This window comes from Halomonas sp. A29 (genome assembly GCF_046723295.1).
Lineage (GTDB): Bacteria > Pseudomonadota > Gammaproteobacteria > Pseudomonadales > Halomonadaceae > Halomonas.
Map to the genome: position 1 here is coordinate 171,403 of NZ_JAXQPR010000004.1, position 216,720 is coordinate 388,122.

General features: G+C 64.8%; 195 protein-coding genes, 1 tRNA gene and 1 riboswitch (1 of these 197 only partly in view). Of the genes, 77 read left to right on the top strand and 119 right to left on the bottom strand.

Translation table 11 applies throughout. From position 1 onward, the window contains the following. The 6 genes from SPH52_RS09100 to SPH52_RS09125 form a co-directional block, all read left to right on the top strand. On the top strand, positions 1-143 hold the 3' portion of the coding sequence (locus SPH52_RS09100) for an aspartate aminotransferase family protein (RefSeq protein WP_411794701.1). Its footprint begins 1,204 nt before the window's first position; 143 of the gene's 1,347 nt are visible here — the last part of the coding sequence; its start codon lies off the left edge, out of view; its stop codon occupies positions 141-143. A 28-nt stretch (positions 144-171) separates the two neighbouring features. Then, positions 172-675 carry an Lrp/AsnC family transcriptional regulator gene (locus SPH52_RS09105; protein ID WP_411794702.1) on the top strand — a complete coding sequence of 168 codons (504 nt, stop codon included), beginning with the start codon at positions 172-174 and terminating at the stop codon, positions 673-675. A gap of 311 nt (positions 676-986) precedes the next feature. Then, positions 987-2,363, top strand: a complete 1,377-nt coding sequence (locus SPH52_RS09110) for an aspartate aminotransferase family protein (RefSeq protein ID WP_411794703.1) — start codon at positions 987-989, stop codon at positions 2,361-2,363. A gap of 86 nt (positions 2,364-2,449) precedes the next feature. Continuing rightward, positions 2,450-2,944: an Lrp/AsnC family transcriptional regulator gene (locus SPH52_RS09115; protein WP_234286784.1), complete on the top strand. Its 495-nt coding sequence runs from the start codon at positions 2,450-2,452 to the stop codon at positions 2,942-2,944. 239 nt (positions 2,945-3,183) lie between these two features. Beyond that, the gene (locus SPH52_RS09120) at positions 3,184-4,665 is read left to right on the top strand and encodes an NAD-dependent succinate-semialdehyde dehydrogenase (protein ID WP_411794704.1); all 1,482 of its coding nucleotides are present in this window, start codon (positions 3,184-3,186) and stop codon (positions 4,663-4,665) included. 54 nt (positions 4,666-4,719) lie between these two features. After that, positions 4,720-6,045: an NAD(P)/FAD-dependent oxidoreductase gene (locus tag SPH52_RS09125; protein ID WP_411794705.1), complete on the top strand. Its 1,326-nt coding sequence runs from the start codon at positions 4,720-4,722 to the stop codon at positions 6,043-6,045. Between the two features lie 288 nt (positions 6,046-6,333). Here SPH52_RS09125 and SPH52_RS09130 read toward each other — a convergent pair whose 3' ends face one another. Further along, complete coding sequence (locus SPH52_RS09130; protein ID WP_411794706.1) at positions 6,334-7,008, bottom strand: zinc metallopeptidase; 675 nt, start codon at positions 7,006-7,008, stop codon at positions 6,334-6,336. A gap of 147 nt (positions 7,009-7,155) precedes the next feature. Here SPH52_RS09130 and hemP point away from each other — a divergent pair, with 147 nt between their 5' ends. The 6 genes from hemP (at position 7,156) to SPH52_RS09160 (ending at position 13,239) form a co-directional block, all read left to right on the top strand. Continuing rightward, on the top strand, positions 7,156-7,347 hold the full coding sequence (gene hemP / locus SPH52_RS09135) for a hemin uptake protein HemP (RefSeq protein WP_411794707.1): 192 nt from the start codon (positions 7,156-7,158) through the stop codon (positions 7,345-7,347). 85 nt (positions 7,348-7,432) lie between these two features. Further along, a complete protein-coding gene (locus tag SPH52_RS09140) occupies positions 7,433-9,442 on the top strand; it encodes a TonB-dependent receptor domain-containing protein (protein WP_411794708.1) in 2,010 nt (669 codons plus the stop codon). Between the two features lie 14 nt (positions 9,443-9,456). Continuing rightward, positions 9,457-10,524: a ChuX/HutX family heme-like substrate-binding protein gene (locus tag SPH52_RS09145; RefSeq protein WP_411794709.1), complete on the top strand. Its 1,068-nt coding sequence runs from the start codon at positions 9,457-9,459 to the stop codon at positions 10,522-10,524. Then, positions 10,521-11,423 carry a hemin ABC transporter substrate-binding protein gene (locus SPH52_RS09150; RefSeq protein WP_411794710.1) on the top strand — a complete coding sequence of 301 codons (903 nt, stop codon included), beginning with the start codon at positions 10,521-10,523 and terminating at the stop codon, positions 11,421-11,423. The genes SPH52_RS09145 and SPH52_RS09150 overlap by 4 nt, the downstream gene beginning before the upstream one ends. Continuing rightward, positions 11,420-12,484: a FecCD family ABC transporter permease gene (locus tag SPH52_RS09155; protein ID WP_411794711.1), complete on the top strand. Its 1,065-nt coding sequence runs from the start codon at positions 11,420-11,422 to the stop codon at positions 12,482-12,484. The genes SPH52_RS09150 and SPH52_RS09155 overlap by 4 nt, the downstream gene beginning before the upstream one ends. Continuing rightward, positions 12,478-13,239, top strand: coding sequence for an ATP-binding cassette domain-containing protein (locus SPH52_RS09160; protein ID WP_411794712.1), 762 nt, complete (start codon positions 12,478-12,480; stop codon positions 13,237-13,239). Before SPH52_RS09155 ends, SPH52_RS09160 begins: the two co-directional genes overlap by 7 nt. A 58-nt stretch (positions 13,240-13,297) precedes the next feature. Here SPH52_RS09160 and SPH52_RS09165 read toward each other — a convergent pair whose 3' ends face one another. From SPH52_RS09165 to SPH52_RS09200, 8 genes are all read right to left on the bottom strand, one after another. After that, positions 13,298-13,780 (bottom strand): 20S proteasome subunit A/B, encoded by a 483-nt coding sequence (locus SPH52_RS09165; RefSeq protein WP_411794713.1) that lies wholly within the window; start codon positions 13,778-13,780, stop codon positions 13,298-13,300. A 169-nt stretch (positions 13,781-13,949) separates the two neighbouring features. Beyond that, complete coding sequence (locus tag SPH52_RS09170; RefSeq protein WP_411794714.1) at positions 13,950-15,032, bottom strand: App1 family protein; 1,083 nt, start codon at positions 15,030-15,032, stop codon at positions 13,950-13,952. A gap of 186 nt (positions 15,033-15,218) precedes the next feature. Further along, entirely contained in the window at positions 15,219-16,658 is a 1,440-nt protein-coding gene (cysN, locus tag SPH52_RS09175) for a sulfate adenylyltransferase subunit CysN (RefSeq protein ID WP_411794715.1), read from the bottom strand. A 73-nt stretch (positions 16,659-16,731) separates the two neighbouring features. Then, complete coding sequence (gene cysD / locus SPH52_RS09180; protein ID WP_411794716.1) at positions 16,732-17,703, bottom strand: sulfate adenylyltransferase subunit CysD; 972 nt, start codon at positions 17,701-17,703, stop codon at positions 16,732-16,734. 119 nt (positions 17,704-17,822) lie between these two features. After that, on the bottom strand, positions 17,823-18,557 hold the full coding sequence (locus SPH52_RS09185) for a phosphodiesterase (RefSeq protein ID WP_411794944.1): 735 nt from the start codon (positions 18,555-18,557) through the stop codon (positions 17,823-17,825). Then, positions 18,557-19,006 carry a DUF1249 domain-containing protein gene (locus tag SPH52_RS09190; protein ID WP_411794717.1) on the bottom strand — a complete coding sequence of 150 codons (450 nt, stop codon included), beginning with the start codon at positions 19,004-19,006 and terminating at the stop codon, positions 18,557-18,559. The genes SPH52_RS09185 and SPH52_RS09190 overlap by 1 nt, the downstream gene beginning before the upstream one ends. A 1-nt stretch (position 19,007) precedes the next feature. Beyond that, entirely contained in the window at positions 19,008-19,652 is a 645-nt protein-coding gene (locus tag SPH52_RS09195; protein ID WP_411794718.1) for an NUDIX domain-containing protein, read from the bottom strand. Between the two features lie 113 nt (positions 19,653-19,765). Beyond that, positions 19,766-20,401, bottom strand: coding sequence for a hypothetical protein (locus tag SPH52_RS09200; protein ID WP_411794719.1), 636 nt, complete (start codon positions 20,399-20,401; stop codon positions 19,766-19,768). 162 nt (positions 20,402-20,563) lie between these two features. Here SPH52_RS09200 and greB point away from each other — a divergent pair, with 162 nt between their 5' ends. Continuing rightward, complete coding sequence (gene greB / locus SPH52_RS09205; protein WP_411794720.1) at positions 20,564-21,103, top strand: transcription elongation factor GreB; 540 nt, start codon at positions 20,564-20,566, stop codon at positions 21,101-21,103. 3 nt (positions 21,104-21,106) lie between these two features. Here greB and SPH52_RS09210 read toward each other — a convergent pair whose 3' ends face one another. From SPH52_RS09210 to SPH52_RS09225, 4 genes are read right to left on the bottom strand one after another with little or no spacing between them, the layout of a single operon-like run. Continuing rightward, positions 21,107-21,817: an SIMPL domain-containing protein gene (locus SPH52_RS09210; protein ID WP_411794721.1), complete on the bottom strand. Its 711-nt coding sequence runs from the start codon at positions 21,815-21,817 to the stop codon at positions 21,107-21,109. A gap of 23 nt (positions 21,818-21,840) precedes the next feature. After that, complete coding sequence (locus SPH52_RS09215) at positions 21,841-22,842, bottom strand: methyltransferase (protein ID WP_411794722.1); 1,002 nt, start codon at positions 22,840-22,842, stop codon at positions 21,841-21,843. After that, positions 22,839-23,648: a methyltransferase domain-containing protein gene (locus tag SPH52_RS09220; RefSeq protein ID WP_411794723.1), complete on the bottom strand. Its 810-nt coding sequence runs from the start codon at positions 23,646-23,648 to the stop codon at positions 22,839-22,841. The genes SPH52_RS09215 and SPH52_RS09220 overlap by 4 nt, the downstream gene beginning before the upstream one ends. A 36-nt stretch (positions 23,649-23,684) precedes the next feature. Further along, positions 23,685-25,193, bottom strand: coding sequence for an amidase (locus SPH52_RS09225; protein ID WP_411794724.1), 1,509 nt, complete (start codon positions 25,191-25,193; stop codon positions 23,685-23,687). 118 nt (positions 25,194-25,311) lie between these two features. Between SPH52_RS09225 and SPH52_RS09230 the strand changes: the two genes are divergently transcribed. Next, a tRNA-Arg gene (locus SPH52_RS09230) sits at positions 25,312-25,388 on the top strand. 66 nt (positions 25,389-25,454) lie between these two features. Here the strand turns inward: SPH52_RS09230 and SPH52_RS09235 are convergent. Next, a complete protein-coding gene (locus SPH52_RS09235) occupies positions 25,455-26,192 on the bottom strand; it encodes a Crp/Fnr family transcriptional regulator (RefSeq protein ID WP_411794725.1) in 738 nt (245 codons plus the stop codon). A gap of 232 nt (positions 26,193-26,424) precedes the next feature. Here SPH52_RS09235 and SPH52_RS09240 point away from each other — a divergent pair, with 232 nt between their 5' ends. After that, on the top strand, positions 26,425-26,682 hold the full coding sequence (locus SPH52_RS09240; RefSeq protein ID WP_411794726.1) for a hypothetical protein: 258 nt from the start codon (positions 26,425-26,427) through the stop codon (positions 26,680-26,682). A gap of 65 nt (positions 26,683-26,747) precedes the next feature. Here SPH52_RS09240 and SPH52_RS09245 read toward each other — a convergent pair whose 3' ends face one another. The 8 genes from SPH52_RS09245 to SPH52_RS09280 form a co-directional block, all read right to left on the bottom strand. After that, positions 26,748-27,560: a sulfite exporter TauE/SafE family protein gene (locus tag SPH52_RS09245; RefSeq protein ID WP_411794727.1), complete on the bottom strand. Its 813-nt coding sequence runs from the start codon at positions 27,558-27,560 to the stop codon at positions 26,748-26,750. A 79-nt stretch (positions 27,561-27,639) separates the two neighbouring features. Beyond that, complete coding sequence (locus SPH52_RS09250) at positions 27,640-28,239, bottom strand: malonic semialdehyde reductase (RefSeq protein ID WP_411794728.1); 600 nt, start codon at positions 28,237-28,239, stop codon at positions 27,640-27,642. Positions 28,240-28,272: 33 nt separating this feature from the next. Then, the gene (locus tag SPH52_RS09255) at positions 28,273-29,592 is read right to left on the bottom strand and encodes a TRAP transporter large permease (RefSeq protein WP_411794729.1); all 1,320 of its coding nucleotides are present in this window, start codon (positions 29,590-29,592) and stop codon (positions 28,273-28,275) included. Further along, the gene (locus SPH52_RS09260) at positions 29,589-30,176 is read right to left on the bottom strand and encodes a TRAP transporter small permease subunit (protein ID WP_411794730.1); all 588 of its coding nucleotides are present in this window, start codon (positions 30,174-30,176) and stop codon (positions 29,589-29,591) included. The genes SPH52_RS09255 and SPH52_RS09260 overlap by 4 nt, the downstream gene beginning before the upstream one ends. Before the next feature lie 46 nt (positions 30,177-30,222). Further along, entirely contained in the window at positions 30,223-31,344 is a 1,122-nt protein-coding gene (locus SPH52_RS09265) for a C4-dicarboxylate TRAP transporter substrate-binding protein (RefSeq protein ID WP_411794731.1), read from the bottom strand. Positions 31,345-31,403: 59 nt separating this feature from the next. Further along, on the bottom strand, positions 31,404-32,345 hold the full coding sequence (locus tag SPH52_RS09270) for a dioxygenase (protein ID WP_411794732.1): 942 nt from the start codon (positions 32,343-32,345) through the stop codon (positions 31,404-31,406). Between the two features lie 89 nt (positions 32,346-32,434). Continuing rightward, positions 32,435-33,577, bottom strand: coding sequence for a CaiB/BaiF CoA transferase family protein (locus SPH52_RS09275; protein ID WP_411794733.1), 1,143 nt, complete (start codon positions 33,575-33,577; stop codon positions 32,435-32,437). Beyond that, positions 33,574-34,389, bottom strand: coding sequence for a citryl-CoA lyase (locus tag SPH52_RS09280; protein ID WP_411794734.1), 816 nt, complete (start codon positions 34,387-34,389; stop codon positions 33,574-33,576). The genes SPH52_RS09275 and SPH52_RS09280 overlap by 4 nt, the downstream gene beginning before the upstream one ends. A gap of 172 nt (positions 34,390-34,561) precedes the next feature. On the opposite strand from SPH52_RS09280, the gene SPH52_RS09285 reads away from it, so the two are divergent. Continuing rightward, positions 34,562-35,458, top strand: coding sequence for a LysR substrate-binding domain-containing protein (locus SPH52_RS09285; protein ID WP_411794735.1), 897 nt, complete (start codon positions 34,562-34,564; stop codon positions 35,456-35,458). A 77-nt stretch (positions 35,459-35,535) separates the two neighbouring features. Here the strand turns inward: SPH52_RS09285 and SPH52_RS09290 are convergent, their stop codons facing one another. The 12 genes from SPH52_RS09290 to SPH52_RS09345 all read right to left on the bottom strand — a co-directional run bounded on the left by SPH52_RS09290 (position 35,536) and on the right by SPH52_RS09345 (position 50,324). Further along, on the bottom strand, positions 35,536-39,012 hold the full coding sequence (locus SPH52_RS09290) for an EAL domain-containing protein (protein ID WP_411794736.1): 3,477 nt from the start codon (positions 39,010-39,012) through the stop codon (positions 35,536-35,538). Positions 39,013-39,117: 105 nt separating this feature from the next. Further along, positions 39,118-39,858, bottom strand: coding sequence for a helix-turn-helix domain-containing protein (locus tag SPH52_RS09295; protein WP_411794737.1), 741 nt, complete (start codon positions 39,856-39,858; stop codon positions 39,118-39,120). Positions 39,859-40,096: 238 nt separating this feature from the next. Then, on the bottom strand, positions 40,097-41,170 hold the full coding sequence (locus tag SPH52_RS09300) for a porin (RefSeq protein ID WP_411794738.1): 1,074 nt from the start codon (positions 41,168-41,170) through the stop codon (positions 40,097-40,099). 410 nt (positions 41,171-41,580) lie between these two features. Continuing rightward, a complete protein-coding gene (locus SPH52_RS09305; RefSeq protein ID WP_411794739.1) occupies positions 41,581-42,645 on the bottom strand; it encodes a ProQ/FINO family protein in 1,065 nt (354 codons plus the stop codon). A 114-nt stretch (positions 42,646-42,759) separates the two neighbouring features. Next, on the bottom strand, positions 42,760-43,278 hold the full coding sequence (locus SPH52_RS09310) for a dihydrofolate reductase (RefSeq protein ID WP_411794740.1): 519 nt from the start codon (positions 43,276-43,278) through the stop codon (positions 42,760-42,762). Further along, positions 43,275-44,099: a thymidylate synthase gene (locus tag SPH52_RS09315; protein ID WP_411794741.1), complete on the bottom strand. Its 825-nt coding sequence runs from the start codon at positions 44,097-44,099 to the stop codon at positions 43,275-43,277. The genes SPH52_RS09310 and SPH52_RS09315 overlap by 4 nt, the downstream gene beginning before the upstream one ends. A gap of 80 nt (positions 44,100-44,179) precedes the next feature. Next, complete coding sequence (gene lgt / locus SPH52_RS09320) at positions 44,180-44,977, bottom strand: prolipoprotein diacylglyceryl transferase (protein ID WP_411794945.1); 798 nt, start codon at positions 44,975-44,977, stop codon at positions 44,180-44,182. Positions 44,978-44,981: 4 nt separating this feature from the next. Continuing rightward, positions 44,982-45,170, bottom strand: a complete 189-nt coding sequence (locus SPH52_RS09325) for a hypothetical protein (protein ID WP_411794742.1) — start codon at positions 45,168-45,170, stop codon at positions 44,982-44,984. Continuing rightward, a complete protein-coding gene (locus SPH52_RS09330; RefSeq protein WP_411794743.1) occupies positions 45,167-46,549 on the bottom strand; it encodes a response regulator in 1,383 nt (460 codons plus the stop codon). Before SPH52_RS09330 ends, SPH52_RS09325 begins: the two co-directional genes overlap by 4 nt. Positions 46,550-46,583: 34 nt before the next feature. Continuing rightward, positions 46,584-47,405: an NRDE family protein gene (locus tag SPH52_RS09335; protein ID WP_411794744.1), complete on the bottom strand. Its 822-nt coding sequence runs from the start codon at positions 47,403-47,405 to the stop codon at positions 46,584-46,586. A gap of 10 nt (positions 47,406-47,415) precedes the next feature. Beyond that, positions 47,416-49,677 (bottom strand): phosphoenolpyruvate--protein phosphotransferase, encoded by a 2,262-nt coding sequence (gene ptsP, locus SPH52_RS09340; protein WP_411794946.1) that lies wholly within the window; start codon positions 49,675-49,677, stop codon positions 47,416-47,418. Between the two features lie 155 nt (positions 49,678-49,832). Continuing rightward, entirely contained in the window at positions 49,833-50,324 is a 492-nt protein-coding gene (locus SPH52_RS09345) for an RNA pyrophosphohydrolase (RefSeq protein WP_411794745.1), read from the bottom strand. Between the two features lie 220 nt (positions 50,325-50,544). On the opposite strand from SPH52_RS09345, the gene SPH52_RS09350 reads away from it, so the two are divergent. Further along, positions 50,545-51,201 (top strand): HAD family hydrolase, encoded by a 657-nt coding sequence (locus tag SPH52_RS09350; protein ID WP_411794746.1) that lies wholly within the window; start codon positions 50,545-50,547, stop codon positions 51,199-51,201. A gap of 107 nt (positions 51,202-51,308) precedes the next feature. Here the strand turns inward: SPH52_RS09350 and SPH52_RS09355 are convergent, their stop codons facing one another. After that, complete coding sequence (locus tag SPH52_RS09355) at positions 51,309-52,283, bottom strand: malate dehydrogenase (protein WP_411794747.1); 975 nt, start codon at positions 52,281-52,283, stop codon at positions 51,309-51,311. A gap of 232 nt (positions 52,284-52,515) precedes the next feature. On the opposite strand from SPH52_RS09355, the gene SPH52_RS09360 reads away from it, so the two are divergent. Both SPH52_RS09360 and SPH52_RS09365 read left to right on the top strand, forming a co-directional pair. Then, positions 52,516-53,622 (top strand): efflux RND transporter periplasmic adaptor subunit, encoded by a 1,107-nt coding sequence (locus SPH52_RS09360; RefSeq protein WP_411794748.1) that lies wholly within the window; start codon positions 52,516-52,518, stop codon positions 53,620-53,622. A 2-nt stretch (positions 53,623-53,624) separates the two neighbouring features. After that, entirely contained in the window at positions 53,625-56,708 is a 3,084-nt protein-coding gene (locus SPH52_RS09365; protein ID WP_411794749.1) for an efflux RND transporter permease subunit, read from the top strand. 122 nt (positions 56,709-56,830) lie between these two features. On the opposite strand, the gene rsd is transcribed toward SPH52_RS09365, so the two are convergent. Further along, positions 56,831-57,319, bottom strand: a complete 489-nt coding sequence (rsd, locus tag SPH52_RS09370) for a sigma D regulator (RefSeq protein WP_411794750.1) — start codon at positions 57,317-57,319, stop codon at positions 56,831-56,833. Positions 57,320-57,542: 223 nt separating this feature from the next. Between rsd and SPH52_RS09375 the strand changes: the two genes are divergently transcribed. The 13 genes from SPH52_RS09375 (at position 57,543) to SPH52_RS09435 (ending at position 70,238) form a co-directional block, all read left to right on the top strand. Beyond that, positions 57,543-59,828 (top strand): bifunctional salicylyl-CoA 5-hydroxylase/oxidoreductase, encoded by a 2,286-nt coding sequence (locus SPH52_RS09375; RefSeq protein ID WP_411794751.1) that lies wholly within the window; start codon positions 57,543-57,545, stop codon positions 59,826-59,828. Positions 59,829-59,830: 2 nt separating this feature from the next. Continuing rightward, complete coding sequence (locus SPH52_RS09380; protein WP_411794752.1) at positions 59,831-60,583, top strand: SDR family NAD(P)-dependent oxidoreductase; 753 nt, start codon at positions 59,831-59,833, stop codon at positions 60,581-60,583. Further along, entirely contained in the window at positions 60,580-61,050 is a 471-nt protein-coding gene (locus SPH52_RS09385) for a MarR family winged helix-turn-helix transcriptional regulator (protein WP_411794753.1), read from the top strand. Before SPH52_RS09380 ends, SPH52_RS09385 begins: the two co-directional genes overlap by 4 nt. Beyond that, complete coding sequence (locus SPH52_RS09390) at positions 61,047-61,856, top strand: enoyl-CoA hydratase family protein (RefSeq protein WP_411794754.1); 810 nt, start codon at positions 61,047-61,049, stop codon at positions 61,854-61,856. Before SPH52_RS09385 ends, SPH52_RS09390 begins: the two co-directional genes overlap by 4 nt. Continuing rightward, positions 61,856-62,986: an acyl-CoA dehydrogenase family protein gene (locus SPH52_RS09395; RefSeq protein WP_411794755.1), complete on the top strand. Its 1,131-nt coding sequence runs from the start codon at positions 61,856-61,858 to the stop codon at positions 62,984-62,986. Before SPH52_RS09390 ends, SPH52_RS09395 begins: the two co-directional genes overlap by 1 nt. An 83-nt stretch (positions 62,987-63,069) precedes the next feature. Further along, entirely contained in the window at positions 63,070-64,701 is a 1,632-nt protein-coding gene (locus SPH52_RS09400; RefSeq protein ID WP_411794756.1) for a benzoate-CoA ligase family protein, read from the top strand. A 116-nt stretch (positions 64,702-64,817) separates the two neighbouring features. After that, entirely contained in the window at positions 64,818-65,960 is a 1,143-nt protein-coding gene (locus SPH52_RS09405) for an ABC transporter substrate-binding protein (protein WP_411794757.1), read from the top strand. A 63-nt stretch (positions 65,961-66,023) separates the two neighbouring features. Further along, positions 66,024-66,938, top strand: a complete 915-nt coding sequence (locus SPH52_RS09410; RefSeq protein WP_411794758.1) for a branched-chain amino acid ABC transporter permease — start codon at positions 66,024-66,026, stop codon at positions 66,936-66,938. Continuing rightward, the gene (locus tag SPH52_RS09415; RefSeq protein WP_411794759.1) at positions 66,931-67,977 is read left to right on the top strand and encodes a branched-chain amino acid ABC transporter permease; all 1,047 of its coding nucleotides are present in this window, start codon (positions 66,931-66,933) and stop codon (positions 67,975-67,977) included. Before SPH52_RS09410 ends, SPH52_RS09415 begins: the two co-directional genes overlap by 8 nt. After that, on the top strand, positions 67,970-68,713 hold the full coding sequence (locus SPH52_RS09420) for an ABC transporter ATP-binding protein (RefSeq protein WP_411794760.1): 744 nt from the start codon (positions 67,970-67,972) through the stop codon (positions 68,711-68,713). The genes SPH52_RS09415 and SPH52_RS09420 overlap by 8 nt, the downstream gene beginning before the upstream one ends. A 1-nt stretch (position 68,714) precedes the next feature. Next, positions 68,715-69,395 (top strand): ABC transporter ATP-binding protein, encoded by a 681-nt coding sequence (locus SPH52_RS09425; RefSeq protein WP_411794761.1) that lies wholly within the window; start codon positions 68,715-68,717, stop codon positions 69,393-69,395. 11 nt (positions 69,396-69,406) lie between these two features. Continuing rightward, positions 69,407-69,811, top strand: a complete 405-nt coding sequence (locus SPH52_RS09430) for an acyl-CoA thioesterase (RefSeq protein ID WP_411794762.1) — start codon at positions 69,407-69,409, stop codon at positions 69,809-69,811. Between the two features lie 13 nt (positions 69,812-69,824). After that, entirely contained in the window at positions 69,825-70,238 is a 414-nt protein-coding gene (locus SPH52_RS09435; protein WP_411794763.1) for a RidA family protein, read from the top strand. Here the strand turns inward: SPH52_RS09435 and SPH52_RS09440 are convergent, their stop codons facing one another. From SPH52_RS09440 to SPH52_RS09460, 5 genes are all read right to left on the bottom strand, one after another. After that, a complete protein-coding gene (locus tag SPH52_RS09440) occupies positions 70,239-71,093 on the bottom strand; it encodes an alpha/beta hydrolase (RefSeq protein WP_411794764.1) in 855 nt (284 codons plus the stop codon). It abuts the gene before it with no gap. A 41-nt stretch (positions 71,094-71,134) separates the two neighbouring features. Then, the gene (locus SPH52_RS09445; RefSeq protein ID WP_411794765.1) at positions 71,135-71,683 is read right to left on the bottom strand and encodes a disulfide bond formation protein B; all 549 of its coding nucleotides are present in this window, start codon (positions 71,681-71,683) and stop codon (positions 71,135-71,137) included. Beyond that, positions 71,683-73,299, bottom strand: coding sequence for a glutamate--cysteine ligase (gene gshA, locus SPH52_RS09450; RefSeq protein WP_411794766.1), 1,617 nt, complete (start codon positions 73,297-73,299; stop codon positions 71,683-71,685). The genes SPH52_RS09445 and gshA overlap by 1 nt, the downstream gene beginning before the upstream one ends. Before the next feature lie 117 nt (positions 73,300-73,416). Next, entirely contained in the window at positions 73,417-75,774 is a 2,358-nt protein-coding gene (locus SPH52_RS09455; protein WP_411794767.1) for a Tex family protein, read from the bottom strand. 71 nt (positions 75,775-75,845) lie between these two features. Further along, positions 75,846-76,100, bottom strand: coding sequence for a DUF1127 domain-containing protein (locus tag SPH52_RS09460; RefSeq protein WP_411794768.1), 255 nt, complete (start codon positions 76,098-76,100; stop codon positions 75,846-75,848). Positions 76,101-76,211: 111 nt separating this feature from the next. On the opposite strand from SPH52_RS09460, the gene SPH52_RS09465 reads away from it, so the two are divergent. Continuing rightward, positions 76,212-77,063 (top strand): LysR substrate-binding domain-containing protein, encoded by an 852-nt coding sequence (locus SPH52_RS09465; protein WP_411794769.1) that lies wholly within the window; start codon positions 76,212-76,214, stop codon positions 77,061-77,063. Here SPH52_RS09465 and msrB read toward each other — a convergent pair. The 5 genes from msrB to yrfG all read right to left on the bottom strand — a co-directional run bounded on the left by msrB (position 77,056) and on the right by yrfG (position 81,551). Then, positions 77,056-77,559 (bottom strand): peptide-methionine (R)-S-oxide reductase MsrB, encoded by a 504-nt coding sequence (msrB, locus tag SPH52_RS09470; protein WP_411794770.1) that lies wholly within the window; start codon positions 77,557-77,559, stop codon positions 77,056-77,058. The two genes, SPH52_RS09465 and msrB, sit on opposite strands and share 8 nt — an antisense overlap. Positions 77,560-77,668: 109 nt before the next feature. After that, on the bottom strand, positions 77,669-79,225 hold the full coding sequence (locus tag SPH52_RS09475; RefSeq protein WP_411794771.1) for a phosphoenolpyruvate carboxykinase: 1,557 nt from the start codon (positions 79,223-79,225) through the stop codon (positions 77,669-77,671). Positions 79,226-79,537: 312 nt separating this feature from the next. After that, on the bottom strand, positions 79,538-80,413 hold the full coding sequence (gene hslO / locus SPH52_RS09480) for an Hsp33 family molecular chaperone HslO (RefSeq protein WP_411794772.1): 876 nt from the start codon (positions 80,411-80,413) through the stop codon (positions 79,538-79,540). A 45-nt stretch (positions 80,414-80,458) separates the two neighbouring features. Then, positions 80,459-80,845, bottom strand: a complete 387-nt coding sequence (gene hslR, locus SPH52_RS09485; protein ID WP_411794773.1) for a ribosome-associated heat shock protein Hsp15 — start codon at positions 80,843-80,845, stop codon at positions 80,459-80,461. Then, a complete protein-coding gene (gene yrfG / locus SPH52_RS09490; protein ID WP_411794774.1) occupies positions 80,838-81,551 on the bottom strand; it encodes a GMP/IMP nucleotidase in 714 nt (237 codons plus the stop codon). The genes hslR and yrfG overlap by 8 nt, the downstream gene beginning before the upstream one ends. A 99-nt stretch (positions 81,552-81,650) precedes the next feature. On the opposite strand from yrfG, the gene nudE reads away from it, so the two are divergent. Then, positions 81,651-82,238, top strand: coding sequence for an ADP compounds hydrolase NudE (nudE, locus tag SPH52_RS09495; RefSeq protein WP_411794775.1), 588 nt, complete (start codon positions 81,651-81,653; stop codon positions 82,236-82,238). An 18-nt stretch (positions 82,239-82,256) separates the two neighbouring features. On the opposite strand, the gene SPH52_RS09500 is transcribed toward nudE, so the two are convergent. From SPH52_RS09500 to SPH52_RS09520, 5 genes are all read right to left on the bottom strand, one after another. Then, positions 82,257-83,339: an oxidoreductase gene (locus SPH52_RS09500; RefSeq protein WP_411794776.1), complete on the bottom strand. Its 1,083-nt coding sequence runs from the start codon at positions 83,337-83,339 to the stop codon at positions 82,257-82,259. Positions 83,340-83,411: 72 nt separating this feature from the next. After that, positions 83,412-85,256 (bottom strand): dihydroxy-acid dehydratase, encoded by a 1,845-nt coding sequence (gene ilvD / locus SPH52_RS09505; protein WP_411794777.1) that lies wholly within the window; start codon positions 85,254-85,256, stop codon positions 83,412-83,414. 114 nt (positions 85,257-85,370) lie between these two features. After that, positions 85,371-85,916, bottom strand: a complete 546-nt coding sequence (locus SPH52_RS09510; RefSeq protein ID WP_411794778.1) for a hypothetical protein — start codon at positions 85,914-85,916, stop codon at positions 85,371-85,373. 22 nt (positions 85,917-85,938) lie between these two features. Beyond that, entirely contained in the window at positions 85,939-87,750 is a 1,812-nt protein-coding gene (locus tag SPH52_RS09515) for a TRAP transporter permease (protein ID WP_411794779.1), read from the bottom strand. Positions 87,751-87,815: 65 nt separating this feature from the next. Then, the gene (locus tag SPH52_RS09520; protein WP_411794780.1) at positions 87,816-88,793 is read right to left on the bottom strand and encodes a TAXI family TRAP transporter solute-binding subunit; all 978 of its coding nucleotides are present in this window, start codon (positions 88,791-88,793) and stop codon (positions 87,816-87,818) included. Positions 88,794-88,941: 148 nt separating this feature from the next. Here SPH52_RS09520 and SPH52_RS09525 point away from each other — a divergent pair, with 148 nt between their 5' ends. Then, a complete protein-coding gene (locus SPH52_RS09525; RefSeq protein WP_411794781.1) occupies positions 88,942-89,670 on the top strand; it encodes an SDR family NAD(P)-dependent oxidoreductase in 729 nt (242 codons plus the stop codon). A gap of 24 nt (positions 89,671-89,694) precedes the next feature. On the opposite strand, the gene lon is transcribed toward SPH52_RS09525, so the two are convergent. From lon to SPH52_RS09575, 10 genes are all read right to left on the bottom strand, one after another. Next, a complete protein-coding gene (gene lon, locus SPH52_RS09530; protein ID WP_411794782.1) occupies positions 89,695-92,130 on the bottom strand; it encodes an endopeptidase La in 2,436 nt (811 codons plus the stop codon). 123 nt (positions 92,131-92,253) lie between these two features. Next, positions 92,254-93,492, bottom strand: a complete 1,239-nt coding sequence (locus SPH52_RS09535) for a DUF945 family protein (protein ID WP_411794783.1) — start codon at positions 93,490-93,492, stop codon at positions 92,254-92,256. Between the two features lie 59 nt (positions 93,493-93,551). Beyond that, complete coding sequence (locus SPH52_RS09540) at positions 93,552-94,025, bottom strand: phosphatidylglycerophosphatase A (RefSeq protein WP_411794784.1); 474 nt, start codon at positions 94,023-94,025, stop codon at positions 93,552-93,554. Continuing rightward, on the bottom strand, positions 94,022-94,975 hold the full coding sequence (gene thiL / locus SPH52_RS09545) for a thiamine-phosphate kinase (protein ID WP_411794785.1): 954 nt from the start codon (positions 94,973-94,975) through the stop codon (positions 94,022-94,024). Before thiL ends, SPH52_RS09540 begins: the two co-directional genes overlap by 4 nt. A gap of 11 nt (positions 94,976-94,986) precedes the next feature. Beyond that, positions 94,987-95,493: a transcription antitermination factor NusB gene (gene nusB / locus SPH52_RS09550; RefSeq protein ID WP_411794786.1), complete on the bottom strand. Its 507-nt coding sequence runs from the start codon at positions 95,491-95,493 to the stop codon at positions 94,987-94,989. Next, positions 95,490-95,993 carry a 6,7-dimethyl-8-ribityllumazine synthase gene (gene ribE, locus SPH52_RS09555; RefSeq protein ID WP_411794787.1) on the bottom strand — a complete coding sequence of 168 codons (504 nt, stop codon included), beginning with the start codon at positions 95,991-95,993 and terminating at the stop codon, positions 95,490-95,492. Before ribE ends, nusB begins: the two co-directional genes overlap by 4 nt. Before the next feature lie 115 nt (positions 95,994-96,108). Then, positions 96,109-97,263, bottom strand: coding sequence for a bifunctional 3,4-dihydroxy-2-butanone-4-phosphate synthase/GTP cyclohydrolase II (ribBA, locus tag SPH52_RS09560; RefSeq protein WP_411794788.1), 1,155 nt, complete (start codon positions 97,261-97,263; stop codon positions 96,109-96,111). 243 nt (positions 97,264-97,506) lie between these two features. Then, complete coding sequence (gene ribD / locus SPH52_RS09565; RefSeq protein ID WP_411794789.1) at positions 97,507-98,637, bottom strand: bifunctional diaminohydroxyphosphoribosylaminopyrimidine deaminase/5-amino-6-(5-phosphoribosylamino)uracil reductase RibD; 1,131 nt, start codon at positions 98,635-98,637, stop codon at positions 97,507-97,509. 14 nt (positions 98,638-98,651) lie between these two features. Continuing rightward, entirely contained in the window at positions 98,652-99,134 is a 483-nt protein-coding gene (nrdR, locus tag SPH52_RS09570; RefSeq protein WP_167116950.1) for a transcriptional regulator NrdR, read from the bottom strand. 147 nt (positions 99,135-99,281) lie between these two features. Continuing rightward, positions 99,282-99,788, bottom strand: coding sequence for a copper chaperone PCu(A)C (locus SPH52_RS09575; RefSeq protein ID WP_411794790.1), 507 nt, complete (start codon positions 99,786-99,788; stop codon positions 99,282-99,284). A gap of 228 nt (positions 99,789-100,016) precedes the next feature. Here SPH52_RS09575 and dsbG point away from each other — a divergent pair, with 228 nt between their 5' ends. Beyond that, positions 100,017-100,772, top strand: a complete 756-nt coding sequence (gene dsbG, locus SPH52_RS09580; RefSeq protein WP_411794791.1) for a thiol:disulfide interchange protein DsbG — start codon at positions 100,017-100,019, stop codon at positions 100,770-100,772. A gap of 50 nt (positions 100,773-100,822) precedes the next feature. Here dsbG and SPH52_RS09585 read toward each other — a convergent pair whose 3' ends face one another. The 5 genes from SPH52_RS09585 to SPH52_RS09605 all read right to left on the bottom strand — a co-directional run bounded on the left by SPH52_RS09585 (position 100,823) and on the right by SPH52_RS09605 (position 104,443). Next, complete coding sequence (locus SPH52_RS09585) at positions 100,823-101,236, bottom strand: DUF6691 family protein (protein WP_411794792.1); 414 nt, start codon at positions 101,234-101,236, stop codon at positions 100,823-100,825. Further along, on the bottom strand, positions 101,233-101,694 hold the full coding sequence (locus SPH52_RS09590; protein ID WP_411794793.1) for a YeeE/YedE family protein: 462 nt from the start codon (positions 101,692-101,694) through the stop codon (positions 101,233-101,235). Before SPH52_RS09590 ends, SPH52_RS09585 begins: the two co-directional genes overlap by 4 nt. Before the next feature lie 34 nt (positions 101,695-101,728). Continuing rightward, positions 101,729-102,595 carry an MBL fold metallo-hydrolase gene (locus tag SPH52_RS09595; protein ID WP_411794794.1) on the bottom strand — a complete coding sequence of 289 codons (867 nt, stop codon included), beginning with the start codon at positions 102,593-102,595 and terminating at the stop codon, positions 101,729-101,731. A gap of 5 nt (positions 102,596-102,600) precedes the next feature. After that, positions 102,601-102,786, bottom strand: a complete 186-nt coding sequence (locus SPH52_RS09600; protein ID WP_411794795.1) for a DUF2892 domain-containing protein — start codon at positions 102,784-102,786, stop codon at positions 102,601-102,603. A gap of 247 nt (positions 102,787-103,033) precedes the next feature. Continuing rightward, entirely contained in the window at positions 103,034-104,443 is a 1,410-nt protein-coding gene (locus tag SPH52_RS09605) for an MBL fold metallo-hydrolase RNA specificity domain-containing protein (protein ID WP_411794796.1), read from the bottom strand. 275 nt (positions 104,444-104,718) lie between these two features. On the opposite strand from SPH52_RS09605, the gene SPH52_RS09610 reads away from it, so the two are divergent. Next, positions 104,719-107,733: an Ig-like domain-containing protein gene (locus SPH52_RS09610; protein WP_411794797.1), complete on the top strand. Its 3,015-nt coding sequence runs from the start codon at positions 104,719-104,721 to the stop codon at positions 107,731-107,733. Positions 107,734-107,756: 23 nt separating this feature from the next. Here SPH52_RS09610 and SPH52_RS09615 read toward each other — a convergent pair whose 3' ends face one another. Together SPH52_RS09615 and SPH52_RS09620 are read right to left on the bottom strand one after the other, a co-directional pair. Then, on the bottom strand, positions 107,757-109,121 hold the full coding sequence (locus SPH52_RS09615) for an HlyD family type I secretion periplasmic adaptor subunit (RefSeq protein ID WP_411794798.1): 1,365 nt from the start codon (positions 109,119-109,121) through the stop codon (positions 107,757-107,759). After that, the gene (locus SPH52_RS09620) at positions 109,118-110,869 is read right to left on the bottom strand and encodes a type I secretion system permease/ATPase (RefSeq protein WP_411794799.1); all 1,752 of its coding nucleotides are present in this window, start codon (positions 110,867-110,869) and stop codon (positions 109,118-109,120) included. Before SPH52_RS09620 ends, SPH52_RS09615 begins: the two co-directional genes overlap by 4 nt. A gap of 267 nt (positions 110,870-111,136) precedes the next feature. Continuing rightward, a riboswitch (cyclic di-GMP riboswitch) is annotated at positions 111,137-111,218 on the top strand. A gap of 114 nt (positions 111,219-111,332) precedes the next feature. On the opposite strand from SPH52_RS09620, the gene SPH52_RS09625 reads away from it, so the two are divergent. Next, entirely contained in the window at positions 111,333-112,613 is a 1,281-nt protein-coding gene (locus SPH52_RS09625; protein WP_411794800.1) for a calcium-binding protein, read from the top strand. A gap of 105 nt (positions 112,614-112,718) precedes the next feature. On the opposite strand, the gene glyA is transcribed toward SPH52_RS09625, so the two are convergent. The 4 genes from glyA to SPH52_RS09645 form a co-directional block, all read right to left on the bottom strand. Then, positions 112,719-113,984: a serine hydroxymethyltransferase gene (gene glyA / locus SPH52_RS09630; protein WP_411794801.1), complete on the bottom strand. Its 1,266-nt coding sequence runs from the start codon at positions 113,982-113,984 to the stop codon at positions 112,719-112,721. Between the two features lie 259 nt (positions 113,985-114,243). Further along, complete coding sequence (locus SPH52_RS09635) at positions 114,244-115,659, bottom strand: hypothetical protein (protein WP_411794802.1); 1,416 nt, start codon at positions 115,657-115,659, stop codon at positions 114,244-114,246. Between the two features lie 155 nt (positions 115,660-115,814). Continuing rightward, complete coding sequence (locus tag SPH52_RS09640; RefSeq protein WP_411794803.1) at positions 115,815-118,412, bottom strand: ABC transporter permease; 2,598 nt, start codon at positions 118,410-118,412, stop codon at positions 115,815-115,817. Beyond that, the gene (locus SPH52_RS09645) at positions 118,409-119,158 is read right to left on the bottom strand and encodes an ABC transporter ATP-binding protein (RefSeq protein WP_411794804.1); all 750 of its coding nucleotides are present in this window, start codon (positions 119,156-119,158) and stop codon (positions 118,409-118,411) included. Before SPH52_RS09645 ends, SPH52_RS09640 begins: the two co-directional genes overlap by 4 nt. Here SPH52_RS09645 and SPH52_RS09650 point away from each other — a divergent pair. Beyond that, positions 119,157-119,870: an arylesterase gene (locus tag SPH52_RS09650; protein ID WP_411794805.1), complete on the top strand. Its 714-nt coding sequence runs from the start codon at positions 119,157-119,159 to the stop codon at positions 119,868-119,870. The genes SPH52_RS09645 and SPH52_RS09650 overlap by 2 nt on opposite strands. Here SPH52_RS09650 and SPH52_RS09655 read toward each other — a convergent pair. Together SPH52_RS09655 and SPH52_RS09660 are read right to left on the bottom strand one after the other, a co-directional pair. Further along, complete coding sequence (locus SPH52_RS09655; RefSeq protein WP_411794947.1) at positions 119,861-120,751, bottom strand: DMT family transporter; 891 nt, start codon at positions 120,749-120,751, stop codon at positions 119,861-119,863. The two genes, SPH52_RS09650 and SPH52_RS09655, sit on opposite strands and share 10 nt — an antisense overlap. A 26-nt stretch (positions 120,752-120,777) precedes the next feature. Beyond that, positions 120,778-121,047, bottom strand: a complete 270-nt coding sequence (locus tag SPH52_RS09660) for a SelT/SelW/SelH family protein (RefSeq protein ID WP_411794806.1) — start codon at positions 121,045-121,047, stop codon at positions 120,778-120,780. A 202-nt stretch (positions 121,048-121,249) separates the two neighbouring features. Here SPH52_RS09660 and SPH52_RS09665 point away from each other — a divergent pair, with 202 nt between their 5' ends. The 3 genes from SPH52_RS09665 (at position 121,250) to ettA (ending at position 123,925) form a co-directional block, all read left to right on the top strand. After that, a complete protein-coding gene (locus SPH52_RS09665; protein WP_411794807.1) occupies positions 121,250-121,684 on the top strand; it encodes a PAS domain-containing protein in 435 nt (144 codons plus the stop codon). 188 nt (positions 121,685-121,872) lie between these two features. Then, on the top strand, positions 121,873-122,091 hold the full coding sequence (locus SPH52_RS09670) for a PA3496 family putative envelope integrity protein (protein ID WP_411794808.1): 219 nt from the start codon (positions 121,873-121,875) through the stop codon (positions 122,089-122,091). A gap of 172 nt (positions 122,092-122,263) precedes the next feature. Continuing rightward, positions 122,264-123,925, top strand: a complete 1,662-nt coding sequence (ettA, locus tag SPH52_RS09675) for an energy-dependent translational throttle protein EttA (RefSeq protein WP_411794809.1) — start codon at positions 122,264-122,266, stop codon at positions 123,923-123,925. Positions 123,926-124,021: 96 nt separating this feature from the next. Here the strand turns inward: ettA and SPH52_RS09680 are convergent, their stop codons facing one another. The 14 genes from SPH52_RS09680 to SPH52_RS09745 form a co-directional block, all read right to left on the bottom strand. Beyond that, entirely contained in the window at positions 124,022-124,180 is a 159-nt protein-coding gene (locus SPH52_RS09680; protein WP_159553797.1) for a DUF1328 domain-containing protein, read from the bottom strand. Positions 124,181-124,339: 159 nt separating this feature from the next. Beyond that, the gene (gene lpxL / locus SPH52_RS09685) at positions 124,340-125,254 is read right to left on the bottom strand and encodes an LpxL/LpxP family Kdo(2)-lipid IV(A) lauroyl/palmitoleoyl acyltransferase (RefSeq protein WP_411794810.1); all 915 of its coding nucleotides are present in this window, start codon (positions 125,252-125,254) and stop codon (positions 124,340-124,342) included. Positions 125,255-125,300: 46 nt separating this feature from the next. After that, positions 125,301-126,419, bottom strand: a complete 1,119-nt coding sequence (gene alr / locus SPH52_RS09690) for an alanine racemase (RefSeq protein WP_411794811.1) — start codon at positions 126,417-126,419, stop codon at positions 125,301-125,303. Positions 126,420-126,551: 132 nt separating this feature from the next. Beyond that, a complete protein-coding gene (locus SPH52_RS09695) occupies positions 126,552-128,018 on the bottom strand; it encodes a TolC family outer membrane protein (RefSeq protein ID WP_411794812.1) in 1,467 nt (488 codons plus the stop codon). A 114-nt stretch (positions 128,019-128,132) separates the two neighbouring features. Beyond that, positions 128,133-129,119: an RNA polymerase sigma factor RpoS gene (gene rpoS / locus SPH52_RS09700; protein ID WP_411794813.1), complete on the bottom strand. Its 987-nt coding sequence runs from the start codon at positions 129,117-129,119 to the stop codon at positions 128,133-128,135. Positions 129,120-129,264: 145 nt separating this feature from the next. Beyond that, positions 129,265-130,356, bottom strand: coding sequence for a peptidoglycan DD-metalloendopeptidase family protein (locus tag SPH52_RS09705; RefSeq protein WP_411794814.1), 1,092 nt, complete (start codon positions 130,354-130,356; stop codon positions 129,265-129,267). Next, positions 130,349-131,335 (bottom strand): DUF368 domain-containing protein, encoded by a 987-nt coding sequence (locus SPH52_RS09710; protein WP_411794815.1) that lies wholly within the window; start codon positions 131,333-131,335, stop codon positions 130,349-130,351. Before SPH52_RS09710 ends, SPH52_RS09705 begins: the two co-directional genes overlap by 8 nt. Further along, a complete protein-coding gene (locus tag SPH52_RS09715; protein ID WP_411794816.1) occupies positions 131,332-132,012 on the bottom strand; it encodes a protein-L-isoaspartate(D-aspartate) O-methyltransferase in 681 nt (226 codons plus the stop codon). Before SPH52_RS09715 ends, SPH52_RS09710 begins: the two co-directional genes overlap by 4 nt. Next, positions 131,999-132,745: a 5'/3'-nucleotidase SurE gene (surE, locus tag SPH52_RS09720; RefSeq protein ID WP_411794817.1), complete on the bottom strand. Its 747-nt coding sequence runs from the start codon at positions 132,743-132,745 to the stop codon at positions 131,999-132,001. Before surE ends, SPH52_RS09715 begins: the two co-directional genes overlap by 14 nt. 5 nt (positions 132,746-132,750) lie before the next feature. Continuing rightward, entirely contained in the window at positions 132,751-133,815 is a 1,065-nt protein-coding gene (gene truD, locus SPH52_RS09725) for a tRNA pseudouridine(13) synthase TruD (protein ID WP_411794818.1), read from the bottom strand. After that, positions 133,812-134,300: a 2-C-methyl-D-erythritol 2,4-cyclodiphosphate synthase gene (gene ispF / locus SPH52_RS09730; protein WP_411794819.1), complete on the bottom strand. Its 489-nt coding sequence runs from the start codon at positions 134,298-134,300 to the stop codon at positions 133,812-133,814. The genes truD and ispF overlap by 4 nt, the downstream gene beginning before the upstream one ends. Continuing rightward, complete coding sequence (gene ispD, locus SPH52_RS09735; protein WP_411794820.1) at positions 134,301-135,053, bottom strand: 2-C-methyl-D-erythritol 4-phosphate cytidylyltransferase; 753 nt, start codon at positions 135,051-135,053, stop codon at positions 134,301-134,303. It lies immediately after the preceding gene. Further along, positions 135,050-135,397: a cell division protein FtsB gene (gene ftsB / locus SPH52_RS09740; RefSeq protein ID WP_411794821.1), complete on the bottom strand. Its 348-nt coding sequence runs from the start codon at positions 135,395-135,397 to the stop codon at positions 135,050-135,052. The genes ispD and ftsB overlap by 4 nt, the downstream gene beginning before the upstream one ends. Positions 135,398-135,471: 74 nt before the next feature. Further along, positions 135,472-136,605: a GNAT family N-acetyltransferase gene (locus tag SPH52_RS09745; protein WP_411794822.1), complete on the bottom strand. Its 1,134-nt coding sequence runs from the start codon at positions 136,603-136,605 to the stop codon at positions 135,472-135,474. Positions 136,606-136,804: 199 nt separating this feature from the next. Here SPH52_RS09745 and edd point away from each other — a divergent pair, with 199 nt between their 5' ends. Genes edd through SPH52_RS09770 form a run of 5 tightly spaced genes read left to right on the top strand, consistent with a single transcriptional unit; the run spans position 136,805 to position 142,576 of the window. Continuing rightward, the gene (gene edd, locus SPH52_RS09750) at positions 136,805-138,691 is read left to right on the top strand and encodes a phosphogluconate dehydratase (protein ID WP_411794823.1); all 1,887 of its coding nucleotides are present in this window, start codon (positions 136,805-136,807) and stop codon (positions 138,689-138,691) included. Continuing rightward, positions 138,688-139,653, top strand: a complete 966-nt coding sequence (gene glk / locus SPH52_RS09755; RefSeq protein WP_411794824.1) for a glucokinase — start codon at positions 138,688-138,690, stop codon at positions 139,651-139,653. Before edd ends, glk begins: the two co-directional genes overlap by 4 nt. A 25-nt stretch (positions 139,654-139,678) precedes the next feature. Then, positions 139,679-140,704, top strand: coding sequence for a D-hexose-6-phosphate mutarotase (locus tag SPH52_RS09760; RefSeq protein ID WP_411794825.1), 1,026 nt, complete (start codon positions 139,679-139,681; stop codon positions 140,702-140,704). A 38-nt stretch (positions 140,705-140,742) separates the two neighbouring features. Continuing rightward, the gene (locus SPH52_RS09765) at positions 140,743-141,576 is read left to right on the top strand and encodes an aldo/keto reductase family oxidoreductase (protein WP_411794948.1); all 834 of its coding nucleotides are present in this window, start codon (positions 140,743-140,745) and stop codon (positions 141,574-141,576) included. 37 nt (positions 141,577-141,613) lie between these two features. Further along, positions 141,614-142,576 carry a carbohydrate kinase family protein gene (locus SPH52_RS09770; RefSeq protein ID WP_411794826.1) on the top strand — a complete coding sequence of 321 codons (963 nt, stop codon included), beginning with the start codon at positions 141,614-141,616 and terminating at the stop codon, positions 142,574-142,576. Positions 142,577-142,580: 4 nt separating this feature from the next. Here the strand turns inward: SPH52_RS09770 and cra are convergent, their stop codons facing one another. Beyond that, complete coding sequence (gene cra / locus SPH52_RS09775; RefSeq protein ID WP_411794827.1) at positions 142,581-143,579, bottom strand: catabolite repressor/activator; 999 nt, start codon at positions 143,577-143,579, stop codon at positions 142,581-142,583. 209 nt (positions 143,580-143,788) lie between these two features. Here cra and ptsP (SPH52_RS09780) point away from each other — a divergent pair, with 209 nt between their 5' ends. From ptsP (SPH52_RS09780) to SPH52_RS09790, 3 genes are read left to right on the top strand one after another with little or no spacing between them, the layout of a single operon-like run. After that, the gene (gene ptsP / locus SPH52_RS09780) at positions 143,789-146,671 is read left to right on the top strand and encodes a phosphoenolpyruvate--protein phosphotransferase (RefSeq protein ID WP_411794828.1); all 2,883 of its coding nucleotides are present in this window, start codon (positions 143,789-143,791) and stop codon (positions 146,669-146,671) included. Beyond that, a complete protein-coding gene (pfkB, locus tag SPH52_RS09785; protein WP_411794829.1) occupies positions 146,671-147,645 on the top strand; it encodes a 1-phosphofructokinase in 975 nt (324 codons plus the stop codon). The genes ptsP (SPH52_RS09780) and pfkB overlap by 1 nt, the downstream gene beginning before the upstream one ends. Then, a complete protein-coding gene (locus SPH52_RS09790) occupies positions 147,642-149,390 on the top strand; it encodes a PTS fructose-like transporter subunit IIB (RefSeq protein ID WP_411794830.1) in 1,749 nt (582 codons plus the stop codon). Before pfkB ends, SPH52_RS09790 begins: the two co-directional genes overlap by 4 nt. Positions 149,391-149,578: 188 nt before the next feature. Here SPH52_RS09790 and SPH52_RS09795 read toward each other — a convergent pair whose 3' ends face one another. From SPH52_RS09795 to zwf, 3 genes are read right to left on the bottom strand one after another with little or no spacing between them, the layout of a single operon-like run. Beyond that, the gene (locus SPH52_RS09795; protein WP_411794831.1) at positions 149,579-150,241 is read right to left on the bottom strand and encodes a bifunctional 4-hydroxy-2-oxoglutarate aldolase/2-dehydro-3-deoxy-phosphogluconate aldolase; all 663 of its coding nucleotides are present in this window, start codon (positions 150,239-150,241) and stop codon (positions 149,579-149,581) included. A gap of 15 nt (positions 150,242-150,256) precedes the next feature. Beyond that, positions 150,257-150,934, bottom strand: a complete 678-nt coding sequence (pgl, locus tag SPH52_RS09800) for a 6-phosphogluconolactonase (protein WP_411794832.1) — start codon at positions 150,932-150,934, stop codon at positions 150,257-150,259. A gap of 1 nt (position 150,935) precedes the next feature. After that, positions 150,936-152,444 (bottom strand): glucose-6-phosphate dehydrogenase, encoded by a 1,509-nt coding sequence (zwf, locus tag SPH52_RS09805; RefSeq protein ID WP_411794833.1) that lies wholly within the window; start codon positions 152,442-152,444, stop codon positions 150,936-150,938. 196 nt (positions 152,445-152,640) lie between these two features. Here zwf and SPH52_RS09810 point away from each other — a divergent pair, with 196 nt between their 5' ends. After that, the gene (locus SPH52_RS09810) at positions 152,641-153,495 is read left to right on the top strand and encodes a MurR/RpiR family transcriptional regulator (protein ID WP_411794834.1); all 855 of its coding nucleotides are present in this window, start codon (positions 152,641-152,643) and stop codon (positions 153,493-153,495) included. Between the two features lie 54 nt (positions 153,496-153,549). On the opposite strand, the gene SPH52_RS09815 is transcribed toward SPH52_RS09810, so the two are convergent. From SPH52_RS09815 to SPH52_RS09835, 5 genes are all read right to left on the bottom strand, one after another. Further along, positions 153,550-154,173, bottom strand: coding sequence for a 2-dehydro-3-deoxy-6-phosphogalactonate aldolase (locus tag SPH52_RS09815; protein WP_411794835.1), 624 nt, complete (start codon positions 154,171-154,173; stop codon positions 153,550-153,552). 20 nt (positions 154,174-154,193) lie between these two features. After that, entirely contained in the window at positions 154,194-155,153 is a 960-nt protein-coding gene (locus SPH52_RS09820) for a 2-dehydro-3-deoxygalactonokinase (protein WP_411794836.1), read from the bottom strand. 10 nt (positions 155,154-155,163) lie between these two features. After that, positions 155,164-156,312, bottom strand: a complete 1,149-nt coding sequence (gene dgoD / locus SPH52_RS09825) for a galactonate dehydratase (protein ID WP_411794837.1) — start codon at positions 156,310-156,312, stop codon at positions 155,164-155,166. Then, a complete protein-coding gene (locus SPH52_RS09830) occupies positions 156,309-157,109 on the bottom strand; it encodes a FadR/GntR family transcriptional regulator (RefSeq protein WP_411794838.1) in 801 nt (266 codons plus the stop codon). Before SPH52_RS09830 ends, dgoD begins: the two co-directional genes overlap by 4 nt. 133 nt (positions 157,110-157,242) lie before the next feature. Beyond that, on the bottom strand, positions 157,243-158,841 hold the full coding sequence (locus SPH52_RS09835) for a solute:sodium symporter family transporter (protein ID WP_411794839.1): 1,599 nt from the start codon (positions 158,839-158,841) through the stop codon (positions 157,243-157,245). Between the two features lie 260 nt (positions 158,842-159,101). On the opposite strand from SPH52_RS09835, the gene SPH52_RS09840 reads away from it, so the two are divergent. The 3 genes from SPH52_RS09840 to SPH52_RS09850 are packed head-to-tail and all read left to right on the top strand — an operon-like array spanning position 159,102 to position 162,258. After that, entirely contained in the window at positions 159,102-159,974 is an 873-nt protein-coding gene (locus tag SPH52_RS09840; protein ID WP_411794840.1) for a putative selenate ABC transporter substrate-binding protein, read from the top strand. Beyond that, positions 159,974-160,738, top strand: coding sequence for an ATP-binding cassette domain-containing protein (locus SPH52_RS09845; RefSeq protein WP_411794841.1), 765 nt, complete (start codon positions 159,974-159,976; stop codon positions 160,736-160,738). The genes SPH52_RS09840 and SPH52_RS09845 overlap by 1 nt, the downstream gene beginning before the upstream one ends. Next, a complete protein-coding gene (locus SPH52_RS09850; RefSeq protein WP_411794842.1) occupies positions 160,735-162,258 on the top strand; it encodes a PhnE/PtxC family ABC transporter permease in 1,524 nt (507 codons plus the stop codon). Before SPH52_RS09845 ends, SPH52_RS09850 begins: the two co-directional genes overlap by 4 nt. A gap of 52 nt (positions 162,259-162,310) precedes the next feature. On the opposite strand, the gene SPH52_RS09855 is transcribed toward SPH52_RS09850, so the two are convergent. Further along, on the bottom strand, positions 162,311-162,688 hold the full coding sequence (locus tag SPH52_RS09855) for a RidA family protein (protein ID WP_411794843.1): 378 nt from the start codon (positions 162,686-162,688) through the stop codon (positions 162,311-162,313). 242 nt (positions 162,689-162,930) lie between these two features. Between SPH52_RS09855 and modA the strand changes: the two genes are divergently transcribed. Genes modA through modC form a run of 3 tightly spaced genes read left to right on the top strand, consistent with a single transcriptional unit; the run spans position 162,931 to position 165,476 of the window. Then, positions 162,931-163,710, top strand: coding sequence for a molybdate ABC transporter substrate-binding protein (gene modA / locus SPH52_RS09860; RefSeq protein ID WP_411794844.1), 780 nt, complete (start codon positions 162,931-162,933; stop codon positions 163,708-163,710). A 6-nt stretch (positions 163,711-163,716) separates the two neighbouring features. Next, positions 163,717-164,415, top strand: a complete 699-nt coding sequence (modB, locus tag SPH52_RS09865) for a molybdate ABC transporter permease subunit (RefSeq protein WP_411794845.1) — start codon at positions 163,717-163,719, stop codon at positions 164,413-164,415. Continuing rightward, on the top strand, positions 164,412-165,476 hold the full coding sequence (gene modC, locus SPH52_RS09870) for a molybdenum ABC transporter ATP-binding protein (protein ID WP_411794846.1): 1,065 nt from the start codon (positions 164,412-164,414) through the stop codon (positions 165,474-165,476). Before modB ends, modC begins: the two co-directional genes overlap by 4 nt. A gap of 24 nt (positions 165,477-165,500) precedes the next feature. Here the strand turns inward: modC and SPH52_RS09875 are convergent, their stop codons facing one another. The 6 genes from SPH52_RS09875 to SPH52_RS09900 form a co-directional block, all read right to left on the bottom strand. Beyond that, positions 165,501-165,869, bottom strand: coding sequence for a winged helix-turn-helix domain-containing protein (locus SPH52_RS09875; RefSeq protein ID WP_411794847.1), 369 nt, complete (start codon positions 165,867-165,869; stop codon positions 165,501-165,503). Between the two features lie 112 nt (positions 165,870-165,981). Further along, entirely contained in the window at positions 165,982-166,836 is an 855-nt protein-coding gene (locus tag SPH52_RS09880; protein ID WP_411794848.1) for a universal stress protein, read from the bottom strand. Positions 166,837-166,950: 114 nt separating this feature from the next. Next, complete coding sequence (locus tag SPH52_RS09885) at positions 166,951-168,441, bottom strand: SulP family inorganic anion transporter (RefSeq protein WP_411794849.1); 1,491 nt, start codon at positions 168,439-168,441, stop codon at positions 166,951-166,953. Positions 168,442-168,783: 342 nt separating this feature from the next. Further along, the gene (locus tag SPH52_RS09890) at positions 168,784-169,701 is read right to left on the bottom strand and encodes a DMT family transporter (protein WP_411794850.1); all 918 of its coding nucleotides are present in this window, start codon (positions 169,699-169,701) and stop codon (positions 168,784-168,786) included. A gap of 65 nt (positions 169,702-169,766) precedes the next feature. Then, positions 169,767-170,573: a slipin family protein gene (locus tag SPH52_RS09895; RefSeq protein ID WP_411794851.1), complete on the bottom strand. Its 807-nt coding sequence runs from the start codon at positions 170,571-170,573 to the stop codon at positions 169,767-169,769. Between the two features lie 51 nt (positions 170,574-170,624). Further along, complete coding sequence (locus SPH52_RS09900) at positions 170,625-172,088, bottom strand: NfeD family protein (RefSeq protein ID WP_411794852.1); 1,464 nt, start codon at positions 172,086-172,088, stop codon at positions 170,625-170,627. A gap of 136 nt (positions 172,089-172,224) precedes the next feature. On the opposite strand from SPH52_RS09900, the gene SPH52_RS09905 reads away from it, so the two are divergent. The 3 genes from SPH52_RS09905 to SPH52_RS09915 all read left to right on the top strand — a co-directional run bounded on the left by SPH52_RS09905 (position 172,225) and on the right by SPH52_RS09915 (position 175,832). Then, the gene (locus tag SPH52_RS09905) at positions 172,225-173,427 is read left to right on the top strand and encodes an ABC transporter substrate-binding protein (protein WP_411794853.1); all 1,203 of its coding nucleotides are present in this window, start codon (positions 172,225-172,227) and stop codon (positions 173,425-173,427) included. A gap of 63 nt (positions 173,428-173,490) precedes the next feature. Next, positions 173,491-175,206, top strand: coding sequence for an ABC transporter permease (locus SPH52_RS09910; protein ID WP_411794854.1), 1,716 nt, complete (start codon positions 173,491-173,493; stop codon positions 175,204-175,206). Further along, entirely contained in the window at positions 175,203-175,832 is a 630-nt protein-coding gene (locus tag SPH52_RS09915) for an ATP-binding cassette domain-containing protein (protein ID WP_411794855.1), read from the top strand. The genes SPH52_RS09910 and SPH52_RS09915 overlap by 4 nt, the downstream gene beginning before the upstream one ends. A gap of 127 nt (positions 175,833-175,959) precedes the next feature. Here the strand turns inward: SPH52_RS09915 and SPH52_RS09920 are convergent, their stop codons facing one another. Further along, the gene (locus SPH52_RS09920) at positions 175,960-176,142 is read right to left on the bottom strand and encodes a hypothetical protein (protein WP_411794856.1); all 183 of its coding nucleotides are present in this window, start codon (positions 176,140-176,142) and stop codon (positions 175,960-175,962) included. A gap of 126 nt (positions 176,143-176,268) precedes the next feature. Between SPH52_RS09920 and SPH52_RS09925 the strand changes: the two genes are divergently transcribed. Then, on the top strand, positions 176,269-176,682 hold the full coding sequence (locus tag SPH52_RS09925; RefSeq protein WP_411794857.1) for a DUF2934 domain-containing protein: 414 nt from the start codon (positions 176,269-176,271) through the stop codon (positions 176,680-176,682). 70 nt (positions 176,683-176,752) lie between these two features. Continuing rightward, positions 176,753-178,051: an MFS transporter gene (locus SPH52_RS09930; protein WP_411794858.1), complete on the top strand. Its 1,299-nt coding sequence runs from the start codon at positions 176,753-176,755 to the stop codon at positions 178,049-178,051. Between the two features lies 1 nt (position 178,052). Here the strand turns inward: SPH52_RS09930 and SPH52_RS09935 are convergent, their stop codons facing one another. From SPH52_RS09935 to doeA, 12 genes are all read right to left on the bottom strand, one after another. Next, a complete protein-coding gene (locus SPH52_RS09935; RefSeq protein WP_411794859.1) occupies positions 178,053-178,736 on the bottom strand; it encodes a haloacid dehalogenase type II in 684 nt (227 codons plus the stop codon). A 79-nt stretch (positions 178,737-178,815) separates the two neighbouring features. Beyond that, positions 178,816-179,769, bottom strand: coding sequence for a cyclodeaminase (locus SPH52_RS09940; RefSeq protein ID WP_411794860.1), 954 nt, complete (start codon positions 179,767-179,769; stop codon positions 178,816-178,818). Between the two features lie 28 nt (positions 179,770-179,797). Next, a complete protein-coding gene (gene eutB / locus SPH52_RS09945; protein ID WP_411794861.1) occupies positions 179,798-180,796 on the bottom strand; it encodes a hydroxyectoine utilization dehydratase EutB in 999 nt (332 codons plus the stop codon). A 136-nt stretch (positions 180,797-180,932) separates the two neighbouring features. After that, positions 180,933-182,357, bottom strand: a complete 1,425-nt coding sequence (locus SPH52_RS09950) for an aminotransferase (protein ID WP_411794862.1) — start codon at positions 182,355-182,357, stop codon at positions 180,933-180,935. A 263-nt stretch (positions 182,358-182,620) separates the two neighbouring features. Continuing rightward, positions 182,621-184,114, bottom strand: coding sequence for an NAD-dependent succinate-semialdehyde dehydrogenase (locus tag SPH52_RS09955; RefSeq protein WP_411794863.1), 1,494 nt, complete (start codon positions 184,112-184,114; stop codon positions 182,621-182,623). Positions 184,115-184,301: 187 nt separating this feature from the next. Further along, on the bottom strand, positions 184,302-187,079 hold the full coding sequence (locus SPH52_RS09960) for an aminotransferase class I/II-fold pyridoxal phosphate-dependent enzyme (protein ID WP_411794864.1): 2,778 nt from the start codon (positions 187,077-187,079) through the stop codon (positions 184,302-184,304). A 65-nt stretch (positions 187,080-187,144) separates the two neighbouring features. Continuing rightward, a complete protein-coding gene (locus tag SPH52_RS09965; protein ID WP_411794949.1) occupies positions 187,145-188,128 on the bottom strand; it encodes a C45 family autoproteolytic acyltransferase/hydolase in 984 nt (327 codons plus the stop codon). Positions 188,129-188,169: 41 nt separating this feature from the next. Continuing rightward, entirely contained in the window at positions 188,170-189,642 is a 1,473-nt protein-coding gene (locus SPH52_RS09970) for a biotin carboxylase (RefSeq protein WP_411794865.1), read from the bottom strand. 137 nt (positions 189,643-189,779) lie between these two features. Further along, complete coding sequence (locus SPH52_RS09975) at positions 189,780-190,649, bottom strand: carbon-nitrogen hydrolase family protein (RefSeq protein ID WP_411794866.1); 870 nt, start codon at positions 190,647-190,649, stop codon at positions 189,780-189,782. A gap of 195 nt (positions 190,650-190,844) precedes the next feature. Next, on the bottom strand, positions 190,845-191,324 hold the full coding sequence (locus SPH52_RS09980; RefSeq protein WP_411794867.1) for an Lrp/AsnC family transcriptional regulator: 480 nt from the start codon (positions 191,322-191,324) through the stop codon (positions 190,845-190,847). A 20-nt stretch (positions 191,325-191,344) separates the two neighbouring features. Beyond that, on the bottom strand, positions 191,345-192,358 hold the full coding sequence (gene doeB / locus SPH52_RS09985) for a N(2)-acetyl-L-2,4-diaminobutanoate deacetylase DoeB (protein WP_411794868.1): 1,014 nt from the start codon (positions 192,356-192,358) through the stop codon (positions 191,345-191,347). A gap of 14 nt (positions 192,359-192,372) precedes the next feature. Continuing rightward, positions 192,373-193,572 carry an ectoine hydrolase DoeA gene (gene doeA, locus SPH52_RS09990; RefSeq protein WP_411794869.1) on the bottom strand — a complete coding sequence of 400 codons (1,200 nt, stop codon included), beginning with the start codon at positions 193,570-193,572 and terminating at the stop codon, positions 192,373-192,375. Between the two features lie 217 nt (positions 193,573-193,789). On the opposite strand from doeA, the gene SPH52_RS09995 reads away from it, so the two are divergent. Both SPH52_RS09995 and SPH52_RS10000 read left to right on the top strand, forming a co-directional pair. After that, entirely contained in the window at positions 193,790-195,196 is a 1,407-nt protein-coding gene (locus SPH52_RS09995) for a PLP-dependent aminotransferase family protein (protein WP_411794870.1), read from the top strand. 28 nt (positions 195,197-195,224) lie between these two features. Beyond that, a complete protein-coding gene (locus SPH52_RS10000) occupies positions 195,225-196,160 on the top strand; it encodes a 2-hydroxyacid dehydrogenase (protein ID WP_411794871.1) in 936 nt (311 codons plus the stop codon). Between the two features lie 38 nt (positions 196,161-196,198). Here SPH52_RS10000 and SPH52_RS10005 read toward each other — a convergent pair whose 3' ends face one another. Then, on the bottom strand, positions 196,199-197,836 hold the full coding sequence (locus tag SPH52_RS10005) for a methyl-accepting chemotaxis protein (protein ID WP_411794872.1): 1,638 nt from the start codon (positions 197,834-197,836) through the stop codon (positions 196,199-196,201). A 119-nt stretch (positions 197,837-197,955) separates the two neighbouring features. Continuing rightward, a complete protein-coding gene (locus SPH52_RS10010) occupies positions 197,956-199,953 on the bottom strand; it encodes a methyl-accepting chemotaxis protein (RefSeq protein ID WP_411794873.1) in 1,998 nt (665 codons plus the stop codon). 360 nt (positions 199,954-200,313) lie between these two features. On the opposite strand from SPH52_RS10010, the gene SPH52_RS10015 reads away from it, so the two are divergent. From SPH52_RS10015 to SPH52_RS10075, 13 genes are all read left to right on the top strand, one after another. Further along, positions 200,314-201,003: a hypothetical protein gene (locus tag SPH52_RS10015; protein WP_411794874.1), complete on the top strand. Its 690-nt coding sequence runs from the start codon at positions 200,314-200,316 to the stop codon at positions 201,001-201,003. Positions 201,004-201,101: 98 nt separating this feature from the next. After that, on the top strand, positions 201,102-202,028 hold the full coding sequence (locus SPH52_RS10020; protein WP_411794875.1) for a lysine exporter LysO family protein: 927 nt from the start codon (positions 201,102-201,104) through the stop codon (positions 202,026-202,028). 171 nt (positions 202,029-202,199) lie between these two features. Then, complete coding sequence (locus SPH52_RS10025; RefSeq protein ID WP_411794876.1) at positions 202,200-203,465, top strand: ABC transporter substrate-binding protein; 1,266 nt, start codon at positions 202,200-202,202, stop codon at positions 203,463-203,465. Positions 203,466-203,483: 18 nt separating this feature from the next. Further along, complete coding sequence (locus SPH52_RS10030; RefSeq protein WP_411794877.1) at positions 203,484-204,461, top strand: carbohydrate ABC transporter permease; 978 nt, start codon at positions 203,484-203,486, stop codon at positions 204,459-204,461. Next, positions 204,461-205,303 carry a carbohydrate ABC transporter permease gene (locus tag SPH52_RS10035; protein ID WP_411794878.1) on the top strand — a complete coding sequence of 281 codons (843 nt, stop codon included), beginning with the start codon at positions 204,461-204,463 and terminating at the stop codon, positions 205,301-205,303. The genes SPH52_RS10030 and SPH52_RS10035 overlap by 1 nt, the downstream gene beginning before the upstream one ends. A gap of 83 nt (positions 205,304-205,386) precedes the next feature. Then, positions 205,387-206,997 carry an alpha-glucosidase family protein gene (locus tag SPH52_RS10040; protein ID WP_411794879.1) on the top strand — a complete coding sequence of 537 codons (1,611 nt, stop codon included), beginning with the start codon at positions 205,387-205,389 and terminating at the stop codon, positions 206,995-206,997. A 60-nt stretch (positions 206,998-207,057) separates the two neighbouring features. After that, positions 207,058-208,164 carry an ABC transporter ATP-binding protein gene (locus SPH52_RS10045; RefSeq protein ID WP_411794880.1) on the top strand — a complete coding sequence of 369 codons (1,107 nt, stop codon included), beginning with the start codon at positions 207,058-207,060 and terminating at the stop codon, positions 208,162-208,164. 94 nt (positions 208,165-208,258) lie between these two features. Then, positions 208,259-209,314 (top strand): LacI family DNA-binding transcriptional regulator, encoded by a 1,056-nt coding sequence (locus SPH52_RS10050; protein ID WP_411794881.1) that lies wholly within the window; start codon positions 208,259-208,261, stop codon positions 209,312-209,314. Positions 209,315-209,418: 104 nt separating this feature from the next. Then, on the top strand, positions 209,419-210,672 hold the full coding sequence (locus tag SPH52_RS10055) for an efflux RND transporter periplasmic adaptor subunit (RefSeq protein ID WP_411794882.1): 1,254 nt from the start codon (positions 209,419-209,421) through the stop codon (positions 210,670-210,672). Then, complete coding sequence (locus SPH52_RS10060; protein WP_411794883.1) at positions 210,669-213,776, top strand: efflux RND transporter permease subunit; 3,108 nt, start codon at positions 210,669-210,671, stop codon at positions 213,774-213,776. The genes SPH52_RS10055 and SPH52_RS10060 overlap by 4 nt, the downstream gene beginning before the upstream one ends. Continuing rightward, complete coding sequence (locus SPH52_RS10065; protein ID WP_411794884.1) at positions 213,773-215,200, top strand: ATP-binding protein; 1,428 nt, start codon at positions 213,773-213,775, stop codon at positions 215,198-215,200. The genes SPH52_RS10060 and SPH52_RS10065 overlap by 4 nt, the downstream gene beginning before the upstream one ends. Positions 215,201-215,212: 12 nt before the next feature. Beyond that, the gene (locus SPH52_RS10070; RefSeq protein ID WP_411794885.1) at positions 215,213-215,932 is read left to right on the top strand and encodes a response regulator; all 720 of its coding nucleotides are present in this window, start codon (positions 215,213-215,215) and stop codon (positions 215,930-215,932) included. Positions 215,933-216,018: 86 nt separating this feature from the next. Then, positions 216,019-216,672, top strand: coding sequence for a hypothetical protein (locus tag SPH52_RS10075; protein ID WP_411794886.1), 654 nt, complete (start codon positions 216,019-216,021; stop codon positions 216,670-216,672). Positions 216,673-216,720: the final 48 nt, after the last annotated feature.

Consider the following 216,720-nt stretch of genomic DNA (forward strand, 5'->3'; position numbering starts at 1 on the left):
ACAAGGGTGTGCTGTTGAGCGCCTGCGCAATGGGCCACAATGTGCTCAAGATTCGACCGCCGTTGGTGCTGTCAGCGGAACAGGCCCGGATGGTGATCGAAGTGCTCGACGAAGCGCTGGGCTTCGCGGCACAAGCACAGTAACCGACGCCGGCCTCGAAGGTAATCGACCATGCGATCTGCAGCCTCCCTCGATCAGTTCGACATGAAGATTCTCGTGCATCTTCAGCGCGAGGGACGCTGCTCGAATGTCGACCTGTCCGCGGCCGTCGGCCTCAGTGAGAGCCCATGCCTCGCCCGTACCAAGCGACTGCAGGAGATCGGTGTCATCCGGGGCTACGGCGCGGACGTCGCACTGGAGAAGTTGGGCAGCCACGTCATCGTGTTCTCCGAGGTGACCATCAGCAACCATCGGCCGCACGACTTCCGCAAGTTCGAAACCGGGGCCGGCAAGTACGACGAGATCGTCGAATGCTACAACGTCAGCGGCGGCTACGATTACCTTCTGAAAATCGTGGCGCCGGACATCGCCCATTTCCAGGGACTCATGGAGCGGCTGTTGGAGGACGACATCGGCATCGAGAAATTTTCCAGCCGGGTCGTATTGCGCCGGCCACTCGATCAACGCGGATATCCACTGACTGTGATCGCAACCGGAAAGCCAAGTTGGGCATGACGTGCCGCAGCGACGAGGGACTCGACCGTTCGGCACGTATGCCACCGCGCGGAGCGCATGAAGCAATGGGTGGCAACGGCTCAATGGCCGCGACAGAACGGTGCCGACAGTATCTTCCGAAACAGTGACGATTACGAAACTATCGGTTCTGGCGAAGCGCATAGTCGCAATAAAACGTTGCGGCCGGATGACTATCATGGTCCTGGGTGCATCGTGTCAACCGCCGAGGATAACTGGCAGGCCGACACCCGCGCCAAACCGGCGCGGCTCGCACCAGGCCCAACGTTCATTAGCATTTCGGCGGACTGACCATGCACACAGATAATCTCGTCACCCTGGACCGCGACCACCTCGTCCATCCGGTCGTCAACTACCGCTCTCATGAACAGCGCGGCGTCACGGTACTCACGTCGGGGCGCGGTGCTTACCTGCAGGACAGCAGCGGCCGCGAGCTCCTCGATGCCTTTTCCGGCCTCTGGTGCGTCAACACCGGCTATGGCCACGAGAGCATCGTGCGTGCTGCCGAGGAGCAGATGCGCCGGCTGCCCTACGCTACCGGCTACTTTCATTTCGGCTCCGAACCGGCCATCCGGCTGGCCGCCAAATTGGTGGAATTGACCCCGGCATCTCTGCAGCGCGTCTATTTCACCATGGGCGGCTCCGATGCGGTGGACTCGGCGATCCGCTTCATCGTCAACTACTGGAACGCCCAGGGGAAAAGCGAGAAGAAGCACTTCATTACTCTCGAGCGCGGCTACCACGGCTCCTCGTCCCAGGGCGCGGGGCTGACCGCCCTGCCGGTGTTCCATCGCAACTTCGATCTGCCGCTGCCCAACCAGCATCGCATTCCCTCGCCCTATCCTTACCGCAACCCGCTCGGTTCGGATCCCGCCGCCATCATCGAGGCCTCGGTTGCGGCACTGCGTGACAAGGTACGGGAGCTCGGCGCCGACCGCGTCGCGGCCTTCTTCTGCGAACCCATTCAGGGCTCCGGCGGCGTAATCGTGCCGCCCAAGGGCTGGCTGAAGGCCATGCAGGAGTGCTGCCAGGAGCTGGGCATCCTGTTCGTGGTCGACGAGGTGATCACCGGCTTCGGTCGCACGGGGCCGATGTTCGCCTGTGAGGCCGAAGGTGTCACGCCGGACCTGATGACCCTGGCCAAGGGCTTGACTGCCGGCTATGCCCCCATGGGTGCCGTGATGATGAGCGATGCCGTCTATCAGGGCATTGCCGAAGGCGGTGGTGCGGAATTCCCGATCGGACACGGCCATACCTACTCCGCCCATCCCGTGAGTGCCGCCGTCGCCCTGGAGGTGCTGCGCCTGTATGAGGATGGCCTGCTGGAGAACGGCATCGCCCTGGCACCGCGTTTCGAAGCAGGCCTGCGCTCCATGCTCGATCACCCCCTGGTCGGCGATGCACGCAGTCGCGGCTTCCTTGGTGCCCTCGAACTGGTTGCCGACAAGCAAAGCAAGGAGCGCTTCGACCCCTCATTAAAATTGGCCGATCGTCTCTTCGAAGCTGCCTATGGTAACGGCATCATCCTGCGCGCTTTCGCCGATAACGTTCTTGGCTTTGCTCCCGCACTTTGCTATACAAGTAATGACTTCGACTTACTGTTCGAGCGCCTCGAACGCACCCTGAATGCAGTGCTCGATCAGTCCGAAGTACGCCAGGCCCTGCGCTGACAGTCGCATGCGACGCACGCAGGTAATGGTGCGTCGCATTTTTCTGTCATTGCCGGACCGACAGACTGAACCCACCGGAGCCCTGGATGATCGGCGCACCCAAACTGGACCGCCTCGACATACGCATTCTGAGCCATTTGCAGCGTAACGGCCGGATCTCCAATGTCGCTTTGGCAGACGCCGTCGGACTCTCCCCCAGTCCCTGCCTGACTCGTGTCAAACGCCTGGAAAAAGCCGGTTACATCATCGACTATGGCGCGCACCTTCAGCTCGAGAAACTCGGCAGTATTCAGCGGGTCTTTACCCAGCTAACGCTCTCCGATCACCGCCTCGAAGACTTCGCACGCTTCGAGGCCTATATACGCAAAGTGGATGAAGTTCTCGAGTGTCATCTGGTGAGTGGTGGCTTCGACTACCAGTTGACCTTCCTTACCCGCAATGTCGTCCATTACCAAAGTGTCATGGAGGACCTGCTCGAGCAGAATATCGGTATCGACAAGTACTTCAGCTATATCGTGATCAAGTCGCCCGTCGTGAAAAAATACTATCCCATTGAAAAACTGATCAGCGATCACGACTGACCCCTCTCGACTGGCCTCTCTCCTTCTTACCCTGTCCCTCTCCTCATTACCCTCACGGCATAAGCTTCCGTGAGCTCCCTCGAAAACGCCCGAATCTGCGATTGCAGGACCTCATTACGAAAGCCTCCGCCGGGACGGGACGCCTAATATAGGGTCAATGCAGCAGCCGACATCGTCTCGGGGCAAGGCCCTTTGGCTGCTCTGGCTTCGACACCCATTACACCAACGAGGCAGCAGCCATGGCCCTGAATCTCGATCGTCCCGATCTTGTACGCTCCGACAACTTCATCGACGGACAATGGCAGCCAGGTGCCGCCGGTGACCAATACCCCGTCAGCAATCCGGCAACCGGCGAGACCATTGCCAGCGTCGCCGACAGCACTGCCACCGATGCACAGGCTGCCACCGTTGCAGCGCACCGCGCATTCGACAGCTGGCGTCAGCAACCGGCAGCGGTGCGTGCGCAGATCATCAAACGCTGGTACGCCCTGATCGTGAAACATACCGAGGATCTCGCCCGCCTGATCTCCCGTGAGCAGGGCAAGCCCCTGGCGGAAGCGCGCGGTGAAGTGGCGTATGGCGCCTCCTACGTGGACTGGTTCGCGGCGGAAGCGGTGCGCAGCTACGGCGACATCATCCCCGCCCCGGTGGGCAGCAAGAGAATGCTGGTGACCAAGGAACCGGTCGGCGTGGTGGCGGCGATCACCCCCTGGAACTTCCCGCTGGCGATGATCGCCCGCAAGATCGCACCGGCCCTCGCCGCCGGCTGCACCGTGGTCGCCAAGCCGGCCGAGGATACGCCGCTGACCGCGCTGGCACTGGTCGCGCTGGCGGAGGAGGCCGGGCTCCCCGCCGGCGTGCTGAACATCGTTACCTCCTCGCGCGAGCGTGTCGGCGATGTCGTGGGTGCCTGGCTGAGCGATTCCCGGGTGCGCAAGATCACCTTCACCGGCTCGACGGCGGTCGGCAAGCTGCTGGCCCGCGATTCGGCCGCCACGCTCAAGCGCCTGTCGCTCGAACTCGGTGGCAACGCCCCCTTCATCGTGTTCGAGGATGCCGATCTCGATGCAGCGGTCGAAGGCCTGATGGCCGCCAAGTTCCGCAATGGCGGCCAGACCTGCGTCAGCCCGAATCGTGTCTACGTCCAGGCGTCGGTCTATGAGGCCTTCGCCGACAAGCTGGTGGCCCGTGTCCAGTCGCTGCGCGTCGGTCCCGGCGACCACGAAGAGAGCCAGATCGGCCCGATGATCAACGGCCGCGCCGTCGACAAGATCGAACGTCACGTGCAGGATGCCCTGGCCCGAGGCGCCACGCTGCTCACCGGGGGGCAGCGCCTGAGCGGCGGCGTCACCAGCGGACCCAACTACTACGCTCCCACCGTGCTCGGCGACGCCAGCCACGACATGGAGCTGGCCCAGGACGAAACCTTCGGCCCGGTGGTGCCCCTGTTCCGCTTCGCCGATGAAGAAGAGGTGGTGACGGCGGCCAACGATACGCCCTACGGCCTGGCCGCCTATTTCTTCTCCCGCGATGTGGAACGCATCTGGCGTCTCGCCGAGCGTCTGCAAACCGGCCTCGTCGGTATCAATGAAGGCGCGCTCGCCGCCGAGTCGGCTCCCTTCGGCGGCATCAAGGAGTCGGGCTACGGTCGCGAAGGCTCACGCTACGGCCTCGACGACTACATGGCGACCAAATACCTGTGCCAGGGCAACCTCACCTGAAATGCGCAGGCCGAAGCGATATAAAAAACTCGTAGTCAGGCCAGGAGAAGCCCCATGCCGGCTCCATTGTTAGCGATTCCATCCACGCCGGACCTGCCGGAGCGCGCCGATGCCGTGGTCATCGGCGGCGGCATCATCGGCGTATGCGCCGCCTACTATCTGGCCCGCCAGGGCGTGAGTGTGGCGCTGCTCGAAAAGGGCCGCATCGGAGCCGAGCAGTCCAGCCGCAACTGGGGCTGGTGCCGCCAGCAGAACCGTGACGCACGCGAGCTGCCACTGTCGACCAAGAGCCTCGAGCTGTGGGAGGAGATCACCGCCGAACTCGGTGAGGACCTCGGTTTCCGCCGCTGCGGGCTGTTCTATCTGTCGGATGACCAGGCCGAGCTGGATGGCTGGGCCAAATGGCGCGACTTTGCCATTACCCAGGGGGTCACGACCCATATGCTGAGCGCCGCCGAAGCCACCGAGCGCGGCGCAATGACCGGCAAATCCTGGCTGGGAGGAGTGTTTTCGCCCACGGACGGCATCGCTGATCCGGCGCGGGCGGCACCGCTGATCGCCAAGGGCGTCATCAAACATGGTGGGTCGATTCATCAGTTCTGCGCAGCACGTGGGGTCGAAACCGAAGCTGGACGCGTGTCGGGGGTGATCACCGAGAAGGGCGTGATCAAGACGTCACAGGTGGTGATGGCCGGCGGCGCCTGGGCCTCCTCCTTCTGCCGCCAGCTCGGCATCCGCTTTCCGCAGGCGTCGGTGCGCTCCTCCATCCTCTCGGTCATGCCAGGCGCCAAAGGGCTGCCCGATGCGCTGCACACGGCAGAGGTATCGGTCACCCGCCGCGGCGACGGCGGCTATACGCTTGCCACCTCGGGGCGCGCCTGCCTGGACCCGACCCCGCAACAACTTCGTTTCTCATCGCATTTCCTGCCGATGTTCGCCAAGCGCTGGCAATTGCTCTCCCCCGGCGACCTGCAGGGCTGGCAGTACGGTCATGAGACGCGCAGGAAATGGGCGCTCGACCGGCCCACTCCGATGGAGCGGGTGCGCATTCTCGATCCACGCCCATCGGAGCGAATCCTGAGGGAGACCCTGGCCCGTGCGCGCCTGCTGTTGCCCGCCCTGGGCAGCGTGCCCGTGCAGGCTGGCTGGGCAGGCTACATCGACAGCACCCCCGACGGCGTCCCGGTCATCGACGAACCGGCTAACCTGCCCGGCTTCCTGCTGGCCGCCGGCTTTTCCGGTCATGGCTTCGGCATCGGCCCCGGCGCCGGACGCCTGATCGCGGAAATGGTCACCGGCAAGACGCCCTTCGTCGAGCATCACCAGTACCGGCTGGCTCGCCTGAACAAGGGCGCCTGGGGCAAGGTATCGGAGTTTTGAAAGCAGGCCGGTTCCATCCCTGGCGTCAGACCCCGAAGGGATAGGTATCCGGCACCTCCTCGGGCCGCCACAGCTCGCCCTTGTCGAACGGCTCCACGGCGCGGGTCTCGTCGACGTGGAAGACGGCGTCGAACTGCTGGGCCATTGATGCCTTGAGCCACCGGCGAGCGGCTTGGCATTGTCGCGGATGTAATCCTGGGGAGTCGTCATGATCGCACCTCCTCCATGAAGACCCGTGACTACACCCGGAACTTTAGGAAGCGCTCCCGCTTACGCTCAAGGAGAGGGCTATCTTCTCAATATCACCAACCATCGCCCTAAGTTGAGAATGCTCGCCAGCGACGCCGCCACGTAGGTGAAGGCGCAGGCGGTCAGCACGTGACGGGCGCCGGGCATGTCATAGGGCGGTACGTACTCCCTGAGCAGCGGCAGGGCGCGATTGAAGCTGGCATCGAACTCTACCGGCAGGGTTACCAGGTGCACCAGCGCCGCCGTGCCGAAGCTGATCACCGCCGCTGCGATGACGATGGCCAGCCCGCCAGGCAGCCGGGTAAGTATGAACAGGAAAGGCGCGGCCATCATCAGCAGGGCGCCGAGCTTCTCGGCCCGCTGCGCCACGCCGACCATGCGCGCCCGGGCGGTCAGCGGTGCATAGCCTTCATGGTGCTGAATGGCATGGCCGACCTCATGGGCGGCCACGGTCACTGCGGTAAGCGAACGACCCTCGTAGTGCTCGCGGGATAGCCGCACCCGTCGCGCCTCCGGGTCGTAATGGTCGCCCTGCTCCGTCATCTCCACCTTAACGCCTTCGATGCCCATGCGGCGCAACAGATGGTCGGCCAGCTCGGCACCGGTGCCTGGATAGTCGTCACGACCACGGGAGTGACGCGCCAGCACCCACTTGGCCCAGGCGTTGGGCAGCAGGAAGATGGCCAGCAGCAGGGCAATGACAACTACGATCATGGCGTCATGCGCCTCGTCTCAGGGATCACTGAATAGGACTTAGCGTACCCGTTTCGGGTTCATGCTGTCGCGCTGGCTCTTGACGCCAGCCTTTACAAAAACAATAATTATTCGCGTTTGAAACAATAACCCATTCAGGCCCATACCATGTGCGCAACCTCCCCCGACCCGACTACGGCCCGCGCGCAGGCCGCCACGCCACACGAGCGTTCGGGCAAGCCCGGCATTGTCGAGAGCAGCGCGCTGCTCGACGAGCAGGGCCAACTGATCATCGAACACCGCGGCAAACGCTACCAACTGCGCGAGACGCGCAACGGTAAGTTGATACTGACCTCATAAACCCGACGAAAAGAACGCCAGCCAGGTAGCCCACGCCACCCAGCCAGCCGCTCATCGCCTGATACGACAAGGGAACTTCAGGAACATGAAGCGAGCAAAGAGCTGTACCGGCGCCCTGGCGCTGTTTCTGCTGTCACCGCTAGCCCTGGCCCAATCATCCTCCGGCCAACATACAGCGACGCCCGACGCGACGTCCGAACTGGCACCGCTGGTGGTCACCGGCACGCGTACCCCCACCGACGCTTTCTTCGCCCCATTGATCGTCGACGTGATCGACCGACACGACCCGACGCTGCACACCGCTTCGCGAGTCGAGGACATCCTCGCCGACCAGCCCGGCCTGCACGTCGCCGGCCAGGGTCGGCGCAACGGCCAGACCCTGAGCCTGCGCGGCTTCGACAGGAACGGCGTGCTGGTACGCCTCGATGGTGTCCGCCAGGACATCAACACCGGGCACCTGGGCAACTTCTTCCTCGACCCGGCGCTGCTGCGCGAGGTGCAGATCGCCCGCGGCGCCCTGTCTAGCCTCTATGGCAGCAACGCCATGGGCGGCGTGATCAGCTTCGAGACGGTCGACGCCGGGGATCTGCTGCGCGCCGGCGAGAACGGCGGAGCTCGGCTCTCGCTGCACGGCGCCACTGCCAGCGACGAACTCGGCGCCACGCTGAGCCTGTTCGGCAAGCGCGATTTGAGCGACGGCGGCAGCCTCGACGGCCTGGTCGCCCTGGGCCGCAGCGAATCCGGCGACATCCGCCGCGCCGGCGGCCAGACCACGCCGGAGGATGCCAGCCTCGACAGCCTGCTGGCCAAGGGCGGCTGGCAGCTCGGCAATGAGCACCGCCTGTTCACCAGCTGGCAGCACTATCGTGAAGACGCCAACCAGCCGCCCAACCCGCAGCAACTGACGGTCGAGGATGGCAATCTGCGCGATCGGACCACCACCAGCGACAACCTGCAGTTGGGCCATCGCTGGACGCCGGCGCCAGTCACTCAGCTCGACACTCGCCTGACCCTGAGCCGCCAGGACATCGACGAGCCTACTGCGGAGCGTACCCTGCAGCGCCTCGGCGTACAGAGCGACGGCTATCATCGCCTGGAGCACGGCTGGCTGTCCCAGACCCTGGCCTTCGGCGCCGAGGCAAGCCGTGCCACCCAGCGCCCGGGCGGTACGGCGTCGGGCTTCCCCGAGGCCGACATCGATAGCACCGCGCTCTATCTCGACGATACCCTCACCCTCGGCCGCTATCTCGACCAGGGTGGTGCCGGTGAGTTCGATCTCGGCCTCGGCGCTCGCCACGACAGCTACCGCGCCAAGGACGCCGATGGCCGCGAAAGCGACAAGAGCCGTCTCTCGCCACGTCTGCGACTGGCCTGGCGCCCCAGCAACGATTTGATGTTCTATACCGGCTACGCCGAGGCCTTCCGCGCCCCCACGCTCTCCGAGCTCTATGCCGACGAGCGTCACTTCGGCGGCTTCTGCATGGGCCCCTTCGTCTGCGTTCCCGACAACTTCTGGGTGCCCAATCCCGACCTCCAGCCGGAGGCCAGCAAGAGCTGGGAGAGCGGCCTGGCCTGGCGCTTCGGCGACTGGGGCCTGCGTGCCAGCTACTTCGATACCCGGGCCGAGGATTTCATCGACACCGAAGTCGACATCTTCGCGGGCACCACGCGGGCGGTTAACGTCAGCCGGGCCCAGCTATGGGGATATGACGCCCGCCTCGACTGGTCGCCTTCGAGCGCCCCAGTCACGGCCTTCCTGGGCCTGGCCGAGGTCAGCGGACGCGACCGCGACAGCGGCGAGCCGCTCGGCAGCCTGACCCCGCTGGAAGCCTTGGCCGGCCTCGACCACCACCTCGCCGGCACTGACCTGACGCTGGGCTGGCGCGGCCGCTTCGCCCGTTCCTTCGACAAGCAGGGCGAGGATCAGGCACTGCCCGGCTACGGCCTGCACGACGTGCAGCTCGCCTGGCAAGTCACTCCGCTGCTTTCTGCTTCGCTCAAGCTGCGCAACGTTGCCGACAAGGAGTGGTACCGCCCCGACGGCAACCTCGGCGACGGGCGCAGCCTGCTCGCCAACGTCAGCCTGCAATGGTGACCAAGGAGACTTCCATGAACGCAACAGATGCCACGATCCAGACCCGCCAAGCCATTCTCGAAGCCCTGGACGCCACCCGAGCGGCCTCTCCTCACCTGCCGGCACTGGAGATCGCCCAACGCCTGGAGATCAGCGAGGGCGAGCTGCAGGCCGCCCGACTAGGCCGCGACGTGCTGACCCTGCCGATGTCACCCCATGCGCTGGCCGCGCGCTTCCACCAGTTGGGCGAGGTCAAGGCGCTGACCCGCTCGCGCCACGCCGTCCTCGAACAGCAAGGGCGCTACCCGGCGCTGCGCGGCTCCGAGCAGGCCGGCCTGCTGCTCGACCCGGGCGGGCTCGACCTGCGCCTGCATCTGGCCCAGTGGCACTGGGCCTGCCTGATTCGCGACCGACTGCCACGCAAGGATGGCGAGACCACACAGCGCCTGAGCCTGCAGGTCTTCAACCGCCACGGCATCGCCCTGCACAAGGTCTTCTCGCTGGCGGACGAAGCGCCCGAGGCGTGGCAGGAGCTGGAAGCGCTGGGCATCGTTGATGTGCCCGCCTTCACCCAGTTCGTCGAACCGCCGCCGCGGCCTCTGCCGCAGCCTCCCACCCTGGCCGACGAGTGGTCGCGCATGAGCGACGTGCATCAGTTCCTTGGCCTGCTGCGCCGCCACGAGCTGCGCCGTCACGAAGCCAACGCGCTGATGGAGGGCCGCTTCACTCGCGCCCTTCGAACAGCGACCTGCGGGCAGGCGCTGTTCGAGGCCGCCGTGAGCAGCCTGCCGCTGATGCTGTTCGTCGCCAGCCCCGGCTGCGTGCAGATACGCACCGGCACGGTTCCGGCGCCGCAGCGCATGCGCGGCTGGCTCAACCTGTTCGGCAAGGATTTCACTCTGCACCTGGACGATGCCGGCATCGCCAGCGTGTGGCAGGTCCACAAGCCCAACCGCGACGGCGGCGTCACCAGCCTGGAAGCTTTCGACGCCCAGGGAGGGCTGGTACTGCAGGTCTTCGCCGAACGCCGCGAGGGCCAGTCCGAGCGAAGCGAATGGCGCCAGTTGCTGGATGGCCTCGATGCCCGCGAGGCAGCGGCATGAAGATACCGTCCTGGCTGACCTGGTTGGCCAGCCTGGTCCTGCTGGTCGGGTACATGCAGGCGTCGGCTGCGCCGCCACGCACCGTGGTGATCGGCAGCGACGTGGCCGAGATACTAGCCGCCCTCGATGGGCTGGAAGGCGTGGTCGGACGCGACGATACCAGCCAGTTTCCTGAGGCCATCGCTGCCCTGCCCTCGGTGGGCTACCTGCGTCAGCTGGCAGCCGAGGGCATCCTGTCGCTGGCCCCCGAGCGGCTGATCGTGGCCGCCGCGGCCGGCCCACGTGAGGTGCTGGGCCAGCTCGAGGCGGTCGGTGTCGAGGTCATGCGCATCGAGCAGGGGGCGAGCCTGGCAGCGCTGCCCGACAAGGTGCGGGCGGTGGCCCGCGCCATCGGCCGTGACACTGCAGGCGAAGCGCTGGCGACCGAGGTCGAGACGGATCTTGCCCGGCTCGAAGCACTGCGTAGCGCCCCGGTTGGCCCCGGGCCGCGCGCCATGTTCCTGCTCAGCCACAGCGGCATGACACCCATGGCCGCGGGACGCGATACCGCCGGCCAGGCCATTATCGAAGCTGCCGGGGCGCGCAATGCTTTCGCCGGCTTCACCGGCTACAAGGCGGTGGGCGCCGAGGCACTGGTGAATGAAGCCCCCGAAGAGGTAATCGTCACCCGCAGCGGGCTCGAGGGCATCGGTGGCACGGCGCGACTGTGGCAACTACCCGGCCTGGCCATGACGCCGGCGGGGCGCGAGCGCAGCCTGATCGTGTGCGATGACCAGGCGGCGCTCGGCTTCGGCCCGCGTACCCCCCTGGCCCTGCTGGCGTTGCACCGGGCGCTGCATGAGGCAACCGATGCCACCAGCCACGCTGCAGAGGAGGGTTGCTGGAGGGTGGCGCCATGAGCCGTGCTGTCACTTCCGCCCTGCCCCGCCGGCACAACGGCGCCGCCGCAAGAGATCGAAAAGCCACGCCAGCGACGCCCCGGGTGCTGGCTGCCCTGGCTCTGGCCGTGCTGGCAGCCCTGTTGATCGCAGCCATGAGCGGCGGCGCGGGGCTTTCGCCGAGAGTACTGCTCGGCGAATGGCCCTCTCCGCTGGCCTGGCAGGTATGGTGGCAGCTGCGCCTGCCGCGCCTGCTCCTGGCCGCACTGGTCGGCGCCATGCTGGCCGGCAGTGGCACGGCCATGCAGGGGCTGTTTCGCAATCCCTTGGCCGACCCCACCCTGCTGGGCCTGGCCAGTGGTGCGGGGCTTGCCGTGGCGCTGTGGATCGTATTGTTCGATGGTGCCGCCGGTTCCTTCGGCCTGTACGGCCAGTTCCTGGCCGGCTTTCTCGGCGCGCTGGGCGTATGCGTAATGGTATTTGCCCTGGGCGAGCGCCAGCAAGGCCAGGAGGCGCTGTTCACTCTGCTGCTGGCGGGACTGGCCATCAATACCCTGGCGGGTGCCATGGGCGGCGTAATGGCCTTCATCGCCAGCGACGAGCAGCTGCGCCAGCTCAGCCTGTGGGGCATGGGCAGCTTGTCCCATGCATTGTGGAGCGCCACCCTGGGGGCGCTGATCGGCATTCCGCCGGCGCTGTGGTGGCTGTTGCGCTGCGCCAGGGGACTCGACCTGCTGCAGCTCGGCGAGCTCACCGCCCACGGTGCCGGGCTCGATGCCCCGCGCCTCAAGCACCGCGTGATAGTCGCCACGGCGCTGGGCGTGGGACTGTGCGTGGCGCTGGCCGGCATCATCGGCTTCCTTGGCCTGCTGGTGCCACACTGCCTGCGCCTGTGGTTGGGGCCGGGGCACCGCCTGCTGCTGCCCGCCTCGATGCTGGGCGGCGCCCTGCTGCTGATCGTGGCGGATACCCTGGCACGCACCCTGGCGAGCCCCGCCGAGATTCCGGTGGGGCTGCTCACCAGCCTGCTCGGCGGCCCCTACTTCCTGTGGCTGTTGCTCAAGCGGAGGTCGCGATGCTGAGTCTGATCGACGCCGGCTTCATTCAGTCGCCGTCGCTCGCCCCCTTCAGCGACCGCCTCGAACCGGGGGAACTGCTGGCCATCGTCGGTCCCAACGGTGCCGGCAAGAGCACCTTGCTGTCGCTGCTCTCGGGCTATCGCCGCCCGGACCGCGGCAGCGTCTGCCTGGATGACAAGCCGCTGTCCTGCTGGCCACCGGCCGAGCTGGCCCGACGCCGCGCGCTGGTGGCACAGAAGCTCAGCCTCGGCTTCGACTGGCCCGTGCGCGAGCTGGTGGCATTGGGCAGCGAAGCCTCGCCACGGGAGGTTGAGGAAGTACTGGCCATGCTCGATCTCGAGGCACTTGCCGGGCGCGGCGCCCTGAGTCTCTCGGGCGGCGAATCCCAGCGGGTGATGATTGCCCGGGCGCTGTGCCAATTGGGTCTGGGCCGCACCACCAGCGTAACTGCCGACAGCGTGCTGCTGCTCGACGAGCCCACCAGCGCGCTGGACATCGGCCAGCAGCAACGACTGATGCGCCTGCTGCGTGAGCTGGCCGAAGAGCGTCGCCTGGCAATCGCCTGTGTGCTGCACGAACTCAACCTGGCGGCTCGCTACGCTCATCGGGTCTGGCTACTGGAGCACGGCCGGCGCATCGCCTCGGGCCCGCCCGCCGAGGTACTCAGCGCCACTACCCTTGCACGGGTCTTCGATGCCGAACTCGAGGTGCGGGCCAGTCATGACCATGGCTCGCCGCTGATAGTGCTGGCCCCCTGAGCCCGAAACAGCGCAGCCCCGACCAGGTGGCCGGGGCTGCGATGTGTAGTGCGACATTTCAGGTAGTTGCAGGCATCGCCTCGGCATCTCGCATCAGCGCCTCGAAGGGCACGCCGGCCCTGGTCACTGGCGTGACGGACTGCACCTCACCGCCACTGTCGTGGTCGCGTGTCTTGGCATACTCCACCGCTTCGACAGCGCTCTTGCCGTGATCGATGGCCGCCATGGCCCACTTCCAGCCGGTGCCGTAGGCGACAGGCCCTTTGACCGGGATGCGTACCAGTTTGTTGAACATCTCGTAGACCCCATCGGGGCCGGCAATGATCATCTCGACCCGCGTCACGTGCGGCTTGTCGTTGCGCGGCGCCCCGGCGTTGAGCCACTCCATGACCTCCCACCACTCCTGTTGCTCGCCGGCGAAGGCGACCCACTCGCCATTGTCGAGCTGGAACAGCTTCTGCGCATGGTTGTAGGTCGAGCCATTGACACTGATCAGCGAATCCGTCGCGAGCGTCGTTCCGTCCCATACGATTGTGGTCATGCTGAGTACCTCTGTGTAGATCGGGCGCAGGCTTCAACGAAAAACCGACGAAGCCCCTTGCGTCAGGCGCAGAGTAAAATCGAAAAACGCAAGAAATCGACACACAGGTTAACGATGTTGCAACACCTTCCATGCCTTCATCAGATGGCAGGGCCGGTGCTAAATCGCCCTATCGGTCCGACTCACGGCGTACTTTCTCTACCCCTTCTTCGGCAATCAACCCTTGGGTAAAGGCGTGTTCCGCCATGGCCAGGCTGTCGTCGGCCAGCACCAGGTCGCAGTCGGTGTGACGAATCTCGTCGCGAAGTGCGTTGATGGCGCGCTCACGCTCGGGTTTACGCTCGACCCGGCGGATATACACCGCCCGAATTCGCTCGGGATACTCGTGCACGATGCGAGCGTAGACCTCGGGGTCATGCTGGCCGCTGTCGCCGATCAGCACGCAAGGCAGCTCGTCGCGCATCGACAGCATGTGCTGGATCAGGTCGTACTTGTGGTCCTCGGCGCGACGCGGCCAGGGCTTGCGCCAGGAGATACCCCATTCGCGCAGGAACAGAATGGGGCCTACCGGGATGCGGTTGAGCTGGAAGAACTCCTCGAGCATCTCGTAGATGCTCCAAGGTCCGCGGGAGACATAGAGAATCGGCCGCTTGGCCTTGCCATTGCTGCCGACGTGCAGCGCCTGGTAGAACGCTGCCACGCCGGGGAAGGCCATGCGCTGGTGCGCCCGCTTGACGAACAGGCGGTGCAGCATGCGCAGCTTGTTGGCCACGCCGGTGTACATCACCGTGTCGTCGATATCGCTGATCACCAGCAGGTCGGCCTCGGCCGGCGGTATGTACACTTCGGTAAAGGAGTGCACCGGCTCCACTCCCGGCAATACCACATGCAACTCGGCATGGTGCCAGGCGGTATCCGACGGCAAGGGCTCCTTGAGCGGCATGTGAACGTCGAAATAGCCGTCGCGGTCGGTGGTCACGGTCGTGACGTTCTCTCCCAGGCTCACCTTGACGTCCACCTGGGGCAGGCCGTGGCGGAAAATGCGGCGAATCACGTCGGCCAGGTCGCGCAGCACGCCGTAGCGAGGTATCACCTCACCCAGCGTGGCCTGACGGAACACCCGCCCCATGAGAAAGGCCTCGTGGCGGGAACCGTAGCCACGATAAGGATGCACCACATAGCCGCCCTGGCCTCGATCGCGCTTCATCGGACGGGCAGCGATACTCAGCAGGCGCCTGACGAACCCCGTCATTTATCCACCTGCCCAGCACCGCTCTGCGTGAATGCTCTCGAACCGTACGCTATCAGCCGATCCTGGCAATACGACATGGTCTCCTCCCTGACACTCGACAGGGCCCGGCAAGCGCCGAGCCCTGTCTCTAGTGTGGAGGATGCTGCCGCAAGATCAACCGTCTATGGTTCGCCTAGCTCTGAGCCTCTAGCGCAGTAGATCGCGTACGTCCTTGGCTTCCCAGTGCGGGAAGTGGCGACGGACCAAGGCATTGAGCTCAAGTTCGAAGGCGGTCCAATCGACCTCGCGATGCGCTCGCTGTGCCGTCTCGGCAACGCTACGCACCATTCCAGCTCCCACGGTGACGTTGGAGAGCCGGTCGATGACGATGAAGCTGCCGGTACCGGGGCTCTGGTCATAGGCATCGAGCGGCACCTCGGCGGTCAGCTCGACCCGGCAGCGGGCGATGGCGTTGAGTTCGAGACGTTCGGCCTCGTGCCGCTCCAGGGTATTGACGTCGATCTGATAGAGGATGGCGCTCACCTGCCCCGCTACCGAACGTCCGGCCAGGCGGATGTCGACCTGCCGACCCGGCGTCAGCGGCTGCTCGTGCATCCAGACGATATCGGCATCGAAAGTATTGGTCAGGGCGACGTCGGCATCCTCGGCGACGATCCAGTCACCGCGTGAGATGTCGATCTCGTCTTCGAGGGTCACGGTGACCGCCTGGCCCGGCCAAGCCGCCTCAAGATCGCCATCGAAGGTGACCACGCGCTCGATCCGGCTGGTCTTGCCCGAGGGCAGCGCCTTGACGGCGAGCCCCGGACGCAGCACCCCGGCCTCCAGCGTGCCGGCATAGCCGCGGAAGTCGAGGTTGGGCCGATTGACGTACTGCACCGGGAAGCGCAGGTCGACGAGGTTGCGGTCGCGCGTCACCTCCACCGTTTCCAGCAGTTCCAGCAACGCCGGCCCCGCTTCGCCCTGCTGGCGATACCAGGGCGTGCGGTTGCTGCGGTTGACCACGTTGTCGCCTTCCAGCGCCGACATCGGCACGAAGTGCAGGTCGTCGACCGAGAGCTGCTCGGAGAAGCGACGATAGTCGGCGACGATCTCTTCGAAGCGAGCCTGGGAGAAATCCACCAGGTCCATCTTGTTCACCGCGATGACCAGATGCTTGATACCGAGCAGGTCGGCGATGAAGCTGTGGCGCCGGGTCTGGGTCTGCACGCCGTAGCGGGCGTCGATCAGGATGATCGCCAGGTTTGCGGTGGAAGCCCCGGTGGCCATGTTGCGAGTGTACTGCTCGTGCCCCGGGGTATCAGCGATGATGAACTTGCGCTTGTCGGTGGAGAAGAAGCGATAGGCCACGTCGATGGTGATGCCCTGCTCGCGCTCCGACTGCAGACCGTCGACCAGCAGCGCCAGGTCCACCGCCTCGCCGGTGGTACCGCTCTTCTTGGAGTCACGGGTGATCGCCGCCAGGTGATCGTCGAAGATCATCTTGGAGTCGTGCAGCAGCCGACCGATCAGGGTCGACTTGCCGTCGTCGACGCTGCCGCAGGTGATGAAGCGCAGCAGGTCCTTGTTCTCGTGCTCGTGCAGGTACTGCTCGATGTCGTCGGCAATTAGAGAAGACTGATGGGCCATGTCGATACCCCAATAAACTGGAAACAGACGCTGGACGAAAAGCCAGCGAGATGCAGCGAGTTTTCGCCTGCGGCTAGAAATACCCCTCGCGCTTCTTCTTCTCCATCGAACCCGCCTGGTCGTGGTCGATGGCCCGGCCGCTGCGTTCGCTGGTGCGGGTCAGCAGCATCTCCTGGATGATCTCCGGCAACGTGTCGGCCTTGGACTCCACCGCGCCGGTCAGCGGGTAGCAGCCCAGGGTGCGGAAGCGCACCCACTTCTCCTCCGGCACCTCGCCGGGGGCCAGCGGCAGGCGCTCGTCGTCGACCATCACCAGCATGCCGTCGCGCTCCACCACCGGCCTCGGTGCGGCGTAGTAGAGCGGCACGATGGGAATCTGCTCGAGGTAGATGTACTGCCAGATATCCAGCTCGGTCCAGTTGGAGAGCGGGAAGGCGCGGATCGATTCGCCCTTGTTGACCCGGGCGTTGTACAGGTTCCACAGCTCGGGACGCTGGCTCTTGGGGTCCCAGCGGTGGAACTTGTCACGGAACGAGAACACCCGCTCCTTGGCGCGGCTGGCCTCCTCGTCGCGGCGGGCGCCGCCGAAGGCGGCGTCGAAGCCGTACTTGTCCAGCGCCTGTTTGAGCGCCTGGGTCTTCATCACGTCGGTGTAGCCGCTGGAGCCGTGGTCGAAGGGGTTGATGCCGGCGGCGCGCCCCTCCTCGTTGGTGTGCACCAGCAGCTCCATGCCCACCTCGGCGGCCATGCGATCGCGGAAGGCGATCATTTCGCGGAACTTCCAGGTGGTATCGACATGCAGCAGCGGGAACGGCGGCGGCCCGGGGAAGAAGGCCTTGCGCGCCAGGTGCAGCATCACCGAGGAGTCCTTGCCAATGGAGTACATCATGACCGGGTTGCGGAACTCGGCCGCTATCTCGCGGATGATGTGGATCGACTCGGCTTCCAACTGCTGAAGATGGGTGAGTCGGCGCGGTGACAGGGATGCCTGCGAGCCGGCGACGTGGGAAGCCGGCTGTTGCTCGGGAGCTTTGAGACTGGTCATCGGCCCGGGTACCTCGCATGACGATGGGCAGTAAGGATCATGCGCACAGGGTAACGCCGGGCCGATAATAACGTAAAAGAATGATTACCTATCTTTTTAGATCAAAAACGAATCGAACATCATAGGTCGACGCGCTCGACCCAGGTCAGCCACGCTTCTCCGCTCAGGTTGAAAACCCGGTAGCCCGGACGTGACGCTTCGTCGATGGCGAAATCGTCGGAGCCAGCCAGGAACTGGTCGGTGGTCGAGGGACAGCCGTAGACCATGACCTCACCGTGCTCAAGCTTCTGTCGACCGGCAAAGGCCTGATGGATGTGTCCACAGAGGATGGCCTTGACCTGCGGGAAAGATGCCAGTGCCTGCCACAGGGCGTCGCGATCCCGCAGCCCTATCTCGTCGAGCCAGGCCGAGCCGACGGTGAGCGGCGGATGGTGCATGACCAGCAGCGTAGGACGCTCATCCTGCTCCAGGCGTTCGATCAGCGCACCGATCCTCTCCTCGCCCAGTTCACCATGGGCATACCCCTTGACGGAGGTATCCGCGACCACCAATCGCCAGCCAGCGAGGTCGATGTCATCGCGGATGGGCTTGACGTCCTTCATCAGCTCCTGCTGATCGTGGTTACCGCCCAGCCAGAACCAGGGACATTCCAAGGCCGAGAGGACCCGGTGAGCATGCTGATAGGAAGCCGCCGTCTCGTCCTGGCTGATGTCGCCACTGACGATGACAACATCCGGGTGCTCGTCCCGCACGGCCGCCACAACCGATTCGAGCTGGCGCAACGGGAAGCCGGCCCGGGAACGAGCATCGGGATCGGCATGCAGGTGACAATCGGTGATCTGGACCAGCCGCATCATCCCGGCTGTTCCGTCACGTTGGTAGGATGCCCATGTTCCAGACCATGAGCCAGCCACTCGCCCAGGAAGCGGTTGAGCTGAAGCTTCTCGTCGGGCTGGAACATGCGCACGTTGGGGTAACGGTAGCGTCCATTGAAGTGGCGCTCGCGCTGGAAGTCCGTGACCTCGGCCATGCGCACGTCATGGTAGAGATGTACGCGCATGCGGGGCGGTTCGATAACCGCATCCATCAGGCTGCTCTGGCTCACGCGGGCGATGGTGGTATAGGGCGCTTGCTCCAACACCGACAGCCACAAGGTGCCGAACCGACCACGTCCGCCTGTCAACTCGAGCTCTCGCGTCTCGCCCGCACCCAGATCTCCCAGCAGCCGCACCAGGCGCAGGTAGTTGGCGCTGCATTCGCCCTGCAGGCTCTTCAGATCGGTGACATAGGCGGTTCTCGCCACACTACCCCCTTGCACGTAGAGATGCTCGTTCGGCCGCCAACCAGTAAAAGGCGATCAGACACATGGCATTGTCGAGTCGCCCAACCTGCAAGAGTTCCCAGGCCTGGTTAAACGGTAACACGTGAACGCGGATATCCTCATGCTCTTCATCCAGGCCATGCACGCCTCCCAGCCCGTCACAGTCGACCAGGGCACAGAACAGCGTTACTCGCTCCGAGCAGGCGCCGGGGCTCGGATAGTAGGTGTGCAGCTCGATCAGGTCGGTAACTTCGCAGCCGGCTTCTTCCATGGCTTCCCGCCGAGCCACCTCGGCCGTGCTCTCGCCCTCCTCGACCAGGCCGGCAACGATCTCGAGTTTCCATGGCGATTCGGAATCGTCCAGGGCGCCGGCACGAATCTGCTCGACCAGCACGACGCAGTCGCGCTCGACGTCGTAAAGCAGTACACCTACGGCATCATGCCGCACGTGTACCTCACGAACCATCTCGCTGCTCCAGCCGCCTTTGAACAGGCGATGGCGCAAATGCACCTCATCCAGGCGGAAGAAACCCTGGTACAGGCAGCGACGCTCGATCAGCTCGGCATCGGCACCGCCGAAGCTGGGCAGGCCGTCGGCTTCCCGGTTGCAGTCATGATTATCGGTCATGCAAACCTCCAAGTCTGCGCATGGCGACCATTATCATGACCGGGACCGGCTATGCCAACCGCCACAGGCCGAATCCATGCGCCCCACGAGCGAGGCGCATGGGAAAAGCCGCATCAGAGCCGAGCGAGCAGCGCCCGGGCCTGTTCGCGCAGCGCCTCATCCGAGGCCTGACGATCCTCGCGGGCGACGCCGTCGACGGCGCGCTGGGCATGTTCACGCGCCTCCGCCCGGCGCCCTTCGTCCTCGAGGAAGGTGGCATAGTAGTAGTTGACGTCTATACCGTCGGGGCGAATTTCGAGGGCGCGCTGAAACATGCGCTGAGCGGTATCGCTGTTGCCGAATCCAATCGGCCTGCCCGGTGCACGGTCGTACAGGGCGCCCAGCGTGACGTAAGCCGAGCCGTTGCCCCCATCTGGATCGATCCCAATGGCGCGTTCCAGGGCATCGCGAGCGGAACGGGCGCTGCCGAGCGCTCCCAGGCCACTGCGTTCACGGGCATGCGACGCCTCGATGATGCCGTACCAGATCAGCGGCTGAGCGGCCCCGGGGTTCGCCTGTACCAATCGCTCCGCTTCCTCGGAGAGCGACTTGAGCGAGCCGCGGCGCTGACCTTCGGCCTGCCGGGTGTTGATCTGCTCCCAGCGCTGCTTGAGCGCCTCGACCTCGCTCTCCCAGGCCAGGGCGGCCGAGAACGGAGCGAGCAGAAGGCCAGCGCCCAGGGCGGCGGCGAGTAGCTGACGTCGGATCATGTCCAGTCTCCTTCATGTGGAGGTTGTTCTTGTGTGCGGCACGGGCCACAAACAGCACTGTAACGAACGTTTGAATCAATCGCCAGTCGTCAGCCTTTAACTGGTTCGCCGGGTGCGAATGGCGTATGTTGGCCAGTCTCGCCAGAAAGAGGAAGTATAGGCATGAAGGGCCGCAACATGACCCGATGGCGCGACCCCGCCAAGGATCCTCGCCAGGAACCCAAGAGCAACCTGATCACCGCCGAGGGGGCGGCGCGCCTGCGCGGCATTCTCGACCATCTATCGCGGGTAAAACGCCCTGACCTCTCGGCCAAGGTAGGTGAAGCCGCGGCACTGGGCGACCGTAGCGAGAACGCCGACTACACCTACAACAAGAAGGAGCTCAACCGGGTCATCGCGCGCATCCGCTACCTGACCACGCGGCTCGACGAACTGCAGGTGGTGGATCGCCTACCGGCGAATACCGACAAGGTCTATTTCGGCGCCTTCGTCACGCTCGAGGACGAGGAAGGCGAGGAGATTCGCATCCGCATCGTCGGCCATGATGAAACCGACACTGCCAAGCGCTGGATCAGCATCGATGCACCGCTAGCCAAGGCGCTGCTGGGCAAGTCGCTGGACGACGACGTCACGGTTAAGGCCCCGGCCGGCGACATCACCTACGTAATCACGGATATCGCCTACCGAACGCCGGCTAGCTGAGCCTCAATCCTCCAGGGCGTAGTCCACCGTGGTCACCACGCGCACACGCTTGACGTCCGGCGTGTAGCTGTCGAGATCCTCGATGGAGAAGTAGCCCTGGGTGGCCTGGCGGATCTGTCCCACCCGGCTCCCCGAGTCCTCGGCGAACTGCTGCGCGGAACGGCGCGCATCGGCCGTGGCGTTGGCAATCATCTCGGGCTTGATGGCATCGAGGCCGGTAAAGAGGTACTCGGTACGGTACTCGTAGTTCGGCGAGAGCAAGACTCCCTGACGCACCAAGGTGGTGACCTCCGGCATCGCCGCCTTGACGCCTTCCACGTCCGGCGAGCGCAGCAACAGAGTAGCCTCGCCGCGATAGCGCTCGTCGGGACGCTGACCACCGTAGAGGTTGCTGAACTGGTCGGTGATGCGGGGTGGCGTCACGCTGATGTGCTCGGCATCGAAGCCGCGCTGGGCGAGAAAATCACGAACCGCCTGCTCGTTACTCGACAGGATCTGCTCCAGCTCGCCCAGCGTGTTGGCGCTGGCGCTGTAGTTGAACGGCCACAGCACCAGATCCGCCGCCATCTCCCGTTCAGCCAGGCCACGTACGGTCACACTGCGCGACGACTGCTGCCAGACCTCGGCCGCCTGTTTGATGAAGCTGCCACCCCCTACCAACCCGACCGCCAGCAGCACTCCCAGCACCGCCGCACTTCGCAGATTTCCCGCCATGACCGCATCGCTCCGCAATAGGCCTACTGCCTGAGCGCATGATAAACCCGAAAGCGACGGTCGTCGGCAAGAATCTGAAAGCCCCCGAAGGCGCCCTGCAGCAGGTCTGGATAGGGCAGGAAGGCGTTTGCTACCAGCAGCAGTTTGCCGCCTGGCAACAGATGCGTCGGCGCTTCACGGATAAGGCGCCCAGCGGGGCCATAATCAATGTTGCGCTCTTGGTGAAACGGCGGATTGCTGATGATGGCGGCGAAGCGACTCTCGCCGAGCGCCGAGTAAACGTCGCTGGCCAGGGCTTGCCCTTCCAGTCCATTGGCCACCAGGGTGCGCCGGGTGGCCTCTACCGCGAAGGCGTTGACATCCACCGCCGTCACCGCATGGCCGCGGCGCGCCAGCCAGGCGGCGAGAATGCCGTCGCCGCAGCCCATGTCGAGGACTTCCTGCATCCGTTCAGGCCCCGGCAGATGGTGCTCCAACTGGTCGAGCAACAGACGGGTGCCGTCATCGATCTTGCCATGACCAAATACGCCGGGGTGGCTGGCCAGCGTCAAGCCCTCGGCCTCGAAGGAGATCCAGGCGGCATCCGGATCGATCCCCACCCTGCCGAGGCGCGTCTCGAACAGGATGCAGCGCCGGGCGCTGTCGCGCTTGCGACAACCCAGCCCCAGCGCCGCCAGCACCTTGAGGACGCGCTTGATGCCGCCCTGGTTCTCCCCGACCAGTTGCAGCGGCGTACCCGGCGGCAGGCTGGCACACAGCCACAGCAGCCACCACTCACCGAGCGCATGGCTCTTGGGCCAGAAAAGCACTGCGCCAGGCGGCTCCTCAGTCGACAGGGCATCGAACGGCGAGCAGGCCGGGCGGCCTCGTTCGCGCCACGCTTGTAGCACACCAAGGTCGGCACTGACGACGCTCCCCTGCCCCTCCTCGAGCCAGGCATCCCGCGGCGGCGACACCCAAAGCCAGCCGCGATAGTCGGCTTCCTGGCGTTCCAGAAGTTGACAGACCAGGGTCTCGGCACTCATAGGGAACATCCTCCGGACGGCTGTTCGCCCTCCTTCACCAAGGTGTAGAGCAGATAGCGCCCCAGTCGCCAATGCGGCTCGGCTTGGCAGTAGCGCAGTTCCAGTACCACCAGCCGCTGCCAGTCGTCCTCGCTGGCCGGCGGCTGACGCAGGTAGTCGTGGAAGATGCGGATGCCCGCTACGGCGCGAATCGAAAGGCCGTATTCCTGGCTCCAGGCAACGATCTGGTCATGACAAAGCGGTGAGATGGGCGTCAACCGCTGGCGCCTGCCGGTGCCTTCGAGGCGGTCGTCCAGCGCCTTCTGCAGATTGCCCTTGACCACGTTGGAGAAACGCAGCGCATCGCGATTGAACACCATCAGCGACAGCTGGCCACCGGGAGCGAGCCCATCCACCAGGGTGGCGAAGGCAGCCTGCGGATCACTGAGCCACTCCAGCACGGCGTGGCAGGCGATGAGCGGCCAGGTGCCGGGCGCCCTTTCCGGCAGCGCCTGCAGCGGCGCCTGGAGGAACGTCACCGGCCAGCTGCCGAGTGCCTGGCGTGCCTGATCGAGCATGTCCGCGGCCGGTTCCAGCAGGGTCACCGAGTGGCCACGCCGGGCAAACCAGGCGGATAGTTGACCCAGCCCACCGCCGACATCCAGTGCCGGCTGGCCATCGAGCTCGAGCATCTTCGGCAGCAGTTCGTCGAGCATGGCCAAGCGCAACTCGCCGCGGGGGCCGCCATAGAGGCTGCCGGCGAACTTGTCGGCCAGGCCATCGAAATGGCGGTCACCGGCTGGCGAAAGCGGTGTGGAATCGTTCATGGCTGGGCCTGGCAAAAGCGAAATGTGGCGCGCATTCTACCCGTCTTGCCGGGGTCTGGGCAGGTGCCGCCCCCAGCGCACCTCGGCCTCGACCTGCGCCGCCAGGGCCAGCAGGCGACGCTCGTCACCCATGGGTCCAATCACCTGTACGCCGACCGGCAGGCCCTGCGCGGTAACGTGCAGCGGCAGCGACATGGCCGGCTGCCCCGTGAGATTGGCCAGTTGGGTGTAGGGCGTACGCGCCAGGGCGTCACGCGCCAGGTAACGAAGCATGTTGGCCTTGAGCGCCAGCGCAGGCAGGCCGGGGATCGCCAGCAGCGACATCAATCGCTCGTGTGCCGGTGGCGGATAGAGCTCCCCCAGGCGTGGTGCCGGTGCCGCGGTGACCGGCATCAGCAACACGTCATAGCGGCGGTGAAATGCCCCCATGGCACGTGACGCCGTGTTCCAGTCACGCTTGGCCAGCTCGTAGTCGCGTACAGGCAGGCTGCGCCCCAGCCGGGCAATGGCTCGAGTCGAGGGTTCGATGTCAAGGCGTGAGACGGGCACACCGGTTTCGCGGGCAATCCAGGCCAGGTCGGCAGTGAGATGGCCGAGATAGAGCGTCAGATAGGCGGTGGCCAGGTGCTCGCCGTCAATCGGCGGATCGGCCCACTCGACGTGGTGGCCGAGCCCATCGAGCATTGTTGCCGCCTCTTCCACCGCTTGGCGTACCTCGGGGTCAAGCACGGTACCGAGCGGTTTGCCCAAGGGATCTCCCAGAGAGACTGCCACGCGCAGCGGCTCAGGAGGGCGCTCTAGCGCCGCCAGGAAGCCCTGTTCGCGCTTCACGGGATAAGGGGCTCCCTCGTCCATGCCGTTGATGGCGTCGAGCAAGGCAGCGCTGTCACGTACCGAGCGGGTCACGGCATGCTCCACCACGGCGCCCTGCCATACTTCAGCATGCATGGGGCCCAGCGGCACCCGCCCGCGTGAGGGCTTGAGTCCAAACAGTCCACAGTAGCTGGCAGGAATGCGGATCGAGCCGCCGCCGTCTCCAGCCATCGCCAGCGGCACCAACCCACCGGCAACTGCCGCTGCCGCGCCACCGCTGGAACCGCCAGGAGAGTGATCGATGTTCCAGGGATTGGCGGGATGGGGGAAGGCCCGCGGCTCGGTGATCCCCATCAGCCCCAGCTCGGGTGTCGCCGTCTGACCGAGGATGGCAAAACCCGACTGGCGCAGGCGCGATACAAGGGTCGAATCCACTGGCGACTTCCACTCCGCCAAGGCCGCACTGCCGAAGGCCAGCGGCTCGCCTTCGATGGCCATGAGTAGATCCTTGGCCAAGGTTGGCACACCGGCAAACGGCGACTCTACATCGATGGCCCCGGCTTCGGCCCGGGCACGTTCGAAGCGCGTGCGCACCAGCGCCTTGAGCCGTGGGTTGTCGCGCTCGATGACGCAGCAGGCGGCGTCGAATATCTCCTCGCGACTCACCTGCCGGCTACGCATCAGCTCGGCAAGCCCCAGGGCATCGTGCTGTTGGTACTCCTCGATCTCCATTCGCTTTCCCGGCTTCCCAGACAGCACGATGATGGCGGGTCGGCTGCGTACTTGGCAACCCGTGCCAGGCAAGCGGTTTAACTTGCCGCCACAAGCCCTTATAATGCGCAGCCGTGCTGCCCCCATAGCTCAGCTGGATAGAGCGTCCCCCTCCTAAGGGGAAGGTCTCAGGTTCGAATCCTGATGGGGGCGCCAAAAAGCCCCTTCGACAGTCTTCCGCCGCATGCACTTGCCCGGAGGAAGGAATAAAGCTCAAGCCGCCTAGTCATTCTTCAGGTGCAGGTAGAGTGCGTCGAACTCGCCCGCTTCCCTCAGCTTCTCCCAGTCGGGTATGGTCACTTCCATCTTGGCGGTCTGGATCAAGCCATTGGCGCGCAGCGCCTGCATGGTTCGGCTCACGTGAACAGCGCTGATGCCGGTCGCATCAGCCAGTTCTTCCTGGGTCAGGGGCATGCTGAAGGTATTGGAGTTTCTCACCAGCCCCACCGCCTTCAGGCGCAGCATGAACTCGCACAGCAGATGGGCTATTCGGCTATAGGCATCTCGCCTGCCGATGTTGAGTAGCCACTCCCGGAAGATCGAGGCATCCACCAGCGTCTCGCGCCAAAACGCGGCGGCGATACGAGGGTAACGTTCGCACATACGGCGCAAGTCTTCGTGTTGGATGAACCCCACCGTGCAAGCGCTGATCGTTGCAAGGCTACTGTCCATGTACTCCAGGTGCAGACTCTGCATGTCAGGCATGTCGCCCGGCACATGCAGCGCCATGATCTGGCGCTTGCCCTCGTAGCTCAGCTTGAAGACGCAGGTGAAACCCTCCAGGACCAGGCAGCACTGATGCGGGCAGTCGCCGGTGTTCACGATGATCTGGTCAGCCTTGAGCTGCACGATCTGCACAGGCAAAGCCAGGAGTACCTGCTTCTCTTCCTCGGTAAGAGGGAAGATGCTCTCCAGCTTGGTGATCATCAGGGTGTTGGGCTGGTGCGGCCCTGGGCTCATATGTACAGGCTCCGTGGATAGTGCTGTCAGTGCCTTCACCCTAGGTCACCTTAAGGCAATTTAAACGAACATCCTGCAAAAAAAACTTCCCCGCCGCCGGCCTGGCGACGGGGAAGAGTCGAGGAATCAGTGCATGGCTACACATCACTCATAAGCGGTAACATGACGGTCATCCGTTTCGTGCTAGGATGATGCTTGCCAATAACGGTGAACTTTCAGGCAGGAGGCCAGAATGTTTCAACGCACACGGAAAGTCGCATGTCCCGAATGCAACGGCAGCAATTTCTGGAACGGCAACCCGAAGCCAACGGATGTGCTTCACTGCCGATACTGCGATGCCATTGTCATCAGCTACACCGAGTATGTGGAGCAGGCGGCCAAGCGTGAGGCCGAGCGGCTGCTCGCTGAATTCGTCGAAACCGACGTTTCCCGCGATCTCGCCCACCTCAAGGCCGTATTGGCGGCCCCCGACCAGCGAATAAGCCCCTGAGGTTCCCTAGGTCGGCGCGGCCACCCTGCACAGGGTGGCCGTTTCATTTTCCAGGCCTTGACTGCCTAGGCTTTGAATACGGCGTACACCATCTGCAATGCCAACCCCATAAGCATGAACGCGAAGATTCGCTTGAGCATGGCCACGGGCAGGCGATGCGCCAGCTTTGCCCCGACCGGCGCCATCAGGATGCTGAAAGGCGCCATCAAGAGTAGCGCGGGCAAGTAGACGAAGCCCAGCGCGGCGCCGGGCAGGCCGGACACTCCCCAGCCGTTGATCATATAGCCGAGGGCTCCGGCGAGTGCGATGGGCAACCCAACGGCAGCAGAGGTACCGATGGCCTGGGGCAGCTTGACGTTGCACCAGGTCAGGAACGGCACGGTCAGTGAGCCACCGCCAATGGCCACCAGCGCGGAGATGCCGCCGATGCCCAGCCCTGCACCGCCGAGACCAAGCGCGCCGGGAAGGCTTCGCGTCGGCTTGGGCTTGAGGTTGGCCAGCATCTGCAGCGACATCAGGAACATGAAGCAGGCGAAGAAGACCGCCAGACCCCGTGTCGGTACCAGGGCAGCAACGAAGGTGGCCAGAAAAGTTCCCACCAGTATGCCGGGCGTCAGGTAGCGAACGATCTGCCAGCGCACGGCGCCGTGTCGTTGATGCGACAGAAGACTTGCCGTGGACGCAGGAATGATGGCCGCCATCGCCGTGCCCAGTGCCAGGTGGGCCAGATGCTCGTGCGGCACGCCCTGGATGACGAACAGGGTGGTCAGGATCGGCACCATGATGCCGCCGCCGCCAATGCCCAACAGGCCGGCCATGATACCGACCAGCCCGCCCAAGGCCACATAAGCCAACCACCAGATAAGGTCCAAAGCCACTCCTCGCTCAAGGTCAGGGACGAACAGGCGAGCCAGTTTATCAGAAAGCCCTTCGCCCCACGCCTTGCCCCGGCTGCCGCTACAGCAAGGTGCACGCCTGCTCGAAGCTCAGTCGCGGGCCGCGCGGCCTCAGTCTGGCCGTGTCGCCGTAACCCAGGTTGCAGAGGAAATTGCTACGGTGATTGGGGTGACGTTCGGCGAAGAACAGGCCGTCCACCAGGTCGTTGTCGAAGCCGGACAGTGGCCCCACGTCGAGCCCCAGCGCCCGCGCCGCCAGGATGAAATAGCCGCCCTGCAGGCTGCTATTGCGAAAGGCCGTCTCCTCCCGATAGGGTTCGTCACCTACGAACGACGCCTTGGCATCCACGTGGGGGAACAGCGCGGGCAGATGATCGTGGAAGCGGCGGTCATAGGCGAGGATGGCCGTGACCGGCGCCTGCTCCACCTTGTGCCGGTTCCCTTCGCTCAGCGCGGGCATGAGCTTCTCCTTGGCCGCACGAGTACGCAGGAAGTGGATGCGCAGTGGGCTGCTGTTGACGCTGGTGGGCGCCATCCTCACCAACGCGTACAGCTCTCGCAGAACCGCATCGTCCACGCCGCGCGGCTGCCAGTAGGCATGGGTCCGCGCCTCGTTGAACAGCTGGTCCAGCGCCGTCTTGCTCAATACGCCTGCACTCATCTCGTCGCTTCTCCTCGTTGTGGTTCCGCGGGTTCAGTAGCGATAGGCCAGATAGGTGGAAAGCACTGGAAACAGCGCCAGGATCAACAGCACCACCAGCATCGCTACGAAGAAGGGCACTACGCCCTTGAAGATCTCCTTGACGGGAACGGAGCGGTCGTTGAGTGCGGCTTTTACCGTGTAGACCGAAATGCCGAATGGTGGCGTGATCAAGCCGATTTCCACCGCCACGACTGTAATGACGCCGAACCAGATCAGATCCATGCCGAAGAACTGGGCGATGGGCAGCACGATGGGCAGCACGATCAGCATGATCGACACCGAGTCGATGATGCAGCCCATCAGGATGACGACCAGCAGGTAGAAGAACAGGAAGTGATAAGCGGTCAGGTCCATGGCCGTGACCCACTGGGCGATCGCCATGGGCAAACCGGTCAGGGCCAGCATTCGGCTGTAGAGGGAGGCCGCCAGGATCAGGAACAGGATGGACACCGCCACGTGCCCCGTCTCGCCCAGCACCTGGTAGAACTTGCTCGGATTGAGGCGGCGCTTCGCCAATGCCAGCAGCAGCGCGCCACAGGCACCGACGCCACCCGCTTCCGTAGGCGTGAAGAAGCCCGAGTAGAGCCCGCCGAGCACCAGCAGCATCAGCGCCAGGATGGGCACCAGCTTGAGCGCCAGCCCCAGCAGCGACTCGTCGGCCGTCCTGGTCTCGGCCACTGCCGGACCCTGCATCATGAAAGCGGGGCGCAGGTAGGAGAGCAGCATGATGGTCGCGCAGAAGATCAGCGCCAACAGGATGCCAGGAATGATCCCGGCGATGAACATACGCCCCACCGACTGCTCGGCCAGCACGCCATAGACGATCATCAGCAGCGAGGGTGGGATCAGCATGCCCAGCACCGAACTGCCTGCCACGACCCCGACGGAGAACTTTGGCGTATAGCCATGGCGCCGCATTTCCGGTACCGCCACCTTGGTGAATACTGCCGCTGAAGCCACGCTGATGCCGGTGATCGAGGCGAAGATTCCGTTGGCACCCACGGTAGCGATCCCCAGCCCACCGCGAATCCGGCGGGTCAACCATTGGAAGACGTCGAAGGTGTCCCGTCCCACCCCCGATATCACCACCAGCAACCCCATCAGCACAAACAGCGGCACCACGCCGTAGAGGTAGCTGCTCAGAGAATCGTTGGCCGCCGCTGCCACCATGCGCGTGGCCAGTTCGGGATTGCGCAAGGTGGAGATGGCCACGAAGGAGACCAGCATCAGTGCGATGCTGATGTGCATGCCGAAGTAGATCAGCGCCAGCATCAACAGCACGGCAACGATACCGACTTCGATACCGCTCATGCGCTGCCCTCCTCTTCGGCAGGCGCTCCACCCCTGACGGCCCAGACCAGCGCCTGTCCTGCCAGCAGCAGATACTGCAGCAGCGTGATCGCCGCACAGGCGATCACCACCAGCCGGATGGGCCAGACGGGAAAGGTGAACACTCCCTCCACGCCCATGAACTGGCTGCGCTCCCAGGCGCGCAGGAAGGTCGGCAAGGTGCCCTGGTAGATCACCATCAGCATGTAGGCGCCGGCCAGGTAGAACAGCGCCTGCAGGCCATGGCCGAGGCGCGGGTGCCGCTCGGTGAAGCCCTGGATGAAGATATCGGCCTGGGCCATGCGCCCATGGCGCAAAGTGCTGGGTAGCTGCAGGAAGACGATCATGACGATGGAGGCCGCCACCAGCTCCGCCACGCCCGCGATGGGCTTGTTGATCAGGTTGCGCGAGAGCACGTCGACCACGATCATCGCCATGATGATGAAGATCAGCAGCGAGCCCACCGCGTTCAGGCCATCCACCAGGTAACCGAACAGGCTGTTGTGGCGATGGCGGCCATCGCCGAGCCGGCGCCCCAGCATCAGCGTCTTGAAGGAAAAGGTCATTCCGCGACTCCTCTGCCCGACCGGCTTGGCCGGCCGGGCGCTCCGATCAGTTGCGATCCCAGGCCAGTTCCGGCTCGTGACCGCGCTCGCGCATGGCATCCATATAGGTGCTGAGGAGTTCACGAGCGGGCAGGCCCCGCCCTTCGTTGCGCTCGATCCACTGCTCGGCCAGGCCGGGCATGCCGTCGATCCAGCGCTGACGCTGTGCGTCGGAAAGCGCCTGGATCTGCACCGGTGTACTCTGGTCGGCACCCAGCTCGACCATGCGCTGGAGCGAACTTTCGTAGCGTTCGGCCAGGTCGCGGCCATGGGCCAGGGTATAGGTCTCCCCCGCTTCCCTCAGGGCTTCCTGCACGGGCTCAGGCAGGCTATCCCAGGTGAAGCGGTTGATGGCGAGCCCCCCCGAGAACACCACGCCCAGGTTGACCTGGGTGATATAGGGCGCCACCTCGTAGATACGTGCCGGCAGGTTGCCCGTGGCAAGCCCGACCACACCCTGGGAAACGCCGGTCTGGATGTCGGTGTAATAGCTCGCCAGCGTGCCATCGACGGGCACCGAGCCCACCGGTTCCAGCCACACGCCGAGCACACCGGGCGCGGAGATGCGCGCGCCCTCGAGGTCGTCGAGGCTCGCCACCGGGAAGTTGGTATAGATGTCGTAGGTATCCGATGCGGTGGCACCGAGGAATACCAGATCGTGGTCCTCCCATTCGGCGCGGAATTCCGGCACCGAACGCACCAGGTCGTTCATCACGTCGAGCATCAGCTCGGGGTCGCTGGTGGTGAACGGTGTGTAGGCGCTGATCTGGGCCAGCGGCATGCGAGAAGGCTCCAGGTAGCTGAAGACCCAGCCTATATCGGCAATCCCGTCCTGAACGGAAGTGAGGGTGGCGTTGGTGCCGTACAGCTGGCCGGCATAGGCTTCCGTCCAGCTCACCTCGTACTCGCCCTCCTCCGCCAGGATCTCGTTGACCTTGGGGATGAAGACCTCGGGAATCATGCCCACCCAGGGAATGGTCGTAGGGTGGCTCGAGCCCACGGTCAGGTTGATGGTCTCTACCGCTGAAGCATTGGCGGGGAAAAGGGCCACGGCCAGCGTTGCGGTCCCCAGGCCAAGGGCGGCGCGAGCAATGTACGGCTTTGCTGTCTTGTGCTTGTAGAGTGTCATGTTGGCGTCTCGCTTGGGTTGTTGTTATGGCTCGGCGCTCCACTGGGGAGTCGCAGGACTCAGGAATCGATGGGCGACGCCGGCAGCCGGGACACGCCGGGAGAAAGATCGAAATCCACCTCGAGCGTGCAATAGCGGCCTTGAACGTCGGGGTCGGGCGCCTGGCCGTCATGGTGGAGGGGAAATTCCATGGCCAGGTCGGCGCTGGTGACGCCGAATACGCAGTCCGATTCGAGGAAGGGGTCGTCCTTGGGGAAGATTTGGGTCACCAGGGTCCGGTGCCCTTCCGCCGACACCGTGAAGTGCAGGTGGGCGGCACGGAACGGATGGCGCTGCTGGGCCCGAAGCATCTCACCTACGATACCGTGGGTGGGGATCGGATAGCTGGCGGGACGAATGGTGCGAAAGTGGAAGCGTCCCTTCTCGTCCGCGCGAAACTTGCCACGCAGGTTAAGGTGCGGCTGGCTATCGTCCTGGTTTTCGTAGAGGCCTTCCGGCGAAGCGTGCCACACCTCCACCAGTGCCCCCGGCAACGGCGTGCCGTCGCGGCTCGTCACCCGGCCAGAGACGAACAGAGGGATGTCGCTCTCCTTCGGCACGGCCCGTGAGATATTGGCCCCGAGCGGATATTCCGGATCACGGCGGCTATAGAACGGACCCAACAGGGCGGGAGAGATCTGCTCCGGCGTACGCTCCTGGTTGAGGATCATCACCAGGGTGGAAAAACCCAGCGCGTCGGCCATCACCATGGTCTCGTTGTGACGGTCGCGAGTCAGGTGGCCCAGGCGGGTGACCGCGTTGATGGCGGTCATGAACTCCTCCTCGTTCAGCTTCACCTCGCGGCCGAACGCATGCAGGTGACGCACCAGCGCCGTGAGGATCTCCCGCAGCCGCTCGTCCTTGGTATGGCTCATGGCCTTGAGCACGATCTCTGTGATGTCGTCCGGGGTTTGCGGAATGCCATGTGGAACTATGTCGTCTTTGTTGGGCAATTCGAACATGACTGTCGCTCCTGATCGGCCTGGGCAAACGCCACCGCCCGGCCGTGTGGTTATCGTTTTTCAGGGTGCCAGCGCGGCGCACACCGTCCTCAGCGCCGGCGACGCTTCACTTCCGCGAGTATTTCGTCGCGATGTTCATCCAACACCGGTGGCGCCATCACCTCCAGCGGCTTTACGCCATCGAAGGAGACCGGCGAACGTACCGTGCGAAAGGTACCTACAGTGGGGTGCTCGGTGCTGACCTCCAACTGCAGGTGCCTGACCTGAGGGTCCGCGAGTACCTCGTCGGTGTCGTACACCGGGGCATGGGGAACGTCCTCGGCCGCCAGGCGACGACACCACTCCGCGCGGTCATGACGTCGAAAGATCGGCTTGAGCAGTTCGATCATCTGCTCCTGGTTGTCGATGCGCCCCTCGCGACTCGAGAACCGTTCGTCCTGGAGCAGCTCGGGATACGCCATGGCATTGGCCAGCCCCTGCCAGAACTTCTCCGGCGATGACATGTGCAGCGCCACCCACTTGCCGTCGGCGCACTCCACCACGTAGGACTGGGAGACCTGAGGCCGGCTGTAAGGCCCCATGATCTCGTTCTCGGAGAGATAGTGCGTGAAGGCATCGAGGTTGAAGTGACACATCGCCTCGAGCATCGAGACGTCGACCCGCCGCCCCTGCCCAGTCCGGCCACGCTCCACCAGCGCGCCCAGGATACCGTAGGCGGCATAGAAGCCCGACAGCGCGTCGGCCATCGCCGGCCCCACCACTCGCGGGTTCTCGGGATTGATCAGAAGCTTGAGAAAACCGCTGGCGGCCTGGGCCACGGTGTCGTAGCTGGGCCGCCCGGCGTAGGGTCCGTCGTTGCCAAATCCGCTGATGGCGCAGTAGACCAGTCCAGGGTTCATCTCACGCAGGCGCGCTTCCCCCGCCCCCAGCCGCTCGGCGGTGCCGGGCCGGAAGTTCTGGATGTAGACGTCGGCCTCACGGATCAGCGCATCGAAGGTCGCCAGGTCCTCCGGCTCCTTGGTGTTGAGCGCAATGCTGCGCTTGTTGCGGTTGTAGGTCTGATAGTGGGGACTGTAGAGCCCGCCCTTGAAGGCACGAAAGGGGTCGCCCTTGCCCGGCATCTCCACCTTGATCACGTTGGCGCCCAAATCGGCCAGCAGCATGCCGGCGGCGGGGCCGGTGATGAAGGTGCCCTGTTCGATGACGGTGATGCCGTCGAGTACCTTGCTCATGAACTCCCCCCTTCTTGCGTGAAGCCAAGCGGCACCTTGCCGGTGTATTCCACCTGCCGGGTCGCCTGATAGGAAAGCGCGAAGCCGCTGGGCTGTTCGGACTCCTCCAGCAGGTGCGCTATCAGCCCGGCGGTGCGGGCCAGTAGCGGCACGCCGCGCAGCGCCTTGAGCGGGAAGCCCGCGCCCAACAGCACGGCAGGAATGGCGGCGGAAACGTTGAGCTTGAGCTCCTTGCCGACGACCTCGGGCAGGGCCCGCTCCACGGCCGTGGCGATACCCACGTAGCGCATCTCGGCGCCCGCTTCCTGCGCTACGCCGAACAGCGCCTCGACCCTAGGGTCGCGCTCCTTGTGCAGCGGGTGACCGTAGCCAGGAATCGCCTCGCGACGGGCGCGGCGCGCACTGATGACATCGTGCACGGCGCCTTCTAGCGATTTGCCGCCGTCGATCTCTTCGGCGATCTCGGCGAACAGCTCACCCGCCGCCTGGGAGGCCCCCAGGATCACCGAGCCGCAGCCCAGCAGCCCCGCTGCCACCGCGCCCTGCAGTGCCTCCGGCGCCGCGGCATAGGTCATGCGGCTGGCCTGCACGCTGGGTACCAGCCCATGCTCGGCAATGGCGACCAGGGTCGCGTCCAGCACCCGACGCCGGGTGTCGCTGGGCGGCTGGCCGTCGAGCAGCAAAAGGAAGTAATCGGTGAAGGAGATCCGCCCGATCAGTTCGCCGCTGAGGTCTTTGCCGCGCACCACGATGGTGTCGGCGTTGGAGGTACTGATGGCGGTTGTTGGAATTGTCTCGCGCCCTATTTTCATGCTGTCGCTCCGCATTGCAGCGAGCGAGCCACGCCGGCGCGGCATGACACGCTCGGGATGGCCGATGCCGTGCATTGAACATAAGCGGCGCCAACAATTCATGAAAATGATAAATTTCCATCGTAACGAACGATGACATCGATGGATAAATAACCGTCAACGAGGTGCAGCGATGGAACTGCGACACATGCGCTACTTCCTGGCAATCGCCGAGACGCTCAACTTCACCCGCGCGGCCGAAAAGGTGCACGTCACCCAGTCGACCCTTTCCCACCAGATTCGCCAGTTGGAGGAAGAGCTAGGCCAGCCGCTGTTTGCCCGGGTCGGCAAGCGTGTAGTGATCACCCAGGCCGGGCAGGCCTTCCATGAGCACGTGGCACCAATCCTGCGGCAGGTCGACCAGGCGCTGGGCGCCATGAAGGAAACACCCGATGAACTGCGCGGCGAGCTGCGCATCGCCGCCACTCATAGCTTCAACGTGCAGCTCATCCCGCTGTGTCTCTCGGTATTCATGCAGCGCCTGCCCCAGGTCAAGGTGGTGGTGGAGGAACTGTCGGGCAACCAGATCAGCGAGGGGCTGGTCAACGGCAGCCTGGATCTGGGCATCTCCTATCGCCCCGCCATTCCGCGCGGCCTGCGCTTCGAGCCGCTCTACAACGAGGAGCTCAAGCTGATCGTTGGCAGCCACCACCCGCTGGCCAAGCGCAAGCGGCTGCGCATGGTCGAGCTGAACGGCCAGCGCATGACGCTGCTGGCACCGCACTTCTCGACCCGCCAGATGCTGGACGAGTGCTTCGAAGCGGCCGGCGCACGCCCGCAGATCGTGGCCGAACTCAACGCCATCTCGCCCATGGTCGAGCTGGTTCGGCGTACCGACCTGTGCGGTATCGTGGCGGAAAACGCCCTGAAGGACGAACCCGGCATCCAGGCCATACCGCTTGAGAGCCCCACGCCGGTGCGCACGCCGGGGCTACTGTGGTCACAGCGGGCCGAGCGCCCGCCAGCCAGCCGTTACATGGCCGAGACGATTCGTGAGCTGGTGATGCAACAACCTTTCGGGAAACGCTAGGAGAGCCACAAGGGTGCAGCCACTGCGGCAGAGGCTATACCTGGGGACTGGAGACGATACACCGACCTGGCTGCGCCTCAGCTACGATCATCCATACCAGTAGTCAGCGCCCTGCCCGCTCTCAGCGACAGCTCGAGCTGATCGAGCGGCATGGGTCGTGCAAGCAGGAATCCCTGGAATTGCTCACAGCCGTACCTCTTCAATAGGCTGTGTTGCTGCTCGGTTTCAACGCCTTCGGCCACAACGGTCAGGCCCAAGTGATGGGCCATGGAGATAATCGCCTGCACGATGGATGCGTCATCTACGCTATGCGTCACTTCCCTGATGAAGCTGCGATCGATCTTCACCTTGCTGATGGGAAGTTGCTTCAGGTAGTTCAAGCTGGAAAAGCCGGTGCCGAAGTCATCGATGGAGACGTCGACCCCCATTCTGCGCAAGGCATGAAGGATATCGACCGCGTCCTGCGCATCCTTCAATAGCACGCCTTCGGTCAGTTCCAGCTCCAGTCGGGTGGCCGGCAACTGAGTGTTGGCAAGGGTTTCCTGCAGCGTGTCCAGGAATCCGGCGCGGTGGAACTGCAAGGGCGAGAGATTGACCGCCACCTTGAACCCACCAAGACCACACGCATCGAGCAAGCCCATGTCGAGACAGGCACGTTCGAGCACCCAGCGGCTGATCGGCATGATCTGGCCAGTTTCCTCGGCCAAGGGGATGAATTCGCCCGGCGAGACGAAGCCTCTTGCAGGATGGTTCCAGCGCAACAGGGCCTCCACGCTAGTGATCTCACCCGCCTGGTCGAATAGCGGCTGGTAGTAAAGCTCGAGACGCTGCCCATCGATGGCATCCTGGAGTTCATTCCGCATCGCCAGGCGCTCATTGACGCGGGTGGTGATATCACAGGTGAACCACTGATAGGCGTTACGTCCCTGCTGCTTGGCCATGTACATGGCCATATCGGCCTGCTGGATCAGTTCCATGGGCTGGTCGATGGTATCGCTACTGATGGCAATACCGATACTGGCCGACAGGTGGAGCTCGTGGTGATCGATGCCATAGGGGTGAGCGACGAGCCGTAGCAGGCTCTCTGCCATTTTCGCCTGCTCCTCCTGCGTGGCGTCGGGCATCAGTACCACGAACTCATCGCCACCCAATCGACCCAGGGTATCACCGGGACGCATGGCACTGGACAATCGGCAAGCCACTTCAATCAGCACTTTGTCGCCAATGGCGTGGCCCAGGCTGTCGTTGATCGGCTTGAAGTCATCCAGGTCCACGAAAAGCACGGCCATGTTCCGACCCTGGCGCTGCGACAAGCCGAAGTAGTGGATCAGGCGTTCTTCCAGAAGTGCTCGGTTGGCCAAGCCGGTCAAGGCATCGTGACTGGCACTATGGGCAAGGTGCTCCTCGTAGGCCAACCGTTCGGACACGTCGCGCAGCATGCCGACGAAGTGTGTTACGCGTCCTTCGCCGTCGGGTACCGGTGCCACGTAGAGCGCATTCCAGAAGGCGCTGCCATCCTTGCGATAATTGCGTAGCGTGACATGACAATCGCGTTGCTCGGCCAAACGACGACGTAGCCATGCCACCTTTTCGGGATCCGTATCTTTTCCTTGCAGAAGACGACAGTTGCGGCCGAGGAGCTCCTCCTCCCGGTAGCCCGTCAGGGCCAGGAAAGCCTCGTTCACATAGGTGATGGGGAAGTCGTTCTCGATGGCATCGGTGATCACGATGCCGTTGATATTGGCCTGAACGCTTCGCTCCAGCACACGCAGGCGAGTTTCGTTCCTGTTCTGCTCGGTAACATCCTTGGCGATACCAAAGACACCCTGGGCGACCCCGTCTACCAGGATCGGTAACTGAGTGACGTAGAGCAGTCGAAGCTCACCGGACCGGTTGACGATGGGGACCTCATAGCGCTGTGCACCCCCCTTGAGGGACGCATCGATATACTGTTGGATGCGCTCGGCCTCGCCGGGGAGTATGAGCTGAGAGAAGTGCATGCCGATGATCTGGCCCACGGGCAGGCCCGTGATGGCACCGAAGGTAGGATTGGCCGTAGCGAAAGTCCCCTTGGGGTCGACGGAGAAGACCGCATCGGGGTTGTAGGCAAAGAGTGAGCGGTAGCGTTGCTCGCTCTCCCACAGCGTACGTCTGTCCTGATGCCGCTGATGGGCCAGCCCCAGACTGAACGCCATGAGATAGCTCAACATCAATCCTGCAAGAGCCACCCCGCCGGGTATCAACCCGGCCTTGAGCATCTCATCAACCGAATCGGGATAGACCTCCAGTGTCAGCCCGAGCCCACCCGGCAAACCGATATGTCGCTTCGCTACCAGCGGGTAACTCGATTCGCTAGCCACACGTCCGGGCGCCCGAATCTCAAGCAGGGGGCTGCCGCTCTGCAGCACACGGATCATGGAGGCCCCCAACTGAACGCGAAGCTCTTCTTTCAGCAGTACGACAAGGTCGATGCTCCCCACCAGCCGATGACCAGCCACCGGCAACGGTATCATCACTAGCGCCCTATGACGCTGCTCGCGATCGGCCAGCATCATCCATGGCTGGGAAAAGTCGAACTGCAGCCTCCTCTCGACCTGGGGGTCGGCCAACTGCGCCTCCAGCCAGCGGCCAGCTGACGCATTGCGAGCGTACTCCCAGGTCCATGCCCCCCGATCCAGCATGACAAGGGCCTGCATGGCGGGAGAGTCGCGGAAGTAGTGTTCGACATGACGGGTGCGCATCGCTGCATCGGACCACGTCTCCGGGGAGTCCAGGCGCTCGGCCATATACTGAGCGAGCAGGAGCTGTGCAGACATCATCTGTTCGGCGTTGTACTGCAAGTTGTCGAGCAAATGGCTGGCTTGTCGCTGCTTCTCTTCCTGGTATTCCCAATTCAACAGGTACCAAACCGAACAGCTCAGCAGGACGCCAAAGAGACCACACGCCAGCGCCGGCCGCCCCATTCGCGGCTGCGGGCGATCGACACCTACCGCCATCAGCAACATCGAAACACCCAGCACCATGGCCAGCACGGTTCCCAGCAAGGGCGAAGAGGCGTTGTTCAGCGTCCATGCCACCTCACCACCCGGCAGGAAGAGCCTGAGCAGTGCCAAAAGACTGCTGCTCAACAACAGTATGCCTACGCCGGCCCACAGCCAGCTCGAACGGCGCCTGCCCACTCCGAGCAGCAGGCAAAGAGCCACCAGCAACAGCATCGCTGACGCGAGGGAGCCCATTCTCACATCGCCAGTCAGCCAGGAGACCCCGACTTCCCGGCCTCCTGCGAGGATGTTGTGCAACAACAGGTAGGTGACATGAACAAGCAGAATGAGACCGGCAAAGCGACGCAGCACCGACCAGCGCACCATAAGGGCCAGCAGGCCGATACCGACCATCAGCACGGCCAGCGCATTGTCGGGCAGCAGTACGCTACGCAAGGGGTAAACGATTTCCAGCCAGTAGGTAAGAAGTCCCGCGCCCCCCATCAGGATGAGCACGGCGGCCGCCATGTAGAGCGTGGTGTCCCTGGCGATATCCAGCGTCTTGTGAGACATATCGTGCGCACACTCCTTTGGACAGCCGAATGTAAAACGACCCATCCCCGAAGCAGGCGTGTCAACATTAGATATCGGCAGGCGAAAGGAAAGGTTTAATCCCTCTTAGGGCCTCATGCCCTCTTCTGCCAGAGACAAGAGCGCTTCCCGGTCGTGAATAGTCAGTTCGCGGCCGCTCACGCTGAGTACGCCCTGCTCCTGGAAGCGCGCTAGTACCCGGCTGACGGTCTCCAGCGCGAGGCCCAGGTAGCTGGCGATATCGGAGCGGGACATGGAAAGATGGAAGCAATGGGGTGAGTAGCCGCGGCTGCGAAAACGCTCGGAGAGCCCCAGCAGGAAGCTGGCCAGGCGCTGGTCGGCGGTACGCCCCGAGAGCAGGCACAGCGTGCGCTGGTCGTTGCGCAGCTTGCGGCTCATGCAGCGGTAGAGCTGCCCGCGCAGACCTGGCAACTGCTCGGCAAGGTCCTCCAGTCGGGTGAACGGCAACTCGCAGACGAAGGTCGATTCCAGCGCCACCACGCTGCTGTGGTAGCGCGGCTCGCCGATGCCATCCAGGCCGACGATCTCACCTGGCAGGTAGAAGTTCATCACCTGCCCGCGCTGGCCGGCCTGGGAATCCACACTCTGCTTCAGGCTACCGGAGCGCACCACATAGAGGCTGGTGAAGCGCCCGCCCTGGCGCACCAAAGCCTCGCCGCGCTTGAGAGCCTGCGGCAGCTTGAGGATGGTATCGAAGGATTGCAGCGCATCGTGCTCGAGCCCCAGCGGTAGGCAGCGGGTATGCAGAGCACAGCGCTTGCAGCGGGCCGCGCCGGCCGAAGGCCGCAACAGGGGCTGGGGCTTCATCAGCGCACTCCTCTCCTCGTTGACGAATCGTCAGGCTTCGATTCTGACCCGCTCCGTTGCGGCTGTCCCGCCCGGGCGTCGCTCGCGGTAACGAAACGAAACCTTTGTTGACTTGCATCAAGAGTGAGGAAAGGCATTGCTGAATGGCAGGAAAAAGAAAACCGGCCCCGAAGGGCCGGTTCTTTCGTCGCTGGAAGCGACGTGTCTTCTATTGATCGCTTGCCCGAAGGCAGAACGATTAGAAGTGGTAGCGAGCGCCAACCAGGTAGTACAGGTCGTCGCCATCAGCGGTTCTGACACCATCGTCAGTGCTGAAAGTAATTTCAGCCTGGTCCGCCTGGTACAGTTCAGCAAAGACGTCGAAGTTGCTGGAAACTTTGTAGTACGAGCCAAGAGCCCAGGCAGTGCGGTTGTCCTCGTTATCCGGACGTACGCGGTAGACGTCAGCGTTGAAGGCCCACTGACCCACGGCGTAAGTACCACCCAGACCCCAAGTCTTGAAGCCACCGCCGATCTCATCGCCATCTTCATCCAGATCATCGTTGTTGCTACGAGTTTCGTAGCCCAGACGTGCGGAGAAGTTGTCGTTGAAGGCGTAAGAAGCGGTTGCACCCCAGATCATCTCACCGGTGCCATTAGCACGGCCATCGCGGTCATCGATGTAACCCAGCGCCAGACGAAGACCCTCAAGTTCGTACTTCACACCACCTTGGGTGGCGATTTCGCTGTTCTCTTCCTGGCCAGGCTGAGACGGGTCAGTGCCGCGGCTGCTGTAGTGCTTGGCTTGCAGGTAGGCCTGGAAGCCGCTCAGGTTCGGCGTAATGTAGCCGATGGAGTCACCGCGGGACTGGACCGGGTGCCCCTGGAACTCAAGGCCCTGGTCGATATAGACGTCGAACGGTGCACTGACGACATCCTTGTAGAAGGAGTCGAAGTTACCAGCCTGGAAGGTACCAATGGTGGCACTGCGCAGCCCCAGGTAGCTCTGACGAGTCTGATGGAAGGCTTGACCAGAACGCTGCTCATCGCCACGGAAACGCCACTCGAGGTGAGCGAAGGCGGTCAGATCAGAAGAAATCTGCTGCTGGCCACGCAGGCCCAGACGGGAGTAGACATCAATAAATTCAGCGCTGTTACGCTGGAAGTTGCCATTGTCGTCATATTCCGGGCCGCCACCGGCGATACCCAGGGCGAGACGGCCGTAGAGGTCCAGACGAGTGCCGTCCTGGTCGTAAACGGTGGCGGCTTGTGCTGCAGTGGCGCCGTAAACCATGGCACCGGCAATGGCAGTCGCTAACAGTGTCTTTTTCATCGCGATAGTTCCTTTCACTAGCTTACTGTTTCGATCGTTACTACACAGATCGGTGATCGGTGCAGGTAGCTTGCCGGGCATGGGTCCCGCCGTACGTGGCTCGGTTCCTTCTCAGGAAGCGCCAGGGCCGGTCATGACCTCAGCGAAGCCTTGTTATAGTCCAATGCTCGCAGGTAGAACTCTATACCGGGAAAAATGGGAACGCAATAAGAAAAAACACTGTTTTCCTTCGATGCCCGCCTCCCCAGCGGAACTTTTCCCTGCTGATGCGGTCCCGGGCGCTCCCGCCCCCTGGGCCGCGTGCTGCAGACACTGGCAGTCAGTATGCCTGGCAGCGATGAGCCCGCACATCATGCCCCGCTGATGGATAAGAGGCAAGGCTGTCCTTTAACGCTTAGGTTGGAACACCCTCAAGGCCCTTTCGCCTGGCCATTGTGCTTGGCCAGCAGGGCGGAGAGTTTGGCCTCCAGGCGCGCCTCGGGGTCGGCCTGGGTGGCTGGCGTCTCGGCCGGCTCCTCGCGTGACGCCGGGGCGGGCTTGGCGCTACGCGTCGGCGACCTGGGTTTGGCCTTGCGCGACTGGCCTTCGGCGCCGTTGCCGCTATTGACCCCATTACGCCGTGGCGTGCCGCTTGCCGTGCGGCCACTCTCACGCCGCTCGCTCTGCAGGCGTTCCAGCTTGCGCTTGGCGTGTTCGGCGGCCTGGGTATCGACGCTGCCGGCAGGCTGGCCGTCGAGGTCGATGCGCTCGGCGCCTTCACGCACGGCCTTGAGATAGCGCGGCAGGTTGACGTAGCCCGCCAGGGCCCGGCGCACCAGCTTCTCGGGCCAGGGCTCGCGGGCGGCGAGGTCTTGATGGATGCCCACCTTGAGCGGCCGGGTATGGCCCTTGAAGAAGGTATTGGGGTAGCGCTGGTACCACTGCGTCAGCAACGCATCGGCGGAAGGCGCCTGTTCGATGGCAAGGTGGCCCTGGCGTTCATCCTGGGCTGCCGAAGCTTCTTCGCCCTGCTTCTGCTCTGCCACTTGCACTTGCTCTTGCAATGCTTCGGGCTGGGGCGAGGGTTCAGCAGTCATCGCTGCCGAGGCAGGCACCTGCCCTCGCTCGGCCCGATCGCCTGCATCGGCTTCGGCAACCGCCTTTGAATCCTCACGCGGGCGCTGGCCCATCAGCGCCGCGAGCCCTTGGGCACGGCGCCCCGGGCCGGGGAAGACGGGCGCCGGCTCGCCCTTTCGCAGCCGCTCGCGCAGGCGTGCGTTGTCCTCTTCGAGTTCGCGATTCTGCTCGTCGAGCTCGCGGTTCTCCTCCATCAGCTCGAGACGGGCCGCCTCCAGCTCCTGCTTCGCCGCTTCGGCTTCGGCCAGCCGGGCCTCCAACTGCTCTATCTGCGTGCGGAAGCCGTGCAGTTTCTCGAGCGCATCGGCGGCGCGAGCCTCCAGAGCACTGAATAGATGACGTGAACTTTGTTCAATCAAAACCAGCATCCTCCTGGCAGGCTCACGTTGACGACACAGCGACGGACATCGGTTGGGCAAGCTTCCATGATCCAGCAAGTGTGTGCCACAAGCGCGGCGCTGACAATGTGCAGTTCAACGGCGCTCGTATTGTACGAAGCTATAGTCCGGCTGGCCCGGGTGGGGCGAACCCGGCACCCGCTGCACTTCTTGCCACTCGCTCTCGTCCAGCTCGGGAAAACGGGCGTCGCCCTCCACGTCGACATCCACCTCGGTCAGGTAGATACGGCTGGCATGGGAAAGCGCCTGGGCGTAGATCTCGCCGCCGCCCATCACCATGATCTCCTCGGCGGCGTCGATGGTGGCCTGCTGGTCGGCCAGGAACAGCGCCGACTCCAGATCGTGACAGACCCGCACACCATCGTGCTGAAAGGTTTCGTCCCGGGTCACCACGATATTGAGCCGGCCCGGCAACGGCCGGCCGATAGAGGCAAAAGTCTTGCGCCCCATGATCAGCGGCTTGGCCTGGGTCATGCGCTTGAAGAACTTGAGATCTTCGGGCAAATGCCAGGGCAGCTTGTTGTCGACGCCGATCACGCCGTTGCGCGCCACCGCGGCGATCATCGCCACCGGCACCAGGGTCTCGTCCGTCATACCGCAACCTCGGCCTTGATATGGGGGTGGGGGTCGTAGCCTTCGATGGCGATGTGCTCGAAGCGGAAATCGAACAGGGAGTCAACGCCGGCATCGAGCACCAGCCTGGGCGCTGCACGCGGCGTGCGCGACAGCTGCAACTCGGCCTGCTCCAGATGGTTGAGGTAGAGATGCGCGTCGCCCAGGGTGTGCACGAAATCGCCCGGTTCGAGTCCCGAGACTTGAGCAATCATCTGGGTCAGCAGCGCATAGCTGGCGATATTGAACGGCACGCCGAGGAAGATATCGGCACTGCGCTGGTAGAGCTGGCAGGAGAGGCGCCCTTCGGCCACGTAGAACTGGAACAGGCAATGGCACGGCGGCAAGGCCATCTCGTCGACCAGCGCCGGGTTCCAGGCCGAGACGATCAGCCGCCGCGAACGCGGGTTGGTGCGGATCTGCTCCAGCAGCTTGGCGATCTGGTCGACATGGCCGCCACGGGGATCGGGCCAGCTGCGCCACTGGTAGCCGTAGACGGGTCCGAGGTCGCCGTTCTCGTCGGCCCACTCGTCCCAGATGCTGACCCCGTTCTCCTTGAGATAGGCGACGTTGGTATCGCCACGCAGGAACCACAGCAGTTCGTGAATGATCGAGCGCAGGTGCAGCTTCTTGGTGGTCACCAGCGGGAAGCCGCGGGAGAGGTCGAAGCGCATCTGGTGGCCGAAGATCGAGCGCGTACCGACCCCGGTGCGGTCAGCACCATCAACGCCCTGCTCGAGCACCTGCTGCATCAGGTCCAGGTAGGGTTGCTCGAGAGCGGGCTGGGCATTGTCATCTGGCATCGTTGACGGACTCTGCATGGAATGTTCGATAGGCCGAGAGTCTATCGCCTCTCGGCCTGGCGTCCTACTCCCGTTCGGTTTCACTGCGTGACCCGCACTTCATCCACCGGCTGGCGACGCGACCAGGCGATCAGCAGCAGGCCGAAGGCGATCATCGGCAGTGTCAGCAGCATGCCCATGGTGAACCAGCCGAAGGCAAGATAGCCGATGTGGGCATCCGGCAGGCGGAAGAACTCCACCATGAAGCGGAACACGCCGTAGAGCAGCAGGAACAGGCCGGAAACCAGCCCGCGCCGACACGGCCTGGCCGACACCCACCAAAGGATGACGAACAATACGAGACCTTCGAGAAAGGCCTCGTAGAGCGACGTGGGATGACGAAGCTCCGGCCCCATGCCGGGAAACGGCATGCCCCAGGGCAACTCGGTAACCCGCCCCGGCAGTTCACGGTTGATGAAGTTGCCGATGCGCCCAGCGCCCAGGCCGATCGGCACCATGGGAGCGAAGAAGTCGGTCAGCGTGAAGAAGGCCATGCCCTTCTTGCGCGCAAACCACAGCGCCGCCAGCAGCACACCGATCAGGCCGCCATGGAAGCTCATGCCGCCATCCCACACGCGAAACACCCACAGCGGGTCGGCAGCCCACTGGCCCAGGCCGTAGAACAGCGCATAACCCAGGCGACCACCTGCCACCACGCCGATGGCGGTGTAGAACAGCAGGTCGCCGACGTCGTCACGGGTCAAGCCGAAGCGCTCGGCCCGCAGCCGGCCGAGCCACCAGGCGCCGACGAAGCCGACGACGTACATCAAGCCATACCAGTGAACCTGGAAGGGGCCGAGGGAGATGGCGACAGGATCGATATCGGGATAATCCATGATGACCTCAGAACAGGGAACGGAGTCCCACGACCAGCAGCAGCGCAGCAAAGGCGAGCCGCAGCATGCGGGTCGAGAGAATGTGGGCCAGGCGAACGCCCAACCTGGCAAACGGCACGCTGGCGAGAACGATGCCGAGGAAAGCGGGCCACATCACGAACCTGGTGACGCCGACAAGCGTGAGCACTACCGTCATGTCGTTGGAGAACCCTCGAACGCGTCGGGTCGCCAACGCTGCAGGAGCTCGATCAGCTCCCGTGGACCGTAGGGCTTGGCCAGGTAGTCATCCATGCCGACATCGTGAAAGCGGTGTCGGTCGCTTTCGGTGGCATTGGCCGTCAAGGCCACCAGTATGCTGCGCCCGGCGTCGGGCAGCTGCGCTTCCTGTTCGCGCCAGCGCCGGGCGGTTTCGACGCCGTCCAACTCCGGCATGAAGATGTCCATCAATACCAGGTCGTAGGCATGCAGCTGCTGTCGTTCCAGCGCCTCCAGGCCGCTGGCAACGCTGTCGACCCGCAACCCCTGTCGCTCCAGCACCTGGCTTGCCAGCATGCGATTGACCGGGCCATCGTCGACGACCAGCACCCGCAGCGGGCCAGCCTGGCCGGAAGAAAGCCGCATGTCGCGTAGTGCCTCTTCGCCCTGCTCACCCGCCAGGCTGCTGATCAGCAGCAGAATATCGGCGATGCGCTCTCTCAACTGTGCGTGACGGTGCGGGTCAACGCGCTCGCTGGCGCCTTTCATCTCCTGGGCCAGCTCGGAGAGCAGCGGCTCGAGCTCGCGCTGCAACAGCGTCAGGTAGCGCGACTTCAGCCGCGAGTCCTCACGGGCACGCTCACGGGCAGCCAGCAACCCCCCGAGTTCATGCGTACTGGCGCGTTCGAAGAGCAACAGCTGGTAGGGGGACGCATCCAGCCACTCCACCTGGAAGCTGCGCCAGCGGCCATCGCCACCCATCACCTGCACCTCGGCCGGCTTGCTTCCCGCCGCCTCGGTGGCAATCAGACGGGTGGCTGGGTCCTGCCCCTCCAGCGCCTCCTGGCTCTCGCCAAGAAGCTGCTCCATGGCCAGGTTGGCAGCCACGATTCGCCCGTGGTAGAGCAGCATGGCCGGGCGCTGGCTGGTCGTCAGGAGGGCCTCCAGGCTCGGCACCAACCCGAGCCTGGACTGCAGCTCGACCACGCCGTCATGCAGTTTCTCGAGCCGTCCCGTGACCGAGCCCTCGTCATCCGACGGCTGCCGGGACGCCCCCAACCAACGCGGTAGCAACTGCTCGGTTTCCTGCAGCAGCCGCTCGATGCGACCGAGCCGGGATTCTATCTGGCTCTCACACTCATGCATGCTGTGTCGAAGCTGCAGGAGGAAGGCCGAAACGGTCAGGGTAGTGCCCATCAGCAAGGCCAGCAGCAACCAGGCTGACTCGGCCCAGGAGGTCGGATCAGGCGTGGCCACCCACAGCACCACCCCCACCACCAGGCAGAGCAATACCAGTGCCGCCTGGGCCAGCAGCAACGGCCAGAGCAACGGCCAGATCAGATACGACCAGAAGCGGTCCTTGCGGGTTCCCACGGGCATTCGCGTCCCTGTGCCAGGCAATATGGCAGTGAGTTTACGCCGACGGGCCCCGCCTGTCATGGCGGCTTGAGTCACGTAAGTGCATGCGAGTTAGAGCAATTCTTTCCCGAGTCTTGCCAAGCGCCGCTCCTCCGGGGCCGTAACGATGCTCCTCCAGCACGATGACACCCGCGTCGTCGTTCCACTCCAGCCAGGTCGTGGCTCGGGTACCGTACTGTTCGCCGACGATGAACGGTGGCGACAAGCGTCGCTCCAGCTCCAGGCCGACGCCGGTGTCCGGCAAATGGTGATCGTCGACCGGACAGCTGTCGGACAGCGCGCTCATGGCATCCTCCGGCCAGCGACGTCGCAGCGCCATCGCAAGCCCCTGCCGTGCAGCAATCAGCTTGGGCCAGGGGGTATCGAGACTGGCGTTCGATAGACCGTGAATGCCGGGAGTCACTTCCGAGAGCAGCAGCCGCTCCCGGCTGCGGTGAAGATGCCAGAGCCGATGCCCGTCACCAGCCAACAGATTGAAGCCGGCATAGCGCCAGCCATCGCTCGCGGCCAGCCTGGCCAGCCACCCGGCCAGGTCAGGACACTCAAGCGCCTCGCGAACGAGGTGCCCCCTACTCGGGGCGTCGGCCGATACCTTGAGTGCGGGGTCGCGCACGTTGGTGACCGCGGCCACGCGTCCGCCACGATGCACCGCCAACCAACTGCCGCCGGCCTCGAGATCGCGCCCCCCAACGATGTCGGGCGCGTCCTGCCAGGCTTCGAGCGGTGCCGTGGCACGCTGGAAAAACTCGTCGCGATTGGCTACCAGCCGCAGCGGCACGGCCGTTTCCGGACGGAAATCGAAAGCGACGAGGCACATGAGGTAACGCTCAGTCCCGTGGCGGCAGCAGATGCGCCAGCTGCCATTCGCTCAGCCGCATGAAGAGATGGCTGCGTACCGCGGCTGGCGTGTTCAGGGCCAGGGTTTCACGCACCAATGCCTTGGCGGCATCGAGGGAAACCCGGCGTATAGCAGCCCTGACCCGCGGCAGACTGGGAGCATTCATGGAGATCGAGTCGAAGCCCATGCCCATCAGCAGCAGCGCCCCGGCAGGATCACCGGCCAGCTCACCGCACACCGAGATTGGCTTCTTCAGCCGAGCCGACTCCTCGGCCAGGCGCGCCATGGCGCACAGCACGGCCGGGTGACAGGCATCGTAGAGGCTCGCCACCCGGGGATTGTTGCGATCCACCGCCAGCAGGTACTGGGTCAGGTCGTTGCTGCCGACCGAGAAGAAGTCGACACGCTCGGCCAGGGCGTCCAACTGATAGAGCGTGGCCGGCACCTCCAGCATGACACCCACCTTGGGCCGCGGCGCAACGATGCCCTCCTCGCCCAGCTCACGAATGGCGCGATCCAGCAGCCGCAGCGCATCGTCGACCTCATCGATGTTGGTCACCATGGGCAGCAGGATCTGCAGGTTGTCGAGTCCCTGGGAGGCGCGCAGCATGGCACGCAGCTGCACCATCAGCACTTCGGGGTGATCGAGGGTGACGCGGATGCCTCGCCAGCCGAGGAAGGGGTTGGCCTCCTCTATGGGAAAGTAGGGCAAGTCCTTGTCGCCGCCGATATCCAGCGTGCGCATCACCACCGGCAGCGGTGCAAAGCTTTCCAACTGGTCGCGATAGAGTCGCGCCTGCTCCTGCTCGCCCGGAAAGCGCTCGGCGATCATGAACGGTACTTCGGTGCGATACAGCCCCACGCCACTGATACGTTTCTTGAGCGACACCGTGGTATCGATGGCCAGGCCGGTGTTGACCATCAGCGGCATGACGTGGCCATCCGGGGTCTCGCTGGGCAGGTCCTGCTCGTGCTCGAGCACTTCGACCAGCGCCGCCTCTTCGGCGATCAGGCTCTGGTAGCGGGCCTTGAGCTCATCGGTGGGACGCACGAACAGGCGTCCACGATGCCCGTCAAGTACCACCTCGGCACCCGAGAGGCGCGGCAGCGGCAGGTCGACCATGCCCAGCACGGTGGGAACCCCCATGGCGCGCGCAACGATCGCCACGTGAGAAGTACTCGATCCACGCACCGACACCAGACCGGCAAGCCGCTCCCTCGGCACCTCGCCCAGCATGGCGACGCTGATCTCGTCTCCCACCAGAATGCTGTTCTCAGGGAAATTGCCGGGGATCTGTGGTGTCTCCTCCTGGAGGTGAGCCAGCACCCGCCGGCCCAGGTCGCGCACATCGGCGGCTCGTTCGCGCAGGTAGTCGTCGTCGACCCGCTCCAGGTACTGCACGTGACGCCGCACCACGTCGGCCAGGGCACCGGGCGCCCACTGCCCCTCACGAATGCGCTTCTCCACTTCCTGGGAGAGCGCTGCCTCGCTGAGCATCTGCTGGTACACCTCGAACAGCGCCAGTTCCTGAGCCGAGATACGATTGGCCAGACGCTCGCCCGCGGCGCGAATCTCCTCACGCACCCGCTCGATAGCCTCCTTGAGGCGCACGATCTCGTATTCGACATCGGTCGGGATCAGGTCGGGAACGCTGTCCAGGTCGGCCAGCGGCGCTACCACTACCACTTCACCGATGGCCATGCCGGGAGAAGCGGCAACGCCAGTGAACAGTGCCTGGCCGCCCGGCAAGGCGGGCCGGCTGAGGCTACCCGTGGCCAGGGCATGAGCCAGCACCCCGGCAAGCTGTGCCCCCATGGTGATGAGGAAGGCCTCATCTTCTTCGTCGTAGCGGCGCTTCTCCGCCTGCTGCACGACGAGAACGCCGAGCATGCGGCGCTGATGGATGATTGGCACGCCAAGGAAACTGGAGTAGCGCTCCTCGCCGGTGGCTTCGAAGTAGCGGAAGCGTGGGTGTGAAGGGGCGTCCTCGAGATTGAGCGGTTCCTCACGCTCGGCCACCAGGCCGACCAGGCCCTCGCCCACTCGCAGGCTCACGTGGCCGACCGCCTGACTATGTAGGCCGATGGTCTCCATCAGGACGAGTTCCTGGCTTTCACCCTCATGGAGATAGAAGGAACACACGTCGGTGTGCATGGCCTTGCGGATACGGCGAACCATGGTCGCCAGTGCCGCATCGAGATTGCGGGCTCCGTTGACCTCCTGTATGACCCGGCGCAGCACCTCCAGCATCGGCGTCTTGCTTTCCATTGTTGTCTTCCCTCGCCTGGCTGAGGAATCAAGACCAAGCACCGTCACCCGAGGAGGACGAAGCTTCGTAAGGGGGCCCTGCGTTGCCCCTCATATCATGCCCACCCGCTGTCGTTTCGATCAGCGGATGCCTTCTATCAGCGGCCTTCGAGGGCCAGCCGCTGCGCTCGCGGGGAAAGCTCGCTCAGCGCGCGGCGATACACCTCTCGCTTGAATGGCACCACCTGGCCCAGCGGATACCAGTAGCTGACCCAGCGCCAATGATCGAACTCGGGTTTTTCCGAGCCATCCATGCAGATGCGGTTCTCCTGGCAGCGAATCCGCAGCAGGAACCACTTCTGCTTCTGGCCGATACAGACCGGCCTGGAGTTCATGCGCACCATGCGTCTTGGCAGGCGATAGCGCAGCCATCCCCGGGTACAGGCCAGTAGCTCGACGTCATCGGCGGTCAAACCGATTTCCTCCTCCAGCTCACGGTAGAGCGCCTGCTGCGGTGTTTCGGTTGACTTGATGCCTCCCTGGGGAAACTGCCACGCATTCTGTCCTACCCGACGCGCCCAAAGCAGCTGCCCTCTGGCGTTGGCGATGATGATGCCAACGTTGGGGCGAAAGCCGTCAGCGTCGATCACGGACGTCACCTTGTGAAATACGTCATTGATAGCATTCTTCCACAAGGGCGCGAAGCGCATCAATACAAGGTTCAGGCATGATGCTCTCGCCTGCCGACGCTGGGAGAGAGAAAAAGCGCCGCTGGACTTAGCAGCACGGAGCTTTGTCTGACATAATCGCCAGCTTTCACGCAATGCAGCATGACATTACGACAACTCACCACATCGCAAGGGGTAAGCCGTGAGTCTGGCCATCTTCGATCTGGACAACACCCTGCTCTCCCTCGACAGCGACCACGCCTGGGGCGAGTTCCTGCTCGAACAAGGCGCGGTGGATGCCGAGGCCTACCGTGAAGCCAACGATCGCTTCATGGCCGATTATGAGGCAGGAACGCTGGATATCCATGCCTTCCTGGCCGTGGCACTCAAGCCGCTGGCCGACAACAGTCCCGAGCAGCTCGCTGCCTGGCACCAGCAGTTCATGGCCAGCAAGATCGAGCCCAGCATCCTGTCCAAGGGGGAGGAACTGCTGGCACGCCATCGCAGCCGGGGCGATACCTTGCTGATCATTACCGCCACCAACCGCTTCATTACCGGCCCCATCGCCCAACGACTGGGCGTGGACCATCTGATCGCCGTGGAACCGGAAGTGCGTGACGGACGCTATACCGGCAACGTCAGCGGTACGCCGAGCTACCGTGAAGGCAAGGTGAGGCGGCTCGAGGAGTGGCTGGTCGACAAGGACTACACGCTGGACGACGCCTGGTTCTACAGCGACTCCCACAACGACCTGCCGCTGCTGCAACTCGTGGAAAATCCGGTGGCAGTCGACCCCGACCCCACCCTGCGCGAAGAGGCCGAACGGCGCGGCTGGCGGATCATGAGCCTGCGCGACTGAACCAAGCTTGCTCCGCAAACGCAAAACCCCGAAAGCCTGGGCTTTCGGGGTTTTTCTTTACTGCATGCCAACTACACTGCGCGGCGATTCACTCGCACAGGCATTTGTCAGCCCAGTAGATGCTCGACTGCGGCACGCTCTTCCCGCAGCTCGTCTTCCGTGGCCTTCATCTTGGCGCGGCTGAACTCGTCGATCTCCAGCCCCTGGACGATCTCGTAGTTGCCGTTCTGGCAACGCACAGGATAGGAATAGATGATGCCTTCCTCGATGCCGTAGCTGCCATCGGAGGGGATCGCCATGCTCACCACCTGATCGGTACCCAACGCCCAGTCGCGCATGTGGTCGATGGCAGAGGAAGCGGCGGAGGCGGCAGAAGAGGCACCACGGGCCTTGATGATCGCCGCGCCGCGCTGCTGCACGGTGGGGATGAAGTCGTTCTCGTACCAGTCGCGCTCGACCAGGTCGAAGGCAGGCTTGCCGGTCACCTTGGTGTGGGCCAGATCGGGATACTGGGTAGCACTGTGGTTGCCCCAGATGATCATGCTGTCCACATCGGTGACGCGCTTGCCGGTCTTCTGCGCCAATTGGGTCAGGGCACGGTTGTGGTCCAGGCGGGTCATCGCGGTGAACTGGCGCGGGCTGAGGTCCGGCGCGTTGCAGGAAGCGATCAGGGCGTTGGTGTTGGCCGGGTTGCCCACTACCAGTACGCGCACGTTGCGGCTGGCATTATCGTTGAGCGCCTTGCCCTGCACGGAGAAGATCGCCGCGTTGGCTTCCAGCAGATCCTTGCGCTCCATGCCGGGGCCGCGCGGACGAGCACCGACCAACAGGGCGAAGTCGACGTCCTTGAAGGCGACGTTGGGGTCGTCGGTGGCGACGATGTCCTGGACCAGCGGGAAGGCGCAATCGTTGACTTCCATCACCACGCCGTTCAGCGCATCCATTGCCTGGGGAATCTCGAGCAGCTGGAGAATGACGGGTTGATCCGGGCCCAGCATGTCACCTGCTGCGATACGGAAGATAAGGGAGTAGCTGATCTGGCCAGCACCGCCGGTAATGGCAATACGTACGGGATCTTTCATCGTTGCTCCTTCGGTTGAGCCGCCTGAGGATAAGCCTGGCGGATGCATATCCGCCCTGGCCGGAATCCGGACCGCGAAGATGTTATGCCTGCACCGCACAAAACTCAATCCGACCTCTGGTTAGGGGAAACCCTTCACAATAGCTGTGTGTGGCGACTGATACCCTTCGGCACATGCGCTATCATGCTGTGCCTAAATATGCTAATGCAGCTTTTTATCCAGGGAAGGCCCCATGTCGAAACGCCCACCCATTTCCGTTCTGTTGGCCGCCCTGGTGCTGCTGGCCCTCCTGCTGTGGTTGGCGCTCGGCGACTTCCAGCGCTTCCAGCAGCAGGCACCCAGCGGCGAAGCACCTCCCAGCGAGACGCTGCCACGGGTCGAGTATCGCATTAGTCAGGCCACGTCCTACATGCCTCGGCGGGTGGTCCAGGGGCAACTGCAGGCCTTTCGCGAAGTCGAGCTGCGCAGCCGTCATGCCGGGCGCGTCATCGAGTTGTCGGTGGCCCAGGGCACGGCAGTCAAGGCCGGCACGCCGCTTCTGGCCTTGTCACGCGACGCGCTGGAGGCCCAGTTGGAACGGGCCGAGGATCAGCTCGAACTGGCCCGGGCCGAGCTGGCCGGGGCCAACAATCTGCGCCAGCGCGACCTGATCTCTCAACCCGAGCTACTGCGCCTGCAGAGCAGCGTCAGCGTGGCCGCAGCGGACGTAGCCGAACTACGCCAGGCACTTGACGAAACCCGTCCCACTGCCCCATTCGACGGCGTGCTTGACCGACTCGACGTGGAGCTTGGCGACGTGCTGCAAATCGGGGATACCTTCGCCCGGCTGGTCGATGACCGCCGCCTGAAGGCCAGCGCCTGGGTGGCTCAGCGGGATGCCCATGACCTGCGCCCCGGCCTGCCCGCCGAAGTCCGGCTGCTGGATGGCAGCCGCCTCTCCGGTGAACTGACCCATGTGGCCAGTCGCGCCGACGAAGCCACGCGCTCCTTCTATGTCGAAGCCGTCTTCGACAATCCGGAGCGCCGCCGTCTGGCCGGCGCCAGCGCCACCCTGGCGGTTACCCTGCCCGAGCGCGAAGTGCATCGCCTCTCCCCCGCCCTGCTCGAGCTGGACGACGAAGGACGGCTGCGGGTCAAGCATCTGGATGACGACGACCGCGTGGTGAGCACCCCCATCAGCCTGGTGGCCGCCGATGCCACGGAGGCCCGCGTTGCCGGGCTGCCCGAGACGATCCGGCTGATCACCCTGGGCGGCGGCTTCGTCGCCCCCGGCGCTGGCGTCATCGCCATGCCCGCGGCAAGCCCCACCGAGCATGACGACCGCGCGGAGTCTCCCTGATCATGCGCACCCTGATCGAGGCCGCTCTGAACCGGTCGCGTACCACCCTGTTGCTGCTGTTCGCCCTGTTGATGGCCGGCCTGGCTGCCTGGCAGGCGGTGCCCAAGGAGGCCAACCCGGACGTTCCCATCCCCATCATCTACGTCTCGCTGGCGCTGGAAGGGGTGAGCCCCGAGGATGGCGAAAGGCTGCTGGTGCGCCCCATGGAGCAGGAGCTGCGCACCATCGAGGGCGTGCGCAAGATGACCGCTCAATCCAGCGAAGGCCATGCCGCCGTCACCCTGGAGTTCGATGCCGGTTTCGATCCGCGCCAGGCGCTGGCCGACGTGCGCGAACGGGTCGACATCGCCAACGCCTCGCTGCCCGACGAGGCCGAGGAGCCGCGCGTGTTCGAGGTCAACGTCGGCCTCTTCCCGGTGCTGACGCTGGGGCTCTCGGGACCGATCGAGGAGTTCCGCCGGCTGGCCATCGCCCGCCAGCTTCAGGATGCCTTCGAAGGCGTCCCCGAAGTGCTCGAGGTCGAGATCGGCGGCGAGCGCGAGGAATTGATGGAGATTGTCATCGACCCGCTGGTGCTCGACAGCTACGGTGTGGACTTCGATACCCTGTTCAACCTGATTACGCGCAACAACCGACTGGTTGCGGCCGGCAGCCTGGATACCGGCGCAGGCCGCACCCCGGTGAAGGTTCCCGGCGTGATCGAATCCCTCGACGACGTGCTCAACATGCCGGTGAAGGTCGATGGCAACAGGGTGGTGACTTTTGCCGACGTGGGCTGGATCCACCCTACCTTCAAGGAGCCCGAAGGCTTCGCCCGCATCGACGACGAGCCGGCCCTGGTGCTGGAGATATCCAAGCGCGCCGGTGCCAACCTGATCGCCACCATCGAAGGCGTGCGCAACATTCTCGCTGAAGCCGCCCCGCTGCTGCCCGACGAGCTCTCCATCACCACGATCATGGACCAGTCGGTCACCGTCGAGCAGATGCTCTCGGAGCTGCTCAACAACGTGGTCACGGCCGTGGTGCTGGTGCTGATCGTGATTCTGGCGGCAATGGGCGTGCGTTCGGCACTGATGGTGGGACTGACCATCCCCGGCGCCTTCCTCACCGGCATCCTGCTGATCTGGGCGATCGGCTACACGCTCAACATCGTGGTGCTGTTCGCCCTGATCCTGGTGGCTGGCATGCTGGTGGACGGTGCCATCGTGGTCAGCGAGCTGGCCGACCGACACCTGCGCGAAGGCCAGCCACCCCGGCAAGCCTGGATCAATGCCGCGGCACGCATGAGCTGGCCGGTGATCGCCGCTACCGCCACCACCTTGGCGGTGTTCATCCCGCTGCTGTTCTGGCCTGGCGTGGTGGGGGAGTTCATGAAGTACCTGCCGGCCACGGTAATCCTGTGTCTGCTCGCTTCGCTGGCCATGGCGCTGATCTTCCTGCCAACCCTGGGCAGCGTGTTCAGCGTACGCGCCAGCAGGGCCGTGCACGGCGAGGAGATGATCACTGCGGGGGGACGCTTGTACCGTGCCACCCTCGCCAGACTGCTAGCCCACCCCGGCATGACACTATTGATCGCCTTGCTGCTGATGGCGCTGATCTTCGTTGGCTATGGCCGCTTCAATCACGGCGTGGAGTTCTTCCCCGACGTCGAGCCGGAAAACGCCCAGGTGATGATCCGCTCCCGCGGTGACTTTTCCGCCCTGGAAAAAGACGCCATCGTGCGCCGGGTCGAGGCACGCCTGGCCGGCATGAGCGAGGTGCAGGCACTCTACGCCCGCTCCTACGCCATCCCCAACGAGCAGATCGGCAGCGACGTGATCGGCACGGTGCAGTTCCAGTTGATCGACTGGCAGGAGCGCCGCCCGGCCCGTGTGATCATGAACGAGATGGCCGAACGCACCGCCGACCTGCCCGGCGTGGCGCTGGAATTCCGCGAACAAGAGCAGGGCCCCGGAGGTGGCAAGCCCATCGTGCTCGAGATCAGCGCCCAGCAGAACGCCGCCGGCGAGGCAGCGGTGGAAGCCATTCGACAGGAGATGGAGCGGCTCGGCGGCTTCCGCGACATCGAGGACAACCGCAGCCTCCCCGGCGTCGAGTGGCGGCTCAACGTGGACCGCGCCGCCGCTGCTCGTATGGGCGCCGACGTGGCCGCGGTGGGCAGCGCCGTGCAGTTGGTCACCAACGGGCTGCAGGTGGCCACCTATCGCCCCGCCCACGCTCCCGACGAGGTCGACATCCGCGTCCGTTTCCCACACTCCTGGCGCCACCTCGACCAGTTGGATCGATTGACCCTCAATACCTCCCGCGGCCAGGTGCCGGTTTCCCATTTCGCCACTCTGGAGCCAGCCCCCAGGGTGGGTACGTTGCACCGGATCGATGGACAGCGGGCCATCACCCTGGAAGCGGACGTGGCTACCGGCTACCAGCCTGACGAACGCCTGCGCGCGCTGCTGGCGGCCTTGGGCCCGCCCCCCGAGGGCGTGCGGGTCAACGTCGCCGGCGAACAGGAAGACCAGGAAGAGGCCAGCCGTTTCCTGATTACCGCCTTCCTGGTGGCGATCGGGTTGATGCTGCTGATCCTGGTGACTCAGTTCAACAGTCTCTACCAAGCGCTGCTGGTGCTCTCGGCGATCGTGTTCTCCACCGCCGGCGTACTGATGGGCCTGCTGATCAATGGCCAGCCGTTCGGCATCGTCATGGTAGGCATGGGCATCATTGCCCTGGCGGGCATCGTGGTGAACAACAATATCGTGCTGATCGACACCTACAACGAGCTGCGCCAGGCAGGACTGGCTCCCGTTAATGCCGCGCTGGAAGCCGGCGGCCTGCGCCTGCGCCCGGTGCTGCTCACTGCAATCACCACCGTGCTGGGCCTGATGCCGATGGTGCTGGAGATCAACGTCAACCTGTTCGCCCCGAGCCTGGGCATCGGTGCCCCCTCGACCCAATGGTGGACACAGCTCTCCAGCGCGATTGCCGGCGGACTGATATTCGCCACCGGTCTGACGCTGCTGCTGACACCTTGCATGCTGGTGCTATGGCAGCGCCGCCCGGCACATGTAGAGGCCGAGCCCGCCGAGGCGTGAGTCACTGCAGAGCCGACGTCCAAGCCAGATGAATTGCCCGGATGCAACGGCGCCGCCCCGGGCCTTTGCCCGGGGCCTTTGCCCGGGGCGGCGCCTGAGGAATCGGCCTGAGGGCCAGGCGGCTATTCGGCCTGGGCTTCCTTTAGCGGGGTATGCGCAGCGTGCAGACGGGCGATCAACTGATCTTCCAGTGCAAAGCGCTCGGTCAGCCCCTTGGCCAAGCGATCGAGCCAGGCAGGCAGGCGCGGCAGAAAGTGCTGACAGCGCACCGGGGTCGAATAGTCGGCATCGAAGGCCAGGACCAGCTCGGTGGAGAGCTCCAGCCGCTCCAGCAGCTTGGCGGCTATTGCCAGCGCGTCGTGATCCTCGAAGGCATTGGCCTCCTCGCGCAGCTGCGGATAGATCTCGAAGTGGCCGGCACTGATGTAATCCATCAGCAGCTCGCTGAAGCGATCGATCTGCGGTTTGCTCACGGCCTCAAGCTCGGTATCGCAAGCCTCCTTGAGTTCAAGGAAACTGACCAGCAGTTCGCGGCGCTCGTCGAGCCATCGGTCGATCAGCTGATGCACGCCACCCCAGCGCTCCCTGGCTGTCTTGCACTCTTCCAGCATCGTGAGCCTCCTTCCCTTATGAAGCCTGTTGCAGCTCGTCGGAACCAGCGAGCCCTGAGCTTGAAGACCCAGACTCGCCGTTGCCAACCTGCCTGTCAATCCTTGGGTGAGCGAAAAATTTCACTTCATGCCGATAATGTTCAAGCTTGAAATTTTAAGCTTGAAGCAATCCATTCCAAGGTCTAGCCTGAAACTCAGCACAACAACGATACGGTTCCAAACCATGAGAATCGCCTGCCTCGGCGGTGGCCCTGCGGGGCTCTACTTCGCCATCAGCATGAAGCTGCACGACCCTGCCCACGAAGTCGTGGTGATCGAGCGCAATCGACCCGACGACACCTTTGGCTGGGGCGTGGTGCTCTCCGACGAGACGCTGGAAAACCTGGCCGCAAACGATGCCGTGAGCGCAGCGCGCATCCGTGAGCACTTCGCCTACTGGGACGACATCGCCGTCATCCATGATGGCGTGAAGACGGTTTCCAGCGGCCACGGCTTCTGCGGCATCGGCCGCCACCAGTTGCTCGTCCTCCTTCAGCAGCGTGCCCACGAACTCGGCGTCGAGCTACGCTTCGAGAGCGACATCCCCGAGGAGCGCATCGACGAACTGCGCCGCGAGTTCGATCTGGTACTGGCCGCCGACGGGCTCAACTCGCGCACCCGGCAGCGCTACGCCGAACACTTTCGGCCCGATATCGATGTGCGCGCCTGCAAGTTCGTCTGGCTAGGCACTCATCAGACCTTCAATGACGCCTTCACCTTCATCTTCGAGAAGACCGAACACGGCTGGGTGTGGGCTCACGCCTATCAGTTCGATGCCGACACCGCGACCTTCATCGTCGAGTGCAGCGAAGCCACCTGGCAGGCCTTCGGCTTCGGCGAGATGAGCCAGCAGGAGTCGATCGCCGTGTGCGAGCGGATCTTCGCCCGCCACCTGGACGGCCACGCGCTGATGACCAACGCCAACCACATCCGCGGCTCGGCCTGGATCAACTTCCCCCGTGTGCTGTGCGAGCGCTGGAGTTTCGACAATGTAGTGCTGATGGGTGACGCCGCGGCCACCGCGCACTTCTCCATCGGCTCGGGCACCAAGCTGGCGCTGGAGAGCGCCATCGCGCTCGCCGAGTACCTGCACAGCGAGCCCGACATGGCCAGCGCCTTCGCCCGTTACGAGGAGGAGCGTCGCACCGAGGTGCTGCGTCTGCAGTCGGCGGCACGCAACTCCACCGAGTGGTTCGAGCAGGTGGAGCGCTATCTCGATCTCGACCCGGTGCAGTTCAACTACTCGCTGCTGACCCGCTCCCAGCGCATCAGCCACGAGAATCTGCGCCTGCGCGACCCACAGTGGCTGGAGAGCGCCGAGCGCTGGTTCCAGGCCCAATCGGGCAACGACGGCTCCTGCCGGGCGCCGATGTTCGCCCCCTTCAAGCTGCGTGGGATGACGCTGGCCAATCGGGTGGTGGTCTCGCCCATGGCCCAGTACAAGGCCGTGGACGGACGGCCCACCGACTGGCACTTCGTGCACTACGCCGAGCGCGCCAAGGGCGGTGCCGGACTGGTCTATATCGAAATGACCTGCGTCTCGCCTGAGGGCCGCATCACGCCGGGCTGCCCAGGGCTCTATGCCCCCGAGCACGAGGCGGCGTGGAAGCGGCTGTGCGATTTCGTCCACACAGAGACCCCCGCCAAGCTCTGCGCGCAAATCGGTCACTCCGGACCCAAGGGCTCGACCCAGCTCGGCTGGCAGGAGATGGACGCGCCGCTGCCCCAGGGCAACTGGCCGATCCTGGCAGCCTCCGCCGTGCCCTGGTCGGAGCGCAACCAGGTACCCAAGGCCATGGACCGCGCCGACATGGAGCGGGTGCGCGACGAATTCGTCGAAGCCACCAGGATGGCCGAGCGTGCCGGCTTCGACATGCTCGAGGTTCACGCCGCACACGGCTACCTGCTCTCCTCCTTCATCACGCCGCTGACAAATCGGCGCGATGACGAATACGGCGGATCCCTCGAGAACCGCATGCGCTACCCGCTGGAGGTGATCCGCGCGGTGCGTCAGGCGTGGCCGGCCCACAAGCCGCTCTCGGTGCGTATCTCGGCCAACGACTGGGTCGGCGACGAGGGGGTGACGCCTGACGAAGCCGTCGAGATCGCTCGCTTGCTGAAGGCCGCCGAGGTCGACATCGTCGACGTCTCCGCCGGGCAGACCTCTACCCGCGCCCAGCCGATGTACGGGCGCATGTTCCAGACGCCGTTCTCGGACCGTATCCGCAACGAGACCGGCATGCCGACCATGGCTGTGGGCAACATCTACCAGGCCGATCACGTCAACTCGATCCTGATGGCCGGCCGCGCCGACCTTGTGTGCCTGGCCCGTCCGCACCTGGCCGATCCCTACTGGACGCTGCATGCTGCCGCCGGCATCAAGGACAGCGAGTGCGACTGGCCGGCACCCTACCGCGCCGGACGCGACCAGCTTCAGCGCCTGGCCGAGCGCGGCGAGGGCTGGATATGAGCATGAACGGGAAAGTCACGATGCTGGGCAAGCGCGTAGTGATCACCGGCGGCGGCAGCGGTATCGGTGCCGACATGGCACTGGCCTTCGCCGAGGCCGGTGCCGATGTCGTCATTACCGGGCGCCGAGCCGGGCCGCTCGAAGAGGTGGCTGCTCGCCACCCGGCGATCTCCTTCGCTGTCGCCGACGTGACCCAGGAAGACGACATGGCATCGCTGTTCGACCATCTCGGCCAGGTCGATGTCGTCATCGCCAATGCCGGGGCGGCGGAGAGCGCCCCGCTCGTGCGTACCGAACTGGAGCAGTGGCAGCGCATGCTCGAGGTCAACCTCACCGGCACGTTCCTCACCCTGCGCGAAGGGTTGAAGCACCTGCGCGACGGCGGGCGGCTGATCGCCGTGGCTTCCACCGCCGGGCTCAAGGGCTACGCCTACGTGACGCCCTACTGCGCCGCCAAGCACGGCGTAGTGGGGCTGGTGCGCGCCCTGGCCCAGGAGGTCGCGGGCCGGGACATCACCGTCAACGCTCTATGCCCCGGCTTCACCGAAACGCCATTGTTGGAAGAAAGCATCACCACCATCGTAGCCAAGACCGGCCAAAGCCCGGAACAGGCCCGTGCCCACCTGCAATCGACCAACCCCAGCGGGCGACTCATCCAGCCCGCCGAGGTCACCGCAACGGCGCTATGGCTTTGCGGCCCGCATAGTGGCGCCATCAACGGCCAGGCGATTTCGATCTCGGGAGGCGAAATATGACAGCTCAGCTGCCGACATCGGAAACCCTGAGCAAGGAGCGCCTGCGCCTGTGGCTACGCATGCTGCGGGTAACGCGCCAGGTGGAGGCGGCGCTGCGCGAGAAGCTACGCCTGGAGTTCGACTCCACCCTGCCGCGCTTCGACGTCATGGCCGCGCTCTTTCGCGACCGTGAGGGCCTGAAGATGAACGAGCTCTCCAAGCGGCTGCGCGTCTCCAACGGCAACGTTACCGGCATCGTCGACCGCCTGGCCGACGACGGCCTGGTCGAGCGCATCGCGATCGAGGGCGACCGCCGCGCCACGCTGGTGAGGCTGACGCCGGACGGTCGCGACGCCTTCACCACCATGGCGGTGGCCCACGAGCGCTGGGTCAACGAACTGCTGGATGGCGTCAGCGCAGAGGATGCCCACCATATCGGCGAGCTGCTGCACCGCTTGCCGGCCGATACGGGAGATAGACAACGATGAAACTGGCCAACCTGGCGCCGCGTCATTTCCAGTGGCGCATGGAGGGCAAGGTCGCGGTGATCCGCCTCGACCGCCCCGAGCGCAAGAACCCGCTCACCTTCGACAGCTACGCCGAGCTTCGCGATACCTTCCGCGACCTGGTCTATGCCGAAGACGTCAAGGCGGTGGTGTTCGCCTCCAACGGTGGCAACTTCTGCTCCGGCGGCGACGTCCACGAAATCATCGCCCCGCTGGTGGGGCGCGACATGAAAGGGCTGCTGGAATTCACCCGCATGACCGGCGACCTGGTCAAGGCGATGATCAACTGCACCAAACCGGTCATCAGCGCCATTGACGGCGTCTGCGTCGGCGCCGGCGCCATCATCGCCATGGCCTCGGACATCCGCTTCGCCACGCCACAAGCCAGCACCGCCTTCCTCTTCACCCGGGTGGGCCTTGCCGGCTGCGACATGGGCGCCTGCGCCATGCTGCCCCGCATCATCGGTCAGGGCCGTGCCGCCGACCTGCTCTACAGCGGACGCAGCATGAGTGCGGAAGAGGGCCATCAATGGGGGTTCTACAACCGTCTGGTGGAGGCGGACACGCTGGAGGCCGAGGCCATCGCCTACGCCACCCGCCTGGCCCAGGGCCCCACCTTCGCCCACGGCATCACCAAGACCCAGCTCAACCAGGAGTGGTCGATGAGCCTGGAGCAGGCCATCGAGGCCGAGGCCCAGGCCCAGGCGATCTGCATGCAGACCCGCGATTTCGAACGCGCCTATCGCGCCTTCGCCGCCAAACAGAAGCCGGTCTTCGAGGGGGATTGATGAGCGATACGAGCTTTCTCGACTGGCCCTTCTTCGAGGCCCGCCATCGCGACCTGGCCAAGCGCCTGGAAGCGTGGTGCCGGCACGAGCTGCCCCGCGACCACGCCGACATCGACGCCACCTGCATCCAGCTGGTGCGCGACCTGGGCCGGGCGGGTTTTCTCGAGGGCACCGCGGGCGATGCCATCGACGTGCGCAGCCTGTGCCTGATCCGCGAAACCCTGGCCCGCCACGACGGCCTGGCCGACTTCGCCTTCGCCATGCAGGGGCTGGGCACCGGGGCCATCAGCCTGTTCGGCAACGACGAGCAGAAACGGTGGTTGGAGAGCACCCGCCACGGCGAGGCGCTCTCGGCCTTCGCCCTGAGCGAGCCGCGCTCGGGCTCCGACGTGGCCCAGCTCGACACCCTGGCCGAACGCGACGGCGACGGTTACCGCATCAACGGCGAGAAGACCTGGATCTCCAACGGCGGTATCGCTGACTTCTACACCCTGTTCGCCCGCACCGGCGAGGCACCTGGTGCCAAGGGGCTCTCCTGCTTCTTGGTGCCCGCCGACACGCCGGGACTCGAGATTCGCGAGCGGCTGGAGACGATCTCGCCGCACCCGCTGGCGCGGCTCGGCTTCAACGACATGCACCTGCCGGCGAGCGCGATGATCGGCCAGCCCGGCCAGGGCTTTCGCATCGCCATGTCGGTGCTCGACGTGTTCCGCTCAACGGTGGGCTCCGCCGCCCTGGGCTTCGCCCGCCGCGCGCTGGACGAATCCCTCGACCGTGCCAGGAACCGCGAGCTGTTCGGTGCCAGCCTGGCCGACCTGCAGATGGTCCAGGGTCACCTGGCCGAGATGGCCCTGGACGTGGATGCCGCCGCACTGCTGGTCTATCGCGCCGCCTGGACCAAGGACATGGGCGCCGAGCGCGTCACCCGCGAGGCGGCCATGGCCAAGCTCTTCGCCACCGATCGCGCCCAGCAGGTGATCGACAAGGCGGTACAGCTGCACGGCGGCGACGGCGTGCGCAAGGGCCATATCGTCGAAAGCCTCTACCGCGAGATCCGCGCGCTGCGCATCTACGAGGGCGCCTCGGATGTGCAGAAGGTAGTGATCGCCCGGAGCTGCCTAACCCAATAAAACGACTGACGAAACGCCAGACACCGTATCCCCCTGTCGACGCCTCGGCGCCGCACAACAACAACGAAGTACGGAGAATGGTCATGAACATACCATCGGCCCATGCCGATACCTTCACGCGGGATCGCCTGCCGCCCGCACAGGAGTGGCCAGAGCTGAAGCTGGACGGCTTCGACTACCCCGAGCGCCTCAACGCCGCGGTGGAGCTGACCGACCGCTGGGTCGAACGTGGCCACGGCGAGCGCGTGGCGCTGATCGGCAACGGCCGCCAACGTAGCTACCGTGAGCTTTGCGAGTGGACCAACCGCCTCGCTCATGCGCTGGTGGAGGACCTCGGCGTACGTCCCGGCAATCGGGTGCTGATCCGTTCGGCCAACAACCCGGCCATGGTCGCCTGCTGGCTGGCAGCCACCAAGGCCGGTGCGGTGGTGGTCAACACCATGCCGATGCTGCGCGCAGGTGAGCTGGCCCAGGTCGTCGACAAAGCCGAGATCGCCCTGGCCCTGTGCGACACCCGCCTGCTCGACGAACTCGAGGCCTGCGCCGCCGACAGCACCTACCTGAAACGTGTGGTGGGCTTCGACGGTACGGCCAACCACGACGCCGAACTCGATCGCCTGGCGCTTGGCAAGCCCGAGCATTTCGCTGCCGTTGCCACCGCCGCAGACGATGTCGCCCTGCTCGGCTTCACCTCCGGCACCACCGGCATGCCCAAGGCGACCATGCACTTCCACCGCGACCTGCTGATCATCGCCGACGGCTATGCCCGTGAGGTGTTGCAGGTGACGCCCGAAGACGTCGTCGTCGGCTCACCGCCGCTGGCCTTCACCTTCGGCCTGGGCGGGCTTGCCATCTTCCCGCTGCGCTTCGGCGCAACCGCCGTGCTGCTGGAGAAGGCCACGCCGCCCAACATGATGCAAATCATCCGCGAGCATCGCGCCACCATCGTCTTCACCGCACCCACGGCATATCGCACCATGCTCGCCTCGCTGGAGAGCGGCCGCGAATTCAACAGCCTGCGTCTGGCGGTATCGGCCGGCGAGACGCTGCCGGCGCCGATCTACCACGAATGGATCGAGAAGACCGGCAAGCCGATCCTCGACGGCATCGGCGCCACCGAGATGCTGCACATCTTCATTTCCAACCGCCTCGACGACCATCGTCCGGCCTGCACCGGCAAGCCGGTGGCGGGCTACGAGGCGAAGATCGTCGACGCCGACATGCACGAGCTGCCCCACGGCGAAGTGGGTCGCCTGGCGGTGCGGGGACCAACGGGCTGCCGCTATCTGGACGATGCCCGCCAAGGCAAATATGTCCGCGACGGCTGGAACATTACCGGCGACGCCTTCTATCAGGACGAGGAGGGCTATTTTCACTTCGCCGCACGTAACGACGATATGATCGTCTCGGCCGGCTACAACATCGCCGGCCCCGAAGTGGAGGCGGCACTGCTGTCCCACGAAGCGGTGGCCGAATGTGCCGTGATCGGCGCACCGAATGGAGAGCGTGGGCAGATCGTCGAGGCCTTCGTGGTACTGTCTCCCGGTGTCGAGCCGGACGCTGAATGCGTCGAGCGACTGCAGACGTTCGTCAAGCAGCGCATCGCCCCTTACAAGTATCCGCGCTCGATTCGCTTCGTCGAAGCGCTGCCGAAGACGGCCACAGGCAAGGTGCAGCGCTTCCGGCTGCGCCAGGAGCACTACCCAGACAGTTGAAAACAGCCCGACAGCGGAAACCGGCCTCGACGGCACCTACTGACGGGTATCACGATACAAGCGCTGCATACGGCGCCGAAGACCACAACAAACGAGAACGAAGAGGGAAGAAAGCCATGAAGAGACTAGCCAGCGTTGGGCTTGGCCTGTTGTTGACTACCGCCATGGCGGCGGCTCAGGCCCAGGACGTCAAGATCGGCATGATCACCACCCTGTCCGGCGGCGGCTCGCACCTGGGCGTGGACGTACGTGACGGTTTCCTGCTCGCCATCGAGCGTTCCGGTCGCGACGACATCGAAGTGCTGGTGCAGGACGACGGCAACCGGCCCGACCTGGCACGCAGCCTGTCCAACGAGTTCATGCAGCGCGACAACGTCGACATCCTCACCGGTATCATCTTCTCCAACCTGGCCATGGCGGTGGTCCCGGCGGCGGTACGCCAGGGCACCTTCTACATCTCGCCCAATGCCGGGCCTTCCGATCTCGCCGGACGCATGTGCCACGAGAACTACTTCAACGCCGCCTACCAGAACGACAACCTGCACGGTGCCATGGGTGCCTATATGCGCGAGCAGGGATTTGAACGCCCCATCATCATGGCGCCCAACTACCCCGCCGGCACCGACGCCCTGGCCGGCTTCAAGCACCTCTACGAAGGCGAAGTGGTCGACGAGATCTATACCCAGATGGGCCAGACCGACTACGCCGCCGAGATCGCCCAGATCCGCGCCAGCAATGCCGACAGCCTGTTCTTCTTCCTGCCGGGCGGCATGGGCATCTCGTTCATGAAGCAGTGGGAAAATTCCGGCGTCGACATGCCGGTGTTCGGCGCCGCCTTCTCCTTCGACGAGACCATCATCAAGGCGGTGGGCAGCGCTGCCATCGGGGCGATGAACACCTCGCTGTGGGCCTATGACCTCGACAACGAGGCCAACCACGCCTTCGTCGAGGCTTTCCGCGAGGCCTACAATCGCATGCCGACCCTCTACGCCGCACAGGGCTACGATACCGCCAACCTTATCCTGAGTGCGCTGGAGAAGGCCCATCCGGACGACCAGGACGCCTTCCGCGAAGCGCTGCGTGAGGCCGATTTCGATTCGGTGCGAGGCAAGTTCCGCTTCGGCCCCAACCACCACCCGATCCAGGACATCTTCGTGCGTGAAGTGGTCGAGGGCGACGACGGTCAGCCCACCAACCGCCTGATCGGCATCGCCGTGGAGGACATCCAGGACGTCTACCACACCCAGTGCCAGATGTGAGTCTACGCCGCCGGGTCGCACGGCCCGGCGGCGCTTCTGCAACGCTCTACGGTTGACCCAGACATGACCCTATTCATCGAACAGCTCATCAACGGCCTGCAGCTCGGCACCATGCTGTTTCTCATGGCAAGTGGCCTGACGCTGGTCTTCGGCGTGATGGGGCTGATCAACCTGGCCCATGGCTCCTTCTACATGGTAGGCGCCTATGCCACGGCATTGGCTACCGCCGCCACCGGCTCGTTCTTGGTGGGGCTGGCGACAGGTATCGCCGCGGCTGCGGCGGTTGGCGCCCTAGTCGAGCTGATCGTGATTCGTCGGCTCTACCACCGCCCCCACCTGGACCAGGTGCTGGCCACCTTCGCCCTGATCCTGATCTTCTCGGAGGGCACCCGCTGGTTGTTCGGTTCTTCACCACTGTGGCTCAACCCGCCGTCACAGCTGGCCGGTTCGGTCACGCTGCCGGGCGGCCTGCGCTACCCCATCTATCGGCTGGTGATCATCGCCGTGGGCATCGCGGTGGCAGTGGGCATGTACTTGCTGATTCTGCGTACGCGCCTGGGCATGCGCATTCGCGCCGGCGAGAGCGACCGCGAGATGATCGGTGCCTTGGGTGTCAACATTGCCAGACTCTATACGCTGGTATTCGCCATGGGCGCGGCACTGGCCGGCCTGGCCGGCGCCATGGTCGGCGCCCTGCAATCGGTACAGGTAGGCATGGGCGAACCGGTGCTGATACTCGCCTTCGTGGTGATCGTCATCGGCGGTATCGGCTCGATCAAGGGGGCACTGTATGGCGCTATTCTGGTCGGCGTGGTGGATACCCTGGGGCGGGTCTTCCTGCCGGCTTTTTTCCGCCAGTTCATGAGTCCCTCGGAGGCCGCAGGCGTGGGCTCCGCCATCGCCGCCATGCTGATCTACATCATGATGGCCGCCATTCTTGCCTTCAAACCCAAAGGACTGTTTGCCGCCAATGAATAAGTCCGATACCACGACTCTCGCGCCACAGCCGGGACTGCCGACACCCGCGGCCAGTTGGCACGACCGCAAGGGGCTGGTGCAGCTCGGCCTGCTGGCACTGCTGCTGCTCACACCGCTGGCAGCCTATTTCCTGGGCCACATCTACTACGTCAACCTGGCCTCGCGCATCACCCTTGTCGCCATGGCGGCAGTGGGCCTGAATCTGGCCATCGGCTACGGCGGCATGGTGAGCTTCGGCCACGCTGCCTATTTCGGCCTCGGCGGCTACGTGGCCGGCATCAGCGCTTATCACGCCTTCGATTTCACTCCGGTGATCGGCTGGCCGGTGGCCATTCCGGGCAGTGACAGCATGTTGGTGATCTGGCTCGCGGCGATCGCGCTGTGCGGCCTGCTGGCACTGGTCATCGGCGCCATCTCGCTGCGCACCACCGGGGTCTACTTCATCATGATCACCCTGGCCTTCGCCCAGATGATCTACTACTTCGCCAACTCCTGGCCCACCTATGGCGGCGAGGATGGCCTGCCGATCTACCTGCGCAACAGCCTGCCCCTGGTGGACACCAACGACGCCTTGACCTTCTTCCTGATCTGCTTCGGCGGGCTGGTACTCGCGCTCGCATTCACCTCGCGGATCATGAAGTCGCGCTTCGGCGCCGCCCTGACCATGGCCCGGCTCAACGACACACGACTCGCCACCGCTGGCATCGCCCCCTATCCCATCCGCCTGGTGGCCTTCGTCATGTCGGCGATGATCACCGGCCTTGCCGGGGCGCTGTATGCGGATCTCAATGGTTTCGTCAGCCCTACCATGCTCAGTTGGCACATGTCCGGCGAACTGATGGTGATCGTGATTCTCGGCGGCGTGGGACGGCTCTATGGGCCACTGGCCGGAGCCATCCTGTTCGTGATGATGGAAACGCTGCTGGGTGGAATGACCGAGTACTGGAAGCTGTTCCTGGGCCTGGTGCTGCTGTTCGTCGTTCTGTTCGCCAAGCACGGGGTGATGGGCTGGCTGGCCGGGAGGGAGCGCCATGAGTGATGCCATGCTGATTCTCACCAGCCTCAACAAGCGCTTCGGTGCCCTGCAGGCCACCCGCGACGTCTCGCTGGACCTGCGCCCGGGCGAGATCCACGCACTGATCGGCCCCAACGGTGCCGGCAAATCGACCCTGATCGGCCAGATCGCCGGTGGCCTCAGGCCCGACTCGGGCAGCATCGTGCTGGCCGGACGCGAGATCACGTCGCTCAGCGTAGCCCAGCGGGCAAGACTGGGGCTCGGTCGTAGTTTTCAGATCTCGTCGCTGGCCGAGCCATTGACGGTGAAACGCAACGTGATGATCGCAGTACAGGCCCTTCAAGGGCACAGCTTCCGTTTCTGGAAACCTGTACACCGTGACGAGAGCCTGCTCGCCCCAGCATGGGAAGCGCTGGAACGCATGGCGCTCACCCAGCGTGCCGACACGCCGGTGGCCGAGCTCTCCCACGGCGAACGGCGCCAAGTCGAGGTGGCCTGCGCGCTGGCCTTGAAGCCCAAGGCACTGCTGCTCGACGAGCCCATGGCCGGCCTGGGCCCCGAGGGCACGGCACGCCTGACCGAGCTGCTCGAAGCGTTGAAGGCAGAGGTGCCGATCCTGTTGATCGAGCACGACATGGACGCCGTGTTCCGCCTGGCCGACCGCATCTCGGTGCTGGTGGCCGGCGGAGTGATCGCCCATGGCGACAGCACCGCGATCCGCACCAATCCGCAAGTCCGCGAAGCCTACCTGGGGGACTGAGATGCTCAACGTCACCGCGATCGAGACCTTTTACGGCCCCTCCCAGGCGCTGTTCGGGGTCGACCTGAGCGTACAGACCGGAGAGATGGTGGCGCTGATGGGGCGTAACGGCATGGGCAAGACCACCACGATTCGCTCCATCTTCGGGCTCACCCCGGCGCGCAGCGGTAGCATCGAATTCGAATCTCAAGACCTGCGCCGGCTGCCGTCTTACCGCATCGCCCAGGCCGGTCTAGGCCTCGTGCCCGAGGGTCGGCGCTGCTTTCCCAACCTCTCGGTACGCGAGAATCTGGTGGTCACGGCGCGCTCCGGCCATTGGAGCCTCGGGCGTGTGGAAGCACTCTTCCCCCGTCTGGCCGAGCGGCGCAGCCAAATGGCCAGCACCCTATCGGGTGGCGAACAGCAAATGCTGGCCATTGGACGCGCGCTGATGACCAATCCCAGGCTACTGGTGCTCGACGAGGCCACCGAGGGGCTGGCCCCAGTGATCCGTCATGAGATCTGGGCAGCCATCCGCGAGCTCAAGACCCAGGGACAGTCCACTCTGATCGTCGACAAGTCGCTTACCGAGCTGCTACCGGTGGCCGACCGCTGCACCATCCTCGAAAAGGGACGCACGGTATGGACCGGCGAGCCCGCTGAACTCGACGACGGTCTGCGCGATCGTTACCTGGGCGTATAGAGGAAGTCGTCATGCCGTTCATCACCCAGCGCAAGGTGCGCTTCCAGCACTGCGACCCGGCGGGTATCGTCTTCTACCCACGCTATTTCGAAATGCTCAACTCGGTGGTCGAGGACTATTTCGCCGAAATCGTGGGCCATGATTTCAACCAATTGCACGTCAGCTCCCGCACCGGCGTGCCCACGGCTCATATCGAAACCGATTTCCACGCCCCCAGCCGGCTGGGCGAGACCCTCGCCTTCGCGCTGACGATCCGTGACGTCGGCCGCACCAGCCTGACCATTCGCACCACGGCTGAGTGTGGCGAGGAGCCTCGCCTGACATGCGACGCCACCCTGGTGTATGTCGATCTGGACAGCGGCCGCCCCCTGCCCTGGCCCGATGACATGCGCTGCCACTTCGCCATTGAGAGCTAACAAGGATACTCAGATGATGGACGCCACCTTGCACGAACAGCTTCATCCCAGCCACTGGAAGGCTGCCGTGGGCTACGCCAATGGCGTGCTCGCCTCCGGCCGCACGGTCTTCATCGGCGGTCAGATCGGCTGGAACGGCGATCAGGTGTTCGAGAGCGACGATTTTGTCGCCCAGGTGCACCAGGCCCTGGCTAATATCGTCGCGGTGTTGAAGGAAGCCAACGCCGGTCCCGAGCACGTGGTGCGTCTGACCTGGTACGTCACCGACAAGCAGGAGTACCTGGCACGTTTGAAAGAAGTCGGTGCTGCCTACCGTGAGGTGATGGGCAAGCACTTTCCCGCCATGACCATGGTGCAGGTGGCCGACCTGATCGAGGACCGTGCCAAAGTGGAAATCGAGGCGACCGCAGTTCTCCCCGATGCCTGATCAGGTGTCGTGAAAGGCGGCGACCTGCCGGGCAAGGAGCTCGCCCGGCGCGTAGTGGTCGAGAATCGAGAAGTGATCGTCGCCGGGCAATAGCTCGGCGCCTACGGCAACGCCTTGGGCTTCGAGGTGCTCGGTGTAGGCCTGCATCTGCCAGGCGAACTCTGCTGACTCCTTGCCCCCTGCCACTAGCCGTACCGGCGCGGGCACCCGACAAGGGAGGAACAGCGGACTGTAGTCGTTGATGTCGCGCCCGCTGAGCTGCAGCTTGGGCTGCAGCCACGACCAGGGAAAGGGTCGCAGGTCATAGAGCCCGCTGACGCACAGGGCGCCTTCGAGCAGATCGTCGGGCAGGCCGTACACGTCCTGCCAGTCAGTGGCCAGCAGCATGGCGGTCAGGTGGCCGCCGGCGGAGTGCCCGGAAACGCTAAGCCGTGTCGGGTCGACTCCTAGCGAGGCACCATGGCGATAGGCCCACGCCACCGCGGCACGCGCCTGTCTCACCACTTCGCCGAACTCCACCGTGGGGCACAGTGCATAGTTCACCACCGCCACGCTAATACCCGCCTCTACCAGCCCCTCGGCAACGAAACCGAACTCCCGATGGCCCAACGAGCGCCAGTAGCCGCCATGAAAGAACAGATGCAGCGGCGCATCCTCGGCCTCGGCGTGATAGACGTCCATGCACTCGGCCAGGGTTGGCCCGTAAGCCACATCCAGCGATACGCGACAGCGCTCGCGTACGGTCTTCTGGCTGCGTGCCTGCCAGTCGGCGAGAATGGCGGCCGGTTCACGGCCGCGCATCGGGTCGTATTCGCGGTCGATTGCTTCCTGGGTGGCGAAGTCGCGGTAGAGCATGCGTTTCCTTCTTTTATTTTTGTTTTGTCATTTCGCGCCGGTCACGCTGGGCGGTGGCTACCGTTCAAGCTCGAGCGGCGTTCGCGAAAGGCACCGAGCAGGATGCCCAACGGGGCCAGGGCTAGGATGACGAAGCCGATCAACGTCCAACCCGGCAGTGAGATGCCCAGCAGCAGGAAATCGATCTCGGCGCACTCACCGGAGCCCGATAACACCATGGACACCACGTCCCGCATGGGCAGGATGTCCATCATGTAGTCGAGCCCAGGGCCACAGCTCGGCACCTGATCCGGCGGCAGCGACTGCAGCCACAGGTGGCGCCAGGCCACGCCGATACCGCCCAGCACGGCGGCCAGCGACAGCCCAGTGTAGATGACGGCGCCCACTCGCCCACGCGGGTTGTGGATCGCCGCGATGACGAACACCGCGGCAGCGGCCAGTACCGCCACTCGCTGGAAGATGCACAGCGGGCAAGGTTCCAGCCCGCCGATGTGCTCGAGCCCCAGGGCTACCAGCATCATCAGAATGCAGAAGGCCAGCCCGGCCAGGCTCCACTGACGTACGGAGAGACGTTGCAATCCCGCAAGCATCAGGCATTCCCCTGGCTGGCCATCGCCACGCGAGGTTCGCTGGCGCTGGCAAAATAGTGGTCGAGAAACTGCTCGAAGCTCTGGGTATCGGCAGCCTCGATGTCGCGCTGCTGCTGATGCGAGGTACCGACCATCTGCTCGAAGGTCGCTTCCCGGGCCGGGCTGACGGCTTCGTGACGCAGCCGCTCGGCATGCTCCTCGGTAAGGGCCAGGATGGCCTCGACGAACTCCTCGCCGGTCGACTCCAACCGCGCCAACAGCCGACCGGAGGGCGTCAGCGACGGATCATCGAGCCAAGGAGCCAGAGAAGCGACGGCGTCCGCGTGGGGTGTGCCCTGCTCCAGGGCGTCGAGCAGCTCGGCCGTCTGGGAAATCTCTGCGAATATTTCTCCACCCCAATCGGCTACGGAGCGGCGCTGGCCGTTCTGGATCAATCGCAGCTCGGGGTCGCGACCGCGCTCGACCACCAGGCGCCGGTTGTCATCCAGCCGGTCGCACTCCTCGTCGGGGATCCAGGGGCTTTCGGCCAGCAGGCACCACATCAGGAAGGCATCGACGAAACGCAGACGCGTCTCGTCGATGCCCAGCGGCAGGAAGGGATCGAGATCGAGACAGCGCACCTCGATGTACTCGACGCCACGCGCCTCCAGCGCCTGGCTCGGCGTCTCGTTGTGACGGGTGACGCGCTTTGGCCGGATGTCGCTGTAGTACTCGTTTTCGATCTGCAGGATATTGGCGTTGAGCTGCTGCCAGTCGCTGCCGTTCCTGACCCCCAGCGCCTCGTAAGGGGACCAGGGAGTGGAAATGGCGTGCCTCAGGGTGCCCACGTAGTTGGAGAGCGAGTTGAAGCAGATCTTGAGCTGTTCCTGCACCTTGTTCTGGTAGCCGAGGTCCGACATGCGCAGGCTGGTGGCATAGGGCGACACCAGGGTCTCGCTGCCAAGCGGGTGCAGTTTGTCGGGAATGTTGCCCAAGGGCAGGAAGCTGCGATCCAGCGCCGGCGAGGCGCCGAACAGGTAGAGCAAGAGCCAGCTGTGGCGACGGAAGTTACGGATCAGGCCGAAGTAGCGGCTCGAGCGGTAGTCGTCGAGTGACGAGTCGAGGGCACCGTCGCGCTCGCGCAGCAGTGTCCACAGCTCGTCCGGCAGCGAGACGTTGTAGTGGATTCCGGCGATGGCCTGCATGATCCGGCCATAGCGTACGTCCAGCCCCTTGCGATAGACGTGCTTCATGGTACCGATATTGGAGCTGCCGTAGTCGGCAATGGCCACGCTGTCGTTGCCGTCGAGCCTGGCCGGCATGCTGGCGGGCCAGATCAGCTCGTCACCCAGGTGGCGGTAGCTGAAGCGGTGCAGATCGGCGAGGAAATCGATGGCATCATCGGGGCGGCAGTAGACCGGTGTGATGTACTCCAGCAGCGCCTCGGAATAGTCGGTGGTGATGTGCGGATGGGTCAGCTTGGAGCCCAGCGCATGCGGGTGCGGAGTGGCAGCGATACGCCCTTGGCGGTCGACGCGCAGCCCCTCCTTCTCCAGGCCGCGACGCAGACGCCCGAAGCGCCCCTTGGTCGCCAACCCGGTGAGATGCAAAACGGTGTCAGAGTATGAATCAGACAAGGCGTGGACCCCATGTCTTGGAGACCTTCATCGGGTCTTCCGGTCGAAGCATGCCGGCCGCCCGTGGCGGCCGGTCATGCGGTTTTTGTCGAGAGTATGGCGAGAGGCGTGCCGGGATCAAGATTTGCCCTTCTTCGCCGCAAGCAGTGCGGCCCCCAGGGCGCCCATCTGGCTGGGCTGAGCCTGTTGCTCGCGCGGTGCGTTCTTGCGCTGCGCCTTGCCCTGCCCGCCACGCCGCTCGCCCTGGCCACTGCGCGACGATTTGCCGCCCTCGGCCTCGCCGGGCTGATCGTCGAGTCGCATGGAGAGGCCGATACGCGCACGCTCCAGATCCACGCTCATGACCTTGACCTTGACGATGTCGCCGGCCTTGACCACCGAACGCGGATCCTCGACGAACTTGTCGGAAAGTGCCGAAATATGCACCAGGCCGTCCTGATGCACGCCGATGTCGACGAAGGCGCCGAAATGGGTGACGTTGGTCACGCTGCCTTCGAGGATCATGCCCGGCTCCAGGTCCTTCAGGGTCTCAACGCCCTCGCGGAACTCTGCGGCCTTGAACTCGGGGCGCGGATCGCGGCCCGGCTTGTCGAGTTCCTTGAGAATGTCGCTGATGGTGGGCACACCAAAACGTTCGTCGGCAAACTCGGCCGGCTTGACCGCCTTGAGCGTGGCGCTGTCGCCGATGAGGCTCTCCACCGGGCGTCCGCTGCGGCTGGCGATGCGCTCCACCAACGGATAGGCCTCGGGGTGCACGGCACTGGCATCGAGCGGATTGGAGCCGTTCATGATGCGCAGGAAGCCGGCGCACTGCTCGAAGGTCTTGGGCCCCAGGCGGCTGACGTCGAGCAGCTGCTTACGGCTGGCGAAGGCACCCTCGGCGTTGCGCCGCGCCACGATGGCTTCGGCCAGCGCCGGGTTGAGGCCGGCGACACGCGACAGCAGTGCGCTCGACGCCGTATTGAGATCGACCCCCACGGCGTTCACACAGTCCTCGATCACCGCTTCCAGGCTCCGGGACAGCTGCAGCTGTGAGACGTCGTGCTGGTACTGGCCCACGCCGATGGACTTGGGCTCAATCTTGACCAGCTCGGCCAGCGGGTCCTGCAGCCGCCGGGCGATGGAGACCGCGCCACGGATGGTGACGTCGAGATCGGGCAGCTCCTTCGAGGCATATTCCGAGGCGGAGTAGACCGAGGCACCGGCCTCGCTGACCATCACCTTCGATAGCGCCTTTTTACCGGCGAAGACCTTGAGCAGATCACCGGCCAGCTTGTCGGTCTCACGGCTCGCCGTACCGTTACCCACGGCGATCAGCGCCACGTCGTGCTTCTCCACCAGCTTGGCCAGCTCGGCAAGCGAGGCATCCCAGGCGTTGCGCGGCGCATGCGGATAGATGGTGGCATGCTCGAGGAACTGGCCGGTGGCATCCACTACCGCCACCTTGCAGCCGGTACGCAGGCCCGGGTCGATGGCCAGGGTGGCCTTCTGTCCCGCTGGGGCCGCCAGCAGCAGATCCTTGAGGTTGGCAGCGAACACCTCGATGGCCTCCAGCTCGGCGCGCTCGCGCAGCCGTCCCATCAGCTCGGTCTCGAGATGAGTGTAGAGCTTGACCCGCCAGGTCCAGCGCACCACGTCGGCCAGCCACTTGTCGGCGGCTCGGCCCTCGTCGCGAATGCCGAAATGCCGGGCGATGGCCACCTGGGCTGGATGAATCGGCGCCTCGTCTTCGCCGGGCAGGCGGATGGCCAGCGTCAGCGCACCCTCGTTGCGGCCGCGGAACATGGCCAACGCGCGGTGGGAGGGGGTCTTGGCCAACGGCTCGTCGTGCTCGAAGTAGTCGGAGAACTTGGCGCCCTCGCGCTCCTTTCCGGGCAGCAAACGGGCGCTGAGTTCGCCCTCCTGCCAGAGCCGCTCACGCAGCGTGCCGACCAGCTCGGGGTCCTCGGCGAAACGCTCCATCAGGATCTGGCGCGCCCCATCCAGTGCCGCCTTGGCATCTTCGACGGCCGGGATATCACCCTCGGCGGGGCGCAGGTAGCCGGCCGCCTCGGTCTCGGGGTCGAGTGTAGGATCGGCCAACAGCGCATCGGCCAACGGCTCGAGGCCGGCCTCACGGGCGATCTGCGCCTTGGTGCGACGCTTCTTCTTGTAAGGCAGATAGAGATCTTCCAGGCGCTGCTTGGTATCGGCAGCCTGTATCTGTCCGCTGAGTTCCGGTGTCAGCTTGCCCTGCTCGTCGATAGCGGCGAGTACCGCGGTGCGGCGCTCCTCGAGCTCGCGCAGGTAGTGCAGGCGTTCATCGAGGTTGCGTAGCTGGGTGTCGTCGAGGCCACCGGTGACCTCCTTGCGGTAGCGGGCGATGAAGGGCACGGTAGCGCCGCCGTCGAGCAGCTCCACGGTAGCTGAAACCTGCTGCGGGCGAACGGCAAGTTCCTCGGCGAGGCGCGAAATGATCCGGGTCGTGGCGTCCATGACTTCCTTGGTATTGCGGCAACGAATGATCGCGCCAAGGTACCACAAACGCCACGCCGTCGCCGCCGCGATCAGCGGCGCCAGCCGATGTCGTCCCAGAAGGGGCGGCGCGCCTCGCGCGTGGCTTGCTGGCGGGTCACGCCGATGTCGCGTAGCAGATGATCGTTGAGTTCATGCAGTTGGGTGCGTTCGCGGCGCAGCTGCACCAGGCGGTCCATGTAGCGCGCCCAGCGCCACAGGTCCAGGGCAAAACGCCAGCGTCCCCGAGTCGCAGGCGGCACGCAGGTCGAAGAAACGTCACAGGCTATCTGGGTCCTCGCATTCATGGCTCACTTCCTTCTGGTAAATGACTATGGAGGAAGTGTCGAAGAGCCGCTAAAATCAATCCAACGAATAGTACTTATACCCGACATCAACAATAATGATGGAAATCAACCATGCTTCACACCATCGATCATGAGCTGCTGCGCACCTTCGTTGCCATCGTCGATCATGGCGGCTTCACCCGCGCTGCCCAGGCCGTCAACCGCACCCAGTCGGCGGTCAGCATGCAGATCAAGCGGCTCGAGGAGGACGTGATCCAGCGCCCGCTATTCGAGCGCCAGGGGCGCCAGATGCATCTGACCAGCGAAGGCACCACGCTGCTCGGCTACGCCCGCCGCATCCTCGACCTGCAGGGCGAGGCACTCAACATTCTACGCGAGCCGGACATGGTAGGCCGGGTACGGATCGGCGTACCCGACGATTTCGTCATGCGCTTCCTGCCCGGGATCCTCAAGTCCTTCTCCCAGACCTGGCCACTGGTCGATGTCGAGGTGCAGTGCGCTCCCTCCTCCGAACTGCTCGGCCGCCAGCAGGGCAGCCTCGATCTGAGCATCGTGACCCGCCAGGTGGGCCAGGAGATCGGCACCATTCTGCGCCGCGAGGAGACGGTATGGGTGGTGGCAGAGAGCCACGCCATTCATCGCCAGTCGCCGCTGCCCCTGGCGCTGTTCGAGGACCCCTGCTTCTGTCGCCAACACGCCTGCAACGCCCTGACCCGTGCCGGGCGTCAGTATCGCATTGCCTACTCGAGCCCCAGCCTTGCCACCCTACAGGCGGTAGTGGGCGCCGGGCTTGCCGTCTCGGCGCTGATGAAGAGCCTGGTCACGCCGGGCATGCGCATCCTCGACGAAGCGGACGATTTCCCCCCGCTGCCGGACGGCTCCATCGTGCTGCTGCGCTCTCCCGAGGCTACCTCACCCGCAGTGGATGGCTTGGCGCAGCATATTGTGGAGGGTTTCAGGTAGTCGCCGGCACGAAGCGCAGTGCCAGGCCGTTGTTGCACCAGCGCAGCCCGGTGGGTTCGGGGCCATCGCTGAAGACATGGCCCTGGTGGCCACCGCAGCGGGCGCAGTGATACTCACGTCGCGGCCAGAGCAGGCTGAAGTCGAGCTGGCTGAGCAGGTGACCCTCGACGTGCTCGAAGAAGCTCGGCCAGCCGGTGCCGGAGTCGTACTTCATCGCGCTCTCGAACAGCAGCAGGTCGCAGCCGGCACAGAGGTACTCTCCCTCTCCCCACTCCTTGTCGAGCGGGCTCGAGAACGGCGGCTCGGTGCCGTGTTCGCGCAGGATCTCGAACTGCTCGGGCGTGAGGCGTTCGCGCCACTCGTCGCGTGAGAGTTCGAGACGCTCCAGGCCCGCAGCCGGTTCGAGACTGAGTCGTGGAAAGCCCCAACCGACGCTGGGCACTAGACTTGCAGCACCGGCCGTACCCAGCAGACCGAGAAAAAGACGGCGTTTCATTGGACCCTCCCCCTGGTCAGCCAGCCGACATGCCAGGTCGAAAACGAAACGGGGAAGAGGCATACGCCCCTTCCCCGTTTCAGACCACTGCGGTAACCGCGGGTTCACCTCAGGTCAGGCTGGGCCCGGCCTTGGTGATGGCTTCGTTGACACCTTCGAACTTTTTGAAGTTATCGACGAACTTGGCCGCCAGATCGCGCAGGTTGCGATCGTAGGCTGCCTTGTCTTCCCAGGTTTCGCGCGGATCGAGCAGACGTGAGTCGACGCCCGGCACCGATACCGGCACGTCCAGGTTTAGCCCTTCGATGCGCTTGGTCTCGATCTCACGCAGCACGCCGGACTGGATGGCACTGATGATGGCGCGGGTGGTGGGAATCGAGAAGCGCGAACCGCCCTCGCCGTAGGCGCCACCGGTCCAGCCGGTGTTGACCAGGTAGACCTGGGCGTCCTTGGCTTCGACGCGCTTGATCAGCAGGTCGGCGTAGACGCGAGCCGGGCGCGGGAAGAACGGCGCACCGAAGCAGGTGGAGAAGGTCGCTTCCAGGCCTGCGGAGGAACCCATTTCGGTGGAGCCCACCTTGGCGGTGTAGCCGGAGAGGAAGTGGTAGGCCGCCGCTTCCTTGGACAGCACCGACACCGGCGGCAGCACGCCGGACATGTCGCAGGTCAGGAAGATGATGGCGTTGGGCTCACCGGCGCGGTTCTCCGGCACGCGCTTGCCGACGTGTTCCAGCGGATAGGCGGCGCGGGAGTTCTGGGTCAGGCTGTCGTCGGTGTAGTCGGGCTCGCGGCGGTCGTCGAGCACCACGTTCTCGAGCACGGTGCCGAACTTGATCGCGTTCCAGATCACCGGCTCGTTCTTCTCGGAGAGGTCGATGCACTTGGCGTAGCAGCCGCCCTCGACGTTGAACACGGTACCCGGGCCCCAGCCATGCTCGTCGTCACCGATCAGGTAGCGCGCCGGGTCGGCCGAGAGAGTGGTCTTGCCGGTGCCGGAAAGGCCGAAGAACAATGCGGTCTCGCCATCCTCGCCGACATTCGCGCTGCAGTGCATGGGCAGCACGTCGAAGGCGGGCAGCAGGAAGTTCTGTACCGAGAACATCGCCTTCTTCATTTCGCCGGCGTAGCGCATACCGGCGATCAGCACCTTCTGCTGGGCGAAGTTGATGATTACGGTACCGTCGGAGTTGGTACCGTCCCGATCCGGATCGCACTCGAAGAAGGGCGCGTTGAGAATCGCCCACTCCTGCTTGGCCGAGGGATTGTAGCCCTCGGGACGCACGAACATGGTGCGGCCGAACAGATTGTGCCATGCCGTCTCGGTGGTCACCCGCACCGGCAGGTAGTGTGTCGGATCGCTGCCCACGTGGAGTTCGGAAACGAAGCGTTCGCCGCTACCCAGGTAATCCTCGACACGAGCCCACAGGGCGTCGAACTTCCCGGCATCGAAGGGACGGTTGACGCTGCCCCAGTCTATCTCACCGCTGGTGGAGGGCTCGTCGACGATGAAGCGGTCCTTGGGCGAGCGTCCGGTACGCTGACCGGTATTCACCACCAGGGCGCCATTCGCGGCCAGATGGCCTTCTCCGCGTGCCACGGCACGCTCGATGAGTTCGGCGCTGCTGAGATTGACGTGTGCTTGAGGAGCGGCTTGGGATGTGGTCATGTCGTTTCCTGGGCCTTGCGGCCGGTTCTCTCTCGTGTGCCAGGCGTCATACGCCATTGCGTTGCGATTCCGATCGCCCATGTGCGGCTGCATGCCGTCTTGTATTCTGGCGATCGGCCTTGAGGCGGCGCCATTATGGCAAAAAGGGAGCCGCCAGGAAACGCTAACTTTGACCGAAGTTCTTGTAGTTTTACTACTACATCGAGACATATCGCCGCAGGTTGACTACAACCATGCTTGTGCATTGCAGCAATTCAGGCAAACGGACGAGATGCTCCTCGGGGTCTCGTCGCGCTGCGGCAAGTACCGGCGTCAATGCAAGGTGGGAGACGGGCCACCCTGGGCACGCAGCAACGCCTCGACTTCGCTCTCGGTGAAGCGATAGTGGGTGTGGCAGAAATGGCACTGGGTCTCGATCTCGCCCTGCTCGGCCAGCACGTCACGCAGCTCGTCGGCACCAAGGGTCAGCAAGGCATCGCCGATCCGCTCCCGCGAGCAGGTGCAACCGAAGCGCAATGCCTTGGGCTCGAAGACCCGCACCGTCTCCTCATGGTAGAGCCGATGCAGCAGCTCGCGTTGCTCGAGACCCAGCAGCTCGTCGGCCCTCAAGGTCCTCGCCAACTGGACGGTACGCTCCCAGGCGTCGTCGTCCTGATTCTGCGACTCGTCAGGCAGCCGCTGCAGCAACAGCCCGCCGGCACGCTGGTCGTCGGCACGCAGCCATAGCTGGGTAGGCAACTGCTCGGACTGTGAGAAGTAGGCTTCGAGGCAGCCGGCCAGGCTGTCCTGGTCGAGCGCCACGATACCCTGATAGCGATTACCCTCGCGCGGATCGAGGGTGATCACGATATGGCCGTCACCAACGAGCTCGCGAAAGTTCGCCTTCCCTTCCGGCAGGGTGGCGTTTTCCGCCAGGCGGGCAATGGCACGCAGCTCGCCGCCAGGGTTGGACTCGGCCATCAGCAGAGAGAGTTCTCCCTGGCCGCGTACCTCGATACTGAGGATGCCGTCGAGCTTGACCGTGTCGGTGAGCAGAGCCACGGCGGCCAGCAGCTCACCCAGTAGATGATTGACGGCCGGCGGATAGCCATGGCGTTCGAGCACGTCGCCGTAGGCCCGCTCGAGAGTGACGATCTCGCCACGTACATTGGTGCGTTCGAACAGGAAACGCTGGATCTGGTCGGTCATGATCGATTCCGAAAGGGGTCGTTCAGGGTCATCGGCAAGAGGGGTTCACTCGTCCTGCTGACGCTGGAAGCGCTGAATGTCGCGACGCTGCTTCTTGTCGGGTCGCTTGAGCGGGTGCTGCATGGCCTGGTTGGTCAGTCGCCGGCCTTCGGCCTCACTCTCCCGGCGTGCGACGCTCTCGGCCGTCTCGCGGTAAAGTTCACGAGCCTCCGGCGCGCCGCGACGCTGGTCGGAAAGTGCCACGACTTCCACTTCCCAGACGTCCCACCCCTGGGGCACGCGAATCAGGGCACCCACCTCGACGTTCTTGCTGGTCTTGGCACGCCCGCCGTTGTAGTGCACCTTGCCGCCCTCGATGGCCTTCTTGGCCAGGGCGCGGGTCTTGAAGAAGCGGGCGGCCCACAGCCACTTGTCGAGTCGTACGCTATCCACCGTTCTCTCCTGTCTCAGCATGCTGGCCAGCTTCACCGCGTACCTCCGAGGGTAGCTCCTGGGGCAGGATCGTGGCGAAACGGTCCAGAGCGATGAACTCCTCGAGCTCCTTTTCCGGTCGTGTGCTGTCGGGCTGCTTGATGCCGAGCAGGTGGCGGATACCGTATTCCCGCGCACTCTCGAGTACATCTGGGTTGTCATCGATGAACAGTGTGCGGGCCGGGTCGAAGGGCTCGACTTCCTGCAGCGCGAACCAGAACTCCTGGGCCTCCTTGGGCACGCCGAGATCGGCCGAGGAGACGATGGCGTCCAGGTAGGCCTCGAGGCCGGTGAGGGGCAGCTTGAGCTCCAGGCTCTCTCGGTCGGCATTGGTTGCCAGCACCACCCGTGGGTGGGCCGTTTTCAGCCATTTGAGAAAATCCAGCGCATCGCTGCGCAGACCGACCAGGTGTTGGACCTCGCGCTTGAGGGCAACGATGTCCACACCCAGCTCGCGGCTCCAGTAGGCCAGGCTGTACCAGTTGAGGGTGCCCCGCTCGCGCAGGATGCGCGAGCGTATCTGCTCCTGGGTCGCCTCGTCGAGGCGATGAAGCTCTACGTAGCGTCGCGGCAGGTGCTCCAGCCAGAAATGGCTGTCGAAATGCAGGTCGAGCAGTGTGCCGTCCATGTCGAGCAGAACGGTATCGATGGCGCGCCAATCGATCATGGCGACTCCCGGTGGCATCTGAGCGGTGGAAGGCGTGGTATTGTACCCAATGCATTTACGCGGCGCATTCCCGGCACGCCCGCACGACACGGAGCCTTCATGTCCGAGAAGAAGACCTTGCAGAAACCCCAGGTACTGGCGCGTCAATCCGTCGCCAGGAGCCGCCTGTTCCATATCGAATCGTTGGAGCTGCGCTTCGCCAATGGCGCCGAACGCACCTTCGAACGCCTGACCGGCAGCGACCAGGGTGCGGTCATGATCATTGCCATGCCCGACCCGGACCACGTGCTGCTGATCCGCGAATACGCGGCAGGCTTCGAGGACTATGTGCTGACCCTGCCCAAGGGATTGGTGGACCCGGGCGAGGACATCGTCACCGCAGCCAATCGTGAATTGATGGAGGAGTGCGGCTTCGGCGCCCGGCGTATCGAGCCGCTGGTGGAGCTGTCACTGGCGCCCAACTACATGCGCCACCGCATGCAGGTGCTGCTTGCCACCGACCTCTACCCCAAGCGCCTGCCCGGGGACGAGCCGGAGCCGCTGGTGGTCGAGACCCACGCCCTCGAGGAGCTGCCGGCCCTGTTGATGCGCGACGATTTCCACGAGGCACGGGCCATCGCCGCGCTGTTCATCGCCCGCGACACTCTGCGTGAACGTCGCGGCAAGGAGGCGCCGCTGAGCTGGTAGCCGTGCCGGCCCGATAGCTCAGGCGTGACGATGAAGCTGGCGCAGGTTGCCGTTGCCCTCCTTGAGGCGGATCCAGCGACTCTGGCGATAGCTGTCGAGCCCCGCCTCCAGCATGGCCACGACTTCGATTCCCTCCTCCACGCTGACTGGTACCGGCGCCCCGCTCACCAGCGCCTCGACGATGCCGACATAGTAGGCCAGGTAGTCGCCAGGGAGCCCCTGATGCTCGCTCGTAGCCAGATGCCCGTCGTCGCCGGCCAGCGTCAGTTGGCCGGGGCGAGGATCGATTCCCCAGTCGCGCGTAGGGATACGCCCCTCCTTCAGCCAGTTCTCCTGAGGATCGCGACCATATTTGACGAAGCTGCCCCGGGTGCCGTGCAGCGCCTGCTGCGGCGTCGGTTCCGCCACCAGTGAGCTGGCCCGCAGGGTGACCCGAAGCGTGTCGTAATCGAGCAGCGCATGAAACTCGTCGTCCACCTCGGCGCCATCCCGCGCCGCCATCAGGTCGAGCAGAATCGCTCGCGGCATGCCGAACAGCGTGCGTGCCTGGTCGAGCAGATGTGAACCCAGGTCGTACCAGATACCGCTACCCGGCTTGTGCTGCTCGCGCCAGCGATCGGCCACCGTAGGCCGGAAGCGGTCGAAGCGCAGCTCGAGCGAGACCGGACGCCCCACGCCGCCCTCCTCGATCAGTTTGTGCAGGGTCCGGAAATCGCTGTCCCAGCGGCGATTGTGAAAGACGCTGAGGTGACATTCTGCTTTGTCGGCCTCCGCCTTGAGCAGCCGCGCCTCGGACAGCGATACGGTGAACGGCTTGTCGACTACCAGATGCTTGCCGGCGGCAAGCGCCGCCTTGGCCAGCGGGAAGTGGGTCTCGTTGGGGCTGGCGATGACGACCAGGTCGATATCCGACCGAGAGAACAGTGCCGCCGCCTTGGACAGCACCTCGACCTCGGGCAGCGCTTCATGTACTCGCTCGGGCGAACTGCTGACCACGGCCAGCAATTCCAGCCCAGGCGTGGCCTGGATCAACGGGGCGTGAAAGATACGGCCGGCAGTGCCAAAACCGATCAGGCCGACACCGAAGGTCTGCTTGCGCATGTCATCGTTCCTTACTGCTGCATGAAAAAGCCCACAACGACGAACCGGGCCCTGGCCCGGTTCGTCGTTGTGTCAATCGAGCTTGGAGAGATCTCTCACCGCCCCCTTGTCTGCGGAAGTCGCCAGCAGGGCATAGGCCTTGAGCGCCGCCGACACCTTGCGCACGCGCTGGATGCTGGGTTTCCAGGCATCTTTTCCGCGCGCCTCTTCGGCTTCGCGCCGAGCCGCCAGCTCGGCGTCGGAAAGCTTGACGTCGATGCGGCGGTTGGGGATGTCGATACGGATGATGTCGCCGGACTGCACCAGGCCGATGGCCCCGCCTGCTGCCGCCTCGGGGGAAACGTGGCCGATAGAAAGACCCGAGGTGCCGCCGGAGAAACGCCCGTCGGTGAGCAGCGCGCATGCCTTGCCCAGGCCTTTCGACTTGAGGTACGAGGTGGGATAGAGCATCTCCTGCATACCTGGCCCGCCCTTGGGTCCCTCGTAGCGAATGACGACGACCTCGCCCTCCTTCACCTTGCCTGCCAGGACATGCTCTACCGCCTGGTCTTGGGATTCGACCACGTGGGCCGGCCCCTCGAACACCAGGATGGAGTCGTCGACGCCGGCTGTCTTCACCACGCAGCCATCCTGGGCGATGTTGCCGTAGAGTACCGCCAGCCCACCTTCCCGGGAGAAGGCGTGCTCGAGATCGCGAATGCAGCCGTTGGCACGGTCGCCATCCAGGCTCGGCCAGCGCGTACTCTGGGAGAAAGCGGTCTGGGTGGGCACACCACCGGGGCCCGCCTTGAAGAACTCAACCACTTCGGGCGAGGGGCTGCGCATGATGTCCCACTCGTCCAGCGCCGCCTTGAGGCTGTCGCCGTAAACGGTCGGCACCCGTGTATCGAGCACGCCGGCACGATCCAGCTCGCCGAGGATTGCCATGATGCCACCGGCACGGTGCACGTCCTCGATATGGTACTTCTGGGTGTTGGGCGCCACCTTGCACAGTTGCGGTACTTCTCGCGACAGCCGGTCGATGTCGGCCATGGTGAAGTCGACCTCCGCCTCCTGTGCGGCAGCCAGCAGGTGCAGGATGGTATTGGTGGAGCCGCCCATCGCGATATCGAGCGTCATGGCGTTTTTGAACGCCGCCTTGGAGCCGATGGCACGAGGCAGCAGGTGCGCCTCGTCACCTTCGTAGTAGCGCTTGGCCAGTTCGACGATGCGATGACCGGCGGTCTCGAACAGGCGGCGACGGTCGGCGTGGGTGGCAAGCACGGTGCCGTTGCCCGGCAGCGCCAGGCCCAGCGCCTCGGTCAGGCAGTTCATCGAGTTGGCGGTGAACATGCCGGAGCAGCTGCCACAGGTGGGACAGGCGCTGCGCTCGACCTCGGCCAGCGTCTCGTCGTCCACCGAGTCGTCGGCGGCCATGACCATGGCGTCGACCAAATCGAGGCCGTGGTTGAGCAGCTTGGTCTTGCCGGCTTCCATGGGGCCGCCGGAGACGAAGATCACCGGGATGTTGAGGCGCATGGCAGCCATCAGCATTCCCGGGGTGATCTTGTCGCAGTTCGAGATGCACACTAGGGCATCGGCGCAGTGGGCGTTGACCATGTACTCGACGCTGTCGGCGATGATGTCTCGGCTCGGCAACGAGTAGAGCATGCCGTCGTGACCCATGGCGATACCGTCGTCGACGGCGATGGTGTTGAACTCCTTGGCCACTCCGCCGGCTTTCTCGATCTCCCGCGCCACCAACTGGCCCATGTCCTTAAGGTGTACGTGCCCGGGCACGAACTGGGTAAAGGAGTTGGCCACGGCAATGATCGGCTTGTGAAAGTCCTCGTCCTTCATGCCTGTGGCGCGCCACAGGGCGCGGGCGCCAGCCATGTTGCGGCCGGCGGTGGTGGTACGGGAGCGATATTCGGGCATGGTGTCCTCTTGGTGCGCATTCGCGCTATGCGGTTCACGCCGTCTCGGCCGCCCACAGGCGGCGACGGTCTAGGTATGGAATTCACCGATTCTGTCATGTACGAGCCTAGGCGGCTAGAGTACCAGCGGGTTGCTGTCAACCAGCGGCTCTGTCCCATAGAGCACCCAGACATCCAGCGCCGGGCCAAGGTCCTCGAGCAGGCACAGTTTCTCGGGATGATCCTCCAGCGCCTGGCGAGCGCAGATGCCCGCCTCGAAGCGACCGGCCAAGAGTCCCTCGGCCACCGCCACGGTGGTGGCCGCATCGACCTCCTCGCTGAAACCTGAGAGGTCGGTGTAATAGCGGGTGGCCGGCTGGCGCGCCACCTGACGCGGCGCTGCGACATCGCGCCGCGCCAACAGTGCCAGCGGGTGACTGCCGGCGACGAAGACGTCCACCGGAAAGGCGCGGTGCATATGGCGCCCCACGCAGTCGGCGTGGCTGAAGTGAGCCGTGCACTGCAGCACCCGGTCCACCTCGCCTGCTACCAGCGCTGCGAACGCCGTAGGGAAGTCATCGAAGAGCTTCACCTGCGCATCGGCAAGCCCACGGGCGGCGAGATAGCGGCGCAGCACCAGCACATGGTTATTTCCCTCGGGGCCCAGCGTGGCAACGATCATCTCATTCTCCTCAGCATTCGGCTCAAAACGCGAAGATCACCAGCGCCCCGGTCACGACCAGCACCAGCCGCAGCCAGAGTGCACGGCGTGCGATCACCCCGTAGGAGATCGCGGCGAGGCCCAGTGCGATCTTGAGCGCATCGAAAATCGCCCAGAGCGGATCGAAGGCCAGGCGGATCACATCGGGGTTGGCGACCATGGCCAGCGGAATGATGTACAGTCCGATGCCCAGTGCCATGGCCTTCATCGCCACCTTGAGCCAGTTCTCCCCGACCATGCCCGCGGCGATGAACACCCCGCCGCATACCGGCGGCGTGATGGTCGAGAGCAGCGCGAACCAGAACACGAACAGGTGTGCCAGCAGCGGCTCCAGCCCCAGTGCGGTGAGCGCGGGACCGGCCACCGAGACGCAGATCACGTAGGCCGCCGTGGTCGGCACTTCCATGCCCAGCACCAGGCAGGCCAATGCCGTGAGCAGCAGAGCCGGCCACAGCATTTCATTGGATAGCGACAGGATGCCGGAGGTGATCTTGACGCCAAGCCCGGTAAGCGAGAGCACGCCGATCACCAGCGAGGCGCAGATGATGATGGCACCGATCACAGCCACCTGTCGGCCGGCGGTGACCATGGCCTCAGCCATACGCGATGCAAAGCCGCGCAGGGAGAAGCTCAGCGTCACATCGAAGAACAGCAGCAGCATACCGGCGAAGATGGCAATGCTGGCAGCGTACTGGGGGGTATAACCGCCCAGGAAGATGCGCTCCAGCAGCAGCACGAAGGGCACGGCAAAGAACAGCGAGGTAATCATTACCTCCTTGCCGCTGGGGCGGTCCTCCGCCGCCATGGGTCGCAGGTCGTGACGGGTGGCATAGGCGTTGATGCCCATCCACACGGTGGCGAAGTAGAGAATCGCCGGCAACAGTGCCGCTGCCATGATCTGGGTATAGGGCGTGCCGGTGAGTTCGACCATGACGAAGGCGCCCGCCCCCATCAGCGGCGGCATGATCTGCCCGCCCGAAGAAGCCACCGCCTCGACGCCACCGGCCAGGGTACGCGGATAGCCAAGGCGCACCATGGAGGGAATGGTGATGGCGCCAGTGGAGGCCACGTTGGCCGAGGCAGAGCCGGAGATCGAGCCCATCAGCGCCGAAGAGATCACCGAGACCTTGGCCGCGCCGCCGGTCAGCCGCCCGGCGAAAGCGCTGGCAATGTTCATGAAGCCGCGTCCCGCCTCACCGGCATTGAGCACCGCACCGAAGATGACGAAGATCGCCACCACCCCCACGCTGACCCCGGTGAGCGAGCCCCACAGGCCGCTCTCGGCAATGGTCAGAGTGCCGACGAAGCTCTGCATCGGCAGCCCGGGATGGCCGAACTGGCCAGGAATGTGCTCGCCGAACACCGCATAGGCCAGCGCCGCCACCGCCACCAGGGGCAACGGCCAGCCGATCGCCCGGCGTGCCGTTTCCAACGTCAGCACAACCAGGAAGACGCCCAGCGCCATCTGGAAGTTGTTATCAATGAAGCCGTACTGATTGGCCAGCGCCTCTTCATTGAAGGCGATATAGCCGCAGGCGGCAATGCCGAGTCCGGTCAACAGCCAGCCGCTCCAGCGCTCGAAGGGCGTGCGCGCGGCGAAGATCAGGATCCATGGCAGCGCCAGGGCCATATGAATCGGCCGGCTGACCAGCGCAGGCGTCAAGCCATAGAAGATCAGCCCCAGGTGAAAGGCCACCGTCACCGCCCCCAGGAGCACCCAGGCCGGATGAATACGCGGCACGTCGTTGCCGGCGACCGAACCAGCCGTCGGTGAAGAAGCGAATGTCGATAGCATAAAAAGGGGTGCCTTTGGCTCAGGGCCGGCGACGGCAGACGACCTCGCCGGCCCAGCAAGCCGGGTTAACGCAACTCGTCGGGTATTTCGATACCGGCTTCATCGTAATAGCGCACGGCACCCGGGTGCAGGGTGCCGGCGATATTGCCAATCATGTCATGGGTGATGCTGCCCCACCAGGCGGTTTCCTCGGCCATGGCGTCGCGTCGCTCCCAGAAGGTCCGGGTCAGGGCGTAGGCCGTCTCGTCGTCCATGCCGGTAGTGGTGTAGGCGATCACCGGCAGCGACGTGGTTTCTACGTCCTGATCGACACCGGGATAGGTACCAGCCGGGATGGTCTGACGCGCCGCGCCGGTCTGGTCGATCTGCTCGTCGCTGAGGCTGACCAGACTGATCGGCATGCTGGCGGCGGTCTCGATCACATTGGGCGTGGGGAAGGAGCTGGCCGTGACGAAGGCGTCGATCTGGCCGTTCTTCAGCGCGTCGGGGCCGCTGCCGATCTCGGCATTGGCCACGCGCACCTTGTCCAGCATGCCGAACAGCTCCAGATAGCGCTCCGCTTCGCGCGCGCCGAAGGTGCCACGGCCGATCAGCACATGTTTGCCCTCGAGGTCCTCCAGGCTGATCACGCCCGCATCGCCGGCTGCCACGAAGTGCATGGTGATGGCGGGAATCGGGAACAGACCGCGAATCTCCTGGAAGCGCGGACTCTGGCGCTCGGCAAAAGGCCCCTCACCGGCCATGGCCTGGTCGACCAATCCAGGCGGCGTGGTAAAGACATAGTTGCCCTGACGCGCCATGACCTCCATGACGTTCTGCACCGAGCCCTGGCTCTCTTCCAGGGTCAGCACGATCTCACCGTCGGTGCCCCGACGAATCGCCTCGGAAAGCTCGACGCCCATCTGGTAGTAGGCGGTACCCGCCGAGGCGGACTTGTAGGTCACCCGTGTCTCGGCTTGGGCGGAAAGTGCGCCGGCGCCCACCAGCACGGCGGTGGCCGATGCCAGCAGGGTGCGAGCGAAGGCGTGCTTGCGGTTAGTCATGAGGTTCTCCCTTGAGTGTCCGGTATCGCCGGGTGTTGTCATTGTTGTAATGCTCGGTAGTGCGAATCGAATGACGCAGTTATCAGGAAACATCGTATAAAAGACTATAATGCAGATTTTTTTGCACAAGGGAAATCAAGGATAAGCCATGCGTATCGCGGCCGTACTGGGTGGTGCCGGGGGAATCGGCAGCGCCATCGTCGAGCAGATGCTTGCAGCGGGAGATTTCGTCCATGTGCTTGACCGTGAAGATCGGCGCACGCGGGTCGCAGCCCTACTCGAAGCCTGGCCGCAGCGCTGCGCCTTCATCGGTTGCGACCTGGCCTGTCCCGATGCCATTGCGATGGCCTTTGCCAGGATCGAGGCGCAGGGCATGGGGCTCGATGCCTGCATCAACGCCGCCGGTGTGATCCACCGGGGACGCTTCGTCGAGGTAGCGCCGAAGGCGCTGGGTGAGATGCTGACGGTCAACGTCAGCGGTGTCTTCCAGGCGCTGCAGGCCGCCACCCGGCTGATGCTGGCCAAGGGTTGCGGTCGCATCGTCATCGTCGCCTCGGCCCACGGTCTGCGCACCACCGCCGAGCGCTCGGCCTATGCCATGTGCAAGGGTGCCATGTTGGCGTTGAGCCGCGCGCTGGCGGTCGAACTCGGCCCTCATGGCATCCTGGTCAACGCCGTGGCTCCCGGCCCAGTCAGTGCCGGCATGCAGGACGCCGCATCCGAATCGCGACGCCGCTGGCAGGCGGCCACCCCACTTGGCCGCGTTGCCGACGCCGAAGAGGTGGCTCGTGCGGTCGCTTTCCTGGCCTCGGCCGAAAACACCTTCATCACGGGCGATACCCTGATGGTGGACGGCGGCGCCAATGTCTCCCTGTAGCGCCACCGCACCCCACTTCACGATTTACAGATGGAAGGCGACCCTGGCTACGTCCTGGTAGCGCTTGGCGAAATGCACCGTCATGCCTTCCTTGAGGAAGTCGGGCAGCTCGTCGTAATCGCGGCGGTTGGCTTCCGGCAGAATCACTTCGAAGATCTTGCTGCGCCGGGCGGCGATGATCTTCTCGCGAATCCCGCCCACCGGCAGCACCTGTCCAGTCAACGTCAGCTCGCCGGTCATCGCCAACGGACGGCCAATGCCCTGATGCCGAGCCAGCGACAGCAGTGCCGTGGTCATGGTCACCCCCGCCGAGGGGCCATCCTTGGGAGTGGCACCTTCCGGCACATGAAGATGCACGAAGGCCGAATCGAAGAAGCCAGTATCGACTCCATACTCGGCGAGATGACCCAACGTGTAGCTGTAGGCGATGTTGGCCGACTCCTGCATCACCTCACCTAGCTTGCCGGTGAGCTTGAAGCCACGGGTCAGCGAGTGCACCTTGCCTGCCTCGATGGGCAGCGTGGCGCCCCCCATCGAGGTCCAGGCCAGGCCGGTGACCACGCCCTCGCCCTTGAGCACCTGCTCTTGGCGGAACAACGGGGCACCGAGGAACTCCTCGAGATTCTTGACCGAGATGCGCACCGACTCCTGATCACCTTCGAGCAGCTTGACTGCTGACTTGCGCACGATGCTATGCAGCTGCTTCTCGAGTTGGCGCACGCCGGCCTCGCGGGCATAGCCCTCGATCACCTGGCGCAGGGCAGCATCGGTGAGATTGATGCGTCTCTTCGGGATCTTGTCGCGCTCGAGCAGCTTTGGCCAGAGGTGATGCTTGGCGATGGCCACCTTCTCCTCGGCGATGTAGCCGGAGAGACGGATCTGCTCCATGCGGTCGAGCAACGGCCCCGGGATTGAATCCAGGGTATTGGCGGTACACACGAACAGCACCTTGGAGAGGTCCAGGCGCACGTCGAGGTAATGATCGAGGAAATCGACGTTCTGCTCGGGATCGAGTACCTCTAACAGTGCTGAGGCCGGGTCGCCCTGGAACGACTTGCCCAGCTTGTCGATCTCGTCGAGCATGATCACCGGGTTCTCGACCTCAACCTCCTTGAGCGCCTGCACCAGCTTGCCGGGCATGGCGCCGATGTAGGTGCGGCGGTGCCCCTTGATCTCTGCCTCGTCACGCATGCCGCCTACCGAGAAGCGGTAGAACTCGCGCCCCAGCGCCTCGGCGATGGAACGACCGACGGAAGTCTTGCCCACCCCGGGTGGACCCACCAACAGCACAATCGAGCCTCCAACGTCACCCTTGAAGGTACCTTCGGCGAGGAACTCTATGATGCGTTCCTTGACGTCCTTGAGGCCGTCGTGGTCGCGGTCGAGTACCTTCCTGGCGTGGGCCAGGTCGAGCTGGTCCTGGCTGCGTACGCCCCACGGCATCGAGGTCAGCCAGTCAAGATAATTGCGAGTGGTGCCGTATTCCGGCGAGCCGGTTTCCAATACCGAGAGCTTGTCGAGCTCCTCCTCAATGCGGGTCAGCACCTTGGGCGGCACGACCAGCCCCTCGAGACGGTCGCGGAAGGTATCGACGTCGTTCTCGCGGTCGTCCTTGGAGATGCCCAGCTCGCGCTGGATCACCTTGAGCTGCTCGCGCAGGAAGAACTCGCGCTGGCGCTCCTGCATCTGGGCATTGACCTGCTCGCTGATCTCGGTCTGCAGTTGGGCAACGTCGATCTCCTTGCGTAGCAACGGCAGCACCTTCTCCATTCGTGCCTGCACCGGCAGGGTCTCAAGCACGGTCTGCAGCTCGCGCCCCTTGGCCGAGGTGATGGCTGCGGCAAAGTCGGTCAGCGGCCCCGGTTCGTGGGGGCTGAAGCGATTGAGGTAGTGCTTGAGTTCCTCACCGTAGAGCGGATTGATCGGCAGCAGCTCCTTGATGCCGTTGATGATCGCCATGGCATAGGCGCGGGTCTCGTCCTCGTCGGCGTTGACCGGCTCGCGCGGGTAGCTGACCTCGACCAGATACGGCGGCTCCTTCGACAGCCAGCGCTGGATGCGAAAGCGGCGCAAGCCTTGGGCGATGAACTGCAATTGCCCCTCTTCGCCGTGCATCTTGTGCACCCTTACCGCCGTGCCGATTTCGGGAAAATGGTCATGACCTAGATCATCAACCGCCTTGTCGCCGACGAAGGCCACCCCCAGCGTATGGTGAGGCGTGTTGCCGACCCGGCGCATGGTCTCTTCCCAGCGCTCACGGTTGATGACCAGCGGCTGAACCTGGGCGGGGAAGAAGGGACGGTTATGGATCGGCAGCAAATAGATGCGCTCGGGCAGGTAGTCGCTGGCGGGAATGACGGCATTGGCGACCTGGTCTACCTCGCCATCGGAACCCAGCGCCCCATCGGACTCCGTCCTTGCCTGCTGCCAGTTGTGCTCGTCCTGATCGTGATCGCTCATGAAATCCTCGTCCTGAAGCTATGAAAGCCGGATACACACTGAGCTGAGCAATGTGGGCGGTGGCGACCAACTTCAAGTCGAAGGTCTATACCGGGCGGTCAATTAAGATGCTGCGGCAGAAGGCTAACGCCACAAGGGAGGCAGCGGACGACTGTTGACGCGAACCTGACCCCGCCCGACATCGACTTCCAGCGTACGGGTATCCAGCGGCAGGCCGAGCCATAATGCGACCACGGTGGGCAGCTCATGCCAGGTGAAGTCACCATCGAGGCGGCGGCGCCAGCGCTCCTTGACGGCAGGCTCCGCGAAGTCGACCAGGCTGAGCGCCTCCAGCCGGCGGCCATCGAAGAACAGCGAGCCATCGACCTGAGCGGACAGGCCCAGCATCGGGCTATCCAGTTCGAGACGCCGCAGGTCGAGGCGCGGTGAATCGCGAAGACTCGCCAGCAGGTAGGGTTCAAGATCAGCCAGCAGGGCATCCCGTCCGCCCTCATGACGACCGCTGGCGGCCAGCTCGCGCAAGCGCGACATGGTGCTGCGAATAGCATCGGCATTGAGGCGCGACAACTCCGCCTCCATCTGCCCTGTCAGCAAGACCTGCTCAGCGGTATGAATCTGACCCAGGTCGAGATCGAGCTGCATGCGCAGCTCCTGATCATCCAGGGCAACACGATTCGCCAGCCGTATGCCATGGGCATCGAGCTTGAGCTGAGGCTGGTACCAGGAGAGTGACTCGATGTGCAGGCGGTCTTCCTGGGTGAAGGAGTGGGCGTCCTCGGTGTAGGCATACTGGCTGTTGAGAATAGCGGGGCCGATTTCCAGTCGAGCAGCCCCATCGCTGAGCGTCCACGAATCGAGCTGGGCACGTAGTCGCCAATTGCCCTGCTCGCCGCTGAAGCGCAAGCGCCCGCCTTCGAAGGTGAGTTCGCGCTCCTGCTGGGTGATGCGCAGCGGCGCAAGCTGGATCCGACCATCGAGGGTGCCGCTCAGGGTGTGGTAGCTCGCTTCCCACTGGGGGGGCGAAGAGGCCAGCGAAGCGCCAAACAGCTGCACGCCCTCGGGGCCATGACGCAGCGTCACTTCGCCATCCAGATGGGTGCTGAGTACGCCATGCCGGGCACGATAGGACAGCTCCAGTTGCCATGCGTGGCCGAACAACGGTGCCAAGTGAATACGCCCCGTCGAGGACCACCAGCCCTGCTCCACGTCCACGCGTTCGATGTCGAGTTCACCGCGTGCCTCGAGATCGGTCAGCGTGCGCGTCATCTCACGCTCGAACAGCCAGCTCGAGACTGCCTGGCCAGCCAGCCAGGCAAGCAGAAGCACGACCAACAACGGGACGATGAGCCGTTCCTTGCGCATAGCTTTCCCCCCTGCCCTTTTCCTTGCGCCACCCCGTCCAAACGAACATGGAATGTGATCTAGTGCAACCAGAGCCAGAGGTGCATCGTACTCCAGGCATAGATACCGGCGAGGACATCATCGATCATGATACCGAACCCACCCGCCACGCGACGGTCGGCCCAGCGAATCGGCCACGGCTTGAACACGTCGAATATGCGGAACAGCACGAAGCCCCATAGTGCCGCCTCCCAGGAGAACGGCACCGCTGCCATGGTGATCCAGTAGCCGACGAATTCGTCCCAGACGATGCCGGAGTGGTCGTGTACACCAAGGTCGCGAGAGGTCTTGTCGCACAGCCAGACCCCCACCACGAAGGAGATCGCTACCAGCCACAGGTACCAGCCCAGCGGCAGCTCCGAGAGCAACCAATAGAAGGGAATCGCGGCCAGGGTACCGAAGGTACCCGGTGCCCATGGTACGGCGCCGCTACCGAGGCCAAAGGCGAAGAAGTGGACGGGGCGTCGCCATACGCTCGGCGGACAGCGGTTCATGGCCTGCCCCCACGGAAGTGCTGCCAGCCATGGGCACCGTCGAGGTCAACACCCGTCACGCCAGATTCGGCACGGACCGTACCGATCGCCGTGATGGCAAGGCCCTGCCCTGCCAGGCGCTGTCGAGCCTCTTCCAAGGCGTTGCCAGGCAGGCTTACCAGCAGCTCGTAATCGTCGCCACCACACAGGGCAGCGTCACGAGCGGCCTTCGCCCCCAAGGCCTCAGTCAGGCCGGGTGCGAACGGCAGCGCCTCGGGCTCGAGCCGCGCCCCCACGCCCGAAGCGGCCAGCATGTGTTCGAGGTCGGCCAGCAGGCCGTCGGAAATATCGATGGCCGCATGGGCCAGGCCACGCAGTGCCAGACCAGCTGCGAGCCTGGGAGTCGGCTTGAGGTAACGGGCCAGCAACGGATGATCCAGGTCCCGCACGCCACGTTGCCAGAGCGCCAGCCCCCCCGCCCCACCGCCGAGAGCCCCGGTCACGGCCAGGATATCGCCGGGGCGTGCGCCACCACGTGTCAGCGCCTCGCCGACGGGCACCTCGCCCATCACGGTAACGCTGACGGAGAGTTCGCCACGGGTTATATCGCCCCCCACCAGCGCTGTATCACTGGCTCGGCAAAGCGAATGGAAGCCGTGGGCGAAATCGGCCAGCCACGCCTCGTCGTCGCTGGCGAGCGCCAGCGCCATGAGGCACCAGCGCGGCGCGGCGCCCATCGCCGCCAGGTCGCTCAGGCTCACCGCCAGGGCTCGATAGCCGATCGCCTCGGCCGGCGCGTCGGCAGGAAAATGCACGTCGGCAACCGAGGTGTCGACGCTGACCGCCAATTGCCACCCAGCCCTCGGCGCAAGCAGCGCACAGTCGTCACCCACGCCTAACGGCACGCCGGCATCCGCGCCGGGTGCAACGGGAGTGAGATGACGGGCGATCAGTTCGAATTCACTGGCCACCGGTGGCACCTTCAGCCGCGACGTGCCCGGACCTCGGCGCTACGCAACCGGGCGGCCAGCTTGTCGAGAATACCGTTGACGTACTTGTGCCCGTCGGTGGCGCCGAAAGACTTGGCGAGTTCAACACCTTCGTTGATCGCGACACGATAGGGCACGTCCAGCCGGCGGCTGAGCTCATAGGCGCCCAGACGCAGGATGGACAGTTCGATGGGATCCAGCTCCACCAGGCGCCGGTCCAGCAACGGCGCGATGGAGGCGTCCAGGTCGTCGCGGAAGCGTACGACGTTGTGCAACAGTTCGTGGAACAGAGCCAGGTCGGCAATCTGCATCACTTTGGCCCAGTTCTCGTGATCCTCGAGATCATCGTCGGGCTGCTGACTGCGGAACTCCGCCTCGATGGCCGTTGCCGACTTGCCGGTCATGTGCCACTGATAGAGTCCCTGCACTGCCAGTTCCCGAGCCGCACGCCGCGCCTGCTGGCCCGCCGAAGGGGTGCGTTGCGGGCGCGATGCACTCATGAGGTTTCTCCGTCGCGGCCATCGCTGTCACCGAAACCGCGCAGCAGGGAGACCATCTCCATGGCGGCCATGGCCGCTTCGGCCCCCTTGTTGCCGGCCTTGGTACCGGAGCGCTCGATGGCCTGCTCGATCGAATTGACCGTCAGCACGCCGTTGGCGATGGGCGTTTCGAATTCTAGCTGGAGGTTGCCCAGCGCCGCGTTGCACCCACCTGCCACGTACTCGAAATGGGGTGTGCCGCCACGGATCACCGCGCCCAGCGCGATCACCGCATCGGGGCGCACCACCTGCAAGGCACGCTTCACCGCCAACGGCAGCTCCCAGGCACCCGGCACGTGGACGATATCGATATTCTCGGCGTCAACGCCGTGACGCACCAGGATATCCACGGCGCCTTCGACAAGGCTGTCTACCACATGGTGGTTGAAACGCCCCACGACGATCACGTAGCGACCGTCGACGTCGACGAAGTTGCCTTCCAGTTGAGACAGGGTATGCATCGCTGATTCCTGAAATGGTCCTGCTGAAAACGATATGGATTTTGCTGAAGTCGAGCGGACCGGCAGCTGGTGCCGGCCTCCTCAAGGCCCGCTTGAACATCGGGCGAGCATAGGCTCAGCCTGGAGCAGTCACGCCCTCTTCACCCGGTGCAATCAGCTCGACCACCTCGAGATCGAAGCCTGACAGTGCCGAGAACTTCCAAGGTGAGCTGAGCAAGCGCATGCGCCCTACACCCAGGTGACGCAGAATTTGTGAGCCGGTACCGATGGTCAGGTAGTTCCCAGCGCCGTCGGAATCGCTGGTACGCGGCAATCGACGGCGCTCCAGGAAGACCTCCAACTGGTCGCGGAAGTCCTGATGCGGTCGACCATCGTCGAGCAGCACGAACACACCCTGCTCGACTCGGGCGATCTCTTCCAGCGCGCTATGGGTCGTCCAGTTGCGGCTCTCGCCCTTCTGCAGGCCGAGCAGGTCGCGCATGGTATCGGCCAGATGTACACGCACCGTGGTCAGGGTATCGGGACTCGGCTCACCCTTCACCAGCGCCACGTGGTGCGCATTCTGAATCCGGTCGTGAAAGACGTGCAGAGTCAGCTTGCCAACGGCCGTATCGACCAGGATGGACTCGACAGGCTCGACCGTCTGCTCGTTGTGGATACGATAATGGATCAAATCGGCGATGGTGCCCATCTTCAAGCCGTGCTCGGCGGCGAAGCGCTCCAGCTCGGGGCGCCGGGCCATGCTGCCATCATCGTTCATGACCTCGCAGATCACGCCGCTGGGATCGAAACCGGCGAGTGCGGCCAGGTCACAGGCCGCCTCGGTATGGCCGGCACGGCGAAGCACGCCGCCCGGCTCCGCCATCAGCGGGAAGATGTGGCCAGGCTGGACGATGTCCTCGGCACGAGCGTTACGCGCCGCCGCCACCTGCACGGTGCGCGCCCGGTCGGCGGCCGAGATGCCGGTAGTGACGCCCTCTGCGGCCTCGATGGAGAGCGTGAACTTGGTGCCGAAGCCGGAACCGTTGTCACTCACCATCAGCGGCAGCTTGAGACGCTCGCAGCGCTCGCGGGTCATCGGCATGCAGATCAGGCCACGCGCATGACGTGCCATGAAGTTGATATGCTCGGCCTCGACCTTCTCGGCGGCCATGATGATATCGCCTTCGTTCTCGCGACCCTCATCGTCCATGAGGATCACCATCTTGCCCTGACGAATGTCCTCGATCAGGTCTTCGATGGGAGCCAGGCCCCCTGGGGAAGATTGCACGCTGGAATCTCCGAATGTTCGAACGACGTCATGGGCGACAGTGCACCGCAACAGAACGTTGCCGCCGATATCGCACCACGTTGAATGGGCGTCAGAGTACATTGGCGCGGCTTCGGGCGCCAGTAGTGAGCACATTGGCGCGGCTTCGGGCGCCAGTAGTGAGCACATTGGCGCGGCTTCGGGCGCCAGTAGTGAGCACATTGGCGCGGCTTCGGGCGCCAGTAGTGAGCGTCCCCCCGACTCTTACCTGCGCTCCGGCCGGGCAGTGATTCTCCAGTCGCGGCCGACCGCGCGGATGTCGAGAATTTCCAGCGGACGCTGCTGGGCCATGCGCGTCAACCCCGGCAAGGTGAACAGCGGGCGCGCCTCGCCGCCGAGCAGGGTCGGCGCCACGAACAGCTGCATCTCGTCGACCAACCCGGCGTCCAGCATGGCACCGGCGAGCGTAGCACCGGTTTCCAGCAGCACCTCATTGACCAGTTCCTGCTCGGCCAGGTAGTGCATCAATGCGGGCAGATCGACGCGCCCGTTCTCGCCGGCCGGCAGAACCAGCACTTCGGCGCCAGCCGCCTCGAGGCGCGTGCGTCGCTGTGTATCGTAGCCCAGCACGGTTGCCACCAGGGTGCGCCCCGGCTCACGCAGGCAGGCCGCAGCCTCAGGTAGGCGCAGCTGGGTATCGACTATAACGCGCAAGGGTTGGCGCGCAGCGATTACCTCGGCATCGTCGAGGCCGAGCTGAGACGCCCTGACCGTCAGTCGCGAGTTGTCAAAGATGATCGAGTCGACCCCGGTCATGACAGCACTGGCGCTGGCCCGCAATCGCTGTACCTCCGACCTGGCGTGTGGGCCGGTGATCCACTGCGACTCGCCCGACTGCATGGCAGTGCGGCCGTCCAGGCTCATGGCCATCTTCAGGCGCACGAAGGGGCGCTGGCGGGTCATGCGCGAGATGAAGCCCAGATTGAGCGACCTCGCCTCCTCCTCGAGCAGCCCTACCTCCACCTCGATGCCGGCTGCACGCAGCATGGCGATGCCACGTCCGGCCACCTCGGGGTTGGGATCCTGCATGGCTACTACGACCCGCTTGACGCCAGCTTCGACCAGCGCCACCGCACAGGGGCCGGTACGCCCGTGATGGGAGCAGGGCTCCAGTGTCACATAGGCAGTGGCGCGACGGGCGGCTTCCCCCGCCATGCGCAGCGCATGGACCTCGGCATGCGGCTCACCGGCTCGCACATGCCAGCCCTCGCCGACCAGGCGCCGGTTCTTGACCAGCACACAGCCCACACGCGGGTTGGAATGTGTGGTGTAGAGGCCACGACGGGCAAGCTGTAATGCCCGGGTCATCCAGGCGGCATCGGTCGGCTTGGCCATATTGCTCCTGCAGGCTAGTCGTCGGCAGTGCCGGGCGGGAAGCCGGGTTCCTGGGAGAGGCGATCGATCTCGGCGCGAAATTCGTCGATGTCCTGGAATCGCCGATAGACCGAGGCGAAGCGAATGTAAGCCACCTGGTCCAGGCGCTTGAGCGCCTGCATCACGGCCTCGCCGATATCGCGCGCCTGGATCTCGCGCTCGCCGGTAGCCCGCAGTCGATGGCGAATCCGTTCCACTGCGGCCTCGATGGCTTCGGCGCTTACCGGGCGTTTCTCCAGTGCACGCAGCATGCCGGCACGCAGCTTGTGCTCATCGAAAGTTTCCCGCGAGCCATCGGATTTCACCACCCTGGGCATCACCAGTTCGGCGGTCTCGTAAGTGGTGAAGCGCTCGCCGCAATCGGTGCACTGGCGGCGGCGGCGCACCTGATCGCCCTCCGCCACCAGGCGGGAGTCGGTCACACGGGTATCATGGGCGCCACAGAAGGGGCAATGCATGGTATCGATCCGAACGTGAAGCGGGGCGACCCAGTGGTCGCGCATGGCCACGAGCAAGGCCTTATTGACCCGACATTGTACCCGCTCCCCCGCTGGCCGCCCAGCACAGGCGTGCGCCATGCATGCCGGGCGGGCCTCAGGACGGTTTCAGTGGTCGTGTCCATGCCCATGATCGTCGCCATGGGCATCCCTGTGGCCATGGCCATGGCCGCCCTCCCCATCCACGACGATACGCTTGACCGGCGCCTCGAACCGCTGAGACTCACCCGACTCGAAGCTGAGCTCGATCTCGACGGGTTCGCCTTCCACCAGCGGCGCGGTCAAGCCGATCAACATCAGGTGCAGCCCGCCCGGTGCCAGCTCTGCGCGGCCCCCGGCCGGAACGACAATCTGCGGCACCTGGCGCATCTGCATCACCCCATCCACGTTTTCGTGATTGTGGAGCTCCGCCACTTCTGCTGCCGGCGATTCTGCCGCTACCAGGACCACATCCTGCTCGCCCGGGTTGTGCAGCGTCATGAAGGCGGCGGAAGCCTGTGAGCCAGGCGGCACGGCACGCACTTGCGCCTCCTCTACGATCAGCGGATCGGCAAGCGCCACCAGAGGCAGCAGCGACAGAGCGGTGGCGGCCAGCAGTGAACGGGCCAGCATCATATTGAGACTCCTTGTTGTATCGTTGGACATGCACCAGAGGAATGCAGCGAGCAGCATACTACGAGGTCTCGAGGAAGAAGACCGGATGCGTCAACCCGACACGGCAAACCGCTCCGCTGCAGTGAACCGCCCTTCGTCACGCAGGTCCACCTTGGGGAAGGCTTCACCCTCTCCCAGGCGCATTCGTTCAAGGGACTCTACTCAAGAGACATTCTCAAGGAAACCGATATGGATTATCGCCTCACGCTGCTGACGGCTACCCTGGTAACCCTCGCTGCCGCCCCGCAGATTCAAGCCGACGACTGGCCGGCGCCCGTTCGTGCCCTGGTCGAAGAGGGGCTCGAGATTCACGGGGAATTCCAGGCACCGGGAGGACTCAGCGGCTACGCCGCCAGCCACCAGGGCCGCGAAATGACAGTATTCGTCACCGCCGACGGGGAGCATGCCGTGGTCGGCACCATGATCGACGCCGAGGGTAACGATCTTTCCGAAGCCTCGCTGGACGAACTGGTGCGCGTCCCTCTGGAGAACGAACTCTGGGAACGGCTGGAACAGAGCCACTGGATCGCCGACGGCAGCGCCGATGCTCCCCGGGTACTCTATACCTTCACTGATCCCAACTGTCCTTATTGCCGTCGGTTCTGGGAAACCGCACGGCCCTGGGTCGAGGCCGGCGACGTCCAGCTGCGTCACGTCATGGTGGGAATCCTGCAAGCGGACAGCCCGGCCAAGGCTTCCGCTCTGCTGGGTGCCGACGATCCTGAAGCGGCCCTGCACGATCACAGCGGTGGCAATGACATTGCCCCCTCGGCCCAGCCCCGCGCCATCGAAGAACAGGTCTACCGCAACAACCAGCTGTTCGAGGAACTGGGCCTCTACGCCACTCCGACCACGCTTTTCCAGCGCAACGGGCGCATGGAGCGTGTGGATGGCATGCCCGATGAGGGACGTCTATTGGAGATGATGGGCGGAGCGAGTCCTTGAGAGGAGAAGGCGGCCGCCTCATCAGTAGCTGAAGGCGACCGCAGCAACGATCATGTGCGGGCAGGAAAGGCCCTGGCCAGGAACCAGCCCGCCACCATGGCAATCAACATGGCGAAAAGAGGCGCCGTCATCCCGGCGATGGAAGCAATGGCTGGACCGGGGCAGTACCCTGAGAGACCCCAGCCGATGCCGAACAGGGCAGCTCCTCCCATCAGCCGGGCATCCAGATCCTGGCGGGAGGGCAGTTGGAAGGTTTCTCCCACCATCGGTCGCTCACGGCGGAATACCAGCCGGTAGCCAGTGAAAGTGGTCACCACGGCCCCGCCGAGTACGAACATGAGTGTCGGGTCCCAGGCGCCGAAAAGATCGAGGAAGCCGAGTACTCGTGCGGGGTCGGTCATGCCGGCAAGCGCCAGTCCCAGGCCGAACAGCAGACCGGCGATATAGCCCATCAGCGTTTTCATGCACCACCCCCTGCCAGGTGTCGCACGACATAGACGGTGACGATGGCACAGGCCAGGAACGTCATCGTGGCCACCAGCGAGCGCGGCGACAGACGCGCCAGACCGCACACACCATGCCCGCTGGTGCAGCCGCTGCCAAGGCCGGTGCCCACACCCACCAGCAGGCCCGCAACCAGCATCAGCCCCACCCCACCGGCAGGCTGGCCGATCACCTCGCCAGGCGCACCGGCCACGTTGCCAAGCCCTCCTCCCAGCAGCATCAGCAACAGAGGGCCACTGACCAGGCCCAGCACGAAAGCCACGCGCCAGCCGCTGTCGCCCTTGGGCAGCATGGTAACCAAGCTACCGACGATACCGCTGATGCCGGCGATTCGACCAAGCGTGGCCATCAACCAGACGGCCGAGAGGCCAATGAATATTCCACCAACCAGCCCCTGCAGGCTTGCACTCCAGTCCACGTTTTTCCCTCGACAGATTCAGACTCAACCGCACTCAGAAGCGGTTGATCGGCACTTTGAGATAGACCTGGCCATTGTCCTCGGGCGAAGGCATGTGGCCGGCTCGCATATTGACCTGTACCGACGGCAGGATCAGCTTCGGCATGTCGAGGGTGGCATCACGCTCGGTACGCATCCGGACGAACTCCTCTTCACTGATACCGTCGCGGACGTGCACGTTATGGGTCTTTTGCTCAGCTACGGTGGTCTCGTGCTGGTACTCCTTGCGTTCCGGTGCCTTGTAATCATGGCAGAGGAAGAGTCGGGTTGCGCCCGGTAGCGCCAGCACCTTCTGGATGGATCGATAAAGAGTGCGGGCATCGCCACCGGGAAAGTCGCAGCGGGCCGTGCCGTAGTCCGGCATGAACAGGGTGTCGCCGACGAAGGCGGCATCGCCGATGACATATGTCAGGCAGGCCGGGGTATGGCCCGGTGTATGCAACACTCGCCCTTCAAGCTTGCCAATGGCGAAGGCATCGCCCTCCTCGAATAGACGGTCAAACTGGCTGCCGTCGCGGGCGAATTCGGTACCTGCATTGAAGACCTTGCCGAAGGCCTCCTGCACTACCGTGATCCTGGCGCCGATGCCGGTCTTGCCACCCAGCTTCTCGTGCAGGTAAGGCGCCGCTGAGAGATGATCGGCATGCACGTGGGTCTCGAGAATCCACTCGACCTTCAACCCAACACGCCGGATGAAGGCGATGATCTCGTCAGCCGACCGAGTATCAGTGCGCCCGGCGGCGTAATCGAAGTCGAGAACCGAGTCGAGGATTGCGCAGGCATGGCTCTCAGGGTCTCTTACCACATAGCTGAAAGTGTTGGTGGATTCATCAAAAAAGTGGGTCACGACCGGCTTGTTCATAATGCTCACCTCTTGCAGGTACTGATTCCCAGCAGACCGTAAGCAGGGCAAAAATTAAGCAGTCCGGTGGCCAGCGGCAGCACGCCGACCCAGCCCCAGGCGCCAATGGCGCCGGTCAGCGCTAGGCCAATCAGCACCGCGCCGACCACGACACGCATCACCTTATCTATACCACCAACATTTCTTCTCATGTGACGCCTCGCCAACTTATTTCCAAAAAGAATATATTAATATAAAAATCACATAAACCTAGCCTAGCTCATCCTGGAAATGCTGACCTGTGACAACTCGACGCATCTTGATTGAGATCAAGAAAGAGCAACCGTCGAAAATGTCGGCTCAAACTCGAGCTCGGGTTCTGTCCAAGCTGGACGAGGGCCCTGAAAAGAAAGGGGCAGACTCGCGTCCGCCCCCGCTTGAATCAAACCACTGGCACTCCTAGAGCTGGATTTGGTCACCGTGGGCGGGTATTTCGGCCTCGATACCGCTATCGGCCAGCGCGGTTTTCAGCGTCTTCTGGGCCTCCGGTTCACCATGCACCAGATAGAAACGCGGCTGTTCACGGAACGCCCCTGCCCAGCCGATCAGTTGGCTCTGGCCGGCATGAGCGGAGAAGCCGCCAATGGTGTGTACCTTGGCCTTTACCGTCAGATCCTGGCCCAGCACGCGCACCCGCTCGGCGCCGTCGACGAGCTGGCGACCCAAGGTGCCAGCGGCCTGGAAGCCGACGATGACGAGCCGGGTATTGGACTTCTCGAGGTTGTAGCGGAAATGGTGAACGATACGGCCGCCGGTACACATGCCGGCCCCGGCGATGATGATGGCCCCGCCATGGATGCGGTTGATGGCCATGGACTCTTCCACCGAACGGGTCATGCGCAGAATCGGCAGGTAGCGGCTGGTGTCGCCGCTGGCGGCAATGTTGAGAACCTTGAGGTCCTCGGCATCCAGCGACTTGCGCGCACGATGGTAGAGCTCGGTAACCTTGATCGCCATGGGGCTGTCGAGGAACACCATCTGCTGGCGCAGCCGCCCTTCGTGGTAGAGCACGCTGAGATGATAGAGGATCTCCTGGGTGCGACCTACGGCAAAGGCGGGAATCAGCACGTTGCCACCGCTGGCGTGGGCCTCTTCCAGCACCTGCGCAAACTCCTCAAGCGTCTCATCGAGAGGTCGATGGTCGCGGTCGCCATAGGTGCTTTCCATCAGCACCAGATCGGCGTCATAGAGTTTTTCGGGCTCCTTCATCAGTACCGAACTGGCATTGCCCAAGTCTCCCGAGAAGACGAGGCGCTTCATCTGCCCCCCGGAGGGCACTGTCAGCTCGACGATGCCCGACCCCAGAATATGGCCAGCATCCCGGAATACCAGCGTTACGCCGCCAGGCAGTTGGACGGGCTGTCCATAGCCGTGCGACTTGCACAGCTCCAGCGTGCGCTCCACATCCTTCATCTCGTAGAGAGGTTCGAGCAGAGGCCTGTCGTTACGCTTGCGCCTCTTGTTCTCCCACTCGACGTCCTTGGCCATGATGAAAGCGGCGTCTTCGAGCATGATATCGAGCAGATCACGCGTGCCACGCGTACAGTGGATCAGGCCACCATAACCTTCGCGGACCAGCTTGGGCAGCAGCCCGGCATGATCCAGGTGGCCGTGCGAGATCACCACGGCATCGAGCCGCTTCGCCAGGGCACCGAAGGGTGCTGCGTTGGCAGTATCCGCCTCCTTGCCGCCTTGGTGCAGGCCACACTCCAGCAGTATCCGATAGGAGCGTTCGCCTCCCTCGACTTCAATCAGGTAGCGCGAACCGGTGACTTCTCCCACCGCGCCTTGAAACGTCAATGTCGACATAAGCTCATGGTCCGCCAAGTTTAATTGCTTACCTCAAGCATAACGGAAGGCGGCTCTGGCAACAGAGGCAATTAGAGGCAATTAGAGGCAAAAGACCGACCCAGATCAGGTCCGGCGTAAAGCTGACCGGGGGCAGACGGTGCAGGAAAGGCTCCGACCGCCAGCATGGGATTCCTGAGAGTCGGAGGATTGTCTCTTTGAGGTAGAAGCCTATCGGTAAAATTTCCTAACATACAGTAACAAATGGTCGCAGGGACCGTGGGGGGGGATTGGTCATGAGCTCATCGATTCAACCAGGCGAGGAGAAAGAGTCTGGTCTGATAGCACTGAGCGCGCTGAACGAGGCCGAATCAGCCGCTGTCACCATTCAGTTCCAGCAGGGACAAGGGGGCTACGCGGGCATCAAGGACACCTACCTGCACCAGTCTTCGCCCAACGCCAGCCAGGCAACCTCGACGTCACTCACCGTCGACAGCGTGGACAAGAAGGGCGAGGTGCAGGCGCTGCTGCGCTTCGAAGACATCTTCGGTAGCGAGGCCGGACAGATTCCGCTCGGTGCCGTCATCGTCTCCGCCACGCTGGAGCTCAACACCACCGGCAAGGGCGACGGCGCCCGGCTGCATCGTATGCTGATGCCGTGGAACGATACCGACACCTGGAACAGCCTGAGCAGCGGCATACAGGCCAATGGCCAGGAGGCCATGGCCCAGGGCGACCTGGTTACCGGTTTCGTGCCCGTCGGCACCACCCGGCTCGACGTCACTACCAGTCTGCAGGCCTGGGCCGACGGTCAGCCCAACTACGGCTGGGCTTTCCTGCCCCTGGGATCCGACGGCTGGGATTTCTCCTCGGCGGAAGGTAGCGTACCGCCCAAGTTGATCGTCGAGTATCGCTTCGAGGGCAGTGGCGAACCACCGGTGAACAACCCGCCCGTGGCCAACGACGACAGCGCCTCGACCACACAGGGGACGGCCGTCGAGATCGACGTGCTGGCCAACGACAGCGACCCGGACGGCGACCCGCTGACGGTGATCGGCTTCACCCAGCCGGCCAACGGCAGCGTCACGCTGAGCCCCAACGGCAACCTCACCTACACACCGATGCCTGGCTTCGTCGGCGATGACACCTTTACCTACAGCGCCTGGGACGGCGCCCTGGAGAGCGACCCTGCCTCGGTACATGTCACCGTCGAACCTGAAAGTTCGACACCACCGACCACCGGCAGCGTCCAGTTCCAGCAGGGGCAAGGTGGCTACACCGGCATCAAGGACACCTACCTGCACCAGGCCTCGCCCAACGCCAGCCAGGCAGCCTCGACGTCGCTTACCGTCGACAGCGTGGACCGAAAGGGCGAGGTGCAGACGCTGCTGCGCTTCGAGCACATCTTCGGTAGCGAGGCCGGGCAGATTCCGCTCGGCGCCATCATCGTCTCCGCCACGCTGGAGCTCAACACCACCGGCAAGGGCGACGGCGCACGCCTGCACCGCATGCTGATGCCGTGGAACGATACCGATACCTGGAACAGCCTGAGCAGCGGCATACAGGCCGATGGCCAGGAAGCGATGCTGCAATATGACCTCAACACCGGCTTCGTGCCTGTCGGCACCACCCGGCTCGACGTCACTGCCAGCCTGCAGGCCTGGGCCGACGGTCAGCCCAACTACGGCTGGGCTTTCCTACCCCTGGGGCCCGACGGCTGGGATTTCTCCTCGGCGGAAGGTAGCGTACCGCCCAAGTTGATCGTCGAGTACCGCTTCGAGGGCGGTGGCGAACCACCGGTGAACAACCCGCCCGTGGCCAACGACGACAGCGCCACGACCGCTCAGGGTGTGGCCGTCGAGATCGCCGTGCTGGCCAACGACAGCGACCCGGACGGCGATCCGCTGACGGTGGGCAGCTTCACCCAGCCGACCAACGGCAGCGTCACGCTGAACCCGACCGGAACCATAACCTACTCGCCAAATGCAGGCTTCATCGGCAGCGACAGCTTCACCTATCGCGCCTCCGATGGCAGCCTGGAGAGCGCCTCTGCCACCGTCATCGTCTCCGTTACGCATGACGTACCCCCTCCCCTGCCGCTGGAGACCTCGTACATTGCCACGGCCTTCGGCACCAGCGACAGGCGCAACTTCGAACACACCAATGCCAACAAGAGCTTCTTCCACGCCGGCAAGTGGTGGGCGGTACTACCAGAGCAGACCGGCTGGCATGTCTACCGCTTCGACGGCACCCTGCCCGAGCCCGGCACCATGGGCGGCTGGACCAGCGCAAGCCCCACCATGCTCAGCAGCGGGCGCCGCGCCGATATCGCCTGGCACGACGAGAGCGACACGCTCTATGTCCTCAATTTCGGGCCCAGCGAGACAAAACCTCGGCTCTACAAGATGAGCTACGACGACCAGGCAGAGACGTTCTCTATCAGCCTGAACATTCAGCTGGCCGGTTCCGGCGGCAAGGTGGCCGGAGCCGAATGGGAAAGGAATACCGAAATATCCCTCGGACTGGACCAGAACGGCATTCCGGTCGTGGCCATGATCGGCCCCTCGGCATCGGGCGGCGCTGCGGGCCTGAAGCTGGCCTATCCTACCTCTTCCAGCCTCGCCACCTGGGCAACGGTCACCATCGACAGTGGCCCCAGCACGGTCTCGGGCAGCAACGGCGACAACAAGGTCGATTTCGTCGCTTTTCAGATAGACGGAGTCGACTACGTCGGCCTCGTTTACGGCGACGATTCGACGGGCCACTGGAAGCTCGCCTACCAGGCGACGCCATCCTCACCTGGCGGCTATGCCAGCGGCTGGATCATCGAGACGATTACCGATGCCATCGTGCTGGACAACCATGTCGCCGCGCTCTGGGATGGCAACAGCATTATCCTTACCGTCAAGGACGACAAGGATGCGATCTGGGCGGTCAAGGGAGTGCCGGGCGATTGGGACAGCCCCGTGCTGGTGCATGCTTCGTCGCACAAGGCCAGCCGGCCGACACTGGTATTCGACGAGGATAACGACCGGATTTTCATCTTCTACCAGGAGAATTCCTCACGCCCCTATGGCGACATCCATTACAAGGTGTCGTCCTCGACGGAACTGGTCTTCAATGCCGCAGATCCCGGCATCAAGATCATGGCCAGCGGCCAGTCGGGTGAGAACATGATCGATGCCCAGACCCCGGTTCATGCCGTAGGTGCGGCGACGGATGGCATGTTCTTCCTCTTCGCCCGCAACGACGAGGCACGCGAGATCTGGTACAACGACTTCCTGCTCAACGACGACCCCTTCATCGCCTGATGGTACGGCTAGGGTAGGCGCTTTCACTCCTCGCGCACTGCCCTGGCAAACATATCGGTGAGCGGCTTGAGCAGATAGCTGGCGAAGGTGCGTTCGCCGGTGCGAATCATGACCTCAGCCGGCATGCCCGCCAGCAATTGCATGTGGCCGTCCATCGCCTGGCGCCCGCTGTCGGATACCCTCAGTCGCACGCGATAGAAGCGGGCTCCGGTCGCCTCGTCGAGTTGACTATCTGCGCTGATGTAGACGATTTCGGCCAGGATCGAGTGGGTGAGGCGCTGATTGAAGGCGGAAAATCGGATTTCCGCCGCCTGGCCTGGATATAGCCGATCGACGTCGCGTCCAGGCACGCGCGCCTCGATAAGGAATCCATCCCCTGCCGGCACCAGGTCGAGCAGAGAGTCCCCGGGGCGAACCACATCGCCGACCGAGTGTACCCGGCGCTCCACTACGGTTCCGTCAACTGGTGCCATGATGATGGTGCGAAGCACCTGATCCGACAGCGAGACAATGCGCTCCTCGGCCTCCGCCACACGAGCCTGAACGTCGCGCAGCTGCTCGCCGACTTCCTTGTGGAACTCCTGCATGCGTATCTCACGCTGCATGCGGTTTTCGCTCAGCTGCGAGCCAAGCCGCCCGATCTCGGCACGTCGGCCAGCCACCTCGCTCTCGAGTTGCAGCAGGTCACGCTCGACTTCTCGCAGCCGCAGATTATTGACGAGCCCCCTGGCAAAGAGCCCGCGCAGGTCGTTCTCCTCAGCGCGAAACGAGGCCAGGTGGCGTTCGCCCAGGCGGACCGTCTCCTCCAATCCCTCGAGCTGGCGGCGTAGCTGCACCAGTTGTTCGTCCAGAGCCTCCAGGGTGCTGCGATGAGATTGGCGTCGGGCGACGAACAATGCCTGCTGCAGGGCCAGCACCTCCTGGACCCTTGGCAGGTCGCTTGCCGTCAACTCTTCGGGGAACACCAGAATCTCACTGCCCCGCTGCTCGGCCAGCAGACGCAATTCCGTCGCCCGCTGAATGAGATACTGCGAACGCATAATCTGCAGCTGGCTGCGGGCCTGGGTATCATCGATCACGATCAGGGGTTGACCAGCCATCACCGCATCGCCGTCCTCCACCAGAATCTCACGCACCATCCCTCCCTCGAGGTGCTGAACCGTACGTCGGAAAGTTTCCGCCGCCACATGACCCGGCGCCACCACCGACACGGAGAGTTCCGCGGTAAAGGCCCAGCCGGCAAATCCCCCCAGCCCCAACAGCAACACCAGCAAGCCGAGACGATGATAGCGGCGCTCGTCGAGGGGAACGTGCGGTGGTGCCAGCTCGATCGTCGAACCACGAGCCCTCGCACCGCTGCGCTCGTGCAGGTCGTGCCCGATGTTCATTGTCGTCTCTCCACGGGCATCCTTGCCGACGTCGCTACGCTTGCGTGTGGCTCTGCAGAGGTGACGGGTACCGGCTTGACGGCCAGGCTCGCCATCACCTCTTCACGTGGGCCGCATAGCTGCATCTCGCCATCGCGTAACAGCAGCAGCCGGTCCATCCCCTTCAGCACGCTGATTCGGTGGCTGACGACGCACAGCGTGACGCCCTCTTGCTTGAGCGTCGACATTGCGGCCGCCAGGGCTTGCTCACCACGGTCGTCGAGGTTGGCGTTCGGCTCGTCCAGTACCACCAGGACGGGGTCGCCATAGAGGGCGCGCGCCAGGGCCAGGCGCTGTCGCTGCCCACCGGAAAGGCCGCTGCCGGAGGTGATCACGGTGTCGTAGCCATCGCCAAGGGTCAGGATCATCTCGTGCACGCCTGCCTTGCGCGCCGCGCTTACCACCCGGGATGAATCGACCTCTCCAAAGCGGGCGATGTTCTCGGCGACGGTGCCGTCGAACAGCTCGATGTCCTGAGGCAGATAGCCGATGTACGGTCCCAGCGCTTCACGCTTCCAGCAGGCGATGTCGGCGCCATCGAGGCGCACCTTGCCGGCCACGACCGGCCAGATCCCCAGCATGACCCGAGCCAGGGAGGATTTTCCGGCGGCGCTCGGCCCGATGATGCCAAGGTGTTCGCCGGGGGCCAGTTCGAATTGGATGTTGCGCAGGACCGCTACCCGCCCTCCCGGCACGGCCGCGGTCACGTTCTCGAGGCGCAGTTGGCCTCTTGGGCTCGGCAACGGCATTCGCTCAGGTTCCAGCGGCGCCTTGAGCAACAGCTCCGCGAGACGGCGATAGGCGCCACGGGCGGAGACGAAGCCCTTCCAGGTACCGATCATGCGATCGATGGGCGCCAGCGCCCGTCCCATGACAATGGAGCCTGCGATCATCATTCCCGGCGTCAGTTCCGCCCTCAACACCAGCCAGGCTCCAAGCCCCAGGATCAGCGACTGGGCCAGCAAGCGCAGCACGCGCGCGGTACTCGCCAGCGCCTCGCCGCGGTCACCGGCAAGCGACTGTCCAGCCAGGTAGCGCTGATGACGCTGCGACCAGCGCGTCAGCATTCCGGGCAACATGCCCATGGCATGCAGCGCCTCGGCGTTGCGCAGGTTGGCATCGACCAGCTCATTCGCTCCGATCTGCTCGGCGGCGGCTTCGCTCAGCAGCGGCTGGGTAATCTTTTCGCCGACAGCGGTCAGTATCAGCAGTAACAGGCCGGCCAGCGTAGCGAACAATCCCAGCCAGGGATGAAAGAGAAACAGCACTGCCAGATAGACCGGCACCCAAGGAGCATCGAAGAAGACCAGCAGCCCATTGCCGGAGAAAAATTGCCGCAGGGTGGCCAGGTCGGTGAGCGGTTGGGCCGACTGCCGGCTACCCGTGAGCAGGCTGCGTCGGAACATGGCCTGATAGAGCCTGCCGCTGAGGCGAAGATCGAGGCGGTTGCCGACACGCACCAGTATGCGATAGCGCACCAGCTCGAGCAGCCCCATGACGACGAACAGAAAGACCACCACCAGAGTGAGCATCAACAAGGTCTCGACGCTCATGGTGGCAAGTACGCGGTCGTAGACCTGCAGCATGTAGATGGCCGGTACCAGCATCAGCAGATTGACGAAGAGACTGAAGAGACCCACCAAGACAAAGGAAGCCCGGCTGGCATGCAGCGCATGCTGAAGCTCCGAGACTTCCCCTTTCCTGCCCATCGAGGGTCACCTGCGAGATTGAGGTTGGCGTGAAAAGCCCTTACGAAAAGATACAAGCCGTTTCGTTCACGGTAGCACGCGATGGATCAAAGAGACTCCGAGCTGTAGAAAAATGATCGACAGGAGTGATTCTCTTCATACCCGAAGAAGACCGGCGCCCACTGCCGCACAACAAAACAGTTGCACAAATTTACTTTTGGGTAACAATTTGTATTGAGCCGGTCGCCCGCAGGAAGCTTACTTCTCTACAGGCGCTGCGCTTAGCGCCATCAGTACCGCCAAACCTGCAGCAATGCAGGGACGGAAAGCCACGGGTCTCGCTTCCCAGCGAGATAGCCGGGTTGCCTGAACAGAGCGCCTTGACAAGAACGAAGGAAAACACAAGGCGGCGAAACAGGCAGCAAGCCCAGCCCGGGCAATGCCTGTTCCTCCTAGAACGAATCAGGCATCGAGGGTTAACCCAATGACATCCTTCTCTGAGTTTCTCGGCAATACCACCTTGGATAGCCAGAATGTCTTTTCCAAGGAGTACTCGGCGTGGCTTAACAGCGTCGTGCTAACGGACACCGGCGTCACCTCCTGGCTACAGGCGCAACTCGATGGCGACATGCTCGATGCCTTCCTGCGGGGGGATTTCAAGGTCGAGATCAACCAGAACAGCAGCGATGGTGCACCTTACCTGACCTTCGGAGATAGCGGCAGCTTCGCGCTGGCAGATCTTTTTCCGGGTGAGAAGGCTTCCTTCGAGTGGAGCAAGGGAAAGGCCGTGCAGGAACGCTGGTTCTTCGATAGCTACTCCGTTCCTGGCGGTGAGGGCGAAAATCAGGCCCCGACCGATATTCGCCTCGATATCGACCCGACGTTCGCTGACAGCCTCAAGGGATCGAACCCCCAGAACTCGACCGCGACAGGTGCCACCATCGGCACGCTGACCGCGATCGATACCGATGCGGGAGATACCCATACCTTCTCTATCATCGATGAACAGAGTCGCTTCGAAATCGTGGATGGCAATGTCCTGAAACTGAAAGATGGGCAAGACATTCAGGAAGGCGACGGCACATTCACCATGACCATCGAGGTGATCGATAGCGCTGGCAACACCTACTACGAGACGTTCACCTTCAAGGCCGGTGCAACCGGCAGCCCAGCGCCTGGTGACCAGCTTCTGGGAACCGAGGCATCCGGCGACGGCACATTGGAAAACCCCGCCGTTGGGGATGACATCCTCTTCGGTTTCAGGGGACAGGACACGCTTAATGGTGATGCCACCTCCGTTTTCGGTTCCAGCGGGGATGACGTCCTGTTCGGCGGCCACGGCAACGACATCCTGTACGGCGGAGCAGGCAACGACCAGCTCTTCGGCGGCAACGGCGATGACCTCCTCGTGGGTGGTCAGGGAGACGATACCCTCTGGGGCGGTGCGGGGGCCGACACCTTCAAGTGGATGCTGGGCGATCAGGGCAGCGTAAGCGCTCCTGCCGTCGACAGGATCATGGACTTCAGCAAGACGGAAGGTGACAAGATCGACCTCAAGGACCTGCTTGGTGGCGATGCAGAGCTGCTCTTCACCGCAGGAGACGGCAAGGCCGAACTGCATATCGAAACCCAGGGCAACGGCGTCGACCAGAAGATCATTTTCGACAACGCCTCCCTTGCCGACCTGCAATTGGCCTTCGATGCCTCCGATGCGGTCGATCTGGTGGCCAAGATGGTCGGTAGCGGCAACCTGATCATCGAGTAACCCAACGACCCCGCGTCTTCAGTCAGGCCCGCAGTCAAGCTGCTCCAACGAAACACCCCGCGCCGTGTGACACGGCGCGGGGTGTTGGGCAACTCTCGCACGCGATCAGCGATAGACAGGGAAGCTCGCGCAGACGGCTTCGACCTTGCCCTTCACCTCCGACTCGACACCAGCGCTGTCTTCGCCCCTGGCCATGGTATCGAGAATGTCGCAGATCCAGCCAGCCAGCTCGCGACACTCACCTTCGCCAAAGCCACGAGTGGTCACCGCCGGGGTGCCGATACGCAGGCCGGAAGTGACGAACGGGCTCTGCGGGTCACCGGGCACGGCGTTCTTGTTGACGGTGATGTGGGCGCGCCCCAGGGCGGCGTCCGCGTCCTTGCCGGTCAGGCCCTGCTTGATCAGTGAGAGCAGGAACAGGTGATCCTCGGTACCGCCGGAGACCACGTCATAGCCGCGCTCGATGAAGACACCGGCCATGGTCTGGGCGTTCTTGACCACCTGCTGCTGATAGGCCTTGAAGCCGGGCTCCATGGCTTCCTTGAAGCACACTGCCTTGGCGGCGATGACGTGCTCGAGGGGGCCACCCTGCCCACCTGGGAAGACGGCGGACTGCAGCTTCTTCTCGATCTCTTCGTTGCCTTCGGCGGAGAGGATCAGGCCACCGCGCGGGCCGCGCAGGGTCTTGTGCGTAGTGGTGGTCACCACGTGAGCATGGGGCAGCGGAGTCGGGTAGACCCCGGCGGCCACCAGGCCGGCCACGTGGGCCATGTCGACCAGCAGGTAGGCGCCGACTTCATCGGCGATCTCGCGGAACCTGGCCCAGTCGATGATCTGGGAATAGGCGGAGAAGCCGGCAATGATCATCTTCGGCTGATGCTCACGAGCCAGGCGGGCCACTTCCTCGTAGTCGATGCGACCGGTGTCGTCGATGCCGTACTGTACGGCATTGTAGTGCTTGCCGGAGAAATTCGGTTTGGCGCCGTGGGTCAGGTGCCCGCCCGCGTCGAGGCTCATGCCCAGTACGGTGTCGCCCGGCTTGACCAGCGCCTGAAACACGGCACTGTTGGCCTGGGAACCGGAGTGTGGCTGGACGTTGGCGTAGCTGGCATCGAACAGCTGCTTGGCGTAGTCGATGGCCAGCTGCTCGACGATGTCGACGTACTCGCAGCCGCCGTAATAGCGCTTGCCGGGATAGCCTTCCGCGTACTTGTTGGTCAGCTGGCTACCCTGGGCTTCGAGCACGCGGGGGCTGGCATAGTTCTCGGAGGCGATCAGCTCGATGTGAGCTTCCTGGCGAGCGACCTCTTTTTGCATCGCATCGAACAGGGCGTCATCGAAACCGGCAATCGTCATGTCACGGCTGAACATCGGCGGGAAACCTCATCGCGGGAAGAATCAGGATGCGCCATGATACCCCAGCCCATGCCGGCTTTCACATGAAAGGCCGTCATGGGACAGCGCAGAAATTCTCATGTTGGGTTTAGTGAGGGACGCTAGACAAATCGACGAGCGAGATGAAGCGCAAGGCGCACGGAGCACAAGAACCGGAACATATGGGGTATATGTGAGGATTCTGAGCACCGCGCAACGCAGCGATTCCCTCGCGCAGGCATTTGTAAGTGTTTCCTTAGCGGGTCTCGACTTTTAGATTGAGCTTACTCGGCAACCCCAGCGGATCACTCGTATAACTGGACATGGTGCTTTGCGACGGCAGGGTCATGCGAACTTCCAGTTGCTCGGCGGCCCCCTCCAGCAGCTCCACCAGCCCCAGCAGAACCGCTTGAGCTTCCGGACCGAACATCATGCCGAAGCCTTGGGCCTGTGTGCGGGCTTGCTCGATGTACTGCGACTCGGTGATACCTTCCATGGCCGCACCCAAGGTGGCCAGGCGGGCAAAGAGGCCCTGGTCGGTCAGGCTCAGGCGCAGGTCGCCGCCCAACAGGGTCGCGCTTTCCAGCCACTGCATGTCGGCGAAGGCATCGGCCGGTATCACCCCCGTCGGCAGCAGCACCGGCAGGTTGATGTCGAAGGCCAGGCGCAGGGCATCGTGCATGTCGATCTGGCTGTCACTGACGAGTACGCTGTGCTCGCCCTTCTCCTTCCAGCTGCCCAGGAAGGCAGCGTCGAGCCGCAGCTCGCCGCTGCCATTGGTCAAGACGTTGCTGACCATGCGCAACTGGGTGCGCTCGTCCTCGGGTGCGAGCTCGATCATACGCGCCAGGTCGACATGCAGCCCCTCGAGGCGCACCCCGCCCTTGCCGTCTTCAAAATCGCCATCGATATCGAGCAAGGCCAGGCTGCCCGTCAGTTCACTCGCTTCCACGACGAAATCGCTCATTACCAGCGAAGCCAGCTTCTCCTCGCCTTCGGTATCGATTCCCGTCAGCCCCTCGAGGCGCAGCGAGGCCAGGGTGAAGGAGCCCGACCCGAACTCGTCCAGCTCCTCTGCCACTCCGGCCACACCGGTCAGCTCGAGCATGCCGATGGCCGCATGGGACAGCGACTCGCCGCGAATCTTATCGATGGTCATGCGCCCCTGGCCCGACTGCAACGGTGTATCGAAGAGAAGTTCTTCGGCAAGCTCCGAGGCCATCTCGAATACCAGGCCATCGATGGCAAGACTGCCGAGGCGCACCTCCTTGGGGTCCAGCTCCGTATGCAGCGGGAACACCGCACGTGAGGGCTCGCCCAGAACGATGCGCTCCGCGCTCATCATGGTCAGCTCGGTGAGGCTGTCCTCGATACGAATGCCTTCCAGCATCACCTCGTCGGGAGCGTCATAGTCGCCGCTGACGATATAGCGCTCGATCAGCAGACGCTCGCCCTCCTGCGCTTCGAAGACGATATCTTCGGCGGTGACGCGCGAGCGCAGCATGGCACTCGAGACCTTGCCCAGCGAGAGGCTGCCGCCTTCACCGAACAGGGCACGCAGGTCGGCTTCGAGCCGCTCGGGGCTGGCGGTTGCGACACCGCAGGCACCCATGAGCGCAACGAAGGCAAGGATCTGGCTCAGGCGAATAGCCTGGGGACGATGGGCAAACATCGACATCACCTCCTGTGGAAACCTCAGTTAAGAAGGTGGCGATGTCAGCCAGCGCCACGATTACACAGTGTAACCGTAATGGCGCTGCGCTGCGGCTTCGTAGGTCACGCTGGCCAATGGCCGTTCAACGCAATGGCCAGCGCCTTGCCTGCGCCTCAGGCTTCGCCAAGCAGCCCCAGGCTGGCCGCCGGTGCCTGCTTGCGCAGCCCGCGCGACAGGGCATGACCGATTGCCCCGATCAGCAACGCACCGCCGATCGGCAGTACCAGCCACAGCCAAAGATGGAAGCGTGGTGCCAGGTCGAGCCAGGCCACGTAGATACCGGCGGCAGCCAGTTCCGCCAACAGTGCACCCATCAGCCCGCTGGCCAACCCCAGGATGGCGAACTCGGCCCCCTGTACACGGGAGATGAGACGCCCCCCCGCACCGAAGACACGCAGCAGGCCGCTTTCATGCGCCCGGGCCGGGCGGCTCGCGGTCAAGGCCGCGTAAAGCACGCTCACCCCGGCCAGCAGCACGAAGCCCAGCACCAGCTCTATCGCCCGGGTCACCTGAGTGACCACGTCGCGCACCTGGGCCAGGATCGCATCGATATTGAGCAGCGAGACACCGGGAAAGCTCTGCACCAGGTGGCGCAGCGTCTCGCCCTGGCCGGCCTCGAGATGGAAGGCGGTAATGAAGCTGTGGCCGAAGCGCTCCAGCACCCCGGGCGGGAAGATGACGAAGAAGTTGGGCCGGAAGCTGTCCCAGTCGAGGTTGCGCAGACTTGCCACCTCACCGACGATCTCCTCGCCGCCGATGGTGAAGGAAACCCTGTCACCGAGCCCCAGTCCCAGACGTTCGGCCAGGCCATCCTCCAGCGAGATCGGCACCGCGGTATCGTGGGGCTCGGCATCCACGGCGTCGAACCAGCCTGCCCGTGTATTCTCCTGTTGGTCGAACCATTGGCCGGCCACCAGGCGATTCCCTTCAGGCAGGTCGGCCTGCCAGGTGAGATTGAGCTCGCGGCGCAGCGAGCCGTCGCCGCGCGACTCCGCCGGCACCGCCTCACGCGCTGGCTCTCCGTTGATGGCAGTTAGGCGACCGCGCACCATCGGATACAGGGCCGTGCGGTCGTCGGCATTGGCCTCGAGGGCCTCGATGAATGCCTCGCGCTCGCCGGGCTGAATATTGATGGCGAAGTAATTGGGCGTATCCTCGGGAAGCTGAGCCTGCCAGGTCGCCAGCAGATCCCCACGCACCAAGGCTATCATCGCCATGGCGAAGAAGGTCACTGCAAAGGCAAGCAACTGACCCAGGCTGGCACTACGCCGCCGGGCCAGTTGGCGCCCACCCAGGCGCACGGCCTGAGACAGCTCCCCTTGTCCCCCACCGCCCTGGGGCAGACGGGCGGCAAGGCGCAGCACCAGGCCGAGCAACAGCGACCCCAGCCCCCACAGCGCCACCAGCATGACGAGCCCGCCGACCAGCAGCGACGCCGCCAGTCCGAAATCGCCGGAGTAGAGCCACAGCAGGCCACCGAAAACCAGGCTGGCGACCAGCACGACCAGCCAGGCCGAAGCCGGTAGCGGGTCGAGTTCGCGGCGCAGCACCTTGAGTGCGCTGACACGCTTGAGCCGCAGCAGCGTGGGGCCGGCGAAGCCGACCAGCACCGCCAAGGCCGTCAGTACGCCAAGCCAAAGCGGCAGCCAACCCGGGGGCGGCAGGGTGAGCGGCAGGAATACCGTCAGCAGGGCCAACAGTGCAGCCTGACCGGCAAGGCCCAGCAGCGCCCCAAGGATCGACGCCGCCAGTGCCAGCCACAGCAGTTGCAGTGCGAAGAGCCAGGTCAGGTCACGCTGGGTGGCACCGAAGCAGCGCAGCAGCGCTGCGGTATCGAGGTGACGCTCGACGTAGCGCCGCGTTGCCATGGCCACCGCTACCCCAGCCAGCAGTACGGCTGCAAGCCCCGCCAGGCTGAGATACTTCTCGGCGCGCTCCAGGGCATTGCCGAGCCCTGGGCGGTCGCGCCTGACGTCACGCACGTCGACCCCATCGCGGCGCAGCCGCTCGATCAACGGACCCAACTGCTCCAGCGCCTGTGGCGGACCGGCAGCAAGCAGCTCGAACTCCACCCGCGCCCCCGGCTGTACCAGGTTGGTGACGCCGAGGTCATCGGTATGCATCATCAGACGCGGATTGAAATTGCCGAAACCACCGGACTGGTCCGGCTCCCGCTCGACCAGTCCGGTCACCGTCAACTCACCTTCGCCGACCTGGATGCGGTCGCCCAGTTCTGCTTCGAGCAGCAGCGCCAGACGAGGTGCCAGCCAGGCTTCGCCGGGTGCCGGTCCATGAGCCACGGTTTCGATGCCCTCACCGCGATCGACATGAACCTGGCCATAATGGGGGTAGACGCTGTCGACGGCCTTGAGGCTCGCCGGCTGAAAGGCATCACCGAAGCTGACCATGGTCACCATGTCGACCTGATCGCTCAGCGTCATGCCGGCCTCTTCCAAGGTGGTGCGCAGCTCCTCGCTGAAGGGGCGGCCCTGCTCGAGCACCAGGTCGCCGCCGAGCAATTGCCCCGCTTGGCGGGTCAGGCCCCGGTCAAGGCGATCGAGGAAGAAACCGATCATGGTCGAGGCCGCCACCGCCAGTGCCAGGGCGACGAACAGCGCGCGGACGTCGCTGGCACGCAGATCGCGCAACAGCCCACGCCCCGAGAGGCGCAGCAGGTTGCGGCCAGACGCCTGGGTCGACGACCGACTCATGCTCCTACCTCGTCGCGCACGAGCTCGACCAGTTGACCTTCCTCCAGGCGCAGGCAGCGGTCGCAGCGCGCGGCCAGGGCATGGTCATGGGTCACCAGCACCAGGGTGGTGCCGGCTTCACGATTGAGCTGGAACAGCATGTCGATGATGCGCCCCCCGGTGGCCTGGTCCAGGTTGCCGGTGGGCTCGTCGGCGAAAACCAGCTCGGCACCGGTAACGAAGGCCCGCGCCAGTGCCACTCGCTGCTGCTCCCCTCCGGAAAGCTGCTTCGGCAGGTGATCGAGACGCTCGCCAAGACCGACTCTGGTCAGCCAGTCTCGGGCTCGGGCATCGGCGCCGGGAAGCGGTGAGAGCTCTAGGGGCAGGAGGACATTCTCCAGCGCCGTCAGGGTCGGTAGCAGTTGAAAATTCTGGAACACGAACCCGACCCGACCGGCCCGCAATCGGGCGCGCCCATCCTCGTCGAGCTTGGCAAGCGACTCGCCGAACAATGAGAGCTCGCCTCCGCTTGGTTCATCCAGCCCGGCGAGCAGGCCCAGCAGGGTCGACTTGCCCGCCCCACTCTGCCCCAGGATCGCCACGCTCTCCCCAGGGAACACTTCCAGTGTCAAACCACTCAGAATGGTGAGCCGCCGCTCGCCACTCACGACCTGCTTGCTCAGTTGGCGAGCATGTAGAATCGGTTTGGCATCTCGCCCGGAGGCAGAGGCAAGCGAAACAGCATCTCGAGTCAAGGAGTCGGTCATGGTGGTAGATTTCCCCATTGGTTTGGTAAGCGCGTATCGTGCCCGGCTGGTCCGCTGGCATTTCCGTTCCATTGGCCTTGCTGCGGGCCTTGTGATTGCCTTTACCTTGGCGGCGGCACCGGCCCAGGCATCTGACCGGCCGGTGCTGCTGGTCATGGGCGACAGCCTGAGTACCGCCTATGGCCTCGAGCAGGAGACGGGTTGGGTCAACCTGCTGGCAGAGCGGCTGGATGGCAACGCACGAGTCGTCAATGCCAGCATCAGCGGTGAGACGAGCGGCGGCGGCGCCAGTCGGCTCCCCGAGCTTATCGGACAGCACGACCCGGACATCGTTCTGCTCGAACTGGGCGGCAACGACGGCCTGCGCGGTCTACCGCCGAGCCAGTTGGAGGCCAACCTGGCCGCCATGATCGAGGCCAGTCAGGCCGCAGGCGCCGAGGTGCTGCTACTCGGCATCGACATACCGCCCAACTACGGACAGGCCTACCGCCGCGCTTTCACCGCCGTCTACACTCGCCTGGCAGACACCTACGATACGCCGCTGGTCCCCTTCCTGCTCGAAGGCGTGGCGCTCGAGGATGGCATGATGCAGGACGATGGCATCCACCCTACCACCGATGCCCAGCCGATCATCCTCGACAACGTCTGGCCGGAGCTCGCCCCGCTGCTGGAAAACAATGGCGTGGAGCTGGCCGAGCGCGCTCACGACTGAGCCGTTGCGCCCGGGCACTTCTGCCACTGCTGAAGCCCGAGCCCACCGAGGATCAGCACCAGGCCGACTAGAGTGGAAGCCAGGATCGGCTCGCCCACCACCAGATAGAGCAGCAGCAGCGACACCGGTGGCGACAGGAAGATCAGGTTGGAGACCCGGGCAGTGCGCGATACCCGGTGCACGGCCAGCTGCCACAGCACGAAGGCGATGCCCATCTCGAACAGGCCGACGTAGACCCCGGCCCCCAATGCCGCCCAGCCGTGCCAGGCAAAGCCCGGGCCAAACAGCATCAGCAGCGTGAGTACCGGCAGGCCGACGCTGAAATTCTGCCACTGCGCCACCAGCGGCGGGCGCCGGTCGCGTACGTTGAGCAGCCAGTAGAGCGCCCACAGCAGCGTCGAAGCCAGCGCCAGCCCCACGCCCAGCGGGTCGGCAAAGGCTACGTCGAAGACCTGGCCACGCGTCGCAATGACCCATACGCCCGAATAGGCGACCAAGCCCGCCAGCACGTCGATGCGTGTGAGACGCTGGCCGAGGATGGGCACAGCGAGGAAAGCCATGGCCAGCGCCCAGGTATAGTTGAGCGCCATGGCCTCCTGCCCGGGCAGGCGGTCGTAGGCGCCGAACAGCACCAGGTAGTAGGCCACCGGGTTCATCAAGCCTGCCCAGGCGGCGGTGCGCCAACCACGCCGCAATGCCTCGCCGAGCAGCCCCTGGCGAACCACCAGCGCGCCCATCAGCAGCCACGACACCAGCGATGCCAGCCACATCAGCTCCAGCGGCGACATGTAGGTCAACGCTACCTTGAAGGCGGTGGCCACGGTGGACCACAGCGCCACCGCTCCCAGGCCGAACAGGATCGCCTGGCGGTCCTGACCCAGCGCGCCAGCGTCCGTTGCCTCAGCCCTCATCGGTCGATGTGCCCCAGATCGCGCCCGGGTGCGAGGCGGTCACGCACCCGTTGCTTGAGCTGTTTACTGTCGGGAAAACCACCGTCACGCTTGCGCTCCCATATCGACTCGTCGTCGTAGAAGATCTCGAAATAGCCCCCGTGGGAGGGCACCAGCGCGACTTCCTCCAGCTCCTCGCCGAAGGTGGAGAGCAGCTCCTGGGCCAGCCAGGCACTGCGCAGCAACCACTGGCATTGGGTGCAGTAATGAATGCGGATACGTGACATGCAAGGTCCCTGTCGCAACGATGAAAACCAAGATGATAGCAGCCGAGGAGCCGGAACGATCGAATGCAGGAGGCAGGAGGCAGGAGGCAGGAGGCGAAGAGGGACTGGCGCCCCGATGTTCGTTGTCAACGTGGCGCAGGCTGGCCATGATGTAGCATAGTGACATTGCGTTACCGCCACGTCTCAGCCAGGAATGCTTCGAATGAAACGCGCCCCTTTGATCAGCCCGGAACTGCTCGAGCGCATCGTCGATGCCTCGGAGGACGGTATCGTGGTCGCCGAACAGGAAGGTGACGAGAACATTCTCATCTACGTCAACCAGGGCTTCGAGCGACTCACCGGTTACACCACGGACGAGATCCTTTATCAAGACTGCCGCTTCCTGCAGGGCGATGATCGCGACCAGCCAGCGCTCGACAATATTCGCAAGGCCCTGGGCGAGGGGCGCCCGTGTCGTGAAATCCTGCGCAACTATCGCAAGGACGGCACCCTGTTCTGGAATGAACTGTCGATCACCCCTGTTTTCGATGCCGATGACAACCTGACCTATTACATTGGCGTGCAGAAGGACGTCACGGAACGCGTCGAAGCCCAGATGGAGCTGGAACGGCTCAAGGCGGAATACGGCCTGTCCTGACCTGACAGGCCCGGTACTGCAAAAAAATTTTCTCAAGGGCTTGCTCTTGTCTCCTCCCGGATATATATAGCCGTCAGGTACCAGCTATTGGTGCCGATGGCGCTTCAGGTCCGTCGCTTCGGACGCGAAGCGAATTTGCGACACGTCGATCGCAGAGCGGTCGACACCGGGCCATGGGAGGATTTCGCATGAGCCATGAACCCCTTGTCAACGACGCTCACGATGACGAGCAGGACTTCCTCGAAGCGGTGAACGACGACGAGTACGTCCGCCCCCGCGCCTCCAGCCGCGCCGACACCCTGCGTGCTCGACGCCGCGTCGAGGCCTTGCTGGAAGAGCGACGCCTGCAGCGCGCCATCGAAGACGATTGGATGCTGCTAGGCGAAGAAGAGGAAGAAGAGGAATAAGCCCCCATCCCCCTCGACACGAGGCATCCGCGGATGCCTCGTCAAACACGCCAACCGCTGAACCGCATCATGAAGCGTAGCGCGAGGCGTCCAAGCACTGCAGCGCTGGCCTTTGCCCGGCACGCCCACTATCATCGGGACCACTGAAACCCCTCAACCCCAGTGGAATTCCATGGCGCAATACGTCTTCACCATGAATCGGGTGGGCAAGGTCGTTCCGCCCAAAAAGCAGATCCTCAAGGACATCTCTCTGTCCTTCTTCCCGGGTGCCAAGATCGGCGTGCTGGGCCTCAACGGCGCCGGCAAGTCGACGCTGCTGCGCATCATGGCCGGGGTCGACAAGGAGCACGAGGGCGAAGCGCGCCCCATGCCCGGCATCAACATCGGCTACCTGCCACAGGAACCGCAGCTCGACGACGAGAAGAACGTGCGCGAGACCGTGGAAGAAGCCTTGGGCGAGATCAAGGAGGCACAGACCAAACTCGATGCCGTCTATGCCGCCTACGCCGAGCCGGATGCCGACTTCGATGCCCTGGCCGCCGAGCAGGCGCGCTTGGAGAACATCATCGAAGCCGCCGACGCTCACAACCTGGAGCGCAAGCTGGAGGTCGCCGCCGAGGCACTGCGCCTGCCATCGTGGGACGCCCGGGTCGGCAACCTCTCCGGAGGGGAGCGCCGCCGCGTGGCGCTGTGCCGCCTGCTGCTCTCCAGTCCCGACATGCTGCTGCTCGACGAGCCCACCAACCACCTGGATGCAGAATCCGTGGCCTGGCTCGAGCGCTTCCTGCACGACTACCCAGGCACCGTGGTGGCGATCACTCACGACCGCTACTTCCTCGACAACGTGGCCGGCTGGATCCTCGAACTCGACCGTGGCTACGGTATTCCCTTCGAGGGCAACTACTCGCAGTGGCTGGAATCGAAGGAGAAGCGCCTGGAGCAGGAGGCCAAGCAGGAGGCCTCGCGCCAGAAAGCGATCAAGCACGAGCTGGAGTGGGTGCGCAGCAACGCCAAGGGCCGCCAGGCCAAGAGCAAGGCACGCCTCAATCGCTTCGAGGAGATGCAGTCCGGCGACTTCCAGAAGCGCAACGAGACCAATGAGATCTATATCCCGCCCGGCCCGCGCCTGGGCGACAAGGTCATCGAGTTCCACGGCGTGTCCAAGCGCTTCGAGGACAAGCTGCTCTACGAAGACCTCTCCTTTACCGTGCCCAAGGGCGCTATCGTCGGTATCGTCGGCGGCAACGGCGCCGGCAAGTCGACCCTATTCAAGCTGATCACCGGCAAGGAGCAGCCCGACAGCGGCGAGGTGGTGGTCGGCGAAACCGTCGACATTGCCTATGTCGAGCAGCTTCGCGACGCGCTGGACGACAAGCAGACGGTGTGGGAAGCGGTGTCCGATGGCCAGGACATTCTCAATATCAACGGCTACGAGGTCTCGTCGCGCGCCTACGTCGGCCGTTTCAACTTCAAGGGCAACGACCAGCAGAAATTCCTCAAGGATCTTTCCGGCGGCGAGCGCGGTCGGCTGCAGCTGGCCCAGACCCTGAAGCAGGGCGCCAACGTACTGCTGCTCGACGAACCGTCGAACGATCTGGACATCGAGACCCTGCGCGCGCTGGAAGAGGCCCTGCTCGCCTTCCCCGGCTGCGCCCTTGTGATCTCACACGACCGCTGGTTCCTCGATCGCATCGCCACCCACGTCCTCGCCTTCGAGGGTGATTCGCAGGTGGTGTTCTTCGAGGGCAACTACACCGACTACGAGGCGGATCATCGCAAGCGGGTCGGCAACGATACGCCACATCGCATGAAGTACAAGCGTATCGACGCCTGAAAAAGCGAGGCCTCGCATCCGCGAGGCCTCGTTCTCTCCAGCTCGTTGCATGCTGACGGCGCTGGCGTCGAACTCATCGCCTAGTCAGTGTCCTCGTCATGGTCGTCGCCCAGTGATCAACGAGACGATGAATAGCACGATAAACAGGAAGAACAGTATTTGGGCGATGGTAGTGGCCGCACCCGCGATACCGGTGAAGCCAAGCACCCCCGCGATAATGGCGATAATCAGGAATAGCATTGCGTTGCCGAGCATAACAGACCTCCTTGACTGTCTTGGCACCATCCCAGGCGCAGTTACCCAACTAGGTGTCTTTCAGACTTGCGTGAACTGACCGAACCGTCAAGTTACCGCAGGTTACCCCTTGTATCCTCCGGCCCCTCGCGACAACATTTCTCGCTACTATTGCAACCGTCAGTAGAGGCCCGGCTCGCCTTCCGGCCGCGTCTTGAAGCGTCGATGCAGCCACATGTACTGCTCCGGATGCTTGCCTATCGCCTGCTCGATGAAGGTGTTGATCCGCGTTGCGTCACGAACCTCATCGCCGCTGGGAAAGTCCTCGAGAGCTGGGTGGCACTCGATGGTGTAGGTCCTGTCGTCGGGGTTGCGGTGGAACATCAGCGGCACTACCGGCGCTCCGGTCATGCGCGCGATCTTGGCGGTCAGGCGAATCGTTGCCGCCTCGATGCCGAACAGAGGGGCAAAGACGCTGACGTCGCGACCGAAGTCCTGATCCGGTGAGTACCAGACCATATGCCCCTCCTTGAGCCGGCGCACCACGCCGCGCAGGTCGTGACGATCGATCGCCTCGCCGAAGATGCGGCTGCGCGCCTTGGTCATGAAGCGATCGAACAGCGGGTTGTTGTGCGGCCGATAGACCACGTCGGCAGGAAAGTAGAGCGAGTGCAACGCCCCACCCAGGTCCAGGGTTGAAAAGTGGATACCGACGATCAGCACACCCTTGCCTCTGGCACGGGCCTGCTCCATATGGTGCCGCCCTTTGAACGTCACCCGATGACGAAGGTGCTCGGGATCCCGGCACCAACCGGTAGCGGTCTCGAGAATACCGATGCCGTTGGCCTTGAAGGTGTCGCGCACCAGCCTGTTGCGCTGGTTCTCGTCGAGCTGCGGAAAGCAGAGCCGCAGGTTGGTATCAACGATGTGGCGTCGACGAGGTACCGCCAACCAGGCCAGCAGCCCCAGCCCACGACCGATCGCCAACCTCAGCCGCCACGGCAGCCATGCGCCGACCCGCATGCAACCGATGGCCAGCCAGGCCGGCCAGAAGCGTGGGTGGGCGAAGGAAGCGGGCCAGTTGCGCTTGGACATGCAGGTTTCCGTTCAGCTCGAGTTCAGGGGCGAAGGTCGCCGAGGCTTAGCCGTGCCGTAAATAGCGTCTGGGCACTCGCGGCAGGACCCCGGTCAGTAGCGTATAGCTGATGGTATCGCAGTGGCGCGCCACCTCGTCGACCGAAAGTACCGCACCGTGACGGGATCTGCCCCACAGTACCACCTCGCTGCCGATTACGGCCTCGGGGATGTCGGTAATATCCACCGTAAGCATATCCATCGAGACCTTGCCGGCGAGTACCGCGCGCTGCCCGCCCACCAGCACCGGCGTACCGTCGACGGCATGCCGATCATAGCCGTCGCCATAGCCGCAGGCCACCACCCCGATGCGCGACGGCCGCGGCGCCCGCCAGCGGCCGGCATAGCCCACCGGCTCGCCGACGGCCAGGTCGCGTACGGCAATGATCTCGGAACGCAGCGTCATCACCGGCTCGAGCCGACGGCTGGCCTCGCTGGACCGCTCCAGCGGATCGCTGCCATACAGCATCACACCAGGGCGCACCCAGCTGCCATGAGCCTGGGGCCAGGCCAGGGTCGCCGGTGAATTGGCCAGGCATAGCGCTGCGCCAAGACGATTAGCCAATGCTTGCATGCATTCGAGCTGCCTGTCGAAATAGGCGGAGTCAATCGCATCGGCAGTCGCGAAGTGGCTCATCAGCAGCAAACCGGTGGCACACGATGGCTCAGCTGCCAGGCGCTGCCAGATCGCCGGCACCTGCTCGGGCGGGAAACCCAGCCGATGCATGCCGGAATCGACCTTGAGCCACACCGGGATCGGCCGGGCCGGCCGGTAAGATAGCAGGGCTTCGACTTGCCATTCGCTGTGCACCGCCATCCATAGGCCCAATGCCTCGACGCGGCTCAGTTCCTCCGCCTCGAAGATGCCCTCGAGCAGCACGATGGGCGTTTCGATGCCCCCCTCGCGCAAGGCTTCGGCCTCTTCCAGGCAAGCAACAGCGAAGGCCGGCGGGCGTTGGCCGGCCGGCAGCGACGCTAGAGCGCCGGCACAGGCCACCGCACCATGGCCATAGGCATCGGCCTTGATCACGGCCAAGGCACGGCTGTTACTGGCCAGTTCATGAGCCAGCAAATAATTGTGACGCAGGGCGTCAAGGTCGATATCGGCAACCAGCGGCCTGGCCATGGCGATCTCCAAGGAGCACAAAATGGTGCAAAATTATCTTTTATCTTTGCGACCATTTCACGAAGAAAACCACCGATTTCGCGGTGGCTTTCCATACTTTACGCCATAATTAGCGACAAATTCAGTAATCCATCAGGTAGGCGCCCGGGGACGCTCGCCGATGTTCATGACGGGATTGTCATTGGCCTCGTCGGGCAACTCCAGCGATACGCGCTCTTCATCGGAGAGCCAGGCATTGACGGCCTGAATCGAGTCCGGCCCGAGTAGTCCAGCCTGCTGCTGCAACTGCAGCAGGCCGAGGACATAGTTATAGCGCGCCTCGGCATGCTCGGCGATGGCGTTGAACAGGTTCTGCTCGGCGTTGAGGACATCGACGATATTGCGCGTGCCCACTTCATAGCCCGAGCGCGTGGCTTCCAGCGCGCTCTGGTTGGAAACGATCGCCTGTCGCCGCGCTTCGACCGTCTCCACGTCGTTGTTCACCCGAGTGAACAGCGAGCGCACCTGCTGGATGGTGTCACGCCGCTGCGCTTCGAAGTCATATTGACTGGCCTCGAGCAGGAAGCCGCTCTGGCGAATCTGTGCCTGGGTCGAACCACCGGTGTAGAGCGGCAGGCTGGCACGTAGACCAACCTGGCTCTCCGACTGGTGGTTGGTCCCGCTGCGGTCAGTATCCGACCAGCCATAGTTGGCGAAGGCCGACACCACCGGCCGCTGCCCGGCCCTGGCTACGTCCACGCTGCTGCGCGCCACCTCGATGCCGGCCTCGGCCATCAGCACCATGGGACTGTTGGCCATGGCCAGCTCTACCCACTCTTCACGGTCAGCCGGCTCGGGGCGAGCAATGGGCACATCCTCGTCAAGCGCATCGATGCTGTCGTAGCGGTGCCCGGTCAGCCGTTCCAGCGCCTCGAAGCTGACCTGCATGGCCCCTTCCGCGGCGAGGCGCTGGGCCCGGGACAGATCGTACGAAGCCTGCGCCTCGTGGACGTCGGTAATCGCGATCAGCCCCACCTCGAAGCGCTCCCGGGCCTGCTCCAGCTGGCGACTGATGGCGGTCTCCTGGGCGCGCCGCGCGCTCAGGATGTCGTGCGCACGAAGGATCTCGAAGTAGGCATTGGCCACGTTGTAGAGCAACTGCTGGGCGGCTGCGTCGACCCCCAGCGCATCCCGGTCGATCTCGCGCTCAGCCCGCGCGAGCTGGGCACGGCGAGACGGGTCGTAGAGCGCCTGCTCGGCGTCGAGGCTCAGGCCGACACTGTTGACCGTATCGTCCTGGTCGATCAATCCGGCCAGCTCCTCCTCTCCTCCAGCGCCGCCCTGCCCCAGCCCCGAGCCTACGGCACTCGAGTAGGTACGCGAATGCGCCATATTGCCACCCACGGAAATTTGCGGCAGCAGCGTACCGCGCTGCACGTCCCTCGCGGCCTCGGTGGCCTGGAAGCTGGCTTGGGTGGAAGAGAGTTCGGCATCGTTGGCCAGCGCATCCTGGGCGATGGTCCAGAGATCGGCGGCCTGGGCATGACCTATCATGAAGCAGCCCAGGAAAGCGACTACTCCGCGGCGTGGAAAGCGCCGTGCGAAAGGTGGGCGAAGCATGTGTTCTTATCCCCTTTTCATCCCTGCATGATGAGGAGGCTAATGATATCCTATCAGCATGCAGAAAATATGCAGCCGACCTTGTGGTCGGCTGCTTTTTTCCAGACGCAGTGACTACTCGTTGAAGATATTGTCCATCGAGAGGCCCTGCTTCTCGAGTACCCGGCGCAACTTCTTTAGCGCCTCCACCTGAATCTGGCGCACCCGCTCACGGGTCAGGCCGATCTCGTCGCCCACCTCTTCAAGGGTGGCGGCCTCATGCCCGCGCAGCCCGAAGCGGCGCACGACCACTTCCATCTGCTTCTCGGTCAACTCCGCCAGCCACTCGTCGACATGCTGCTTGACATCGACATCGACCAGCGATGACTCGGGGCCCTGCTCATTGTCGTCTGCCAGCGTCTCGATCAGCGGTTTGTCGCTGTCGCCGCCCATCGGATAGTCCACCGAGGAGACACGCTCATTGAGCCCCATCATCTTCTTTACCGCCTCGACCGGCTTGTCGAGATAGTCGGCGATCTCTTCCGGGGTGGCCTCGTGATCCAGCTTCTGTGTCAGCTCGCGCGCCGCCCGAAGATAGATGTTGAGTTCCTTGACGACGTGAATCGGCAGGCGGATGGTGCGGGTCTGATTCATCAACGCCCGCTCGATGGTCTGGCGGATCCACCAGGTGGCATAGGTGGAAAAGCGGAAGCCGCGCTCGGGGTCGAACTTCTCGACGGCCCGGATAAGGCCGAGGTTGCCCTCCTCGATGAGGTCGAGCAGCGTCAGCCCCCGGTTGAGATAACGCCGGGCGATCTTGACCACCAGGCGCAGGTTGGATTCGATCATTCTCGCCCGGCCCGCTGGGTCACCCTTCTGGGCCAGGCGGCCATAGTGGACCTCCTCCTCTGGGGTCAGCAGAGGAGAGAAGCCGATCTCGTTGAGATAGATCTGGGTGGCGTCGAGGCTATGGTGGTAGTGCTTGTCTTCGCGACTCAGCGCCTTTTCGAAGGCAGCGTCATCATCGCTGGCCGAATTGTCCGAATCCGCCTCGAGGTCCTGGTCCGCCTCGGTGACATCATCGAGATCCACATCCTGAAGGTCCCGTTCAAGTATGCTCATCGGTTGCTACCCCGTGGTTTCGTCCTGAAATGCCTGTTGCTCTGGCATGGCTTGTAGCACGCAGAGTTCTATTTGTTATGACTCCTCACGGTACCCAGCGGTACCAATGCCCACCTGATGCCCCGATGACGGCAACGCTAATGGATTACCGTTCCGGCAGGTATTTCAGGGGGTCCTGAGGCTGGCCATCCTTGCGCACCTCGAAGTGCAGCCTGGCGCTCTCGGCATCGCTATCACCCATCGTGGCGATCACCTGTCCCGCCTCGACCACATCGTTCTCCGTTACCCGGAGGCTGTCGTTGTGAGCGTAGGCGCTCAGGTACTGGTCATTGTGCTTGAGCAGGATGAGGTTGCCGTAGCCCCGCACCCCACTGCCGGCATAGACCACGATACCGGGTCCGGCTGCTCTGACAGGTTGCCCCTTTTGCCCGGCGATATCAATGCCGGCGGTGATGCTTCCACCCTCACCGAACCGGCCGACAAGTTCACCGTCAGCAGGCCACTGCCAGGGCACCTCATCAACCGGTGTATAGGTACGACCACTGCTCTCGGGTTGACGTTCCGGTTCACCTGCCACTTGAGTGCCGGCATCCGCCTGGGGTTGGGCTTCTGGTTCCTGCTGAGGCTGAGGCTGAGGCTGCGGCTCAGGTTCAGGCTCGGGCTCGGGCTGAGCGGCAACGGCCACTTCAGGCTCGACCCTGGGCTCCGGCTCCGGCGGGGCCTGCGGCTCCATCTGGGTCGGCGCACCGGCGACGCTCTGTGCCCCGGCTATCGCGGTATCGCTGGGAACGTCCGCTCTCTCGTCTAGAGGCTCGGCCGTCAGCCGGCGATTGCGCTCTATGGTCTCTTCATCCGGCATCAGCCAGTCGTCACCTGCCGCCTGGGTTCCGGTACCACCGCCAAGGGCGGTGGCGGTTGCTACCTGGGGCGCCCCCGACTCACTCGGCCTGCCCTCACCGGACGGCGCTGCCGCACCATCGCTCAGGCGCAGTTGCTGGCCAGGCTCAATGCGATAAGGTGGGCCGATCTGGTTGAGCCGGGCCAGGTCGCGATAATCCATGTCGTGACGCCAGGCGATGCCATACAGGGTGTCGCCGGTTTCCACCGTGTAATGGCTGGTCGGTGCCCGCTCGCGACTCACCGAGAGATCGCGAACTTGGGGAGCGGAATACTCCTGCTGAGCGGCGCAGCCGGTCATTGCCACGGCCAAGGCCGAGACGAGAAATACCTTACGCATTGGAGCCCTCCTCCTTGTTAGACGATGTATGAGAGCCGTTCCCTGCCTTGCCAGGCTTACTGCCCCCTGAATAGCGGCCCAGTGCCAGCACCAGTGCCGCGCCGGCCACCATGGCGACCACCACGGGCACCAGCAGACCCGGCTCACCGGTCAGATTGGCGTAGTCTCCAGGCGTCAGGTAGCGGTAATCGAGCGGTATCAACTGTCCTTCGGGCCCGAGCTGATAGCGCACCAATTCGCGCCAGGGCCACAGCACCGGCAGTGAGCCGACGATGAAGCCAATCAGTAGCTGCAGGGTCGCGGTATGGTGATGGCGCAGTAGCCAGGAGAGCAACCGCGAAAAGCCGAACAGGCCGATAAGGCAACCTACCGCAAAGGTCGAGAGCAGCGCCAGGTCGAAGCTGCGGATGCCCTGCATCACGGTGCCGTAGAGGCCCATGGTCAACAACAGAAAGCTGCCGGACACGCCTGGCAGGAGCAATGCACTGATGGCAATCGCGCCGCCGACGATCAGCACCAGCGAGGGGCTGCCCAACTGGGTGACCAATGGCATCAGCGATGGCAGCCCATGAGCCAGCAGCAGGCCCAGGATCAACGGGATCAGATGCCAAAGTTTCCAATCAGCCGGATGACGGCTCACCACGACGGCAGAGGCAGCCACCAGGCCGAAGAAGAAACCGTTGAGCAGCAGTGGGTAGTCGTCCATGAGCCAGACGACCAGATGCGCCACGCTGACCAGGCTGGCCCCGATACCGAGCAACAGAGGGATCACGAAGGTCAGGTTGAGATGGGCGAAGAGCCCCGCCAGGCCGCCACGGCGCCAAGCCGTGAAGGCACTGGGGCCGAACTGCTTGATGGTATGAATCAGTTCCTCGTAGATGCCCGTAACGAAGGCGATGGTGCCGCCGGAAACCCCGGGCACGGCATCGGCGGCCCCCATGCCGGCGCCCTTGAGAAAGATACTGAATGGTCGCTTCAACGAATCACTCCTTGCAACAGCGGCACGAAGCGCACGCGCTCCAACCGCTGAACGTCATGTTGGGAACCTGCGCGGCGCACCCGAGTCAGCCACTGCTCGCCGTTGGGATAGGCCAGTGGCAGGATCATCACGCCCTCTTCGGATAGCTGCGAGATCAGCATCTCGGGCAACTCGTGCGCGCAGGCGGTGAGCAGCACGACATCGAACGGTGCCGCCTCCTGCCAGCCATGGCCGCCGTCCGCCAGACGCAAGCGTGCATTGTGCGCCCGTAGCAAACGCAGCCGCTTGGCTGCCCGGTGATGCAAGTCATTGATTCGTTCAACCGACCAGAGTTCCGGCACCAGGCGCGACAAGATCAGTGTCTGGTAACCGGAACCGGTACCAATCTCCAGCACACGGCCTGGCGACTCGTTCATCACCAGTTCGGTCATGCGCGCCACCATCCACGGCTGGGACAGGGTCTGCCCGTGACCGATGGGCAGCGAGGTATCCTCATAGGCGCGATGGGCCAGCGCCTCGTCGAGAAAGAAATGGCGCGGCTCGGTAGCCAGCACCCTAAGCACCCGCTCGTCGGCGATGCCCTGACGGGCCAGGCGGGCCACCATCCGGTCTCGGGTTCGCTGCGACGTCATGCCGACGCCGCGTAACAGCTCGGGTAATTGCTCAGGTGAATGCATCCAACCAGCCTTGCACATCCGCGATGGCCGCACGCTGCGTCAGGTCCGTCTGCAGCGGCGTGATCGAAACGTAGCCTGCCTCGATGGCGGCAAAATCGGTATCCGGCCCATCATCGGCATTCTGCCCCACGGCCGCAATCCAGTAGCGCAACCGACCCCTTGGGTCGCGCACCTCCATCGGCCGCTCCGCCGGGCCGCGGTAGCCCATTCGGGTGACACGAAAGCCCTGGATCTCCTCCCAGGGCAGATCCGGCACATTGACGTTGAGCAGGCTGCGCGGCGGCAGCGAAAGCCGGTCGGCCGCCCCCACCAGGCTGGCCGCCACGCGACCGGCGGTATCGAAATGGCGCGAGCCCACCAGCGACATGGCGATGGCCGGCATGCCCAGGTTGCGGCCTTCCATGGCCGCCGCCACGGTCCCGGAATAGAGTACGTCGTCGCCCAGGTTGCCACCGTGATTGATCCCGGAGATCACCAGATCGGGGCGTTCGTCCCATACCCCGTTCACGCCCAGGTAGACGCAGTCGGCCGGCGTGCCATCGACGCAGTGAAAACCGTTGTCCAGCGAGGTCAACGCCAGCGGGCGGTTCAAGGTCAGCGAGTTGCTGGCGCCGCTGCGGTCACGGTCGGGTGCCACCACGCGCAGCCTGGCATGGGGCTCCAGAGCCTCGTAGAGAGCACGCAAGCCCGGCGCATGCACGCCGTCATCGTTGGAAAGCAGGAGTCTGCGCATTCGATTTAGCCCTCTGCGGGAAGCGTCAAGGTTGGATGATCGATGAGTTCGCGCAGCACCGCCGTAGCGAAGCTGCCCCGCGGCAGGTGGAAGTCGAGCCGTGCACCGCCCTCTTCCAGCGCCAGTCGCGGCTGGTCCAGGCGCATGCGCAAGGCACGTCGCGCCATTTTCACGCCGGCCCGCTCCAAGCCTTGGCAGAGTGTGGCATGACGCTCGGCGATGGCGCGCTCATAGCGCATGGCATCGCCTGCAGTGAGAGAGGTTCCCACCCCCCACAGCACGCCGGAAGGATGCAGGTCGAGGCCGTCGGCACGCGAGTCCAGCTCGGCATCGGGCACTTCGACAGCGAACTGGCTCGCGGTACCGTCGAGTATCGCCACATCCCCTGGCATCAGCCGCTGCCAGTTGCCATCCACCAGGCGCATGGCTGCCAGCTCGTTGAACAGATAGCTGCGCGCGGCGGAAAGCAGCATGCCCTCGCGGTCGTCGCGCTTGCGCCAGCCGCGCGCCAGCACCGCCCGTGCCCGCGCCAGGTTGCGCCCTCCGGGTCCGAAGCGCTGCGGGCCGAACAGGTTGGGCACGCCATGCCGACACAGCCAGGCCCAACGCGCGTCGAGATCGTCGTTGATCGCTTCCCCCGAGATGCGCAGCGAGAAACGATTGGCCCGGTGCACGCCACGCTTGAGCTTGCGCGGGTGGCGCACCTGCTCGTGGACCACCACGCCACAGTTGGCCAGTTGCTCGGCCAGGTCGTCCGGCGCCTGCTGTCCCGGCAGGTGCACCGAGAGCCACTGCCGAGTCACGGCAACGCGATCCTTCATGCCCGAGTAGCCCACGGCCCGCACCGGCACCGCGCAGACCCGCGCCAGATGGCGCACCACCTCGAGGGTAGTGAGCCCGCGCTTCTCGACCCACAGCCAGAGGTGCTCACCCTGCCCCTCGGGGGCAAAACCAAGGATCTCCTCGACCACGAAGTCTTCGGGCCTGGTACGAAATTCCCCTGCACGCGGGGGGCCGAACTCGGCCATGGTAGCGAGGGGCCAGTCGTCCGGCCGGGAAGGTTCGCTCACGCGGCAGCTCCATCACGGGTCAGCAATACCACGGCCTCGGCGGCAATGCCCTCTCCTCGACCGGTAAAACCCAGCCGCTCGCTGGTGGTGGCCTTGACGTTGACGGCATTGAGGGCGATCTCCAGGTCCTCGGCGATGTTGCCGCACATGGCGGCAACGTGGGGTGCCAACCTGGGCGCCTGAGCGATAACCGTGGCATCGACGTTGCCGACCCGGTATCCCGCGTCACGCACCAGTATCAGCACATGGCGCAACAAGGCACGGCTGTCGGCGCCAGCCCAGGCCGGGTCGGTGTCGGGAAAATGGCGGCCGATATCACCCAGGGCGCAGGCGCCGAGCAATGCATCGCTGATGGCGTGCAACAGAACGTCACCATCGGAGTGAGCGACGAAGCCGTGGCCGAAGGGGATGGCAACACCACCAATCATCAGGTGGTCGCCGTCACCGAAACGGTGAACATCGAAACCATGGCCGATGCGCAGCATTCAGGGAGTCTCCTCGTGCACTTGCCCGGAGCTCGGCAGGGATTCATCCCGCTGGGCGGCCAGGATATGGCCGGCCAGTGCCAGATCCTCCGGGCGAGTGATCTTGATATTGTCGCGCCGGCCAGGCACCAGTCGCGGCGAGAGGCCCAGCGCTTCCACCGCAGAGGCTTCGTCGGTCACCTCCAGGCGGCTCTTGATGGCCTCGGCCAGCGCCCGGCGCAGCAGGCCGTAGCGAAAGACCTGGGGTGTCTGCGCGTGCCATAGCCCACGGCGCGTCTCGGTGCGTGCCACGCGACCGCGGCCGTCGTCGCGCTTCATGGTATCGGCCGCTGGAGTGGCAAGCAGCCCTCCCACCTCGTCTTCACGCAGCGCGGCATACAAGCACTCGAGGTCGGTTAGCGCCACACAGGGGCGCGCCACGTCATGCACCATCACCAGGTCGTCGTCACTGGCACTGTCAGCCACGGCGGCCAGGGCGTTACGAACCGAGTCGACCCGCTCGGCCCCGCCGGGAGTGCGCCGCCATTGGGCGAAGGGCACCCAGGCCGAATCGAAGTAGGCATCGTCGGGGGCGAGGCACAGGCACAGCCGCGCCGCGGGAAAGGCCTGGTGCAGCCGTGCAAGCGTATGCGCCAGCACCGGCAGCCCGTCCAGCATCAAGTACTGCTTGGGCAGCCCGGCGCCCATGCGCCGCCCACGGCCTGCCGCAGGAACCACCAGCCACAGCCTCTCGCCAGCACCGCAATCGCTCATTGGCGGCCTCCGCGCGGGCCAGCCACAGAGGGTTCGGGGTTACCGGCTGGCCCCATGCTGCCCTCGATCACTACGCCAGGCACCCAATAGAACTGCTCGTCGGTACGCACCATGCCGATGTCGCTGCGTGCCCGTTCCTCGATGGCATCGAGCCCCGTCTTGAGATCCACCACCTCGGCAGCCAGCCGTTCGTTGCGATCGCGCAGCGGCTTGTTGGCGGCATCGAGCATGGCCACGCGTTCGCGTATCTCGCGTAGTTCATGGATACCGCCGTCGCCGAGCCACAGGCGATACTGCAGCAGCGCCAGCAGCAGGAGCAGGGCGATGGCAAGCCACTTGAGCATCGGCTCAGGTCCTCATGATTCTGAATGCCCGGCATTATGCCATCATCCCCGGCCCGGCTCACGCCCTGAACGCCTCATGTCCTGAAGGGCAAGGCCCGTTCAGCGGCCCGGCAGTAGGCATCGACGTGGTCACGCTCCTCATCGCAAAAACGCGCCAGGGCATCGTGCAGCCTCGGGTCGGCGATATAATGCAGCGAGCGCAGCCGCCTGGGAGCGAAGCCGCGAGTGAGCTTGTGTTCGCCCTGGGTGCCGGGGTCGAAGCAGGCCAGGCCGCTGGCCAGGCAATGCTCGATGCCCTGGTAGTAACATGCTTCGAAGTGCAGGCAGTCGGCCAGCACCTCACTGCCCCAGTAGCGTCCATAGAGGGTGCGATTGCCTTGCAGGCAGAGCGCAGCGGCCACCGCCTGCCCATCGAGACGTGCCTGTATCAGCAATAGCGCTTCGGGCATGGTGCGATGCAAACGGCGGAAGAAATCCAGATTGAGATAGCCGTGACGTCCGCGCTCGAGATAGGTGATCTCGTAGCAGCGGAAGAAGTGTTCGAGCTCGCGCTCACCGATCGCCTCACCCGTCAGACGATGCAGGCTCAGCCCCTGCTCGGCGACCCGCCGCCGTTCACGACGCACCGTCTTGCGCCGCTTTGAGGTCAGAGCGGACAGGAAGCCCTCGAAGTCGCCGTAGCCACGGTCGTGCCACTGGAACTGCACACCGTGACGCACCAGCAAGCCTGGCCGCGCCGCGAGCCAGGCGTCGACCTCGTCATCGACGGCGAACAGCAGGTGCCAGCCCGACAGCGTACTGCCCTCCCAGGCGTCGGCCAGCACCTCGCGCGCGGCCAGCGGATCGACCCCTTCGGCCAACGCCAGCCGCGGGCCCGGCACCGGGGAAAAGGGGATCGCCGTGAGCCCCTTGGGGTAGTAACGCCCACCGGCGCCCTCCCAGGCGTCGGCCCAGCTCCAGTCGAACACGTATTCGCCGTAGGAGTGGAACTTGTGGTAGTACGGCATGACACCGACCAGAGTCTCGCCGTGCCACAGCGTCAGATGGTTCGGTACCCAGCCGGTCGACCGCCCCACCGCCCCGCTCGCCTCCAGCGCATGGAGGAATTCATGGCGCAGGAAAGGGTGGTCATCGCCGACCAGCGCATTCCATTGCGTAGCCGCCACCGCCTCGATGGCAGGCAGCCGCTTGAGAAACAGCTCGGACATGGCGTTCCTGTCAGGAAGGTAACCGAAGCGCCGGCTGACAACTGGCCGACGGCCGCCTACATTGTGCCCAGACCCACCAACTCTTTTCCATCGCCGTAATAAAACTACATACTTTCGGCCAAACGCCTTCAAATTTGCCATGCGATGGGAGACAATTGTGTAAATTTACATCCCTAACCCAACGATGCGAGGTGCTTCCATGGCTCGCCCCACCGCACTAAACCCCACCGTCGAGCAGGTGACAGCCCGCATTCGCGATCGCTCGCGGGAACGCCGCAAGCTCTACGAAGCCCACATGGCGGCCCAGCACAGCCAGGGCGTGCATCGTGGCGAGCTTTCCTGCGGCAACCTGGCTCACGGCTTCGCCGGCTGCGATGTCGCCACCGACAAGGACCGGCTCAAGCTGACGAACAGCGCCAACCTGGGCATCGTTTCGTCTTATAACGACATGCTTTCCGCCCACCGTCCCTTCGAGGACTACCCCGCCGCCATCAAGGAGGCGGCACGCGGGATGGGTTCCACGGCGCAGTTTGCCGGCGGTGTGCCGGCAATGTGCGATGGCGTGACCCAGGGGCAGCCGGGCATGGAGCTGTCGCTCTTCTCCCGCGACGTGATCGCCATGGCCACCGCCGTGGCGCTTTCCCACAACATGTTTGATGCCGTGCTCTATCTGGGGATCTGCGACAAGATCGTACCCGGCCTGTTCATCGGCGCGGCCCGCTTCGGCCACCTACCGGCGGTGTTCGTGCCCGGTGGCCCAATGACCAGTGGTCTGCCCAATAACGAGAAGGCGCGCATCAGGCAGCTCTATGCCGAGGGCAAGGTGGGACGCGACGAACTGCTGGAGGCAGAGTCCCAGTCCTATCACAGCCCCGGCACCTGTACCTTCTACGGCACCGCCAACTCCAACCAGCTGATGATGGAGATGATGGGGCTGCACCTGCCCGGCGCCTCCTTCGTCAATCCCGGCACGCCGCTGCGTGACGCCCTGACCCGCTACGCCGCCGAGCAGGCCATTCGCAACACCGAGCAGAGCGGCAACTATCGCCCCTTCTACAAGCAGATCGACGAGCGCGCCATCGTCAATGCCATGATCGGTCTGCTGGCCTCCGGCGGTTCGACCAACCACACCCTGCACCTGGTGGCGATGGCCGCTGCTGCCGGCGTCACCATCGACTGGGACGACTTCACCGCGCTCTCTGCAGTGGTGCCGAGCATGACGCGGATCTACCCCAATGGCAGCGCCGACGTGAATCACTTCCAGGCTGCCGGTGGTATGAGCCTGCTGATTCGCGAACTGCTCGGCGCCGGACTGCTGCACGGCGATATCCCCACCGTGTTCGGTACCGACCTCACCGCCTACACCCAGGAGCCATTTCTGGAGGATGGCAAGCTGGTGTGGCGCGAGGGGCCGACGGAGAGCCTCGATCGCGACGTGCTGCGTCCAGTCGCTGACCCCTTCGCCGCCACGGGCGGACTGGTAGTGCTCGACGGCAACCTCGGCCGCGGCGTGATCAAGGTCTCGGCGGTCAAGCAGGCCAATCGAATCGTCGAGGCACCGGTACGCATCTTCGACGACCAGAACCAGGTCAAGGCCGCCTTCGAATCCGGCGAACTCGACCGCGACGTGGTGGTGGTGGTGCGCTTCCAGGGTCCCAAGGCCAACGGCATGCCCGAGCTGCACAAGCTCACCCCCTTCCTCGGCGTGCTGCAGGACCGCGGCTACAAGGTGGCGCTGGTCACCGACGGGCGCATGTCCGGCGCCTCGGGCAAGGTGCCGGCTGCCATTCACGTCACGCCGGAAGCCGTCGATCGCGGCCCGCTGGCACGGCTGCGTGAAGGCGACGTGGTACGCCTGGATGCAGAGCGCGGCGAACTGAGCGTGTTGGTCGACGCCAGCGAGTTCGCCGGCCGCAGCATCGTCGAGCCCAACCTGGAGCGCTACCACTTCGGCATGGGCCGCGAGCTGTTCGGTGGTTTCCGCCACCTGGCCGCCAGCGCCGAGCTGGGCGCAGGGGTGTTTGGCGGCCTCGAGGGCGAGGTCCTGGCGCGTGAGCTGGAGAAGATCGAGCAGGAGGATCAATGACCCGACCGGCCCTGATCGGTGACATCGGCGGCACCAACGCCCGTTTCGCCCTGGTCACTCCCGGCGAGTTCGCCCCCCACGACGTCCTGGCGCTGCCCTGCGCCGACTATCCCGGGCTGGTCGAAGCGGTGCGCGACTACCTGGCCCGGGTCGGCCTGGAAGCCGAGGCAGCGCCGCGGGAAGCCTGCCTGGCCTTCGCCTGCCCCATCGGCGACGATCGGGTGACGATGACCAACAACCACTGGTCGTTTTCCCGCCGCGAAGCGAAGGCGGCGCTCGGCCTCGAGCAACTCAAGGTGATCAACGATTTCACCGCCCAGGCCCTGGGCGTACCTCACCTCGCTGCCGATGAGCTGGTCGAGATACAGCCGGGCGTTGCGCGCGAACATGCCGCTTGCCTGGTGATCGGCCCGGGGACCGGGCTCGGGGTGGGCGGCATCTTTCCGGGCCGTAGAGCCTGGATTCCGCTATCCACCGAAGGCGGCCACGTCACCTTCGCCCCCACCGACGAGCGCGAACAGAATCTGCTGCGCCATTTCCGCAATCGCTACGGACGGGTTTCGGTGGAGCGCATCCTGTGCGGCCAGGGGCTGCTCGACCTCTACCTGGCGCACTGTTCACTAAAAGGCGCCAACCCCACCTGCCAGACCCCGGCCGAGGTCACCGCCGCCGCGAGCGGCGATGCCATCGCCCGTGATACCCTGCTGCGGTTTCTCAAGATCCTTGGCGATGTCTGCGGCGACGCCGCCCTGACCATGGGCGCGCGCGGCGGCGTCTACCTGTGCGGCGGCATCCTGCCGCGGCTGCTGGACTGGCTGCCCCAGAGCCGCTTCGTGGAAGCCTTCACCGACAAGGGCCGCATGAGCGATTACACGCGCACCATTCCGGTACAGGTGGTCACTGCTCCTTGGCCGGGACTGTTGGGCGCCGCCGAGGCCCTGCGCAACGAAGAAGTGGAATGAAGTGAAGCAAGCATAAGGAGAGCGAATGATCCCGCAAAGCCTGCGAGCCCTGCTCGACGACACCGACGGCCAGCGTGAGTGCGAATGGGCCGGTCGCCGCGTGTGGCTGGCGCGCGAACCCTGGGGCGAACTGGCCGTATCGCTGCAGGGTGCCCAGGTGCTTCACTTTCTACCGGCGTCCGAAGCCACGCCAGTACCTGCACCCACCCCCGCGCATGCCGAGGGCTCGCTCTCTAACGCGCCCGAAGCCGCGCGTACTAACGGGTCCGAAGCCGAGCGTGCCAATGCGCCCGAAGCCATGGGCGAGGGGGAAGAGGCGCTAGTGCCCGGCGGCTGGCTATGGGTCACGCCGACGCCCCAGGCGCTGCCCGGCGCCATTCGCGGCGGCATTCCGCTGTGCTGGCCGTGGTTCGCCGACGAACGCGGCGCCGACGAGAGCCCGGATCGTTCCGGCCCCATGCACGGCCCGGCGCGCATGGCCAACTGGCACCTCGACGCGGTCGACGAGCACGAGGGCGGCGTCGAGCTGCACCTCTCGCCCACCGAACGCCTGCACAGTCAGTTGATTCCCCGCACCGTGATCCAGGCCAACGCCCGCCGGCTGCACGTGGAGCTGATCACCGAGCACGACGGCGAGACCCCGATCAAGCTCAGCGGCGCCCTGCACAGCTACCTGGCCGTGACCGACAGCTTCGCTTGTCGCCTTACGGGGCTGGCCGGCGCCCGCTACCTGGACAAGCTGGCCGGCTTCGCCGAGCGCGAGCAGCAGGGCGAGCTGGCCGTGCGCGGCGGGCTCGATCGCATCTACCACAGCAATGCCGAAGTGCTTCTCGACGACGGCACCCGCCGCCTGCGCATCGCCCGCCAGGGTAGCGACTCGGCGGTGGTGTGGCATCCGGGGGGGACACCGCCCGACGACACTTCGTCCACAGCTGCGCGTCGTTTCCTCTGCGTGGAGTCGGCCAATACCCGCCTCGACCCGGTGTGGCTGGTGCCCGGTGCCCAGCATCTTCTCGGGACCACCCTGACCTGCGAGGCAGAAGCGCAGTGAGCCGTGCCGCGTCGATCGAGCCCCCCTTCCTGCTTGGCATGATGCGTTTGCACGAAGTGGCCGAGCTGCACCCTCCCGCACGCCTGGCAGACTGGATCGAGGCCCGCCTCGACGAGGGGCTCTGCTGGTTCGATCACGCCGACATCTATGGCGACACACGCGGCGAGGCGCTGTTCGGCGCTGCCCTGCGCACTCGCCCCGGGCTCGCCGCCCGGGTGCGGACGGTCACCAAGGCCGGCATCGTCACGCCCGAGCGAGACACTTCGCCGTTTCGCGTCAAGCACTATGACAGCTCGCCGGAATATCTCACCCGGGCCATCGATGACTCGCTGGCTCGCCTCGGCGTCGAGCGCCTCGACCATTTCCTGCTGCACCGCCCCAGTCCGCTGATGGATGCCGAGACCACCGGCCGCGCACTGGACGATGCCATCGACGCCGGCAAGATTGCCGCCGCCGGGGTGTCCAATTTCCTGCCCGCCCAATGGCGGCGCCTGCAGGCGGCAATGCATCACCGCCTGACAGCCCATCAGTTGCAGCTCTCCCTGGACCATACCCAGCCACTGTTCGACGGCACCTTCGATGCCCTGCTCGAGGACGACCTGGTGCCGCTCGTGTGGTCGCCGCTGGGCGGAGGCAGGGTTTTCCAGGGGCCGGCCGAACGGCTGTTGATCCGGCTCGCCGAGGAGTGCGGCATAACCCCGGCCGGGCTGGCACTGGCCTGGCTGCGTGCTTTGCCGGGCCGGCCACGCCCGGTGGTCGGCAGCCTGCGCGTCGAGCGCATCGCCGCGCTGCACGCCGATGCCCAGGCAGTTCTGGATCGCCCCACCTGGTATGCCCTGCTCGAGGCGGCCCGTGGCCACGAAGTGGCCTGATCGGGCACAGCACGATAACGACAATTGAGGAGCCCCCATGATACCCGTCATCGCCTTCGGCGAAGCCCTGGTCGACATGCTCTCCAGCCGGCTGGGAGACCAGACCGGCAGCGCCCCGGAAACCTTCACACCCTATGCCGGTGGTGCACCGGCCAACGTAGCGGTGGCCTGTGCGCGTCTGGGCATACCCAGCCGCTTCCTCGGCATGCTCGGCGCGGACCACTTCGGCGACTTCCTCGCTGCGGAGCTGGCCGCCCACGGCGTCGATCTCTCCGGCGTGGTGCGCACCGACGAGGCCCGCACGGCGCTGGCCTTCGTCTCACGCGATGCCCACGGCGAGCGTACCTTCGACTTCTACCGCCCACCCGCTGCCGACCTGCTCTATCGACTCGAGCACCTGCCAGCCGGGGTGTTCGCCGAGCCCGCCATCGTGCATTTCTGCAGCAACAGCCTGACCGAACCCGAGATCGCCGACACCACACTGGCCATGGCCGAGATGGCTGGCCGCGCCGGCTGCCTGGTCAGTGTCGATGCCAACTTGCGCCACAATCTCTGGGGGGGCGGCAGCGCCGACATCTCCCTGGTTACCCAGTTGATCGATCATGCCGCACTGGTCAAGCTCTCGACTGACGAGCTTCACTACCTGCGCGCCGGCCACCCGGCCGACGCCTGGTTGGCCGAGCGGCTCGCCTCAGGCGTCAAGCTACTGGTGATCACGGATGGCCCCGGCGAGGTACGCGCCCTAGGCGTAGGCAAGGAGCTGCGCCATATGCCACCTAGGGTCGAGGCGGTGGATACCACCGCCGGCGGCGATGCCTTCATCGGCGGGCTGCTCGCCGAATTGGCCGAGTACGGTATCGAGGAGAACTGGCATCAGGACGACGCCTTCCTGCAGCGCGCCCTGAGCACCGCCGCCAACTGCGGCGCCCATGCCGTGACCCGCCCCGGCGCCTATGCCGCCCTGCCAAGCCATGGTGACCTGGCCAGACTGAGGGGCTAGGCGCTCATGATGCGAGCCTGACCGGCAGCCGGCGTCGCAGGGTCCGCGGCACCACGTGCTGCCCGACCCGGTAGTCGCCCTGGGAGGCCGCCAGGGCACAGGCCAGCGCCGTCGTGGCAATGCGGTCATGGTCCTGTACCGCCGAATTGATCGGCAGCGGCAGGAAGTCGAGCAGCCGGCTGTCACCGAAGGTGGCCATGCGGAGCGACTGCGGCAGGCCGCCATCCTCGAGCAGTACGTCGAACACGCCGTCGAGTAGCGTGTAGGAAGCCGTGACCACGGCATCCGGCAGGCCATGCCGGTCGAGCAGTTCGCGCATCATCCGGGCGCCATCGGCGCGGTCATAGCGCTCCGCACCATAGACCAAGAGTTCGGCCACAGAGCCCGCCATGGCCTCGCCGAAGCCGGCCCGCCGCTCGCGGCTGATGGAGAGCGCCGGTACCGCATCCAGCCAGGCAATGCGCTTCACCGAGTCGTCGAGCACCGAACGGGTCAGCTGTTCGGCAGCTTCGCGATCGTTGCTCACCACACTGGCGAAACGCTCCGGGTCAAAGCCGCGGTCCACCGCCACTACTGGCAGGCCGTCCTGCAGCAGTTCACCGTAGAAAGGGTCGTCCATCGGCAGGCAACTGGCGGCGATCAGCACCTCGCAGCGCTGGGCGCGCAGCGACAGCGCCAGGTCGCGCTCGGTATCCGGCTGGTCGTCGGAACCGACGATCAGCAGTTGATAGCCCTGTTCCCGGGCACCGCGTTCCATCCGCTTGGCCAGGCGCGCATAGCTGACGTTCTCCAGGTCGGGAACGATCAGTCCCAGCGTACGGCTCGAGCCACGCCGCAATCCTGCGGCTTGGGCATCGACCCGGTAACGATGCTCGCGCACCACCGCCATCACCTTGTCGACGGTCTCCTGGCTGATGCGCCGTTCGACAGCCTTGCCATTGATGACATAGCTGGCAGTAGTACGCGAGACCCCGGCCAGTCGGGCAATTTCAGCGAGTGTCATGGCATCCCTCAGTGTGCAGGAGCCGATTCTACGTCACATGCGGCCCGCCCCGCCCCCTGCCAAAGTCTAAGAAATAGCGACTTGCGAAAACGAATGAATCGATCCAGCATGAGAAACAAGAAAGGTGACACGATTCAGCAATATCCTCTATCAGTATAGGCTCGAATCTGCGCTGCATGTCACCCAACCGCGCGCCCAGGAGATTTACCATGCTCACGCTACGCCCCGAGGACATCCGCCTCGACTGCCAGGCAGCCGACTGGCGCGAAGCGCTGGAGCAAGCCGCCGAATCACTGCACGAGGCGGGGCTCGTCGCTCCGGCCTATCGCGACGGCCTGTTCCAGCGTGAGGCTCAGTCCTCTACCTTCCTCGGCAATGGCATTGCCATTCCCCACGGTACCGCCGATAGCCGTGAGCATGTACGCACGACCGGCGTGCGCGTGCTGCAGTTCCCGTCCGGGGTCGAGTGGCACGACGGTCAGCACGTTCACGTACTGGTCAGCATCGCCGCCCAGAGCGACGAACACCTCGACATCCTGCGTCAGCTCACCCACGTACTCGACGACGACAGCGTCGGAGAGCGCCTGGCCACCGCCCGTTCAGCCACGCAAGTGGCCGCCTTGCTGTCGAAGACAGTGGTGGAGGCACGCCTGGACGCCGAGACCCTGTGCCTCGGCTTTCCCGCTCGCGACACTCGCGAGCTGGCCCTGGCCGGCGCCGCCCGGCTGCGTCAGCTCGGCTGCGTGGGCAGCGAGTTCGTCGCCACGGTGGCCGAGCGCAAGCTGACCCGGCTCGGCCAAGGGCTGTGGCTTGCCAACAGCGACCGGAGCGTTGAGGTACCGGCGCTGGCCCTGGCGACACCCGATACGAGGCTGGAAAGCGAAGGAGAAGCGGTAAAAGGCGTCTTCTGCCTGGCCGGCCAGGGCGATTCCCACCGCGGCCTGCTGGAGCGAATCCTGGCACTGCTCGACAGTGGCGCCGCAGCCGCATTGCCTGGTGCCGATGCCGCCACCGTATTGGCCCGCTTGGCCGGTGAGTCCGCCACCGCCCACACCCGGCTTGCCCGGGTGCTCAACGCCCACGGCCTGCACGCCCGCCCGGCCAAGCAACTGGTACAGGTCGCCCGACAGCAAGGCACCCCCATCCACGTACGTTTGGCGGAGGGCGGCGGCGCAGCAGTATCCGCCACCAGTTTGACCAAGGTCATCAACCTCGGCGCCCGACGCGGCCAGCAGTTGGCCTTCTCCGCTGAGGGCGGCAATGCCCAGGCAGCGCTCGACGCCGTATGCCGAGCCATGGCCGATGGCCTCGGCGAGCAGGTCCTGCCGTTCGACGAGAGCCGCGAGCGCATCACACCGCAGGCCGATGCCGTACCTGCCGAACCGCTGCCCGACGATGAGCCTCATCTTGGCGTTGCTGCCTCGCCGGGGCTTGCCATCGCCCCGGTGTTCGTACTGCAGACCCCACGCTTCGACTATCCCGAACGCGCCGCCGACCCTGCCGAGCAGCAGCGGCGCCTGCAGAGCGCCATCGTCGAGGGTGCGGACCAGCTCGAGACACTGGAGCGCGAGGCCCGCGGCGGCGAAGTGGCACAGATCCTCTCTATGCACGAGGAGATCCTGAGGGACCCCGAACTGTTCGAGGCGGCCCGCGAAGGTATCCAGGAGGGGCGCTCTGCCGAGGCCGCCTGGTGGGAAGCTATCGAGACCGCTGCCCACGCCCAGGAGATGCTGGCCGACCGCCTGCTTGCCGAGCGCGCCGCCGACCTGCGCGACGTCGGCCGCCGCGTACTCGGCATCCTGTGCCAGGTGAGTCTGCCCGAGCCGCCGGAGGCGCCCTATATCCTGGTGACCGACGACATCGGCCCCTCCGACGTGGCGCGCCTCGACACGCGCCGGGTACGCGGCCTGCTCACCGCCCGCGGCGGCGCCACCGCGCACAGCGCAATCCTGGCCCGGGCATTGGGTATCCCCGCCGTGGTGGGCGCCGGCGAGCGGGTACTGACGCTGACAAACGGCTGCGAACTGATCCTCGATGGCGAACGCGGCCGGGTGATTCCGGCCCCCTCCGCCGAGCGCCGTGCCGCGGCGGAGCAGCGTCTGGCCGAGCGCCAGCGCCGCGAAGCCGAAGCGTGGGAGTCGCGCTTCGAGGAGGCACGCTGCCGCGATGGCCATCGCGTCGAGGTGGCCGCCAACCTGGGCAACACAACGCACGCCGCCGACGCCGTGGAGCGCGGTGCCGAGGGTATCGGCCTGCTGCGCACCGAATTCCTGTTCATGGCCCACGCCCAGGAGCCGGACCTCGACACCCAGATCGCCGAGTATCGCGAGGCCCTCGACGCCCTGGGTGGCCGCCCGCTGGTGGCCCGCACCCTGGACGTGGGCGGCGACAAACCGTTGCCCTACTGGCCGGTACCGAAGGAGGACAACCCCTTCCTCGGCCTGCGCGGCATTCGGCTGTCACTGACCCGCCCCGAGGTACTCGAGACCCAGCTGCGCGCGCTGCTGATGGCCGCAGCACCCGACGCTGAGGGAACGCCGAGGCCGCTGCGCATCATGCTGCCGATGGTCAAGGACGTGGGTGAATTCCGTACGGCACGAACTATCTTCGAGCGTCTGCTGGTAGAAATTCCCGAAGCCGAGCGCGCCACGGACGTGCAGCTCGGCGTGATGATCGAAGTACCCTCGGCGGCGCTGCTGGCCCCGACGCTGGCCGCTGAGGTCGACTTCTTCTCGGTGGGCACCAACGACCTGACCCAGTACACCCTGGCCATCGACCGCGATCACCCCGCCCTCTCGGCCCAGGCCGACGGCCTGCACCCGGCGGTGCTGCGCCTGATCGAGATGACCGTAGCAGCAGCCCACGCCCACGGCAAATGGGTCGGGGTTTGCGGCGAGCTGGCCAGCGACGCCATGGCCGTACCGGTGCTGGTCGGCCTCGGCGTCGACGAACTTTCGGTCAGCGCGCGGCAGGTACCGCTGGTCAAGGCCCGACTGCGCGAGTTCAACCTGGACGAAGCCCGCGCCCAGGCCGAGCTGGCCCTGGCCCAGGCGACCAGCGAGGCGGTTCGCGACACCCTGGAGGTGCGCTGATGGCCCGCGTGCTCACCCTCACTCTCAACCCGGCGCTGGATCTCTCCGTGAGCCTGGAGCGGCTGGTGCCGGGCAAGGTCAACCGTACCCGCGAGACCCATCTGACGGCGGCCGGCAAGGGGGTCAACGTGGCCCGGGTGCTGGCCGACCTCGGTCACGACGTGACGGTATCGGGCTTTCTCGGCGCCGACAACGACGGCCCTTTCCTGCGCGCCTTCGAGGCCATGGAAGTGGAGGATGCGTTCCTGCGCGTGCCCGGGGAGACCCGCATCAACGCCAAGCTCGCCGAGGCCGATGGCCGCGTCACCGACATCAACGGCCCAGGCACGGCGATCGATGCCACCGCCTGGCAGCGGCTGCTCGACGGGCTCGACACGCGTATCGGCGATCCCCGGCGGCGCCCCGATGCCGTGGTAATCGCCGGCAGCCTGCCGCCGGGCGTAACGCCGGGTAACCTTGCCGAGCTGACCGCCCGGCTTCGAGAAGCCGGGCTGCCGGTCTGGGTCGATACCAGCGGCGAGGCCCTCACCCAGGCCATCCATGCCCGCCCCACCGGGGTCAAGCCCAACGAGCAGGAGCTCGCAACCTGGGCCGGCAACACCCTCGACACCTCCGAGTCGCGGCTGGCCGCGGCGCTGCGCCTCTACGCCGCTGGCATCGAGGAGGCCGTGGTTTCAGCCGGACCCGCCGGTGTGCTGTGGGTCAGCCATCGCGGCGCTTGGCAGGCCATGCCGCCACGCCTGACGGTGGCCAGCACCGTGGGCGCCGGCGATACCCTGCTCGCCGCCCTGCTGCATGGCGTGCTCTCGGGTCACCCCCCGGACCAAGCCCTGCGCCTGGCCACCGCACTTTCCGCCGAATCGGTTCGTCACCTTGGCGTGGGCAACCTCCACGCCGACGACTTCCCGCAACTCCAACAACAGACCCGCGTACGTCGCCTCAACGACGTCGACGCAGGGGGAGCCCTCGCATGAACGTGATCATCGTTACCGCCTGCCCCAGCGGCATGGCCACCACCTTCCTCGCCGCTCGTCGGCTGGAGCAGGCCGCACAGCGGCTCGATTGGCAGCCCAGCGTCGAGATGCACAGCCAGCTCGAGGCCGTCGAGCCCGTCTCGGCCCAGGCCATTGCCGAAGCCGACCTGATCGTGGTCGCCGCCGACCAAGTTCCCGCTGCCGAGCGTTTCCGCGGCAAGCGTCTGTTCCAGGCCGCCATCGGCGAGGCGCTACCCGATCCCGAGGCCTTTCTCGCCCGCGCCCAGCGTGAAGCCAGCGAATATACGCCACCCGCTGCGAGCGCGGCGCCGATTGCCGAGCCGGCATCCGCCGGCGGCAGCAAAATCGTTGCCGTGACCGCCTGCCCGACCGGGGTGGCGCACACCTTCATGGCCGCCGAGGCACTCAGCGGGGCAGGCAAGAGCCTGGGCCACGCCATTCGCGTCGAGACCCAGGGTTCGGTAGGCGCCCAGGACAAGCTGACCGACGAGGAGATTGCCGCGGCCGACGTGGTGATACTCGCCTGTGACATCGAGGTCGATCCGACCCGCTTCGCCGGCAAGCGCATCTACCGTACCTCCACCGGCAATGCGCTCAAGAAACCGCGCCCCACCATCGAGGCGGCGCTGGCCGAAGCCGAGATCGAGGATGCCGCCAGCGCCTCGCGCGGAACCGACTCGAAGAAGAGCATCAAGGAGAAAGGTGTCTACAAGCACCTGCTCACCGGCGTCTCCTTCATGCTGCCCATGGTGGTGGCCGGCGGCCTCTTGATCGCGCTCTCCTTCGTCTTCGGCATCGAGGCCTTCCAGGAAGAAGGCACACTGGCCGCGGCGCTGATGCAGATCGGCGGCGGCACCGCCTTCGCCCTGATGATTCCGGTACTGGCCGGCTACATCGCCTACTCCATCGCCGACCGCCCCGGCATCGCCCCGGGCATGATCGGCGGCATGCTGGCGGCCGACATCGGCGCCGGCTTCATCGGCGGCATCATCGCCGGTTTCCTCGCCGGCTACGTGGCGCTGGCCGTGACCCGCCACGTCCGGCTGCCGTCGAGCGTCGAATCGCTCAAGCCGATCCTGATCATTCCGCTGATCGCGAGCCTGGTCACCGGGTTGACCATGATCTACCTGATCGGCGAGCCGGTGGCGGCGATTCTCGCTGGCCTGACCAGCTTCCTCGCCGGCATGAGCTCGGCCAACGCCGTGCTGTTGGGCATTCTGCTCGGCGCCATGATGTGCTTCGATCTGGGCGGGCCGGTCAATAAGGCCGCCTACACCTTCGGCGTCGGCCTGCTGGCCTCCCAGACCTACGCGCCGATGGCGGCGATCATGGCCGCCGGCATGGTGCCGGCCATCGGCATGGGTATCGCCAGCTTCGTCGCGCGCCACAAGTTCTCCGAACCGGAGCGCGAAGCTGGCAAGGCGTCGTTCGTGCTGGGGCTGTGCTTCATCAGCGAGGGCGCCATTCCCTTCGCCGCCAAGGACCCGCTGCGGGTGATTCCGGCCTGCATGCTGGGCGGCGCGACCACCGGCGCCCTCTCGATGCTGGTCGGCGCCCAGTTGATGGCCCCTCACGGCGGCATCTTCGTGCTGCTGATTCCCAACGCCATCAATCCCGCGCTGCTCTACCTCGGCACCATCGTCATCGGTTCGCTGATCACCGGCCTGGGCTACGCGGCGATCAAGCGTGGCGCGGCACCTGTCTCCGTCGCCGCCAACGCCTGATATCTATCTACCTGGCAGGCGTTCAAGCGCCGGTGCACGCCGTCCTTGGGGGCGACATGCACCGGCGCTTTCTCGTTGGTACCACTGTCTGCCTTGGGCGACAGATAAAAAAAGCCCGGCCATCAGGCCGGGCACAATGACAGCAACGGGCTGCCGAGAGAGCACAACAATAGGGTCGGCGCAGCCGCTCAGTGATGGAAGCGCTGGGCGGCCTCCTTGGCGAGCTGGCGAATGCCGGTCCAGTCCTCGGCATCGACCAGGGATTTCGGCGTCAGCCAGGAGCCACCCACGCACATCACGTTCTTCAGCGCCAGATAGTCCTCGGCGTTGTCGAGGGTGATACCGCCGGTGGGGCAGAAGCGTGCTTCGGGGATCGGGCCGGCAAAGGCCTTGAGCGCCTTGACGCCCCCGCTGGCTTCGGCGGGGAAGAACTTGAAGCGGCGGTAGCCGTATTGCCAGCCGGTCATCAGCTCGGACACAGTGGCCACGCCAGGCAGCATCGGCACCGGACTGGTCACGCCGTAGCGATAGAGCGCCTCGGTGGTGCCTGGTGTCACCACGAAATCGGCCCCCACCTGCTCGCTCTGACGATACTGAGCCGGCGTCAGCACGGTACCCACGCCGATGCTGGCCTGGGGCAATGCTTCCTTGAGGCGGCGTATCGCCTCGAGGGCACAGTCGGTACGCAGGGTGACCTCCAGCACTGTGAGCCCACCCTCGACCAGGGCGCGGCCCAGCGGTACGGCATCCTCGATCCGCTCGATGGCCAGTACCGGGATGACCTCGGCCTTGAGGCAAATGCTGTCGAGTTCGGTGGTGCGCGTGGACGGCAACTGTTTGTCGATGGTCATGAGCAAGACTCCAGTTCAGGGGGCCCAGTAAACGGCCAGCGGGCAGGAAAGGAAGGCGCGGATCGGCAGTTCGCGCGAATCGTCGCCGGACATGGCCCGGGCCAGTACGCTGCGCTTGTCATCGCCGGTGATGTGCAGCACGTGACGTCGCGCCTGGTGCAACCGGTCGGCACTGAGGGTGATGCGCGGCTGGGGCTGGCTGGGCGTGCGCACGGCCAGTACCGGGGCATCGGTGGTGAGTCCCAGCTCCAGCTCGCGGCTGTCGGGAAACAACGAGGCGGTGTGACCGTCTCCACCCATGCCCAGCACTACCAGGCTGGCGGGCCAGCTCAGCGCCTCGATGCGCCGGGTAACCGCCTCGACGCCCTGCTCCGGAGTCTCGTCTTCCGTAGTCAAGGAGATGAAACTGGCCGCTGCCGCCTTGCCCTGCAGCAGATGACGGCGCACCAGGCGAGCATTGCTCGCCTCGTTCGATTCGCTCACCCAGCGTTCGTCGGCCAGAGTCACGTCGACCCGCTCCCAAGGCAGCTCCTGCCGTGCCAGGGCCTGGAAATAAGGTACCGGCGTCGAGCCACCGGAAAGCACCAGTAGCGCCCGCCCCTGCTGAGCCAAGTCCTGGCGCAGCGCTTCGCTGGTGGCTTCGGCGAGCTGCTCGGCGAGCTGTTCACGCGGCTTGGCATTCACTTGCGTCATGTCAGTAATCCTCGTACCAGCTGCGCCCATCCTGGGTGATCATGGCGATGGAGGCCACCGGCCCCCAGGAGCCGGCCGGATAACGCCGCGGCGGCTCGCCCATCTCCTTCCAGGCGGCAACCAGGCTGTCACACCAGTGCCAGGCATGCTCCACCTCGTCGCGGCGCACGAACAGGTACTGCTGCCCCTTCATCACTTCGAGCAGTAGTCGTTCATAAGCATCGGGAATCCGCGCCTGGGGAAAGGCACTGCCGAAATCCAGGTGCAGCGGACCGCGGCGTAGGCGCATGCCCCGGTCCAGGCCGCTGTCCTTGGTCAGCACCTCCAGCGCGATGCCCTCGTCGGGCTGCAAGCGGATGACCAGCTTGTTGGCCGCCAGGTTGCGCTGGTCGGGGTCGAAGATGTAGTGCGCCTGCTGGCGGAAGTGGATTACGATCTGCGACAGCTTCTCCGGCATGCGCTTGCCGGTGCGCAGGTAGAATGGCACCCCCGCCCAGCGCCAGTTGGAAACGCCCGTCTTCATGGCGACGAAGGTCTCGGTCTCGCTCTCCTGATTGGCGCCTTCCTCCTCGAGATAGCCGGGAACCCCCTTGCCTTTGATGGTGCCGGCAATGTACTGGCCGCGCACCACGTCGCGATTCAGCTTGGCCTCGCTGAAAGGCTGCAGCGCCTTGAGCACCTTGACCTTCTCGTCACGGATGGCGTCGGCATCGAGGTTGGCCGGTGGGTCCATGGCGATCAGGCAGACCAGTTGCAACAGGTGGTTCTGCACCATGTCACGCAACTGGCCGGCACGATCGAAGTAGCCCCAACGCCCTTCGATGCCTACCTGCTCGGCCACGGTGATCTCCACGTGGGAAATGTGGTTCTGGTTCCACTGGGTGCCAAACAGGGGGTTGGCGAAGCGCAGCGCGATCAGGTTCTGGACGGTCTCCTTGCCCAGGTAATGATCGATGCGATAGACCCGGGATTCCGGGAACACCTCGCCGATGGCATCGTTGATCTCGCAGGAGGATTCAAAGTCATAGCCGATCGGCTTCTCGACGACCACGCGGGAGAGTTCGTCGAGGCATTCACCGGCCTGCAGATTACGGCAGATATCGCCGTACAGGCTCGCTGGTACGGCCAGGTAGACGACCAGGGGGCAGACCACGGTGTCATGGCGCACGGCCTTACGCCACTCGGTAATGCCGCGATAGCCTTCGGCGGTGGCGAAATCGAGCTGCAGGTAATCGAGGCGTGCAGTGAAGCGCTTGACGGCCTTGCTGTCGAGTTCCGCGGGCTTGACGTAGGTCTGCAGGGTTTCGGCAACCTGCCGGCGGAAGGCGTCGAGCTTCAGCTCCTGCCGAGCCAGCCCGAGGATGCGCGTGTCGTCGTGCAGCAGGCCCTCGCGGTCAAGGTGATAAAGCGCCGGATAGAGCTTGCGCAGCGACAGGTCGCCCAAGGCACCAAACAGTGCGAGATCGATGACCGGCCGATTATCTTCCTCTGACCGCTTGGTTGCATTCATGTCCGCCCCCATCTGGTTAATTTACACAAAAAATACGTAAAAACAGGCTGTCATTCAACCAATATTTTGTAATATTACGCTCAAAATCAGCTATACCTATAGGTCAATTCGCGCCCAGCCGACACTCCGCGATAGGATAGCCGGCGATCATGTTGTTAAATCACTACATCACCATTTCAGAAGAGTCTCAACCATCATGGCCCACGACCTGCTGCAACGAATCCGTCAACGCCTCGAGGAGCTCAATCGCTCAGAGCGCAAGGTAGCAGACGTCATCCTGGCCGACCCGGCCCGGGCCACCGGCCTGAGCATCGCCAGCCTGGCACAGGCCGCCTCGGTCAGCGAACCCACGGTCAACCGCTTCTGTCGCAGCTTCAACGCCAAGGGCTACCCTGACTTCAAGATCAAGCTAGCCCAGAGCCTGGCCGGCGGCACACCCTATGTCAGCCAGTCGGTGGAGCCCGGCGATGCAGCAGAGGCCTACACGGGCAAGATCTTCGGCGCCACCATCGCCGCCCTGGACGAAGCCAGCCGCACGCTCGACCCAGCTCGTATCGAGCGGATGGTGGACTATCTGATACAGGCCAAGCAGATCCACTTCTTCGGCCTGGGCGCTTCCGGCGCAGTGGCCCAGGACGCTCAGCACAAGTTCTTTCGCTTCAACCTGCCGGTCACCTCCTATGTGGACGTGCTGATGCAGCGCATGGTCGCCTCGGCCTGCCACACCGGCGACGTGGTGGTGGTGATCTCCTGGACCGGCCGTACCCGCGAGCTGGTCGACATCGCCCAGCTGGCGCGCGCGAGCGGCGCCGTGGTGCTGGGTATCACCGCCCCCGGATCACCGCTGGCTGCGGAGTGCACCGAGACGCTCGAGGTCCCCACACCGGAGGACACCGACGTCTACATGCCGATGACCTCGCGCATGATCCAGCTCACCCTGATCGACGTACTCGCCACCGGCGTCACCCTGCGCCGCGGCGAGGACTTCCTGCCTCACCTGAAGAAGATCAAGGATAGCCTGCGCGACACCCGCTACCCGCCCCGCGGCTGAATCCAGCCGCGTCGCAGCAGAAAAGGCAGGGAAAAGATCAATGCCGAGTCAGGTTCACGCCTCGCTGCCAGCAGCCCGCCAGGCTGCCACCAGCGCCTGCGCTTGCTTGCCCACCTGCTCGGGCGACTGTCCGGGTCGGTAGAGGGCACTCCCCAGGCCGGCACCGCTGATACCGCCAGCGCGCCAGGCGGCGAACTCGTCCGCGCCGATACCTCCCACGGCATAGAGCCGAGTGTCGCTCGGCAGCACGGCTCGCAGCGCCTTCATCCCCTCCACGCCCACCTGAATGGCAGGAAACAGCTTGAGGCCGGTGGCACCGGCATCCAGCGCATCGAAGGCCTCCGACGGTGTCAGCACACCAGGCCAGCTCTGCATGCCCAGGCGTTGGGTCTCCTCGATCACCGTGGGACGACAGTTGGGCGACACCACCAAGCGCCCCCCGACGGCATGGACCTCCCGTACCTGGCCCGGGTCGAGCACGGTACCGGCACCTACCAGCGCACGCTCGCCCAGGGCATCGACCAAGCGGCGAATACTCTCCAGCGGCTCGGGCGAGTTGAGCGGAACTTCGAGGGTGTCGATGCCAGCGGCGAGTACCGCCTCACCCACCGCGACCGACTCTTGCGGGGTGATACCACGCAGGATGCCAATCAACGGCAGAGTCCTGGACTTAGTCATGGGCAATCTCCTTGCAGACGTCATGAGCCGGCCTGCGCCAGCCCCAGGCCGGCCAGCACCGCCGTCTCGCCGTCGAGGCGGCGGCTATCGTGTCCAAGCGCTTCGAGGGCCAGGCCATAGCGGGCGCACAGCGCCTCACTGCCGATCAAGGTGAGAGGAGCGTCGGGCAGGTCGTGGCACATGCCGGCGAGTTCCAGACCGACGACAAGCCCCGAGAGGCGCGCCCCCAGCTGGGCATGCCGCGCTGGTCCGCGCGGAAGCGAATCGTCGAGCAGGTCGGCAGCGCGCAGCGCGAACAGCCACTGGCTGAAGCGCCCGGGCTCGGTGGCTGCCTCGCGCACTGCGGCAACGAACGCCTCACGGCAGCCAGGCTCGGCGAGTTCGGCATCATCCACGGAGTGCTTGAGCACCGACTGGCTGGCCAGCAGAGCGTAGAGTTCGCCGGTAAGCGCCGTGGCGAAGCGCACGACCGTGCCGGCCTCGAGCCATGCCCATTTGGCGTGGGTACCGGGCAGACAAACCAGGCCCGTGAAGCTAGGCTCACGGGCCACCAGGCCGGCCAATTGGGTCTCCTCGCCGCGCATCACGTCAAAACCACGCCCTGCCTCGTTGGCGTGCTGGCACAGCCCCGGCAACAGGCGCACGTTCAAGCGCGGGTCGCGCACTGCTGGCTCGACGGCACCTCGGGCGAGGCCGTTCAGGGGCGTCGGCAGCGGCAGGTAGGCCGCCTCGCACCACCCCTGGCGGGCACCGGCCATGCCGCAGACCCACACCGGCACGCGGCCGGAAGCGGGCAACCAGTCACCGATCGCCTCGAGCAGGGCGGGCTCGTAGTCTTCTGGAGCCAGAGCCAGCATGCCCTTGTCGCTCCCAGCCCGCGCCAGCACCCAGCCCTGCGCATTCATGGCCCAGGCGCGCAGGTTGCTCGAGCCCCAGTCCACGGCAACCCACGTCAGCCGCTTGCACACCTCATCGCTCATGGCTGCCCCCTCACCACTCGGCGATGGAGCCGTCCTCATGGCTCCATACCGGGTTGCGCCAGCGATGCCCCACCTTGGCCCGCTCCTCGACGAACGCCTCGTCGATCTCCACGCCGAGCCCAGGCCCTTGGGGAATGGCACAGAAGCCGCCCTCGATGGCTAGCGCCGACTTATCGACCAGGTAGTCGAGCACGTCATTGTCCTGGTTGTAGTGGATGCCCATGCTCTGCTCCTGGATGAAGGCGTTGTGGCTCACCGCGTCGAGCTGCAGCGAGGCTGCCAGGGTCAACGGTCCGAGCGGGCAATGCGGCGCCAGGGCCACGTCATGGGCCGAAGCCAGCGTGGCGATCTTCAGCCCCTCGCTGATGCCGCCGCAGTGGGAGAGGTCTGGCTGGATAATGTCAATCATGCCCTCGGCCAGCAGGTCGCGAAATTCGAAGCGCGTGTGCAGCCGCTCACCGGTGGCCAGCGGATAGCCGAGCCCGCCGGCGATATGCTTCAGTGCCGGCAGATGCTCGGGGGCCACCGGCTCCTCGACGAACATCGGATGGTAGGGCTCAAGCTCACGCAGCAGAGCCTTGGCCATGGGGCGGTGCACCCGGCCGTGGAAGTCGATGGCGATCCCTATCTCGGGCCCCACCGCCTCGCGGGCCTCGGCCACGCGCGCCACGGCCTCGTCGATCTTGCGATGCGAGTCAACGATCTGCATCTCGGCGGTGCCGTTCATCTTGAAAGCGGTGAAGCCGCGCTCCACCAGCTCCCTGGCTCCCGCCCCCACGTCGCTTGGCCGGTCGCCGCCGGTCCAGGCGTACATGCGCATACGATCACGCACCGCACCGCCCAGCAGTTGATGCACCGGCACACCCAAATCGCGCCCCTTGAGATCCCACAGCGCCTGGTCGATGCCGGCGATGGCGCTCATCAGGATCGGGCCACCGCGATAGAAGCCGGCGCGGTAGAGCGTGTTCCACAGGTGCTCGATGCGATGCGGGTCCTGGCCGATCAGATAGTCGGCGAGTTCGTGTACCGCGGCCTCCACGGTGGCGGCGCGCCCCTCGATGACCGGCTCACCCCAGCCGTAGCAACCGCTGTCGGTCTCGATCTTGAGGAACAGCCAGCGCGGCGGCACCTGCCAGGTCTTGAGTCGGGTGATCTTCATTCTGAGTGCTCCTTGGCATGGGCATGGTGTTCGGCCACCGGCGCGGTGGCAGGTCGAGCGGCAGCATCGGCGACGATACCCAGGTCGATGGCGGTACGCCCCAGCACGTCGGCGGCGGCAGCTTCGGCAGCATCACCATCGCGGCAGCGGATCGCCTCCAGCAGGCGGCCATGACGCGCCAGGCTATCCTCCAGGCCATCGTGAAGCGGCTGGAGATGGGCCTGGGAGCGCTGGATCAGGGCGATGACCGAGGGCCGCAGCAGGTGCCCCATCTGGCGCCACACCAGGTTGTGGGTGGCGCGGTAGATGGCGTCGTGGAAGGCCACGTCGTACTCTGCGTGCTGGGTGCTGACCTCCGGCCTGCCTGCGGTACGCCGCATGCCCAGGAAGGCCGCCTCCAGGCACTCGAGATCCTCCGCCTCGGCCGCTCGTGCTGCCAGGCGGGCGACGGCGGGTTCCGCCGAATAGCGAAAGGCGAAGATCTCGCGCAGCAGCTCGGCATCGGGCGTTTCGATACTGGTCATCCACTCGCTGACCAGCGGGTCGAGCAGATGCCACTCGCCGATTTCGCAGACCACGCTGCCACGCCCCGCGGTGCGTTCGATCAGGCCCAGGGCGACCAGCGTGGCCAGGGCATTGCGTACCTGGTTGCGACTGACCTCGAAATGCGCACAGAGGTCGCGTTCGCGTGGGAAGGTCTCGCCGGGGCGCCAATGCCCCGACAGCAGCGCCTGGCCCAGCAGCCGGGCCAGACCGTCGGCACCTCCCTGGTGGCGCGGCAGTGAAACCAGCGTCATACGGCTCTCCATGTTTATCATCGAAATGTCAGACATTTCGTTCATCATCATGCTACGCCGCTCCGGGGAAAGACAGCAAGAGGGATGAGCAGCTAGACGAAGCGGCCCCAGTCAGGGCCGCCCCAGTGCGCCTTCAACCGCCGGCGAAGGCTGCGTAGATGATGATCACCAGCACTACCAGCACGAGACTGGCGGGAACGGCACCGCGCCAAGGCGTGAGATCGACGGCACCGCTGTCCTCGTGTACCCAGTCGGTCTCACGCGGGCGCAGCTTGCCGATCACCAGCATCAGGGCGACCAGCAGCACGAACACGCCGGCCACGAAGTGGAACTCGTGCATGACCAGCGGAAGCCGGTCGAATGGCGGCACGAAGTAACCGGCGGCGATCATCAGGCAGCCACCTACCAACGCAACCTTGGCGGCCATGGGCGGCACCCGCTTGGTCAGCAAGCCTACGATCACTACGGCCAGGATGGGAATGAAGTAGATCGCATTCATGCGTTGCAGATAGCCGAACAGGCTCTCCTGCCCGGCCAGCAGCGGCGCGATGGTCATGGTGGCGATGGCCATGATCCAACCGAACACCTTGCCAGACTTCACCACTTCCTCGTCCGTGGCATCCTTCTTCAGCACGCCCTTGTAGATGCCCAGACTGAAGATGGTGGTAGTACTGTTCAGCGCCGAGTTGAACGACGACAGGATGGCACCCACCATCACCGCAGCGAAGAAGCCGGTGAGGTACGGCGGCAACACGTGGAACACCAGGTGGCCGTAGGCTTCGTCGGCGCGCACGCCCTGATCGGCATAGAGGTGATAGGCGATGATGCCCGGTAGCACCAGGTAGAGCGGCCCGAGCAGCTTGAAGAAGCCGGTGAGCAGCACCCCCTTCTGTCCTTCGGCCAGGTTTTCGGCAGCAAAGGTGCGCTGGATGATCTGCTGGTTGGTGGTCCAGTAGAAGAGGTTGATCAGGAAGACCCCGGTAAAGAGCGTGGAGAACGGCACCTGCTGGTCGGATCCGCCCAGGGAGTTGAGCTTGTCCGGGTCACTCGCCTTGAGGATGTTCCAGCCTTCGAGAATTCCACCATCGCCGCTCACCGCCTGCAGGCCGAAGTAGACGATGACGAAGCCACCGATCAGTAGCCCGACGCCGTTCAGCGTGTCCGACACGGCCACGGTGCGCAGCCCGCCGAACAGGGCGTAGATCGAGCCGATGATCCCCACCACCCATACCGTGAGCCACAGCAGCAGCGTACTCGACTCGATGCCGGTCAGGCCGGAGAGGTCGAGCATGCCCTGCAAGCCCATGGCGCCAGAGTATAGAATGATCGGCAGCAGGATCACCGCATAGGCAATCAGGAAGATCACGTTGGCGATCAGCTGGGTGCCAGAGTCGAAGCGGATCGCCAACAGCTGGGGCAGTGTTGCGATCCCGCTCCTGAGGAAACGTGGCAGGAAGAACAGCGCCAGTGCCACCAGGGCGATGACCGCCACCACCTCCCAGGCCATCACGCTCAAGCCGTCGCTGAAGGCGGCACCGTTGAGCCCCACCATCTGCTCGGTGGAGAGGTTGGTCATCAGCAGCGAACCGGCGATCAGCGGAAAGGTCAGCGAACGACCGGCCAGGAAATAACCGCTCGTGCTGGCATGGTCGTCGCGCCGGGTCAGGCGCCAGGTAATCAAGGCGACCAGCCCGGTGAAGAACAGGAACGACAGTAGCGTGAGGGCATGCATGCGGATATCACTCCTTGAAGGCGCCGGCAGTCCGTTGGATTAAAAATGTCTGACATTGGTAAAACTACGACATTTTAGGCAAGCGAGACGTGTTTTATATTCACCATTAGTCGCATAAGCGTCATAGAACTAAGAAAGTTTACTTATTTTCTGCTCAGCATCTGCCAGATCCGCCATAGGCAAACTGCGCTGGGGTTGTCAGCCGGACGGCACGGCACAACAATAGCGCCTCTACCTCCCACGCCCGCAAAGGAGCCCCCATGCGCCGGACCGCACTGTCTGCGACCTTCCTGCCCGCCATCGCCTTCACGCTGTTCGCGCAGGGCGCGGTTGCCGAGACCTTCCGCTTCACCGCCATTCCCGACGAGGATCAGGCGCGCTTGGTGGAGCGCTTTTCCAAGGTAGCCGACTACCTGGAGGAGCGCCTCGGCGTCGAGGTGGAATACGTGCCAGTGAAGTCCTACAGCGCCGCGGTCACCGCCTTCCGCAACGACCAGGTACAGCTGGCATGGTTCGGCGGGCTGTCCGGCGTGCAGGCTCGGCGACTGGTGCCGGACTCCCAGGCGCTGGCCCAGGGCAGCGAGGACAACGCCTTCATGAGCTACTTCATTGCCCACGAGTCCACCGGGCTTACGCGCGCAGATGAGCTGCCCGACGACATCGAAGGCATGAGCCTCACCTTCGGCTCACGCACCTCCACTTCCGGCCGGCTGATGCCGGAACACTTCTTCCGCCAGCGCTTCGACGACGCCAACCCGGAGGACTTCTTCTCGCGGGTGGGCTATTCCGGCGATCACTCGCGCACCATCGCCCTGGTGGAAGCCGGCACCTATGACATCGGCGCAGTCAACTACACGGTGTGGGAAGCCGCCGTGGAGGATGGTCGGGTGGATACCGACAAGGTGGACGTGATCTGGGCCACGCCGCCCTATCCCGACTACAACTGGACCCTGCGTGGCGATGCCGACGAGCGCTTCGGCGAAGGCTTCACCGACAAGGTCCAGGCCGCCTTTCTGGAGATGGACGACCCGGAGCTACTCGCCACCTTCCCCCGCGAAGCGTTCATCCCCGCCGACAACGACCTCTACGCTCCCATCGAGGAGGTGGCCGAAGCGCTCGGCCTGCTGCGCTGATGGAGGGAGAGCAACGTCGACTGCTGGTTCGCTTCGAGGGTGATGATCTTGGGTATGGCAACCAGGTGGTGTTGCCAGGCCTGACTCTCGCCTTGCACGAGGGTGAACGGGTTGCCCTGCTCGGCCAGAGCGGTGCCGGCAAGTCGACGCTGCTTGGCGAGCTGCGTGCCCGGCTCAGGCGCCAGGTTGCCTGGTGCCCGCAGCACCACGGCCTGGTACCGCAGCTCGCCGTCTATCACAACGTCTTCATGGGCCGGCTACCGGAGCACTCGGCGCTGGCCAACCTGTGGAACCTGGTGCGCCCCCTGCGCGGCCCCTGGCGCGAGGTGACAGCGCTGTGCGGCGAGCTGGGCCTGGCCGGCCTGCTGCGCCGGCCGGTGGGTGAGCTCTCCGGCGGCCAACGCCAGCGAGTGGCCATCGCCCGTGCCCTCTACCAGGCGCGGCCGCTGTTCCTCGGCGACGAGCCAGTCGCCAGCGTCGACCCCCATCAGGCGCTGCGCCTGCTGGACCTGATCGATGCTCGCCACACGACCTCGGTGGTTGCGCTACATCAGCGCGAGCTGGCGCTGACCCACTTCGACCGAGTGTGGGGGCTGCGTGACGGACGTCTGGTGATCGATGCACGAGCCGACCAGCTCAGCCTGGCCGAACTGGACGCGCTCTACCCCGATGCCGACCGACCTGACCACAGCCCGCCGCCTGACGATGGTGCCGCCCCCCTGCCGGACATCGATGCGCTGCCCTGTGCGCGGGGGCGGCCGTGAGCGATGGCCTGACGCGGCGCCACGGTGAGTTGGCAGCAAGCTGGTGGCGCGGCACTTCACCCGGCCTGCGCCTCGCCCGTCACACCCTGGGCCTGGTGGCCTTGGCCGTGCTGCTGGCGCCTTTCGCCGATCTGGCGATTCACACCCGCGACCCCTGGGGTGAGCTCGGGCGCATGGTAGCCGGCCTGGCCTGGCCGGCCTGGAGTGCGCTGGAGTCACCCTTGGCGGCGCTCGGACTCACCGTAGCAGTGGCGCTGTGGGGCACTCTGGCCGGTGTCATACTGGGTTTTCCCCTGGCGCTGCTGTTTGCCCGCTCGCGCCTGGTACGTGCCGGTTGCGCCTTCGTGCGAGCCATTCACGAACTGTTCTGGGCGCTGCTGTTCCTGCAGGTGTTCGGACTATCGGCGCTGACTGCCCTGGCGGCACTGGCAATCCCCTATGCCGGCATCTTCGCCAAGGTCTACGCCGAAATCCTCGAGCAGACTCCGCGCGCGCCGCGCGATGCCCTGCCACCCGGGAGTGGGCGGCTGGCGCGCTTCGTCTACGCCGAGCTGCCGCTGGCCTGGGCCCAGCTTGCCGCTTACACCCGCTACCGCTTCGAGTGCGGCTTGCGCGCCAGTGTACTGCTCGGCTTCGTCGGCTTGCCGACCCTGGGCTTCCATCTCGAAACCGCCTTTCGCGAAGGGCGCTACCACGAGGCAGGCGCCCTGCTGTGGTTGTTCTACCTGCTGATCGCAAGCCTGCCCTGGTGGGGCCACAAGCGCTTGATTCCGCTGCTGCTGGTGGGTGGTGCCTGGCTGTTGGGCCCCTGGCCGAGCATCGACGGCGGGCTGCTGTGGCGCTTCGTCTCCGAGGATATCTGGCCGGCGGCACTGCTTGCCGGTGACTGGGCGGGGTTCGTCGCGTGGCTGGCACGAATTCCGGCGCTGGGGCCCGCCATCGGCAACACCCTGCTGCTGGGGTTGCTCGGTACCGTGGGGGCGCTGCTGGTGGCACTCGTGCTATGGCCGCTGGCCAGCCGCCACTTCGGCAACCGCGGCACCCGCCTGGCCGGACATGGGGTGCTGATCTTCCTGCGCTCGACGCCGGAACTGATGCTGGCGTTCGTCTTCCTGCTGCTGCTCGGCCCTTCGCTGCTGCCCGCCTGGCTGGCGCTGGCGCTGCACAACGGTGCCTTGATCGCCTTCCTGGTGGCGCGCCACGCCGACGCCATTACGCCCGGCATGCCGGGGCTGCCCGCCAGCGGACGGTTGGCCTACGAGCTGCTGCCGCGGGTCTACCCGGGGCTGCTGGCACTGCTCTACTACCGGGCCGAGGTGATCCTGAGGGAAACCGCGATACTGGGTATGCTTGGAGTCGCCACCCTGGGCTTCTACATCGAGGAGGGCTTCGACTACCTGATGTTCGACGTGGCCTTCTTCCTGCTGCTGGTCACCGCCATGCTGAACATCGCCGTGGACGCCCTCTCGCGGCGGCTGAGGCCGCGAGAGGCGCCGCTCGACGATCCCTGCATTCGTTAGGAAGCCACCGAGGCTCTGCAGCGCTCGATATCCAAGAACCTCGCTGGCTTCCTCAGTAAGGATAGTTGCGGCCAGCTACGACGGCGGCCGTCACGGTGATCTCGACCTTGAGTTCATCGGCGGGCATGGGCGCGCAGACGCAGGTGCGTGCCGGGGCATGGCCGGTGGGCACCCAGGCGTCCCATACCGCGTTCATGGCGGCGAAGTCGCTGCCGTCCTTGAGGTAGACGGTCGCACTGAGCAGGTGCTCGCGGTCGGAGCCGATTTCGGCGAGCAGTGCATCGACCCGCGCCAGCATACTCTCGGTCTGTTCGGTGATGTCACCCTGACGCGCTTCGGGACCGGCCACCTGGCCGCACAGGTAGGCAATACCGTTATGGATCACGGCACGGCTCATGCGCGCCTTGGTGTCGTGACGGACGATAGTCATTTCTTCTCTCCTCAGCAAAATGGTCAAAAAGGCGGGCTGCTCTGGTTCAAGAAACCATTCGATTCTACCGCATCCGAGCCGGCCACTACGGACGCAACTGACAAGTTCCAGCAGGAATACCCCTTGTGCGGTATACACACCATGCGTTATGCATGGCAGTATACGACGGTTCGTTATATTCACCGAGATACGACGACTCGCCTGAGCCGTATAAAAACCACGACCCTGGAAGAGGACTGACGGTGGCACATATTTTCAAGGGCTTGTTGGCCGGTGTGGTCATCCTCGGTCTTTGCCTGCCCCTGGCGACGGCCCAGGCCGACCCACAACCGACCCGCATCGCCGCGGCCTCGGATCTGCGCTTCGCCATGGACGAGATCCTGGAGAACTTCGCCGCCGACCATCCTGATCATCCCATAGAGGTGGTTTACGGCTCCTCAGGGCGCTTTCGCAGCCAGATCGAGAATGGCGCCCCCTTCGACCTCTACTTCTCGGCAGACATCGCCTACCCTCAGGCGCTCAAAGAGGCCGGCCATGCCGCTGGTGAGGTGACCCCCTATGCCGAGGGGCGTATCGTGATCTGGAGCGATGCCGTCGAGGCGTCCGCGCTGACGCTCGACTCACTGGCCGACGAACGCTTCCGACGTATTGCCATCGCCAACCCCCGCCATGCGCCTTATGGCGCCCGCGCCCAGGAAGCCCTGCGCGCCAGCGGCCTGTGGGAGACGCTGGAGCGACACCTGGTGTTCGGCGAGAACATCGTCCACACCCTGCAGCTGGTGCAGAGCGGTGCCGCCGAGGTGGGCATCATCGCCCTGTCGCTGGTCCTCCACCCATCGATACTCGACCAAGGTGGCTACCACTTGATCGACGACGCACTCCACGCGCCGCTCACCCAGGGCTTCATCATCACCCGCCGTGCCGCCGACAACCCTACCGCGCGGCTATTCGCCGACTACATGGGCGCGGCGGAAACCCGCAGCATCATGCGCGCCTATGGCTTCTTGCTGCCGGGAGAATAAGGCGAGATGACGCCATTTGGCATCAGCGAGGCCGACTGGATCGCGCTGCAACTCACCTTCAGGCTGGCCCTGATCAGCACGGCGCTGCTGCTGGTGCTGTGCCTGCCGCTGGCCTGGTGGCTGGCTCATACCCAGCGCCGTGTGAAGGTGGTGATCGAGGCGCTGGTCTCCCTGCCGCTGGTGCTGCCACCCACGGTGATCGGCTTCTACCTGCTGATACTGCTTGGCCCCCGCGGTGCCGTGGGCGGAACCCTGGAACGCTTCGGCGCGAGTCACCTGGCCTTCACCTTCACCGGGCTGGTGATCGGCTCGATGATCTATTCGCTGCCTTTCGTGGTACAGCCGCTGCAGAACGCCTTTCAGGCCATGGGGCGCCGCCCGCTGGAGGTAGCCGCCACACTGCGGGCAGGCCCGCTGGACCGCCTGGTATCGGTAGTGCTGCCGTTGTCGCGCCAAGGCCTGCTCACTGCCGCAGTGCTCTCCTTCGCCCATACCCTGGGTGAGTTCGGGGTGCTGCTGATGATCGGCGGCGGCATCCCGGGCCAGACCCAGGTGGCCTCCATCGCCATCTACAGCCATGTCGAGGCCATGGACTACGCTGCAGCTCACCGGCTGTCGCTGTTTTTGATGCTCACCGCCTTCCTGCTGCTGGTCTGCATCTATGCGCTCAACAAGCGCTTCAAGATCATGGGGGTGATGCCATGAGCCTGGCGTGCGGGTTTCAACTGGAGCGTGGCGACTTCGCGCTGGACGTCCAAATGGCCCTGCCCGAGCGCGGCATCACCGCTCTGTTCGGCCGCTCCGGCTCAGGCAAGACCACCCTGCTGCGCTGCCTGGCCGGCCTGGAAAAAGCCCGTGGTTGGCTGACGGTGAACGGCTGCCGCTGGCAGGACGACGAGCATTTCCTGCCGGTGCATCTCCGTCCCCTGGGCTATGTGTTCCAGGAGGCGAGCCTCTTCCCTCATCTACGGGTGCGCGACAACCTGCGCTATGGCTACCGGCGGGTGCCACTCGAGCGGCGCCGGGTGGACTTCGACGAGACGGTTCGACTGCTCGGCGTCGAAGCCCTGCTCGAGCGCTACCCCCAGGCACTCTCAGGTGGCCAACGCCAGCGGGTGGCCATCGCCCGGGCGCTGCTTGCCAGCCCCCGGCTGCTGCTGATGGACGAACCCATGGCATCGCTGGACGCGACCAGCAAGGCGGAGATCCTGCCCTACCTGGAGCGCCTCCATGGCCATCTGGAGATACCGGTGATCTACGTCAGCCACGCATTGGAAGAGGTGGCCCGGCTGGCGGATCACATGGTGCTGCTGGAGGCGGGACGGGTAATGGCTGCCGGCCCCCTTCAGGAGCTGTTGACTCGCAGCGACCTGCCCCTGGCCCATGCCAACAATGCCGCCGCAGTGCTGGAAGCGCAGGTGACGGGGTACGACGTCGATCATCAGCTCGTTACGCTCAGCTGCGGGGATGTATCGCTGCGGGTCTCGCGGGAACAGGCGCCGCCAGACAAGCTCTTGAGGCTCAGCGTCAGGGCCAGTGACGTGGTGATCAGCCTGACTCCGCCTGTGGACTCCAGTGCGCTCAACTGTCTGCCGGTTCGTGTCGCCGAGATCAGCGACGATCCTCACCCGGGCCATAGGCTGGTGCGCCTGGCGGTCGGCGATCAGGCTCTCCTTGCTCGAATTCCCCGCGAGGCATGCCAGCGCCTGGCGCTTGCTCCAGGCATGGCCGTGTACGCCCAAATGCGGGCGCGAACGCTGACTTGAGCGGCCCCGATCTGGTGATTGACTTCAGGCGGGTGGGAACGAGTCGGAGAAAAGCGAGGCGAAGGCCTCCATCTCCTCGGCCACCGCTTCGCTGGCAATGTGCTGCATGCGCTGGTAGCGCTCCAGCACCTCCACGCCAAGCGGCGTGATTTGCGCACCGCCGCCCCTCTTGCCGCCAGTGGCCGTAGCAACCAGCGGCGCCTTGAAGCACTGATTCATGGTGTCCACGAGCAGCCAGGCTCGACGATAGCTCATGCCCATCGCGCGCGCGGCGGCGCTGATCGAACCCGTGGCGGCTATCGCCTCAAGCAGCTGTGCCTTGCCCGGACCGATGGCGATGGCAGGACCCAGTTGAATGCGCAGGCGAGGAGTCATCGGACTTTGGGCGGCCACGGCGTGCCTCCATTGGACAAGATGCGCAGGATGGTAGCACTCCCCGCAGGCCTCGGCATTCGCTTCACCTGCCCCTTCCATCCTAGCCATCTTCCTTGCCGAAGGGCTCGGCTCAGCGCAATAGCAGGACCGGCCCCTTGGCCCGACGCAACATGGCGGTGGTAGTACTGCCCACCAACAGGTGACGAATGCGCGAATGGCCGTAGGCGCCCATCACCAGCAGGTCGATGTCGTTCTGTTCCTGATAGACGCGCAGGGTTTCTTCCACCTCGCCGGCACGAATCGCCCCCTCGGCCTCGTGGCCGGCCTCGCGCAGCGTGGCCAGCGCCCAGTCGAGCTGCGAACGGTTGTCACCAGTTTCGGCGCCAATGATCACCACGTGCACCGGAACGCCGTTGAAAAGCGGGCTCTTGGCCAGCATCTCGACGCCCTTGCGGGTAGTCTTGCTGCCATCGAAGGCGAGCATCACCCGCTCGGGGCGCTTGAAGGCCTCCGGCACCATCAGGATCGGACGATGCAGAGTACGCACCACCCGCTCCAGATTGGAGCCCATGTGTTCGCTGGCCTGGTGGGCGGTCTCGCCGCGCTTGCCCAGCACCAGCAGACGGATATCGCCCTGCAGCTCGTCGAGGGTCTCGACCAGGGTGCCGTTGCGCTGGCGGGTGGCGGGCTCGGCCACGCCATCCTTGATGGCGCGCTCCTTGGCCGCCTGGAGCATCACCCGGCCTTGCTCCTGGGCCACCTTGGCACGCCGCTCGTCGAGCTGCGAAAGCTCCTCGAGCAGGTGCTCGCGGGAGCCCAGCCCAATGTTGCCGGAGAGATCGGCCTCGGCGGTCTGGGGGTGGTTATCCACCGCGTGCAGGAAGGTCAGCGGCGCATCCAGCGCCAGGCTGGCCCAGGCGGCGTAGTCGCACACCCCGGTAGAGAACTGCGAGCCGTCGATGGCGGCCATTACCTGTTCGGTCATTGTGTCGTTTCCTGGCTGACGTTTTTATCATCGCACCGCATGAGGCGGCACCAACTCCTCAAGCCTGCCGAGCCAATGCTCCCCACCAAGAGGAGCACCGGCCCACCAACGGCGTCAATGACCGCCCATCAATTTATCCACGGCGGCCGGGTCGTCATGGATAGCATAGCGATCGACGATGGTGGCGCTGGCCTCGTTAAGCCCGATCAGCTCCACCTCGGTGCCTTCGCGGCGGAACTTGATCACCACCCGATCCAGCGTCTGCACCGCGGTGATGTCCCAGAAATGCGCGCGGGACAGGTCGATGGCGACTTTCTCCACGGTCTCCTTGAAATCGAAGGCGTTGCCGAAGCGCTCGGAGGAGGCGAAGAACACCTGACCCACCACCGTGTAGATCCGACGGCGGCCTTCGTCTGTTTCCTCGGAGCCGATGTAGAGAATGTTGCCGACCTTGTTTGCGAAGAACATCGCTGCAAGCAGCACGCCAACGAACACACCGATTGCCAGATTGTGGGTACCCACGGTAACGGCCACGGTGGCCAGCATGACGATGTTGGTGCTCATGGGATGCTTCTTGAGGTCACGGATCGAGACCCAACTGAAGGTACCGATCGAGACCATGATCATCACCGCCACCAGCGCGGCCATGGGAATCTGCGACACCCAGTCGGAGAGGAACACCACCATGAACAGCAGTACTACGCCAGCAATGAAAGTGGAGAGCCTGCCGCGACCGCCCGACTTCACGTTGATCACCGACTGGCCGATCATCGCGCAGCCGGCCATGCCGCCCAGCAGGCCGGAGCCGATGTTGGCGATGCCCTGCCCCTTGCACTCGCGATTCTTGTCGCTGGGCGTATCGGTCAGGTCGTCGACGATGGTGGCAGTCATCATCGATTCCAGCAGACCGACCACTGCAAGCATCACCGAATAGGGCAGGATGATCCAAAGCGTCTCGAAAGTCAGCGGCACGTCGGGCCACAGGAATACCGGCAGGGTATCGGGCAGCTCCCCCATGTCGCCGACCGTACGGATCTCCATACCGCTGAGCAGGTAAACGACGGTGAGCACCACGATGCACACCAGCGGCGAAGGAATCGTCTTGCCGATCCTGGGCAGATAGGGAAAGAGATAGATGATGCCAAGCCCGGCCGCGGTCATGGCATAGACATGCCAGGTCACGCCGGTGAGCTCGGGCAACTGGGCCATGAAGATCAGAATGGCCAGGGCGTTGACGAAGCCGGTCACGACCGAGCGCGAGACGAAGCGCATCAGCTCGGCCAGTTTCAAATAACCGGCAGCGATCTGCAGCACGCCGGTGAGCAGGGTCGCGGCGAGCAGGTACTCGAGGCCGTGGTCGCGCACCAGGGTGACCATCAGCAGCGCCATGGCGCCGGTGGCTGCCGAGATCATTCCCGGGCGTCCACCGGTGAAGGCGATCACCACCGCGATACAGAAGGAGGCGTAGAGCCCGACCTTGGGATCGACGCCGGCGATGATGGAGAAGGCGATGGCCTCGGGAATCAGGGCCAGTGCGACCACGATACCGGCGAGGGTGTCGCCCTTGATGTTGGAAAACCACTCTTGCTTGATGGATCGGAACATTCTTCGGTCCAGTCGGTCGTTGTCATGCCAGCCGGCATCAGGCACGGATGGCGTCAGGGTTCGAGCCGCACGCTTTCCTCAGCCTGGCGTCGACGACGCAGCCTGATAGCGATACGAAAAAAACACGAGAATGGGCAAGCTGCCCGTGACATCAGCATGATGTCGAGCGGTGGCGTACCGATGACGGCATCACCCGGGGGAAGGAAGCGCTAGGGCGGCGTAGCCAGCCCGGTCAGAGGAGTCAGCACGTTGCGTCACATCCAAGATCAGGGAGTCTTCAAGTTGCTTTCGCACACGTCTTTCGCATACGAGCAAGCAAGCGCCCGAAACGAGCGCAGCATTCTAGCAGCGTTCTCGCTGCGCTGCACCCTGGGCCCGCAGACGCCGCTCGAGGCGACGCTCGTAGAGTCCCTTGGCCAGCAGCGTGCCGAGCACCAGGGCACCGCCCAGCAACGCCGCCGGCGCCGGGCGTTCGCTGAGGATCCACCATACCCACAGCGTACCCACCACCACCTCGAGCAGCATCAACAGCCCCACCTCGGCGGCCGGTAGATAGAGCGGGCCGCGCTGGATCAGGGTGAAGCCCAGCGGCAGCAGCACCAGGCACAGCAACACCAGCAGCAGCAGGCTGTCGACAGGCGGCAGCGCAATGCCGCCGCCGGCCAGGCCGAACAGCGCCGCCACGGCCGCGACGATCAGCCCCGAAAGCGTGAGCATGGGGCTCATGTCGACCCCGGGCCGGGTACGGCAGAGGGTGAAGTTAGCCGCCAGCGCCGTCGCCGCCAACAGGGCGAAGCCGTTGCCGACCCACGAGCCCGCCCCGGTATCGTCAAGCACGATCAGCGAGGTGCCGACCAGGCACAACCAGATGGCGAGCCAGGTGCGCCTGGGTAATCGCTGACCGAGGAACATTCGTGACAGGAGCGCTGCGATCAGAGGCGCCCCGGCCAGGATCATCAGCACGTTACCGCCCTTGGTGTACTGGTTGCCGAGTACGAAGCCGAACGTGGAGAGGCTGAACAGCAGCGCCACACCGATGCCGGTCCCGCCGCAGCGGCGATAGGCGGCCACGACGCCGACCCCGTGGCGGGCCAGCATGATGATGACGAAGCCCAGCGCGGTGAGCAGCCCACGCCACAGCAGGATATCGCTGTCGGGCAGCCCGATCAGCTTGATCAGCAGGGCGTCGGGAGAAATGATCAGCGCACCGCCACTGGTGAGCAACAGCCCCTGCTGGCGGTGCGAAAGGGAGTGAATCAAGGCGACCTCTTCTTCCGTCAGGTCGCCTCAGGATGCCACGCCAGAGCGGGCCTGGCACACTGGTTTCAGCCTTCGCCCAGATCCTCTGGCCTGTTCGTCTCCGCGTTGCGCGCCTGGGCGGCTGGCGAGGCCTTCAGGTGCCGGAAGGCCTCCATGATGTCCATGGGCAGCGGGAAGAAGATGGTCGAGGCGTTCTTGTTGCTCATGTCGCTCATGGTCTGCAGGTAGCGCAACTGCAGCGCCGCCGAGTTCTCGGCCATGACGTTGGCCGCTTCGACCAGTTTCTTCGAAGCCTGCAATTCACCCTCGGCGTGAATCACCTTGGCGCGCCGTTCACGCTCAGCTTCTGCCTGGCGGGCGATGGCGCGAATCATGGTCTCGTTAAGGTCGACATGCTTGATCTCGACGTTGGCTACCTTGATACCCCAATCCTCCGTCTGGGCATCGATGATCTCCTGGATGTCATCGTTGAGCTTGTCGCGCTCGGAAAGCATCTCGTCGAGGTCGTGCTTGCCCAGCACCGAACGCAGCGTGGTCTGCGCCAGTTGGCTGGTGGCGACGGTGTAGTTCTCAACCCGGATGATCGCCTTCTCCGGGTCCACTACACGGAAGTAGAGTACGGCATTGACCTTGACGGTGACGTTGTCCTGGGAGATGACGTCCTGTTCCGGCACATCCATGGTAATCACCCGCAGGTCCACGACGCTCATCTGCTGGATACCGGGGATCACGATGATCAGTCCCGGCCCCTTCACCGACTGGAAGCGGCCGAGAAAGAAGATCACCCCGCGCTTGTACTCAGGCAGGATGCGGATCGAAGCGGCAATCAGCATGAATAGCAGGACTACCGGCACGAGATATTGAATCATCATGAGCGCTCTCCTTGATGTGTCATAGGCTGGGTTGCATTCATCGCGAATCCTTCACGTTCCATCAGGCTTACGGTCATTGGGCTCGACCTCGAGCGTCAGGCCATCGACCGCCACCACCCTGACCTTCTGGCCACGCCTGAGGGCAGCACCACTGCGTGCGTTCCAGCGCTCCCCCTTCAGGCGCACATGCCCCTCGCCCTGGAAATTCTCCGCCACGACGCCAAGACTGCCGATCATGTGCTCATGCCCGGTGCGGGCCGGCCGTCGGCGCAGGCCAGTGAAGCGAACCATCACCCACAGCATCAGCCCCGCTGCCAGCAGAGCGACACCGCCGATCATGGGCAGCGATACGGCGATCTGGTCGGAATCCATCAGCATCACCGAGCCGATCACGAAGGCGACGATACCCCCCATGCCGAGAATGCCGAAGCTGGGCATCAACGCCTCGCCGACGATCAGGGCCAGGCCCACCAGGATCAATGCCAGGCCGGCGTAGTTGATCGGCAGCAGTTGGAAGGCGTACAGCGCCAACAGCAGCGAGATCACGCCAATGGTGCCCGGCACCAGGGCGCCGGGATTGGAGAGTTCGAAGATCAGTCCGTAGAAGCCGATGATCATCAGGAAGTAGGCGACGTTGGGGTTGGTGATCACCTGCAGCAGCTCGGTGCGCCAGTCGGGATCGAAGCGCTCGATGGAAAGGTTCGCGGTGTCCAGGGTGCGCTCGCCGCGTTCCATCACCACGTCGCGACCGTCGATCTGCTCGAGCAGGTGCTCGATGTCGCGTGCCACCACATCGATCACGTTCATCTCGAGAGCTTCACGAGCGGTCAGGTTGACTGCCTCGCGCACCGCCTCCTCGGCCCAGTCGGCGTTGCGGCCGTGACGCTCGGCCAGGCTGCGAATGTAGTAGACGGCGTCCTCGAGAACCTTGCGCTCCATGGCAGTCTCGCCGCGCCGGCGGGTATCGGCCGGCTCGGCGGTCGCCGGTTCTTCCTCGTCGGCCGCCTCCTCCCCGTTGGCGCCGTTATCCGCCTCTTCTCCGTTGGCCTCGTCGTCGTCAGGATCGTCAATGCCGGGAAAGCCGCCGCCCATCTGCACCGGCGTGGCAGACCCCAGGTGTGTCGCCGGCGCCATGGCCGCCACATGGCTGCCGTAGAGCAGGTAGGTGCCGGCGCTGGCGGCGCGCGCCCCGCTGGGCGAAACGTAGATGGCAATGGGTACCGATGAGGTCAGCATGGCGCGGATCATGCTGCGCATGGTGGCGTCGAGACCGCCCGGCGTATCCATCTGTACGATCACGAGTTCGGCATCGAGCTCGGCGGCACGCCGCAGACCGCGCTCGAAGTAGTCGCCGGTGGCCGGCCCGATGGCGCCCTCCACCGTCATGACCAGGGCGATGCGCCCGTTCTCCTGGGCCTGGCTCTGCCATGCCAGCAGGCCACCGCCGACGATCAGGCACAAAAGGCTCGACCACAGCACAAGACGATGAAACCAGGCGATACGGCGCACGCTCATGGATGACCTTTCCTCGAGTCGTGATGAGGGTATGCTTGGAGGATCTGCTGCTGATTCAGCATCTTCTGAATTCAGGTTAGCAGGCCGGGCAGAGAAAGCCGAACCCACCGCAAGGCTATCGAGAAGGAAAACGACGATGCCGAACCGCTCCCTCGCCACCGCCCTCATCCTGTCGCTCACGGCTTCGCTTCCTGCACTGGCGAGCGACTGGCAGACGGTGCTCGACGAAGCCCGCGGCCAGACCGTCTACTGGCACGCCTGGGCCGGCGACACGCGGATAAACGACTATCTCGACTGGGTGAAGCGCCGGGTACGGGACGAACACGGGATCGAGCTGGTGCACGTCAAGATCGACGACACCGGTTCGGCCGTCTCCCGGGTGCTGGCCGAGAAGCAGGCCGGCAACCACGAAGGCGGCAACGTGGACCTGATCTGGATCAACGGCGAGAACTTCGCCACCATGAAGGAGAGCGAGCTGTTGTTCGGCCCCTTCGCCGAACGCTTGCCGAACTTTGCACTGACCCATCCCGAGCATAACCCCGAGATAGTGACCGACTTCACACTACCCACGGAGGGCTTCGAGTCGCCCTGGGGCAAAGCGCAGATCACCTTCTACTACGATGCCGAGGAGATCGCGGAAGCCCCTCCAAGCAGCATGTCCGAGCTTCTTGCCTGGGCCGAGGCAAACCCAGGTCGCTTCACCTACCCGCGCATTCCCGACTTCCTCGGCAGCACTTTCCTCAAGCAGGCGCTGATCGCCGTGACAGAAGACACCGAGGCGCTCTATGTCCCGGTGAAACCGAGCGACTTCGAGGCCGTCACCGCGCCGCTATGGGATTACCTCGATGCACTGCATCCTCATCTGTGGCGCAGCGGCCGACAGTTTCCCGCCAACGGCCCCGAGCTGCGTCGTCTGATGGGAGACGGTGAATTGGCTCTGGCCTTCACTTTCAACCCGGCGGAGCCGGCCGCCGCCGTGGCCAACTTCGAGCTGCCCGAGTCGACCCGCAGCTACGTGCTGGACGGCGGCACTCTGGGCAACGTGCATTTCGTTGCCATCCCCTACAACTCACCTCACCGGGCCGGCGCCATGGTCGTGGCCAATTTCCTGCTCTCACCCGAAGCCCAGGCACGCAAGCAGGACCTCTCGGTGTGGGGCGACCCCACCGTGCTCGACGTAACACGTCTCGACGAGGATGATCGCGCACGCTTCGCACAGGCATCGGACAATCCTGCCCTGCTGGAACCGGAGGCATTGGCCGAGACCTTGCCTGAGCCACACCCGAGCTGGATGACGGCACTGCAGGAGGCGTGGCAGGCGCGCTATGTCGGCCGTTAGGGAAGCTCGAGAGATGCCGCGCAAATTCCAATGGCACCTGGTGGAGAGAGGTGACCGGCCCTGATGCTGCGCCTTGCTCCAGTGGCTATCGTCACCCTGTTGGTCGGCCCGATTTTGGCAGGCCTGGTCATGGCCGCCCTACCCGCCTTCGGCTATCTGCCGGCACTGGGCGGTGAGACGCTGAGCCTGGCCCCCTGGCGGGAATTGTTCGCCCAGCCGGGCCTCTCTCGCTCGGTGGGAATCAGCCTTGCCAGCGGCCTGGTGACCACCGCGGTGTCGCTGGCGGTGGTGCTGCTGTTTCTGGCCGGCACCTCCGGCAGCCGCCTGGACCACTGGATTCGCCGCCTGGTCGCGCCGCTGCTGTCGATTCCACACGCGGCGGCCGCCTTCGGGCTGGCCTTCCTCATTGCCCCCTCGGGGTTGTTGGCACGGCTGGCCTCGCCGGAGCTGACCGGCTGGGAGCGCCCGCCGGATGCGCTGATCGTGCAGGACCCATGGGGGCTTTCGCTGATGGCGGGCCTCATCATCAAGGAGATTCCCTTCCTGCTGCTGATGAGCCTGGCGGCGCTGCACCAGCTCGACGTCGAGCGGCGTGTGACCATGGCCCGCTCGCTGGGCTATCGCCCGACCATCGCCTGGCTGAAGGTAGTGGCACCGTCACTGTACCCGCTGATACGACTGCCGGTCTTCGCGGTCATCGCCTTCGCCTCCTCGGTGGTGGACGTGGCGATGATCCTCGGCCCGACCCTGCCACCCACGCTTGCGGTATCGATCCTCACCTGGCTCAACGACCCGGACCTTTCACGCCGCTTCATGGCCTCGGCCGGCGCCCTGCTGCAGTTGGGCGTGACGCTGACAGCGCTGCTCTTGTGGTGGGGGCTGGAGTGTCTGGTCCGGCGCCTGGGCCGGAGATGGGTGGAGGGTGGCCAGCGGCGCGGCGGTGAGCGGGCGCTGCACGTGGCCGGCAAGACGCTGATTCTGCTGGCCGCAACAATTGCCATGGTCGGCATCGTCGGCCTGGCCATCAATTCCCTGGCCGGCTTCTGGCGCTTTCCCGACAGCTTGCCCGTCACCTTCACGCTGCAGCACTGGCAGCGGGCACTCCCCTCACTGGCCGGGCCAGTCGCCGCCACGCTGCTGATCGCCATGCTGGCAACATTGCTCGCCCTGGGGCTGGCCCTGGCCGCCCTGGAAAATGAGCAGCGCAACGGACGACATTCGGCTCAGGGAAGGCTTGGCATTCTAGAAGACCGGCGCGCCGCAGCCCTTACCCTGCTCTATCTGCCGCTTATCGTGCCGCAGATCGCCTTCCTGTTCGGCCTGGTAGTGGTGCTGGAAGCGATAGGAACCCGCCCGACTCTCTGGCTGGTGATCTTCGGGCACCTGCTGTTCGTACTGCCCTACGTGTTCCTTTCGCTTTCGGAGGCCTACCGGCGCTTCGATCCACGCTGGTCGAAAGTGGCGCTGACACTGGGGGCCACGCCCAACGGCACCTTCTGGCGTGTGCGCCTGCCGATGCTGCTGGCACCGCTGCTCACCGCCATGGCGGTAGGCCTGGCAGTCAGCATCGGGCAATATCTGCCCACCCTGTTACTGGGGGCTGGACGAGTCTCCACCGTGACTACCGAGGCGGTAGCCCTGGCCGGCGGCGGCAACCGCCGATTGATCGGTGTCTGGGCGCTGGTTCAAGCCAGCCTGCCATTGGTGGGTTTCATCATCGCCGTGGGTGTCCCCCGCCTGCTCTGGTCCAACCGCCGCGGAATGCGAGGAGTCCCATGAACGACGATTGCCTCGAGTTCGACAAGATCCACATCGCCCTGCACGGTAGGACACTGCTGGAGTTCGGTGTGCGCATCGCCCCCGGCGAGGTGCTCACGGTGATGGGCCCCTCCGGCTCGGGGAAGTCGACCCTGCTGGCCTTAGCTGCCGGTTTTCTGGCCCCGACGTTCGTGGCCTCGGGACGTATCCTGCTGGGGGGAAACGACATCACGGCGCTGCCGGCGGAGCAACGCGGCATCGGTCTGCTGTTCCAGGATCCGCTGCTCTTCCCGCATCTTTCCGTCGCGGGCAACCTGCGCTTCGGACTGCCCCGCGCCACGCCCGACAAGGCTGCCAAAATCGAGACGGCATTGGCTGCGATCGGCCTGACGGGCTTCGGCGAGCGCGACCCGGCCACCCTCTCCGGTGGACAGCAGTCACGGGTGGCACTGATGCGTCTGCTGCTGTCGGCGCCCCGGGCCGTGTTGCTGGACGAGCCCTTCTCCAACCTCGACACGCATTTGCGTCAGGAGATGCGCCGGCTGGTGTTCGGTCGGCTACGCGAAGCGGGGCTGCCCAGCTTGCTGGTGACCCATGACCACGAGGATGCCGCGGCAGCCGGCGGACGGATCGTCACTCTCGAGTGAGGCCGCCCGACTCATCACATGCTGCCAACTCCGGCACCGGCCAGCAGGGCGTCGTAATGGTCGAGGATATGACGCACGTGCTTGCCCAGGCTCTGTCGCCCTCTTCCCAGCCTAGTGATTCGAGGATCTAGCGAAAGAACCGGTCCTGCTCGGCGGCTCGCTTGCCCACCAGCCAGAATCGCAGTGGGGGCGGCTGCTGTTCCGTCATGCTCGCGATCTCCTGTGTCCATGTGTGGTGTGTGGTGCCTGCTGCCAGTGCAATCGACAATGCGAACTGCTGCACCGAACCGGCGAGCGATTCGATCCACACGCCTTCCTTGCCAAAGGGCGCTTGTCGATACCACGCTAAGGTGTGTGATGTGAAGGGCCGGGATATTGGGAATGAGACCCCACCAGCTATGTTCCGGCAATATATCTAGGTGAAAGGAGAGCCAGGATGGCTGATGAGCAGCGTATACGCGAAGTCACACGTGAGCTGTGGGAACGAGACGGGCGCCCCGCGGGCCAACAGCAACGATACCGTGAGATGGCCATGAGGATCGTGGCCACGGAAGAGTCGGCTGGCCACGATACCAATCTCGAAGAGGTGGGAGAGATGATCTCCGAGGAACCACCTCTCATGGAAGAGGGGCTTCCGCTCGACGAGGATGAGAGCATCATCGAGGAAAATCGGCTGCCGCTGGAGGCACCGGATGGCGAGCCCGACTTCGATGAGCTGCCCTACCGCGACGACCGCAACGTAGCTCGGGACGTGCCGGTGCAGGATCGCGCCAGCCCCCGGCCGGCTCCGGACGAAGCCGAGCCGACGGTGGGCTCGAACACTTCCAAGCGCGGCAGAAGCCGAAGCTGACGCACGCAACTGAGAACGCAAGCCTTTAGACAGAACGCGACACGCCAATGCGATACAAGGAGCGAGAGGCATGCTGGCGATGCTGAAGCCTGTCCGGTCGATTCTCTGGAGCGTCGCCCTGCTGCTGCTCGGCAACGGCCTGATCAATACGCTGCTGACCCTGCGCGGTACCGATGAGGGCTTCTCGTCGACGATAGTGGGCGTGATCATGTCGGCCTACTTCATCGGCTTCACCTGCGGTACCTGGGTCAGCAGCCGCTTGATTCGTCGCGCCGGACACATTCGCACCTTCGCCTTCTGCGCCGCGCTGTGCGCCTCGGGCGCGCTGCTGCACATCATCTTCGTCGATCCCTGGGTGTGGATCGTGCTGCGCTTCTTCTACGGCCTGGCCTTCGTCACCCTGATGACGGTGATCGAGAGCTGGCTCAACGGCCAGGCGGCCAGCCACGAGCGCGGCCGCGTGTTCGCCACCTACATGCTGGTCAACCTCGGCGCGATTGCCGCTGCCCAGCAGATCCTGCGCCTGGATACGCCCGGCGGCTTCCTGCTCTTCGCCGTGACGGCCATCCTGATCAGTTGGGCGCTGCTGCCGATCACCATGACCCGGCGCCAGCAGCCCACGGTGCCCGAGAACGCCAAGAGCAGCCTCAAGGCGTTGATCGGATTTGCCCCGCTACCAGTCACGGCTTCGGTGCTGTCGGGACTGGCCATGGGTGCCTTCTGGGGCATGGCGCCCCTGTATGCCCGCCAACTGGGCTGGAGCGCCGGCGATGTGGGAACCCTGATGAGCGTGACGATCCTGGGCGGGGCACTGCTGCAGCTACCCATCGGCCGCTTCTCCGACAAGCATGACCGCTCACAGGTACTGACCTGGGTGGTGATTGCCGCTGCGGCATTGGCCGCACTGATGCCCTTTGCCCCCAGCCAGATGGCGCTGCTGAGCCTGTTCTTCCTGTGGGGTGGCTTCTCTTTTGCCATCTATCCGCTGGCAGTGGCCCAGTTGATCGATCAGTTGCACCCCGAAGAGGTGGTGTCGGCCTCGGCGGACATGCTGGTGACCCAGGGCGCAGGCAGCGCCCTGGCACCGATCGTCGCCGGGGTACTGATGGCAGCGCTGGGGCCCCAGGCACTGCCGCTCTACATCGCTGCGGTGCTGGCCGTGCTCGGCCTGTTTGCCCTGTATCGGCGCCGCCGCGTCTCCGATCTTGTCTATGGACATCCCGCTCACTTCGAACCAATGACCCAGACCAGCCATCTGGCGCTGGAGGTGATATTCGACGATAGCCAGCCTGACCTGTTCGACGACCCCAGCTTCTACGAGGAAGACGAACGCCAGCGGCTGGTCGAGGCGTACCGACAGAGGGAATGAGTCAGCTCAACCGATCGGAGAGTGCATCCAGATCGGTGACGGTCAGGTCGGGCTCGATACCCCAGGGATCGAAGGGGGCATCGAGACTGCGCCGCACCCAGGCGGCATGCAAGCCGGCGTGGCGGGCGCCGATCACGTCGAAGGGGTTGCTCGAGATCAACCAGGTATCGCCGGGCGCCACCTCGAGGCGGTTGCGCAGGTGCGCATAGACGGCGGGGTCGGGCTTGAAGCGCTTGACCTCGTCGACGCTGATCACTGCATCGAAGCGCTCGAGGATACCGGCCTGCTCCAGCAGGTCGCTGACCGCATCGAGGGCTCCATTGGAGAAAGCCACGCAGCGCATGCCTGTGGCGGATAGACGTTCCAGCGCGTCTGCCGTCTCGAGAAAGGCCGGCAAGCGGCCATAGGCGGTCATCAAGTGGTCCTTGTCGACGTCCGACAGCTGCGTCTGCAGCGCACGGTCGGTGAAATCCAGCGCCTCGCGGATGCACTGCCCGAAAGGCACGTAGGCACCCATCAGGCCACGGCGGAAGCTGTACTCCAACTGCTTGTCCCGCCAGCGCCGCGAGAACTCGGCGGCAAGTCCTTGCTTGCCGACTCGGTCGAGCCGCTCTTCCAGTTCGATGACCACGCCGTGGGTGTCGATCAGGGTACCGTAGACATCGAAGGCTAGTACCGTTGCCATCTGCTGCGCTCCTCGCTGTGTTGTCATCCGTGCAGAGTGGGGGCTGCCAAGACCGGGCTCAAGCCCAGGCCGGGAGGTATCACCCAGCGGCCAGCCGCGACAGCGCGAAGCTGGCGATGGCGGTGTCCTGTACGCCGGTGCCGGTCAGGTCGCACACCGTGATCGCAGCATCCGAGACCCGCAGCCGTTCGCCGCCCTCGATCACACGCCCCAGTTCGTGGACCTTGAACGGTGGCTCACGAGAATCGTTGGCAAACACCTTGAGTTCGCCGTTGTGCTCACTCTGGGCGCGGCTGTCGCAGACGAAGGCATCGGCGCGGATCAGCACCGATTCGTCGAGCTCTCGCTTGTCGGGGCTGTCCGAGCCCATGGCGGTGACATGAACGCCCTCTGGCAGGTCGCTGGCCTGCAGCAGCGGCTCCCGCGAGGGCGTCGCCGTGACGATGATGTCGGCCTGCGCGCAGGCGGCATGCACGCTGTCATGCATGCTGACGGTAAGACCCCGGCTACGCATGCGGTCGGCATACTCCTCGGCGCCTTCGGGGCGACGCGCCCATACGTCCAAGGTATCGACGTTGCGTACCAGCCTCAGTGCCTCGACTTGGCGCTGGGCCTGCTCACCGGCGCCGATCACCGCCACCCGACGACTGTCCTGACGCGACAGATGCTTGGCGGCGATGGCCCCGGCCACGGCGGTACGCACCATGGTCAGGTAGCCCTCATCGAACAGCACCGCCTCGACCTGCCCGGTCCTGGCGGAGAACAGCATCATCAGGCCACTGAGGCTCGGCAGACCGCGCCTGGGGTTGTCGAAGGAGCCAGTGCTGACCTTGATGGCGAAGCGCTCCCAGCCCTTGATGTGCGCCGTCTTGACGTCGACTTCGCTTCCGAACTCCTCCATCGACATCGACAGGATTGGCGGCTGTATGGCCTCGCCGCGGCCAAGGGCGGCAAAGCCCGCCTCGACCTGGCGCAGTGCCTTTTCGTCGATACCCACCACTGCCTCGATCTCGTCACGCTGATAGAGCTTCATCTCTCCTCCTTGATCAGGCCTGTGTGACTCAACGCGCTGCCTGCTGGCGCGCCCGATCCAGCGCCTCCAGCGCTACGCCATTACCCGAGAGGATCAGCGCCACCCGCTGACCACGCACGTCGAGGCCATGCTCGGCTATCGCAGCAAGACCCACGGCAGCTGCGCCTTCCACCAGCAGCTTCTCATGATCGAGAATATCGACCATGGCACGGGCAATGGCCGGCTCCGAAACTTGGTAGTGATCGTCCATCACCTCGCGCACCAGGGAGAAGGTACAGCGATTGTCGAAGCCAATGCCGCCGCCCAGCGAATCGGCCAGGCTTTCGACCTCCTCTACCTGTACGGGCCGGCCCGCCCGCAGGCTCTCCCACATGGCCGCACCGTGGGAGAGACTCACCCCGGTCACGCGTGCCTCGGGGCGAATGGCCTTTACTGCCACGCCGATGCCGCCCAGTAGCCCGCCGCCGGAGAGCCCGACGATGACGCGGTCGAGGTCCGGGGCGTCCTCCATCAGTTCCAGCCCAATGGTGCCCTGCCCGGCCGCTATCAGCGGGTCGTCGAAGGGCGGGATCAGGGTCATGCCGCGCTCACGCACCAGTCGCTCGACCTCGCCGAAGGCCTCATCCTGGCTCTCGCCAACGCGGAGAACCTCGGCGCCCAGCGCCTCGATGGCGGCCGCCTTGTTGGCCGGCACCAGGCGCGATAGGCAGATCGTCGCCGGTACGCCGAGACCTGCCGCGGCGTAGGCCACCGCGCGCCCATGGTTGCCGGTGGAGGCAGTCGTGACGCCGGCAGCCAGGGCGTCACGACCATGGAGTTCGATCAGCGCGGCGATCATGTTGGTGGCACCGCGCAGCTTGAAGGCCCCGGTGGGCTGCAGAGTTTCCAGCTTGAGCAGGATCTCGGCATCGAAACGCTCACAGAGCGCATGGGAACGGATCAGCGGCGTACGCACTGCCTGTCCGGCGATGCGGCGACGCGCCTGGTAGATGGAAGAGAGGGAAACACCGTGCTGGGGTTGCGACATGGCAATGAAGGCTCAACGGCTCGTGGCAAGGGGTGAGGTGTTTCCAGACTAGAAAAGGATCCCGGCAAGGGCCAAGAAAAAGGCCGCGGGTTCGATCCCGCGGCCTTGGCTCATCATGGCAACTCAGTCCAACGGATCAACCGACCGACATGGTGGCCTTGACGGCACCTTCGCGAACCAGCTGGTCGGTGATCTTGTTCACCGCGCGCTCGGCGCGGGCGACGATCTCGTCGACCTCGGCACGAGTGGCCACCAGCGGCGGCGCAAAGCCGAGGATGTCGCCCTGTGGCATGGCACGGGCAATCAGGTTCTCGTCCAGCGCCGCGGCGGCGATGCGCGCGCCGACCTTGTGGGCGGCGTCGAAGTGCGCCCGCTTGGCCGGGTCGACGGAGAACTCCAGCGCCGCCAGCATGCCCACGCCGCGCACGTTGCCGACGATGGGATGGTCGCCGAAGGCGGCCTGCATCTGCTGCTGCAGGTAGGCGCCGGTCTCGGCGGCATTCTGGGTCAGCCCCTCGCGCTCGATGATCGCCAGGTTGGCCAGCGCCGCGGCGCAGCCCAGGGCATGGCCGGAGTAGGTCCAGCCGTGGCCGATGGGGCCGTACTCAGCGGTGCCCTGTTCCAGCACGCTCCATACGCGGTCGCCGACGATCACGCCGGAGAGCGGCTGGTAGGCGCTGGTCAGGCCCTTGGCGACTGTAATGAGGTCGGGCTTGATGCCGTAGTAGTGGCTGCCGAAGTCGGCACCGATGCGACCGAAGCCGCATACCACCTCGTCGGCGATCAGCAGCACGTCGTACTTGGCCAGTACGGCCTGGATCGCTTCCCAGTAGCCTTCCGGGGGCGGCACGATGCCGCCGGTGCCGAGCACCGGCTCGCCGATGAAGGCGGCCACTGTGTCGGGGCCTTCGGCCAAGATCATCTCCTCGAGCTTGCGTGCGCAGAACTGGGAGAACTCGCGCTCGCTCATGCCTTCCTGCTCGGCGGCGCGGTGGTAATAGTACGGCGCCTCGGTGTGCAGGATGCCAGCCAACGGCAGGTCGAACTGATCGTGGAACGCCTTGAGGCCAGTCAGCGAGCCGGTGGCCAGGCCAGAGCCATGGTAGCCGCGCTGGCGCGAGATCACCTTCTTCTTCTGCGGTCGACCGAGCACGTTGTTGTAGTAGCGCACGATCTTGAGCTGGGTCTCGTTGGCGTCAGAGCCGCCGAGGCCGTAGTAGACCTTGGACATGCCGGGGCCGGCGAGCTCGATGATCTTCTCGGACAGCGCGATCTGCGGCTCGTTGGAGTGGCCCACGTAGGTGTGGTAGTAGGAGAGCTCCAGCGCCTGCTGGTAGATCGCCTCGGCCACCTCGGTACGGCCGTAGCCGATGTTGACGCAATACAGGCCGGCGAAGCCGTCAATGAACTCGCGGCCATCCTTGTCGACGATATGGATGCCCTTGCCGCCAGTGATCACGCGGCCCGGCGCATCGCCATGGGCGAAGTCACGCAGGTGGGTGGAGGCGTGGAAGGTGACCTTGCGGTCGCGCTCGATCAGATCGCGGTGCTGCTGGCTCATTATGTTCTCTCTTCTCTTCAGGTCCCCGCCTCGGCGGGGAGATGTTCAAATTCGTATGTCGCAGTTAGGGCCGGGATGCGCCCTCTCGCGATGCCCAAGGACGAAACCCTGGGGCTACGCTTGCGGCTTGCGCGTCGGACCGGAACAAGGTCCCTCTTGCCGGTCCTCGATCGACATCCCTGTCGATCGCCGCGCGCCGCTGCGCTTGCCCCAGCGCCCTTGGGTAAATATCGCTCGACGGTCCATCCCGGCCGCTTGCTCGGCTAGCTCCCGGAAACTGAACCTAGAGCTCCCAAACAGTAATATTTCGTCTCCAGGTATTCATCGATCCCGGTGATGCCACCCTCGCGACCCAGCCCCGACTGCTTGACTCCGCCGAAGGGCACGGGCGGGCCGGTCATCTTCACCGAGTTGACGCTGACCATGCCGTACTCCAGCGCCCGCAGCAGCTTCCAGATACGGCGGATGTCGTGGGTGTACACGTACGCGGCCAGGCCGTACTCGGTATCGTTAGCCATGGCGATCACTTCATCGTCGTCGCGGTAGGCGGTCACGCCCGCCACCGGCGCGAAATTCTCCTCGCGCCACACCTTCATCTGCGGCGTCACCCCGGTGAGCAGCACGGGCATGAAGAAGTTCTCGCCCGGCGCCCGGGTCTGGTCGCCGGCCACCAGCGTGGCGCCACGCGAGATGGCGTCGTCGACGATGGCGGCAGCCTTGTCCACCGCCTGGCGGTGAATCAGCGGCCCAAGGTCGACCTCGCTCTCCATGCCGTTGCCCACGGTCAGCGCCGCCATGCGCTCGGCGAAGTGCTCGACGAATTCGTCGTGGATCGACTCGTGCACCAGGATGCGGTTGGCCGCCAGGCAATCCTGGCCGGCGGTCTGGAACTTGGCCGCCACCGCGGCGAAGGCCGCTTCCTTGGGGTCCATGTCCGGGCCGACGATGAACGGTGCGTTGCCGCCCAGCTCCAGCGACACGCGCTTGACGGTCTGGGCACTCTGCTCCAGCAGCAGCCGACCGACGCGGGTGGAACCGGTGAAGGATAGCGCCTTGACGCGCTCCTCGGCACACAGAATTTTCGATACCTCGGCAGGCTCGCCCAGTACCACGTTGAACACCCCGGCGGGAATACCGGCGCGCTCGGCCAGCTCGGCCAGTGCCAGCGCAGAGAAGGGCGTCTCGCCGGCCGGCTTGACGATCACCGGGCAGCCGGCGGCCATGGCGGCGGCGGCCTTGCGGGTGATCATCGCCAGCGGGAAGTTCCACGGTGTGATCAGCGCAGCGATGCCCACCGGCTCCTTGATGGTACCCAGCGCGGCGTTGGGGATGTGGCTGGGAATGGTCTCGCCGAAGGTGCGCTTGCCCTCTTCGGCGAACCAGCGCACGAAGCTGGCGCCGTACTCCACCTCGCCGCGGGCATCGGGCAGCGGCTTGCCCTGCTCAAGGGTCATGATGGTGGCCAGATCCTCGCGGTGTGCCTGCAGCAGGTCGTGCCACGCAATCAGGCGCTCGGCGCGCTCGTCGGCGCGCAGCGCACGCCAGTGGCCGAAGGCCGCGTCGGCGGCATCCACGGCTTCACGGATCTGGTGCGCCTCGAGCCAGGGAATGTGGCCGATGGCCTCGCCGGTGGCGGGGTCGATCACCGTCTCCTCACGGCCACCTTCGCCGTGGGTCCACTTGCCGTTCACATAGGCATGCTCGCGGAACAGACGTGGATCGTCGAGCTGAGCGGTCAGCGTCTTGGACAGTTTCATGGGCACCTCCCCTGACATCGGCTCACTTGCAGAGCCGACTGTGGCAAAAACGAGAGAGCAGCCAGCGGCTGCTCGATGGACACAGGGTAAGGGGAAACACGGGGCGGGACTTTTCGTTAGGCCCCGGGAGGAGTGCGCTTTTTTTTGTCCTCCATGGGGAAGTTGCGTTTTTTTCTGCGTGCGGCGCTCAGGTCTCCGGCGGAGCGGCCAGCGCCGCCTCGGTGAACACCAGCAGGCCGAGCTCCGGGCGGTAGCCGTGGATCTCGGTCACGTCCAGCGCCTGCAGGAAGACGAGGATCTCCCCGCTGATCACCTGCCCCGGCACCAACACCGGGAAACCCGGCGGATAAGGAATCACGAAGCTCGCCGAGACCACGTCTCGGCCGCCGAGCATCTCGGCCTGGAGCTCGCCGTTGTCGAAGCGCAGGTACTCGGTGTTCTCCTCGTCGTAGCTGAGGAAATAGGCGCGGCGGATGTCGCCCTGAGGCGTCTCGCTGCACTGACGGAAAGCATCGTGGAAGCGGCTGAAATCGGGCAGCGGCGGCAGCTCCTGGGTCAGTGAATGGACCCGATGCTCGATGATCTTTCGCTCGGGCCGGCTGCTCTCCTCCCAGCGGTACTCGAACTCCTTGGCCAGCTTGATCAGCACGTCGAGCAAATAGGCGATGGAGCCACGGGTGGTACCGATGTTGGTCATGAACAGCACGGTGTTGCGCGAGGTCTTGTTGATCTGGATACCGTACTTGTTCATCAGGTATTCGTTCTTGAAGGCATCGCCATCGACCCCGGTATTGCCGATGGCAATGGTGACCCGGGTCGGGTCGACCACGAACTCGTCCCGTGCCCAGGCTTCCTCCATCTGATTCCAGCCTGTCACCGGGTCGAAGTAGGACTCCACCCCCGATTCGCGGTACTCGGCGGGCACCATGTCGCTGTTCTTGAGTACGCGGAAATACTTCTGCAGCAGCGGATGGGTATAGAGCTGCTCACGCAGCGACAGCGCCGTCTCCACCTGGGCATGAACCAGCTCGAAGCCCTCCATCTCGGCCTGCATGCGGCCCACGTCGAGCGAAGCGACGATCTGGTAGTTGGGCGAGGTGGAGGTATGCGTCATATAGGCTTCATGGAAAGGAGCCTCGACCTTCTGGCGGAAGTCCTGGTCGTAGACGTGGATCATCGAGCCCTGGCGCAGCGAAGTCAGGGTCTTGTGGGTGGAGTGGGTGGCATAGGTACGGATACGCACCGCGTCCGGGTCCGGCATCAGCCGTCGTTCCAGCCAGGTGGCGTCGTCGTCGGGATCGAGCTTGTCGAACTCCGCCTTCCACGCCGTGTACTCCTCGCGGTAGGCCTCGCTGCGATAGCGGTCGCGCAGGGTACGCGCAGCGTGCATGGCCGTGCGCGGCCGATAGGTGGGATTGAAGGTGGCGAAGGCGAACCACGCCTCGTCCCAGAGGAACACCAGGTCGGGCTTGATCGCCAGGCACTCCTCCATCACCCGGCGAACGTTGTAGACCACGCCGTCGAAGGTGCAGTTGGTCAGCAGCAGCATCTTGACCCGGTCGAGTTCCCCGGCGCGCTTGTAGGCGAGCAGGGTCTTCTTGATCTCGTGCAGCGGCACCGCACCGTACATCGAGTAGTCGTTGAGTGGGTAGGAGTCCAGGTAGCTGACGTGGGCGCCGGCCAGTACCATACCGTAGTGGTGCGACTTGTGGCAGTCGCGGTCGATCAGCACGATATCGCGGGGCTTGACCAGCGCCTGCACCACAATCTTGTTGGCGGTCGAGGTACCGTTGGTGACGAAGAAGCTCTGGCGTGCGCCGAAGGCCCGTGCCGCGTACTCCTGCGCCTTCTTGATCGGCCCATAGGGCTGCAGCAGGGAGTCGAGCCCGCCGGAGGTGGCCGAAGTCTCGGCGAGGAAGATGTTGATGCCGTAGAAGTCGATCATATGCCCCGCCCAGTGGGAGCGGGTGACCGACTTGCCCCGCGAGATGGGCATGGCGTGGAAGACCCCGGTGGGCTTGCGGCTGTATTCGCGCAGGGCGTCGAAGAACGGCGTACGGTAGCGGCTGTCGATGGCGCGCAGGATGGTGTGGTGCTGCTCGATGTAGTCGGTTTCGCGATAGAAGATGCGGTTGAAGTAGCGGATGTCGCGGCTTGCCGTGGCCTCGACGTCGCCGCTGGTGACCAGGAACTGGTCGATCTCGGGGCGCAGCTCGTGGATCATCGTGCTCAGCAGGATGCTGCGTTCGGCCTCGGTCTGGTGCTCCAGATCCTTTTCCGACAGGCCTTCGAGGTAGTTGCGCAGGGCGCTGAGGTTGTACTTCGACTTGTAGGGGAACTCGTAGCGGATCAGGCAGGCCTGGATGTTGGGGTTGACCAGCACCGCGATCAGCGCGTCCTCGAAGCTGCGTACCGTCACCACGTCATAGACGAAGCGGTCCTCGGGGCGGCGCATGTTGCGGAAGGCCTCGCGGACGACCTCCTCCTCCTGGGCGGAGAGGTTGTCGACGATCAGCAGCTCGAAATAGGGCTGTGCCGAACTGTTCGAGGCGGGGTGGCCGCGTCGCAGCTGGGCCAGGGCATCGAGGGTCTCGAGATCCTCGGCGTCGGCATCGGTCTCGGAGAGGTCCACGTGACGGCGACGATAGGATTCACTGATCAACGCCCGCACCAGGCGCTTGACCACCTTTTCCAGCAGCACGTACTCCTCACGGTCGAACAGCGACCACAAGTGGCGGAAATCCTCCTTGGAGGGGAAGGCGTGATAGTCCTCGATGATCTCGAGCCGTGTCAGCTTGACGTCGATTGCCTTGACCAGGTTGCGTGTGCGGCTCTCGTCGTCCAGGCGAACCAGCTGTCCCAGGTCGCGCTTGAGCGCATTCCAGGTATCGGCACGTAGCTGGGAGATCTTGTGGTAGAAGCCCAGTGCGGTATAGGGCGTTTCGGTAGGACTGCTCTCGTGCATGGCGACACCCTTCCATCATTGTCATTGTCTTTTCACCGACGACGGCTTACGACCGCCGGTGCCGACTACCTGAGGCCGTAGCTAACCCGCAGCTCTCCCTCGGGGAAATGGTCGAAGGCCAGGTCGAGCGTTTCGCCCGGCCAGCGATAGCTCACCTGACCCGTTACCGGCCAGTAGGCCGCGGTGTAGATGGTGCCAAGCCCGCGCTTGTAGTCGCGCCGGAACAGCGGTGGCGCGGCAAAGGCTTCGAGCAGGCGTTCCTCGGTGGCAGCCGGATCGTCCACCAGGATCGACAGCTGGCGCTCGCGGATCAGGGTCTCCGAAGCCAGTGCATGGGCATACCACTCGATCTTCTTCTGGTGATTGGTGGCCACCGGCACCCGGCGGATGCTGGCGCGACGATCGGGGCCGATCATCGCCGTGACGTAGCGCCCGGCGCTGTCAGCCACGGTGATGTTGTAGGCCATGTGAGTGGGCACTCGAGCAAGCACCTCGGCCGCCTCGGGGACGCTGTCGCAGAACTCCAGCAGATAGCGCAGGATGATGGGAGCGCCGAAGCCCTCGCCCACCGCCTTGCGCCCGCCGAAGGCCAGCGAAACGGCCAGCCCGTGATCGTTCATGCCGTCCAGCACCCCCCACAGGCAATCGGTCATGGCGATCACGCCGCGCCCGTTCCAGCGGGTATGCAGGATGGTGCCCTCGCACAGCTCCGGCGGGTAGTCGTAGTTGCGCGCCAGCAGGCTCGAGCCGTGCCGAGCCAATACCGCCTGGGAGCAGCCGGTGATGTAAGGCGGTGGCTGGTAGAGGCTGAGGAAGCGCGCCGCCAGGTCACCGCCGCCGGCCAGCGCGCAGAGCGCACGGTAGGTCTCAAGCAGTTCCGGCATGTGCTGACGCAAGGCGTTGTAGCAGCTCAGGTAGGCCGGCCGCTCGCGCTCGCCCTCGGCCAGGTACCAGGCCTCGTAGGCCGGCCAATGGTAGCCGAACAACGCCTGCCATTTGAGCCCCGGCGACTCCTCGTGCAGGGTACGGAACACCAGCGATTTCTCCATTTCCACCTGCCGCGCCTCATGATGCCCTTCGACCTCGACTCTCACAGGATCTTGAAGTTGCCGCCGCCAATGGCGTGACTCACGGCAACTTCCTCCACCGCCGGATCCTGCAGCGGCTGGCCGGCGTATTCGCCACGGATCCCGTCGATCCAGGCGCGGGCGCGCTCGGTGAGCTGGAAGTCGTCGTCCATCAGGCGCCCACGGGTGATCAGGATACCCAGGTCGGCGCCTTCGTAGCGGAAGTCCCCTGCCCCGCTGATACGCAGGAAGAAGGCTTCGCGCTCGTTCTCGGCGGCGTGGGGATGGTAGCTGTAGTGGTCGTAGCTGACCTTGCCGTCCTCGGCCATTTTCCACACCCCGGTACGCGGCGCCTGAGTCAGCAGGTCGACGCTCTCGTCGGTGTGCTTGATCACCAGCTGGCTCCAGCTGTCGACGCTGTCCGGATGCGACCAGCGTTCGTTGATCTCTTCGATGTCCAGATCGAAGTCGACCTCGGAGAACTCCAGCAAATGAAAGAGGAAGAGCGGGATATCGGAGTGGGCGAAAGCCGCCACGTTGGTCAGCGAGCTGGCGCCAGTGACGCGCGGATTGAGTTCGCCCAGGTAGACCTCGCCGTTGTCCATGTCGATCAGGAAGTCGAGTTCGAAGTAGCCGCGATAGCCCTCCTCGCGCAGCGCCTCGCCGAATTTGAAGGTATACTCGCGCGCCTTGTCGCGTACTTCCTGGCTGAAGGCGCCGGCGAACATTTCGTTGCCGCACCAGCCGCCCTTGTAGGGTGTCAGCGACTTGAAGCCCACCAGCTCGGTCATCAAGGGCCCTACCACGGTGCCGCAGCGCGTCGCACAGGCCTCGATCGCCGAGCCGCGACAGTTGATGCGTTTCATGATCTTGACCTCGGGCTCGGCCTCGATCTCCTCGGCATGCTTGTAGTAGTCGTCCTCGCTGGCGATGAAGAAGGTCGTGTGGCCGGAGTCGCCGTAGGCAGTCTGCACCACGAGGTCATCCCCCAGCTCGCGGCTCACCTCGAGCAGCTCCTGGTAGCTGCCGACCTTGGCCAGCACGTTGGGTACGCTGGGCACGCCGGCCTTGTTGCCGATACGCACCGTCTCGATCTTGTTGTCCATGCGGCTGCGCAGCGACGCGGGAGGGAAGGCGACACGCAGCCCCAACTGCTTGCAGATTTCCTCGGTATGCTCATCGAACATCAGGAAAGCCGCCACACCGGAACTCTCCCCATCGGCGCGGGAACCGATGAAGTCGATCACCTCCTTGTGCTCGAGCAGGTAGTTGTTGATGTCCTCTATGCTCTCGAAGTCGCGCGGAAACTTCTCCTTGGGTACGAAGACATTGCGCTGCTGACCGTCGAAGCAATCGATGTAGTTGATGTGGCGGAAGCTGCCCACCCAATCGCCGATGCCGAGCAGATTGAAGTTGGTGGCAGAGATGAAGTAGACCGGCTCCTTGTTGTTGCGAAAGTGGCGACGCACATCGGCAATGCTGTTGATCTTGTTCATTGTTGTCGCTCCATCGATGGCAGAAGGGGTAGCAGCGACGCGTCTCGGGCGGACCGCTGCCGGAAGGGAGCCCTCGGGCCGCAAGAATCGTTGCATCAGGCGAATCAGGAACTCCCGCATGACGACCTCCTGGGCGGTCAGTACTCCTCGATATCAGTGCGCTGAGGCTTGGCCAGCGGTCCGAGGCTCGAGAGAAAGGGCAAGGAATCACGTTCGACGCGATAGACGGCGAAATCCACGCTGCGATCGCGGAAGCTCTTGAGCGGTTGCCCCAGGCCACGCAGACCGGTTTCACGCTCGCGCCGCACGCGATTGAAATCCACTTCGATAGGCATGACTTCTTCACCGGAACCGGCCTGGTGAATGACGTCACCCGAGGGCCCCACGACGATGGAGCGGCCATTGCCGATGGCGCCCGCACCGTTGATGTCGAAGAAGTAGCACTGGTTGACCGCAGCGTTGGTACGGGCAATGGAGAGCTCGATGTCGCGGTCGATGGTATCGGTCATGGTCGGATGGAGGATAACCTCGGCGCCCATCGCGGCGAGGGTGCGGGTGGTCTCGGGAAACCACATGTCGTAGCAGATCGACACGCCGAAGCGGCCGACGTTGGGAACATCAAAGAGAACGAATTCGCTGCCGCTCTCGACGCCCGCCTCGTAGGGCCGGAAGGGGAACATCTTGCGGTAGCGCGCCACCACCTGGCCGTGGGGGTCGATCACCGACAGGGTGTTGTAGATACCGTGTTCGGTGCGCTCGAACATCGAGCCGGGAATCAGCCAGATACGGTACTGCTCGGCCAGTTGGCAGAACAGTTGCTCGACGTGGCTTGGTAGCGGGTGGGCATGGTGCGGCGAGGCACCCAGCGGCATCAGCTCGCTGAACAGGACCATCTGCACCTGGGGGAAGCGGCTCATCAGAACATCGACCCGGTGGCGCATGGCCTCGGTATTGTCGCCGTGATGCAGGGCCTGCATCTGCACCCCAGCGATGGTGAAGTAGGACATGGGCATCTCTCTGCGTCAGGCGATCTCGTCTCAGGGCGCTATCCATCTCCTCCGGCACCGCTGCGTCATGCCGGAGGGATCGCCCGGCCGGGTGAGCTCCTGCTCACCCTCGCCTTTAGCTTATGCCATGGATGTCACCCGGGTATCAACGTTGAGATCTCGTTGGTTGCCGTGCAGAGCCCGCCATTCAGGTCTTCACGTGGAGAGGAAGTCGTCCCGCCACAGGCCGAGGCCGGGACGCTTGACCGTCTTGGTCACGATGTAGGTGAAATAACGCTCGATGCCAGCTGCGGAGGTCAGCCACTGGTCGATCAGGCGCTGGTAGGCGTCCACGGAGTCGGCCTCCACCTTCAGCAGGTAATCGACGCCACCTCCCACGGCCACGCACTCGGTGACCTCGGGGGCATCGCGTACCAAGGCCTCAAAGCAGGCGAAGCTTTCGGCATTGTGCTGCTTGAGCTCGATCTGCACCCACACCGGGGTTCGCTTGACCAGCGCCTGGGGATTGATGCGGGCGCTGTAGCCTTCGATGATGCCGGCCTTCTCCAGCCGCCTGACCCGCTCCCAGCAGGGGCTGACCGAGAGGTTGATCGCCTCGGCCAGCTTCGACTTGGTGATGCGCCCGTCGCGGGACAGGATCTCGAGTATCTTCAGGTCATAGCGATCGAGTTTCATGGCTCTCTTCTATGTCAGGCTCAGCCCAGCGAATCCACGACCTCAGCGATCACCGCAATGGTGTCGCCCATGTTGACCAGCGCCGGGAAGCGCCGCGCGGCCAGGATGCCGTCGCGGCCCGCTCGGTACTCCACCGGCGCGCTGCCGCTGCGGGTGATGTCGTAGATCCGGGCGATGACCTGCCCTTTCTCCACCTTGTCGCCCAGGGTGAGGGTCAGCTCCAGCAGGCCGGTATGCTCGCTCTGCACGTAGCAGCTGGCATCGGGCATATCGAGATAGACCTGCGGCTCGGCGGGCATCACCACTTCGCCCTCGACCAGGCCGAAATGGATCAGGAAGTTGCGCACGCCGCGTTCGGTGAGGGCCAGGCTCTCGGGGGTAGAGGTACCGCCGCCGCCAAGCTCCGTGGCGACGAAGACCTTGCCCTGGCTCTCCACCGCGGTATCGAACAGCGCCGCGGCGTCAAGCTCGAACATCATCATGGCGTAGGGCGCACCGAACGCCTTGGCACCCTCCAGCGCCTGGCGCTGCTGCTCGGGGTTGTCGAGGATATGGGAAGCGCCGAAGGGAATGATGTCCAGGGTGCGCCCTCCGGAGTGCAGGTCGAGCACCACGTCGCACATCGGTACCATCACACGGGTGAAGTAGTCGGCGATCTTCTCGGTCACCGTGCCGTCGGGGTCGCCGGGAAAGCTGCGGTTGAGGTTGCCGCCATCCATCGGCGAGGTACGCTTGCCGGCCATGGCGGCCGGCATGTTCATCATCGGCACGATGATCACCCGACCGCGCACGTCCTCGGCGTGCAGCTCGCTGGCCAGCTTCAGCAGCGCAGTGATGCCTTCGTACTCGTCGCCGTGGTTGCCGCCGGTCAGCAGCGCGGTCGGGCCTTCGCCGTTCCTGATCACGGTGACCGGGATCATCACCGCGCCCCAGGCCGATTCGTCGGTGGAGATCGGCAGCTTGAGGAAGCCGTGCTGGACGCCATCGGCATCGAAGTCCACGGTGGCGCTGATCGGGCTGGGTCGCTTGTTCATCTTCGGCTATCTCCTTATTTCACGAACAGCTGGCGCGGGAAGCTGGCCAGCGATTCGCAGCCGGTTTCGGTGATCAGGATGCTCTCGGTGATCTCGAGCCCCCACTCGTCCTGCCACATGCCCGGCATGAAGTGGAAAGTCATGCCGGGCTCGAGAATGGTCTCGTCGGAAGGACGCAGGCTCATGGTGCGCTCGCCCCAGTCGGGCGGGTAGCTGATGCCGATGGGGTAGCCGCAGCGGGCTCCACCGCGGTCGAAGCCGTACTTGTCCATCGCCGCGCCCAGCGCCATGGCGATATCGGCGGTGCGGTTGCCGGGCTTGGCCACCGCCAGCCCATTCTCGATGCCCTCGAGCAGCGCCGATTCGGCGCGCACGAAATCCTTTGGCGGCCGGCCCAGGAACACGGTACGCGACATGGGAGCGTGGTAGCGCTTGTAGACGCCGGCGATCTCGAAGAAGGTGCCCTCGCCCTCGCGAAACGGGGTGTCGTCCCAGGTCAGGTGCGGTGCGGCGGCATCCTTGCCAGTGGGCAGCATGGGCACGATGGCCGGATAATCGCCGCCATGGACCTTGCCGTGCTCGTCGACCCAGCCCTCGATGCCTACCCGATAGATCTCCGAGACCAGCTTGCTCTTGGGCAGGCCGGGTTCAATCACTTCGAGGATACGCGAGTGCATGCCCTCGACGATCTTGCCGGCCACACGCATGTAGGCGATCTCCTGGGGCGACTTGATCGCACGGCACCAGTTGACCAGTGCGTTGGCATCCATGAAGCGCGCGTGAGGCAGCTCGCGCAGCAGGCTCTGGTAGGCCTTGGCCGAGAAGTAGTAGTTGTCCATTTCCAGTCCCACCACCCCTTCGTGCCAGCCGCGGTCGGGCATGATCGACTGGGCCAGGTAGTCCATGGGATGCATGTCCGGGTTCTGGACGTAGTAGTCGGGGTAGTAGGTGATGTTGTCGGGGTCGATCCAGCAGGTACGCAACGCCCCGTTGGCGTCCATGCGGCGCCCGTACCATACGGGCTCTCCCTCCAGCCCTACCAGCACGCACTGGTGCACGTAGAAGGACCAGCCGTCGTAGCCGGTCAACCAGGCCATGTTGGAGGGATCGCTGATCACCAGCACGTCGATCCCTCGACTGGCCATTTCGGCACGGACTTTCCATAGCCGGCTTGCGTATTCCTCACGAGTGAAGGACAGGGATACCTGGGTCATCGGGCCACTCGCCATTGCATCGCCAAGAGCCAGCCACCTTCACCAGGAGAGGGCCGGGCCAAAGTTAGGTAGACGGCCATTCGTCGGTTGGAAAAGAGAACCGCGCCAGACAATTGTCATGATTCATACAAGCCAAAAGCATGACAATTCCAGGCCAATGCCGTTAAGCTGATAGTAGCACTCCCCCTTGGCAGGTGGTCAAAGGCTTTATTGAATCATGACAATTGATCTAACTCCGTACCTGACGGATACGGGCCCCAAGTATCTGGCCATCGCTCGCGCCCTCTCGGAAGCGGTGCGTCAGGGTGAGCTTTCGCCCGGTACGCGGTTGCCGCCTCACCGGCAACTCGCCGAAAGCCTGGGAGTCAGCGTGCAAACCGTGTCGCGGGCCTATGCCCAGGCCGAGAAGATGGGGCTGGTGCAGGCCCGGGTCGGCAGCGGCACTTGGATCAATGCCCTGGACGACGCCCGCGAATCGGCCTACCTGCGCGCTCACGAGGCGCGCCAGGAGAGTCCGCTCATCGACCTGTCGATCGCCCATCCCGTGTGTCCGCCGGGCCATCACCTGCGCTTTCGCCAGGCCCTGGCGGAGCTGGCCGAGCATGCCAGCCCCGAGGTGATTACCGCCTGCAGGCCGATTGCAGGACTTGCGCACCAGCGCGAGCGCGCCAGCGTCTGGCTGCAGTCGCGCCTGCACGTGCCCGGCGAAATGGACGACCGCATCCTCTGCAACGGTGCCGCCCATGGCCTGATGCTGGCGATCTCGAGCGTGGTGCAGCATGGCGACCTGGTGCTGACCGAGGCGCTGACCGACCACGGCCTGATCGCCCTGTCGCGCACGCTGGGCTTCCAGCTGCGCGGCATCGCCATCGACCACGAGGGCATCGTGCCCGAGGCCTTGGAGCTGGCCTGCCATCGTTTCAAGCCGCGTGCACTCTACCTGACGCCGACCCAACTCAATCCCACCGGGGCGACGATGAGCGAGGCACGCCGCGACGCCGTGGCCGAGGTGCTGGCACGTCATCGGGTGTGGCTGATCGAGGATGACGTGCATGCCCTGCTGGAATCGCCGGGCTTCACGCCGGTCGCGGCGCGTATCCCGCAGTTGAGCTTCCATGTCACCAGCCTGACCAAGGTGACCGTGCCGGGCCTGCGCGCCGGCTATCTCACCGTGCCGCGCGGCCAGTTGCACCATGTGCTGCCGCGCATGCGCGCCACTACCTGGATGGCCACCTCGCTGGTGTTCGAGATCGCCGACCGCTGGCTGGCCGACGGTACCGTCGAGGCGATGGCCGCCGAGCAGCGCGTCCTGCTCGGCGAACGCCAGCAGCTTACCCAGCGACTGCTGGGGCATCACGCCTTGGAGTCACGCCCGACCAGCCTGCACGTATGGCTGACACTACCCGACGCCTGGCGCGCCGAGGAGCTGCAGCAGCAGGCCGAACAGGAGGGCTTGGCCATCACCACCGCGGTACCGTTCATGGTGGAGCAGACCCCGCCTCCGCGGCGCATCCGCGTCAGCCTCGGTGCCGAGCAGGACATCGCCCGCTTCGAGGAAGGACTCAAGCGCCTGGGCGTGCTGCTCGACGAGGCACCGCCGCCCATGATGCAGATCGTCTACTGAGATCGTCTATCGAGAGAAAGGAACCGCCATGCGAATACTGCTGCACATCGACGACATCGAGGCCTGGCGCGATGCCTTGGCCGAGCGCCTGCCGGAAGCGGAGATCGTCACCGCCGACGACCCCGCCGAACAGCGCCGCGACGCCGACTACCTGGCAGTCTGGAAACCGTCCGAGACGCTGCTGCGTGAACAGACCCGCGCTCGTGGCATCGTCAATCTGGGCGCCGGTGTGGATGCTCTGCTGAACAACCCGGCGCTGCCCAAGGGCGTGCCCATCGTCAAGCTGCGCGATGCCGGTATGAGCGAGCTGATCGGCGACTACGTACGTTACGGCGTGCTGCACTTCCAGCGCGACTTCGACCGCTATCGCCGCCAGCAGACGCGCCACGAGTGGCGCGAGCACGGCGTGGTGGAAAAGCGCGACTGGCCGGTGGGCGTGCTGGGCCTGGGTGCCATCGGCAGCAAGGTGGCCGCCATGGTCGCCGCCGACGGCTTTCCCGTGCACGGCTGGAGCCGCTCGCCCAAGTCGTTCGATGGTATTACCTGCCATCATGGCGACGCAGGCCTGACCGAGCTGCTCGGCCAGGTACGCACCCTGGTGCTGCTGCTGCCGGGCACCAGCGCAACCCGCCATATTATTGATGCCGAGGCGCTCGCCAAGCTACCTGAGGGCGCCAGCCTGATCAATCCCGGCCGCGGCAGCCTGATCGACGAGGCGGCGCTGCTCGAGTCGCTGGGTGAGGGAGTGAACGAAGGCCGACTGCGTGGTGTGCTGCTCGACGCCTTCCCCGAGGAGCCGCTGCCCGAAGACAGCCCACTGTGGTCGCACCCGCGCATCTGGGTAACGCCCCACATGGCCGGTCCCACGCCGCTGGGTGAGGCCGTCGACCAGGTGGCCGAGGCGATCCGTGCCTTCGAGGCCGGCGAAGAGCTGGAAACCGTCGACCCCGAAGCGGGTTATTGAGTCGTTGCGTGCCGCATGTACGCGGCACGCACTGTGGATCAGGCGAGTTCGGTGTGCGACTGCGGTAGCGGATCGTGCACCAGAGCAGGCTGCCACACTGGGGCTGCATGGTCAGGGTGCTGTTGCGCTTCGATGCGGAACCACATGACTTCCTGCACCAGCATGGCCACCTGTTCGCGCAGGGCAGACGCTTCACCGGCCGCCTGTTCGACCAGGGCGGCGTTCTGCTGGGTCACCTGATCCATCTGGCCCACGGCAGTATTGACCTGCTCGATGCCGATACGCTGCTCGCCCGAGGCCGAGGCGATCTCCTCCATCAGATCGGTAACCCGAGTGACGGCGTCGACCACGGCATGGATAGTGCTCCCGGTCCTTTCGACGAGCTCCGCGCCCTGCCCGACCTGACGATGCGAGGATTCGATCAAGGTACGAATCTCGCGTGAAGCGTCAGCGCTGCGGCTGGCCAGCATGCGCACCTCGCCCGCCACCACGGCAAAGCCACGCCCCTGCTCGCCGGCCCGCGCCGCTTCCACCGAGGCGTTGAGCGCCAGAATGCTGGTCTGGAAAGCGATCGAGTCGATCACCTCGATGATGTCCTTCACTCTTCCGGCACTTTGCGCGATCTCCTGCATCGTGGTGACGACGTTGGCCATCATCTCGCCGCCCTGGTGCGCCGTCTGCCTGGCCTCGAGTGCCAGTTGGCTGGCAACCTGGGCATTCTCCGCGTTCTGCCCTACCGTCTGGGTGAGCTCCTCCATGCTGGAGGCGGTCTCCTCGATCGACGCGGCCTGCTGTTCCGTGCGAGCTGAGAGGTCCTGGTTGCCGACCACGATCTGATCGACGCCAGCATTGATCCGCTCCGTCCCCCGGTGGACGCTCTGCAGCGATGCCACCAGGCGCAGGCGCATGCTCTCGATGCCCGCCAGCAGGCTCGACTCGTCACCGGCCTTGAGCGTCAGTGCCTGGGTCAGGTCGCCCCCGGCGATTCGTCTCACCACCTCCCGGGCATGGCGCGGATCGCCGCCCAGGCTTCCGAGCACGTCCCTGATGATCCAGCCCATGGCCAGCGTCAGGAGAATGCCGATTGCCAGCAGCAGCACGCCCAGCTCGATCAGGCTGTTCCAGAAGGCGGCATTGATGTCGTCCATGTAGACGCCCGCGGCCAGGTCCCAGTTCCAGCCGGGAACGCGCTGCACGTAGCTCATCTTCGGCACCTGTTCGGAACCGGCCTGGCTGCGCTGAGACAGGTAACCGACGAAGCCGCCCGTCTGGGGATTGCGATCCCCCGTCGCCTTGAGCTCCCGATACAGGTAGAGCCCGTCCTTGTCCTGGAAGTCGCGCATGGAGTCACCCAAGGCCCGCCGCGGGTGCGCCACGATACGAATATCGCTGTCGAAGGCGAAAATGTAGCCATCCTCGCCGAAACTCAGGTTGGCCAGACTCTCGATGGCCCTTGTCTGGGCCTCCTCGAGCGTCAGTTCGCCACGCTCGGCGCGCACGGCAAGGCTTGCCACCATGTCGCGTGCGCTGCCGACGAAATACTCGAGGCTCGCGATCCGCTCCTCCAGCAATCCTGCCCGCTTGTCGTAGGCCGTCCAGCCCACCAGCACCAGCATCCCTACCCACATCAGGGCCAATGTCGCCCACAGCTTGGTACTCGTTGCCCATTTACTCATCTTTCACTGCATCCTGGAGTTCGTCAGAGAAAAGTTGGTGTCATACGGGAAGACCGAAAGCGCAGGGCACTTCCGGTCCTCCATCGGCGAGCTTATTGCCCGCTTCTCGTTGTGAATTCTCAGGCCGGTTGCAGCAGGCGCCCTACGCTCCGGTACTCGATTTTGGATATATCGGACACCTCCATCGGCGCACCTAGTCCGAGGCCGTCACCGACCCGGAAACGCGAGATCAGCCGGGTCATTTCGCCAGCCTGGTCATCAAGCGAACGGCTGGCAGTCGCCACCTGCTCGACCAGCGCTGCATTCTGCTGGGTGGTAGCCTCCAACTGGGCCACGGCCTGATTGATCTGCTCGATGCCCGCCGACTGTTCGCCGCTGGCCGACGAGATCTCTGCCACCAGGTCGGCGACTTGCCGTACGCCTTGGGAGATCGCCGCCAGCGCCTCGGAGGTCTGGCCCACCAGGCCATTGCCCGCCGCCACACGCTGGGTGGTATCACCGATCAGCCGGCGAATGCGCTCGGCTTCCTCGGCGCTGCGGCTGGCCAGCTTGCGCACCTCGCCGGCGACCACAGCGAAACCGCGCCCATGTTCGCCGGCGCGAGCTGCCTCCACCGAGGCGTTTAGCGCCAGCAGGTTGGTCTGGAAGGCGATGCCGTCAATGGCCTCGACAATGGCGGTGACCTGACGATTGGCTTCGGAAATCTGCTGCATGGCCTGGCGCGCTTCCTCGGCGACCATGCTGGCCTGCTCGGCCTGGGCCACGGCCTGCTCGCTCATGGCATTGGCCTGGCGCGCATTGTCAGCCGATTGACGCACGGTGGAGGTCATCTGCTCCATGCTGGTAGCGGTCTCCACCAGCGAGGCGGACTGTTCCTCGGTGCGGCTTGCCAGGTCCTCGTTACCCTGGGCGATTTCGCCGCTGGCCGAGCCGACGCCGCGCGCACCCTGCTGGATCGAAGCCACCAGCGCCTCCATGCTGGCGGTAGAGGCGTTGAAGGCCCGATAGAGCTGGGAGAGCTCATCGCTGCCAGGCTCGGCCAGGCGCTGGGTCAAATCGCCGCCCCGCGCTTCGATCTGGGCCAGGGCCAGGCGCAGTGGCACGACCATGCTGCGCACCAGCATCATGGAGAGGAGAATGGCCACTACGATGGCCAACGTTGCCAGTCCGGCAAAGGTTGCAAGCCCCAGGCGGGCATCGCTGGCCAGCGCAGCGGCGCGCTCCTGCACATGGCCGGCCAGGTCGAGTTCGACGCTGCGCAGGCGCTCGAGCTTGCCGGTCTGGGCTTCGAACCAGCGTTCGGGCCTCACGCCATAGCCGCCATCGATACCCTGGCGCATGGCGATCTGGCGCATCATGGTCAATTCACCGTGGGCCTCGTGCTCGTTCGTCGCTGCCAGGTAACGCGCCGCGAAATCGGCGTTGGCCAGCACCGTGAAGCTCTCCTCGAACGCCTCCTCCTCGCCCAGCAGGCGCAGGAAGCGGTAGTAGACGTCCGGCGACATGCGGTTGGCGGCAAAGGCGCTGGCCAACAGCGCCCGTTCGATCCCTGCGCTTTCCTTGATCTCGAGCAGGGAGTAGTAGGCCCCCAGGCTGCGCGTCAGCTCCCCGGCATTGCCGAGCGCATTCAGCCGCCCGACGATTTCCGCCAGCCGCGCATTGATCTCGGTGTAGTACTCCAGGGCCTCCAGATCGCGCATGCCAAGTCCATCGACTTCACGCCGTGTGGCGCCAATATCGGCCAGCAGCGCGTCGATTTCCTCACGACGCTGGCCGATTTCAGGATCGCCAGCGGCATCGACACCCTCCCAGGCGGCGCGATAGGCGCTCAGACTCTCGTCGACTCGCCCGCGCTGGGCAACGAGACGATCGCCGAAATTCTCTCCCCGACTGCCGAGGAAGCCGACCGAGAGACCGCGCTCGACCTGGATCTCGTGCACCAGACCGCCCAACTGCGCCGACAACCCGGTGAACCGGTCCACCTGCAGCATGTCGCTGGCCAGCCGCTGGCGCTCCAGGATGCCGCTACCGGCCAGCCAGACGATGATGCAAAGGGGGAGCGCCAGCGCCAGCATGAACTTGCGTGACACAGGAATGCGATGAAGAAGATTTTTCATGATTGGAGTCCTGCCGAGCTCAGTGATATCGGGTAATCGGGACGTGGCTGGCGAAGCATGCCGTTGTTGTTGTGATATCCGTCGGCCTTGATGCGAACGCGTTGCATCAGCGCTCGCGCTAACTCTTCTTCGGCAGCGAGCGACAAAGCTTGAGCGTGCCGATACGACTTTCGTCCAACCATTGACCGGCATCACGCTTTCATCCGCCGCGCGCCTTCGAGTTGCATTAGCGGTTGCCAACACTGGGGAAATCTGCTGATGCAGCGTGACGCAACCGAGGAATAACCGTGCACGGGGGAACCCCTCGGCTCCCGGGGGCTCACAGCTACTGTCATCTTTCAGCCAAGCGGTGCCCCCGACATGAACCGACCCCTGCGAGCACTTGCCCGTCTCCCGTTCTTCGTCATGCTGCTGGCCTGGCTTCCCGGCACGGCCCTCGCTGTCGTGCCGGAAACTGAAGTTCTCCTGCAGCCCTTCAGCGCCAGCTACCGCCTGGAGGTGAAGGGCTGGCCCAATGCCACCATCGATCACCAACTGACCCGCGAGAGCGGTCACTGGCAGAGCCGCATGCGGGCCGCCATCGCCGTGGCCCGCGGCAACGAACGCAGCCGTTTCATCGTCACGCCGGAGGGCGTGCATTCGGTGAACTATGCCAGCGGTTACTCACTGCTGGGCGTGGGCGGCAACTATCGTCTGGACGGCAGCGAGCTGGCCAGCCTGCCCGATCGCCAGGCGGCCCTGGTCGAGCTTTCGCGACGTGCGCTGAAGGGTGACTGCGAGAACGCTTCCTGCCGCCTGGTCTACCAGGACCATCGTGGCCGCGAGGAGACCCTCGATTACCGCCTGCTGGGGATGGAAACGCTGAACCTCCCCGCCGGCGAGTTCGAGGCGATCAAGGTCGAGGTGAACGACCCCGAGACACCCGAGCGCAAGATGCTGTTCCACTTCCACCCCCAATATCCCGGCTTGTTGCTGGCGGTGGATTACCGTCGCAACGGCGAACGCAAGAGTCGCTTGACACTCACTGCGCTGGAAACGGGGGGGCGCTGATCACAGCTTGAACGACACTCACCGCGGCACAGCGATTGAAAGGCTGCTAGAGTTGGCGGTTTTCGCCGCCATGGGCGGCCTCGGTGAAGGGAATCGCAATGCTGTCGGGGCTTTTGATCGTGCTGCTGCCACTGGTACTGGGCTATCTGGTACCGGTTCGCCATCCTGGTGTCATGGCTGGCATCAACCGCGGCGTCAGCGCCTCGGTCTATGTCATTCTGCTGCTGATGGGCATCGGCCTGGCGGGTCTCGACGAACTCAGCCGCGAGCTGTCGCGCATGGGCACCCAGGCCCTGCAGCTGTTCACGGTGATCACCGCCTGCAACCTGGTCGCCCTGTGGTGGCTGTCGCGCCGGCTAGGCCTGCGCATGGGATCCTCCCCGGTGGTGGCGAATGCCCCCACGACAAAACTGGCCGCGCTGCTCGGTTCGCTGTCGCTGGTGGCCGTAGTAGCCGGTGGGGTGCTGCTCGGCCTGGCACTCGCCTGGCTGGGCGGAGACGTCATTTTTCAACACGCCGAGCAGTGGGCCGAGTGGGTGCTCTACGTCCTGCTGGCGCTGATCGGCTGCCAGCTACGCAATTCCGGCATGCCACTGAAACAGATCCTGCTCAACCGACACGGCCTGGCTATTGCCCTCGTGCTGGCCCTCAGTTCGTTGATCGGTGGATTGCTTGCCGCCCCGCTGCTCGCACTGCACTGGAACGAAGGCCTGGCCCTGGCGTCCGGCTTCGGCTGGTACTCCCTCTCGGCGATCCTGGTTGGCGATCAGCTCGGCCCGCTGCTCGGTGGCGTGGCCTTCTTCAACGACCTGACCCGCGAATTGCTGGCCTTCATCCTGATTCCACTGACCATTCGACGCCATGCTCCGCTGGCCATCGGCTATGGCGGCGCCACCTCCATGGACTTCACCCTGCCGGTGATCCAGCAGCACGGCGGCGTGGCCTGCGTGCCCATCGCCGTCGTCAGCGGCTTCATTCTCTCGCTGCTGTCGCCCCCACTGACCCTGTTCTTCCTCTCGCTGTGAGCAGAGCCGACGACCCGGCTATGCTCATGAGACGTCAGCCGCACCTCCCCTTTAGCCAAAAGTCTAGGTTGAACTCATGAAGCAGAAACGGCTAACTGGGCGCCGTAGGAACTTAATCGTTTAAGTTCGTTCAGCAGCCAGCGATAACAACAAGCCGACAAGGATTCCTTCATGCCCAAGAAGTCGTTGTTTCCTACTCTCCTCGTGGCAGGAGCCGCCAGCCTCAGCCACGCCCAGGCCGCCGACCTGACCATTTCCTGCGGCGCGGTGGGCGCCGAGCTCCAGCTCTGCCAGCAAGGCGTGCGTGCGTGGGAGGAGCAGACCGGCCATAGCGTCGACGTGGTCTCGACACCCAACTCCTCCACCGAGCGCCTGTCGCTCTACCAACAGATTCTCTCCGCCAACTCCACCGACATCGACATCATGCAGATCGATGTGGTGTGGCCGGGCCTGCTCGCCAATCATCTGCTCGACCTGCGCGAGGTGTTGGGCGACGACGTCGGCGAAGGCCACTTCTCCGCCATCGTCGACAACAACACCATCGACGACCGCCTGGTGGCGATGCCCTGGTTCACCGACGCAGGGGTGCTCTACTACCGCGCCGACCTGCTCGAGCAGTACGGCCATGAGGCACCCGAGACGTGGGAGGAGCTGACCGAGATCGCCCGCGAAATTCAGAACGCCGAGCGCGAGGCAGGCAACAGCCGTATGCACGGCTTCGTGTTCCAGGGCCGCGCCTATGAAGGCCTGACCTGCAACGCCCTGGAGTGGGTAGCCAGCCACGGCGGCGGCACCATCGTCGATGGCGACGGCGAGATCACCATCGACAACGCCCAGGCCGCTGCGGCACTCGACCTGGCCGCCTCCTGGATCGGCGATATCTCTCCCAGCGGCGTGCTCAACTACACCGAGGAGGAAGCGCGCGGTGTGTTCCAGGGCGGCAACGCCGTGTTCATGCGCAACTGGCCCTATGCCTGGGCACTGGCCCAGAGCGAGGGCAGCGAGGTGCGCGGCAAGGTGGGCGTGACCCAACTGCCTTACAGCGGAGACGGCAGCACGGCCGCCACGCTGGGCGGCTGGAACCTGGCGGTATCGCGCTACAGCAAGAACGCCGAGCTTGCCGCCGAGCTGGTAGCCTTCCTCGCCGGCGAGGAGGAGCAGAAGCGTCGTGCCATCGAGGGCGCCTACAACCCTACCCTCGAAACGCTCTACCACGATGACGAAGTGCTCGAGGCAGTGCCCTTCTTCGGCGAACTCTACGAGACCTTCGTCAACGCCGTGGCACGGCCTTCGGCCCCCACTGGCGACGCCTACGGCCGTGTCAGCAACGCCTTCTTCAGCGCCGCCCACGACGTGCTCTCAGGTAACAGGAGCGGCGAACAGGCGGTCAGCGACCTCGACAACGAGCTGGCACGCATCAAGCGCCGTAACTGGTAACCCATCCAGGAGCCCGAGATGTCGACTCCCGTGACCGAAATCGCGCCGATCCCGGCGCGCCCCCTGCCGGTAAGCTATCGCAGCACCAAGGTGCGCCGCCAGCGAGTGCGCGCCGCCTGGTTCTTCCTGGCCCCGATGCTGGTGACCCTGACCCTGGTGGCCGGCTGGCCACTACTGCGCACCTTCTACTTCAGCTTCACCGACGCCTCGCTGTCGGACATGAGTAATACCCTGTTCATCGGGCTGGAGAACTACCTGGTCTATGACGACGGTCGCTGGTTCGGCGTACTGGCAGACCCCATCTGGTGGCGAGCGGTGTGGAACACCGTTTACTTCTCGGTGGTCTCGGTGTCGCTGGAGGTAGTGTTCGGGGTCATCGTCGCCCTGGTGCTCAATGCCGAGTTCAAGGGGCGCACCCTGGTGCGCGCCGCAGTGCTGATTCCCTGGGCGATCCCCACCATCGTCTCGGCGCAGATGTGGGCGTGGATGCTCAACGACCAGTTCGGCATCATCAATCACCTGCTGATGGCGCTGGGCATCATCGACAGTCCCATCGCCTGGACCGCCGACGCCGCCTACTCCATGTGGGCGGTGATCATGGTCGACGTGTGGAAAGCCACGCCGTTCGTCGCCCTGCTGGTACTGGCCGCGCTGCAGATGCTGCCCAAGGATTGCTACGAAGCCGCCGAGGTCGACGGCATCCACCCAATGCGGGTGTTCTTCAAGGTCACTCTGCCACTGATTACACCGGCCTTGATGGTGGCGGTGATCTTCCGTCTGCTCGATGCGCTGCGCGTGTTCGACGTCATCTACGTGCTCACCTCAAACTCCACCAGTACCATGTCGATGTCGATCTATGCCCGCCAGCAGCTGGTGGAATTCCAGGACGTCGGCTACGGCAGCGCCGCCTCGACGCTGCTGTTCCTGATCATCGCCCTGGCAACCATTGCCTACCTCTACCTCGGCCGCAAGCAACTGCAACTGGGAGGTGAGTGATGACCTCACGCCAGCTTTCCAAACTTCTCGGGCGCATCGGCTTCTGGCTGCTGGTGGCGCTGATCGTGGTGATCGCGGTTTTCCCCTTCTACTACGCGGTGAAGACCTCCTTCACACCGTCCAGCGAATTGTTCCGAGTCGAGCTGTGGCCGACGCGGGCAACGCTTGCCAACTACCTGCAGATCTTCTCCCAGCGCAGCTTCCTGCAGGCGATATTCAACTCGGTTCTGGTCGCCACCAGCGTGGTGTTCATTGCCCTGTTGCTCGGCATCACCGCCTCCTACGCCCTAGGTCGGGTGCGCTTTCGCGGCCGCACCTCGGTGCTGCTGATCATTCTCGGCGTGTCGATGTTCCCGCAGGTAGCGGTGCTGTCGGGGCTGTTCGAAGTGATCCGCAGCTTCAACCTCTACAACAACCCGGGCGGGCTGATCCTGAGCTATACCATCTTCACCCTGCCCTTCACCGTGTGGGTGCTGACCACCTTCATGCGTCAGTTGCCCCTGGAGCTGGAGGAGGCTGCCATCATGGACGGCGCCACGCCCTGGGTGACCATTACCAAGGTGTTCCTGCCGCTGATGTGGCCGGCTATGGCCACCACCGGGCTGCTCGCCTTCATCGCCGCCTGGAACGAGTTCCTCTTCGCCCTGACCTTCACCCTGACCGACAGCCAGCGCACCGTGCCGGTAGCGATCGCCCTGCTTTCCGGCGGCAGCGCCTACGAGCTGCCCTGGGGGCCGATCATGGCGGCCTCGGTAGTAGTGACGGTGCCGTTGGTGGTGCTGGTGATCATCTTCCAGAGACGCATCGTCTCCGGGCTGACCGCAGGCGCGGTGAAAGGATGAAGCATGAACCCGACGCGAGCGAGATTGTCCACGGCAACCCGCATCGAATGAACAACCCATCGAGGCTTGACCAAGGGAAAACCATGCAAGACAACACCTTCTGGTGGCGCGGTGGCGTCATCTATCAGATCTATCCGCGCAGCTTCATGGACAGCAACGGCGATGGTGTTGGCGACCTGCCGGGTGTCACCCAGCGGCTCGATTACGTCGCCTCACTGGGCGTGGACGGCATCTGGCTATCGCCCTTTTTCACCTCGCCGATGCGCGACTTTGGCTACGACATCAGCGACTATCGCGACGTCGACCCGCTGTTCGGCACCCTCGACGATTTCAAGGCGCTGCTGGATCGTGCCCACGCACTCGGCCTCAAGGTGATCATCGACCAGGTGATCAGCCACACCTCGGACCAGCACCCCTGGTTCCAGGAGAGCCGCATGAACCGCGCCAACCCACGGGCCGACTGGTACGTGTGGGCCGAGCCCAACCCGGACGGCACGCCGCCCAACAACTGGCTGTCGATCTTCGGCGGCCCGGCGTGGACCTTCGACAGCCGGCGCCAGCAGTACTACCTGCACAACTTCCTGTCGAGCCAGCCGGACCTCAACTTCCATAATCCCCAGGTACGCACCGCCCAACTCGACAACATGCGCTTCTGGCTGGAGATGGGGGTCGACGGCTTCCGCCTCGACACGGTCAACTTCTACTTCCACGACCAGCATCTGCGCAGCAACCCGGCGCTGACCATCGACGCTACCCGCACCCTCGGCGCACCCAAGGAGAACCCCTACACCTGGCAGCGCCACGTGTACGACATCAGCCGCCCCGAGAACGTCGAGTTTCTGCGCGAGCTGCGCGCCCTGATGGATGAGTACCCCGGCACCACCACCGTAGGCGAGATCGGCGACGACACGCCGCTTGAGCGCATGGCCGAGTACACCTCGGGCGGCGACAAGTTGCACATGGCCTACACCTTCGACCTGCTCAACGCGCCGCGCTCGCCGGACTATATCCGCGGCGTACTGCAGCGCTTCCAGCAGTTCGCCGGCGATGCCTGGCCGTGCTGGGCGCTGTCCAACCACGACGTGGTGCGCAGCGCTACGCGCTGGGGCAGCGAGGAGTGCGCCTTCGCCTACCCTCGCGTGGCGCTGGCCCTACTCTTCTCGCTGCGAGGCAGCGTGTGTCTCTACCAGGGCGAGGAACTCGGCCTGCCCGAGGCCGACGTCCCCTTCGAGCGCATCCAGGACCCCTACGGCCTGCCGCTATGGCCCGACTTCAAAGGGCGCGACGGCTGCCGCACGCCGATGCCCTGGGACGATACGCCGCTGGCAGGTTTCTCACCCATCGAGCCGTGGTTGCCGGTCGCCGAGCCGCACCTGCTTCTATCGGTGGCACGCCAGCAGGACGACTCGGCTTCGATGCTCAACGCCACCCGCCGCCAGTTGCGCTTTCGCAGCCAACACCCGGCACTGTTCGACGGCGACATGAACCTGGTCGAACTGGGCGAAGCGCTGGTCGCATTCACCCGCGAGCGGGGCAGCGACAGGCTGCTGTGCGTCTTCAACCTCACCAGCCAGCCCCAGGCCGCCACGCTGCCCGAGGTGCGCGAGGCGCTGCAAGGGCACGGTTTCCAATACGAGATCAGCGGCGGCACACTGCATCTGCCGCCCTATCAGGCAGCCTACTTCCGCCTCTAGGCTGCGTCTAAAGCACTCTGTACAACAACGACCGGCCGCGAACGGCCGAGGATGGGTCAAATGGCAAGCGTCACCCTCGACAGCATCAACAAGGTCTTCGGCAGCACCCACATCATCAAGGACGTGGACCTGGCGATAGGAGAAGGCGAGTTCGTGGTCTTCGTCGGCCCTTCGGGTTGCGGCAAGTCCACCCTGCTGCGCCTGATTGCCGGCCTGGAATCGATCAGCGACGGCGAACTCTCCATCGGCAACCAGGTGGTCAACGAGCTGCCGCCACGGGAGCGCGGCGTGGGCATGGTGTTCCAGTCCTACGCACTCTACCCGCACATGACGGTGTACGAGAACATGGCCTTCGGCCTCAAGCTGGCCAAGACCGCCAAAGAGACCGTGCACGAACGAGTGATGGCGACGGCTCGCATCCTGCAGCTCGAGGAGCTGCTCGAACGCAAGCCCAAGGCGCTCTCCGGCGGCCAGCGCCAGCGCGTCGCCATGGGCCGCGCCATGGCCCGCGAACCGCGCATCCTGCTGTTCGACGAGCCGCTCTCCAACCTCGACGCCTCGCTGCGGGTGCAGATGCGCAACGAGATCGCCCGTCTGCACAAAAGGCTCGGTTCGACCATGATCTACGTCACCCACGACCAGGTCGAGGCGATGACCCTGGCCGACAAGATCGTGGTGCTCAACGGTGGTCGCGTGGAGCAGGTGGGCAGCCCTCAGGAGCTCTATCAGCGCCCGGCGACCAGGTTCGTTGCCGGCTTCATCGGCTCGCCGACGATGAACTTCCTGCCTGCACGGCTGGTTGGCACCGACGCCACCGGCTGCCGGGTCAGCGCCGCCGGGCTGGCCGAGCAGGCTCTGCCCCAGGATGCTTCGGGACACGCCCGGGGAGACGGCCTGATGCTGGGCATCCGCCCCGAGCACCTGCGTCTTACCGAAGCCCAGGACAGCGAGGGTTTCGAGATCGTCAACGTGGAGTACCTGGGCAACGAGGTTTACGTCTATCTCGAGCCCAAGGAAGGCGACACACTATTGATCCAGCGCGGTGAAGCACCCACCTCGTGGCGGATAGGCCAGCGCGTGGCGCTAGCTCCCGACCCCGAACACGTCCACCTGTTCGACGCCAACGGCCGGGCGCTGCCGGTCAAGGCGGCACGTGCCGCGGCCTGACACCGCGGCACCGCCATGAAAACAGGCGGCAAGACTGTCCCGGCTTCGGCCGGGGCGGTATCCTTGGTTGGAACTCATTAGCAGGAAAACCACCGTGTCGCCACCGGCCCGCCGCATCACCCTCAAGGATCTGGCCCGCGAGCTCGGCGTTTCCACCGCCACAGTCTCCAATGCCTTCAACCGGCCGGATCAGCTCTCGCCCAACCTGCGCGAGCGGATCCTCGCCGAGGCCAAGCGGCTGGGCTATCGCGGCCCCGACGCCAAGGCACGCAGCCTGCGCACCGGGCGCTCGCGCATCATCGCGGTGATCCTGGCCGAGAGCCTTACCTACAGCCTCAACGATGCCGTCTCCAGCGAGTTCCTCTCCGGCGTGGCCGAGGTACTCGACACCCAGGGCCACACCCTGCTGTTGCTCTCCGCGCGCCAGGCCAAGTGCCAGTTGATCGACTCGGCGAGCATGGCCGACGGTTTCATCGTCTACGGCCTGATGCCCTCCGACGAGCTGTTCGACTCACTGCCGCTCAATGCCTCGCTGGTGGCGGTCGACTTCAACGTGGCAGGTCATCCCTCGGTACACGTCGACAACGAGCCGGCCTGTTTCGAAATCGCCGACCATGCCTTGGCGGCCATGCCTCGCCGACGTCCGGCCATCGTCAACCTGCGCCTCACACGCGAACCCTGCAACGGTCGCATCGACCCCGAATACACCCTGCTGCCGGCCGAGCTCACCATTACCCGTGCGCGCCTGTCCGGTTTCCATCGCGCCCTGGCTCAGCACGGTTTCGCCACCGAGCGCATACCGATGTGGAACGTGGAGGAGAACACCTTCGAAGTGTGCGCCCCGGTGCTCGAGGAGATCCTCGACCTGCCTGCCGACGAACGCCCTGACCTGCTGCTGTGCATGTCCGATCGCATCGCCCTGACCGCCTTGACCCTGGCCGAGAGCCGTGGTCTGCGTATTCCCGAGGATATTTGTCTGATCGGCTTCGACGGCATCGCCGAAGGCCAGTACCGGGCGCCGCGGCTGACCACGGTGCGCCAGGAGAGCGGCGAGAAGGGACGCCTGGCGGCACGCATGATCCTGGGCCTGGAGCCGGGCCATTCACGCCTGCTGGGCACCGAGCTGATCCTGGGCGAAACCTGCTCCTGATCCATCCTCCTGCTTCGCTTGCACACTGCTTGCACGCTTCGTGACCATTGGCTGCATCGCATTGAGCGATGCTGCCTGAGCCCACAGTCCGTCGCGAGCCTTAGATGCCAGCCTCCTCTCGTCTCTCCACGCCTACTCTCCGCGGCGCCGGCTCTGGCCAGCGTGGCCGCTTCACCTTCGGCGCCCTGCTGGCCGTACTGGTGCTGGCCGCAGGGGCAGTTGGCGCCTGGTGGTTGATCTCGCAGCCGCCGCGTATCGAACGCCGCGCCCCGGTGGAGGCGCCGACGGCCCTGGTCGACACGGTACTGGCGCAGCGCCAGGCCGCCGCCCCAGAGCTGTACGGTTTCGGTCGGGTCGTCGCCGAGCGCGAGCCGCGACTCGCCAGCCGGGTCGCCGGCGAGCTGCTCGAATTCACGCCCGAGGCCCTTCCCGGCCGCGTGGTGGAAGCCGGTGCCCCCCTGGCACGCCTCGACGAGGCCGACCTGCGCCTCGGCCTGCGCGACGCCGAGGCTGCACTGGCACAGGCCGAGGCGCAGCTTGCCATGGAGCGCGGCGAGCAGCAGCGCGCCGAGACCGAGTACCGCAGCTTCGGCCGCGAGCTCTCCGCCGAGCGCCGCGCCCTGGTGCTGCGCGAACCGCAGCTGCGCCAGGCCGAGGCGGAAGTGGAGCGGGCCCGCGCCGCCCGCGATCGGGCGCGGCTGGAGCTCGAACGCGCCACGCTCACGGCCCCCTGGCGCGGCATGGTGCAGGCCAGGCTGCTGGGCGCCGGCAGCATGGTGGCCAATGGCACCGAGGTTCTGCACCTGATCGATGTCTCGCGCTTCTGGGTACGTGTCTCGCTGCCCGGTGAGGCGCTGGGCTGGCTGCAGGCCGCCGACGACTCAGGCCCCGGAAGCGCGGTGCGCCTGTCGACACGCACCTGGCCCGGCGGCGAAGTGCGTCATGGCGAAGTGATCGCCATGCTGCCGGCACTGGAAGAGCAGGGCCTTCAGGCCCAGCTGCTGGTGGCGGTCGAGGACCCGTTGGGGCTGGAGAACGGCGCACCAGCCCTGCGTTTGGGCGATGTGGTGCGCCTGGATTTCGATACCCGGCCGCGCGAAGGGTTGTTCGTCCTACCCGCTGCCGCTCTGCGGCCCGGGGACATGCTCTGGGTACTCGACGATGAGGAGCGTCTGCGCCGACGCACGGTGGAAGTGGTGCACCGCGGCGAGACCCGCGTGCTGGTCGGCACCGGCCTCGAAGATGGCGAGCGGGTGGTGACCTCCCAGCTCGGCCAGCCTCGCGAAGGCATGCGGCTGCGCCCGCGCATCGCCGACCGCGAGCGACCGGCCGGCGAGCGTGAGGAGAACCGCTCATGATGCGCCGTGGCCCCATCGCCTGGATGGTTCACCATGGCGTCGCGCCCAACCTGCTGATGGTGCTGCTGATCGCCGGCGGCCTGCTGGCATCGCTGGCGATCAAGAAGGAAGTCTTCCCCGAGTTCGAACTGGAGATCGTCCACGTAGCGATCGGCTATCCCGGCGCCACGCCCGAGGAGGTCGAGCGCAGCCTGCTGCTGCCCATGGAGGCGGCCCTGGCCGACGTCGACGGCATCGACGAGATGACCGCCACCGCCAACGAGGGTGCCGGGCGGGTCTCCCTGAGCCTGATCGACGGCGTCGACGTGATGCGCGCCTACCAGGACATCCAGCAAGCAATCAATGCCATCACCAACCTGCCCGCCGCCGCCGACCCGCCGCGCTTCAGCCTCGCTGGCCGATCGCGCAGCGTCATGAGCCTGCAGGTGCACGGCTGGGTCGATGAGCGGCTGCTGCACGACGTTGCCGAGGAGCTGCGCGCCGAGCTGCAGGCCTCCTCCGGTATCTCGCGTGTTGAGCTTTCCGGCAATCGCGAGCGTGAGATACAGGTACTGCTCGATGCCGAGGCCATGCATCGGCATGGCCTCGATCACCGCGGCCTGGCCGCACGCATCGCCGACGAGGCGCTGGATCTCGCCAGCGGCCGACTGGCCACTGCCGAAGGCGAGTGGCTGGTGCGCTACCAGGGGCGGCGCGACGAGGCTCGCGAGTTCGCCGAGCTGCCATTGGTGGGCACCGCCGATGGCGGCCAGCTGCGCCTGGGCGATATCGCCCGGGTGATCGACGGCTTCGCCGAAAGCGACCGCGAGGTGCTCTACAACGGCGCCCCCGCACTCAGCCTGGAGGTGTACCAGATCGGCAACCAGACGCCGATCGGCATCTCCGATGCGGTGCACGCCCAGCTCGAACGGCTGCGTGCCGGCCTGCCCGAGGGGGTCAGCCTGAGCGTGTCCCAGGACAGCTCCGAGATCTACCGCGACCGCCTCGATCTGCTGCTCAAGAACGCCTGGCTGGGCCTGGCACTAGTACTGGTACTGATGGCGCTGTTCCTCGAGGCGCGCCTGGCCTTCTGGGTCACCCTGGGCATCCCCACTGCCTTCCTCGGCGCCATGCTGTTCCTGCCGTGGCTCGGCGTGTCGATCAACATGATGTCGATGTTCGCCTTCATCATTGCGCTGGGCATCGTGGTCGACGACGCGATCATGGTCGGCGAGAACATCCACAGCTACCGCGAACAGGGACATTCGCTGCGTGAAGCCGCCGTGCGCGGCGCCCGCGAAATGGCGGTGCCGATCACCTTCGCCATCCTCTCCAACATTGTCGCCTTCCTGCCGCTGCTGTTTCTGCCGGGCTTCCTCGGCATGATCTTCGCCGTCGTCCCGCTGGTGGTGGTCACGGTGTTCGTGGTGTCGTGGCTGGAGGCGCTGTTCATCCTGCCTGGACACCTGGCCCACCGCGCCGGCGGCCGCGAGCCGAGCCCCTGGCTCAGGCCTCTGGATCGTCTGCGCCGTACCCTGCAGGGCGCCCTTGCCCACTTTACCCAGCAGCGCTTCGAGCCCTTCCTGCAGCGCGCCCTCGACCTGCGCCTGCTCACGGTGAGCCTGGCCATTGCCGTGCTCACCCTGGCCATCGCCTGGAGCATGAGCGGCCGCATGGGCTTCTCGCTGATGCCGCGGGTGGAGTCCGACCGTGTCCAGGCCACGGTGACCCTGCCGGTAGGCAGCCCCATCGCCGAGGATCGGCGCATTCGCGACCAGTTGCTGGATGCCGCCGCGGCACTGGCCGAACGCGACGACGGCCCACGTTTCGCCGACACCCGAGCCCAGATCGACGGCGAACGACTCAACGTGCGCCTGACCCTTGCGCGCGAAAGCCTCGACGCCTGGCCCCCTTCGCGAGTGGCTCGGGCCTGGCGCGAGGAAACCGGCGATATCCTGGGGGCCCAGGCCGTGCGCTTCGAGTCGGACTTCGGTGGCCCGGGCGCTGGCGCCGGGCTCACCCTGCGCCTGTCGCACCCCGACAGCCGTGCGCTGGAAGCCGCCGCCACGCGGCTGGCCGACGAGCTGGCCGAGTTCGACGGGCTGACCGATATCGACAGCGGCCTGGCAGACGGCAAGCCACAGCTCGAATTGCGGCTGTCGCCGGAGGGGCGTGCGCTGGGCCTCACCGGCGCCGACCTCGCCGCCCAGCTGCGCGGCCCGCTGCAGGGCGTCACCGCCATCGAGCAGTTCGTCGGGCGCCATGAGATCACCATTGCGGTGCGCCTGCCCAGCGAGGAGCGCGACAGCCTGGGCCATCTTTATCAGTTGCCCATCCGTACCGCGGATGGCCTGGAGGTGCCGCTCTCTCGAATCGCCGAGATCCACCTCGGCCGCGCCGCTACCACCCTGGAACGGCTCGACGGCCGGCGCCAGATCAGCGTCACCGCCGACACCGACAGCGATGCTCGCATCAACCAGGTGGTGGCCACCCTGCAAGCGGATGTCTTCCCTGCGCTGCAGGCCGCCTGGCCGGGGCTCGAGCTGACCCTGGGCGGCCGTCAGCAGGAAACCGCCGAGAACGTTTCGGCGCTGAGCCAGGCCACCTGGCTGACGCTGATCGCGCTGTATGCGCTGCTGGCGATCCCGTTTCGCAGCTATCTTCAGCCGCTGCTGGTACTGGCAGCGATTCCCTTCGGTATCATCGGCGCCATGGCCGGCCACGCCATCATGGGCTTCGGCCTCTCGGTGATCAGCCTGATGGGCATGCTGGCGCTGTCCGGCGTGGTGATCAACGATGCCCTGGTACTGATCGATTATGCCAACCGGCGGCGTCGCGAAGGGTTCGGCGCTCGCGAGGCGATCGTCGCCGCGGCGACCCGGCGCCTGCGGCCGATCCTGATGACCACCATGACGACCTTCCTCGGGCTCGCGCCGATGATCTTCGAGACCTCGCGCCAGGCCCGTTTCATGATCCCCATGGCCATCTCGCTGGGCTTCGGCATGCTGTTCGCCACCCTGATCCTGCTGGTGCTGGTACCCTGCCTGTACCTGATGCTGGAAGGCCTGCGCGAACGATGGGAACACCTGACCCACGCCCACCCTACCCAGGAGCCGACTCGATGAGGCTACGCTTCCCCCGCCCGCCCTTCTCGCACCTGGGCGTAAAGCTGTTCGTCATCATTCTGTCGGTCAACGTGGTGATCGCCGGGCTGGTGTTCCTGTCGGTCTCGCGCAGCCTCGACCGGGGATTTCTCGAGTACCTCGAGACCACCCAGGCCAGCCGCGCCGAGACGCTGGCCGAGGGGCTGGGCCAGGAGTGGGCACGTCGCGACGGCTGGCAGTGGCTGCGCGACTCGCCGCCGGCCTGGGAGCGCCTGGTGCGCCAGCAGCTATGGCCCGGCGAGCGCCCGCCGTCCCACGGCATCGAGCGCCGCCTGGGCGATGCCCGCGACTTCGTGCTGCACGACGCTGACGGCCTGCCGGTGATCGGCCTGCCCCCGGACGACCGCGAGATGGCCGCCGAACTGCACTGGTTGCCCATCGAATACCAGGGCCAACGGGTCGGCACCCTCGGCTATCGCCCGCCGCAGCAGCTGATGGCACGCATGGACCGTATCTTCCTGTCCCGCCAGCAGCGCAATCTTGGTATCATCGTCGCCTCCCTGGGCTTGGCCTCGCTGCTGCTGGCCGGAGGCCTGGCCTGGTGGCTGGGGCGGCGTACGCGCAGCATGGCACTCGCTACCCGCAGCCTGATCGAAGGCGACTACAGTGCCCGGCTGTCGGAGCGCGGCCGCGACGAGCTCTCTCGCCTGGCACGCGACTTCAACATGCTGGCCGCCACCCTGGAGGCCAGCCGCGAGGCCCGCAACCGCTGGGTTTCCGACATCGCCCACGAGCTGCGCACGCCGCTGGCGGTGCTGCGCGGCGAGATCGAAGCCATGCAGGACGGCATTCGTCCGCTCAACCAGGACAACCTGCACTCCCTCTCGCAGGAGGTGGGCCAACTCGAGCGCCTGGTGACCGACCTGCGCCTGCTCTCCCAGAGCGATGCCGGAGCTCTCGAAGTTCAACTGGCGCCACTCGACCTGGCAGCGAGCCTCGGCTCACGCCTCGAGGAAGCCATTGGCTGGCTCGACGACTGCGGCATGGCCCTTTCCACCTCGATTTCGGGACCGGCCTGGATTCGCGGCGATGCACGTCGCCTGCGCCAGCTCTGGACCAACCTCCTCGACAACAGCTGCGCCTACACCACCTCACCAGGCTTGCTGGAAGTGAAACTGATCGCCAAGCACGATCGGGTGCAAGTGATCTGGCAGGACAGCCCCCCGGGCGTGCCCGAAGCCGCGCTTGACCGGCTCACCGAGCGACTCTACCGGGTCGAGGGCTCTCGCAGCCGTGCCAGCGGCGGCAGCGGCCTGGGCCTCTCCATCGCCAGCGCCCTGGTCAAGAGCCACGGCGGCACCATGCAGGCCTCCCACTCCCCCTTGGGTGGGTTATGCTGGACCCTCGAGTTTCCAGTCCTGGATGCCGAAGAACGGACCCCATGAGGAAAGGCTCCCATGCACGACTCCGAAGCCCCACGTGACACCCTGCTGATCGTCGAGGACGAACCCAAGATCGCGCGCCTGGTGGCCGACTACCTGGAGGGCAGCGGCTTCGCCACACAGCATATCGACCATGGCGACCAGGTACTGCCCTGGCTGCAGAAGCAGCATGTCGACGAGCAACTACCGTCGCTGGTGCTGCTCGATCTGATGCTGCCCGGCATCGACGGGCTCACCCTGTGCCGGGAGATTCGTCAGCGCTGGCAGAGCGTAGCGATCATCATGCTCACCGCACGGGTCGAGGAAGTGGACCGCCTGCTGGGCCTGGAGCTCGGCGCCGACGACTACATCTGCAAGCCATTCAGCCCCCGCGAGGTGGTGGCTCGGGTCAAGGCGGTGCTGCGCCGCAGCCAGGCACTGCGCGACCCCGCCTCTATTACCGGCAGCCAACTGGTGCTCGACGACGAGGGCTGGCGAGCACTGGCCGACGGCCAGGATCTGGGACTCACCGCGGTGGAATACCAACTGCTCAAGGTAATGATGCAGGCACCCGGGCGCATCTTTACCCGTGACCAGCTGATGGATCGCATGTACCGCGACCACCGCATCGTCTCCGAGCGCACCGTCGACAGCCACGTCAAGAAGCTCCGTCGCAAGATCAGCGACGTCTGGCCCGAACGCGAGATCATCCGTTCTGTCTATGGAGTCGGCTACAAGTATCAACCCGAAGAGTGACCTTGCTTCTTTCACGTTTGCTGCAAGTTGGTTGCACAAGGGAGTACGACACTGCAAGCATCAACCCAACGCCAAGGAGTGATCCCATGCGTCGTAACGCCACCCATAAGCTGCTGCTCCCTGCCCTGCTAGCCGTGGCCATCGCCCCCATGTCGCTGGCGGCCGTCGCCGCGCCGGGCAAGAGCGAAGGCTGGCACGAGCAGCACCAGGAGCGCTTCGAGGAGCGCCGCCAGGCCCTGTTCGAGCGCGCAGGTCTCGACGATGAGACCCGCAGCGCTCTGGAAGAGGCTCATGGCGAGCACATGCAGGCGCTGCGCGAACTGCATGAGCAGCACCGTGAGCGCATGGACGAGATTCTCGACGATGAGCAGCGTGAAGCCCTGCGCGAGGCCAAGCGCGAGATGCGCCAGGAGCATCATGCCGAGCGCCGTGGCGAACGCCGCCAGGGCATGCAGGAGCGCCTGACCACCTTGGTCGACAGTTGGGAGCTCTCCGACGAGGAGCGCGAGCGCCTGACCGAGCTGCGCGAGTCCTTGTATGCCGACATGCAGGAGCTGCGCGGCCAGGAGTTCGACTCCCGCGAAGAGCGCCGTGAAGCATGGCAAGCGCTGCGCGACGAGCACCGGGAGGCCCTTGGCGAAGTGCTGAGCGAGGAGCAGATCGCCGCTCTCGAGGCCTTCATGCAGTCCCGCCACCACAAGGGCCACAGCAAGCATCATGGCGAACGCCAGCGCGGCTGATCGATAGCCAAGGCGTAAACGCAGCGGGCCCGGCACTATGCCGGGCCC

Coding starts and splice junctions, on each gene's coding strand:
- SPH52_RS09125 (WP_411794705.1), top strand. CDS start 4,720: ATGCCGGCTCCATTGTTAGCGATTCCATCCACGCCGGACCTGCCGGAG.
- SPH52_RS09605 (WP_411794796.1), bottom strand. CDS start 104,443: ATGTCGACATTGACGTTTCAAGGCGCGGTGGGAGAAGTCACCGGTTCG.
- SPH52_RS09950 (WP_411794862.1), bottom strand. CDS start 182,357: ATGAGCCAGCAGCACCGCGATCTGATCGAGCGCGACCGCAAGGTCACC.
- SPH52_RS10015 (WP_411794874.1), top strand. CDS start 200,314: ATGAACCGACCCCTGCGAGCACTTGCCCGTCTCCCGTTCTTCGTCATG.
- SPH52_RS09585 (WP_411794792.1), bottom strand. CDS start 101,236: ATGAAAACGCTGATGGGCTATATCGCCGGTCTGCTGTTCGGCCTGGGA.
- SPH52_RS09295 (WP_411794737.1), bottom strand. CDS start 39,858: ATGAAGCCCCAGCCCCTGTTGCGGCCTTCGGCCGGCGCGGCCCGCTGC.
- SPH52_RS10070 (WP_411794885.1), top strand. CDS start 215,213: ATGCACGACTCCGAAGCCCCACGTGACACCCTGCTGATCGTCGAGGAC.
- SPH52_RS09525 (WP_411794781.1), top strand. CDS start 88,942: ATGCGTATCGCGGCCGTACTGGGTGGTGCCGGGGGAATCGGCAGCGCC.
- eutB (WP_411794861.1), bottom strand. CDS start 180,796: ATGTCGCAACCCCAGCACGGTGTTTCCCTCTCTTCCATCTACCAGGCG.
- modB (WP_411794845.1), top strand. CDS start 163,717: ATGACGCCATTTGGCATCAGCGAGGCCGACTGGATCGCGCTGCAACTC.
- SPH52_RS09330 (WP_411794743.1), bottom strand. CDS start 46,549: ATGCCCGTGGGAACCCGCAAGGACCGCTTCTGGTCGTATCTGATCTGG.
- SPH52_RS09970 (WP_411794865.1), bottom strand. CDS start 189,642: ATGAACAAGATCAACAGCATTGCCGATGTGCGTCGCCACTTTCGCAAC.
- SPH52_RS09815 (WP_411794835.1), bottom strand. CDS start 154,173: ATGACTAAGTCCAGGACTCTGCCGTTGATTGGCATCCTGCGTGGTATC.
- edd (WP_411794823.1), top strand. CDS start 136,805: ATGGCTCGCCCCACCGCACTAAACCCCACCGTCGAGCAGGTGACAGCC.
- SPH52_RS09280 (WP_411794734.1), bottom strand. CDS start 34,389: ATGAAAATAGGGCGCGAGACAATTCCAACAACCGCCATCAGTACCTCC.
- glk (WP_411794824.1), top strand. CDS start 138,688: ATGACCCGACCGGCCCTGATCGGTGACATCGGCGGCACCAACGCCCGT.
- SPH52_RS09765 (WP_411794948.1), top strand. CDS start 140,743: ATGATGCGTTTGCACGAAGTGGCCGAGCTGCACCCTCCCGCACGCCTG.
- SPH52_RS09680 (WP_159553797.1), bottom strand. CDS start 124,180: ATGCTCGGCAACGCAATGCTATTCCTGATTATCGCCATTATCGCGGGG.
- SPH52_RS09400 (WP_411794756.1), top strand. CDS start 63,070: ATGAACATACCATCGGCCCATGCCGATACCTTCACGCGGGATCGCCTG.
- SPH52_RS09290 (WP_411794736.1), bottom strand. CDS start 39,012: ATGTCTCACAAGACGCTGGATATCGCCAGGGACACCACGCTCTACATG.
- cra (WP_411794827.1), bottom strand. CDS start 143,579: ATGACACTCGCTGAAATTGCCCGACTGGCCGGGGTCTCGCGTACTACT.
- SPH52_RS09115 (WP_234286784.1), top strand. CDS start 2,450: ATGATCGGCGCACCCAAACTGGACCGCCTCGACATACGCATTCTGAGC.
- SPH52_RS09475 (WP_411794771.1), bottom strand. CDS start 79,225: ATGACCACATCCCAAGCCGCTCCTCAAGCACACGTCAATCTCAGCAGC.
- SPH52_RS09325 (WP_411794742.1), bottom strand. CDS start 45,170: ATGACGGTAGTGCTCACGCTTGTCGGCGTCACCAGGTTCGTGATGTGG.
- surE (WP_411794817.1), bottom strand. CDS start 132,745: ATGCGCAGACTCCTGCTTTCCAACGATGACGGCGTGCATGCGCCGGGC.
- SPH52_RS09515 (WP_411794779.1), bottom strand. CDS start 87,750: ATGCTATCGACATTCGCTTCTTCACCGACGGCTGGTTCGGTCGCCGGC.
- SPH52_RS09840 (WP_411794840.1), top strand. CDS start 159,102: ATGCGCCGGACCGCACTGTCTGCGACCTTCCTGCCCGCCATCGCCTTC.
- SPH52_RS09925 (WP_411794857.1), top strand. CDS start 176,269: ATGGCTGATGAGCAGCGTATACGCGAAGTCACACGTGAGCTGTGGGAA.
- SPH52_RS09895 (WP_411794851.1), bottom strand. CDS start 170,573: ATGATGATTCAATATCTCGTGCCGGTAGTCCTGCTATTCATGCTGATT.
- ispD (WP_411794820.1), bottom strand. CDS start 135,053: ATGAGCGATTGCGGTGCTGGCGAGAGGCTGTGGCTGGTGGTTCCTGCG.
- yrfG (WP_411794774.1), bottom strand. CDS start 81,551: ATGATCGATTGGCGCGCCATCGATACCGTTCTGCTCGACATGGACGGC.
- SPH52_RS09795 (WP_411794831.1), bottom strand. CDS start 150,241: ATGACCATCGACAAACAGTTGCCGTCCACGCGCACCACCGAACTCGAC.
- SPH52_RS10025 (WP_411794876.1), top strand. CDS start 202,200: ATGCCCAAGAAGTCGTTGTTTCCTACTCTCCTCGTGGCAGGAGCCGCC.
- SPH52_RS09625 (WP_411794800.1), top strand. CDS start 111,333: ATGACATCCTTCTCTGAGTTTCTCGGCAATACCACCTTGGATAGCCAG.
- doeA (WP_411794869.1), bottom strand. CDS start 193,572: ATGACCCAGGTATCCCTGTCCTTCACTCGTGAGGAATACGCAAGCCGG.
- nrdR (WP_167116950.1), bottom strand. CDS start 99,134: ATGCATTGCCCCTTCTGTGGCGCCCATGATACCCGTGTGACCGACTCC.
- SPH52_RS09445 (WP_411794765.1), bottom strand. CDS start 71,683: ATGCTTGCGGGATTGCAACGTCTCTCCGTACGTCAGTGGAGCCTGGCC.
- SPH52_RS09520 (WP_411794780.1), bottom strand. CDS start 88,793: ATGACTAACCGCAAGCACGCCTTCGCTCGCACCCTGCTGGCATCGGCC.
- SPH52_RS09220 (WP_411794723.1), bottom strand. CDS start 23,648: ATGAACGATTCCACACCGCTTTCGCCAGCCGGTGACCGCCATTTCGAT.
- SPH52_RS09770 (WP_411794826.1), top strand. CDS start 141,614: ATGATACCCGTCATCGCCTTCGGCGAAGCCCTGGTCGACATGCTCTCC.
- SPH52_RS09930 (WP_411794858.1), top strand. CDS start 176,753: ATGCTGGCGATGCTGAAGCCTGTCCGGTCGATTCTCTGGAGCGTCGCC.
- cysD (WP_411794716.1), bottom strand. CDS start 17,703: ATGACCAGTCTCAAAGCTCCCGAGCAACAGCCGGCTTCCCACGTCGCC.
- SPH52_RS09420 (WP_411794760.1), top strand. CDS start 67,970: ATGAGTGATGCCATGCTGATTCTCACCAGCCTCAACAAGCGCTTCGGT.
- doeB (WP_411794868.1), bottom strand. CDS start 192,358: ATGAACAAGCGACCCAGCCCGATCAGCGCCACCGTGGACTTCGATGCC.
- SPH52_RS10045 (WP_411794880.1), top strand. CDS start 207,058: ATGGCAAGCGTCACCCTCGACAGCATCAACAAGGTCTTCGGCAGCACC.
- SPH52_RS09395 (WP_411794755.1), top strand. CDS start 61,856: ATGAGCGATACGAGCTTTCTCGACTGGCCCTTCTTCGAGGCCCGCCAT.
- SPH52_RS09140 (WP_411794708.1), top strand. CDS start 7,433: ATGAAGCGAGCAAAGAGCTGTACCGGCGCCCTGGCGCTGTTTCTGCTG.
- SPH52_RS09390 (WP_411794754.1), top strand. CDS start 61,047: ATGAAACTGGCCAACCTGGCGCCGCGTCATTTCCAGTGGCGCATGGAG.
- ilvD (WP_411794777.1), bottom strand. CDS start 85,256: ATGCCCGAATATCGCTCCCGTACCACCACCGCCGGCCGCAACATGGCT.
- SPH52_RS09145 (WP_411794709.1), top strand. CDS start 9,457: ATGAACGCAACAGATGCCACGATCCAGACCCGCCAAGCCATTCTCGAA.
- SPH52_RS09455 (WP_411794767.1), bottom strand. CDS start 75,774: ATGGACGCCACGACCCGGATCATTTCGCGCCTCGCCGAGGAACTTGCC.
- SPH52_RS09635 (WP_411794802.1), bottom strand. CDS start 115,659: ATGTTTGCCCATCGTCCCCAGGCTATTCGCCTGAGCCAGATCCTTGCC.
- SPH52_RS09855 (WP_411794843.1), bottom strand. CDS start 162,688: ATGACTATCGTCCGTCACGACACCAAGGCGCGCATGAGCCGTGCCGTG.
- SPH52_RS09980 (WP_411794867.1), bottom strand. CDS start 191,324: ATGAAACTCGATCGCTATGACCTGAAGATACTCGAGATCCTGTCCCGC.
- SPH52_RS10030 (WP_411794877.1), top strand. CDS start 203,484: ATGTCGACTCCCGTGACCGAAATCGCGCCGATCCCGGCGCGCCCCCTG.
- SPH52_RS09845 (WP_411794841.1), top strand. CDS start 159,974: ATGGAGGGAGAGCAACGTCGACTGCTGGTTCGCTTCGAGGGTGATGAT.
- greB (WP_411794720.1), top strand. CDS start 20,564: ATGAAGGGCCGCAACATGACCCGATGGCGCGACCCCGCCAAGGATCCT.
- SPH52_RS09610 (WP_411794797.1), top strand. CDS start 104,719: ATGAGCTCATCGATTCAACCAGGCGAGGAGAAAGAGTCTGGTCTGATA.
- SPH52_RS09405 (WP_411794757.1), top strand. CDS start 64,818: ATGAAGAGACTAGCCAGCGTTGGGCTTGGCCTGTTGTTGACTACCGCC.
- rsd (WP_411794750.1), bottom strand. CDS start 57,319: ATGCTGGAAGAGTGCAAGACAGCCAGGGAGCGCTGGGGTGGCGTGCAT.
- SPH52_RS09355 (WP_411794747.1), bottom strand. CDS start 52,283: ATGAAAGATCCCGTACGTATTGCCATTACCGGCGGTGCTGGCCAGATC.
- nudE (WP_411794775.1), top strand. CDS start 81,651: ATGTCCGAGAAGAAGACCTTGCAGAAACCCCAGGTACTGGCGCGTCAA.
- SPH52_RS09425 (WP_411794761.1), top strand. CDS start 68,715: ATGCTCAACGTCACCGCGATCGAGACCTTTTACGGCCCCTCCCAGGCG.
- SPH52_RS09385 (WP_411794753.1), top strand. CDS start 60,580: ATGACAGCTCAGCTGCCGACATCGGAAACCCTGAGCAAGGAGCGCCTG.
- SPH52_RS09410 (WP_411794758.1), top strand. CDS start 66,024: ATGACCCTATTCATCGAACAGCTCATCAACGGCCTGCAGCTCGGCACC.
- hemP (WP_411794707.1), top strand. CDS start 7,156: ATGTGCGCAACCTCCCCCGACCCGACTACGGCCCGCGCGCAGGCCGCC.
- SPH52_RS09650 (WP_411794805.1), top strand. CDS start 119,157: ATGGTGGTAGATTTCCCCATTGGTTTGGTAAGCGCGTATCGTGCCCGG.
- SPH52_RS09995 (WP_411794870.1), top strand. CDS start 193,790: ATGACAATTGATCTAACTCCGTACCTGACGGATACGGGCCCCAAGTAT.
- dsbG (WP_411794791.1), top strand. CDS start 100,017: ATGGATTATCGCCTCACGCTGCTGACGGCTACCCTGGTAACCCTCGCT.
- SPH52_RS09430 (WP_411794762.1), top strand. CDS start 69,407: ATGCCGTTCATCACCCAGCGCAAGGTGCGCTTCCAGCACTGCGACCCG.
- SPH52_RS09905 (WP_411794853.1), top strand. CDS start 172,225: ATGCCGAACCGCTCCCTCGCCACCGCCCTCATCCTGTCGCTCACGGCT.
- ptsP (WP_411794946.1), bottom strand. CDS start 49,677: ATGCTGGAGGTGCTGCGCCGGGTCATACAGGAGGTCAACGGAGCCCGC.
- SPH52_RS10055 (WP_411794882.1), top strand. CDS start 209,419: ATGCCAGCCTCCTCTCGTCTCTCCACGCCTACTCTCCGCGGCGCCGGC.
- SPH52_RS10035 (WP_411794878.1), top strand. CDS start 204,461: ATGACCTCACGCCAGCTTTCCAAACTTCTCGGGCGCATCGGCTTCTGG.
- msrB (WP_411794770.1), bottom strand. CDS start 77,559: ATGAAACGCCGTCTTTTTCTCGGTCTGCTGGGTACGGCCGGTGCTGCA.
- SPH52_RS09185 (WP_411794944.1), bottom strand. CDS start 18,557: ATGCGGCTGGTCCAGATCACCGATTGTCACCTGCATGCCGATCCCGAT.
- SPH52_RS10040 (WP_411794879.1), top strand. CDS start 205,387: ATGCAAGACAACACCTTCTGGTGGCGCGGTGGCGTCATCTATCAGATC.
- SPH52_RS09465 (WP_411794769.1), top strand. CDS start 76,212: ATGCTTCACACCATCGATCATGAGCTGCTGCGCACCTTCGTTGCCATC.
- pfkB (WP_411794829.1), top strand. CDS start 146,671: ATGGCCCGCGTGCTCACCCTCACTCTCAACCCGGCGCTGGATCTCTCC.
- SPH52_RS10020 (WP_411794875.1), top strand. CDS start 201,102: ATGCTGTCGGGGCTTTTGATCGTGCTGCTGCCACTGGTACTGGGCTAT.
- SPH52_RS09210 (WP_411794721.1), bottom strand. CDS start 21,817: ATGGCGGGAAATCTGCGAAGTGCGGCGGTGCTGGGAGTGCTGCTGGCG.
- SPH52_RS09130 (WP_411794706.1), bottom strand. CDS start 7,008: ATGATCGTAGTTGTCATTGCCCTGCTGCTGGCCATCTTCCTGCTGCCC.
- SPH52_RS09310 (WP_411794740.1), bottom strand. CDS start 43,278: ATGACGGACGAGACCCTGGTGCCGGTGGCGATGATCGCCGCGGTGGCG.
- SPH52_RS09760 (WP_411794825.1), top strand. CDS start 139,679: ATGATCCCGCAAAGCCTGCGAGCCCTGCTCGACGACACCGACGGCCAG.
- SPH52_RS10075 (WP_411794886.1), top strand. CDS start 216,019: ATGCGTCGTAACGCCACCCATAAGCTGCTGCTCCCTGCCCTGCTAGCC.
- ftsB (WP_411794821.1), bottom strand. CDS start 135,397: ATGCTCAAGTGGCTTGCCATCGCCCTGCTCCTGCTGCTGGCGCTGCTG.
- ribD (WP_411794789.1), bottom strand. CDS start 98,637: ATGGCCAAGCCGACCGATGCCGCCTGGATGACCCGGGCATTACAGCTT.
- SPH52_RS09110 (WP_411794703.1), top strand. CDS start 987: ATGCACACAGATAATCTCGTCACCCTGGACCGCGACCACCTCGTCCAT.
- SPH52_RS09575 (WP_411794790.1), bottom strand. CDS start 99,788: ATGATGCTGGCCCGTTCACTGCTGGCCGCCACCGCTCTGTCGCTGCTG.
- SPH52_RS09900 (WP_411794852.1), bottom strand. CDS start 172,088: ATGAGCGTGCGCCGTATCGCCTGGTTTCATCGTCTTGTGCTGTGGTCG.
- SPH52_RS09380 (WP_411794752.1), top strand. CDS start 59,831: ATGAACGGGAAAGTCACGATGCTGGGCAAGCGCGTAGTGATCACCGGC.
- SPH52_RS09820 (WP_411794836.1), bottom strand. CDS start 155,153: ATGAGCGATGAGGTGTGCAAGCGGCTGACGTGGGTTGCCGTGGACTGG.
- SPH52_RS09255 (WP_411794729.1), bottom strand. CDS start 29,592: ATGAGCGGTATCGAAGTCGGTATCGTTGCCGTGCTGTTGATGCTGGCG.
- SPH52_RS09275 (WP_411794733.1), bottom strand. CDS start 33,577: ATGAGCAAGGTACTCGACGGCATCACCGTCATCGAACAGGGCACCTTC.
- SPH52_RS09915 (WP_411794855.1), top strand. CDS start 175,203: ATGAACGACGATTGCCTCGAGTTCGACAAGATCCACATCGCCCTGCAC.
- ptsP (WP_411794828.1), top strand. CDS start 143,789: ATGCTCACGCTACGCCCCGAGGACATCCGCCTCGACTGCCAGGCAGCC.
- SPH52_RS09880 (WP_411794848.1), bottom strand. CDS start 166,836: ATGACCGAACAGGTAATGGCCGCCATCGACGGCTCGCAGTTCTCTACC.
- dgoD (WP_411794837.1), bottom strand. CDS start 156,312: ATGAAGATCACCCGACTCAAGACCTGGCAGGTGCCGCCGCGCTGGCTG.
- SPH52_RS09170 (WP_411794714.1), bottom strand. CDS start 15,032: ATGACGGGGTTCGTCAGGCGCCTGCTGAGTATCGCTGCCCGTCCGATG.
- nusB (WP_411794786.1), bottom strand. CDS start 95,493: ATGAGTGCATCGCGCCCGCAACGCACCCCTTCGGCGGGCCAGCAGGCG.
- ribE (WP_411794787.1), bottom strand. CDS start 95,993: ATGCATACCCTGTCTCAACTGGAAGGCAACTTCGTCGACGTCGACGGT.
- SPH52_RS09600 (WP_411794795.1), bottom strand. CDS start 102,786: ATGAGAAGAAATGTTGGTGGTATAGATAAGGTGATGCGTGTCGTGGTC.
- SPH52_RS09645 (WP_411794804.1), bottom strand. CDS start 119,158: ATGACCGACTCCTTGACTCGAGATGCTGTTTCGCTTGCCTCTGCCTCC.
- SPH52_RS09360 (WP_411794748.1), top strand. CDS start 52,516: ATGTCGAAACGCCCACCCATTTCCGTTCTGTTGGCCGCCCTGGTGCTG.
- SPH52_RS09365 (WP_411794749.1), top strand. CDS start 53,625: ATGCGCACCCTGATCGAGGCCGCTCTGAACCGGTCGCGTACCACCCTG.
- SPH52_RS09955 (WP_411794863.1), bottom strand. CDS start 184,114: ATGAAACTGTCCAAGACGCTGACCGCTCAGCTCGACGATCCACGTCTG.
- SPH52_RS09460 (WP_411794768.1), bottom strand. CDS start 76,100: ATGAATGCGAGGACCCAGATAGCCTGTGACGTTTCTTCGACCTGCGTG.
- SPH52_RS09935 (WP_411794859.1), bottom strand. CDS start 178,736: ATGGCAACGGTACTAGCCTTCGATGTCTACGGTACCCTGATCGACACC.
- SPH52_RS09260 (WP_411794730.1), bottom strand. CDS start 30,176: ATGACCTTTTCCTTCAAGACGCTGATGCTGGGGCGCCGGCTCGGCGAT.
- SPH52_RS09335 (WP_411794744.1), bottom strand. CDS start 47,405: ATGTGCCTCGTCGCTTTCGATTTCCGTCCGGAAACGGCCGTGCCGCTG.
- zwf (WP_411794833.1), bottom strand. CDS start 152,444: ATGAATGCAACCAAGCGGTCAGAGGAAGATAATCGGCCGGTCATCGAT.
- SPH52_RS09415 (WP_411794759.1), top strand. CDS start 66,931: ATGAATAAGTCCGATACCACGACTCTCGCGCCACAGCCGGGACTGCCG.
- SPH52_RS09595 (WP_411794794.1), bottom strand. CDS start 102,595: ATGAACAAGCCGGTCGTGACCCACTTTTTTGATGAATCCACCAACACT.
- SPH52_RS09270 (WP_411794732.1), bottom strand. CDS start 32,345: ATGTTCGAATTGCCCAACAAAGACGACATAGTTCCACATGGCATTCCG.
- lpxL (WP_411794810.1), bottom strand. CDS start 125,254: ATGTCCAAGCGCAACTGGCCCGCTTCCTTCGCCCACCCACGCTTCTGG.
- ettA (WP_411794809.1), top strand. CDS start 122,264: ATGGCGCAATACGTCTTCACCATGAATCGGGTGGGCAAGGTCGTTCCG.
- SPH52_RS09665 (WP_411794807.1), top strand. CDS start 121,250: ATGAAACGCGCCCCTTTGATCAGCCCGGAACTGCTCGAGCGCATCGTC.
- SPH52_RS09660 (WP_411794806.1), bottom strand. CDS start 121,047: ATGTCACGTATCCGCATTCATTACTGCACCCAATGCCAGTGGTTGCTG.
- ispF (WP_411794819.1), bottom strand. CDS start 134,300: ATGCTGCGCATCGGCCATGGTTTCGATGTTCACCGTTTCGGTGACGGC.
- SPH52_RS10060 (WP_411794883.1), top strand. CDS start 210,669: ATGATGCGCCGTGGCCCCATCGCCTGGATGGTTCACCATGGCGTCGCG.
- SPH52_RS09745 (WP_411794822.1), bottom strand. CDS start 136,605: ATGTCCGAGCTGTTTCTCAAGCGGCTGCCTGCCATCGAGGCGGTGGCG.
- SPH52_RS09965 (WP_411794949.1), bottom strand. CDS start 188,128: ATGGAGAAATCGCTGGTGTTCCGTACCCTGCACGAGGAGTCGCCGGGG.
- SPH52_RS09435 (WP_411794763.1), top strand. CDS start 69,825: ATGATGGACGCCACCTTGCACGAACAGCTTCATCCCAGCCACTGGAAG.
- SPH52_RS09500 (WP_411794776.1), bottom strand. CDS start 83,339: ATGCGCAAGCAGACCTTCGGTGTCGGCCTGATCGGTTTTGGCACTGCC.
- SPH52_RS09790 (WP_411794830.1), top strand. CDS start 147,642: ATGAACGTGATCATCGTTACCGCCTGCCCCAGCGGCATGGCCACCACC.
- SPH52_RS09975 (WP_411794866.1), bottom strand. CDS start 190,649: ATGTCCTACTTCACCATCGCTGGGGTGCAGATGCAGGCCCTGCATCAC.
- lon (WP_411794782.1), bottom strand. CDS start 92,130: ATGAGCGATCACGATCAGGACGAGCACAACTGGCAGCAGGCAAGGACG.
- SPH52_RS09200 (WP_411794719.1), bottom strand. CDS start 20,401: ATGATCCGACGTCAGCTACTCGCCGCCGCCCTGGGCGCTGGCCTTCTG.
- SPH52_RS09810 (WP_411794834.1), top strand. CDS start 152,641: ATGGCCCACGACCTGCTGCAACGAATCCGTCAACGCCTCGAGGAGCTC.
- SPH52_RS09150 (WP_411794710.1), top strand. CDS start 10,521: ATGAAGATACCGTCCTGGCTGACCTGGTTGGCCAGCCTGGTCCTGCTG.
- SPH52_RS09695 (WP_411794812.1), bottom strand. CDS start 128,018: ATGCTTCGCCCACCTTTCGCACGGCGCTTTCCACGCCGCGGAGTAGTC.
- SPH52_RS09620 (WP_411794799.1), bottom strand. CDS start 110,869: ATGGGCAGGAAAGGGGAAGTCTCGGAGCTTCAGCATGCGCTGCATGCC.
- SPH52_RS09615 (WP_411794798.1), bottom strand. CDS start 109,121: ATGAACATCGGGCACGACCTGCACGAGCGCAGCGGTGCGAGGGCTCGT.
- SPH52_RS09885 (WP_411794849.1), bottom strand. CDS start 168,441: ATGTTCCGATCCATCAAGCAAGAGTGGTTTTCCAACATCAAGGGCGAC.
- SPH52_RS09540 (WP_411794784.1), bottom strand. CDS start 94,025: ATGAACCGCTGTCCGCCGAGCGTATGGCGACGCCCCGTCCACTTCTTC.
- SPH52_RS09285 (WP_411794735.1), top strand. CDS start 34,562: ATGGAACTGCGACACATGCGCTACTTCCTGGCAATCGCCGAGACGCTC.
- SPH52_RS09240 (WP_411794726.1), top strand. CDS start 26,425: ATGTTTCAACGCACACGGAAAGTCGCATGTCCCGAATGCAACGGCAGC.
- SPH52_RS09670 (WP_411794808.1), top strand. CDS start 121,873: ATGAGCCATGAACCCCTTGTCAACGACGCTCACGATGACGAGCAGGAC.
- SPH52_RS09300 (WP_411794738.1), bottom strand. CDS start 41,170: ATGAAAAAGACACTGTTAGCGACTGCCATTGCCGGTGCCATGGTTTAC.
- rpoS (WP_411794813.1), bottom strand. CDS start 129,119: ATGAGCATACTTGAACGGGACCTTCAGGATGTGGATCTCGATGATGTC.
- SPH52_RS09375 (WP_411794751.1), top strand. CDS start 57,543: ATGAGAATCGCCTGCCTCGGCGGTGGCCCTGCGGGGCTCTACTTCGCC.
- SPH52_RS09195 (WP_411794718.1), bottom strand. CDS start 19,652: ATGACCGATAATCATGACTGCAACCGGGAAGCCGACGGCCTGCCCAGC.
- SPH52_RS09960 (WP_411794864.1), bottom strand. CDS start 187,079: ATGCACGAGAGCAGTCCTACCGAAACGCCCTATACCGCACTGGGCTTC.
- SPH52_RS09155 (WP_411794711.1), top strand. CDS start 11,420: ATGAGCCGTGCTGTCACTTCCGCCCTGCCCCGCCGGCACAACGGCGCC.
- SPH52_RS09535 (WP_411794783.1), bottom strand. CDS start 93,492: ATGCGCAAGGAACGGCTCATCGTCCCGTTGTTGGTCGTGCTTCTGCTT.
- hslO (WP_411794772.1), bottom strand. CDS start 80,413: ATGACCGACCAGATCCAGCGTTTCCTGTTCGAACGCACCAATGTACGT.
- SPH52_RS09715 (WP_411794816.1), bottom strand. CDS start 132,012: ATGCATTCACCTGAGCAATTACCCGAGCTGTTACGCGGCGTCGGCATG.
- SPH52_RS09705 (WP_411794814.1), bottom strand. CDS start 130,356: ATGCGTAAGGTATTTCTCGTCTCGGCCTTGGCCGTGGCAATGACCGGC.
- SPH52_RS09225 (WP_411794724.1), bottom strand. CDS start 25,193: ATGGAGATCGAGGAGTACCAACAGCACGATGCCCTGGGGCTTGCCGAG.
- SPH52_RS10005 (WP_411794872.1), bottom strand. CDS start 197,836: ATGAGTAAATGGGCAACGAGTACCAAGCTGTGGGCGACATTGGCCCTG.
- SPH52_RS09160 (WP_411794712.1), top strand. CDS start 12,478: ATGCTGAGTCTGATCGACGCCGGCTTCATTCAGTCGCCGTCGCTCGCC.
- SPH52_RS09215 (WP_411794722.1), bottom strand. CDS start 22,842: ATGAGTGCCGAGACCCTGGTCTGTCAACTTCTGGAACGCCAGGAAGCC.
- alr (WP_411794811.1), bottom strand. CDS start 126,419: ATGGCCAGGCCGCTGGTTGCCGATATCGACCTTGACGCCCTGCGTCAC.
- SPH52_RS09265 (WP_411794731.1), bottom strand. CDS start 31,344: ATGACACTCTACAAGCACAAGACAGCAAAGCCGTACATTGCTCGCGCC.
- modC (WP_411794846.1), top strand. CDS start 164,412: ATGAGCCTGGCGTGCGGGTTTCAACTGGAGCGTGGCGACTTCGCGCTG.
- SPH52_RS09910 (WP_411794854.1), top strand. CDS start 173,491: ATGCTGCGCCTTGCTCCAGTGGCTATCGTCACCCTGTTGGTCGGCCCG.
- SPH52_RS09440 (WP_411794764.1), bottom strand. CDS start 71,093: ATGCTCTACCGCGACTTCGCCACCCAGGAAGCAATCGACCGCGAATAC.
- SPH52_RS09235 (WP_411794725.1), bottom strand. CDS start 26,192: ATGAGCCCAGGGCCGCACCAGCCCAACACCCTGATGATCACCAAGCTG.
- cysN (WP_411794715.1), bottom strand. CDS start 16,658: ATGGCCCATCAGTCTTCTCTAATTGCCGACGACATCGAGCAGTACCTG.
- glyA (WP_411794801.1), bottom strand. CDS start 113,984: ATGTTCAGCCGTGACATGACGATTGCCGGTTTCGATGACGCCCTGTTC.
- SPH52_RS10010 (WP_411794873.1), bottom strand. CDS start 199,953: ATGAAAAATCTTCTTCATCGCATTCCTGTGTCACGCAAGTTCATGCTG.
- SPH52_RS09640 (WP_411794803.1), bottom strand. CDS start 118,412: ATGAGTCGGTCGTCGACCCAGGCGTCTGGCCGCAACCTGCTGCGCCTC.
- SPH52_RS09835 (WP_411794839.1), bottom strand. CDS start 158,841: ATGCATGCCCTCACGCTACTGTCGTTCCTGTTCTTCACCGGGCTGGTC.
- SPH52_RS09830 (WP_411794838.1), bottom strand. CDS start 157,109: ATGACGCTGGTTTCACTGCCGCGCCACCAGGGAGGTGCCGACGGTCTG.
- SPH52_RS09165 (WP_411794713.1), bottom strand. CDS start 13,780: ATGACCACAATCGTATGGGACGGAACGACGCTCGCGACGGATTCGCTG.
- SPH52_RS09120 (WP_411794704.1), top strand. CDS start 3,184: ATGGCCCTGAATCTCGATCGTCCCGATCTTGTACGCTCCGACAACTTC.
- SPH52_RS10000 (WP_411794871.1), top strand. CDS start 195,225: ATGCGAATACTGCTGCACATCGACGACATCGAGGCCTGGCGCGATGCC.
- SPH52_RS09510 (WP_411794778.1), bottom strand. CDS start 85,916: ATGATCGTTGCCACGCTGGGCCCCGAGGGAAATAACCATGTGCTGGTG.
- SPH52_RS10065 (WP_411794884.1), top strand. CDS start 213,773: ATGAGGCTACGCTTCCCCCGCCCGCCCTTCTCGCACCTGGGCGTAAAG.
- SPH52_RS09250 (WP_411794728.1), bottom strand. CDS start 28,239: ATGAGTGCAGGCGTATTGAGCAAGACGGCGCTGGACCAGCTGTTCAAC.
- SPH52_RS09940 (WP_411794860.1), bottom strand. CDS start 179,769: ATGAAGCTCTATCAGCGTGACGAGATCGAGGCAGTGGTGGGTATCGAC.
- pgl (WP_411794832.1), bottom strand. CDS start 150,934: ATGACGCAAGTGAATGCCAAGCCGCGTGAACAGCTCGCCGAGCAGCTC.
- SPH52_RS09315 (WP_411794741.1), bottom strand. CDS start 44,099: ATGCCAGATGACAATGCCCAGCCCGCTCTCGAGCAACCCTACCTGGAC.
- SPH52_RS09105 (WP_411794702.1), top strand. CDS start 172: ATGCGATCTGCAGCCTCCCTCGATCAGTTCGACATGAAGATTCTCGTG.